This window comes from Ahrensia kielensis DSM 5890, from assembly GCF_000374465.1.
GTDB lineage: Bacteria > Pseudomonadota > Alphaproteobacteria > Rhizobiales > Rhizobiaceae > Ahrensia > Ahrensia kielensis.
Window position 1 is genome coordinate 1 of record NZ_KB894531.1, and the last position, 230,686, is coordinate 230,686.

222 protein-coding genes, 1 tRNA gene and 1 pseudogene (1 of these 224 cut by a window edge) are annotated in these 230,686 nt (G+C 47.9%); 91 read left to right on the forward strand and 133 right to left on the reverse strand.

Annotated features, from left to right (window positions below):
- From C504_RS0111815 to C504_RS0111825, 3 genes are all read right to left on the reverse strand, one after another.
- Nucleotides 1-1,907 (reverse strand): sensor domain-containing phosphodiesterase (locus tag C504_RS0111815; RefSeq protein ID WP_156815945.1); only part of this gene is annotated, 1,907 nt, incomplete at its 3' end.
- Between the two features lie 208 nt (nt 1,908-2,115).
- The gene (locus C504_RS0111820; RefSeq protein ID WP_018689555.1) at nt 2,116-2,898 is read right to left on the reverse strand and encodes an AAA family ATPase; all 783 of its coding nucleotides are present in this window, start codon (nt 2,896-2,898) and stop codon (nt 2,116-2,118) included.
- A gap of 91 nt (nt 2,899-2,989) precedes the next feature.
- Nucleotides 2,990-4,180, reverse strand: a complete 1,191-nt coding sequence (locus tag C504_RS0111825; RefSeq protein WP_018689556.1) for a BaiN/RdsA family NAD(P)/FAD-dependent oxidoreductase — start codon at nt 4,178-4,180, stop codon at nt 2,990-2,992.
- A gap of 147 nt (nt 4,181-4,327) precedes the next feature.
- Here C504_RS0111825 and C504_RS0111830 point away from each other — a divergent pair, with 147 nt between their 5' ends.
- Complete coding sequence (locus C504_RS0111830) at nt 4,328-5,134, forward strand: undecaprenyl-diphosphate phosphatase (RefSeq protein WP_018689557.1); 807 nt, start codon at nt 4,328-4,330, stop codon at nt 5,132-5,134.
- On the opposite strand, the gene C504_RS0111835 is transcribed toward C504_RS0111830, so the two are convergent.
- The 3 genes from C504_RS0111835 to lysM all read right to left on the reverse strand — a co-directional run bounded on the left by C504_RS0111835 (nt 5,131) and on the right by lysM (nt 7,577).
- Nucleotides 5,131-5,895, reverse strand: a complete 765-nt coding sequence (locus C504_RS0111835; protein WP_018689558.1) for a sulfite exporter TauE/SafE family protein — start codon at nt 5,893-5,895, stop codon at nt 5,131-5,133. The genes C504_RS0111830 and C504_RS0111835 overlap by 4 nt on opposite strands.
- Before the next feature lie 17 nt (nt 5,896-5,912).
- Nucleotides 5,913-6,902: a complex I NDUFA9 subunit family protein gene (locus C504_RS0111840; protein ID WP_018689559.1), complete on the reverse strand. Its 990-nt coding sequence runs from the start codon at nt 6,900-6,902 to the stop codon at nt 5,913-5,915.
- A 165-nt stretch (nt 6,903-7,067) separates the two neighbouring features.
- On the reverse strand, nt 7,068-7,577 hold the full coding sequence (gene lysM / locus C504_RS0111845; protein ID WP_018689560.1) for a peptidoglycan-binding protein LysM: 510 nt from the start codon (nt 7,575-7,577) through the stop codon (nt 7,068-7,070).
- Between the two features lie 108 nt (nt 7,578-7,685).
- Here lysM and C504_RS0111850 point away from each other — a divergent pair, with 108 nt between their 5' ends.
- The 6 genes from C504_RS0111850 to C504_RS0111875 all read left to right on the forward strand — a co-directional run bounded on the left by C504_RS0111850 (nt 7,686) and on the right by C504_RS0111875 (nt 13,432).
- Nucleotides 7,686-7,997 (forward strand): DUF1294 domain-containing protein, encoded by a 312-nt coding sequence (locus C504_RS0111850; protein WP_018689561.1) that lies wholly within the window; start codon nt 7,686-7,688, stop codon nt 7,995-7,997.
- 81 nt (nt 7,998-8,078) lie between these two features.
- Complete coding sequence (locus C504_RS0111855; RefSeq protein ID WP_018689562.1) at nt 8,079-8,873, forward strand: IclR family transcriptional regulator; 795 nt, start codon at nt 8,079-8,081, stop codon at nt 8,871-8,873.
- 16 nt (nt 8,874-8,889) lie between these two features.
- Entirely contained in the window at nt 8,890-9,636 is a 747-nt protein-coding gene (locus C504_RS0111860; RefSeq protein ID WP_018689563.1) for an SDR family oxidoreductase, read from the forward strand.
- Between the two features lie 13 nt (nt 9,637-9,649).
- Nucleotides 9,650-10,504, forward strand: a complete 855-nt coding sequence (locus C504_RS0111865; protein WP_018689564.1) for a fumarylacetoacetate hydrolase family protein — start codon at nt 9,650-9,652, stop codon at nt 10,502-10,504.
- Between the two features lie 400 nt (nt 10,505-10,904).
- Nucleotides 10,905-12,185, forward strand: coding sequence for a D-arabinono-1,4-lactone oxidase (locus tag C504_RS17795; RefSeq protein WP_018689565.1), 1,281 nt, complete (start codon nt 10,905-10,907; stop codon nt 12,183-12,185).
- Nucleotides 12,186-12,226: 41 nt separating this feature from the next.
- Nucleotides 12,227-13,432: an alanine racemase gene (locus C504_RS0111875; RefSeq protein ID WP_018689566.1), complete on the forward strand. Its 1,206-nt coding sequence runs from the start codon at nt 12,227-12,229 to the stop codon at nt 13,430-13,432.
- A gap of 1,081 nt (nt 13,433-14,513) precedes the next feature.
- Here C504_RS0111875 and C504_RS0111885 read toward each other — a convergent pair.
- The 16 genes from C504_RS0111885 to C504_RS0111960 form a co-directional block, all read right to left on the reverse strand.
- Nucleotides 14,514-15,350: a fumarylacetoacetate hydrolase family protein gene (locus C504_RS0111885; protein WP_018689568.1), complete on the reverse strand. Its 837-nt coding sequence runs from the start codon at nt 15,348-15,350 to the stop codon at nt 14,514-14,516.
- A gap of 22 nt (nt 15,351-15,372) precedes the next feature.
- Nucleotides 15,373-17,154, reverse strand: a complete 1,782-nt coding sequence (locus tag C504_RS0111890; protein WP_026317441.1) for an IlvD/Edd family dehydratase — start codon at nt 17,152-17,154, stop codon at nt 15,373-15,375.
- Nucleotides 17,155-17,178: 24 nt separating this feature from the next.
- Nucleotides 17,179-18,210 carry an aldo/keto reductase gene (locus tag C504_RS0111895; protein WP_211097975.1) on the reverse strand — a complete coding sequence of 344 codons (1,032 nt, stop codon included), beginning with the start codon at nt 18,208-18,210 and terminating at the stop codon, nt 17,179-17,181.
- Complete coding sequence (locus tag C504_RS0111900) at nt 18,207-19,100, reverse strand: ABC transporter permease (protein WP_245555193.1); 894 nt, start codon at nt 19,098-19,100, stop codon at nt 18,207-18,209. Before C504_RS0111900 ends, C504_RS0111895 begins: the two co-directional genes overlap by 4 nt.
- Before the next feature lie 137 nt (nt 19,101-19,237).
- Nucleotides 19,238-20,851 carry a sugar ABC transporter ATP-binding protein gene (locus C504_RS17800; protein ID WP_083923181.1) on the reverse strand — a complete coding sequence of 538 codons (1,614 nt, stop codon included), beginning with the start codon at nt 20,849-20,851 and terminating at the stop codon, nt 19,238-19,240.
- Complete coding sequence (locus C504_RS0111910) at nt 20,848-21,813, reverse strand: substrate-binding domain-containing protein (RefSeq protein ID WP_018689574.1); 966 nt, start codon at nt 21,811-21,813, stop codon at nt 20,848-20,850. Before C504_RS0111910 ends, C504_RS17800 begins: the two co-directional genes overlap by 4 nt.
- Nucleotides 21,814-21,856: 43 nt before the next feature.
- A complete protein-coding gene (locus C504_RS0111915) occupies nt 21,857-22,588 on the reverse strand; it encodes an SDR family oxidoreductase (protein WP_018689575.1) in 732 nt (243 codons plus the stop codon).
- Between the two features lie 66 nt (nt 22,589-22,654).
- Nucleotides 22,655-23,539, reverse strand: a complete 885-nt coding sequence (locus C504_RS0111920; protein WP_018689576.1) for an amidohydrolase family protein — start codon at nt 23,537-23,539, stop codon at nt 22,655-22,657.
- Complete coding sequence (locus C504_RS0111925; RefSeq protein WP_018689577.1) at nt 23,536-24,576, reverse strand: LacI family DNA-binding transcriptional regulator; 1,041 nt, start codon at nt 24,574-24,576, stop codon at nt 23,536-23,538. Before C504_RS0111925 ends, C504_RS0111920 begins: the two co-directional genes overlap by 4 nt.
- A 465-nt stretch (nt 24,577-25,041) precedes the next feature.
- Complete coding sequence (locus C504_RS0111930) at nt 25,042-26,994, reverse strand: SDR family oxidoreductase (protein ID WP_018689578.1); 1,953 nt, start codon at nt 26,992-26,994, stop codon at nt 25,042-25,044.
- A gap of 1 nt (nt 26,995) precedes the next feature.
- On the reverse strand, nt 26,996-28,222 hold the full coding sequence (locus C504_RS0111935; protein ID WP_018689579.1) for a Tm-1-like ATP-binding domain-containing protein: 1,227 nt from the start codon (nt 28,220-28,222) through the stop codon (nt 26,996-26,998).
- Nucleotides 28,215-29,087, reverse strand: coding sequence for a phosphoenolpyruvate hydrolase family protein (locus C504_RS0111940; protein WP_018689580.1), 873 nt, complete (start codon nt 29,085-29,087; stop codon nt 28,215-28,217). The genes C504_RS0111935 and C504_RS0111940 overlap by 8 nt, the downstream gene beginning before the upstream one ends.
- A gap of 24 nt (nt 29,088-29,111) precedes the next feature.
- Nucleotides 29,112-29,858 (reverse strand): alpha/beta fold hydrolase, encoded by a 747-nt coding sequence (locus tag C504_RS0111945; protein ID WP_083923183.1) that lies wholly within the window; start codon nt 29,856-29,858, stop codon nt 29,112-29,114.
- A gap of 67 nt (nt 29,859-29,925) precedes the next feature.
- Nucleotides 29,926-30,966 (reverse strand): sugar ABC transporter substrate-binding protein, encoded by a 1,041-nt coding sequence (locus tag C504_RS0111950; RefSeq protein ID WP_018689582.1) that lies wholly within the window; start codon nt 30,964-30,966, stop codon nt 29,926-29,928.
- Nucleotides 30,967-30,993: 27 nt separating this feature from the next.
- A complete protein-coding gene (locus C504_RS17805) occupies nt 30,994-31,992 on the reverse strand; it encodes an ABC transporter permease (RefSeq protein WP_018689583.1) in 999 nt (332 codons plus the stop codon).
- Between the two features lie 11 nt (nt 31,993-32,003).
- Nucleotides 32,004-33,482, reverse strand: coding sequence for a sugar ABC transporter ATP-binding protein (locus C504_RS0111960; RefSeq protein WP_018689584.1), 1,479 nt, complete (start codon nt 33,480-33,482; stop codon nt 32,004-32,006).
- A 197-nt stretch (nt 33,483-33,679) separates the two neighbouring features.
- Between C504_RS0111960 and C504_RS18375 the strand changes: the two genes are divergently transcribed.
- Nucleotides 33,680-34,690, forward strand: a complete 1,011-nt coding sequence (locus tag C504_RS18375; RefSeq protein WP_018689585.1) for an AraC family transcriptional regulator — start codon at nt 33,680-33,682, stop codon at nt 34,688-34,690.
- 77 nt (nt 34,691-34,767) lie between these two features.
- On the opposite strand, the gene gyrB is transcribed toward C504_RS18375, so the two are convergent.
- Complete coding sequence (gene gyrB, locus C504_RS0111970) at nt 34,768-37,218, reverse strand: DNA topoisomerase (ATP-hydrolyzing) subunit B (RefSeq protein WP_026317444.1); 2,451 nt, start codon at nt 37,216-37,218, stop codon at nt 34,768-34,770.
- Nucleotides 37,219-37,437: 219 nt separating this feature from the next.
- Between gyrB and C504_RS0111975 the strand changes: the two genes are divergently transcribed.
- Entirely contained in the window at nt 37,438-37,935 is a 498-nt protein-coding gene (locus tag C504_RS0111975) for an acyl-CoA thioesterase (protein ID WP_018689587.1), read from the forward strand.
- Nucleotides 37,936-37,944: 9 nt separating this feature from the next.
- Here C504_RS0111975 and C504_RS0111980 read toward each other — a convergent pair whose 3' ends face one another.
- Nucleotides 37,945-38,988 carry an aldo/keto reductase gene (locus tag C504_RS0111980; RefSeq protein WP_018689588.1) on the reverse strand — a complete coding sequence of 348 codons (1,044 nt, stop codon included), beginning with the start codon at nt 38,986-38,988 and terminating at the stop codon, nt 37,945-37,947.
- Between the two features lie 43 nt (nt 38,989-39,031).
- On the opposite strand from C504_RS0111980, the gene C504_RS0111985 reads away from it, so the two are divergent.
- The 4 genes from C504_RS0111985 (at nt 39,032) to C504_RS0112000 (ending at nt 45,422) form a co-directional block, all read left to right on the forward strand.
- Nucleotides 39,032-39,673, forward strand: a complete 642-nt coding sequence (locus tag C504_RS0111985) for a glutathione S-transferase (RefSeq protein ID WP_018689589.1) — start codon at nt 39,032-39,034, stop codon at nt 39,671-39,673.
- A 27-nt stretch (nt 39,674-39,700) separates the two neighbouring features.
- Nucleotides 39,701-41,089 carry a cytochrome P450 gene (locus tag C504_RS0111990; protein ID WP_018689590.1) on the forward strand — a complete coding sequence of 463 codons (1,389 nt, stop codon included), beginning with the start codon at nt 39,701-39,703 and terminating at the stop codon, nt 41,087-41,089.
- Nucleotides 41,090-41,151: 62 nt separating this feature from the next.
- Entirely contained in the window at nt 41,152-43,152 is a 2,001-nt protein-coding gene (locus C504_RS0111995; RefSeq protein ID WP_018689591.1) for a hydantoinase/oxoprolinase N-terminal domain-containing protein, read from the forward strand.
- Nucleotides 43,153-43,268: 116 nt separating this feature from the next.
- Nucleotides 43,269-45,422, forward strand: coding sequence for a malate synthase G (locus C504_RS0112000; protein ID WP_018689592.1), 2,154 nt, complete (start codon nt 43,269-43,271; stop codon nt 45,420-45,422).
- Between the two features lie 63 nt (nt 45,423-45,485).
- Here C504_RS0112000 and C504_RS0112005 read toward each other — a convergent pair whose 3' ends face one another.
- The gene (locus C504_RS0112005; RefSeq protein ID WP_018689593.1) at nt 45,486-46,253 is read right to left on the reverse strand and encodes an SDR family NAD(P)-dependent oxidoreductase; all 768 of its coding nucleotides are present in this window, start codon (nt 46,251-46,253) and stop codon (nt 45,486-45,488) included.
- Between the two features lie 142 nt (nt 46,254-46,395).
- Here C504_RS0112005 and C504_RS0112010 point away from each other — a divergent pair, with 142 nt between their 5' ends.
- The 6 genes from C504_RS0112010 (at nt 46,396) to C504_RS0112035 (ending at nt 51,700) form a co-directional block, all read left to right on the forward strand.
- The gene (locus C504_RS0112010) at nt 46,396-47,505 is read left to right on the forward strand and encodes a Gfo/Idh/MocA family protein (protein ID WP_018689594.1); all 1,110 of its coding nucleotides are present in this window, start codon (nt 46,396-46,398) and stop codon (nt 47,503-47,505) included.
- A 36-nt stretch (nt 47,506-47,541) separates the two neighbouring features.
- Nucleotides 47,542-48,486, forward strand: a complete 945-nt coding sequence (locus C504_RS0112015) for a carbohydrate kinase family protein (protein WP_018689595.1) — start codon at nt 47,542-47,544, stop codon at nt 48,484-48,486.
- Nucleotides 48,487-48,564: 78 nt separating this feature from the next.
- A complete protein-coding gene (locus C504_RS0112020; RefSeq protein WP_018689596.1) occupies nt 48,565-49,254 on the forward strand; it encodes a glutathione S-transferase family protein in 690 nt (229 codons plus the stop codon).
- An 11-nt stretch (nt 49,255-49,265) separates the two neighbouring features.
- Entirely contained in the window at nt 49,266-50,429 is a 1,164-nt protein-coding gene (gene queG, locus C504_RS0112025) for a tRNA epoxyqueuosine(34) reductase QueG (RefSeq protein ID WP_018689597.1), read from the forward strand.
- Complete coding sequence (locus tag C504_RS0112030; RefSeq protein ID WP_018689598.1) at nt 50,426-51,304, forward strand: SDR family oxidoreductase; 879 nt, start codon at nt 50,426-50,428, stop codon at nt 51,302-51,304. Before queG ends, C504_RS0112030 begins: the two co-directional genes overlap by 4 nt.
- A gap of 21 nt (nt 51,305-51,325) precedes the next feature.
- Nucleotides 51,326-51,700 (forward strand): septal ring lytic transglycosylase RlpA family protein, encoded by a 375-nt coding sequence (locus tag C504_RS0112035; protein ID WP_018689599.1) that lies wholly within the window; start codon nt 51,326-51,328, stop codon nt 51,698-51,700.
- A 62-nt stretch (nt 51,701-51,762) separates the two neighbouring features.
- On the opposite strand, the gene C504_RS0112040 is transcribed toward C504_RS0112035, so the two are convergent.
- The gene (locus tag C504_RS0112040) at nt 51,763-53,667 is read right to left on the reverse strand and encodes a L,D-transpeptidase family protein (protein ID WP_018689600.1); all 1,905 of its coding nucleotides are present in this window, start codon (nt 53,665-53,667) and stop codon (nt 51,763-51,765) included.
- 203 nt (nt 53,668-53,870) lie between these two features.
- Between C504_RS0112040 and polA the strand changes: the two genes are divergently transcribed.
- A complete protein-coding gene (gene polA / locus C504_RS0112045; protein WP_018689601.1) occupies nt 53,871-56,810 on the forward strand; it encodes a DNA polymerase I in 2,940 nt (979 codons plus the stop codon).
- 13 nt (nt 56,811-56,823) lie between these two features.
- Here polA and C504_RS0112050 read toward each other — a convergent pair whose 3' ends face one another.
- On the reverse strand, nt 56,824-57,723 hold the full coding sequence (locus C504_RS0112050; protein ID WP_018689602.1) for a LysR family transcriptional regulator: 900 nt from the start codon (nt 57,721-57,723) through the stop codon (nt 56,824-56,826).
- Nucleotides 57,724-57,828: 105 nt separating this feature from the next.
- Between C504_RS0112050 and C504_RS0112055 the strand changes: the two genes are divergently transcribed.
- A complete protein-coding gene (locus tag C504_RS0112055) occupies nt 57,829-58,125 on the forward strand; it encodes a hypothetical protein (RefSeq protein ID WP_018689603.1) in 297 nt (98 codons plus the stop codon).
- A 48-nt stretch (nt 58,126-58,173) separates the two neighbouring features.
- Here C504_RS0112055 and C504_RS17815 read toward each other — a convergent pair whose 3' ends face one another.
- From C504_RS17815 to C504_RS0112075, 4 genes are all read right to left on the reverse strand, one after another.
- Nucleotides 58,174-59,067 (reverse strand): carbon-nitrogen hydrolase family protein, encoded by an 894-nt coding sequence (locus tag C504_RS17815; RefSeq protein ID WP_018689604.1) that lies wholly within the window; start codon nt 59,065-59,067, stop codon nt 58,174-58,176.
- Nucleotides 59,068-59,139: 72 nt separating this feature from the next.
- On the reverse strand, nt 59,140-60,126 hold the full coding sequence (locus C504_RS0112065) for a BMP family lipoprotein (protein ID WP_018689605.1): 987 nt from the start codon (nt 60,124-60,126) through the stop codon (nt 59,140-59,142).
- 187 nt (nt 60,127-60,313) lie between these two features.
- On the reverse strand, nt 60,314-60,967 hold the full coding sequence (msrA, locus tag C504_RS0112070; protein WP_018689606.1) for a peptide-methionine (S)-S-oxide reductase MsrA: 654 nt from the start codon (nt 60,965-60,967) through the stop codon (nt 60,314-60,316).
- Nucleotides 60,968-61,005: 38 nt separating this feature from the next.
- Entirely contained in the window at nt 61,006-61,329 is a 324-nt protein-coding gene (locus tag C504_RS0112075) for a hypothetical protein (protein ID WP_018689607.1), read from the reverse strand.
- Nucleotides 61,330-61,541: 212 nt separating this feature from the next.
- Between C504_RS0112075 and C504_RS0112080 the strand changes: the two genes are divergently transcribed.
- Nucleotides 61,542-61,631, forward strand: a tRNA-Ser gene (locus tag C504_RS0112080).
- A gap of 174 nt (nt 61,632-61,805) precedes the next feature.
- On the forward strand, nt 61,806-61,946 hold the full coding sequence (locus C504_RS18790) for a hypothetical protein (RefSeq protein ID WP_018689608.1): 141 nt from the start codon (nt 61,806-61,808) through the stop codon (nt 61,944-61,946).
- 366 nt (nt 61,947-62,312) lie between these two features.
- Here C504_RS18790 and C504_RS0112090 read toward each other — a convergent pair whose 3' ends face one another.
- The 8 genes from C504_RS0112090 to C504_RS0112125 all read right to left on the reverse strand — a co-directional run bounded on the left by C504_RS0112090 (nt 62,313) and on the right by C504_RS0112125 (nt 70,776).
- A complete protein-coding gene (locus C504_RS0112090) occupies nt 62,313-64,040 on the reverse strand; it encodes a thiamine pyrophosphate-binding protein (protein ID WP_018689609.1) in 1,728 nt (575 codons plus the stop codon).
- Nucleotides 64,041-64,077: 37 nt separating this feature from the next.
- On the reverse strand, nt 64,078-65,484 hold the full coding sequence (locus tag C504_RS0112095) for an amidase (RefSeq protein ID WP_018689610.1): 1,407 nt from the start codon (nt 65,482-65,484) through the stop codon (nt 64,078-64,080).
- 10 nt (nt 65,485-65,494) lie between these two features.
- Nucleotides 65,495-66,286: an SDR family NAD(P)-dependent oxidoreductase gene (locus C504_RS0112100; protein ID WP_018689611.1), complete on the reverse strand. Its 792-nt coding sequence runs from the start codon at nt 66,284-66,286 to the stop codon at nt 65,495-65,497.
- Entirely contained in the window at nt 66,283-66,969 is a 687-nt protein-coding gene (locus C504_RS0112105; RefSeq protein WP_018689612.1) for an HpcH/HpaI aldolase family protein, read from the reverse strand. Before C504_RS0112105 ends, C504_RS0112100 begins: the two co-directional genes overlap by 4 nt.
- On the reverse strand, nt 66,970-68,268 hold the full coding sequence (locus C504_RS0112110; protein ID WP_018689613.1) for a TRAP transporter large permease: 1,299 nt from the start codon (nt 68,266-68,268) through the stop codon (nt 66,970-66,972).
- A gap of 10 nt (nt 68,269-68,278) precedes the next feature.
- Nucleotides 68,279-68,842, reverse strand: a complete 564-nt coding sequence (locus C504_RS0112115; RefSeq protein ID WP_018689614.1) for a TRAP transporter small permease — start codon at nt 68,840-68,842, stop codon at nt 68,279-68,281.
- A gap of 10 nt (nt 68,843-68,852) precedes the next feature.
- Nucleotides 68,853-69,941, reverse strand: coding sequence for a TRAP transporter substrate-binding protein DctP (gene dctP / locus C504_RS0112120; RefSeq protein WP_169385121.1), 1,089 nt, complete (start codon nt 69,939-69,941; stop codon nt 68,853-68,855).
- 67 nt (nt 69,942-70,008) lie between these two features.
- Entirely contained in the window at nt 70,009-70,776 is a 768-nt protein-coding gene (locus C504_RS0112125; protein ID WP_018689616.1) for an IclR family transcriptional regulator, read from the reverse strand.
- A gap of 148 nt (nt 70,777-70,924) precedes the next feature.
- Between C504_RS0112125 and C504_RS0112130 the strand changes: the two genes are divergently transcribed.
- Entirely contained in the window at nt 70,925-71,734 is an 810-nt protein-coding gene (locus C504_RS0112130; RefSeq protein ID WP_018689617.1) for a class II aldolase/adducin family protein, read from the forward strand.
- A 431-nt stretch (nt 71,735-72,165) separates the two neighbouring features.
- Nucleotides 72,166-72,690: a hypothetical protein gene (locus tag C504_RS17820; RefSeq protein WP_018689619.1), complete on the forward strand. Its 525-nt coding sequence runs from the start codon at nt 72,166-72,168 to the stop codon at nt 72,688-72,690.
- A 110-nt stretch (nt 72,691-72,800) separates the two neighbouring features.
- Here C504_RS17820 and C504_RS0112145 read toward each other — a convergent pair whose 3' ends face one another.
- The 9 genes from C504_RS0112145 to C504_RS0112180 form a co-directional block, all read right to left on the reverse strand.
- On the reverse strand, nt 72,801-76,256 hold the full coding sequence (locus tag C504_RS0112145; RefSeq protein ID WP_018689620.1) for a DEAD/DEAH box helicase family protein: 3,456 nt from the start codon (nt 76,254-76,256) through the stop codon (nt 72,801-72,803).
- Nucleotides 76,257-76,258: 2 nt separating this feature from the next.
- A complete protein-coding gene (locus tag C504_RS18380; protein WP_018689621.1) occupies nt 76,259-77,359 on the reverse strand; it encodes a restriction endonuclease subunit S in 1,101 nt (366 codons plus the stop codon).
- Complete coding sequence (locus C504_RS0112155) at nt 77,356-78,924, reverse strand: type I restriction-modification system subunit M (RefSeq protein ID WP_018689622.1); 1,569 nt, start codon at nt 78,922-78,924, stop codon at nt 77,356-77,358. The genes C504_RS18380 and C504_RS0112155 overlap by 4 nt, the downstream gene beginning before the upstream one ends.
- Nucleotides 78,925-79,034: 110 nt before the next feature.
- Complete coding sequence (locus C504_RS19110; protein WP_018689623.1) at nt 79,035-79,358, reverse strand: HGGxSTG domain-containing protein; 324 nt, start codon at nt 79,356-79,358, stop codon at nt 79,035-79,037.
- A gap of 173 nt (nt 79,359-79,531) precedes the next feature.
- Nucleotides 79,532-80,143 carry a hypothetical protein gene (locus tag C504_RS0112165; RefSeq protein ID WP_041951730.1) on the reverse strand — a complete coding sequence of 204 codons (612 nt, stop codon included), beginning with the start codon at nt 80,141-80,143 and terminating at the stop codon, nt 79,532-79,534.
- Nucleotides 80,144-80,145: 2 nt separating this feature from the next.
- Nucleotides 80,146-80,835, reverse strand: a complete 690-nt coding sequence (locus C504_RS0112170; protein ID WP_018689625.1) for a helix-turn-helix domain-containing protein — start codon at nt 80,833-80,835, stop codon at nt 80,146-80,148.
- Nucleotides 80,835-81,053: a helix-turn-helix domain-containing protein gene (locus tag C504_RS19115; protein WP_083923185.1), complete on the reverse strand. Its 219-nt coding sequence runs from the start codon at nt 81,051-81,053 to the stop codon at nt 80,835-80,837. The genes C504_RS0112170 and C504_RS19115 overlap by 1 nt, the downstream gene beginning before the upstream one ends.
- Nucleotides 80,993-81,817: a hypothetical protein gene (locus tag C504_RS0112175; RefSeq protein WP_018689626.1), complete on the reverse strand. Its 825-nt coding sequence runs from the start codon at nt 81,815-81,817 to the stop codon at nt 80,993-80,995. Before C504_RS0112175 ends, C504_RS19115 begins: the two co-directional genes overlap by 61 nt.
- 87 nt (nt 81,818-81,904) lie before the next feature.
- Entirely contained in the window at nt 81,905-83,275 is a 1,371-nt protein-coding gene (locus tag C504_RS0112180) for a tyrosine-type recombinase/integrase (protein ID WP_245555197.1), read from the reverse strand.
- A 256-nt stretch (nt 83,276-83,531) separates the two neighbouring features.
- On the opposite strand from C504_RS0112180, the gene C504_RS0112185 reads away from it, so the two are divergent.
- Nucleotides 83,532-84,521 (forward strand): DUF2971 domain-containing protein, encoded by a 990-nt coding sequence (locus C504_RS0112185; RefSeq protein ID WP_018689628.1) that lies wholly within the window; start codon nt 83,532-83,534, stop codon nt 84,519-84,521.
- Between the two features lie 266 nt (nt 84,522-84,787).
- A pseudogene (locus C504_RS18960) lies at nt 84,788-84,904 on the forward strand (transposase); the annotation flags it as partial.
- Nucleotides 84,905-85,122: 218 nt separating this feature from the next.
- Here the strand turns inward: C504_RS18960 and C504_RS0112190 are convergent.
- Nucleotides 85,123-85,596 (reverse strand): Lrp/AsnC family transcriptional regulator, encoded by a 474-nt coding sequence (locus C504_RS0112190; RefSeq protein ID WP_425393382.1) that lies wholly within the window; start codon nt 85,594-85,596, stop codon nt 85,123-85,125.
- Between the two features lie 82 nt (nt 85,597-85,678).
- Between C504_RS0112190 and C504_RS0112195 the strand changes: the two genes are divergently transcribed.
- The 4 genes from C504_RS0112195 to C504_RS0112210 all read left to right on the forward strand — a co-directional run bounded on the left by C504_RS0112195 (nt 85,679) and on the right by C504_RS0112210 (nt 89,546).
- Nucleotides 85,679-87,127: an aminotransferase class V-fold PLP-dependent enzyme gene (locus C504_RS0112195; RefSeq protein WP_018689630.1), complete on the forward strand. Its 1,449-nt coding sequence runs from the start codon at nt 85,679-85,681 to the stop codon at nt 87,125-87,127.
- Between the two features lie 115 nt (nt 87,128-87,242).
- The gene (locus C504_RS0112200; protein ID WP_018689631.1) at nt 87,243-87,950 is read left to right on the forward strand and encodes an ABC transporter permease; all 708 of its coding nucleotides are present in this window, start codon (nt 87,243-87,245) and stop codon (nt 87,948-87,950) included.
- The gene (locus tag C504_RS17835; protein ID WP_083923186.1) at nt 87,943-88,716 is read left to right on the forward strand and encodes an ATP-binding cassette domain-containing protein; all 774 of its coding nucleotides are present in this window, start codon (nt 87,943-87,945) and stop codon (nt 88,714-88,716) included. Before C504_RS0112200 ends, C504_RS17835 begins: the two co-directional genes overlap by 8 nt.
- Before the next feature lie 11 nt (nt 88,717-88,727).
- Nucleotides 88,728-89,546, forward strand: coding sequence for an ABC transporter substrate-binding protein (locus C504_RS0112210; RefSeq protein ID WP_018689633.1), 819 nt, complete (start codon nt 88,728-88,730; stop codon nt 89,544-89,546).
- 76 nt (nt 89,547-89,622) lie between these two features.
- Here the strand turns inward: C504_RS0112210 and C504_RS0112215 are convergent, their stop codons facing one another.
- The 9 genes from C504_RS0112215 to C504_RS0112255 form a co-directional block, all read right to left on the reverse strand.
- A complete protein-coding gene (locus tag C504_RS0112215; RefSeq protein ID WP_018689634.1) occupies nt 89,623-90,084 on the reverse strand; it encodes a hypothetical protein in 462 nt (153 codons plus the stop codon).
- Between the two features lie 155 nt (nt 90,085-90,239).
- Nucleotides 90,240-91,157, reverse strand: coding sequence for a sugar kinase (locus tag C504_RS0112220; protein ID WP_018689635.1), 918 nt, complete (start codon nt 91,155-91,157; stop codon nt 90,240-90,242).
- Nucleotides 91,158-91,243: 86 nt separating this feature from the next.
- Nucleotides 91,244-95,494 carry a translocation/assembly module TamB domain-containing protein gene (locus C504_RS0112225; protein WP_169385123.1) on the reverse strand — a complete coding sequence of 1,417 codons (4,251 nt, stop codon included), beginning with the start codon at nt 95,492-95,494 and terminating at the stop codon, nt 91,244-91,246.
- Nucleotides 95,495-95,544: 50 nt separating this feature from the next.
- Nucleotides 95,545-97,455 (reverse strand): autotransporter assembly complex protein TamA, encoded by a 1,911-nt coding sequence (locus C504_RS0112230; RefSeq protein ID WP_018689637.1) that lies wholly within the window; start codon nt 97,453-97,455, stop codon nt 95,545-95,547.
- A gap of 368 nt (nt 97,456-97,823) precedes the next feature.
- Nucleotides 97,824-98,918 carry an AI-2E family transporter gene (locus C504_RS0112235; protein WP_018689638.1) on the reverse strand — a complete coding sequence of 365 codons (1,095 nt, stop codon included), beginning with the start codon at nt 98,916-98,918 and terminating at the stop codon, nt 97,824-97,826.
- Between the two features lie 73 nt (nt 98,919-98,991).
- Entirely contained in the window at nt 98,992-100,629 is a 1,638-nt protein-coding gene (locus C504_RS0112240) for a CHASE domain-containing protein (protein WP_018689639.1), read from the reverse strand.
- Nucleotides 100,630-100,738: 109 nt separating this feature from the next.
- Nucleotides 100,739-101,737 carry a sensor histidine kinase gene (locus C504_RS17840; protein WP_018689640.1) on the reverse strand — a complete coding sequence of 333 codons (999 nt, stop codon included), beginning with the start codon at nt 101,735-101,737 and terminating at the stop codon, nt 100,739-100,741.
- 70 nt (nt 101,738-101,807) lie between these two features.
- On the reverse strand, nt 101,808-101,969 hold the full coding sequence (locus tag C504_RS18560) for a DUF1328 domain-containing protein (RefSeq protein ID WP_018689641.1): 162 nt from the start codon (nt 101,967-101,969) through the stop codon (nt 101,808-101,810).
- A gap of 58 nt (nt 101,970-102,027) precedes the next feature.
- Nucleotides 102,028-102,822, reverse strand: coding sequence for a response regulator (locus C504_RS0112255; protein ID WP_018689642.1), 795 nt, complete (start codon nt 102,820-102,822; stop codon nt 102,028-102,030).
- A 98-nt stretch (nt 102,823-102,920) separates the two neighbouring features.
- Between C504_RS0112255 and C504_RS0112260 the strand changes: the two genes are divergently transcribed.
- Together C504_RS0112260 and C504_RS0112265 are read left to right on the forward strand one after the other, a co-directional pair.
- Nucleotides 102,921-103,151: a NepR family anti-sigma factor gene (locus tag C504_RS0112260; protein ID WP_018689643.1), complete on the forward strand. Its 231-nt coding sequence runs from the start codon at nt 102,921-102,923 to the stop codon at nt 103,149-103,151.
- Nucleotides 103,148-103,714, forward strand: a complete 567-nt coding sequence (locus C504_RS0112265; protein ID WP_018689644.1) for an RNA polymerase sigma factor — start codon at nt 103,148-103,150, stop codon at nt 103,712-103,714. Before C504_RS0112260 ends, C504_RS0112265 begins: the two co-directional genes overlap by 4 nt.
- Before the next feature lie 34 nt (nt 103,715-103,748).
- On the opposite strand, the gene C504_RS0112270 is transcribed toward C504_RS0112265, so the two are convergent.
- Nucleotides 103,749-104,120, reverse strand: a complete 372-nt coding sequence (locus C504_RS0112270; RefSeq protein WP_018689645.1) for an ANTAR domain-containing protein — start codon at nt 104,118-104,120, stop codon at nt 103,749-103,751.
- 113 nt (nt 104,121-104,233) lie between these two features.
- Between C504_RS0112270 and C504_RS0112275 the strand changes: the two genes are divergently transcribed.
- A complete protein-coding gene (locus tag C504_RS0112275; RefSeq protein WP_018689646.1) occupies nt 104,234-104,989 on the forward strand; it encodes a Crp/Fnr family transcriptional regulator in 756 nt (251 codons plus the stop codon).
- Between the two features lie 65 nt (nt 104,990-105,054).
- Here the strand turns inward: C504_RS0112275 and C504_RS0112280 are convergent, their stop codons facing one another.
- The 5 genes from C504_RS0112280 to C504_RS0112300 form a co-directional block, all read right to left on the reverse strand.
- A complete protein-coding gene (locus tag C504_RS0112280; RefSeq protein ID WP_018689647.1) occupies nt 105,055-105,564 on the reverse strand; it encodes a Dps family protein in 510 nt (169 codons plus the stop codon).
- Nucleotides 105,565-105,581: 17 nt separating this feature from the next.
- Complete coding sequence (locus C504_RS17845) at nt 105,582-105,767, reverse strand: hypothetical protein (RefSeq protein ID WP_018689648.1); 186 nt, start codon at nt 105,765-105,767, stop codon at nt 105,582-105,584.
- Between the two features lie 60 nt (nt 105,768-105,827).
- Nucleotides 105,828-106,214: a hypothetical protein gene (locus C504_RS17850; protein WP_156815948.1), complete on the reverse strand. Its 387-nt coding sequence runs from the start codon at nt 106,212-106,214 to the stop codon at nt 105,828-105,830.
- Between the two features lie 38 nt (nt 106,215-106,252).
- Nucleotides 106,253-106,603: an ElaB/YgaM/YqjD family protein gene (locus C504_RS0112295; protein WP_018689650.1), complete on the reverse strand. Its 351-nt coding sequence runs from the start codon at nt 106,601-106,603 to the stop codon at nt 106,253-106,255.
- Nucleotides 106,604-106,685: 82 nt separating this feature from the next.
- The gene (locus C504_RS0112300; RefSeq protein WP_018689651.1) at nt 106,686-107,855 is read right to left on the reverse strand and encodes a HupE/UreJ family protein; all 1,170 of its coding nucleotides are present in this window, start codon (nt 107,853-107,855) and stop codon (nt 106,686-106,688) included.
- Between C504_RS0112300 and C504_RS0112305 the strand changes: the two genes are divergently transcribed.
- The gene (locus C504_RS0112305; protein WP_018689652.1) at nt 107,854-108,672 is read left to right on the forward strand and encodes a DUF4198 domain-containing protein; all 819 of its coding nucleotides are present in this window, start codon (nt 107,854-107,856) and stop codon (nt 108,670-108,672) included. The genes C504_RS0112300 and C504_RS0112305 overlap by 2 nt on opposite strands.
- Here the strand turns inward: C504_RS0112305 and C504_RS0112310 are convergent, their stop codons facing one another.
- Complete coding sequence (locus tag C504_RS0112310; protein ID WP_018689653.1) at nt 108,673-108,888, reverse strand: SlyX family protein; 216 nt, start codon at nt 108,886-108,888, stop codon at nt 108,673-108,675.
- Nucleotides 108,889-109,063: 175 nt separating this feature from the next.
- Between C504_RS0112310 and C504_RS0112315 the strand changes: the two genes are divergently transcribed.
- The 7 genes from C504_RS0112315 to deoA are packed head-to-tail and all read left to right on the forward strand — an operon-like array spanning nt 109,064 to nt 116,032.
- Nucleotides 109,064-110,602, forward strand: a complete 1,539-nt coding sequence (locus tag C504_RS0112315) for an ABC transporter ATP-binding protein (protein WP_018689654.1) — start codon at nt 109,064-109,066, stop codon at nt 110,600-110,602.
- A 4-nt stretch (nt 110,603-110,606) separates the two neighbouring features.
- Nucleotides 110,607-111,749 (forward strand): ABC transporter permease, encoded by a 1,143-nt coding sequence (locus tag C504_RS0112320; RefSeq protein ID WP_018689655.1) that lies wholly within the window; start codon nt 110,607-110,609, stop codon nt 111,747-111,749.
- Nucleotides 111,749-112,723, forward strand: a complete 975-nt coding sequence (locus tag C504_RS0112325) for an ABC transporter permease (protein ID WP_026317455.1) — start codon at nt 111,749-111,751, stop codon at nt 112,721-112,723. The genes C504_RS0112320 and C504_RS0112325 overlap by 1 nt, the downstream gene beginning before the upstream one ends.
- Before the next feature lies 1 nt (nt 112,724).
- Nucleotides 112,725-113,132: a cytidine deaminase gene (cdd, locus tag C504_RS0112330; RefSeq protein WP_018689657.1), complete on the forward strand. Its 408-nt coding sequence runs from the start codon at nt 112,725-112,727 to the stop codon at nt 113,130-113,132.
- 15 nt (nt 113,133-113,147) lie between these two features.
- Nucleotides 113,148-113,948: a purine-nucleoside phosphorylase gene (locus C504_RS0112335; protein ID WP_156815949.1), complete on the forward strand. Its 801-nt coding sequence runs from the start codon at nt 113,148-113,150 to the stop codon at nt 113,946-113,948.
- Complete coding sequence (gene deoC / locus C504_RS0112340; protein WP_018689659.1) at nt 113,949-114,713, forward strand: deoxyribose-phosphate aldolase; 765 nt, start codon at nt 113,949-113,951, stop codon at nt 114,711-114,713.
- An 8-nt stretch (nt 114,714-114,721) separates the two neighbouring features.
- A complete protein-coding gene (gene deoA / locus C504_RS0112345) occupies nt 114,722-116,032 on the forward strand; it encodes a thymidine phosphorylase (protein WP_026317456.1) in 1,311 nt (436 codons plus the stop codon).
- On the opposite strand, the gene C504_RS17855 is transcribed toward deoA, so the two are convergent.
- From C504_RS17855 to C504_RS0112365, 3 genes are all read right to left on the reverse strand, one after another.
- Nucleotides 116,029-116,583: a TIGR02281 family clan AA aspartic protease gene (locus C504_RS17855; RefSeq protein ID WP_018689661.1), complete on the reverse strand. Its 555-nt coding sequence runs from the start codon at nt 116,581-116,583 to the stop codon at nt 116,029-116,031. The genes deoA and C504_RS17855 overlap by 4 nt on opposite strands.
- A 417-nt stretch (nt 116,584-117,000) precedes the next feature.
- On the reverse strand, nt 117,001-117,630 hold the full coding sequence (gene upp / locus C504_RS0112360; protein ID WP_018689663.1) for a uracil phosphoribosyltransferase: 630 nt from the start codon (nt 117,628-117,630) through the stop codon (nt 117,001-117,003).
- A gap of 56 nt (nt 117,631-117,686) precedes the next feature.
- The gene (locus tag C504_RS0112365; protein ID WP_018689664.1) at nt 117,687-118,649 is read right to left on the reverse strand and encodes an adenosine deaminase; all 963 of its coding nucleotides are present in this window, start codon (nt 118,647-118,649) and stop codon (nt 117,687-117,689) included.
- 124 nt (nt 118,650-118,773) lie between these two features.
- Between C504_RS0112365 and ubiE the strand changes: the two genes are divergently transcribed.
- Genes ubiE through coaBC form a run of 3 tightly spaced genes read left to right on the forward strand, consistent with a single transcriptional unit; the run spans nt 118,774 to nt 122,602 of the window.
- Entirely contained in the window at nt 118,774-119,550 is a 777-nt protein-coding gene (ubiE, locus tag C504_RS0112370; RefSeq protein ID WP_026317457.1) for a bifunctional demethylmenaquinone methyltransferase/2-methoxy-6-polyprenyl-1,4-benzoquinol methylase UbiE, read from the forward strand.
- Nucleotide 119,551: 1 nt separating this feature from the next.
- The gene (gene ubiB, locus C504_RS0112375; RefSeq protein WP_018689666.1) at nt 119,552-121,129 is read left to right on the forward strand and encodes a 2-polyprenylphenol 6-hydroxylase; all 1,578 of its coding nucleotides are present in this window, start codon (nt 119,552-119,554) and stop codon (nt 121,127-121,129) included.
- Between the two features lie 51 nt (nt 121,130-121,180).
- Nucleotides 121,181-122,602, forward strand: a complete 1,422-nt coding sequence (gene coaBC / locus C504_RS0112380; RefSeq protein WP_018689667.1) for a bifunctional phosphopantothenoylcysteine decarboxylase/phosphopantothenate--cysteine ligase CoaBC — start codon at nt 121,181-121,183, stop codon at nt 122,600-122,602.
- On the opposite strand, the gene C504_RS0112385 is transcribed toward coaBC, so the two are convergent.
- Nucleotides 122,599-123,393 (reverse strand): class II glutamine amidotransferase, encoded by a 795-nt coding sequence (locus C504_RS0112385; protein ID WP_018689668.1) that lies wholly within the window; start codon nt 123,391-123,393, stop codon nt 122,599-122,601. The two genes, coaBC and C504_RS0112385, sit on opposite strands and share 4 nt — an antisense overlap.
- A 242-nt stretch (nt 123,394-123,635) precedes the next feature.
- Here C504_RS0112385 and C504_RS0112390 point away from each other — a divergent pair, with 242 nt between their 5' ends.
- Nucleotides 123,636-124,553, forward strand: a complete 918-nt coding sequence (locus C504_RS0112390; RefSeq protein ID WP_018689669.1) for a pirin family protein — start codon at nt 123,636-123,638, stop codon at nt 124,551-124,553.
- 58 nt (nt 124,554-124,611) lie between these two features.
- Here C504_RS0112390 and C504_RS0112395 read toward each other — a convergent pair whose 3' ends face one another.
- The 3 genes from C504_RS0112395 to C504_RS0112405 all read right to left on the reverse strand — a co-directional run bounded on the left by C504_RS0112395 (nt 124,612) and on the right by C504_RS0112405 (nt 127,233).
- A complete protein-coding gene (locus C504_RS0112395) occupies nt 124,612-124,812 on the reverse strand; it encodes a hypothetical protein (RefSeq protein ID WP_018689670.1) in 201 nt (66 codons plus the stop codon).
- A gap of 71 nt (nt 124,813-124,883) precedes the next feature.
- Nucleotides 124,884-125,540, reverse strand: a complete 657-nt coding sequence (locus tag C504_RS0112400; protein WP_018689671.1) for a peroxiredoxin — start codon at nt 125,538-125,540, stop codon at nt 124,884-124,886.
- A gap of 103 nt (nt 125,541-125,643) precedes the next feature.
- Nucleotides 125,644-127,233, reverse strand: a complete 1,590-nt coding sequence (locus tag C504_RS0112405; RefSeq protein WP_026317458.1) for a peptide chain release factor 3 — start codon at nt 127,231-127,233, stop codon at nt 125,644-125,646.
- Nucleotides 127,234-127,373: 140 nt separating this feature from the next.
- Here C504_RS0112405 and C504_RS0112410 point away from each other — a divergent pair, with 140 nt between their 5' ends.
- From C504_RS0112410 to C504_RS0112420, 3 genes are read left to right on the forward strand one after another with little or no spacing between them, the layout of a single operon-like run.
- Complete coding sequence (locus tag C504_RS0112410; protein ID WP_018689673.1) at nt 127,374-127,721, forward strand: DUF1428 domain-containing protein; 348 nt, start codon at nt 127,374-127,376, stop codon at nt 127,719-127,721.
- Nucleotides 127,714-128,205: a dUTP diphosphatase gene (dut, locus tag C504_RS0112415; RefSeq protein ID WP_018689674.1), complete on the forward strand. Its 492-nt coding sequence runs from the start codon at nt 127,714-127,716 to the stop codon at nt 128,203-128,205. Before C504_RS0112410 ends, dut begins: the two co-directional genes overlap by 8 nt.
- A 2-nt stretch (nt 128,206-128,207) precedes the next feature.
- Nucleotides 128,208-128,825: a LysE family translocator gene (locus C504_RS0112420; RefSeq protein WP_018689675.1), complete on the forward strand. Its 618-nt coding sequence runs from the start codon at nt 128,208-128,210 to the stop codon at nt 128,823-128,825.
- A gap of 12 nt (nt 128,826-128,837) precedes the next feature.
- On the opposite strand, the gene C504_RS0112425 is transcribed toward C504_RS0112420, so the two are convergent.
- The 7 genes from C504_RS0112425 to rph all read right to left on the reverse strand — a co-directional run bounded on the left by C504_RS0112425 (nt 128,838) and on the right by rph (nt 135,420).
- Complete coding sequence (locus C504_RS0112425; RefSeq protein ID WP_018689676.1) at nt 128,838-130,370, reverse strand: YifB family Mg chelatase-like AAA ATPase; 1,533 nt, start codon at nt 130,368-130,370, stop codon at nt 128,838-128,840.
- 212 nt (nt 130,371-130,582) lie between these two features.
- Nucleotides 130,583-131,521: a glutathione synthase gene (gene gshB / locus C504_RS0112430; RefSeq protein ID WP_018689677.1), complete on the reverse strand. Its 939-nt coding sequence runs from the start codon at nt 131,519-131,521 to the stop codon at nt 130,583-130,585.
- A gap of 107 nt (nt 131,522-131,628) precedes the next feature.
- Entirely contained in the window at nt 131,629-132,000 is a 372-nt protein-coding gene (locus tag C504_RS0112435; RefSeq protein ID WP_018689678.1) for a YraN family protein, read from the reverse strand.
- On the reverse strand, nt 131,990-132,880 hold the full coding sequence (gene rsmI, locus C504_RS0112440; protein ID WP_018689679.1) for a 16S rRNA (cytidine(1402)-2'-O)-methyltransferase: 891 nt from the start codon (nt 132,878-132,880) through the stop codon (nt 131,990-131,992). Before rsmI ends, C504_RS0112435 begins: the two co-directional genes overlap by 11 nt.
- Nucleotides 132,880-134,058 (reverse strand): radical SAM family heme chaperone HemW, encoded by a 1,179-nt coding sequence (gene hemW / locus C504_RS0112445; protein WP_018689680.1) that lies wholly within the window; start codon nt 134,056-134,058, stop codon nt 132,880-132,882. The genes rsmI and hemW overlap by 1 nt, the downstream gene beginning before the upstream one ends.
- Entirely contained in the window at nt 134,045-134,695 is a 651-nt protein-coding gene (gene rdgB / locus C504_RS0112450; RefSeq protein WP_018689681.1) for an RdgB/HAM1 family non-canonical purine NTP pyrophosphatase, read from the reverse strand. Before rdgB ends, hemW begins: the two co-directional genes overlap by 14 nt.
- Nucleotides 134,695-135,420: a ribonuclease PH gene (gene rph / locus C504_RS0112455; RefSeq protein WP_018689682.1), complete on the reverse strand. Its 726-nt coding sequence runs from the start codon at nt 135,418-135,420 to the stop codon at nt 134,695-134,697. Before rph ends, rdgB begins: the two co-directional genes overlap by 1 nt.
- Nucleotides 135,421-135,557: 137 nt before the next feature.
- Here rph and hrcA point away from each other — a divergent pair, with 137 nt between their 5' ends.
- From hrcA to C504_RS0112470, 3 genes are all read left to right on the forward strand, one after another.
- Complete coding sequence (hrcA, locus tag C504_RS0112460; RefSeq protein WP_018689683.1) at nt 135,558-136,631, forward strand: heat-inducible transcriptional repressor HrcA; 1,074 nt, start codon at nt 135,558-135,560, stop codon at nt 136,629-136,631.
- A gap of 87 nt (nt 136,632-136,718) precedes the next feature.
- Nucleotides 136,719-137,453, forward strand: a complete 735-nt coding sequence (grpE, locus tag C504_RS17865) for a nucleotide exchange factor GrpE (protein WP_018689684.1) — start codon at nt 136,719-136,721, stop codon at nt 137,451-137,453.
- A 3-nt stretch (nt 137,454-137,456) separates the two neighbouring features.
- The gene (locus C504_RS0112470; RefSeq protein ID WP_018689685.1) at nt 137,457-138,092 is read left to right on the forward strand and encodes a trimeric intracellular cation channel family protein; all 636 of its coding nucleotides are present in this window, start codon (nt 137,457-137,459) and stop codon (nt 138,090-138,092) included.
- Here the strand turns inward: C504_RS0112470 and C504_RS0112475 are convergent, their stop codons facing one another.
- Nucleotides 138,093-139,091: an adenosine kinase gene (locus C504_RS0112475; RefSeq protein WP_018689686.1), complete on the reverse strand. Its 999-nt coding sequence runs from the start codon at nt 139,089-139,091 to the stop codon at nt 138,093-138,095.
- A 133-nt stretch (nt 139,092-139,224) separates the two neighbouring features.
- On the opposite strand from C504_RS0112475, the gene C504_RS0112480 reads away from it, so the two are divergent.
- Nucleotides 139,225-139,941, forward strand: coding sequence for a sulfate transporter family protein (locus tag C504_RS0112480; protein WP_018689687.1), 717 nt, complete (start codon nt 139,225-139,227; stop codon nt 139,939-139,941).
- A 40-nt stretch (nt 139,942-139,981) separates the two neighbouring features.
- Here C504_RS0112480 and nth read toward each other — a convergent pair whose 3' ends face one another.
- Complete coding sequence (nth, locus tag C504_RS0112485) at nt 139,982-140,752, reverse strand: endonuclease III (RefSeq protein ID WP_018689688.1); 771 nt, start codon at nt 140,750-140,752, stop codon at nt 139,982-139,984.
- A gap of 21 nt (nt 140,753-140,773) precedes the next feature.
- Here nth and C504_RS0112490 point away from each other — a divergent pair, with 21 nt between their 5' ends.
- From C504_RS0112490 to C504_RS0112500, 3 genes are all read left to right on the forward strand, one after another.
- The gene (locus C504_RS0112490) at nt 140,774-141,277 is read left to right on the forward strand and encodes a DUF2244 domain-containing protein (RefSeq protein WP_018689689.1); all 504 of its coding nucleotides are present in this window, start codon (nt 140,774-140,776) and stop codon (nt 141,275-141,277) included.
- Nucleotides 141,278-141,311: 34 nt separating this feature from the next.
- Entirely contained in the window at nt 141,312-142,682 is a 1,371-nt protein-coding gene (locus C504_RS0112495; RefSeq protein WP_018689690.1) for a mechanosensitive ion channel domain-containing protein, read from the forward strand.
- Between the two features lie 74 nt (nt 142,683-142,756).
- The gene (locus C504_RS0112500; RefSeq protein ID WP_018689691.1) at nt 142,757-143,641 is read left to right on the forward strand and encodes a methylated-DNA--[protein]-cysteine S-methyltransferase; all 885 of its coding nucleotides are present in this window, start codon (nt 142,757-142,759) and stop codon (nt 143,639-143,641) included.
- Here C504_RS0112500 and C504_RS0112505 read toward each other — a convergent pair.
- The 8 genes from C504_RS0112505 to C504_RS0112540 all read right to left on the reverse strand — a co-directional run bounded on the left by C504_RS0112505 (nt 143,633) and on the right by C504_RS0112540 (nt 151,819).
- A complete protein-coding gene (locus tag C504_RS0112505; RefSeq protein WP_018689692.1) occupies nt 143,633-143,956 on the reverse strand; it encodes a Dabb family protein in 324 nt (107 codons plus the stop codon). The genes C504_RS0112500 and C504_RS0112505 overlap by 9 nt on opposite strands.
- Nucleotides 143,956-144,597: a 2,3-bisphosphoglycerate-dependent phosphoglycerate mutase gene (locus tag C504_RS0112510; RefSeq protein WP_018689693.1), complete on the reverse strand. Its 642-nt coding sequence runs from the start codon at nt 144,595-144,597 to the stop codon at nt 143,956-143,958. Before C504_RS0112510 ends, C504_RS0112505 begins: the two co-directional genes overlap by 1 nt.
- 37 nt (nt 144,598-144,634) lie before the next feature.
- Nucleotides 144,635-145,453, reverse strand: a complete 819-nt coding sequence (dapB, locus tag C504_RS0112515) for a 4-hydroxy-tetrahydrodipicolinate reductase (protein WP_018689694.1) — start codon at nt 145,451-145,453, stop codon at nt 144,635-144,637.
- A gap of 7 nt (nt 145,454-145,460) precedes the next feature.
- Entirely contained in the window at nt 145,461-147,209 is a 1,749-nt protein-coding gene (locus tag C504_RS0112520; protein ID WP_041951749.1) for an ABC transporter ATP-binding protein, read from the reverse strand.
- A gap of 135 nt (nt 147,210-147,344) precedes the next feature.
- The gene (locus C504_RS0112525) at nt 147,345-148,376 is read right to left on the reverse strand and encodes a glucokinase (RefSeq protein WP_018689696.1); all 1,032 of its coding nucleotides are present in this window, start codon (nt 148,374-148,376) and stop codon (nt 147,345-147,347) included.
- Entirely contained in the window at nt 148,369-148,788 is a 420-nt protein-coding gene (locus tag C504_RS0112530; protein WP_018689697.1) for a methylglyoxal synthase, read from the reverse strand. The genes C504_RS0112525 and C504_RS0112530 overlap by 8 nt, the downstream gene beginning before the upstream one ends.
- A gap of 85 nt (nt 148,789-148,873) precedes the next feature.
- A complete protein-coding gene (gene mepA, locus C504_RS0112535) occupies nt 148,874-149,935 on the reverse strand; it encodes a penicillin-insensitive murein endopeptidase (RefSeq protein WP_245555200.1) in 1,062 nt (353 codons plus the stop codon).
- A 75-nt stretch (nt 149,936-150,010) separates the two neighbouring features.
- On the reverse strand, nt 150,011-151,819 hold the full coding sequence (locus C504_RS0112540; protein WP_018689699.1) for a hypothetical protein: 1,809 nt from the start codon (nt 151,817-151,819) through the stop codon (nt 150,011-150,013).
- Nucleotides 151,820-151,984: 165 nt separating this feature from the next.
- Here C504_RS0112540 and C504_RS0112545 point away from each other — a divergent pair, with 165 nt between their 5' ends.
- Together C504_RS0112545 and C504_RS0112550 are read left to right on the forward strand one after the other, a co-directional pair.
- On the forward strand, nt 151,985-153,007 hold the full coding sequence (locus C504_RS0112545) for a glycosyltransferase (RefSeq protein ID WP_041951750.1): 1,023 nt from the start codon (nt 151,985-151,987) through the stop codon (nt 153,005-153,007).
- Nucleotides 153,008-153,050: 43 nt separating this feature from the next.
- The gene (locus C504_RS0112550; RefSeq protein ID WP_018689701.1) at nt 153,051-153,455 is read left to right on the forward strand and encodes a GtrA family protein; all 405 of its coding nucleotides are present in this window, start codon (nt 153,051-153,053) and stop codon (nt 153,453-153,455) included.
- Here C504_RS0112550 and C504_RS0112555 read toward each other — a convergent pair.
- Entirely contained in the window at nt 153,452-154,438 is a 987-nt protein-coding gene (locus C504_RS0112555) for a Gfo/Idh/MocA family protein (RefSeq protein WP_018689702.1), read from the reverse strand. The two genes, C504_RS0112550 and C504_RS0112555, sit on opposite strands and share 4 nt — an antisense overlap.
- 51 nt (nt 154,439-154,489) lie before the next feature.
- Complete coding sequence (locus C504_RS0112560; protein WP_018689703.1) at nt 154,490-155,869, reverse strand: nicotinate phosphoribosyltransferase; 1,380 nt, start codon at nt 155,867-155,869, stop codon at nt 154,490-154,492.
- A 251-nt stretch (nt 155,870-156,120) separates the two neighbouring features.
- On the opposite strand from C504_RS0112560, the gene C504_RS17870 reads away from it, so the two are divergent.
- Nucleotides 156,121-156,765 (forward strand): cell wall hydrolase, encoded by a 645-nt coding sequence (locus C504_RS17870; protein WP_018689704.1) that lies wholly within the window; start codon nt 156,121-156,123, stop codon nt 156,763-156,765.
- Here the strand turns inward: C504_RS17870 and pheT are convergent.
- From pheT to infC, 6 genes are all read right to left on the reverse strand, one after another.
- Nucleotides 156,762-159,167, reverse strand: a complete 2,406-nt coding sequence (pheT, locus tag C504_RS0112570; RefSeq protein WP_018689705.1) for a phenylalanine--tRNA ligase subunit beta — start codon at nt 159,165-159,167, stop codon at nt 156,762-156,764. The two genes, C504_RS17870 and pheT, sit on opposite strands and share 4 nt — an antisense overlap.
- A gap of 4 nt (nt 159,168-159,171) precedes the next feature.
- Complete coding sequence (locus tag C504_RS0112575; protein WP_018689706.1) at nt 159,172-159,690, reverse strand: hypothetical protein; 519 nt, start codon at nt 159,688-159,690, stop codon at nt 159,172-159,174.
- Nucleotides 159,690-160,772, reverse strand: coding sequence for a phenylalanine--tRNA ligase subunit alpha (gene pheS / locus C504_RS0112580; RefSeq protein ID WP_035266788.1), 1,083 nt, complete (start codon nt 160,770-160,772; stop codon nt 159,690-159,692). Before pheS ends, C504_RS0112575 begins: the two co-directional genes overlap by 1 nt.
- A gap of 126 nt (nt 160,773-160,898) precedes the next feature.
- Entirely contained in the window at nt 160,899-161,300 is a 402-nt protein-coding gene (gene rplT / locus C504_RS0112585) for a 50S ribosomal protein L20 (RefSeq protein ID WP_018689708.1), read from the reverse strand.
- 51 nt (nt 161,301-161,351) lie between these two features.
- Complete coding sequence (gene rpmI / locus C504_RS0112590) at nt 161,352-161,552, reverse strand: 50S ribosomal protein L35 (protein ID WP_026317464.1); 201 nt, start codon at nt 161,550-161,552, stop codon at nt 161,352-161,354.
- A 382-nt stretch (nt 161,553-161,934) separates the two neighbouring features.
- The gene (gene infC, locus C504_RS0112595; protein WP_035266785.1) at nt 161,935-162,471 is read right to left on the reverse strand and encodes a translation initiation factor IF-3; all 537 of its coding nucleotides are present in this window, start codon (nt 162,469-162,471) and stop codon (nt 161,935-161,937) included.
- A 188-nt stretch (nt 162,472-162,659) separates the two neighbouring features.
- Here infC and C504_RS0112600 point away from each other — a divergent pair, with 188 nt between their 5' ends.
- From C504_RS0112600 to C504_RS0112640, 9 genes are all read left to right on the forward strand, one after another.
- Nucleotides 162,660-163,424, forward strand: a complete 765-nt coding sequence (locus tag C504_RS0112600; RefSeq protein WP_018689711.1) for an alpha/beta hydrolase — start codon at nt 162,660-162,662, stop codon at nt 163,422-163,424.
- Nucleotides 163,425-164,570 carry a benzoate/H(+) symporter BenE family transporter gene (locus tag C504_RS0112605; RefSeq protein WP_018689712.1) on the forward strand — a complete coding sequence of 382 codons (1,146 nt, stop codon included), beginning with the start codon at nt 163,425-163,427 and terminating at the stop codon, nt 164,568-164,570.
- Nucleotides 164,571-164,693: 123 nt separating this feature from the next.
- A complete protein-coding gene (locus C504_RS0112610) occupies nt 164,694-165,125 on the forward strand; it encodes a DUF2852 domain-containing protein (RefSeq protein ID WP_018689713.1) in 432 nt (143 codons plus the stop codon).
- Nucleotides 165,126-165,238: 113 nt separating this feature from the next.
- Nucleotides 165,239-165,985 (forward strand): M48 family metallopeptidase, encoded by a 747-nt coding sequence (locus C504_RS0112615; protein WP_018689714.1) that lies wholly within the window; start codon nt 165,239-165,241, stop codon nt 165,983-165,985.
- Between the two features lie 103 nt (nt 165,986-166,088).
- Entirely contained in the window at nt 166,089-166,748 is a 660-nt protein-coding gene (locus tag C504_RS0112620; RefSeq protein ID WP_018689715.1) for a phosphoribosylanthranilate isomerase, read from the forward strand.
- Nucleotides 166,741-167,961 carry a tryptophan synthase subunit beta gene (gene trpB, locus C504_RS0112625; RefSeq protein WP_018689716.1) on the forward strand — a complete coding sequence of 407 codons (1,221 nt, stop codon included), beginning with the start codon at nt 166,741-166,743 and terminating at the stop codon, nt 167,959-167,961. Before C504_RS0112620 ends, trpB begins: the two co-directional genes overlap by 8 nt.
- Nucleotides 167,962-168,801, forward strand: a complete 840-nt coding sequence (trpA, locus tag C504_RS0112630) for a tryptophan synthase subunit alpha (RefSeq protein WP_018689717.1) — start codon at nt 167,962-167,964, stop codon at nt 168,799-168,801.
- 61 nt (nt 168,802-168,862) lie between these two features.
- Entirely contained in the window at nt 168,863-169,816 is a 954-nt protein-coding gene (gene accD, locus C504_RS17875; RefSeq protein ID WP_018689718.1) for an acetyl-CoA carboxylase, carboxyltransferase subunit beta, read from the forward strand.
- A gap of 99 nt (nt 169,817-169,915) precedes the next feature.
- The gene (locus tag C504_RS0112640) at nt 169,916-171,196 is read left to right on the forward strand and encodes a bifunctional folylpolyglutamate synthase/dihydrofolate synthase (RefSeq protein ID WP_026317467.1); all 1,281 of its coding nucleotides are present in this window, start codon (nt 169,916-169,918) and stop codon (nt 171,194-171,196) included.
- Nucleotides 171,197-171,255: 59 nt separating this feature from the next.
- Here C504_RS0112640 and trxA read toward each other — a convergent pair whose 3' ends face one another.
- The 12 genes from trxA to C504_RS0112700 form a co-directional block, all read right to left on the reverse strand.
- Nucleotides 171,256-171,579 carry a thioredoxin gene (gene trxA, locus C504_RS0112645; protein WP_018689720.1) on the reverse strand — a complete coding sequence of 108 codons (324 nt, stop codon included), beginning with the start codon at nt 171,577-171,579 and terminating at the stop codon, nt 171,256-171,258.
- Between the two features lie 70 nt (nt 171,580-171,649).
- Entirely contained in the window at nt 171,650-175,204 is a 3,555-nt protein-coding gene (gene addA / locus C504_RS17880; RefSeq protein WP_018689721.1) for a double-strand break repair helicase AddA, read from the reverse strand.
- Nucleotides 175,201-178,341: a double-strand break repair protein AddB gene (addB, locus tag C504_RS0112655; protein ID WP_018689722.1), complete on the reverse strand. Its 3,141-nt coding sequence runs from the start codon at nt 178,339-178,341 to the stop codon at nt 175,201-175,203. Before addB ends, addA begins: the two co-directional genes overlap by 4 nt.
- Nucleotides 178,342-178,396: 55 nt before the next feature.
- Nucleotides 178,397-179,122, reverse strand: coding sequence for a nucleotidyltransferase family protein (locus C504_RS0112660; RefSeq protein WP_018689723.1), 726 nt, complete (start codon nt 179,120-179,122; stop codon nt 178,397-178,399).
- Nucleotides 179,115-180,614: a tRNA (adenosine(37)-N6)-threonylcarbamoyltransferase complex ATPase subunit type 1 TsaE gene (gene tsaE / locus C504_RS0112665; protein ID WP_018689724.1), complete on the reverse strand. Its 1,500-nt coding sequence runs from the start codon at nt 180,612-180,614 to the stop codon at nt 179,115-179,117. The genes C504_RS0112660 and tsaE overlap by 8 nt, the downstream gene beginning before the upstream one ends.
- On the reverse strand, nt 180,615-183,155 hold the full coding sequence (locus C504_RS0112670; protein WP_018689725.1) for a sensor histidine kinase: 2,541 nt from the start codon (nt 183,153-183,155) through the stop codon (nt 180,615-180,617).
- Nucleotides 183,156-183,383: 228 nt separating this feature from the next.
- Nucleotides 183,384-184,778 carry an adenosylhomocysteinase gene (gene ahcY / locus C504_RS0112675; protein WP_018689726.1) on the reverse strand — a complete coding sequence of 465 codons (1,395 nt, stop codon included), beginning with the start codon at nt 184,776-184,778 and terminating at the stop codon, nt 183,384-183,386.
- Nucleotides 184,779-184,892: 114 nt separating this feature from the next.
- Nucleotides 184,893-185,171 (reverse strand): HPr family phosphocarrier protein, encoded by a 279-nt coding sequence (locus C504_RS0112680; protein WP_018689727.1) that lies wholly within the window; start codon nt 185,169-185,171, stop codon nt 184,893-184,895.
- Complete coding sequence (locus tag C504_RS0112685; RefSeq protein WP_018689728.1) at nt 185,172-185,573, reverse strand: PTS sugar transporter subunit IIA; 402 nt, start codon at nt 185,571-185,573, stop codon at nt 185,172-185,174.
- Between the two features lie 103 nt (nt 185,574-185,676).
- Nucleotides 185,677-186,132: an HPr kinase/phosphorylase gene (locus C504_RS18385; protein WP_018689729.1), complete on the reverse strand. Its 456-nt coding sequence runs from the start codon at nt 186,130-186,132 to the stop codon at nt 185,677-185,679.
- 9 nt (nt 186,133-186,141) lie between these two features.
- Nucleotides 186,142-187,917 carry a sensor histidine kinase gene (locus C504_RS0112695; protein WP_018689730.1) on the reverse strand — a complete coding sequence of 592 codons (1,776 nt, stop codon included), beginning with the start codon at nt 187,915-187,917 and terminating at the stop codon, nt 186,142-186,144.
- A 43-nt stretch (nt 187,918-187,960) separates the two neighbouring features.
- Nucleotides 187,961-188,671 (reverse strand): response regulator transcription factor, encoded by a 711-nt coding sequence (locus C504_RS0112700; protein ID WP_018689731.1) that lies wholly within the window; start codon nt 188,669-188,671, stop codon nt 187,961-187,963.
- A gap of 386 nt (nt 188,672-189,057) precedes the next feature.
- Between C504_RS0112700 and C504_RS0112710 the strand changes: the two genes are divergently transcribed.
- The 4 genes from C504_RS0112710 to C504_RS0112725 are packed head-to-tail and all read left to right on the forward strand — an operon-like array spanning nt 189,058 to nt 192,530.
- The gene (locus C504_RS0112710; protein ID WP_018689733.1) at nt 189,058-190,668 is read left to right on the forward strand and encodes a phosphoenolpyruvate carboxykinase; all 1,611 of its coding nucleotides are present in this window, start codon (nt 189,058-189,060) and stop codon (nt 190,666-190,668) included.
- A gap of 38 nt (nt 190,669-190,706) precedes the next feature.
- Entirely contained in the window at nt 190,707-191,444 is a 738-nt protein-coding gene (locus C504_RS0112715) for a nitroreductase family protein (RefSeq protein ID WP_018689734.1), read from the forward strand.
- Entirely contained in the window at nt 191,441-191,884 is a 444-nt protein-coding gene (arfB, locus tag C504_RS0112720; RefSeq protein WP_018689735.1) for an alternative ribosome rescue aminoacyl-tRNA hydrolase ArfB, read from the forward strand. The genes C504_RS0112715 and arfB overlap by 4 nt, the downstream gene beginning before the upstream one ends.
- A 37-nt stretch (nt 191,885-191,921) precedes the next feature.
- Entirely contained in the window at nt 191,922-192,530 is a 609-nt protein-coding gene (locus C504_RS0112725) for an alpha-ketoglutarate-dependent dioxygenase AlkB family protein (protein WP_018689736.1), read from the forward strand.
- A gap of 1 nt (nt 192,531) precedes the next feature.
- Here the strand turns inward: C504_RS0112725 and coaA are convergent, their stop codons facing one another.
- From coaA to hisB, 7 genes are read right to left on the reverse strand one after another with little or no spacing between them, the layout of a single operon-like run.
- Nucleotides 192,532-193,548, reverse strand: a complete 1,017-nt coding sequence (gene coaA / locus C504_RS0112730) for a type I pantothenate kinase (RefSeq protein ID WP_018689737.1) — start codon at nt 193,546-193,548, stop codon at nt 192,532-192,534.
- 28 nt (nt 193,549-193,576) lie between these two features.
- Nucleotides 193,577-193,897 carry a phosphoribosyl-ATP diphosphatase gene (locus C504_RS0112735; RefSeq protein WP_018689738.1) on the reverse strand — a complete coding sequence of 107 codons (321 nt, stop codon included), beginning with the start codon at nt 193,895-193,897 and terminating at the stop codon, nt 193,577-193,579.
- On the reverse strand, nt 193,894-194,685 hold the full coding sequence (gene hisF, locus C504_RS0112740) for an imidazole glycerol phosphate synthase subunit HisF (protein WP_026317471.1): 792 nt from the start codon (nt 194,683-194,685) through the stop codon (nt 193,894-193,896). Before hisF ends, C504_RS0112735 begins: the two co-directional genes overlap by 4 nt.
- A complete protein-coding gene (gene hisA / locus C504_RS0112745) occupies nt 194,682-195,437 on the reverse strand; it encodes a 1-(5-phosphoribosyl)-5-[(5-phosphoribosylamino)methylideneamino]imidazole-4-carboxamide isomerase (protein WP_018689740.1) in 756 nt (251 codons plus the stop codon). The genes hisF and hisA overlap by 4 nt, the downstream gene beginning before the upstream one ends.
- Nucleotides 195,438-195,440: 3 nt before the next feature.
- Nucleotides 195,441-196,091: an imidazole glycerol phosphate synthase subunit HisH gene (gene hisH / locus C504_RS0112750; RefSeq protein ID WP_018689741.1), complete on the reverse strand. Its 651-nt coding sequence runs from the start codon at nt 196,089-196,091 to the stop codon at nt 195,441-195,443.
- The gene (locus C504_RS17890) at nt 196,091-196,564 is read right to left on the reverse strand and encodes a DUF2628 domain-containing protein (RefSeq protein WP_018689742.1); all 474 of its coding nucleotides are present in this window, start codon (nt 196,562-196,564) and stop codon (nt 196,091-196,093) included. The genes hisH and C504_RS17890 overlap by 1 nt, the downstream gene beginning before the upstream one ends.
- 18 nt (nt 196,565-196,582) lie before the next feature.
- Complete coding sequence (hisB, locus tag C504_RS0112760; RefSeq protein WP_018689743.1) at nt 196,583-197,182, reverse strand: imidazoleglycerol-phosphate dehydratase HisB; 600 nt, start codon at nt 197,180-197,182, stop codon at nt 196,583-196,585.
- Between the two features lie 128 nt (nt 197,183-197,310).
- Here hisB and hslV point away from each other — a divergent pair, with 128 nt between their 5' ends.
- The 4 genes from hslV to C504_RS0112780 all read left to right on the forward strand — a co-directional run bounded on the left by hslV (nt 197,311) and on the right by C504_RS0112780 (nt 201,493).
- A complete protein-coding gene (gene hslV, locus C504_RS0112765; protein ID WP_018689744.1) occupies nt 197,311-197,841 on the forward strand; it encodes an ATP-dependent protease subunit HslV in 531 nt (176 codons plus the stop codon).
- A gap of 94 nt (nt 197,842-197,935) precedes the next feature.
- Complete coding sequence (locus tag C504_RS0112770) at nt 197,936-199,105, forward strand: hypothetical protein (protein WP_018689745.1); 1,170 nt, start codon at nt 197,936-197,938, stop codon at nt 199,103-199,105.
- Between the two features lie 5 nt (nt 199,106-199,110).
- On the forward strand, nt 199,111-200,415 hold the full coding sequence (gene hslU, locus C504_RS0112775; RefSeq protein WP_018689746.1) for an ATP-dependent protease ATPase subunit HslU: 1,305 nt from the start codon (nt 199,111-199,113) through the stop codon (nt 200,413-200,415).
- A gap of 97 nt (nt 200,416-200,512) precedes the next feature.
- On the forward strand, nt 200,513-201,493 hold the full coding sequence (locus C504_RS0112780; RefSeq protein WP_018689747.1) for a DUF1402 family protein: 981 nt from the start codon (nt 200,513-200,515) through the stop codon (nt 201,491-201,493).
- 5 nt (nt 201,494-201,498) lie between these two features.
- Here the strand turns inward: C504_RS0112780 and C504_RS0112785 are convergent, their stop codons facing one another.
- From C504_RS0112785 to C504_RS0112800, 4 genes are read right to left on the reverse strand one after another with little or no spacing between them, the layout of a single operon-like run.
- Nucleotides 201,499-201,894, reverse strand: coding sequence for a helix-turn-helix domain-containing protein (locus tag C504_RS0112785; RefSeq protein ID WP_018689748.1), 396 nt, complete (start codon nt 201,892-201,894; stop codon nt 201,499-201,501).
- A 10-nt stretch (nt 201,895-201,904) separates the two neighbouring features.
- Nucleotides 201,905-202,513, reverse strand: coding sequence for a Smr/MutS family protein (locus C504_RS0112790; protein WP_018689749.1), 609 nt, complete (start codon nt 202,511-202,513; stop codon nt 201,905-201,907).
- The gene (mltA, locus tag C504_RS0112795; protein WP_018689750.1) at nt 202,510-203,607 is read right to left on the reverse strand and encodes a murein transglycosylase A; all 1,098 of its coding nucleotides are present in this window, start codon (nt 203,605-203,607) and stop codon (nt 202,510-202,512) included. Before mltA ends, C504_RS0112790 begins: the two co-directional genes overlap by 4 nt.
- Nucleotides 203,608-203,621: 14 nt before the next feature.
- Nucleotides 203,622-204,311 carry a Tim44/TimA family putative adaptor protein gene (locus C504_RS0112800; protein WP_018689751.1) on the reverse strand — a complete coding sequence of 230 codons (690 nt, stop codon included), beginning with the start codon at nt 204,309-204,311 and terminating at the stop codon, nt 203,622-203,624.
- A 130-nt stretch (nt 204,312-204,441) separates the two neighbouring features.
- Here C504_RS0112800 and C504_RS0112805 point away from each other — a divergent pair, with 130 nt between their 5' ends.
- Both C504_RS0112805 and secB read left to right on the forward strand, forming a co-directional pair.
- Nucleotides 204,442-204,927 (forward strand): FxsA family protein, encoded by a 486-nt coding sequence (locus C504_RS0112805; protein ID WP_026317473.1) that lies wholly within the window; start codon nt 204,442-204,444, stop codon nt 204,925-204,927.
- A 104-nt stretch (nt 204,928-205,031) separates the two neighbouring features.
- Nucleotides 205,032-205,532, forward strand: a complete 501-nt coding sequence (gene secB, locus C504_RS0112810) for a protein-export chaperone SecB (protein ID WP_018689753.1) — start codon at nt 205,032-205,034, stop codon at nt 205,530-205,532.
- 86 nt (nt 205,533-205,618) lie between these two features.
- Here the strand turns inward: secB and dnaQ are convergent, their stop codons facing one another.
- From dnaQ to C504_RS0112830, 4 genes are all read right to left on the reverse strand, one after another.
- Nucleotides 205,619-206,317 (reverse strand): DNA polymerase III subunit epsilon, encoded by a 699-nt coding sequence (gene dnaQ / locus C504_RS0112815; protein ID WP_018689754.1) that lies wholly within the window; start codon nt 206,315-206,317, stop codon nt 205,619-205,621.
- 70 nt (nt 206,318-206,387) lie between these two features.
- Entirely contained in the window at nt 206,388-206,975 is a 588-nt protein-coding gene (gene coaE / locus C504_RS0112820) for a dephospho-CoA kinase (RefSeq protein ID WP_018689755.1), read from the reverse strand.
- On the reverse strand, nt 206,972-207,808 hold the full coding sequence (locus tag C504_RS0112825; protein ID WP_018689756.1) for a shikimate dehydrogenase: 837 nt from the start codon (nt 207,806-207,808) through the stop codon (nt 206,972-206,974). Before C504_RS0112825 ends, coaE begins: the two co-directional genes overlap by 4 nt.
- Nucleotides 207,801-208,409 (reverse strand): Maf-like protein, encoded by a 609-nt coding sequence (locus C504_RS0112830; RefSeq protein ID WP_018689757.1) that lies wholly within the window; start codon nt 208,407-208,409, stop codon nt 207,801-207,803. The genes C504_RS0112825 and C504_RS0112830 overlap by 8 nt, the downstream gene beginning before the upstream one ends.
- A gap of 480 nt (nt 208,410-208,889) precedes the next feature.
- Between C504_RS0112830 and hemE the strand changes: the two genes are divergently transcribed.
- From hemE to C504_RS0112870, 8 genes are all read left to right on the forward strand, one after another.
- Entirely contained in the window at nt 208,890-209,915 is a 1,026-nt protein-coding gene (gene hemE, locus C504_RS0112835; RefSeq protein ID WP_018689758.1) for a uroporphyrinogen decarboxylase, read from the forward strand.
- Nucleotides 209,916-209,917: 2 nt separating this feature from the next.
- Nucleotides 209,918-210,460, forward strand: coding sequence for a protoporphyrinogen oxidase HemJ (gene hemJ / locus C504_RS0112840; protein ID WP_018689759.1), 543 nt, complete (start codon nt 209,918-209,920; stop codon nt 210,458-210,460).
- 140 nt (nt 210,461-210,600) lie between these two features.
- Nucleotides 210,601-211,866 (forward strand): transcription termination factor Rho, encoded by a 1,266-nt coding sequence (gene rho / locus C504_RS0112845; protein ID WP_026317474.1) that lies wholly within the window; start codon nt 210,601-210,603, stop codon nt 211,864-211,866.
- 84 nt (nt 211,867-211,950) lie between these two features.
- On the forward strand, nt 211,951-213,255 hold the full coding sequence (gene mnmE, locus C504_RS0112850) for a tRNA uridine-5-carboxymethylaminomethyl(34) synthesis GTPase MnmE (RefSeq protein ID WP_018689761.1): 1,305 nt from the start codon (nt 211,951-211,953) through the stop codon (nt 213,253-213,255).
- A gap of 149 nt (nt 213,256-213,404) precedes the next feature.
- Complete coding sequence (gene mnmG / locus C504_RS0112855; protein ID WP_018689762.1) at nt 213,405-215,264, forward strand: tRNA uridine-5-carboxymethylaminomethyl(34) synthesis enzyme MnmG; 1,860 nt, start codon at nt 213,405-213,407, stop codon at nt 215,262-215,264.
- Nucleotide 215,265: 1 nt separating this feature from the next.
- Nucleotides 215,266-215,886 (forward strand): 16S rRNA (guanine(527)-N(7))-methyltransferase RsmG, encoded by a 621-nt coding sequence (gene rsmG / locus C504_RS0112860; protein WP_018689763.1) that lies wholly within the window; start codon nt 215,266-215,268, stop codon nt 215,884-215,886.
- A 23-nt stretch (nt 215,887-215,909) separates the two neighbouring features.
- Nucleotides 215,910-216,698 (forward strand): ParA family protein, encoded by a 789-nt coding sequence (locus C504_RS0112865; RefSeq protein ID WP_018689764.1) that lies wholly within the window; start codon nt 215,910-215,912, stop codon nt 216,696-216,698.
- Nucleotides 216,699-216,760: 62 nt separating this feature from the next.
- The gene (locus C504_RS0112870; protein ID WP_018689765.1) at nt 216,761-217,651 is read left to right on the forward strand and encodes a ParB/RepB/Spo0J family partition protein; all 891 of its coding nucleotides are present in this window, start codon (nt 216,761-216,763) and stop codon (nt 217,649-217,651) included.
- A 55-nt stretch (nt 217,652-217,706) separates the two neighbouring features.
- Here the strand turns inward: C504_RS0112870 and holA are convergent, their stop codons facing one another.
- The 3 genes from holA to leuS are packed head-to-tail and all read right to left on the reverse strand — an operon-like array spanning nt 217,707 to nt 221,878.
- Nucleotides 217,707-218,744 (reverse strand): DNA polymerase III subunit delta, encoded by a 1,038-nt coding sequence (holA, locus tag C504_RS0112875; protein WP_018689766.1) that lies wholly within the window; start codon nt 218,742-218,744, stop codon nt 217,707-217,709.
- 1 nt (nt 218,745) lies between these two features.
- A complete protein-coding gene (locus tag C504_RS17895) occupies nt 218,746-219,252 on the reverse strand; it encodes a hypothetical protein (protein WP_018689767.1) in 507 nt (168 codons plus the stop codon).
- Nucleotides 219,253-219,274: 22 nt separating this feature from the next.
- Nucleotides 219,275-221,878, reverse strand: coding sequence for a leucine--tRNA ligase (gene leuS / locus C504_RS0112885; RefSeq protein ID WP_018689768.1), 2,604 nt, complete (start codon nt 221,876-221,878; stop codon nt 219,275-219,277).
- Between the two features lie 206 nt (nt 221,879-222,084).
- Between leuS and C504_RS0112890 the strand changes: the two genes are divergently transcribed.
- Nucleotides 222,085-222,771, forward strand: a complete 687-nt coding sequence (locus C504_RS0112890) for a YggS family pyridoxal phosphate-dependent enzyme (RefSeq protein WP_018689769.1) — start codon at nt 222,085-222,087, stop codon at nt 222,769-222,771.
- A gap of 122 nt (nt 222,772-222,893) precedes the next feature.
- Nucleotides 222,894-223,733, forward strand: a complete 840-nt coding sequence (locus C504_RS0112895) for a lytic murein transglycosylase (protein WP_156815961.1) — start codon at nt 222,894-222,896, stop codon at nt 223,731-223,733.
- A gap of 125 nt (nt 223,734-223,858) precedes the next feature.
- On the opposite strand, the gene rpmF is transcribed toward C504_RS0112895, so the two are convergent.
- Both rpmF and mtgA read right to left on the reverse strand, forming a co-directional pair.
- On the reverse strand, nt 223,859-224,041 hold the full coding sequence (gene rpmF, locus C504_RS0112900; RefSeq protein WP_018689771.1) for a 50S ribosomal protein L32: 183 nt from the start codon (nt 224,039-224,041) through the stop codon (nt 223,859-223,861).
- Nucleotides 224,042-224,183: 142 nt separating this feature from the next.
- Nucleotides 224,184-224,981: a monofunctional biosynthetic peptidoglycan transglycosylase gene (gene mtgA / locus C504_RS0112905; protein WP_018689772.1), complete on the reverse strand. Its 798-nt coding sequence runs from the start codon at nt 224,979-224,981 to the stop codon at nt 224,184-224,186.
- 99 nt (nt 224,982-225,080) lie between these two features.
- Here mtgA and C504_RS0112910 point away from each other — a divergent pair, with 99 nt between their 5' ends.
- Nucleotides 225,081-225,998: a polyprenyl synthetase family protein gene (locus C504_RS0112910; RefSeq protein ID WP_018689773.1), complete on the forward strand. Its 918-nt coding sequence runs from the start codon at nt 225,081-225,083 to the stop codon at nt 225,996-225,998.
- Here the strand turns inward: C504_RS0112910 and C504_RS0112915 are convergent.
- The 3 genes from C504_RS0112915 to C504_RS0112925 are packed head-to-tail and all read right to left on the reverse strand — an operon-like array spanning nt 225,995 to nt 228,500.
- Nucleotides 225,995-226,846 (reverse strand): lytic transglycosylase domain-containing protein, encoded by an 852-nt coding sequence (locus tag C504_RS0112915; RefSeq protein WP_018689774.1) that lies wholly within the window; start codon nt 226,844-226,846, stop codon nt 225,995-225,997. The two genes, C504_RS0112910 and C504_RS0112915, sit on opposite strands and share 4 nt — an antisense overlap.
- Entirely contained in the window at nt 226,836-228,104 is a 1,269-nt protein-coding gene (gene ispG / locus C504_RS0112920; RefSeq protein WP_018689775.1) for a flavodoxin-dependent (E)-4-hydroxy-3-methylbut-2-enyl-diphosphate synthase, read from the reverse strand. Before ispG ends, C504_RS0112915 begins: the two co-directional genes overlap by 11 nt.
- Before the next feature lie 42 nt (nt 228,105-228,146).
- A complete protein-coding gene (locus tag C504_RS0112925; RefSeq protein WP_169385125.1) occupies nt 228,147-228,500 on the reverse strand; it encodes an arsenate reductase family protein in 354 nt (117 codons plus the stop codon).
- Nucleotides 228,501-228,625: 125 nt separating this feature from the next.
- Here C504_RS0112925 and C504_RS0112930 point away from each other — a divergent pair, with 125 nt between their 5' ends.
- Complete coding sequence (locus tag C504_RS0112930) at nt 228,626-229,414, forward strand: 3-hydroxybutyrate dehydrogenase (protein ID WP_018689777.1); 789 nt, start codon at nt 228,626-228,628, stop codon at nt 229,412-229,414.
- Nucleotides 229,411-230,517, forward strand: a complete 1,107-nt coding sequence (locus tag C504_RS0112935; RefSeq protein WP_018689778.1) for a patatin-like phospholipase family protein — start codon at nt 229,411-229,413, stop codon at nt 230,515-230,517. Before C504_RS0112930 ends, C504_RS0112935 begins: the two co-directional genes overlap by 4 nt.
- Here the strand turns inward: C504_RS0112935 and C504_RS18390 are convergent.
- Nucleotides 230,514-230,686, reverse strand: the 3' portion of a protein-coding gene (locus tag C504_RS18390) for a TetR/AcrR family transcriptional regulator (RefSeq protein ID WP_018689779.1). 445 nt of this gene lie beyond the right edge of the window; only the last 173 of its 618 coding nucleotides appear in the window; its start codon lies beyond the right edge, outside the window; it ends in the stop codon at nt 230,514-230,516. The two genes, C504_RS0112935 and C504_RS18390, sit on opposite strands and share 4 nt — an antisense overlap.

Below are 230,686 nucleotides of genomic sequence, written 5' to 3' on the forward strand. Positions count from 1 at the left end.
CCAAAATCATCAAGCGCAATGATGACACCAGCCTCTGAAAGGCGCTCCAACACGTGCGTTATCTTAGAATCCGCATCGTCTAAAAATATGTTCTCTACGACTTCTATTTTCAAATGATGTGGCTGCAAATTGTTGTGCGCCAATGCTTCTAAAACACGCTCAACATAATCCATCGATTGAATACATAAAGAGGAGGCATTGATGCTTATAAAATCAATATCGAGCCCTTTACTTTTCCATTCTGCAAAATCACGGAGCGCAATATCCAAAATAGTTTCATCGACAGCTAAAGCGCTTTTGGGCTCAAACAGAGCATGCCAAAATTTTGCTGGGCCAACGATTGAACCATCCTTATTTTGAATGCGGGCAAGCGCCTCTACGCCTTTTATTCGCTGCGAGCTTAAATCGAATATTGGCTGATAATGCGGAAGCAATCTTCCCTCATGAATTGCCTCTTTCACCAATTCAAATGCTTGTCGTTTTTCTTCAAAAGCTTCGGTTAAGCTTGGATTATAGGTTTCGCAAACACCGCGGCCAGTCTGTTTTGCATGATATAATGCCAGATCGGCCTGCTGCTGAAATTCTTCGCAGGATTGCGTTTCTTGGTATGTTAGAGAAATGCCGATCGACGCACCAACACTAATCTCATGCCCCTCATAGGGCACGGGTAAATTGATCACTTCAATCAATTCAGAAGCCAAATCTTCAGGTTTCAGCATTTCATTTTGCACACCCATAAGGACTGCAAATTCATCCCCGCCAAGGCGTGCGCAGAATGCATTCTCAGGAATGGTATCTTCAATACGCTTGGCGATTGAACAGAGGATCTTGTCACCCGCCAAATGACCAAAGCTATCATTGATATCTTTGAACCCATCGAGATCGATCAAAAGCATTTTGAAATTGCAGTCGTCGTCATCGCTTGATCTTTCAGCCAAACTATCAAGTTTATGCTGGAACGCGAAACGATTGGCGATACCGGTCAAAGTATCAATATGTGCAGCATCCCATAGCCTCTTGGCATTTTCGTGCTCATCAGTGATATCTTTTATGATGCCGATCAGACACCGCGTTCCATCTTCGCTATATTCAATTTCTCCAAAACAACGAACACGGCGCTTGTTCCCAAGTGCCGTGATGAAATCACAGTCAATTTCGAAAGGAACACCGTGATCAACACATTTTACTATTTTTTTGACGAGCCCTGGACGTTCATATTCCGGATAGAAGGAAATAGCATCATCTAAGCTGGGCGGTTCGTTCGTCGTTAGTTCATGTATTGCATATGTCTCAGATGACCATTCCGCTATCAATGTATTTGTGTCTAAAGACCACGCGCCAATTTTGGATATTCGCGCTGTTTGAGAAAGAAGCTTACCGCGTTGGCGCGCTTTCATTTCGAGTGTTTTGGCTTCGTTCTCAGATTGGTGAGCCCGCACTAAAGCAGCAGCGATATTGGCTAGTTTTTTAAGCTGAGCAATCTGTTCTGCGTTGGCAATACGCGGCTGCGTATCAATAACGCAAATCGCGGCAATATTAGTTTCCCCATCCAGTGAAATGGGCGCACCTGCATAAAAGCGCACATTTGGCTCACCAATGACGAGAGGATTATCTTTGAATCGCTCATCCTTGGTTGCATCATTAACAACCAAAACTTCATCTTGAAGGATAGTGTATTTACAAAAGGAGACTTCACGGCTGGTATGCTCAATATCAAGCCCGAGATGTGCTTTGAACCATTGAAAATCATCCTCAATGAAGGCAACCACCGACATAGGAGTAGCAAATATTGAACTTGCAAGTTCAGCAATTGCATCAAACTCCGGCGCTGTACCCGTATTCATGATACCGGTCGCTCTTAGCGCCTCAAGTCGTTCCAACTCGTTTGTCGGATATGGGTAAGCCATTCATGGACCTTAGCTTTTAGGGGCAACGATGAAGTAAAAAGCTCACCATCGTTTCCGATTTAAACTAAATCTAACCACATGAACCTTGATATTTATTTAAACAGGTGATTCGCACGAGTTTTGAAGTGAGTGCGATTTCGCAGTTCGTGCAGCTTCGCAAACGAAAGTTCACTTTATTGCGCATTAAATTGCATTTCACATCAACAGCTTAGCTATCACCGCGATGTAATTCATCTAAAATAAATTGTTCCGGATCAGCCGTCAAAGACTGATAAAGTTTAAAATGTGACGTATCCATGAGGCGCGTTTCGCGTAGTCCCAACCTACCAATTTCCAATAGACGCGCATTGGGTAGCGCCATCAAAATGGGCGAGTGGGTTGCCATGATAATTTGCGCATTGGCGCCATGATGTATTCTGGTTAAAATACGCAATAGTTCGACTTGCCTACTCGGCGACAATGCGCTTTCTGGCTCATCCATAAAGTATATGCCTTGGCGTGACATGCGTTCTTCAAAAAAGCGCATGAATCCCTCGCCGTGGCTGGAAGAAAGAAAGTCAGGCGGAGGCCCGCCGCCGGGGTCTTCTCTTGCAGCATCATCGAGATATCGAGCGACAGAAAAGAACGACTCAGCTTTGAAGAACCAACCATTTGTTACTCTTGGCAACCATGCAGCGCGCAATATTGTGGCAAGTTCGGAGCCACTTTTGTCTAGTGCATTCGAGTGATCTACGGGCATGTATCCCTTGCCACCGCCAGCTTCATCATAGCCGCATATTGCTGCAATCGCTTCAATGAGCGTTGATTTTCCAGTTCCATTTTCACCAACAATAATCGTGATCGGCGTCGTGAATTCGAGTTCAAAATTCTGATTTTCGAGCCAAGGCAAATTAAATGGATAACCGGACTTTCCAACCAGCTTCTCGCGCATGAGCGTCAACTTCTTCAAATATGGTGAAGGTAGCTTCGTTCCAGATTTTCGTTTCGCCATTGCTGCACTTTCGCGTTTAAACCATTAAGACTATCGCTTTACGTTGAACTTGATTTGCTGCACATCACCATAGAACACCCACCGCCAATTGTTAGACAGATTGGCCCGCCGCGTAACCCGATGACCATGCCCATTGGAAATTATGCCCGCCAAGGTGTCCTGTAACATCGACAACTTCACCGATGAAATATAGCCCTGACACCGACTTTGCCTCCATCGTTTTTTGCGACAATTCAGCGGTCGAAACGCCTCCCAGTGTCACTTCCGCAGTGCGGTAGCCCTCTGTGCCGCCGGGCATAAAGGGATGTCTATGGATATAATCTTCACAAATCTGAATGGTCTTTTTAGATAGGTCGGCCAGCTTTTGTTCGCGCATGCCGAGATGCTCGACAATGTGCTGCGAAAATCTTTTCGGCAAGAAATCTGACAACAGGTTTGCAATTGTCGCCTTTGGTCTTTCATGGCGTGCTTTTGTAAGTTCCTCCGCGACATTTATCTTTGGCAACATATTGATTTCAACTGTGCCGCCTTCGCGCCAAAAGGATGAAATCTGCAATATTGCAGGCCCGCTTAACCCGCGATGGGTGATAAGCATTGCTTCTTCAAAACGGGTTTTTGCAACCGTCACCCGTACATCCATCGCAACGCCAGACAGTTTACTCCATGCTTCTGCAATGTCTGATGTATAGGTGAAAGGAACGAGCGCAGGACGCGGTACAACGATATCCAGCCCAAACTGTGCCGCGATGTCATAGCCAAGGCCTGTCGCTCCCATTTTGGGAATGGACCTGCCGCCAGTTGCGACAACTAGGCTTTGCCCATTCAAAACACCTTCACTTGTTTCAACACTAAAACCGTCTTCGGTTTTGGAAATGTGCTCAATACTTGTTTCCAGCCAAAGCTCGGCCTTGGCTGCGGCCATTTCCACAAGCAACATCTTGATAATATCTTTAGCTGAATTATCGCAGAATAGCTGACCAAGTGTTTTCTCATGAAATGCTATCTTGTGACGCTTAACAAGCGCAATGAAATCGGCACTTGAATAATTGCTCAATGCAGATTTGCAAAAATGCGGGTTCTGAGAAAGAAAGTTCTTCGGGCTGGAATGAAGATTAGTAAAGTTGCACCTGCCACCGCCTGAAATACGGATTTTTTCAGCCGGTGCTTTAGCATGATCTACGACGAGAACACGGCGTCCGCGTTTGCCCGCTTCGATCGCGCACATCAATCCAGCTGCACCGCCGCCCAGTACAATCACGTCATAATTGTTTATATTTTTCATAATAGGTCATTACGACGACATTTCTTAAAAAGCGACTGTAGGATTGAGCAAAAACGCTCTCGAACCAATGACCATTGGAAATATTAGTCGCTTATTTAGAACTTGCCGTCTATTGGATGCAAGCAAAGCTAAATTTGGGATTAGATCATGGCCGATCAGACAATAGTTCAAGCGCTGCTCTTAGGTGTTTTAGAAGGGCTCACAGAGTTTATACCTGTCTCTTCTACCGGACATATTCTGTTAGCAGGCCACTTTTTAGGTTTTGATTCAACAGGCAAGACGTTCGAAGTTCTCATTCAAGTCGGCGCTATTCTAGCAATATTATCGGTCTATGCCGCGCGGCTATGGAAAATAACAACGGACCTTCCATCCGATACTAAAACGCAGCGCTTTGTCGCCGGAATTTTGCTCGCCTTTTTACCAGCAGCTGTTATCGGCGGGTTGGCGCATGGATTTATCAAGACAATTTTGTTTGAATCTCCAATGACGATTTGTATCGCACTGCTTGTTGGCGGTGTGATTTTGCTTTGGATCGATAAGCTACCGCTCAAACCAAAATATAATAACATCATGGAATACCCGCCTTCGCTTTGCTTTAAAATCGGCCTTTGCCAGTGTCTTGCTATGATTCCGGGCACATCACGCTCTGGCGCAACAATTGCAGGTGCATTGCTGATGGGGACCGACAAGCGATCGGCGGCAGAATTTTCTTTCTTTCTTGCCATGCCGACAATGGCTGGTGCCTTCGCGCTTGATCTTTATAAAAACTATGATTTGCTAACTGCCGATGACATAACCTTGATTGTTGCGGGCTTTATTACCGCCTTTATTTCTGCTGTGATTGTTGTGCGCTATTTGCTCGACTATGTATCCAAGCACGGTTTTGCTCTTTTTGCATGGTGGCGTATATTTATCGGAACTGCAGGCCTTATCGGACTTTGGCTGGTCGGCTAAAATCCAAGACCACGACGGATCATATCAAGCGCCAAGAGCGTAACGCCGATTTTGAAAATGGTACGAAACAGACCTTCCTCCATGACGCCTAAAAGCTTGCCGCCACTGATTGTGCCCAGATAACCGGTGAGCATCATCGTCATGATCAAAGGCAGCCATTGTGCGAAGGCAAAGCCAAAGAAACCGAACGCTGCGACCTTTAACGCATGCTGAATGGTCATCGCCGCAGCTGAGTTGGCGATCAATTGTTTGCGTTCATCAAAAGTCTTAGCCAATAGCGCAACAACCAGAGGACCGCTTGCGCCAAGAAACATCGTCAATATTGTTGTGATAAAGCCGCCAATACCAATCGTGGTTATCGAGCTACTGATTGATTTGGGCAATGTCGCCCACGTCACGAGCAGGATGAAGGCCCCCAGCATTAGTTTGAGCACGGCTTCGGGTATAGCGAAAACCAATGAGCCGCCCAACAATGCGCCAAGCACAGCGCCTAGCATAAAGAACAGCAGAACACGCTTATTTAAGAACATGCGCATACGCCACATGCGCCCCGTATTTGATCCCAATTGAACAAGGCCGTGCACAGGAATAAGGGACGTAACCGGCATCAAAGTGCCCATGAGCGCTAACATGGCAACGCCGCCACCGACGCCAAAGGCGGCGGTAATTGCTGATGTAAAAAAGCTTGCTGTAATCAAAAGCACAGCGGACGCTATGCTTAGACTATCCGGTATCAGATGAGCTAGTTCAGGTAGCTGCATGTTGGCAGCCACCAATTTTAGCTATCTTTGGATATCGCATTAGGATTGCGGAATTGGCCTGTCTCGCGAAAGCGCCAAAGATAGGTTGGCAAAATCGCATCAACACTTGATGGCTTGATACCCATTGCTTCTAGCGTGCGCTCTTGCGCTTTAGCGTCAGCCGATACGACATTATCCGTTTCAAGCAAGATAACCTGATCTTTTGTTAGAAGTGGGTTTGGCAACATGCCGAGAATTGCACCCTTGAGGCGTGCAATAGCCCATGGCACAGTCGCCAAAATACGCTTGCGCTCGACGACTTTAAGCACTTCTTCCATGCATTGTTTGAAGCTCATCACTTCTGGGCCACCCAGTTCATAAATCTGGCCGCCCTTCAATTCGCCGTCAATGGCCTTAGCAATCGCTTCGGCCACGTCGATCACATAGACCGGCTGGAATTTCGTATGGCCGCCGCCAATGAGAGGCAGAACAGGTGAATAGCGTGCGAGATTTGCAAATTGGTTGAAGAAATTATCTTCTGGGCCAAAAATGATTGATGGGCGCATAATGATCGCCTTGTCGCCCAGTGCATCCATCACAGCTTTTTCGCCGCGTGCCTTGGTGCGGGCATAATCAGCATTGCTGTTCTCATCGGCACCAATAGCCGAGATGTGTACGAGCGGAATATCACGCTGAGCACAGCTTTGCGCGACTGCCTTTGCGCCAAACTCCTGCACAGCATTAAAGTTTTGCTTGCCGCTTTCAAACAAAATACCAACAAGGTTTACAGCCGCATCTGCACCATCAAGCGCGCGCTCAACCGACCAGCGATGACGCAAGTTTGCTTGCACGGCTGCAATCTGTCCAACATCACCAAGGGGCTGAAGGTGCCCAGCAAGGTCTGGCCTGCGCACGGCGGCGCGTACGCGATATCCACGCTTTGCTAGCGCGCGCGTTACATGACGACCAAGAAAGCCAGAAGCACCAAAGACGGTGATGATTTTAGGGCTGCGGGATGAGTTTGACATTTTATTCTCCGAAAACGCGGCATAAAGCCACCGGATTAAACCAGTTAATGCTGTCTAATGAAGATTGTCTAGGATTTGAAGCACAAAGTCGATTTTCAATGACAAGTATTTATAAAAAAACCGGCGAGAATGATAATTCTCGCCGGTTTTCAATGTTTTTAGAAATTAAGCTGCGTCAATTTCTGGAATGCGAAGCACCTGACCTGGATAAATTTTATCTGGGTGAGAAAGCATTGGCTTGTTTGCTTCGAAAATTATCTGATACTTATTTGCAGTGCCGTACATTTTTTTCGAAACAGCCGACAAAGTATCGCCTTTTTCAACGGTGTGAAAACGAGGCGTTTTTGCAGGTTCAGCAGAAGCAATTACACTATTGATATCGACGCTGCTGTCGAGTTTCATTCCGCTTGATGGAATGCTAACTTTCAGCTCGGAAGCTTCAACTTTAGACACACCGAGCGTATTGCCGATTGCGACCACTGCTTTTTCAAAGATTGATTGATCTTCAACCGCACCGCGAATGATCGCAGTATCGCCCTTCATTTCAATCTGAACAGCGTCTGTGCCGAGCTTGTGTGAATCGAGTTCTTTTTTCAACTCTTGTGCATTATCAGCATCGTCATCGCCAAAGCCCAGCTTTTTGCCAGCACTCTTTACAAAATCAAATAGACCCATTTTAGTTCCTCCGTGAAAAATCACTGTTTTTGCTTTCTGATATTTATGAAATAGAAAGCTGACATAACAATAGCAAGACATTAGGTCGTGCTTCTGCGTGAAAAGCAAATGATAGACCTACCTTTACCGCTTATCGCCAGCGCTACGGCTCATTATTTAATCTGTATTTGGCTGATTACATTTTTTACTTTCTGGCTCGATAAAGAACGCTCGCGCAATCAAAACGCACGGCGCATTCCAGAGCGAACATTGCTACAATTATCACTGTTTGGCGGGTGGCCAGCAGCACTTTTAGCGCGCCATTTGCTTCGCCACAAAACAGTCAAACAACCATTTTCCACTTATTTGGATATTATCGTCATCGTAGAAATCATGATTATAGTAGGCTTTTCAACCTATTACCTGTCCTCAACGCAATAGCGATAAAGCGCTCTAGCCTCGGCACCAATCACAAACTTAATGCTCTTGCGATTTACCCAAATATGAAGCAGTGTGTTAAATATGAATTTAACACACAATCCTCAGCAAGCGTCTGCTCCAAAAGACAGCGCCCAATATTCTGCACCGGCCTTGAGCAAAGGTCTGCGTGTGCTGGAATATTTGAGTGATTGCGGCGGGCCATCCACAACCCAAGAAATTGCAAAAGAACTCAATGTCACGCGCAATGAAATATTCCGCGTAATCGCTGTTTTGGAGATGGAAGGGTACCTACTGAAAGCAGGAACACCGCAAGGATATGTGATTTCAGGCCGACTGCTTGAGTTGGGGCTGAAAGAACCTCAGATAAATGATATTTTCGAAGTCGTTTCACCTCTTGCTGATAATTTGACCAAAACAACTGGCGTGCCTTGCCAACTTGTCTTTGCTAGCCGCGACGAAATGATTGTCATCAGGCGGTGGGAACCGAAGGACCGCTTGTCTATTTCAGTTCCCGTTGGCTCACGGCGCGATTTGGAGGTTACAGCTTCTGGTATTGCGATGCTGTGTTCAATGAGTGCGGAAGAATTGAGCAGAACTTCAGATGAGATTCAAAAGAGAAATCCATCCTTTTCGCAAGATGAACTCAGCACGTATCGAAGCGACTTACAAATTCATGGCTATCTGAAATTCAATAGCCGGTTAATGGATAGCGTCATTGATGTTTCCGCTCCTCTTGTATCAAAATCTGGACAAGTGATCGGCGCGCTCACCGTTCCTTATACAAACAATGCAACTTGCGAATGCACAATTACGGAAATTGGCTGCATGCTATCTGAGATTTCAAAACATGTATCGCGCCAATTGATACGAAGCTAATAGGTGGAAATATACCATGACAAACAAAAACGAACTTGATGGAAAAACCTGCTTAATCACAGCTGCGGGTCAAGGAATTGGCCGCGCAACAGTGGAGGCCTTTAGCCGCGCGGGAGCTACAGTTATTGCTGCCGACATTAACTCGCAATTGCTTGAGGAGTTATCTGCATTAGACAATGTCACGGCTCTTAATTTGGATGTGACGGACAAGCGCGCCGTTGATGATGCAATGGCAAAAATCGGTACTCTTGATGTGCTGTTTAATTGCGCAGGGTTTGTTCACGCAGGCACGATACTCGATTGCAGCGAAGATGATTGGGACTTCTCATTTAATTTGAACACGAAATCGATGTACCGCCTTTGCCGACATGTTCTGCCGAATATGATTGAGAACGGTGGCGGCTCGATCATCAACATGTCGTCAGTTGCGTCGTCGATTAAAGGTGTTCCAAACCGTTTTGCCTATTGCGCAACGAAAGCTGCCGTTATCGGACTTACAAAAGCAATTGCTGCTGATTTTATTACAAAGGGCATTCGCTGCAACGCTATTTGCCCAGGAACTGTTGAAAGCCCTTCTTTGCACGAGCGACTGCGCTCGACAGGCAACTATGAACAGGCCATGAAAGATTTTATAGCCCGCCAACCGATTGGCAGGGTAGGCAAACCAGAAGAAATTGCATCTCTTGCCCTTTATCTAGCAAGCGATGCCAGCGCATTTACAACGGGACAAACACACATCATTGACGGTGGTTGGTCCAACTAACGGGTAGGGAAAAATGAAACTAATACGTTATGGCGATAGTGGCCACGAAAAACCAGGAATGCTGGATGCTGATGGGAATCTGCGCGATTTATCAAATCACATTGATGATATTGCTGGCGCTGCATTAAGCGATGAGAACCTAAAAACGCTGGCAGCGCTTGATGTCGATACTCTTCCACTGGTCTCAACGGCCAATGGCGCGCCGCGCATCGGCCCATGCGTTGGCAATGTAGGCAAGTTCATTTGCATTGGTCTTAACTATTCGGATCACGCGGCTGAATCCGGCATGGATGTACCACCAGAACCCGTCATCTTTTTTAAGGCAACATCAGCTATTTGTGGGCCAAATGATGATGTCGAAATTCCGCGCACCTCTACTGCGACCGACTGGGAAGTTGAAATGGGTGTCGTGATTGGCAAGCATGCTAAATACATCAAGGAAGAAGACGCACTTGAGCATGTGGCAGGTTACTGCGTTATCAATGATCTTTCAGAGCGTGATTTTCAAATCAAACGGTCAGGGCAGTGGGTTAAAGGTAAATCTGCCGATACTTTTGGCCCGATTGGCCCATGGCTGGTTACGCGTGATGAAGTGCCAGATCCGCAAGCACTCAACATGTATTTGGATGTAAACGGAAAACGCATGCAGGACGGCTCTACGGCAACAATGGTTTACGGAGTTGCCCATGTAATTGCCTATTTGTCTCAATTCATGAGCCTGCACCCAGGTGACATTATCTCGACAGGCACACCGCCTGGTGTCGGCATGGGACAAAAACCTGATCCGATTTACCTGAAAGCTGGCGACACAATGACACTAGGCATCGAAGGACTGGGCACTCAAACCCAAAAAACGGTTGCCGCTTAAAACGTTATTCTCTGCAAGTTAACCGATACGAGCGATCGGTTGCTTGCACCTTTAAAACTGTTTTACCCATGACGCATTTGCCTTGGGTAAAACGCACCTAATGCGTTCAACACAATGCGCCTAAGCTGCTTTGCTCGTGATTAAGCTATTTAAAAGCTGCGCCAAATTGCTTCACTCTGCGCACAAGAACTGCTGATGCTGTAACGCTAGTACAAAATACAATCTGGCAACATTCACTCAATCACAGCAACAATATAAATTGAAAATACTTCTCTTACTATTGTTTAAAATCAATTGCGCAGCCATTATGCTCAAGAAAATTGTTTAGGAAATCTCGCAAGCAGAATACTTCAGCCATTTGATCTTAGTTATTATCACTATTCTATATTAGGAGACAAAAATGACTTGGACAAATTGGTCAGGCTCCGTTGTCACCAAACCGGAACAAATACTAAAGCCGAAAAGCGAAGCAGCCCTGTCATCGGCGCTCGCACAAAGCACTGGCCGGCTAAGAATTAGAGGCAGCGGACATTCGTTCACGGCACTTTGCGCAACCGATGAAACTCTGATTTCACTGGATGAAATGGAGGGGCGCGTTCTTGGTCATCGCACGTCCGGCGAAGAAGATATTGTGCGGCTGCAAGCAGGAGCTTCCCTAAATCAACTGTCCAAAGGTTTGCAAAAACACGGCCTCGCATTCAAGAACCTTGGTGACATTGACGTTCAATCGCTCGCAGGCGCGACGATGACAGCGACCCATGGCACAGGTCAGAACTTTCCATGCTTGGCAGGAGAAATGCGCCAGGCGAAATTGATCACGGCACAGGGCGATGTGATTGTAACAGGACCTGATACTGATCTGCTGGATGCGGCGCGTGTTTCTATGGGAGTACTGGGCATTTTGACAGAGGCCGAAATGTCAGTTCGGCCAGCGTTCAAATTGCACCGTGCGGCGCAGACGGCCAAGCTCAAAGACTTAATGGCCGACGCCCATAACCTCTGGAACACCCACCGTAACTTTGAGTTCTTCGTATTGCCGTTTTGTGATTATGCCCTTTCGCTGACCCATGAGGAAACAACAAAGCCCAACATTTGTGAAGGCAGCAGTGACGATGAGGCGGCCCTCAGGCAACTTAGATGGCTGCGTAATGCGACCAAAAGGTTCCCGCGTTTGCGCAGGAAACTGCTGAACGGGTTCGTGAAAAACAATAAAACCGAAGTCGAGATTGGAACAAGTTTTGAGTTGTTGGCTAATGTGCGCAACACTATCTTTAACGAGATGGAATACCACATGCCTGTTCAACACGGGATCGACGCGCTGGCAGAAGTGATCGCTGTGATTGAACGTGAACGAGCGGATGTCTTTTTCCCCATCGAGGTGCGTAAAACAGCGGCTGACACCGGTTGGCTCAGCCCGTTTGAGGGTGCGCCGCGGATTTCGATTGCGGTTCATGCCTACCACACGGAACAATATGATTGGTTCTTTAAACATGTCGAACCTATTTTCCGCCGCCATCAAGGCCGCCCTCATTGGGGCAAGCTACATAGTCTGGGTGCAAGCGACCTCAAAGAGCTTTATCCACGTTTTGGTGATTTCCAAAAATTGCGTAGCGAACTTGACCCTAAGAGCCGTTTGATTAACGAACATCTGGCAAAAGTCTTTGATGTCACGTTGGCTTGAAGCACGCCTGCTGCGATCACCGTAAGAAGAGAAAGTTAGCAATGTTGCCACACGACAAAAGCGGCCCAAGAGATGCGTATTTTCTACGCCTGCAATCGGCATTGAAAGCAGCGGGACAGACCCTGCCAATCTTGGTCGTGGACCGCAACCGGTTGTCGCAAAACCTTGAGCAACTAAAGCAAGATCTAGCGCCGAATATGGCACTTAGAATTGTGGCTAAATCGCTACCGTCTATTCCGCTTCTCAAGGAAGTAGCGACGGAAATGAAAACCAACCACTTCATGACATTCAACGCCCCGATGTTGGAAGCTGTGTCAGAAGCCTTTCCAGATGCAGATCAATTACTGGGCAAACCCTTCCCCGTTCAGGCGGCGGCGAAATTCTATTCAAACCAAAGTGGCGGTGTGCCTCGGGGACGAATTGGATGGCTGATCGACACCAATGCGCGGCTGGCGGAATATGCTGAACTCGCCGCAGCGCGCAGCCTGACGCTGGAAATTTCACTTGAGCTTGATGTTGGTCTTCATCGCGGCGGGTTTGTGCCTGGTGACGAATTGGACCGCGCATTGGCGACCATTCATCAATCTGCGCATCTGAATTTACATGGGTTTATGGGGTATGACGCGCATGTTGCCAAAGCACCCAAAGCCTTTGGTATGCGCCGCGGAGCATTGACGAAAGCGCTTAGCACATATCGTGCGGCATTGGCACAGGCCAGCGCGCTTTTTGGCCCCGATCATGTGCAAAAGATGATCCGCAATGGCGCAGGAAGCCCAACCTTCAAATTGCACAAAGATACAGAGATTTTGAATGAGGTTTCTGTCGGTTCGGCGTTGGTGCGGCCCACAGACTTCGACACAGATTTGTTAAAGCTCTATGCGCCTGCCCTGTTTATTGCGACACCTGCACTCAAGGTGATTGGCCCGATGCAAACCCCTGTGATTGAAAAACTGGACCTGATCAAAAACGCCCTGAATCCGAACCTGTCGACACGGGTGTTCATTCATGGTGGTTATTGGAAAGCGATGCCCGTTGATCCACCTGGCTTGTCTAATCACAAGACCTATGGCCGTTCCTCCAATCAGGAATTGCTGGTTGGAGGTGCGCATGTGCCGCTGGTCGCTGACGATTTTGTCTTTCTACGTCCCACCCAATCAGAAGCCGTATTGCTGCAATTTGGTGACATTGCCGTGTTTGAAGATGGCGCCATCACAGATCATTGGGCGCCCATGGCCATCTCAGCCTGACGCCTCATCCTCCCGCGACATTGAAAGGATGATGATCATTTCTTCTGCTGCGCGACAAAGTCTGCTTGTGCGTTCTCAATCGCGCTTTTGGCTTGGCGGCTCCTGTGCAGTTACCCATAAGTTGGTCGAGACACTCTATATAAATCAATAACTTACCCTACAAGATTTACCCATAAGTTTGCCAAAAAAAACGAAATTACAACGTAAAATCAAGGTGTCTTAGCACAAACGCACCTAGACGAAATTTACTATTATTAGGTCTTTTACTGCTTACGCTTGAGAAAGCGTTTTTCTTAGTGGACCTTTGCACGCACAAACTCTTGTAATGTGTAAAATGCATTTGAATGCACAGAGTTACGCTCTATCTGAATGCAAGGTCATATTATTTTACAGCTCCTCAAGTGACAGAGCTAAGTCGGCGACGTAAAAGGGAATTCTCCTCAAAGTACCTACATAGACCCGAGACAAATCCCCTCCAGCTTTGGGCAGCTCATCAAGATCTACAAACTAGGAAGGATTTCGTCCCCAGCTTGTAGAGATAACGTGACCGATTAAAGTCCATCACTACACTAAAAAAAGGGGGGGGGGGGTAAGCCGTGTGTGTGGCTTCTATGTACGCTGGCGTTTTTATGCCTGACACTTCAATGCGAACATCGAACAAATCTTGCTCCATCATAGTCAAACGATTTCGTGAATTAGCTCGATGTCCACGCTTTCAAAACTTTCAACATTTGAAGTGAAAATTTCGTCCTGAATTAAAGCATCATTTCTAGATGCAATGATTTAGAGGCACAAATCGACAAGTTCATCGATCACTGCAATCACCATCGCTATCATGAGAGCTTGTAAAACCTGACACCCGCTGATGTCTACTTCGGCCACCGCGAGAAAATCCTACAGCAAAGAGAAAGGACCAAGCAATACACCATCAACGAGCGGCGCTTGCAATACCGCAAGCAGGCCGCATAATATCAACCGACAGATGAGCCAAACTCTCGCTTAAATTAAGCTACTATCTGTCCGTAAACCCTTGATGACGAAAAGTGATAAACAGGCCTAAAACGTCTATAAATCCAGTTGATTATTCGCAAACACAGATTTGAGTTTGCTCCCCAAGGCCTTCTATACCAAGACGGATTTCATCCCCAGCCTTCAGATAGCGAGGCGGATTAAAGCCCATCCCTACACCTGGAGGAGTACCCGTTGAGATGACATCGCCAGGATACAGTGTCATAAATTGGCTCAAATAGCTCACAAGATGCTTGACATTGTAAACCATCGTCGCCGTTGATCCATCCTGTACGCGTTCCCCATTGACATCAAGCCACATAGAAAGTGCCTGCGGATCGGGAACCTCATCTCGCGTCACAAGGTAAGGACCAATTGGTCCAAAACCATCGCAGGATTTACCTTTGGTCCACTGCCCCTGACGCTCGATTTGGTATGCTCGCTCTGACAGATCATTGATCACGCAATACCCCGCCACATGGTCCAGCGCTTCAGCTTCGGTCACGTATTTTGCTGGCTTCCCGATCACAACACCGAGCTCGACCTCCCAATCCGTTTTTTGTGAACCACGGGGAATGACGACACCATCATTTGGGCCGCAGATGGCGCTAGTGGCCTTCATGAACATGACCGGTTCAGTAGGGATGGCCATACCACTTTCGGCAGCATGATCGGCATAATTTAAGCCAATACAAATGAACTTTCCAACACCTGAAACACAAGCGCCAATGCGAGAATCAGGTGCAACAATCGGTAGATTTCTCCAATCGATTTGCGAAAACTTTTCCAGCTCTGTCAGCGCGACTCCGCCAAGATCGTCGCAATGCTCACTCAGGCATCTTATATTATTATCAGGGTCGACAAACGCCGGCTTTTCTTTGCCAACGTCGCCGTATCGTAGAAACTTCATAGTACCGTATCCTTATTCTGTCTCAGTGGTTGTCGCGAGGAATTCCGCTATTCTGGGCAATGCGTTGAAAGTCCGGCGCATTTTCTAATACCGCCCCCTTATCGAATTGATTGATAAGGCTACGCTGAATTTGTTGCCAAGGTGTTTGATCAGGCGGATATTTAAAGTTACCTGAAGCAACTAACTTTTCTCGGCGGCTGGCGAGTACTTCGTTACTCAATAAGACATCCACTCGTCTTTTAGCCAAGTCTATACGCAGTAAGTCATTGGTTTCCAAAATGGCTAGCCCCCCCATCGCGGCGGCTTCAGGCGCAACATTTAATATGGAGGGCGAGCCAGATGTGCCAGATTGTCTTCCATCGCCAATACAGGGGAGTTCTGAAATGCCCCGTGCAATCATCGCCGCGGGTGGTTGCATATTCACGACCTCTGCACCCCCAGGGTAGCCAATCGGGCCCGCTCCACGCATTACAAGAATACAATTTTCGTCGATTTCAAGTCCCGGATCATCTAGAGTTGCGTGATAATGTTCAGGTCCATCAAAGACGATTGCACGCCCTTCGAAAGCCTCAAGATCATCAGGATTTGAAAGATAACGATCACGGAACCCTTTTGAGATAACTGAAGTCTTCATAATTGCGCTATCCCACAGATTACCACTTAGATTCAGAAACCCAGCTTGTAACTTAAGTGGCTTTTCAAAAGGTCGAATAACATCCAAATTTGTGATCGGGATGTCTGCATAGACCTCTCCCATTGTTCGACCGTCGGCCGAAAGAGCTTTTCCATCTGGGAGAGCATCGTTGGCCAAAAGAACAGATATAACTGCAGCAAGTCCACCGGCTCGATGAAAATCCTCAGCCAAATATTTGCCTGAAGGTTGCATATCGACCAATAACGGAATGGTGTGTCCAAGCCGCTCCCAATCACTATTATCAAGGTCAACCCCCATGTGTGCAGCGACGGCATTAAGGTGAATTGGTGCGTTCGTGGAACCACCGATGGCAGAATTTACGACTATCGCATTTTCGAACGCACCCCGTGTCATTATGTCCGACGGCTTAAGATCTTCGTTGACCATTTCGACGATCCGTTTGCCTGTCCGATATGCCATCTGGCCACGCTCACGATAGGGAGCAGGTATCGCACCAGCTCCAGGCAACTGCATTCCCAAAGCTTCAGCAAGGCAATTCATAGTACTCGCAGTGCCCATCGAATTGCAGTAGCCCACAGATGGTGCAGCGTCGGAAACTTTCTGCATAAACATTTCTTCATCAATTACGCCTACGGCCAAATCTTTTCGAGCATCCCAGATCACAGTGCCTGACCCCATGCGCTTTTCGCCTTCCCATCCGTTTAGCATTGGTCCAACGGAAAGAGCCAAAGCTGGAATGTTGACTGTGGCAGCTGCCATAAGTAACGCGGGAGTGGTTTTGTCACACCCGATTGTTAACACAACCCCGTCAAGCGGATAACCGTAAAGCGTTTCGACCAGACCAAGATATGCAAGATTACGGTCAAGCCCTGCTGTAGGACGCTTACCGGTTTCTTGAATTGGGTGAACTGGGAATTCAAAACAAATGCCACCCGCCGCTGTAATGCCATCGCGCACTCGTTTTGCAAGTTCCACGTGGTGACGGTTGCAGGGAGTTAGATCACTTCCGGTTTGTGCGATCCCAATGATAGGTTTGCCGGATTGCAGTTCTTCTCGTGTCAGGCCGTAGTTTAGATATCGCTCAAGGTACATCGCTGTCATCCCTGGATTCTCAGGGTTGTCGAACCATTTTTGTGACCGAAGTTTCATGTAAATTCCTATATTTCTATTTGTTTAGGCGGGAACTGGTGCATTTTGCGGCAAGAGACCGTTAGCCTTGAGTTCGGCCCAAAGATCAGCGGGAATATTTCTGTCAAAAGACGCAATATTATTAACGACATGCTCACGTTGGAGGGCGCCAACCACTACGCTTGCTACCAAAGGATGTGCGCCGGCGAATTGTAAAGCGGCATCAGCCAGCGCTGTTTGATGTCGCTTACAGATTTCTTCGATTTTGCGGACTTTAGAGAGAATAAAAGGCGTAGCTGGCTCGTAGTTAAATTTTGCTTCTGGAATGGCCCCGCTGGCAAGGATGCCAGAATTATAGACGCCCCCGGCAATGATGCCGATACCCGCGGCCTCGCATAGTGGAAACTCATTGTGCAGAACTTCGTGCTCTAGCAAAGAATAACGTAGTGCAAGCAGGAAGCAGTCAACATCAAGATGGTCAAGATACCATCGCATTGTTTCTCGATCATTTAATCCTGCACCAAATGCACCAATAACGCCGGACCGTTTCAGTTCTTCCAATGCTTTCCAACCACTTGTGAGAAGCACTTTTCTATGCATTTTAAGAGTGTCTGCATCCGGATGGAACCAACTATCCAAATCATGAATCAACAGTATGTCGATATGGTTCATACCCAATCTTAAATAACTATCTTCAACTGATCGCATGATTCCATCATATGAATAGTCAAAAGTGATCTCGAATGGCAGTGCTCCAACCCACTGGTCTGCAACAAAACTGGCAGGTTTTTTGGGTCGACGTAACAGCCGGCCAACTTTGGTCGATAAGATAAAATTATCTCGTTCACGGCGATAAAGAGCTCGACCAATGCGTATTTCAGCTTGTCCGTGACCATAGAAGGGTGAGGTGTCGAAGTATCGACACCCACCATCCCACGCACTTTGTAGAACTGACTGAGCGACGACATCATCTACAGGCTCAAACAGCTCTCCTAATCCTGCTGTGCCAAGACCAAGTGCCGAAAGAGTAAGGTCTGTCTTACCCAGTCTGCGTTTTTCCGTACTAGGTTTTATCACGATGATGCACCGGATACGCGGCGTTGCAGCGCATTGAGAATTACCGCCATCATAATAATCGCCCCAGTTGCAAAATCTTGCCAAAAGATATCGATACGAGCAAGATTGAGAAAGTTTCGGATCAAAACAATGATGACGACACCCAGAACAGTGCCGAGAACTGTTCCACGACCACCCATCAGGGACGTGCCACCTATAACAACGGCTGCAATGACTTCAAATTCAAGCCCTTGGCCCGAGTTGGGTGAAACTGCGCCAATACGCATAACATTCAGTACACCAGCTATAGACGCGCAAAGGCCAACAATTGCAAAGCACTTGAGCTTGACGCGTGTGGTGTTAATCCCTGCCAGTCTAGCAACAGTTGGATTCGCACCAACGGAATAGACCTTGCGCCCGAAAGCCATTCGATTCATCAGAAACCAGCCAGCGATATAGATTAACACAGCGACCAAGAATACTGCTGGCAAACGTAATCCAGCGTCCACAAAGGGAATTGGAATTTCAACTGGGCGGGAAACTCCAAAAGCTTTCAATCCTTCGGGAATACCAGCGATGGGTTGACCGCCTGTAACGACAAGAGTCAACGATCTTGCTATCATCAGCATTCCCAAGGTTACGATAAAGCTTGGTATTAAGAATTGCGTTACGAGAAGCCCACTTAGTATCGCAAGCGCAGGTCCAACGACGAGCCCGCCACCAATCCCAACTACAATTAGAAGGATCGGATGAGCTTCCCAAAAAGGGCTCGCGTAAGCTGCTGGCATGACGACTAAAACCCATCCCATAACAGCCCCCGTCAGCCCTACCAACGAACCGACTGAAATATCAAACTCTCCGTTTATAATTATGATGGTCATGCCAAGGGCTACAATTAGTAAAGTAACCATTTGACCCAACAGGTTTGAAATATTCACAGCAGATAAAAACCTAGGGTTCATGCCGTAAATAGTGCCGGAGAGAATGAGTAAAACCAAAATCAATTGTATTATATTCAGATTCCTGCGGCCAAAAGATATGAGGTAATTCAAAGTATCATCTCCACTGATGTATCAGACGTTTGCGTTGAGGAAATTGCTTCAAACGAAGCGTTAGCGGCGGCTGTTAATTCCTCCTGAGAAAATCCGGGTTTATCTAGACGTGCGACGATACGACCACGGAAAAGGACAAGCGCACGATCAGCGATATCCGCCAGTTCTTCCATTTCACTGGTTAGAATGATAACGGCGCATCCTTCCGCTGCTTTTTTCAAAATAAGGTCTTTGATGGATTGTTTAGCGCCAATATCGACCCCAATTGTCGGTTCATCGAGGATCAGCACACGTGGGTTTGTCATGAACCATTTGGCGAGCATCACTTTTTGTTGGTTGCCACCAGACAACGTTGAAAGCGCTGCCAATGGACCCGAAGCCTTGACAGAAAGCAGCTTCATTTGACTTTCCACCTCAGTTTTCAGCGCCTCCGAATTGAGGACACCAAAGCGTGACGAGAAACGGTCAAGGGACGGTAAACCGATATTATCAGAAATTGAAAAATCAACAATTGCACCTGTACGATGGCGGTCATTTGTGACAAGCCCAACACCCGCATTCATAGCGTCAGCTGGACTGTCCCATTGGACAATTTTCTCGTCCATCACGATTTCTCCACCCGTGGCGCGGTAGTCTGGATCAGCGAAAATAGTGCGTGCTAGATCACCTAGGCCTGCGCCAATCAATCCACCAATTCCAAGAATTTCTCCGGGCTTAATGTCAAAGCTTATTTCATTAAGACGATGGCCAAGCGAAAGGTTTCGCAACTCTAAAACGGGGGCACTAGTAATTTGATTTTCTGCACTGCGCTTCATGGAGGTCCGCAATGTGCCTCCAATCATCGTGCGAATTGCTTCCGACATGGTAATGTTGTCAGTTGATCCCTGCCATGCTGTTTTACCATCACGCAAAACTGTGAGTCGTTGAGTGTAATTGAATACTTCATTCAAATAGTGCGAAATATAGAGAACACTTACACCAGTCGCCGCTATGCCCTTCACCTGCGTGATCAGTACATCCACTTCATCCGCGGTCAGTGAGGATGTCGGCTCGTCCAATAGCAGAACGCGTGGTTTTTGACGCATAGCGCGCGCCAGTTGTACCATCTTACGTAAATCGGTTGGCAAGGATCCAAGCACAGCTTTTGGCGAAATTTCGAGGTGAAGCTTATCTAGCAGTGTGCGTGCTTCAGCTTCCATTGCCTTCTGATCAAGTAATGGTCCGCGCATGATCTCAGCATTCAGGAAGATATTCTCTACCACTGTCATGCTTTCAATTAAGTTCACGTCTTGATGTACAGTGATGAGCCCAGATGCAATTGCAACTTCTGGCGACCACCCTGTAATCGGAGAACCGCTAATTTCAATTTCACCAGAGTCGGGACGATAAACGCCACAAAGGGTTTTAACCAAAGTAGATTTCCCTGCACCGTTTTCGCCGATCAACCCGTGGATTTCACCGGGTTCTAATGTGATCGAAACGTCATCAAGCGCCTGAGTCGCTCCGAAGGACTTACTTATATTGTGCGCTCTAAGCATACCGGAATGAGTTTTGGTCTGGGGGGGAAGCCCAATTCCCCCCCGCCCGTCCATTTTAGCTGACAAATTCATTTGCCTGTCACTTGTGGGTCGTTAGCAAACTCTTCAGCATTTTCGGCAATCAAAAGGCGTGTTTCAAGACCAATGAACTCCTGAGTTTCACCACCTGTGATAGCTGCCATCACTTGGTTCAGACCAGTATAGCCCATTGCGTAAGGATCCTGCACGACAAGGCCGTCAATTTTACCGTCTCGAACCATCTGCCAAGATACTGGATCAAGATCAAAGCCAACTAGCTTGACTTCACCAACACGACCTGCACCCTCAAGCGCTGCGTATGCCCCTTGCATAACAACCTGATTAAAGGAAAAGACACCCGCCAAATCGGGTACGGAAACAAGAAGGTCTTCCATCACGTTACGACCATTATCAAGCGTCATTGCTGGCGGCATCGCAGCTTCTGGCAAGACCGTTAGACCAAGTTCTTTGGCGCGATCTTCAAATCCCTTCTGACGTAATTGTGCGTTATCGTTCGTTGGAGCATAGTCGAGCGTGACGACCTTCGCACCAGCAGGAACGATTTTTGCCATCTGCTCCGCTGCAAGCTTGCCCCCAGCGAGGTTGTCCGTGATCACAAGTGAAGTAATTTCTCCTTTTCGCACACCAATGTCAGTGACTACCACCGGCAAATTTTGCGCGTTGTAAAGGTTGGCAATCGGTTCACCAACCATGACACTGTCACCAGGGAAGATAAGTAGACCACTGACGCCTTGTGCAAAAAGATCTTCAAGATCATTAACTTGTCGCGTTTTGTCGTCGTCACCACCATTGGTTACAATGACTTCGACATCATAACCTTTATCTTTCCATTCCGCGGCAGCTGCCTCTGCTCCATTCACCATCGTTACAAGAAAAGGATTTGTTCCCCAGAAAACCGAATATCCGATTTTCACGTCTTCTGCAGACGCTGCTGATCCCATTGCCAAAATTGTTCCAGCAGCTATTAAGCCTTTTAGTTTTGATATCCTCATCATAGTTCTCCTCCAGAGTTTTGATTAAGTCATGAGTAATAAGCGACTAGATTGTCCAACCGCCGTCTATTGCTAGTGCTTGGCCCGTCATGAAGCCGGCCTTTGGATCGGCTAGATAAACGGCCAGCGCTGCAATTTCATCTGCTCGTCCAAGTCGCCCCATGGGTTGACGTGCGACAAACGCATTTCGCTGTGTTTCGATGTCAGGGCCGCTTTCTGCGATACGTTCAGCTAAAGAGGGAGTTTCAACCGTGCCAGGACATATGCAGTTTGAACGGATACCCTGCCCGACAAAATCCGCAGCAATCGACTTAGAAAGACCAAGTAATGCTGCCTTAGTGGTTCCATAAATAGCTCTATTTGGAACGCCTTTGATGGCGCTTGCGACAGAGGAAATGAATATCAACGATCCGCCGTCACGAGAGATCATTCCGGGCAGAACAGCCTGTGCCATGTGCATGGCAGAACGGACGTTTAGGTCAAAGTTGAAGTCATATTGGGCGCCAGTGACATCCAGTATTGTCCCACTGTCGACATATCCCGCACAATGGCAAAGGACGTCAGTAGAACTGGTATAATCTTTAAGTAAATCAATTGCCGAGGGATCGGTAACGTCGAGCGCGAATGTCTCAACATTGCTTTTGCCTTGATAATCATCAAGCAAAGCTGCATCCCGATCAGTAGCTATCACTTTATGGCCCGCAGCCAGCAAGCCATCAACGATTGCGCGTCCGATACCCTGTCCTGCGGCGGTAACCAAACAATTCTTACCTTCCATAATTCAATACCTCTTTAGAATTCTCAATTTTAACGTTAAAATTTTTTCTTTAAAAAAAAGATCTGCTCAAATGCGATAAATTCTTTCTGCGGATTGACCAAATAAATTGTCCCGCTCTGTAGAACTCAAACCAGAAGTAATATTGCAATAAGCCGACCATAGAACATCGAACGATGAATACATTCGGTCCACGGGGAAATTACTCGCGAACATGCATCGCTCTGAACCAAATAAGTTGATTGTTTCGAGAACAATAGGGCGGATCATTTTTTCGGTCCATGTATGAAACATCATACCAAGGCCTGAAATTTTGACTGATACGTTTTCGTATTGCGCAAGTTCTGACATTCCGGTGCGCCAACATTCCAACGACTCGGCATCATGACCAGTGGGCATACCCGTATGATTGAGAATTATAGAGGTGCCGGCATTCTGCTGTGCCAGTCTCGTAGCGGCAGTCATTTGAGCCGGATAAATCTGAAGGTCAAAAGATAGGCCAAGCGCACCAAGCATTTCAAATCCCTCGATCCAACGTGGGTTTTCCATAAATTCTTGAGGCGCGAAATTCAATCGCTCATCCACGTGGGTGTTTAGGATTTGACGGATTCCGCGTACGCGATTGTTTTTCTTTTGTGCGTCTAGCTTCTCCACAACTGAGTCGATCGAGAGATCGCAATAAGCTACAATCGCGTCTGGCTGCCCGCCCTTTTCGGCGATATTCTCAAGCCAAACTGTTTCGTCGACATCAAGACCAGCATCAACAGCCGCCTCGATATGTACTGATTTCACAATCTCGAACTTACCGCTCTCAGAAAGGTAATCATCAAGCTTATAAGTTTTGCGAATGGAGCTATTGTCTCCAAAGACACCTTCGGACGTTTCTGTCGTTAACCATGGATAAGACAACTCGTCCAAATCCCAGAGATGAAAATGCGGATCAATGATCTTCATGTGGAAGAGCCCTGTAAAAATGGCCCAACAGTACTGTTTCGCACAACAAGTGAACATGACTGGAGTTCGTGTATGCTTGACCCTGCCGATTCAGGTTTTTCAATCTTTTTTATCAAGCGTTCAATTGCCTGGCGGGCAAGACTCGCAGGATGGAAAGAGATACTGGAAAGGCTAACTCCTGGTAACGATGACATTTCCATGTCATCAAAACCGACAATCGCAACATCTTGCGGAATTTTAAGTCCTCTCGCAGCCAACTCGTCCATCGCGCCGTAAGCCATAATATCACTTGCACAGAAAATTGCGGTAAAAGGAAAACCGCTATCCAGCATCAGTTGACAAGCCGCACGCCCACCTTCTCTAGTATAATTCCCACGTACAACTAGTTCCGGAATTACCGCCAGTCCGGCCTTGTCTATCCCGTCAACAAATCCTTGATACCGGCTCCTCGCAGTCGAATTATTGACGCCCGCTATAAATCCGATACTGCGATGACCACAATCGATAAGATGCTCGGTCGCTAAGCGACCCCCCTCCCGATTGTCAGCTTCGAAAACGTCACAAACGCTCTTGGAGCTGCGATTCAAAATTTCCACAACAGGTACATCTAACTTAGTGATCACGCGACTTGCGGCGCCCTCCATCTCTTCTGTGTCAGAAGGTGAAATCAAAATACCAGCCACGCTGTGCTCAATAATCGTGTTGACGACACTAAGTTCAACATTAACATCACGCTCTGTCACAGCCATCATCACCGTGTATCCTTGCCGCTCTGCTTCACGCACGACTGCCTGCGCAACTTCAGCATACATAGAGTTGGTCATACTAGGCACTACAAGGCCGATCAGACTAAACTTGTTTGTTTTCAAGCTGCGCGCCATGGCATTTCGGCGATACCCCATTTTCTCCAGATGCTGGAGAACAAGCTTACGGGTTTCTTCACGAACTACCGATCGGTTGTTGAGAACATTTGAGACTGTCTGATGCGACACCCCAGCGGAGCGGGCAACTTCTGCAAGGGTAACTTTCCGTTTCAATTTGTATCGCCCATCGTAATTTTAACGTTAAAATAGCGTAATCTTGTAACTACAGCTATGTCAAGATTTATTTTACCGTGCTTGTTCTGCTATCAGGGACCTTTAGCTTTTTAACGGTTTAAAGGGGATGTTTTGTAATTTTGACCCCATATTCTTATGTGGCTACGTTGCACAAGAGGACAGTATAATTGATTTCTATGTGTTCTGGCGTTGTTACAACTGACACATCAATGCGGACATCGAACAAATCCTGCTCCATCATAATCAAATGATTTCGTGAATTAAATCGATGCCCACCCTTTTAAACTTTCAGCATTTAAAGTGAAAATGTCGTCCTGAACTAAAGCATCATTTCTAGATGCAATGATTTAGAGGCACATCCTGCAATCATGAGATCGAGTGTGTCTGTTATTATCCAATATAATATGCTTACCCCGCACCACTAAGAACAATCTTCTGACTTTCTTAAATGACTCTATCATTTCCACCATCCACCGAGATTTGCGCACCTGTTGTTGCGCGTAACACCGTATCGCAAAATGTAACGACAGCATTGGCAACATCAACCGAGCCTATTTCGCATCCTAAAAGGTTGCGCGTTTTGTACTCCTCAACTGTCATGCCATACCGTTTGGCAGACCTTTTAAGTGCATCTTCAGTCCAGATTCCAGTGTCAAAAACTGCATCTGGATGTAGCGCATTGACGCGAATGCCTTCGGGGGCCAATTCTAATGCGGCCACACGCATCAACTGAGTGAGCCCCGCCTTCGCTACAGAGTAGGCCGCAGCTCCTGGGCCCGGGGCTGTCACATTACGTGAGGCCATAAATACTACTGCAGGGTCAACACCATGTCGCAGATAAGGAACCGCTTGTTTTAAAGTTTTCCGGTGGGCGGTTAAATTAATAGCAAGACTTTGATCCCACGTTGCATCATCTAATTTCTCGATCCATTGACCGCTTTTGAAGATGCCCGCGTTCAGCACAAGGTGGTCGATTCCGCCATATTCTAAAACGATATTCTTAAGAGCTTCTGCGACTGCAGCCTCATCATTGAGATCAAGCACCTTGCCCTCGAACCCCAAGCGGTTCATTTTCTCGCCTACCTTTGGGTCAAGATCTAATCCAATTACGACGGCGCCGGCCTCGGCCAGTGCCATCGCTGACGCGGCCCCGATACCTGAAGCGGCACCTGACACAACGGACACTTTTCCGGCGAGGCGGGCGTCAGGTTTTTGACGTCGTAACTTGGCTTGTTCCAACTCCCAATATTCGAGATCCCGCAGATCTTGTTCACTCAAACCCTGCCATCCACCAAGTTTATGAGCGTGTAGCATCGCTCGCAAGGTAGTCGCGCCTACATCTGCAGAGATAGCAGACCGTTTGAGATTAACACCAAAACTGCGTGCATTGCCGTCGGCAAAAATAGCCCAATGCGGATGCGATGGAAGCATCGTTAGCGTGTCATCATTGGCACGTTTGAAATAGGCAAGATATTCCTCTGCGAACGCATCAAGCCCCACACCGTCTTCGTCAACCATAGCAGGGAAGGGCTTATTGTGGATCACATGCTCGGGGGTCAATGTCCCGTTTCGCAGCAGCTTCCCAATTTCATCGGTGAGCTCAGATGGGATTGCCCCTGACGGACGTGAAATAACAGCTTTAGCCGCCAAGTCTGAAACGCCTTTTCTCAGTTTTGCGACCAGTAGAGGATCTTGTGCAGGCGGGTCGGAAAGCGCAAGATCACCGTTGGTTTTGATCAACCATTGCTCGGCTTCATCCACAATACTGACCATACGTTCGTAAGCTTGCTTCGCATCTTCATCGTAGGTAAATATGCCGTGGTTTTCGAGGATGATTGCCTCGAATTGGCCAAAGTCATACTCTTCCAATGCGGCTTTGAACTGTTTAGCGAGGTCAAAGCCAGGCTTCACGTAAGGCAACACGAGAACGCGAGAACCATATAAATCGCGAAATTTATTCGAACCATTTGGGCTGTTTGAAATGGTCAAAATCGCGTCCGCGTGGGAATGATCGACATATTTGAACGGAACAAGTGCATGCACAATCGCCTCGATTGAAGCCGCGGCAGCGGATGCATCTAGGCGAGCACGCAAACATTCGTTGACCATATCAGGGTCGCTTAAGCTGTCTAGACCCGCCAATTTCAACAATGGTTTCATTTCTAGGGCCGTAAACCCTTCGGTGCCCATTTTAGCGAGATCAAAGCCGCTCGCCTTCACCCAGATAATATCGTGAACGTCACCAAATTGATCCGTGTGAGTGGACTTAACGGAGGTATTCCCCCCGCCGTGCAACACCATCTTCGGCTCAACTCCTATCAATTTTGAGGTATAGGCTCGCAGTTCGACATCTGTCGTGCATGCTGCTGCATCAGGATCGTTCCAAAGGGATTTCACGTTACTCTCCATGTCTTTGTGTCATGAGGTCAACAAGTGTCGCAACCGCAAGATTGATAAAATCCTCATCTTCAGCGTTTGCATCTACGATTGTGACTGGGTTGCTACATTGTGCCACGAGGCCTTGCGCCAGTGCCGTATCAGCTGCCGAGTCTTCGAGTGGGCCGCCTGGAACCGAATAACTCGACAATCCGCGATTGGGCACTAGGATATGCGTGGGACCTGTCGCAACGTTCGTGCGCTCAGCCACAATTGAGGCTAGTTTGATCATTTCATCAACACTTGTGCGCGGAACGAGGATGACCGGATTGTGATAGGTATAGGCTCGATCTGCGTATGCGCTTGGGAGACTATTGGGAGTGTCAAGCAAAATACCAAGATGATCCGTACCGCCTGGCACAACAACTTGTGGCAGCCCAAGCGCGGCAGCAACTGTCAACCGACTCTCATCAGCGGCTCTAATGCCGCCGCCTATGTCATCGACGATATCACCCAAAGCATAGTCGAACACAGCTTGAATAAGGCCGTCCCGCATCAGTTGTTCCATCGCGCGCCCACCGGACCCCACCGCATGGAACACAATTGTTTCAAACCCTTGTTCGGCAAATTTTTCCATAGCTTTCATAGTACCTTGGGTCAAAACCCCAAGGTTTGTGATGCCTATGACAGGTTTGCTAGGATCGAATGAAATTGGTTGATAGGCATTTGCCATGCCAACTACAGCACCAGCGGCATTCGATACTATTGCGCGGAACAACGGGTTGAGGCCCAGGATATCAGCAACCGAAAACATCATGGTAATGTCTTTAATTCCGACATAGCCAGATGTGTCTCCCGAGGCCATTGTTGACAGCATTACTTTGGGAAACCCATAGGGCAAAGCTTGCATGACTTGGGTGCAATTGGCAGTGCCCTGAGTGCCGCCAAGGCCAATAATGCCGTGAATTTCCCCTGACGTTAACAGATCCAATATCCTTCGTGTGGCCCCGTCGACCATAACTTTGGATGCGGTTTCTCGGCTAGGATTGGCGCGCAAATCGACAAGAGAGGTACCACCTAACTCAGCAATTTCATTTGCGGGAATATCGGCCGCAAGTTTTGAAACGCCAACCACTCCGATATCAATTAAAAAAGGCTTCGCGCCGAGCCGGCTAATTTCCTCAGCTAGGAATGCACATTCGTCAGATTTTGTATCCAGCGTTGCGAGTATGGCAATGGTTTTAGTCATTTTTGACCACCTTTTGAAAGCCTAGTGATCTAAACTCTGATGCTGCAGCGGTTACAGCGCGTTCAATCGGTAGACGCTCGGTGGAAGAACCTGTCCAAAAACCATGTCCGCTAGTGTGCTCAAGCATGTATTGCGCGTCTTCGGGCGTTTCCATAGCAGCACCATGCCCAACAAGAATACTGTCGGGTGATACCTTGCGAATAGCTTGATAGACGTCTTCGCTTTCTGCAGCGGTTTCTTGGATAGTTGTACCGTTATCGTAACCGGTGAGACCACCTTTGGTGGTGCCCGCATGATAGCAAAATATGTCCGGTTGCGCCTGTTCGGCCAGCGCTATGCCGTCTTCTTTGGTGAAGGCCAATCCCACGGTGACCATGCCCATTTCCCGAGCCAAAACGAGCATATCAATCTCATTTTGGAGCGTTATACCTGCGCTTGTAAGTACTTGGAATATTTCACTGTCTTTATCGACATAACTAATGGAAGGACCAATGTTCGATACCGCATTTACCCCCATGCGCATGCAGTCTTCAAGAATCATGCGCATGTCTTTTAAGGGGTCGTTCGCGTTCAAACAGGCACAGACAAAGGCCTTACCAGACAGGGCTGGCATGACGTCTTCACGGGTGTAATCCAGTGTTTGCTTGTTCGAGTCCAAAATGGGCCACATCATTGACATCGTGCCCATCCCGTTTGACCGCAAACGTGCGCCCGAGAAGGTATTGATGCAATCAATGCCTTCTCTTTCAAGAATTTTAGCGACGAGGCCACTGCCTGCGCTGGCTATCATGATTGGATTTTTCGCTTCTACCTTGCGACGCAGGTTTGAGCGAATTGTCTCTGATGAAATCCGTTTGGTAATCATAACTTACTCCGAGAGTTGTGTGCCTTATGGGCGTAGAAATGTATCGAGGGCCGTGTTCAAACCCGATTGGAAAGCTGCAGGCGCGACGTATTTTGAAGGCAGTTCGCAAAGCGTAGCTGATGGAATTTCACTCGCCCAAGCTCGCGCTATATCAAGTGGGTGCAAGGGATCGTTCGGCGTTGCGACGACCAGTGTCTTCGCAGCGATGGCTTTAAGATCACCAAGCGAAGCTAATGGCGTGTCTTCAATGATTTGAGTGAGAACAGGGGCATTGTTACGAGAGTTTGGGCGATTGATTGCACCCAAGATTGATTTAGCAGCAGCTGGGTTCGTGCGAGTTAAATTGAAAAAAAATGGATCTTTATTTAGACGATCAATAGCGTCTTGTTCAGGCCCTTGAGATAGCCAAACGCCAATTTCATGGATAATTTTCAAGTTTTTTGGATGAGTTTTATCCATCCAAGCTGGCCTAAGCAAGATTAAGCCATTCACGAGATCAGGGCGCTTTAAAGCCATTTTTATAGCGATACCGGCTCCCATGGAAATACCGGCCAGTGTGACGCTCTCGACCTTACGTTGGTCGAGAGCGTCGAGAGCAAGGGCGGCAAACCTTTCAAAGCTTGCCCTACCGTTTTCACGGGGACGATCGCCGTGGCCTGGCATGTTCATCGCGATCTGCTTATCAGAGAAATACGCGTCAAACATGCCATGAAATTGGTCACACGTCGCTCCGAGCCCATGTAAAACCATCAACTGTGGCTCACTGTTCATTTTCCAATCCTTTCAAAAATGTTTGTGGGTCAGCTGATGGTTCACACCGGCAATCAAACGGAGGTGATCAATCCTTGGGTGACCAAGTGGCCATCGACGTGATTTCGGGTTGGGACATAAGATCATTGTCCAATTCACCGGCATCGCGTTTGGCAATGTAGCTATCGATCTCCCACGGCACAGCCGATGCAATATTTTCTGCTGTCAGCATAGGTTGAACGTTGTAAACATGCCGCGGAAAGTCCTCACCGGCGATGTGACGTTCAACCATTTGGAAAACTAAATCGGCTTCAAGGGTTGGTGGGTTGGCGACGGTACCAAGCATGGTGCCTTCTTTCATCCAATCCCAACCGATTTCTTTACCGTTGCTGGAGTAAAGTGATATTTCACCTGCTCGCCCCGCCTCGTCGAGAGCTTGGATGGCACCAGCCATCATTTCTTCGTTCATCGCATAGATCACACTAAAGTCTTTACCAGAGGCAAGATAATCTTGCGTAACTTCTAGACCGCCATTGCGGCTCCAGCCGCCAGAGCTTTCGAGAACAATGGTATTGTTGCCTCCAGATTCTGCTACTCCAGCTTCGAACCCTTGATGGATCATTTCAGCAATACCTTGACCGTAGACGCCTTCGATCAATGCGATGTTTTCCCCGGGATGCGCAGCACCGATTGCTGTGCCTATGGTGTGCCCCATCCCTATCCAGTCGCCACTGACCATGCCTGTTGGAATGTGATAGCCCGCAGGCGACGGAAGGGCCGCAACGAAGAAAATTGGTATACCAGCTTCGGTTGCGCGTTCTGCAGCTTGCGTCCCGCTTTCAGCATTGCCGGATAGCAAAACGATTATATCGACTCCTCGGGCGATAAAGTCTTCGACATTAGCCAGCTCTTTGGAAGGGCTGTATTCCGAGTTGGCGACTGTGACTTCGTGACCGGCAGATTCGGCGAGTTTGGTGAACATTTCCGCTTCGGTCCGGTAATAAATATCTGGTCCAGCAAGAACAAAGCCGATTTCTTCAGCCTGAACTGCTTGCCCTGACACTGCTGTCAAAAGCCCCGCGGCAATCACTCCCCATTTCAATGCGTTTGTTTTTGTTTTGATAGACATGCTACTTCCTCCTAGTTGATAGTTGGTTTAAGATTTATCTTTGGTACGGCTACCTGCGATAACCGCTCCGATGACGACCACGCCCAGCATGATGTATTGCCAGAATGTCGAGACACCGATGATGTTCATTGAGTTCGAGATTATGCCGAGGAATAAGACGCCGAGAAAACTTCCAAAGACTGTCCCGCGTCCTCCAGCTAGTGCTGCCCCGCCAACAACTGTTGCTGCGATTGTTTCCAGCTCCAATCCGGCAGCCATATTGGGACTGCCAACGCCGATGCGTGACATCAAAATCATAGCAGCAAGACCTACGAGCAGTCCGTGTAGAGCATAGACCTGCACTTTGAATTTCAAGACGTTGATGCCCGCTAAATGTGCAGCTTCATTGTTTTCACCCACAGCATAAAGCTGCCGTCCGAAAACTGTGTGACGTAGAATGAGCCATGCAATGATGCAAACTCCAAGAAAGATGAAAACTGGAATGGGAATTTCTAACCAGCGACCACGCCCAAGAGCCTGAAATTTGCGGTCTAGAGGAATTTCTGCACCGTTAGTCATTAACAATGCAATGCCACGATAAATCGCCATAAGACCAAGCGTTACAATGAACGGTTCGAGCTTTAGCTTCGAGATCACATAACCCGAAAGCGCTTGAAGAGAGACACACAATGTTAATCCAGCAAGCACAATCACAGCGATAGGCATGTCTAAATTTAATAAAGTGGCCATCACACAAGCCGCTAATGATACAAGGAAACCAACAGATAAATCGATCTGCCGTGCGATAATCATCAACGTCATACCGATGGTCACGATGCCTGCGACAGAAACCTGCAGCATCACGTTTCGAATGTTGTAAAGCGATAAAAACCTTGGCTCAATCAGCGCGATTATCACTATATAGGCTATTAACGCGATCAAAAGTGGACCGCTGCGATTATCTATAAACTTGTTCCAAAGAAGACGCAGAGCTGATTGAGCGTTTTGCGCCTGGGCGTTGGTCGTTGTGTGGCTAAGGTCAGGCAATGTTTGGCCTCCTAGAGTGCAGCTGAAATGATATTGTGTTCGCTGATATCAGCGCCGGCTAATTCGCATGTAATTTGCCCGTTTTTCATAACGGCGACTCGATCACATAGGCCGACCACTTCTGACAACTCAGAGGATGCCATAAGAACAGCGCAACCAGCTTCGATGAGGGTTTGAATTTCGCGGTAAACTTCTTGTTTTGCGCCGATATCAATGCCACGGGTTGGCTCATCAAAAAGATAAATCTGAGGATGTGTCGCCATCCATTTCGCCAAAATGACTTTTTGCTGATTACCGCCGGAAAGATTTTTGACGGAGTGCTCGATGGAACCAACCTTGATCCGTAACTTCGTCACCATTTCTTTGGCCATAGAGCGAGCTTTGGGCCAATTGACTAGTTGTCCCTTACGCTTGGTTTCATATGGAATGTGAATGTTTGCGAGACAGGATTGATTAAGGAATAAGCCGTCAATTTTGCGATCTTCTGTGATAAGGCAAATGCCAGCATCAATAGCATCTTTGGGGCTTTTGAACTTTTGGACTTTGCCCTGAACACGTAACATTCCGCTGGTGATCGGCTTGCTACCAAAAATAGCGCTCAAGAGTTCAGTTCGACCGGCACCGACAAGGCCAGCAAGACCAAGTATTTCCCCTCGGTTCAGCGTCAAGCTTACGTCGTTAACCCCCGGGGCAACAATATTTTCGATTTCCAGAGCGATTTCGCTGGTTGTACTGCAGACGTGGTGGCAGACCTCTTCAACTGTACGGCCGATCATATCCTTGATCAGAGCCTGCTCTTCAACGTCATTGATTTGCTTGTCGGATATCGTTTTACCATCTCGCAAAACAACCACACGGTTCGCTATACGGCGTACTTCTTCTAAGTGGTGAGAAATAAAGATTATACCAACGCCACTATCCCTCAATCGCTCAACAACTTTAAAAAGAAGCTCGACCTCATGCTTGCCAAAACTAGCAGAGGGTTCATCCATGATCAGGATCTTAGCGTCTGAATTTACCGCGCGCGCAGTTTCTACTATCTTTTGTTGCGCTCCCCCAAGCTCACTGACGACAGCATCAATTGGAACATCCGCGCCCAACATCTTCATTATGTCGCGGGCTCGTTCCATCATAAGTGGACGGTCGATCAACCCATGCTTCGTACGTAGCTCACGCCCGACAAAAAGGTTTTCATAGACCTTCAAATGCTGAAATAGGATATTTTCTTGGTAGATAGTTGAAATGCCATATTCGAGTGCCAGCCTCGGAGTGAGTTCGGGGTAAGTAACCCCGTTCAAAACGATCTGGCCGCTGTCTGGCGCATGCGCTCCTGACATTGTTTTAACAAGTGTTGATTTGCCCGCGCCGTTTTCTCCACATAGCGCAAGAACCTCCCCGGCATTTAAGTGGAAACTGATACCATCAAGCGCTTTGTTAGCTCCAAAGTGTTTGACGATGTTACGCAAAATAAGGATGGGCGTATCAACCATGTGATGCTTCCATCTTCTGGTCACACTGAGGTGTCGACGGTGCGAAAAGAGAAAACTTCTCAATCTCCATAAGATCCTCCCAAACCTTAAAAAAAATCAAACTGATGGGAGACAGGATGCTTCATGTCTATTTCGCTGTCTTGTCGGATTTAATTTTGGATGATAGTACAAGTATTCTCTGGGAGGAGGAGAGTGCCATGGAAGATCAAAATCCAGCCATTTTTCAGGCTGATGGGAGTGAGCATACTGCTGATGCATGCGAAGATTATAGAAGCGCGATTGAAAATGGAGACCTTCGAGGTGGCGCATGGGCACGGGGACAATATCCTGGAAAATCATTAGATAACAATCTATTGGATGGGATTTGCGCCATTGGATATTGGGACTGCGATCGCAACCAAGATTGGTTTGTAAAATCCCATTTCAATGAAGGCATTGAAATAACCATGGCGTTGAATGGTACCGTTGGCTTCGAAACAGGGGGGAAGGCAGAAACTTTGACGAGAGGACGGCTTGCTCTAACAAGTCCTTGGCATGAACACTCGCTTGGCGGCCCATACGTTTCTGCAAGTCGAACGGTTTTTATAATCTTGGATGTTGGGGTTCGAAGGCCGAACAGCACTTGGGTATGGCCCGATTGGATTTTGGCATCCGACGTTGAAAAACAAACTTTGGCGCAACAGATCTTGCATAATCATTCGCCTGTCCGGCTCGGAACACCCGAAATGATTTTTGCTATGGAACAAATTTATGAGCTGCTGACTAAGGGGGAGATTGAAAAAAATGCATCAGCAATGGCTGTGTATGTCAATCTTGTGTTCAAAGGGCTCTCGGAAGTGCTTGATTTCCAATCCGATTCCGATCTGAATTTAGATGAAAAGCATATGACCATCGACGTCTTTGCGAAAGGGCTACAGCAGCATCTGTCACACGATTGGCGACTTGAAGACATGGCGAAACAATGCGCAATGTCTCGGTCGCAGTTTAGTGCACTTTTTAAAGAAGTAACGAATAAATCACCAATCGAATATTTAAATGAACTTCGGCTTGAAAGCGCAGCGAAACAACTCAAAGAAACGAAAACAAAAGCGATAACAGATATTGGGTTTGAAACAGGTTTTGGGTCGAGCCAATATTTTAGTCGCAAGTTTTCAGAACACTATGGAATGTCTCCGCGGGCTTATAGACACCAAATTGAACCGGCTTAGATTGCGCAATAAACGCAACAGGTTCTCATTATTTGCTACAGAACCGCTAAACTTATGGGTTACTGCACAATACTCCATTATGCGTCCAGATTGGCCACATTCAGTGCATTTTCTTGAATGAAAAGACGGCGTGGTTCGACTTCATCGCCCATGAGACGGCTAAACAAATCGTCCGCATCAATGGCATTGTTTACACGCACCTGGAGCAATGAGCGCTCATCGGGATCAAGTGTTGTCTCCCAAAGTTGCTCTGCATTCATTTCGCCAAGACCTTTATAGCGCTGCAGTGACAAGCCTTTGCGGCCAGTTGCAAACAACATGTCGATAAACATCGTTGGTCCTGTCAGCCTATCGCCGCGATCTTTGCGGCGAAGTGTCGGCACCTGATCGAATACTTCCGTTAATTGCGGTGCTAAACGGTTAAGTGCTCGTGCATCTGATGATTGTATCAGGCTGGCATCGAGAACCTGAACCTCTTTAACGCCGCGCACTGTACGCTCAAAAATATAACCGCCAGCGCCTTCGTTCGACGTATTCAAACGCCCTGTCCAACCGCGCTCGGTCTCCTCTGAGATCATATCAAGACGTTCAGCGGTTTTAGCGGCAACCGCTTCTGTCGCTGACAAATCGTCCAATATGGAAGCATCCATGACACCGCCGATAACAGCCTGTTCGACAATCGCATGATCGTAACGGGAGTGAAGACCAGCAAGTAAGGTGCGCATTTGAAGAGCAACATCGATGACCGGCTTGATATCGTTGCCAGTACGCACTTCGCCGTTGCCCATTTCAAGGGTTGCCTCTTCAAGGCCAACACTAATGAGATATTCCTCCAGCGCTTTTTCATCATGGAGATATTGAGAAGATTTGCCGCGCGAAACTTTGTACAGAGGCGGCTGCGCAATATACAAATGCCCCCGTTCAATCAACTCCGGCATCTGGCGGAAGAAGAAGGTCAGCAAAAGCGTTCTGATGTGAGCGCCGTCAACATCCGCATCAGTCATGATGATGATTTTGTGATAGCGCAATTTGTCAGCGTTAAACTCGTCCTTACCAATGCCTGTACCTAGCGCCGTGATAAGCGTTCCAACCTGATCGGAACCAAGCATGCGGTCAAAGCGTGCGCGCTCAACATTTAGAATTTTACCGCGCAACGGCAAGATCGCTTGGTTTTTACGGCTACGGCCTGACTTGGCAGAACCACCAGCAGAATCACCCTCCACGATGAAGATTTCTGACAATGCAGGGTCTTTTTCTTGGCAGTCAGCAAGCTTGCCAGGGAGCGACGTGATATCAAGCGCGCCTTTGCGGCGTGTCAGTTCACGTGCTTTACGCGCTGCTTCTCGCGCAGCGGCCGCTTCAACAACTTTAGACACCAATACCTTGGCTTCATTGGGATGCTCTTCTAGCCATTCCGACAATGTCTCGTTTACAAGGCTCTCCACAACGGGGCGCACTTCGGACGAAACAAGCTTGTCTTTTGTCTGCGATGAGAATTTCGGGTCTGGCACCTTAACGGACAAGACGCATGTTAAGCCTTCGCGGCAATCATCGCCTGTAAGGCTGACTTTTTCTTTTTTCAAAATACCAGAGCGATCCGCATAGCCTGTGACCTGACGGGTCAAGGCACCACGAAAGCCAGCCATATGCGTGCCACCATCGCGCTGCGGAATGTTGTTTGTGAAACAGAAAACATTCTCCGTATAGGAATCATTCCACCATAGAGCGACCTCTGCTGTGATACCGTCCTTCTCGCCAATGATATAAACTGGCTCTTCAATGAGGGATTTGCGTGTGCGATCGATGTAGCGAACAAACTCTTTCAGTCCACCTTCATAAACCAGCTCAACCTCTTTCACATCGGCGTGGCGCTTATCAGATAAAAGAATGCGAACGCCCGAGTTCAAAAACGCCAGTTCGCGCAGGCGATGCTCCAACGTGTCGAACTTAAACTCGACATTTGTGAAGGTTTCCTGGCTTGGCAAAAAGGTGACTTCTGTACCGGTATAATCACCGGCCTCGCCAACGACTTTAAGCGGTGCATCTGCAACACCATGTGTGAACGTCATTTCATGGAATTTGCCTTTGCGCCCGATGCGCAATTTCAGCATGACTGACAGCGCATTCACCACCGAAACACCCACACCGTGCAAACCGCCAGATACTTTATAGGAGTTCTGGTCAAACTTACCGCCCGCATGAAGCTGTGTCATAATCACTTCAGCGGCAGAAATGCCTTCTTCGCTGTGGATATCAACAGGAATACCGCGTCCGTTGTCTGTCACAGTGACAGATCCGTCGGCATTCAGCGTCACAGTGACAAGATCAGCATGCCCCGCCAAAGCTTCATCAATCGCGTTATCGACAACTTCGTAGACCATGTGATGCAGACCAGAGCCGTCGTCCGTATCACCGATATACATGCCGGGCCGTTTACGCACGGCATCCAACCCTTTGAGAACTTTAATAGAATCAGCACCATAGGCGGCGCCGGCTGCTGATTCTGTGGTTTCAGGTATGTCGTTCATATAGTAAAATCTCTTTTCAGGTCCGCGCCCCACACGCGCCTTCACATGATATGTAACCGCTTTGCGAATCACACATCTTAATCCCTTAAATATATAGGCTTTTTGGCCTCAAACACCAAATCTGATCAACACTTATAAACTGTCCTTTTTGCCGTTTACGTAAAAGGCAGTTTATTGCTATAGGTAGATTGGTAAATTCAATGGAGCATTTGTCGTTTTATGAACCTCGTTTTTCGCCTGCTTTGGGTTGTCATCACCGCTTTTAGACGTTCAAAACTCGGCATGATGGAGGAGAGCGTCATCACATTGCGTGTTATGCCCAATGACCTTGATACCAATATTCATATGAATAATGGCAGATATCTCACAATCATGGATCTTGGCCGCGTGGACTTCATCATTCGCAGCGGCATGGCCAAGCAATTGCGTGAGCAAAAATGGTATCCTGTCGTGGGATCAGCCAAAATATCATATAAAAGATCCCTCTCTCCATTTCAGCGTTATGAATTAAAAACACGCGTTCATGGGTGGGATGAAAAGTGGATTTACCTCGAACAAGAATTCGTCGTGGGCGATGTTCTTTACGCACGCGGCATTGTTAAGACGTTATTTCTCAAAGACGGCCATAAAATTCCAAGCAGTCAAGTCGCGCATGCCATTGGCTATGATGGCCCATCGCCGGAAATTAATCCCGCCGATGAGCAAGCTCTTTCCTAACGGCCTGCGTTACATCGGAATTGGCCACTTCTGATAGGTATCAAAAATATCCTGCATAACCGCATCAGATAAGGTCACATCCTTGGCGGCGATGTCACACTTCAGCTGCTCCATATTGGTTGCGCCAATGATTGTAGATGTCATGAAAGGACGGCTAATACAAAATGCGATGGACATTTGCGCAGCGTTAAGCCCATGGCGCTGTGCAATATCAAGATAAGCCTGCAATGCAGGCATCGCGCGCGGTATATAGCGGCCACTTAAATCTTCTTGAACTGTGCGGCGTGAGCCTTCTGGCAAAGCACCATTTTGATATTTTCCCGACAGCATGCTTGCTGCAAGCGGAGAAAAGCACATACAGCCCACATCTTCGTGGGCAGACAGTTCTGCCATATCCAAATCATAGATGCGGTTCATCAAATTATATTCGTTTTGCACCGTCACGACACGTGGCAGATTTAGCTCTTCTGACAGGCGAATATATTGCGCCGTTCCCCAAGTGGATTCATTTGAAAGACCGACCTGCCTAATTTTTCCTTCATCAACAAGCTCGCCCAATGCGCCCAAGATCATGACAATATCATCTTTGCATTGCTGGCTATTTTCTTGGTCTGGTGAAAAGCTCCAGCTTTGGCGGAAGTGATATGATCCACGGTTCGGCCAATGGACTTGATAAAGGTCGATATAATCAGTCTTCAAACGTAGAAGGCTCTGTTCGCAAGCTTTCTTAATTCCGTCATGAGAAAAACCCGCGCCATTGATCAAATGTTCTTGGCCCGGGCCACCAACCTTGCTTGCCAAGATAATGTCGTCGCGCTTGCCGCGCTTTTTAAACCAATTACCAATAACGCGCTCTGTATCGCCATGCGTCTCTGCACGAATTGGAACGACAGGATAAAGCTCGGCAGTATCGAAAAAATTGACACCTTCACTGACAGCGTAGTCCATTTGTTCATGGCCTTCACTTTCAGTATTCTGCTCACCCCAAGTCATTGTCCCAAGACAGATTTCGCTCACTTTAATATCAGTGCGGCCTAGCTGATTGTATTTCATCTTTATCCTCATATATCTTTATGCATCAGGAGATATGTCACGAATGAGCGAACCGCTACCCATTTTGTATTCTTTTCGCAGATGCCCTTACGCGATGCGCGCGCGCATGGGGATTGTATCCTCCGGTATTCAAGTCGAATTGCGTGAAGTTTTGCTCAAAGACAAACCCGCTGAAATGCTTAGCGCTTCGCCTAAAGCAACCGTTCCCGTACTCATTGCAACAGATGGTACAATTGTGGATGAAAGCCTTGATGTCATGCTTTGGGCGCTTGGCCAAAATGATCCCGAGCACTGGCTATCTGAAGAAGCTTTGAAACTTGTCGCGCATAATGACGGACCGTTTAAAGCTGCGCTTGATCGCTATAAATACCCAAATCGATACGCTGACGAAACAATTAACCGCAACGGACAGCGCGATATTTGTGCGGCAACTTTTGAAGATTATGAAAATCGACTCAAGCACCAGAATTTTCTCTTAGGCGACAAGTCTTCGCTTGCTGACAACGCGATTTTTCCATTCGTACGGCAATGTGCATATGTTGATCGCGCATGGTTTGATGCACAGCCTTGGAGCCATTTGCATCAATGGCTTGATCATTTTTTGAGTTCTGATCGTTTTGACTACATTATGCGTAAGCATACGCCTTGGAAAACAGGCGATGAGCCTTTGATATTTGGCGGCTAATCACCACATAGGTGCAAAGGATATGTCATGGATATTAAAACAGCACCGTTTATTCCGCCGCACCCTTCCCCGCGCACTGAACCGCCAAGCCGCTTCGAAGTTATCCGCACCGTTATGCGTAACCCCTTAGAGCTTTGGGGTGAGGTTTCTTATCGCGAGCCGTATATCACGGCAAAATTTCTCAATGAGAAAACACTGATCATCAACCATCCTGAATTGATCAAACATGTCTTGGTAGACAATGCTAAAAACTATCAGATGGCACGTATCAGGCAACTTATTCTGAAGCCAATATTGCGTGAAGGATTGCTAACTGCCGAAGGTGACACTTGGAAACGTTCACGTAAGGCAATGGCACCTGTTTTTACGCCCCGTCATATTCATGGCTTTGCCAATATGATGCGCGATCGCACACAAAGCTTTTTAGAACGCTACCGTAACAATCTGGGCATTCATGATATCAGTCATGATATGACAGAATTAACATTCGAGATATTGGCCTTAACATTATTCTCTGATGAGGTTGTTACCGAAGGCGTTGATTTTGCGAGCGATGTCGATGAGTTACTGTCGACGATGGGGGCTGTTGATCCCTTAGACCTTTTAAAAGCCCCTGAATGGTTACCGCGCTTTAGGCGTTTGCGTGGGCGAAAGGTTTTAGAAAAATTCCGCAATGTGGTGCGCAGCACCATGGATGCACGGCGAGAGAAAATTAAAAGTGCGCCGGATAATGTTCAAAACGACTTTCTAACGCTGCTGTTAAATGCAGAAGGGCCTGATGGGCTGAGCGCTAATGAGATCGAAGATAATCTGATCACATTCATTGGTGCCGGACACGAAACAACCGCCCGTGCGCTTGGCTGGACGCTTTATTTGCTTTCTAAAGCACCAGAAGAACGCACAATCGTGGAAGATGAGATCAGAAGGGTTTTATCTGGTAATCCCGATCCCGTTGACTGGTTAGAACTAATGCCAAAAACTCGCGCCGTGTTTGAAGAGGCAATGCGCCTTTATCCGCCAGCGCCGTCGATCAACCGAGAAGCCGTCGAGCCTGAAACTTTTACGTTTAAATCTGGCGAGAGCGTTAAAATTGAAAAAGGCACGACCGCATTGGTGATGCCTTGGACTCTTCATCGCAATCGATTGCTATGGGAAAACCCAAACGCATTCATTCCGTCACGTTTCTGGCCTGAAAACCGCGATAAAATCGACAAATATCAATATTTACCGTTTGGGGCAGGACCGCGCATCTGCATCGGCGCAACATTCGCATTGCAAGAAGCTGTGATCGCTCTAGCGCTCTTGCTTAATGAGTTCTGGTTTGACGCAACACCATCACTGTCGCCTTGGCCTGTTCAAAAACTTACTGTTCAGCCGCAAAACGGTTTGCCAATGCAGGTTAGCCTGCGCTCATAAGTCGGCTTTTCATTTTTGACAAAGTAACTTAGACCTGAGCTGCAATTAGAGCCGGAATTTTCATGTCATTTTCATTAGGCCTTGATACAGGCGGAACTTATACTGACGCAGTTGTTTTTGATAACACGCAGAACATTGTCACTGCTAAGGCAAAATCGCTCACAACGCGCCATAATTTAGCAATTGGCATTGCTGGTGCTGCGGCCCAAGTTTTAGAGCTCAGCGGCGTTACTGCCCGCGATATTTCTCTTGTATCCATATCAACCACACTTGCGACGAACGCGCTGGTTGAAGGTCAAGGTGGGCGCATTGCGCTCATTATGATCGGCTTTAGCGAAAAGGATATCGAACGGGCAGGATTGAAGAACGCTTTGCGCGACGATCCGATAATATTTTTGCCTGGCGGCCACGACACATTCGGCAATTCAAAGACCCTTGATTTAAGCGCATTGGACGCTGTACTTGATGATCTTGCCGAGCAGGTTTCCGCCTTTGCCGTTGCTGGCTACTTTGCCGTGCGTAACCCAGAGCATGAAAATGCGGTGCGCGCGTTGATCCTTGACCGGACACAACGTCCTGTGACCTGCAGCCATGAATTATCGTCAAAACTTGATGGTCCCAAACGCGCTTTAACAACTCTCCTTAATGCGCGGCTCATTGATATGATCGCACGGTTGATCAACGCGACACAGAGCTTTTTGGATGAACACGCCATTGAAGCGCCACTGATGGTTGTGCGCGGTGATGGCTCTTTGATCTCCTCTGAATTTGCACTGCACAGGCCAATCGAAACAATCTTGTCTGGCCCTGCAGCATCAATGGTCGGCGCGCATTTTCTAACAGGCGTCGATGATGCAATCATTGCTGATATTGGCGGCACGACGACGGACATTGCTATACTCGACCAAGGCCGCCCACGCATAGATGAGACCGGCGCAAGCGTTGGTGGTTATCACACAATGGTGGACGCGGTTGCCATGCGCACGCACGGGCTTGGCGGTGACAGCGAAGTAAAGCTCAATGACAAAAATCTTCATGCGACCATTCAACTAGGGCCGCGCAGGCTTGCTCCAATTTCACTGGTCGCCGCCTCCTATCCAGACATTATTATATCCGCGCTCAAGCGCCAGCTTAATCAGCAAATCCCGACCAGGCTTGATGGACGCTTTGCATTTCTGACGGGCATGCCAGAAAATATGGCAGCAGGACTTTCAAAGACTCAGGCAGCCCTTTTGGCGCGTATTACAACCACGCCGCAACCGCTTGATAGACTATTAAGAGGAACAGCAGAAGTCGTCACATTGGACGGGCTTGCATCACGCGGGCTTGTCTTAATCGCTGGCTTTACACCATCTGATGCCAATCATGTTTGCGGCGCGTTTAATCATTGGAACGGCGAAGCTGCTGCTCTTGCTGCCGAACTTTTTGCTAAAAAGCGCGATGGCAACGGTAAACCGATATGCGACACCCCAGAGGCACTCTGCGAACTCGTCATTAACCGGCTAACTCGGCTGTCCGCAGAGCATATTTTGGAAAGCGTTTTTTATGAGGACGGGCTAGACGGCGCTTTGGCGATAAAATCACCGCTCATTGAACGTGCCCTTGACCGAACAGCGGGCATCGCGCGCATGGCGCTGTTTCTTGATAGACCACTTATCGGGCTTGGAGCAGGTGCGGCGGCTTATTATCCGGTAGCGGCTGATACACTTGGACTTCAATGTATCGTGCCCGACGATGCGGATGTAGCAAATGCCATCGGCGCTGTCGTGGGACAAGTTCGGGTGCAGGTAAGCGCTGAAGTTGTTCAGAACGAAAATATGCAATTTGCAGTCACAGGTTCCGAGCTAGAGCTCACAGTAAACCTGTTTGCAAAAGAAGAAGAAGCTTTGGCGGTCGCAAAATCTGCCTGCGAACGTGCAGCCCATGATAAGGCTCAACGCGCTGGGGCGCATAATGTTGTTGTTGTCGTCAATGATGGTGTTAGTGCAACGGATCTGGACGGAAAGCGTCAGTTCATATCTGCAACAATTGTTGCAACAGCCAGCGGTAGACCTGCCGCTTAAATGCATTATTGCCTATTTAGATAAGATCTTTAGCATTCTTGCGCGATTGACGCATAATCAGCGCTCCCCTACTTAACAGGTAACACGCGCGAAAACGTTTTATACGGGAGAATATTATGACTGCACTGATCGATAAATTCGGCCTTAAAGTATCGCCTACCCTTCATGATTTTCTCGAGAATGAGGCGCTTTCAGGCACAGGTGTCGGCTCTGATCAATTTTGGCAATCTTTTTCCGATATTGTTCATGATCTTGGACCTAAAAACCGCGCATTGCTGGCAAAACGCGAAGAGCTGCAAACAAAGCTTGATAATTGGTACAAGCAGAACGGTGCGCCTTCTGACATGGAAGCCTATAAAGGCTTTTTGAGCGAAATTGGCTATCTTGTGCCTGAAGGCGAAAAGTTTTCAGTTGATACGCGCAATGTCGATCCAGAAATCGCAAAAGTCGCTGGGCCGCAACTCGTTGTACCGATTATGAATGCGCGTTTTGCGCTTAACGCGGCCAATGCACGTTGGGGCTCACTCTATGATGCACTTTATGGCACGGACGCAATTGGCGATCTACCTGAAGGCAAAGGCTATGATGAAGCCCGCGGCGCACGCGTCATTAAATGGGCCAAGGACTTTCTCGACAGTTCTGTGCCTTTAAAAGGCGAACAATGGGCCAATGTTACTGGCTTTAAGATTGAAGATGGCGCTTTGCTGATCACGAGCAGCAAAGGCGATACCGGCCTTGAAGACGCAGCCCAATTTACTGGCTACAAAGGGGACGCAAACGCCCCGCGCGCATTGATGTTTGTCAAAAACGGCATGCATGTGGGCATTCATATCAATGCAGACCACCAGATCGGTAAAACGGACCCTGCACATATCTCTGACGTATGGCTTGAATCTGCGCTGACCGCGATCATGGATTGTGAAGATTCTGTTGCCGCCGTTGATGCCGCAGATAAAACGCTGGTCTATCGCAACTGGCTTGGCCTGATGCGCGGCGATCTAAAAGAAAGTTTTGAAAAAGGCGGCAAAACCATCACGCGTGAGTTGCATCCAGATTTAGATTTTACCGCCCCTGATGGGAACGAAACATCGCTCAAAGGCCGTTCATTGATGCTTATCCGCAATGTCGGACATTTGATGACCAACCCAGCGATCCATGACTGTGATGGCAATGAAGTACCTGAAGGCATCATGGACGCAATGTTTACGGCGCTGATTGCACTCTATGATGTTGGCGAAAATGGGCGCCGTGCCAATTCGGCAGAAGGCTCAATGTATGTCGTGAAACCGAAAATGCATGGCCCCGAAGAAGTTGCCTTTGCGGTTGAAATATTTGATCGCGTCGAAGCGGCAATTGGCATGAAACCAAACACGATCAAAATGGGTATTATGGATGAGGAGCGCCGTACAACGGTGAACCTGAAAGAATGTATCCGTGCCGCCAAGCACCGTGTTGTCTTTATCAACACCGGCTTCCTTGATCGTACTGGCGATGAAATGCACACATCCATGGAAGCTGGTCCAATGATGCGCAAAGGCGACATGAAGCAAGCGACATGGATCAGCGCTTATGAAGACTGGAATGTTGATATCGGCCTTGAATGCGGCCTTGCTGGCCATGCACAAATTGGCAAAGGCATGTGGGCAATGCCCGATTTGATGCATGCTATGCTTGAGCAAAAGATCGGCCACCCTAAAGCCGGCGCAAACTGCGCATGGGTGCCTTCACCAACAGCAGCAACGCTTCACGCAACACATTATCATGAGGTTGATGTTCATGATGTGCAGGCAACCCTTGCTCAGCGCGGGCGGGCGAAGCTTGATGACCTTCTATCTATTCCGGTTGTCACGCGGCCAAACTGGACGCCGGAAGACATTCAGCACGAACTGGATAACAATGCGCAGGGTATTCTTGGCTATGTTGTGCGCTGGGTCGATCAGGGTGTTGGCTGTTCAAAGGTTCCAGACATCAATGATGTTGGCTTGATGGAAGATCGCGCGACGTGCCGTATCTCGTCACAGCACATGGCCAATTGGTTGCATCACAATGTTGCAACGAAAGAGCAAATCGTTGCGACCATGAAGAAAATGGCCAAAGTCGTTGATAAACAAAATGCTGACGATCCTGCCTATAGCCCAATGGCGGATGATTTTGATGGATCTATTGCTTTCCAAGCAGCGTTAGAACTTGTGCTTGATGGCAGCGCGCAGCCTTCTGGATATACAGAGCCTGTGCTTCACCGCCGCCGCCTTGAGCTCAAAGCAAGCTAAAGCAATTTATTAGCAAACATTAAAAGCCGTCTTGAGAAATCTGGGCGGCTTTTTTCATGGCGTTTACTGTCTTAGCTTGTCGATACCGATGCCAACCGCATCAAACCCACCATCGACCGCCAACACGTGACCTGTAATGTAGCTTGCTTCTGATGAGGTCAGAAACCAGATCGCATTGGCAAGCTCACGTTCTTCTGCGTGCCTTGGAATTGGCATCACATCATAATAGGCACGGCGAATATCGTCGCTATGGACCTTTTTGGCCATATCTGTTTCCACAGGTCCAGGCGCAACGGCATTAACACGTATATTATGCTCACCAAGCTCAGCGGCATATTGCTTAGTCAAATGCGCAAGGGCAGCCTTGGATGTGCCATAGGCAACCCGCATCGTAGAAGCACGCAAGCCAGAGATAGACGTAATATTGACAATCGCGCCGCCGCCAGCCTCGATGAGGTGGGGCACAATGGCCTGCGTCATTAAAAATGGTCCATCAAGATTAGTCGCCATGACTTGGCGCCAAAGTACATAGTCATGATCCATCGCAGGTGCAAAATCTGCGATGCCAGCATTGTTGACCAATGCATCCAAGCGCCCAAACTTTGCCGCAGCCTCTTCAACCGCATTGGCCACCTGCTCAGGGTCTGAAACATCCGCAACGATATGATATATTCGATTTGAACTGAGCCAATGAGCCGCCGCTTGCAAAGTTTCAGCCATCCGATCAAGCATCACAACACGCCATCCCTCCTTTAAAAATCGCCTTGCGGCCTCAAGGCCAATGCCCCGTGCAGCGCCAGTAATCAGAACAACCTTCTCAACATCCGTCATATTTGTTTCCTCATTTTAGGCCGCCAAAGACAAAATTCATTCACTATTGAACTATATTTAAATTGCGCGTATTTTCGCAACGTACTAGGCGTATTTACAGATGTGAAGCTGGCACACGGCTCTCTTATAGGAAAGAAACATTATGACTTTGCGTTACGCGATCATTGGGGCGGGCATGATGGGCCGTGAACATATGCGCAATATTGCTCTTATGCCGGATGCTTGTGTTAGCGCTATTGTTGAACCTGATGATGAAATGGCAGCCCTTACCATGCAAATGGCTGTTGAGACTGGCATGCAAGCCCCTAAACGCTACACAGAGATTAGTGATCTACTAAGCTCAAATATTGCTGATGCGGTCGTTGTCGTTAGCCCAAATGACACACATTTCGACATGATGCAGAAGTTACTCCTAACCGACCTGCCCGTTCTCTTGGAAAAACCTAGCGCTACCAGCGTTGATCAAGCATGGAGCCTAGTAGATAGCGCTGAAAAACGTGCCGCTCCGGTTTGGGTTGCTATGGAATATCGTTATATGCCGCCCGTAGCGCGCATCATTGATGAAGTGCGTAACGGCACTATTGGCAACACCAAGATGATCTCGATCGTGGAACATCGGTTCCCATTTTTGAATAAGATTGGCTCATGGAATAGGTTTAATGCACGTACCGGCGGCACGATGGTTGAAAAATGCTGCCACTTTTTTGATCTTATGCGTCTTGTCACAGGTTCGGAAGCCATCCGCATCTTTGGCTCGGGCGCACAGGATGTCAATTTCTTTGACGAGCGTTATGACGGCAAACAGCCCGACATTTTAGACAATGCTTTTGTCATTGTGGATTTTGAAAACGGCATGCGCGCATCACTTGATTTATGCATGTTTGCAGAAGGATCATACTGGCAGGAACAGGTTTCTATTGTTGGGGATACTGGGAAAGTTCAGGCTTTCGTGCCTGGCCCATCGCGCTTTTGGCCGGGCGGCGTTGAACGCGCATCAGAAGTCATCATTTCGCCGCGTGCAGAACGTGCGCCAACACGATCTGAAGTCCATGTGGACGAGAATCTTCTTGCCGCTGGCGACCATCACGGAAGCACTTATTTTCAGCACTTAAAGTTCTACGAATTGTGCATAGCGCAAACAGGTGTACCCGAAGTAACACTGCGCGACGGGGCTCATGCTGTTACGCTTGGTGCAGCCGCCGAGCAGTCAATTCGTACGGGTGCCGTTGTGCAATTAGAAAATAGAAGCTAAAAGACCTAAATCGATTTAATTATTTGGGAAAAGCGGATGTTTATCACCTGCGGCGAAGCACTCTTTGATATTTTTGCACAGCCTTCAGCAAGCAGCACGCCACATGGGATCGGTTTTGATGGCATTGTTGGCGGCTCACCGCTCAATGTTGCCCTTGGTTTGTCGCGTATGGGCAACCGCGCAAGTCTTTTTACGCGCTTATCGAATGATATGTTTGGCCGTAATATCCGTGCGTTCATGCAGGATATGAACGTACATGATGATTACTGTGTGGCAACAGATCAGCAAACCACTTTGGCAATGATTCTTACCAAACCTGATGGGCAGCCTGATTACTCGCTCTACACTAAGGGCACGGCTGACTGCTCTATGGAAATGTCTGATATTCCCGCTGAACTCGATGAGCGTGACCAAGTTATCCATTTTGGTTCCTTCGCCACGGCGCTTCCAGAAAGCGGCGGCGTATTGCGAGAATTTGCCAAGCAGCAAGCCGGTAAAAGATTTATCACTTTTGATCCAAATGCGCGGCCAATAGTAATCCCAGAGCGTGATATTTGGCACGCCACGGTGGATGAAATGCTGCCCGTTTCCAACTTTGTTAAAGCAAGCGATGAAGACCTAGAGTTTCTTTATCCTGGACAATCCATTGAAGCATTTCTTGACCGCTGCATGGCAGAGGGTGTTGATGTTGCTTGTGTGACGCGCGGTCCTGATGGTGCGATTGCCAAATCCGCCAATGGCCAAAGCGTTGATATTCCCGGCCGAAGCGTTGATGTCATCGACACAGTTGGCGCTGGCGATACGTTTCAAGCAGCCAGTTTGCATTTTTTAGGCCAAGCGCAGCTAACGCGCAAAGGTGAAGCTCAAAAAGTGGACCTTGAGGCGCTGGTAAAATTTGCTATTGATGCAGCAGCACTTACTTGCACAAGACGCGGCGCAGATTTACCAACGCTTGCGCAGATTGAGGCTTTTGCACGTTAGACAATACTGTATGACGTTGCACAGCCTCTAAAGGTTTCCTATCAATAGGCTTCCAGTTTCGGCATACAGGATCAACGCATGCAGCTTTATCATCATCCCATGTCTGCGAATTCACGTTTCATACGTCTTTTGTTGGGCGAGTATGGGGTCGAATATGATTTGATTCACCAAAACCCATGGGACCGTGAAGCCGAATTCATGAAACTCAATCCTGCAGGAACACTGCCTGTATTGGTTTCAGAATCCGGCGTTGCCATCTGCGGCGTCTATGCAATCTGCGAATATATTGATGAAACCCGCGGAACAATGATGCGCGAACGCCGCTTAATGCCCGATTATCCACTGGATCGCGCAGAGGTGCGCAGGCTTATCGACTGGTTCTGCGTCCGTTTGGACCAAGATGCAACAAAGACGCTTGTACGCGAAAGAGTATTCAAGTTGGATATGCCACGCACGAATGGTGGTGGTGCGCCAGATTCAGCTGCCATGCGCGCTGCTCGCGGTAATGTTAAGCAACATATGCGTTATTTGAACTGGCTTGCCGGTAGTCGCAATTGTCTCAGTGGAAAGTCGCTCACTGCTGCCGATATTGCAGCGGCCGCCAGCATTTCCGTTTTAGACTATATGGGCGAAATCCCATGGGCGGATTCACCGCAGGCGGCAGAATGGTATCAACGGGTCAAATCACGCCCTGCCTTCAGGCCAATTTTAGAAGATCGGATTCGCGCGCTAACCCCTGTTTCGCACTATGCAGACCTAGACTTTTGAACCAGTGATCCATGTCGACCGCTCTGTCACCCGAGAAAGCTAAATCAGCCCTTATCAAGGATTTATCATCTGAGGGGTTTGAGCTGGTCGGTGTGATGGATGCAGAAGACACTGGCAATATGGGCGAGGCGCTTTCTGAGTTCATTGACGCTGATTATTTCGGCTCAATGGAATGGATGAAAGAAACACAAGAGCGCCGCAGCGCGCCCAAAAACCTATGGGAAGACGCAAGGACTGTCGTTCTCGCCGCAATGGTTTATTCGCCGGATAATGATTACAATCCATTGCAGGCTATAAAGCGCGACGATCGCGGTACAATTTCTTGTTACGCGCACAACCGAGATTATCATGACGTTATAAAGGGCAAGCTTAAACAGGTTGCAGGTCGGTTCGTTGCCAAAACGGGTGCCGAAGTCAAAGTGTTTATCGACACAGCGCCTGTGATGGAAAAACCGCTTGCTCAAAAAGCAGGGTTAGGCTGGCAGGGAAAGCACACTAATCTTGTTAGCCGCGAAATTGGTTCTTGGTTTTTTATTGGCTCGATATTTACAGATATGGCGTTGCCAGTTGATGAAGCTGAAACAGACCATTGTGGTTCTTGCAGATCATGCCTTGATAGTTGCCCGACAAACGCTTTCCCATCGCCCTATCACCTCGATGCGCGGCGCTGCATATCTTATCTGACGATTGAACATGCTGGTCCAATAGATATCGAATTTCGCAAACCCATGGGCAATCGCATTTATGGTTGTGATGATTGCCTCGCAGCCTGTCCATGGAATAAATTTGCAACTAAAGCACGTGAGGCCAAATTGCAGGCGCGTGATGATTTAAAAAGTCCGCCGCTTGCAAACTTGCTTCAACTTGATGATGCAGAGTTCAGGAAAATGTTTGCCGGCTCACCAGTCAAGCGAATTGGCCGAAACCGTTTTATTCGTAATTGCTTGATTGCAGCTGGCAACAGCAGCGATCAAAATATTGTCCAAACTATCAAACCACATTTAAGCGACCCAGACGCTGTCGTTCGGGGTGCTGCGGTTTGGGCATTGGCACAACAGTTAAGCCGCGACGATCTATACGCGCTTTATGAAACACAGCACCCAAAAGAAAATGTTGCATCAGTGCGCCGTGAGTGGACGGTTGCACTTGAAAGTACAAGCTTGGAACTGGAATGAGTAATAAACGAACCACGCTGATATTGGGCGCAGGATTTTCAGGTCAAAAATATGGCGCTTTGCTCTCAAATGATGGCATGCAGGTTTTTGGCACGACACGTTCGCAAGACAAGATCCCTGGGCTTAAAAAGGCAGGCATCCAGCCCATAGTCTTTGATGGTTCAATACTGACGCCCGCTTTGCAAGACGCTATAAACCAAGCAACCGATGTGGTGGTTTCCATTGCGCCGAATGAATTTGGCGACCCATCGTTAAAAGCCCTCTCTAGCGCACTGTCATCGGCACCACATCTTTCTTGGATCGGCTATCTTTCGACGGTGGGTGTTTATGGCAATCATGACGGCGAATGGGTTAATGAAGAAAGCACATGCAAACCTGTTTCCAAGCGATCTGTGCAACGCGTGGAGGCTGAGTTGGAATGGCGCACCTTTGCAACCACACAAGAGCTTCCACTCGCAATATTGCGGCTATCGGGCATCTATGGACCCGGGCGCAACGCTTTGAAAAATATGGTTGAAGGCAAGGCCCGCAGACTGGTTAAAGCTGAACAAGTGTTTAACCGTATCCATGTTTCAGACATTGCAGGCAGCCTGCGCTTTCTTTCAAATATGCGCGCTAACGGCATTTATAATGTCACGGATGATATGCCTTCGCCGCCACAAGATGTTGTCGAATACGCAGCATCGGTAACAAAAATTGATCCCCCTGAGCCAATTGATTTTGAAACTGCCACATTATCGCCCATGGCACGCTCTTTTTACGGGGAGAACAAGCGCGTCTCCAACTCAAAGTTGAAGGAGGCTGGTTTTCAATTTCAATATTCGGACTACCGGCAATCTTTAAAGAAGATGTGGGACGAAGACGATTGGCGTTAAACGCCAAATAGGGTGTATCAAATGTATAAAATGTTCAGTCTCGCAAGCGCGGGAGCTGTAATCGCTTTGACTATTACAACAACAGTTTTCACCAACAATCAGGCAGAGGCTTCTGCGGCGCAATGTGGCAAGGCATCTTGGTATGCACTCCACTCCCGCACCGCATCGGGCGAGATGATGAACCCGGCGAAATTAACGGCTGCCCACAAAACGCTTCCATTTGGCACTAAGCTCAAAGTCACGAACCGTAACAATGGGAAGTCGGTTATTGTGCGCATTAATGATCGTGGGCCATTTATTAAGGGCCGGATCGTTGATCTTTCCAAGGCAGCAGCAAGCCAAATCGGTATGATCAAAAGCGGCCATGCGCCGATCTGCTTCCAACGTATTTCTTAAATTTACGCAAACAAAACCCGCCAACAAAAATGCTGGCGGGTTTAAAATTCAGATGCTTAAATTTAGCTTGAAGCGTCACGCGCGGTGTTTACCGCTTCAAGAGCACGGCCCAAATACATATCGCGCTTATAAACATCGGGGTGATATTCAACTTGGCCTTCATCATTTGGCCAAGCAGTGAAATAGCCTATGAAAATCGGAATTTTTTCCGAAATCCTTTCGCCTTTTTCGCCGCCGCCCAATTGTGATGCAACATAGTCACGGCTCTTGCCAAGCACTGCGGCTGCCATAGCGCGTGGGTCTTCTAAACGCACACAGCCATGGCTAAAGGCGCGGTTATCACGTTGGAACAAGCTTTTTGCAGGTGTGTCATGCATGTAGATCGCATGTCTGTTTGGGAACAAAATCTTCAACTCGCCTAGCGAATTTCTTGGGCCTGGCTTTTGGCGAACGCTGTAGGGTACAGGACCGGAATATTGAGACCAATTAATATTGGATGAGGCAATCTGCTGTCCGCCATGCGTTGATACGACATAACCTGCGCGATCAAGATAGCCTGGATCGCGGTGTAGTTTAGGCAACATTTCATTGACAATAATTGACTGCGGCACACCCCAATATGGGTTGAACACAACAGTTTCAATTTCATCGTGGAAGAAATTTGTCTGATTGGATGGCTTACCAACAACAGCGCGCATTGCAAGCTTCGTCTCGCCATTTTCCATATAGCGAACGCGGTATTCTGGCTGGTTTATGACGACCTGACGTTTGCCATAATTTTCCGGATGCCAGCGCAGACGTTCAAGCGCAAATTTTACACGGTCGATTTTCGAAGCAAGGCTCTGGCCGCCAAGGCGTGAAACCGTTTTGGGCCCCACAACACCATCTGGGTTCAAGCCAAGATCGCGCTGAACATCGCGCACCAGTTCAACCAAATCGCCTTCGTAGAGCGTTTCATCCGCATAAGCATCCAAAAGGCCCTGATGCTTTGTGCGCGTCTCATCGCGCATTTTGCGTTCCATCGCTTTTATTAAAAGCGGCATTTCTTCAGCTGTATTGCCAGGTTTCACTAACAAATTAGCAGGCAGCACTATCTCGTTTTCTGTACTGCCACGCAATTTAACAAGCTCATCTTGCAAAATCGCGTAATGATGCTGGTTAGGCATAAGGCTTGTCAAATAATCAGCTGGCTCCATGTCGCCAGAAACAAGGCCAGCAAGTGCATCAGATGCGGTCAAACGGTTTTTAGTAAAGTCATGATAGCCTGATATTTTATTCGGATTAACCGCGCCATCTTTCATGTCCTGCGCATAGCGAATGGCATAGGCGGTCAATTTCGTTTCAAATGCCAGCAATTCAGCTGCGCGTGCTTTAGGATCGTCGATTGAAAATGCATCAGAGGGTAGATCGACTGCGTAGTCTTTTGCTTCCAAGCCATGCTTGTCTGCACTGTTGAGCATCGCAGCCACGGCCTTGGCTTGTGTCGTTACACTCGAACCGCGTGACCACAGGAAAGCCGGTTTGTTGCTATAGTGATCTGTCACCGCCTTGGCGATGTCTTCCTCAATAGCAATTTGAAGCGTTGGCGAATAGCGAACAGCTTCTTTAAAGCGCTGCGATTCGAAATCCATCGTCGGCAAACCAAGTTCACCGGATTGACCAACAGAAGCCGTTGTTAAACCTGCCAGCGTAAATGTCGCCATTTGCGCTGCTTTATAAGTATAATATTGCGGGCCTGAAATTTTCTTAATTGCTTTGCGCGGTTTGGCCGGCTTTGCAGTTACGGTTTTCTTTGGCTGCTGGATGACAGGCTCTGGCGCACGGCGCTGGCGCAGTTCTTTGCGCTTTGCACGGTTGAAAAGAAGCTCATGCAATTGAACTGCCGATGCCTCTGGAACCGAGAAACTCATGCCAGTGACTACAACAGCTGAAGCCAGCAATGCCTGCGCAATTTTCTTGTAAGTCACTCTATTCTCCAAAGCTTGTTCGATAAAACCAATCTAACGCATTTATTACCGTCTATAAAGCAGACGCTTGGTGAATAATGTCTTGATGATTTACATCAAATTTTGCGAGTCACGCTTTTGCCACAGCCTAATCATGCTGTGATTTTTGTAAAACACAGTGTTTTTCATGGACGGACCTAGCGGTTGTCGCTAAATATCGACGCATGAAAAAAGGTGATCATCTCTTCCTCGTTGACGGCTCGGCATATATTTTTCGGGCTTTTCACGCACTTCCGCCGCTGACACGTAAATCCGATGGGACGCCCATTGGTGCCGTGTCTGGCTATTGCAACATGCTCTGGAAATTGTTGCAGGACTCGCGCAATACCGATGTTGGGGTTACGCCTACCCATTTTGCAGTCATTTTTGACTATTCATCCAAAACGTTTCGCAATGCGCTTTACGCTGAGTACAAAGCCAACCGTTCGGAGCCGCCAGAAGATTTGCGCCCGCAATTCGGCCTGATTCGCGAAGCAACCCGCGCCTTCAACCTGCCCTGCATTGAAATGGATGGTTATGAGGCCGACGATATTATCGCTGCCTATGCTGCACAGGCCGAAGCTGCAGGCGGCGAGGTGACAATCATCTCATCGGATAAGGATTTAATGCAGCTCGTGACCGAAAAGGTCTCGATGTATGATTCGATGAAGGACCGCCAAATCGGCATTGATGAAGTTGTCGAGAAATTCGGTGTTAAGCCCGAAAAGATGATCGACCTGCAGGCACTTACGGGTGATTCGACGGATAATATTCCAGGTGTGCCGGGCATTGGGCCTAAGACTGCTGCGCAATTACTGAGCGAATATGGCGATCTGGACACGCTGCTCGAACATGCCGGTGAAATTAAACAAAACAAACGACGCGAAAATCTCATTGAATTTGCAGATCAAGCACGCCTGTCGCGCGAACTTGTTACGCTCAAAGTTGATACGCCCGTTGAGGCCTCCATTGATGATTTTGTCTTAGAAGATCAAGATGGACCGAAGCTCGTTGCGTTTTTAAAAGCAATGGAGCTCACCACACTCACGCGCCGCGTCGCCGAAGCCACTGGCGTTGAAGCAGGTGAAATTGAAGCCGCAGATGTACCCATTGAGAATGCTGGACGCGCGCGCGGCCCCGATCTTGATAAGGCAACATCGCAAAACTCTGCTTCAAGCGACGATAAAGCCAGCACGCAAAAAGCTGCACAAAGCGTTGAGAATACGCCGCAAGCGCTTGCTGATAAGCTGACTGCAGAGGCTACCGGTGCAAAATTTGACGCAAGTAAATATGTCTGTATTCGCGATGCAGCTACGCTGGATGAATGGATTTCAAAGGCGTTTGAAGAAGGCATCGTCGCCTTTGACACGGAAACCGATTCGCTTGATGCCAATCAAGCAAACCTTGTCGGCTTTTCGCTTTGCCATAAAGCTGGAGAAGCTGCCTATATTCCTTTGCAACACCGCGAAGGTGAAGACGACCTACTTGCTGAAGGCGGCGTCATTGACGGCCAGCTTGATCTCAACGTGGCGCTGGAGAAGCTCAAAGCGCTGCTGGAAGATCCGTCCATCCTAATTATCGGGCAAAATCTGAAATATGATTATCTCATCATGCAACGGTATGGCATTACCATTCAGTCCTATGACGACACGATGCTTTTATCCTATGTGATTGATGCAGGACGCGGCACGCATGGCATGGACGCGCTATCCGAGCGTTGGCTTGGCCATCAGCCAATCGCGTTTAAAGACATTGCAGGCACTGGCAAAAAGCAAATCACCTTTGACCGTATCGCGATTGATGTTGCCACTGGATATGCTGCAGAAGATGCCGATATTACGCTTCGGCTTTGGCAGGTTTTAAAACCGCGCTTGATCGCAGACGGGCTGACATCGGTTTATGAGCGACTTGAACGACCTCTCATGGCCGTTCTTGCACGCATGGAAGGCCGAGGTATTTCTGTCGATCGGCAAATTCTTAGCCGACTATCAGGTGAATTTGCGCAAAAAGCCGCTGCAATCGAAGATGAGATTTATGGTCTTTCTGGGGAGAAGTTCAATGTCGGCTCGCCTAAGCAATTAGGCGAGATCCTCTTTGGAAAAATGGGACTTCCGGGCGGCAAGAAAACAAAGTCCGGCCAGTGGGCGACCGGTGCGCAAGCACTGGAAGATCTTGCAGCAGAGGGCCATGAACTACCGCGCAAAATTGTCGATTGGCGCCAGCTCACAAAGCTAAAATCAACCTATACAGACGCCTTGCCAGGCTACATTAATCCTGAAACAAAACGCGTTCACACTTCCTATTCACTAGCAGCGACTACAACAGGTCGATTGTCTTCGTCTGAACCCAACTTGCAGAACATACCGATTCGTACCGTTGAAGGACGTCGCATCCGCACAGCATTTATTGCCGACAAAGGCAAAAAGCTGATTTCTGCCGACTACAGCCAGATCGAACTTCGGGTGCTGGCGCATGTTGCAAACATTCCTCAACTGACCCAAGCATTTGCCGATGGTATCGATATTCATGCAATGACCGCCTCTGAAATGTTTGGCGTGCCCGTTGAAGGTATGCCGTCAGATATACGCCGCAGCGCTAAGGCGATTAATTTCGGTATTATCTACGGCATCTCTGCTTTTGGTCTGGCCAACAATCTGGGTATCAGCCGTTCAGAAGCTTCGGACTATATCAAAAAATATTTTGAACGCTTTCCGGGCATCAAAGATTATATGGATGAGATTAAAGCCACGGCGCGTGCACAAGGCTATGTCGAAACGATCTTTGGCCGCCGCATCCACTATCCAGAAATCAAATCGAGCAATCCGCAGGTGCGTGCCTTTAATGAGCGCGCAGCAATCAACGCACCGATTCAAGGGTCAGCCGCTGATGTGATTCGCCGCGCAATGGTGCGGATAGAACCTGCTATGGAGGCTGCAAAGCTCTCCGGCCAAATGCTTCTACAAGTTCATGACGAATTGATTTTTGAAGTGCCAGAAGATGAAGTCGATGCGACGATCACTTGCGTCAAAGACGTGATGGAAAATGCTGCTATGCCTGCCATCGATATGGCGGTTCCGCTCGCGGTTGAAGCACAGGCCGCAGACAATTGGGATGAGGCGCATTAAGCGCGCCTCATTCTCAAAGTTCATCAAAGCAGGCAATGACGTGATCAGCCACAGCTTGCGAACAGCACCCTGCATTTGACTTTAAGCGCATGCGTATTTGATATTTTGTCAAAGGCGGTAGGCCATGTTTTTTCAGTGTTAATTCAATCAATGGCGGCTCAATAAAAGAGGCTGGCATGGGCGCAACGGCAAGGTCAGCAGAAACTGCTGCGCGCTGTGCAACGACCTGCGCGCTTTTATAAGCAAGGCGATAAGAACGTCCGATCTTGTCCAGCGCTTCCACCGCACCAGCACGCCACGCACATCCGCTTTCCCACATTGAAACGGGCAATGGATCTTTCTCATAGGCGCAGCCACCCTTTAGGCCCGCCCAAACGAGATCTTCTTCTAATACGACATGCGCACCGTCTTCCATCACATGCTTGTCTGATGAGGTATAAACCACCACGTCCAACTCGCCGCGCTCAAAGCGTTCCCTCAAATTTGCCGAACTATCCATAACGACATCGACGCAAACATTGGGGTGCGTTTCAGCAAACCGCTTTAGTACAGCTGGCAGCAATTTATTGCCGTAATCATCCGGCGCTCCAAGCACGACCGAGCCTTCAATATCCGGCATTAAGAAACGCGCCATCATCTCATTGGACAGCGCTATAATGCGCCGCGCATAGGACAAAAGCATTTCACCGTCTTGCGTCAGTTCAACTGATCGGCTGTCACGCTGCAATACGGATGCGCCCAGCACATCTTCTAGCTTTTTGATTTGCATCGACACGGCAGAGGGCGTGCGGAACACTCTGTTTGCTGCCTTGGAAAAACTACCCGTTTCAGCAATCGCGATGAATGTTTTCAAAATATCAATATCGACACCAGCCAGCGCGACGGCGTTAAATTGCTTATCGGGTACATTCATGTCTTTTCCTAACATCAATAAAACTGAAAGATAAGTACACATCTATTCGTTTGATTGAAGCACGATTCATGCGCATTGTCTAGCTAGGCAAAAGGAGACAAGGACATGACCTGCATTGATAACAACAATTTTGAAGTTAGAAGTGACCGCACAAATAGCCTTCAACGCGGTTGGAAAATTATTTCTGACCGTGCAACAGCCTTGTTGGCCGCATATGCTTTGCGTGCCCAGCAAAAGCGAGATCGCGCAGCTTTTATGAGCCTCGTCGGCAAAGAAAACTGGCTATATGAGGACATGGGCATTCATGAAGGTGATGTTGACTGGGCATCCAGACTCCCTATCCAAATTAACGCAGCCCAAGAACTTGAAAAAATAAGGCTGCAAAGCCGGAAGAACCTTTAATGACCTGCGCCATTCGCCTGCCAGCAAAAATGCCAGCAGGCGATTACTTTATACGCTCCACTTAACGTCATAAAGATCATTGCGTCTGTTGGCTAAATTACGCACCGAGCCAAGGGTGCGTGCTTTTTCCAACATCGTCATATCAAGATCAGCGATGATGAGGCCTTCTTCATTTATGGCTGCTTGCGCCAAGATTCCATCCGGCGGAAAACCTGCATCAGACGGTGTTAATATTGCAGATTGTGCATAGGCTTCATCGCAATTTTCAACATTTTCAATCGTGCCCACCAGCCCTGATGTAACGATATAGCATTGATTTTCCACGGTACGGGCGTGGCAACAATAGCGCACACGCAAATGGCCGCTTCTTGCCTCCGTACAATAGGGCACGAAAACTAGCCCTACAGCTTGATCGGCATGGCGGCGGCCCAGCTCCGGAAATTCGCTATCATAACAAATTTGGATACCAACAGGACCGCAATCGGTTTCTATCGGCTCTAAGCTATCGCCACCTTTAATGCCCCAAACGTCCCATTCGTCAGGTGTTGGGTGTAGTTTTGACTGGCTCGCTATTGTGCCATCACGCCGCGCTAGAAATGCAATATTTTCTGTTTTTCCAGCATCTGTGCGCGTTGCATGGCTACCGCAAACAATATTGATGTTTAGCTCTTTTGCTAAACCTGTAAACTCAGCGACGATTTGAGCCGTTGCCTGTGTCAGCTTATCGATAGATGCTTCCGGCGATAATTTTTGCTCAGCGGCTGATAAAAGCTGAAGCGTGAAATGTTCCGGAAAACAAATAAAGTCTGCATCTTGCTGCGCTGCATCTTCAGCAAAAGCACGCACACGATCAAACAGATCCCGAAATGAAGATGTCTGCATCAACGCCATTTGTACGGATGCGACACGTATTTTTGATTTATAGTTTGGAGAAAGTTTCATTGGCTGGGCCTTATAAAAAAGCCGCCAGAACAAAAGCTCTGGCGGCTAAGATCGTCAACTACCGTTTCTAAATTAGTAAGGGCAGTTATTATCGCTCATGAAGTCGTGAACAACGACTTCGCCAGATACGATTTTAGCGCGTGCATCTTCCACGGCTTTCATCATGTCTTCTGTCACAAGTTCTTTGTTGTTGTCGTCCATAGCAACGTCAACACCGCCTTCTTTAAGACCAAGAACATTGATGCCAGATTCCCAAGTTCCGCCTTCTGAGCCATTTATGAACGCATCATAAACAGCAACGTCCACTTTTTTGACCATTGACGTTAGAACTTTGCCCGGCTGCAAACCGTTCTGGTTTGAGTCAACGCCGATAGCAAGTTTGCCTGCATCAGCTGCAGCCTGAATTACGCCAACGCCTGTACCGCCAGCTGCATGGAAAACAACGTCTGATCCCTGTGCGATCTGCGCTTTAGTGATCTCGCCGCCTTTAACAGGATCGTTCCAAGCTGCCGGTGTATCACCGGTCATGTTTTCAATAACTTTCGCGTCAGCATTAACGGATTTTGCACCGCCAGCATAACCGCAAGCAAAGCGAGAAATCAGCGGAATACCCATGCCGCCAACAAAGCTAACTGTGCCTGTTTCAGATGCTGTCGCAGCCATTACACCTGCAAGGTATGAACCTTCTTGTTCTTTGAAAACAACCGAGCGTACATTTGGCTGATCGACGACCATGTCGATGATCGCAAATTTTGTATCCGGGAATTCTTTTGCCACTTGCTCAAGTGCTTGCGCCCATGAAAAACCAGCAACAACAATTGGAGAATTGCCATCTTCAGCAAATTTAAGCAGAGCCTGCTCACGCTGTGCATCGTTCTGAATTTCAAATTCGCGGTAAGCGACACCGGTTTCTTCTTTGTATTTTTCAGCGCCATTATAAGCAGCTTCATTGAACGATTTGTCGAACTTGCCGCCCAAATCATAAATAAGTGCCGGCTCGGCATTTGCTGAAAATGTTAGTGCTGTTGCGGCCAAAAGACCTAAAGCTATGCGCTTCATACTAAATCACCCTGTAAACGTTTGTTACTCTCCCCGCACATCACTATAAGTGAAAGCGCGAAACCTCGCGGTGGTTTTCCACCTTGGAAAAGAGCTTGGCACGGCATTGCGGTAAAATCACGCAAAAAATGCAAGCGCTGCCTCAGCCTTAAGAATTATCTTAAACGCTTGCCAGTTCAGCAAAATATCAACCTGGTATTGGGCAGCTCACGCCTGTTCCACGTATGCCGCAATAACCATCCGGATTTTTAGCTAAATATTGCTGATGATAGTCTTCAGCAAAGTAAAACACGTCCAAAGGTTCAATTTCAGTTGTAATCGCACCCTGGTGTCCACTCGCCTTTAGGGCTTGTTGAAACTGGATTTTGCTTTTTCGCACATGTTCAAGTTGCGCATCGTTTGCTGTGTAAATAGCAGAACGATAGGTTGTGCCGATATCATTACCTTGGCGCATGCCTTGTGTCGGGTCATGCTGCTCCCAGAATTGCTTCAAAATAGCATCAAGGCTTAATTTGGCAGGATCAAAAACAACTTTGACCACTTCAACATGGCCGGTTTTACCCGTGCAGGTTTCTTCATAGGTTGGATTTTTTGTGAAGCCGCCTGCATAACCAACCGCCGTCACAAACACATTGTGCATTTGCCAAAAAATACGCTCAGCGCCCCAAAAACAGCCCATCCCTAAATAGATAGTTTCCATATTATCAGGGTGTGGCCCGCGCATATTTTCCCCATTGACGAAATGGTTTGGCGACAGTGGCAAAGGTTCATCGCGGCCAGGCAGCGCCTCATTGGCACCAATCATGTCCGATTTATTGCGAAACATATCATTTAAAAGCATAGTTTTGCGCCCTTCTGCGTGACCGGCTTAGTGTTGGTTTATCTTTTTACAAATCCTGCGGCATGTCGTTTTCTTTTATACGCCAAGACGTAAAAAAGCGCCGACAAAACTGAGAATACAGCAAATGTGGGCAAGGTTAGAAAAGTTACAAGAATAGGGTCGTTCAAAAATGGGTGAACAGACTGCGTGAGCCACGATGAAAACGCCTCAAGTGTATCTGGGAAAAACTCCCGCCAACTTATTTCAAGCGGCGTTAAAACCAGTTTGGAAATACCCAGCGAGCGTGTTGCATCCAGCACGATAAACATGACTGCAATGGCCAAACATAGCACGGCGATAAAACGAAGTATAAAACGGAACATGCCTACCTGATGATGCAAATTAACGAATTAGGATTACCGTCAATAGAGTGACCTAGGGAAAAGTTCAATCAACACAATCAAATGATTTATCTAAATTAGCCTTCACTTAGCTCTTGCAGCGAGAAAAAGCACGCGCTACACGTCCGCTCACGTTGTGGCTGTTACATATAGCTTCAACCCGCTCGAATTAACCGACGAGCGAAAAATGGAATGGACAGGTGGCCGAGTGGTTGAAGGCGCACGCCTGGAACGCGTGTGGGCGGGTGACCGTCTCCAGGGTTCGAATCCCTGTCTGTCCGCCATTTCCATCAACTAAGTTATTGTTGTATTTGTCTTTTATCCTTTTTCATGCTGGACGCTCCCACTTCTATTCCCACTAAGGATATCTTTTAGGCGTCTGGCAATTTGATTCCCACTATCAGGAGCGCAGCAATAACCAAAATGATCGATAAAGATGATGGGGAAAGTCAAATCATATGGATGATCAAATTAGCTTAAACAAAGTTTTTTTCAAAATGTACCCAATGAAAAATCCTCGACAGTTTCCAGCCAATCATCCAGAACTTCGCCCCTCTTCACAAATCCTTGGCGATTGCGCCGAAGCCGCCGCTGGATAAGAACTCGAGCAAAATGCAGGTTCAAACTCCCAACTGTCACATAGTTGGGGTCATCTCTTAAAGTGCACAAATTGGACATCTGAATAGCCCCGCGTTTCCTAGACACCCTGCTGGTTCAATTTTTGTTGTTTTTCAAAGTCTGCTGGTGACAGCATCCCGTTGTTTGCGGCAATGATAGAGGACTATTTATTGTGGCGGAAAGCCGTTACTAAAACTAATTCTACATATTTTCGCTACTGGCACGCCGTCGTCGCCTTGCTTTAAATAAGTGCCTTTCGGGGCGTGCGTCTGTCCAGACAGTGGTTGAAATCAATATAGATCAAACTTGCGCGGTAATTTAGACCGCGCAAGCGAGTGAAAATTGGATCAAGCTATCCGATCACCTTTTTTCACTTTAACTGTCCGGTTATCTACGCCGGGCAACATTTTTGCGGGATCCCGCGTTACGATGATGTCAAGCACTGACGGGCCTGAAGTGGACAAAGCCTCCTTAAGGGCTGCCTCAATATCTTCCGGCTTTTCAACACGGATGGCATGGCATCCCATCGCTTTAGCGACCGCCGCATAATCGGTTTCCACCAGATCCGATGCGTGATAATTACCCTCGCCGTAGACTAGATGCTGAAGCGCTTTGACATAACCCGAAGCGGCATTGTTCACGACGATTACGGTCAGGTCCAGCTTCAACCTCCGCGCGGTTTCCATCTCACCCAGCATCATATTAAAGCCGCCGTCACCCGTCAGCGCCAATACATTGCGCCCTTCCGCGCCAAGTGCAGCCCCCATGGCTCCGGGCAGTCCATAACCGATTGATGCAAAGCCCCTATCTGGTACGAAGCGTCGTCCCACCTCCTTTGTATCGAAAAGAAGACCGGCCCAGTGAGCGGCGAAGCCACCGTCGGCCACCAGAATACCGTCGCTTGGGAGCGTTTTGTTGATCTCGGTCAGCAGACGCGCCATCGAAACCGGCGTTTCTTCCGATTCAAGGTTTGCGCGCACGCTCTCGCGCCATTTCGTCATTTTTTTGGGCACCTCTTCAACATAAGACTTCAGGCGCTGGTGGGTTGATTCAGTACGCCCGCCAACTGTTTTCGCCAAGTCTTTCAAGGTCACGGATATATCTCCCCACAGGCATAGATCGGGTTCGATCGTGCGCCCGAACTCTTCTGCGACCAAATCGACATGGATGAGCGTTTTGCCTTGCGGCGGAACTGAGTACCGTTTCGTGGCGATTTCGCCGAGTTTGCAGCCAAGGGAAATGACAAGATCAGATTTTTCGATGAACTCGTTGGCGATACGGTCGTAGCGGCCAAACAGGCCAAGACTTAACTCTTCAACACAAGGAATTGAGCCTTTACCGGTCAGCGTGTGCGCGACTGGTATATTCAACGAACGTGCGAAGCGGGTGAGCTCTTCAGCAGCGCCGCTGAGGTGCACACCGCCACCTGCCAAAATAACTGGACGTTCGGCCGCAGTAATGAGATCGGCCGCCCGGATGATATCGTCTTCATCAGGACGGCAACGCAGCGCAGGTACGCCGCGGTGACGCGGGTTGCCATAAAATTCCGCCTCATCGAATGCATACGTATCATGTGCAATATCCTCTGGGACATCCACAACGACTGGACCTGGCCTGCCGGACGTCGCAACGGCAAAAGCTCTGCGCATAAGCTCCGGTATCCGCGAAATCACTTCTACACGAATAATCTCTTTGCATGCTGGACGTAAAATCTCCACCTGGCGACTTTCTTGCGTCATATTCTTCCAGGAATGCTCACGGTGCGTATCACCGGCGAGAAGTACCATTGGGGTGCCAGCATTGAGTGCCTCCACCAGACCGGTGACAAGGTTCGTCGCTCCGGGTCCCAAAGTTGCATCTGAAAGGCCGACTCGCCCTGTTACCTTTGCGTAAGCATCTGCTGCGAATACTGCGGCACGCTCGTCATTAATGAGATGATGTTTTAATCCTAGCCGGCGCGCGGCATCATAAAATGGCAACAATTGAAAGCCGCCCATGCCGAACATGGGGCCGCCATCAAATGCCTGCAGCATTCTGGCCAGCGCTTCACCGCCGCTTATCTCGATCTTTGTCATATTGATTTCCCTTGTTTTAAATTGGGACCTGTCGCATTCACGCAAGGCCCGAAGGACGGGCAAGGTGCCAGTCCGTTTGCAGTTGAATGGCGTGCGCAACCGATATAAGCAGGCGCTCCCGATAAGGTGCAGCCACCAACTGAATAGAAAGCGGAAGCCCTGCGGCATCAAAACCACACGGAACCGCAATGGCGCAAAGTCCGAAATAGCTCGCAAAACGGGTCAGTCTGCTAGGCGATAAATCGTTCTCGTCGAGCGCGTCCACCGGACGCGCCGATATAGGCAGAGTAGGCATAGCGATGAGGTCAAATGCCTCGAAACGGCGATGAAAACTGGCTCGACGCACGCGCCGCTCGGCAAGTGCGGCGGCGTATCGGTGAGCGGGGATCGATGCGCCTTTCAGGACTCGCCCTCTGGACGCCGGATCACCGGCTATGTCACTTTCGGCATCGCGGCCGCATTCTGCGTAAGCCTCACTCGCAATGATCGTCCCGGTCGCCTCCTGCTCAGCCGCAAAGTCCATACTCTCACCCATCTCGAAGGTAGACGCTCTAAGCCGGGACAGAACATCCAAAGCTTTCCAAAATGCAGGCATCACATCTGCATCTGTGTCGCCAAGATCTTCACTACGCGGAACAGCGATTCTGAGGTTCTGCGGAAAATCATTTATGGCGGAGGTGAAATTTTCGGGCAGAACCCGCAATGTCTTGGGATCATGTGGATCAGGGCCATGGATGGCGTCTAAAAGTAGAGCAAGATCGCGGGCACTCCATGCCATCGGTCCCACAGTATCAAGTGTGCGGCTCACAAATGACATACCTGAATTGCTAACGCGGCCTTCTGTAACTTTTAGGCCCGTCAAGCCGCAAAAGGCAGAGGGAATTCTGATCGACCCTCCCGTGTCTGTCCCGATAGCGCCCATTGCCATTCCAGCTGCAACGGCCACAGCCGAACCGCTACTGGACCCGCCCGGTGAGCGATGCACGTCTAGATCCCACGGGTTCCATGGCGTTCCCCATCCCTGGTTTGTGCCCCAGCCGCCAAAAGCGAATTCGACCAGACTAGCCTTACCAATTATAACAGCCCCTGCACCCACCAAACGCCGCACGACTGTCGCAGTTGAGTCAGCAGCTGCGCGGCTAGAGCGGGTCAACGAGCCTGCCGCAGTGACATGTCCTTCAATATCCAGCAGGTCCTTGACTGCCACAGGAACCCCATGAAGTGGCCCTACAAAACTGCCTGCTTTGGCTTCGGCATCACGCGCTTGAGCGACAGCCATCGCCTTTGCCGCGAACACCTCAGAAAACGCGCCCAGCTTGGCTCCGTGAAGCGAAATCTGACTTAAGCAATTCTGCGTGAGTTCCGCTGAAGAAAGACGTCCGTCTTTGATCCGAGCAGCCGCTTCCCACAGATCAAAGCTGTCTTTTATACCGTATTTCGTCATGTTTATTCCTTCAGGCCATCTTGCAACTGAGTGCGCCATCGACGGAAAGCAGAGCGCCTGAAACGTAGGAAGCATCATCGGAAGCTAGAAATGCGGCTACCTTTGCAACTTCCTGCGCTGTACCCATCCTGCCCGACGGACAACGTTGGGAACGCCGTTTCATTACCTCCTCGACGCCAGCCGGATCATCGGCGAAGGCAGATCTGACCATCGGACTGTCGATGAGACCGGGCATTACGACATTCGAACGTATTCCATATTTGGCATGCGAAACCGCGAGCGAACGTGAAAAAAGGTTAAGAGCGGCCTTCGATGTGCCGTAGGCAACGTTAGGTGTCGCAGAGCTTACAATACTGGCTATCGACGAAATAAAAACGATTGATCCACGCTCTTCCTTCTTCATTCCGGGAAGCAGCGCTTGGGTGCAGCCAACCGCACCGCCAAGGTTTGCCTGCATTGTGCTGTTCAATGCTTCGGGCGTCAGGTCCTCAATATCGCCCATCGTTTGTATGCCGACATTGAATACACCGATGGTAATAGGACCGGCCTCTGTGGCGAAAGCATCTACTGCGGCCTTAACTGCGTTGGCATCAGTGACATCCGCTTGGGCAGCACGCCCAGAAAAACCTTCCTGTATAATAGCGTCTGCGGTTTCACGGGCGTTATCGAGGCTGGCATCAATGCATAAGACATTCTTGCCGCGCCGCGCCAACTCAAGCGCTATAGCGCGGCCAATCCCTTCTCGCCCTCCGCGTGATCCTGCTCCGAACACGACGGCTGCTTCTGACAAGGTTTGCGTCATATTGCCATCCTCGCCTTAAATTCGGCCATTCCAATGCGCAGAAAATCGTTTGCATGGCAGTAAAGGAAGGTCGCTCCGGTTTTTTGAATCGCTCGTACATTCTTCTCTGTAACCAACATTCCAGCAGATTTTCCGGCAGAAACAATACGCGAAGTAGTGCGCTCGACGAGTTCTGCGACTTCCGGGACATCCAACCGTCCACCATGGCCGAGGCTCTTTGACAAATCGACAGGGCCAATGAAGAAGGCATCAATGCCATCAACCGCCAGCATGTCGTCGAGGGAATCGATAGCTTCAAGGCTCTCGACCTGTACAACGACAGTCTTTTGCTCGTAGTTTTTCGGGAATACATAGCGCACGGTATCAACGATTTGCTCGGCAGTCTCCGCTGTGTCTACACGTGGTGCGACGATGCCGTCGACCCCGCGCAGCATCATGCGCTCGATCATCCATGGCTCGCGCGACCATAGCCTGACCAGTGAAGTCACGTTTCCAAGCCGGGCCGCTCTCGCCATATTTTCGACGCTCTCAATGTCAGGGCTGCCTTGTTCGCAGTCAAAGAAGACAGCGTCGCAACCGATGGCACAAAGATAGTTCACCAACCCCGGTGACGGATGGTCAACATTGACGACCAGCATTGGAATGCCGTCCCTCAGCTTTGCGTTGAAGTTCGTTTTATTCATTTATTTAAGCACTCCGAGCGCGATAGACGGGGCGGCTATCAAAACCGCGATAAGAGCCAAATCGGCCAATATAAAAGGGATCGAACCGATGAATACGTCCTTCACCGAGATCCCTTTGACGGTCCCTGCAACGACGAAGGCATTTACTCCGATGGGCGGGGTAACAGCACCAATCTCAATCGTCTTGGTGACAAGTATGCCAAACAGTACGGGGTTGATATCGGACTGCAGTACGATTGGGAAAACGATTGGCATTGTCAGGAAGATCGTCGAAATACCATCGATGAAGCAGCCCAGAATCAGAAATGGAATCAAGAGCAAAATCGTCATCTGGGTCGGTCCGAGGTCGAGACTGCCCGCCCAAGACGCAACCAGTTGCGGAATTTGGGACGTAGCCAAGGCCGTACTGAAAAGAGCAGAACCGGCAATGAGCAACATGATTGTTGCGGTTGCCGATCCACTGTTCAAAAGCCCGTCCTTGAGAGACTTCAGTCGTTCCGAACCGCGGAACATTGTAATCAGAAGCGCTGCACCGGCACCGAAGGCGGCAGTTTCTGTTGCAGTCGCAATCCCGAAATAGAGCGGAACCATTACTAAGGCGAAAAGTAAAACAATCTCCCAAGAACTCAGAAGTGTCGTAAAGCGCCGGCGCAGCGGGGCCTTGGGTAATGCAGTTGCAGAGCGGGTTTTAGGACTCATCCGGACCATCAGCCAAATGGTCCCCGCATAGGCAAATGCCGAGAAGACGCCAGGAATAATTGCAGCCAGAAACAGGTCGGCAATGGGTGCCTGTGTGGCGATAGAATAAATCACAAGAATACTGCTGGGCGGGATCAGTACGCCAAGCGTTCCGGCGGTTGCGACAGTTGCGCCCGCCATTTTCGCACTGTATCCACTCTTCAGCATTTCAGGCACTGTGATTTTTGCCATCGTCGCTGCAGTGGCAATACTTGAGCCGCTTACGGCGGCAAAACCCGCGCAGGCAAAAACAGTGGCAATTGGCAGACCGCCCGATACATGACCGAACCAAGCTTTTGCCGTATCAAAGGCACGGCCGGTAATTCCGGCGGCAAAGGCCATATGGCCCATAAATAAAAACAGCGGGATAGTGATAAGGCTGAGCTCGCCAATTGACGAATATGGCAGTCCTGACAGGATAAATGTTGCACCAGCAATGCCGCTGGTCAAAAGCACCCCGGCACCACCCATGAGCAGAAGAGCAAACGCAATTGGCACGCCCAGTACCAAGAGTGTAATCAAGCCTGCAATTATTATAAGGCCGACGGTAAACGGATCCATTTTATAAGTCCTAAATTTCGGCTGTATATTCGGATATATCTTCAGGGCCGCGTTTAGGCGACGGCGCCCAATCCGGCGCGACAACTCTGAACAAGTCGATGAGAAGCTGTACGGTTAACATCCAAAAACCCAAAGCAATTACGATACGGGCTGGCCAGACGGGGAAAGAAATCACCGAGAACGTAGATTCATTGATCGAATAAGCCATAATTGCCCGAGTTGTGGTCAACCACGCAAACGTTCCAGCGACGATCAGCTGCGCTGTATAAATCAGAAACCGGCTTGCCGGGACGAGACCTTCTGGCAAATTGTCCAAAAGAACACGCACTTGAAAATGCTCCTTGCGACACTGGGCGCCTGCCTGCGCAAGGAAAACAAGAACCACAAGTGTCAATATATTAAACTCGGGAATTCCCTGCATCGCATATGACGCATAGGAACGTGTCAGCGCATCGGGCACGATTGTCACGATAAACAGGATAATTCCAATACCCGATAAGGCGCCGGCGCCGAGGTTAAAGCACTCGACAATGTCGAGCGCCTTTTTGGTTCTTTCGCGTATTGCGTTTTCCACGCGTTACCCCCTACTTGCCCTGTTTGGCGACGTAGCGCTCAATGCCGGAAACATAAGGCCGCTCAGTCGCTTTCTGCTCTACGATATCGCGGTAGCGTTCAAAGAATGCATCCGGATCGTCGACGGAGCCCGCCGCCCGGCCCTTCCAGACATCATATGCCGCTTCAAAGCCCGGTCCGCTCCATGCTTCGGCTTCTTCGTCTGAAATCTCAACGACTGTAACCTCGGGTGAGGATGACAGCTTTTCGACCATTGTTTCGACTTCCTTGTCGAGTTCATCGACATAGTGACCGGCCATTTCATCAGCGACTTCTTCCATCACAGCGCGGGTATTTTCATCCAGCGCTTCCCACTTCTGCTTGTTCATCACAACGGTGACAACCGCGTAACTGCCCGAACCGCCGGCATCGGAAACATAGGGAATGATGTCAGCCAGGCCGGTCTTTACAGCCTGGTCAAACGGGGTTGCGCTCACGCCGTCAACGCCGCCGCGCTGAATGAGATCGAGTGCTTCAGACCACGGAATTCCAACCGGAGTAGCGCCAAGAGCGGCGAGCGCATCAGCCACACCAAGCGTAACACGGATGCGCTGTCCTTTGAGGTCGGCAGGAGTGCGGACTTCCTTATTTGTCCAAAGGGTGTTCTCGCCTGACCCCATGGCAAACAGTAGATGTTGATTGTATTTATCGAACTCGGCCTTCAATTCGTCCCCGTTCTCATACATTTCTTTGAAAGCAGAGGTTGTGGCGTAGGGGTTGCTTGTCACATACGGCAGAAGCACTCCCGTCAGCGGAAACTGCTCGGGTTCAAAAGCGCCCGGCACAGTGACTGCGATGTCTGTTGCGCCTGCTGTTACGCCCGGAGAAAGCTCACGCGCCTTCAAAAGACTACCGCCATAGTACGTTTCAAAAGTCACATTGCCATTCGTGCGACGGGTCACTTCATCAATGAAATATTTTGCGGCGACTTCGTAAAAATCAGTAGATGAATAGAGGCTGGCATAGCGCAGTTTGACCTGCTCTTGAGCCAAAGCCGGGTAGGCTGTCGCAGACGACAGTACAGTAAATAGCGTTGCCGCCACGAGTTTGCGAAATTTCATAACATTACCTTCCTTGTTAATATTTTCAGTCAACTTTCAGCTTTAAATGGGATTCCTGCTGTCTCCTCTAGCGCTCTCCTCCGCCGTATTCCGAGGAGAGCAACGAGACTTCGTGTTTAAGGCGCGCCAGCGCAGATTCTTGTCGAGCCTGATCAAGGCGTGTGCGGATAGCTGCGATACTCAGAGATGCGATCGGCCTATCGTCTTGGTCGAATACAGGCATACCGACAGCGCACATTTCGGCGACCACATCGCCTTCGACCCAAGAGAAGCCGGCATCACGTGTTCTTTGTACAGCTTCTCGCAAACTGTGTGTGGTAAACCCCGGATAGTCCGCGAGGCGCTTCTCTTCGGCGTCGATGACCTGTTCACGGTCCACCTCGTCGAGAAAACTGAGAAGAGCGAGACTGCCGGCTCCGACACCCAGCGGGCGGCGCTCACCAGGCTGTAATGTCATAGGACGGACCGGGTAGGTTCCGTCCGCCCGGTCGATACAAATTGCAAAAGGACCGGAGCGGACTTGAAGAAAAGAAACGTCACCCGGATCATCCGCAAGGCGCTCCAGCGCATCCCGCGACATTCCCTTGATGTCAAACATTCTGGACGCCGCGTTGCCAAGTGAAAGGGCCTCCGCTCCAAGAGAAAAAAGCCGGCCGGACTTCTTTCGAACCAAACCTTCTTTAACAAGGGCGCCGAGCAAACGGTGCATGGTCGGCTGAGGTAATCCTGTCTTGGCGGATAGATCACTGGCTCGCATCCCGCCATCCGGACCTGCCGCAATAGCACGAAGAACCGTCATCGCTCTTGTCAACAATTGTATATCGCCGGACGCCATTATATTCACCTAGTGAATTTATTCATACAATAATTACCGTACTGTAAATATATCACTTGTCAATAGGGCTGATATCCTTCATTTTCAGCGAGCCAATCGCCGCGTTTTCGCGGAAAAAAATCTTAATTGATCAGGAAAAGGAAATCCGATGGCCGGGAAACCAACAAAATCTATTTATGAACCAGACCAAGAAGGTCTTTACTTTCCACGCATGCCAAAATTTGAATCAATTGCAGAGGAACGCTTGCACCGCAAACAGCGGCTCGCGGCAGCATGCCGGGTATTTGCGCGGTATGGATATGAATATGGCTTTGCTGGGCACATAACTGTTCGCGACCCTGAACACCCGGATCTCTACTGGACAAATCCTTTTGCAATGGATTTCGGAAGGGTCAAGGTTTCTGACCTCCTTTTAGTCGACCATGACGGCAAGGTGCTGGAGGGCAGCTGGGCGGTCAATCGCGCCGGTTTCGTGCTTCACGCCGCCATACATGAGGCCAATCCTCATGTGCTCGCTTCTTGCCATGCTCACACAACCTACGGCATGTCGTGGGCTGCTCTGGGACGCCCCCTCGACCCAATAAGCCAAACCTCGGCCGGTTTTTTCGAGGACCAGGCACTCATTACCGATGAAGCTGGTGCAGTTGTCGTCGAGCGAAGTGCAGGTGGAAACGTGGCATCAGCATTTGGTGACGCAAAAATCGCGATCCACCAAAATCATGGTTTGTTCAGCGTCGGCCGCGAAAGCGTTGACGAAGCGGCTTGGTGGTTCATCGCCGCGGAGAAAGCATGTGAGATTCAGATCAAAGCGGAATCTACTGGTCACCCGCTCAAAGTCATACCGCCCAAGGCTGCGATTCATTCTCGCGACCATCTGGCTACACCTTATATGGCATGGATGCACTTTCAGCCCATCTATGATGCTGTTTGTCGCTCCGACGCAGATCTTTTTCAGTAATAAAAACTGAAGCAAACACGCTGCTCAAGATCTCCTTGTTCAAAATATTGGCTCTTTCGATCAGGAGCCAATTCAGCGTGGGCGCTCCAGTACCTATGTGCGAAATTCCAATTTTCGCAGCCACACGCCGGCTTTCAACAAAGTTGACAGAGATGAATATTGATGTGTGCTTGAAAGGAAGTTTGGACAATAAAAGTACCCGCAGCATTGCAAGCCGAGCAATATGAAAGAGAGGCTGGCAGCATGCTAGTTTTCCTTCACAGCGATGTGAAATATCCGATTGCGGGACAATAAACATAGACCTAAGTACCAATCTGTTAGATCGCTCAATTGGGTTCTATCAACCACATGACTGTGTATAAAAGTGCCTTGAAAACAATCGTCTAAACCTCAATAGTTTGGATAACTCAGTCAAATGTTTGAGCTTCCGCATGCAAGCACCAAAATCAGTAAAATCGTTGGAAGACCTTGGACGCATACGCCTATCCAAGTCATTTTTCATGCGTGACATGCTCTATTCCGAAATATCCAATTTTTACGGCATTCCGAACATTCCCGTTGATCCGGATCTTGCGGTTCACTCAGCCCGAAACCTTTGCGAAAACCTTTTGGAGCCGTTGCAGGAAGCATTTGGCCGGATAAGCATTCGTTCAGCTTATCGTTCGCCTACGGTCAATCAATTCGGCAACGAGAACGGCCTCAACTGCGCAAGTAACGAGGCGAACTATGCCGGGCATATTTTTGATGTGCGTGATGCGGACGGTCATTGTGGGGCAACGGCAACGGTCGTCGTCAATAGCTTCATAGACTATTATGAAAAGTCAGGAGACTGGCAGGCAATGGCTTGGTGGATACACGACAATTTGCCGCCGACAGACCTCTATTTCTTTCCAAAGCTCGGTGCTTTCAACATCTCATGGCATGTGGCTCCCGGACGCACTAAAAAAGTTACGTAACGCCGAAGGGCACACTCACCGAACCCGGCATGGAAAATTTTACAGGCTCACGCGAAGCGCACTATCGCGACTGGCTCGATTATCTGAAAATATCTAGCTAATCTCAGTCGTCACCCGAAGCTTTCGGCACTGTTACTGGCCTGAGCATGCCCAGCGCGCCGAATAGCGCTCACAAGAGAAACCACCTTGTCTTCTGGAAACAATTCCTCCGGGCCTTGCGGGGCAATTTCTTTGAACGGACTTTCATAAATCATAGCTGGCGACATTGTGCCGTTCTCGGTCAGATAGTCTATGATTAACTGCACAAACTCGATTTGGTCTGCCGTCGCATCACTATCCAAAAATTGGGCAAATGCGGCTGATGCAGTCCCCTTATCTAAACCGACCAGCGAACGGATAAAATTTGGTAGCCCCTCAGCGGTTTTTGACGCGCGATCAATATCGTCGTGTGTACCGATACCAGCGTCAACTAGCATCGTTTCTAAATCTGCAAGGTCAGTTGAAGTCAGTGGCTTTGCATTTTTGACTTTCGCGAGCGCGATGTTTTCATTTTGACTTCTCAGAAACGCCCGCGCTTTTTTCTTGAAGCTCTCCAGATCAACACCGCTTGTTTTCGGCAGAGTAACGGAAGATCCTTGGCCAAACTCGTCCTCAAAGTTCGAGTATAGAATTTTGCGCTTGTCGCGCTCGACCAAATGCACAAGCGATCGCAGACGGCGCCTGACGAACTCAAGAACGGAAACCGTCATCCCTTCCCACCAATTGGCCCGCTGAATGTCTTCGATCAAAACCATATGTTGTTTAACGGCGGGAACGCTGGAAAGTACTTCGAGGGCTTCTGCTATCTCGATGAGTTGTTTCTGTAATTTTTCATAACGCTTTTCGCCACGCAGCAATCCTACCTGAAGAGAATACATCAGCAGATCAAACCGCTTGGCTTCTTCGCCTTCAAACGCAAGGTTGTTCGGTAATCCAGCGATCTCACCAAGCTCTTCTATCGCATCGTCGGAAAGTGCGATCCAACTCTCCGGCTTTTGATATTTTTCAACGAGGAACCGCTTTGATCTCACAACGAAATTATCAAGGCTCATCGAGCGGATAAGTCCCTGTGCTTCAGCACGGGCTTGCCGAATAATTTCACTGACCGTCGGCGTTGCATCGGGATGATCTTCATAGTCCTCTTCCGATGCACTCATTCCGCCGCGATCGTTTTCGCTTTCAAGCGTTTTGACGAGAGACAGCCGCGCAAAAAACAACCGTTCCGTCAGCGACTTTGATTTCGGGGCTTCTTTGGTGGCGGGGTCTTGGCCAAAATACTCCAGGTTCTGGCAGAAGTCGAAAATACGAAAACTATCCTTGTCCTCGCCTGGGCCGAAAAGATCCGGGCAAAGCCGCGTACCGCGCCCGACCATCTGCCAAAACTTGGTTTTGGAACGCACCAGCTTAAAGAAAACCAGATTTACAATCTCAGGCACATCAATACCGGTGTCGAGCATATCGACCGATATGGCGATATGCGGCTCCTTATCTTTAATTGAGAACTTGTCGATCAGATCCTGTGCGTAGTCGCTTTGGTGTGTAATAATCCGTGCAAAGCCCGCCGTACCCAAATCGGGCCAATTGGCGTTGAAGCGCTCTTCAATGAACTCGGCATGTTTTTGGCTTTTGGCAAAGATGATGGTTTTGCCTAGGCGGTCACCGCCTTTGACGTGAATGCCATTGGTCATCAAATGGCCGAGCACTTTGTCGATAGTGTCTTTGTTGAACAAGAATTTGTTCAGCTCGTCAGCCGAAACCTCATCCGGCACCTCACCGTCATCCCATTCCAGTGTGTCCCACTGATCTTTTTCGTCCTGTGAAAGCTCCGCATATTTAATGCCGCCGCGTGTGAACTTTGTCGGTACGGACACAGGATCAGGTTTGACCAGATAGTTCTGCGCAATGGCGGTTTCCAGATCATAAGAATCTGTCGGCACACCCGTCTCAAGATCGAACAGCTCATAGGTGTCACGGTCCACCTCATCGCGCGGCGTTGCCGTGAGGCCAACCAGATAGCTGTCAAAATAATCAAAAATCGCCTTGTAGCGCTGATAGACCGAGCGGTGCGCTTCATCGATGATGACGAGATCAAAAGCGCCGGGGCCGAATACACGGCCTTTTTTATCTTTACCATCAATCAGCCCCATCATGGTGGGATAGGTCGACGCATAAACTCGGCCCGTATTGTCGCGGTCGGTAACAAGATTGACGGGGTTGGACGATGGCAAATGTGCTTTGAACGCACTAACAGCTTGTTTGACAAGACTCGTCCGGTCCGCAAGAAACAAAGCGCGCTTGACCAGTCCGGCTTTCATCATCGCATCAACAAGCGCGACGACTGTTCGGGTTTTGCCTGTTCCGGTGGCCATAACGAGCAACGCTTTGTGGCGGCCCTTGTCAAACTCCTCGGCAATGCGGCCAATTGCTTTGAGCTGATAGGGTCTGCCTGCAATTTCCTGGTTGATTTTCACATCGGAAATTCTGCCGGCGGTCACGCGGCGCTGGATCATCAATTCCAACTCGGCACGGTTATAAAACCCGCCAAGACGCCGTGGCGGTTTGCCAGAACCGTTAGCGCGCGGCGCATCATCCCAAACCCATGTGTCTTGACCATTGGTGAAGAATATTACCGGACGACGCCCATGCATGGCTTCCAACGCGTCGGCGTAAAGCTTGGCCTGCTGTTGGCCCTTGCGCGCATCATGGCGTGTGCGTTTAACCTCTACAACGGCCAGCGGCTTGCCGTCTTCGCCCCAAAGCACATAATCCGCATAACCGGTATTTTTCGCATTGGGCATCGGCGTGACTTCATATTCCACGTCGCGGCCGTCAATAAAGCTCGTCCAACCTGCCTCGCGAAGATAAAGATCGATCATCTTATCGCGGGTTTCAGCCTCATTATAATCATGAATGTCGATACGGGCTTCTGCTTCTGCGCGCGCCTGTGCAACCTGTTTGCGCAGAGCGACGACTTCCGCATCGAGTGCTGCTCTGCCAGAACGCAAGTCTTCCAACTGTTTGTCGCGCTCTTCCAGCGCTGCCTGCTGCGCCTGTAATTTGGAGAATGCAACACGCAGGCCTTCAACGGCTTTGGCTGATCCGGCTTTCAGATAAGAGGCATCAAATTCAAGTGTTTCTGCAGGCTTATCTTTGCGCCCATAGGTGCGGCCAAACCAGTAGCAGAAATGGAACAGCGCGTTCAGCGATGCCAAAGCCTCGCCGCCCACAATCTTTTTTTCTTCATGCACTGCGCGGTTGCGGATGCGGTTGATATATTTGGCTTTAAGCTGAACCACCTGTCCTGCGATTTGAACAAAAGTGTGGTCGTGGATCAGCGTCGAGATATTGTCCTGATAAGGCGGGGTGAGTTTGGGATCATGAGCAAAAGCCCATTTGACCGCCAGCTCCATAGTCTTTCCAGCAAAAAATGCCGCGCCGGTCGGATCGCTCTCTCCTAATTTTTCCGCAGAAACCGCAGCGTCATAAACGTTTGGAAAATCTGAACGGAGGAAAGCGAAATTGGACATGGTCAGAGTTCACCGGAAAATGCGCGCGATTGCAAGGAGGCAAAGAGGGTGTCGAGTTGAGTGAGATGATGAACGATTTTCTGGGATCGACTTTTTAAGTTTTTTTTGAGCTCCGAGTATTTTCTTTGTTCAGCTTCATCAGGGACTAAAATTTCAACCGGATAAATTCTATTACCTGAAACAAGTGGTTGAGCGGCACGTCCAGCATATTGGTTCAAGTTTGCCAATTTTAGTGCGTCAGCCAAGTACTCGGTTTCGATATCCTGCTTCTTTTTCACCACTAATGCATTGTCAGTTATCCACGATTTGCGATCCGTAACATGCACAGCCCCGCAATAGACACCCACCCTCCCGATAACGACCGTACCTGCCGGATGTTCGCCCTGATTATGCCAGCCATTGATACCATTACCTCCATAAACGGGGAATTTACCACCAAGCATCTCATTTGATGTGAGCCCCTCGCCACTGCTAACTCTAATAAGTTCAGATAGTGGACGGCGCACAAGTTTTTTAGGATTGGTAATCGGATCACCAAACATATCGATAAAAATCGATTGGGTCAGTGTGTCTAGGAGGGCGAGGGCGTCGCGGCGTTTGCGCCGCAAGGCGTCCGCCTTGTCCAATATCGCCGCAATCCGCTTTTGCTCGTCGAGCGGCGGGAGCGGGATTTGCATTTTTCGAATTTGATCTGCACTTAAATTCGGCTGGGCAACACCGGATGAAATCTCTAAGTTGTCTGCAACTTTTGTTTCAAGAAAATGATACAAGTACTTTTTATCTAGGTTAGCCGTTGGCTCAAATTTGCCCACACGTTGATTCAATAGGAACGTCTTTTTCTGCTGATTGAATCCTATCTTCCCAGTGGTTGCTCCGGACATAGCAATTAGTAAATCGCCGAATTCGATTTTAAAACGGGATAAATCTTCTCGGTAATCAGCGGGGTTTGCGAAGACAAGGTTCGTATCTTTGATCCCGCCAGATTGAATATTAGAGATGCGTAAGATTGGCGTTCCAGCGCTGCAAAACAACTTACTTTTAAATGCAAAACCGTTTTGTAAGCCGCATACCTCGCCTAACGCCACTATCGGCCATTTGCTCACAGCAAGGCCTCCAGTTCGGTCAAGCCTTGCGCAATATCGGCTTCCATATCTTTGAGTTCGGCAATAATATCCTTGGGTGCGCGGTGCTCGATCTCCTCATGAACCACCTGCTTGTAGCGGTTGATCGATAAATCATAACCGGACGATGCAATCTCTGCCTTCGGCACACAGAAGCTCTGCGCGATACGTTCTCGGTTTATCTCATCCGCATCACGGTTTTGCCAGCGCGCCAGCACATCGGGCAGATTGTTTTTAGCGTGTTCTTCTTCGCTCAACCCAGTCGCGTTAGGTCCAAACTTTTCAGCATCCAGCAAAATTGAGCGCTTATCATCAAGGCTCAAACCATCGGCTTGCAGATCATAAAACCAAACATTATCCGTGCCGCCCGAATCCGTTCGTTTGAAAAATAAAATCGCGGTTGAAACACCCGCATAGGGTTTGAATACACCGGACGGCAATTTAACGATGCCTTCCAGTTGCTGATCTTCGACCAGCATTTTGCGGACAGATTTATGGGCCTTTGACGAACCGAACAGCACACCGTCCGGCACAATCACCGCAGCTCTGCCGCCGATCTTAAGCTGGCGTAAAAACAGTGCCATGAACAATAGCTCAGTCTTTTTGGTATCGACAACCTGCAGCAAATCCTTGGCGGTTGTTTCCTTGTCGAGTGATCCCGCAAAGGGCGGGTTGGCAAGGATAAGGCTATAGGCTGCCCCGTCACCCGCCACGTTTTCCGAAAGTGAATCCTTATAGGAGACATCCGCGCCTTCAACACCGTGCAGCGCCATGTTCATCGAGCCGATGCGCAGCATCGTATTGTCAAAATCATGACCATGGAACATCCCGTGATGGAAATGCTCTCTAGCGCGATCATCCGTGAATAAACCCTTGTCGTGGTCGCGCAAATATTCGCTGGCCGCAACCAGAAAACCGCATGTACCGCAGGCCGGATCGCAAATCACATCATCGCGTGTTGGCGCAACCATCGCCACCATAAGTTCAATAATATGGCGCGGCGTGCGGAACTGGCCATTTTGGCCAGCACTCGCGATTTTTGACAGCATATATTCGTAAAGGTCGCCCTTGGTGTCGCGGCTGTCCATTGGAATTTCAGCTATGAGATCAATCACTTTGGACAACAAGCCGGGTGTCGGGATGGTAAACCGCGCCGATTTCATGTGAACCGCCAGCGAGGATGTTTCACCGCCCAGCGTGCGCAGGAACGGAAACACATGGCCGTCCATAATCATATATTGCTCATCAGGATTGGTGCCGGATAGATATTTCCAACGCATCTTTGAATAGTCCAGGCCCTTTGCAATGACCTCTCCGTCATCGTCAAGGATTGGAATATTGTCACGTCCTTCAGGAAAGATGCGGCGTTCAATTGGCTGGCCAGTGGTGTTGGCCTTGCGTTCGGCCAATGTCTGCTCTTGATCGAGCCCGCGCAGGAAAAGCAGATATGTAATTTGTTCAATGACTTCGAGCGGGTTGGCGATGCCGCCCGACCAAAACGCATTCCACAGCGTATCGACCTGGCTTTTCAATTTTCCGGTAATCACAGTGCGGCTCCCCAGTCATAATGCAGCATTGATATAGACGGATGCGAGTGCTGGTTGTCAATGTCGGTGGGCGTAGAGAATGCAAAATACATCAACAGTATTTCGTTGCCTTACAGCTTTTTCCACCGGCGCTTCTGCGCTTCAGAAATTCGCATTTTTCCTTCTGGTGTTTTAGGGCCAGTTGAGAGACCGCCATGCAATCGACATCGGTTTTTACCTAGTAGAGCTTTCAACTTACAAGGTGTTCCAGCACGCGTCTTAGCGCTGCACTCAGCGCGCACGGGTAACTTTTTTTCCGCTGCAAGTGCGTCAGATGCTAGCTTGTGTAGCTCGATGCATGGTTTTACCTCGCAGAGGTTGCAAAGCATATTTAGAATTGTTTTTTCTGGTTGAATGTAGGGACAATGTTCGAAAATTGGCGATTGATCGTGCATCTATTCTTCCCCGTAAGTTCTCGCGCCGCGGTAGTTAAAAGTGATTTTGATGTTAACAATTGTTATCTTTTTGTAAGACCCCATGAGCCTGCTATAGCTAGAAACTTTTTAATTGTTCAAATTCAGCGTTTTTTAGGTGAGCGCGAGCATACACGCTCACCTATCAGCAATGCCTAAGCCAATAGAAGTTCTGCCTGTTGTTCTTTTTCGCGAATGGATTTTAGATGAATCTCGACTTCATGTTTTAGTGCTTTCAAAGCGTTCAACTTACTAGTCATGTAATGCAGTCCACAGTGGTGCGCTCTGACTTTGGACAGAAAATCCGCGATCGAAGGCACATATGTTTCAGTTTCCATGAACTTTGTTGTCGCTTCTAACAAAGCGTAAGCCGAACAATGCGGTTCACGAGAAAGCGCTTCCATCATTCCATTGAAGTACACCTTTCTGTCAAACCTTGCACTGTTACGCAGGGACCCGAAAATCTTCTGCAAACAAGTGGCGACTATTTCCGGCCCTGGTTTGATTTCTGATACAGTTTTCAACAAGTGGTCGAGCTTCTGAATAGATTTGTCGTCTGCCAATTTGAAATACCATTGCTTAGCCATACGGTCACGCTCTTCCCCTTTGTAATTTTCCAAGTTCGGAATCTGGTCAGCATCTCTGGAATGGCGTGAACATGGACTTGCAAACCAGATGCTGGGCTGCATTGCCTCCCAATATGTATTCAAATCTTTTCGTAGAGATTCTGATTGATCAGTGTTGGGGTATAAACTCATATTCGTCATTTCTATCTCCATTCCTCGGCGTAGTTCATGAAATCTTCAGTGGAACTCTGTTCAGTTTCGTTGCTTTTTGCTTTGGTATTTTTATATGGATTGTTCTTAGAGATTCTCCCACGAGTTTGTGGGAGGTCATTACACAATAATGTGGGGGTCGTACCCAACTCTTTGTGGGGGGTAGTTAACCTGAAATCAGGATAGTAAATGTTCTGCCGGTAGTTGCCAGCGCGCGAAAGTGTGTGCAGATAGCCGGCCGCTTCAAGCGCTCGTAGATAACGTCTTATAGTTTCGATACTAACGCCGAGCTCTTTGGCGAGTGTTGAAACTGACTTGTAGCACTGCGCAGTTTTTCCATTAAAAGAGCCGTTCAAACAGATAGCAAGATTTGTAGCCCCATTCGTAATGCTTCGATTGTTGGCAATAGCCTCTAACCAGCAGAGGCGCAGGTGCACAAAAAGAGATGTGTCCGAAATTGCCGAACCGTGGCCCAATCTAGACCGCAGCTCTACTAGATTTACACCTGTGATCGTGCTAAGTTTGAAGTCATATCGCTTGTTAGGTGATTTGATATCTATGCTGTCTCTGTTCGTAGCAGGGGCAGCATTTTTTTTCGGTTTATCAGGCGGTTTGACTTCACTTGCTGTCGATGTCGTATCGACTGATTGAGAATCATCTGGATATAAAACGGAGCCATCCATTATGCGCACTCCCGGATTGAGAGCAGATAAGCTTCCAAGTCCTCTCTAAGGATTAAAACACGCTTACCGGCTTTCAAACGCGGCAACTCACCTGAGGCGAATTTTTTATAAATAAAGCTGCGTGATAGGCCAGATGTTTGGCAGGCTTGGGCAATAGTCAGCGCCTTTTGTCTCGACTCCAAAACACCTCTTTGATTTCTCGATACTTGCTGTTCCATTTTGGAAGTTCCCTCTTTTCCGTTTCTGAACAGCTCCAGTCATACTTCGTAGGCTTTCTATTTCTATGGAAATTAATCTTTTTTCTAATCTCCTGTTTTAATGCCGTGGGCCCACCATCTTCTAGAACTTTTAGATAGCGACGTTTTTTCGCTCTAATTTGCCGTGTGCAAGCTTCAAAGCGACGAACATGCTCTTCGTTGCTTCCATCCCACTTAAAATCAGATATTTGCTGGCCATTTTTTGTTGCTAATTGCCGTCGTGCCATTTCTCTAGCTACGTCAGCTTGCTTAAGTTTTTTCCCTATTGAGAGCTCCATAAAAGTCCATAATTCGGTAATGCAGTGCATGAATTTTAATAAGCTCAGATATTCCGATCCTAAAGGCTTTTTCTTGCGACCCGAGCCAGGCTTGTTTAATTCGCCGCCCATCTCAAGTTCGATGAATTCCGTAGCAGCAGCTAGTGCTGCTATTATCATCCAAGCATTATCAGAAGTCTTGATGCCTCGGCTGGCAGCATATTTTTCCAGCTTCGCGATCGCTTCATTTTCTTCTGCCGCTTGTTGCTCTTGATCGGGGGAAGCCAGCTTCCTTAGTAGGGCGTCTCTATCTGGCATCGAGAGGTAATACAGATTTTGCGCCAAATCACTTGTGTGACGGTAAAGGCCAAATTTCTGTTTGGGCTCAGGGCTGCGGGTTATTTGCTCGATAATGACCCTGATAAGTGGGTACAAATAAACCCATTTTTTGCTATCGAAATTGTCCATCGAAACCTCGTCTCTATATCTTCATGCAAACAAGCAGAAATACAAACTAGTCACAAGATTTGATGGTCACTTACAATCGGCGACATATCATTTTGCGAATTGCAAAACATTCTCTGGTTGATTTTCAAAACAATAGTCTGACCACATATTTAGAAGCTGGCGGCGTTTTTCTAAGGCATCATTTCGGCGATAAGCACGTTCGACCGCGTTTCCAATTTGGTGCGCTAAGCAGGCCTCAGCAACCTCGCGTGCGACTAACGTTTCATTGCCTGCCCAATCTCTAAACGCGCTCCTAAAACCATGTGGCGTATATTGCCCAACATTCATTCTGCGCATCAATACCTTCATTGCCATGTTAGATAATGCGCTATCTCTTTTCTGACCGGGGAAAATGAAACCTTCACCGTAGATTTCTTTTAGAGGTGCCAAGACTGCCAACGCGGCATCGGATAAAGGTACTCGATGCGCAACCCGTGTTTTCATTCTGCTTGCAGGGATCATCCATACAGCACCTTCAATGTCTACTTCATCCCAAGAGGCGTAATACACTTCGCCTGAACGGGATGCAGTTAAAATCGCAAATTCTAATGCGCGTGCGGCCATAGCTTGACGTTCGCGCAACGCTTGAAGGAATTGTGGAACGTCGGCATATGGCATTGCTGCGTGATGCTGAACCTTCCGCTTTGCGTGACTGGGCAGACTGTTGTCCAAGTTGTTCTTCCAAGTCGCGGGGTTGTCTCCATCGCGCAAGCCTTCAGCAATCGCGAATCCTAGGACGCGCTCAATTCTGCCCCGAATTCTCGATGCTGTTTCTGGTCGCTCCGTCCAAATTGGTCGGAGCACAGTTAGCACGTCACGTCTTGTTAATTCCTCAATGCGTAATTCGCGGATAGACTTACAATAGTCCACGTGACCCTTATCGCCCCGCCCCAATAATGTCATTTCCCATTGCGCAATATGCTTTGAGTTGCTCCACTTTGATTTATGAATTTCGATATATTCGGCAGCAACATCTCCAAAAGTAAAGATCTTCTTTTCTTTGGCAGCCTGCCTTTCTCGAATAGGGTTTCCTCCTTGAGCAATTACGGCGCGATATTCTGCTGCATTCTGGCGAACCGAAGACAAACTGATTTCGGGGTAGGGACCCAAGCCCATTTCAATGCGAGCTTTGTACCCTTTGGGCTTTGCCATAAAGACCCAAGATTTAGCACCGCTTGATTTAACAAGTAGGTACAATCCACCACCGTCGCTGTGACGACCAGCGTCAACTCCCTTTAAAGCTTGAATACCGCGATCTGTAAGCTTGTGTATTGCGCGCGCCATGAAATTTCCAAAGTGGGAACAGGTGAAAAAAGTGGGGACAGTTCCCACTTTCTGCGCTGGATAGTAACAAACAATCAAGGACGATGGAAGCAACCATAAGCCAAAAACACCCAATATATAAGGAATTTCATACAATCAAACATTGTCAAAACCAAAAGTACGATTGACTGTCTGTCCGCCATTTACCTTTTTAACTCATTGTAATATATACAGTTATTTTACTCTACACAAGCCCACCCTACTTTTAACCCTATTAGAGTTTGTTTATGCTCGTCCTATTTATACGTTAGAGAGTTTTTTAAAATTAAATTTTAATCAATAGTGCCTGTAAGTTTCACCTCTGCTGAGGCTTTATTGGTTCACTAATATTCCATCTGAAGTGAGTAAGCGGATGAAGTACTACCATGGGCATAGTCTACCAAATTATTCTCAGGAGGATATTGATGATAAATTATTTCATTACACCAACGCGAATGGCCTGATGGGTATTTTCAAGAGCAATGAAATTTGGTGTACGGCTTCTTATTGCAGCAATGATGAGACCGAATTAGCTACAGGTGAAGAGCTGCTAACCCACGAATTTAATTCTTTCACCAATAAGCTTATAAATGAAAAAGACCCAATGATGTCGATTATCGCCTCTAGAGGTGGTAACCCTTATGATTATGCGGATGGATTTACTAACTTAATTGTCGGTCTGATCTTCAGGAAGCTATGTGTATATATCGCTTGTTTCTGCAAGCCAAACAATAGTGATGAACTCAATCATGGTCTCCTTAGTCAGTGGCGGGGTTATGGTTCAGATGGTGGTTATGCCATCCAATTTAGTAGAAAGAAGCTCGTTGAAAAGATCGCTGCTGCGAATAACGTAAATACAGCGGACTATGATCTTCAAGAGGTGCATTATACTCAGCAAAATCCTTTACAGATTGAATTTTTAAAGAATGTAGAGGTGTTTAGGAATGCTTATAAAGATTACTTAGAAAGCACCGTCAATGTTACTGGATCATTAGATCAGAGTTTAATACCAAACCCACTAACGCATATTAAAGGCAGAGCCTTCGAGACTTTACTTGAGTATCTGACACATACAAAAAATAAGCACTTCAGTGAGGAGAAGGAGTTTAGATTAACCCAAGCCGAATTTATTTCTTCGAATTCTAGCTCTACTAACGTGAAGTACTTTAATCGAAATGGGCTTATTGTTCCATATAAATCTACTGACCCTGCGAAGTTGCCTATTCTGGATTGCGTTGAAGCTGTAATTGTTGGTCCTAACCCGCGTATGGATGCAAGATTGCGATCAGCAACTCAAATGATAGAAGCTACTGGCATCACCTGCAAAGTTCGTCCTTCTCTTATTCCATTCGTACGTCATTAATATCTCTGTGATTAGCGTCAAGTGTGGAAGTTGCGCCTCATATCTATAAAGTTTAACTAAACGCCGCGGGTTTTCTGCCCCGTCAATTCGTCTTATATCGGCTTTTTTATGATGCTGAGTTTTAATTAATATTTATTTAGTTTCACATTTGGGTGGGTAATCCCCCCGTAATATAAGGGTGAGAGATTCAGGCGTACACTGCAACACCTGAATCTATAGCATTCAAAAGTAGAATTTTTTCGGCATGATGAACGTGGAGATTTTGAATGAAAACGACCCGATTTAGAGAAGCGCAGATTATGGCGATCCTTCGCCAAACTTAGGTCGGCATTCCAGTTAGTGCACATTGCCGTGAGCATGGCATGAGCACTGCGTCATTTTTCTAATGGCGTAACAAATATGGCGGATCATTGGGGTTACCGATAGCTTCTTGATATTTGCGGGATACTTGTCACGCAAACCAAATCTATAATCTGGTTGCGCAAGACGTTTTACGACTCAGCGGGAATGACTGCAACCACATCTATTAAATGCAGAAACATCTGTGCATGGTCGCAGAAAGAACATGTGGCCGTCATTGGCTCGGCACTCACCTAAGACCTTACGGCAATGACAGGGGACGATTTTCCAATATCGCTTCCATCGCAAACAGCCCTGTAATGGTTTCCAGCTCAACTTTCGCAGTCAATTTCTGATAAACCGCGTCATAACCTGCCATGGATGTTGTCACGACCTTAATCAGATAATCCCAATCGCCCCCAATACGGTACACATCAACAATCTCAGGAATAGTTGCAGCATGTTTGCGAAAGGCCTGCGACCATACTTCGCTATGCTTACGGGTACGGATCATCATGAAAACAGTTAAATCCAGACCAACCGCTTCCGGTGAAATACGCGCATGATACCCTTCAATGATGCCGCTTTCAGCCAGACGCCGCATGCGCCGCCAACAGGCATTTTGTGACAAGCCAACTTCCGCAGCAACGTCGCGCTGCGACAATGTGCAGTCTCTTTGAAGGACGGTGATGATTTTACGGTCTATTCTATCATATTCGATCATATGACCCAATATTCATACAAATTACCCATAAACAAGTATAATAATTTACTTCGCGGTGAGTTAAATATAGCTCATCGATCTAGGGAGCTCCAAAATGAACCAAACAGCAGGACAAAATCTATTTGAGCGCTTTCAAGCCAGCATTCAAACAGACACCATTGTGCATGATCTCACAGAAGGCCTGATCGGGCATCACGCCGTGATTGACGGCCCATTTGGTCAGAAGCCTTTGATCTATGCTGATTATGTCGCTTCAGGGCGCTCCTTGAAGCAGATCGAAAATTTTGTGATGGAAGAGCTGCTGCCATTTTATGCCAATAGCCACACCGAGGCATCATATGTTGGCGGCATGATGACCCGCCTGCGCCGCCAAGCGCGTGATATTATTCGCCGCGAATATAATGCGTCTAAAGAGCACGCTGTAATATTCGCCGGTTCAGGCGCGACAACGGGGATTAACAGGCTGGTACACCTTTTGGGCCTGCGTGATATGGCCCTTCAAGGCAAGTCGCCTGTGGTTCTCATCGGCCCTTATGAGCACCATTCCAACATCTTGCCTTGGCGCGAAAGTGGCGCGGAAGTCATTGAAGTCCCTGAAGCAGAAAATGGCGGGCCTTGCATGACAGCGCTTGCCGAAACACTGGCAAGTGTTCGCGGGCGGCCCATTATCGGTGCGTTTTCTGCAGCATCCAATGTTACAGGCATTATCACGGATGTTATCGCTGTCAGCCGCGTTCTGAAACAAGCAGGCGCAACGATTGTCTGGGATTATGCAGGCGGCGCGCCTTATCTTTCGATTGATCTTTGTCCTGCACCCGACGCTTTAATTGATGCGGTTGTTTTATCACCCCATAAATTCGTTGGCGGACCTCAGGCATCTGGCGTTTTAATCCTGCGCCATGATGCGGTACGCGCTCAAAAACCCACATTACCCGGCGGCGGCACTGTGCGGTTTGTGTCACCGACAAATCATGATTATTCGGGCAATGTTGAGGCGCGTGAAGAGGCTGGCACGCCGAATGTCATCGGCGATTTGCGTGCAGCGCTGTGTCTACTTGTCAAATCAACAATCGGTCAAGATTACATCACCAAGCGCAACAATGAGAATTGCTCGCGTGCCATGCAAGCATGGGAAATTCACCCCAATATTGAAATCCTTGGAAATACCGATTGCAAGCGGCTTCCGATTTTCTCATTCCGACTGCGCAACGGGGCTGGTGGTTATGTTCATCAGCAACTTGTCACGCGCCTTCTATCAGATTGCTACGGCATTCAAGCACGTGGCGGCTGCGCATGTGCAGGCCCTTATGTGCACCGCGTGCTGGGCATTGATGCGGATAGTTCGGATAAAATGCGCACGGCTATCCTTGCTGGGCATGAAGTTGAAAAACCAGGATTCGTCCGCTTGAATTTTAGCTTTCTGGCTACGGATGTTGAGATAGAAACGATTCTCAATGCAGTCTTGGAATTGGCTGATAGCGCGGGGCAACATGAGGCCTCTTATAAGTGTGATCCAACCACCGCGATTTTCTCCCCCGCATAGGCGACTTGCCGAAAAGCGTACAAGCTAGAGCCAGCGAAGTAACAACCTAATTGCGGCTTAAAATGTCGACACTATTCTTTGTGTCCTTCATCGTTTGTGGTTAGATTGAACAATCATGAATGATATGACAGACAGCCTCTGGACGGCATTGACCCACATTGTGACTTTCAATCCTGACTTGGTTGAAATTGTCCTTCTCTCGCTGCGTGTCAGCCTATCAGCAACACTGCTTTCATGTCTGATCGGTTTGATTATTGGCGCGACCATCGCGGTCAGCCGTTTTAGTGGGCGAAGCCTTGTGATCATTGTGATGAATTCCCTCATGGGCTTGCCGCCAGTTGTTGTCGGGCTTTTTGTATATCTCAATTTGTCACGGTCCGGCCCTTTTGGCTGGCTTGGATTTTTATACACGCCAACAGCGATGATCATTGCGCAAACTATTTTGATCACACCGATCGTTGCCGCGCTTTCCAGACAGATTTTGGAAGACATTTATGAAGAGTACCGCGAGCAATTTGAGTCCCTGTCTTTAACAAAGTCGATGCGCACAGGTGCGATATTGTGGGATGGTAGGTACTCTCTAATCACGGTCGCACTGGCAGGTTTTGGGCGTTCCAACGCTGAGGTTGGCGCGGTGATTATTGTCGGCGGTAATATTGAGCATTTAACCCGCGTTATGACGACCGCCATTGCGCTTGAAACGTCAAAAGGAAATCTGCAAATGGCAATGGCATTGGGGCTGGTATTGTTGTGTATTTCCTTATCGATTAACATTCTTGTGTCCAGCCTAAGGCTGACCGCCACACGGCTTGGCTATGCTTAATATAACACCTTCCCACACACAGACCGCAAAACCCAAGCGCGCTACACAGGACGCTCAAGCTAGCCCGTTTTTAAGCTGCCGTGGATTATGCTTTTCTGCCAATTCGAATGTGCTGATAAAAGATATAAGCCTGAATTTTTCGGCACACGGCATGTCAGCAATAATGGGTTTTAATGGCGCAGGCAAAAGCCTTCTTCTCAGGCTTTTACACGGTGTAATCCAACCAGACTCTGGAACCGTTTTATGGGATAATACGCCCGTAACGCATGATAACCGCAAGCGCCAATCTATGGTTTTCCAAAAGCCCGTTCTTTTGCGGCGTAGCGTTTTAGATAATCTTCTGTTTGTTCTTAAAAGCCGTGGCTCGAATGATCCAAACATTGCATTTTCTTTGCTTGAAAAAGTAGGGCTTGAGAATGTTTCGTCGCGCGCTGCACGTCTTTTGTCAGGCGGGGAACAGCAACGCCTTGCGCTAGCGCGCGGCCTTGCGACAAAGCCTGAAATTCTGTTTTTGGATGAGGCAACATCCAGCCTTGACCCGACTTCCATCGCAATCATTGAGAACATTCTCCATGAGGAATGTCTAAAAGGAACGAAAGTCATTTTTGCGTCGCACGATATTGGCCAGATCAAGCGGTTAGCGAGCGAAGTGATTTTTATCAATCACGGGCGCATTAGTGAACAAACTGGTGCTGCGTCATTTTTCACAAAACCCGAAACAAGGATCGCCCAAACCTATTTGGATGGCGGGCTTCCCGTTATTTAAGGAGAATTGTATTGAAACAAATATCTGAAAAGTTTGCTGTATTATCAATACTAACGCTTGCTGCCTTACCCTCTTCTGGCTTGGCGCAAGAAGCATCTATTCTTGTACAATCCACCACATCGACTGCAAATTCGGGGCTTTATGACCATCTACTTCCAGTGTTTGAAAAGAAAACCGGCATCAGGGTCAATGTCGTTGCAGTAGGCACCGGCCAAGCCATCAAGAATGCACAAAATTGCGATGCGGATGTTTTGCTTGTTCACGCAAAAGCAGCAGAGGAACAATTTGTCAAAGACGGGTTTGGCGTTCAGCGGTTTGATCTGATGTATAATGACTTTGTCATCGTCGGGCCTGACAGTGATCCCGCTAAAGTCTCCGGAATGAAAGATGTCAAGGCTGCGCTCAAACAGATTGCTGATGCACAAGCGCTCTTTGCATCAAGGGGCGATGATTCTGGCACGCACAAAAAAGAACAGTCCCTATGGAAAACAGCTCAGATTGAGCCAACGGGTACTTGGTACAGATCCACGGGTTCAGGCATGGGCGCGACGCTCAACACTGGAATAGGCATGGGCGCTTATGTCATGACAGACCGTGCGACTTGGATAAGTTTTGGCAATAAAGGCGATTATGCAATTGATGTCGAAGGCGATGACGCCATGTTTAATCAGTACGGCGTTATTCTTGTTAATCCGCAGAATTGCCCAAATGTGAAAACTGAAGAAGGCCAGCTTTTTATCGACTGGCTAACGTCACTTGAAGGCCAAGATGAAATTCGAAAATATGAGATTGGCGGCCAGCAATTGTTCTTTCCGAACGCAAGCAAGTAAGCCAGTTAAACAAATGCCGAAGCGATAAAAATGCGCTTCGGCATATTGGCATAACAGAACCTTCTAGCTCATAGAATTAAGCAGGTTCACTGTTTTTCATATATTCCTTAAGTGCTGCTTTATTGCTTGGTTCACTTTCTTGCGCCGCAGAAGTAAACAAGCTTGGCACTACATTAGATTCATCTTTTATATTGAAGATAGAGTTCAAAGCCATTTCAGCCTGAACACGTTCAGCCACACGCCGCATATAGGCAGCTTCATTAAACGAAGATGTGCCTTCATCTTCTTCAAGTACAACATTTTCCATTGACGCCTTGGCCGTATGGGTGTGCAGCGTTGCGCTTGATTGGCCGCTTGTAGCTGACGGTGCTTGGGTCGAACTGGTCGAGCCTGAATTTTGGGTATCAGTAGGATTGTTTTGCGAAGTTGGCGCCTGTGCTTCGACCTGCTCTTCAGTTTCTGGCTGAGTTTGCGGGTTTGGATTCACAACAGGCTTTGGAATGAGAGGTGTAACAATATTTATAAGACCACCAAGCATATAATTAGCTCCTAATTATTTATATGCGAAGCTTTTACGTGTCTTTGTTTTAAAATTTGATCTTCGAAATTTGAGCAGTTTTTCTTAAATTAAAACTTCATTTTAGATAATATACGCAAATTCATACTGGTTAGAGTGCTGTGATATTCCAGCACTTAATCAATGATAGCGCCGCGAAAACCAACAACACGAGAAGCCATTGCATGTGCTTTGTGGCAGGCTTCGTGGATGGAACAACCGCTTAGTAATGCACCGAGAAAAGTACCATTAAAACTGTCACCGGCACCCGTCGTATCGACAACGTTTTCCGCAGGCATGAAATTGGCGTCACCCAAAGCTTCAGCGCCGCTGATTACAATCGGTCCCTTATCGCCGCGCTTCAGAATACAAATGGGCATATTATAAGATGTTAGCCGCTTTGTGGTTGTTGCTGCATCTTCATCAAACAGCGCCATCTCATCATCGATTGAAGGAAATCCAATATCTGTGAGTTTCCAAAAATCCGATACGACAGCGCGTGCCACTTCTGGAGACTCCCAAAGTGCAGGGCGAAAATTGGAATCAAACCCGACCAAAACACCGTTGCTGCGCAACTCTGCAAGCCGCTGTAATAAAGCGCTACGAATAGTCGGCGTTAAAATCGCAACCGTAATTGCTGATAGATAGATCAGATCTGCACCATCAAATGATGAAAAGTCTGGCGCATCGTCCGTGCCGAACATGATGCGCGCAGCGGACTGGCTTCTCCAATATTGGAAAGTGCGTTCACCCTGCGCATCTGTGTTAATGGCGTAAAGACCAACCGTGCGCGTCTTATCAGTGCCGATCAGATTGGCGTTGATATTTCTGGCTTCAACAACGGACTTCAAGCGCATTGAAAACTTGTCATCCCCCACGCGGGAGACGAAAGACACATTAGCTTTATCAGCGATTGTGCGCTTTAAATAAATCGCTGAGTTTAAGACATCGCCCGCAATGCCTATTCGGGCGGAATGACCATCGGCATCGACGCTTAACTCTACCATCGCTTCACCAGCGCATCGTATGTCTTTTACGTTTTCGAACGAGATCATTTGAAACTGCCTTTTCAACTATGCGCAACATGCGCCGAATAGGCGGAAGTAATAATTATCGTTGGGTAAAGTGCAAGGCTTGAAAATCAATAATCCCGCTCGAAGAAAACCCCAAGGCTAGTATCACCGTTTGAATCTACGGCTCCACGCGCCGTTAGGCTCTCGGTAATATCCAAATTGATCGTTGCTTCTGTTTTTTGGCCAGCTTGCACGCCAAGATAAACATTATCCGATATATATTTGCCAGCTTTAACGGCCGCGTTTCCATCGCTATCTTGAACAATATCAAGATCATCAAAACCTAGACCATCTCGAAGACCATCGACCAATCCTGGACTTTTGCCGCCCGTTAGCTCGATTGCAATTGCTGCAAGACGCGCGATCTGTGTCGCGGTCAATTCACCTATATTGCGATCAAAAATAATAGCAGCAAGAACTTCATCTTCGGGCAATTCAGGCGAAGAGGAGAACGAGACATTAAGATCAGATACCCGGCCACTGAGTATTATAGAGGCAGTTACATCACCTGATTGTGTCGTTGCCACAAAGCGTAATGTCGGATCAAGATCGCCGGACAGAGTGACTGAACCTTCAGTTAAGTCAAAACGCTTTCCGATAATGCTCAAACGACCTCTGCGCAAATCAAAACGACCGCTTGGATTTACATTGGTAATAGGGCCCTGAATTGTGATTCGACCGCCCAATTCAGCATCCAATCCACGTCCGCGCACAAAAATCTGAGACGGTGCATTGATCGTCAAATTTAACTGGATAATGCTCGGCCGGCTGGATGGTGTGGGTAGCGGCGTTGCCTTCGCCAAACGATCCAATGTGCGTTGAACATCTGCATCAGGATTAACATTTTTAACATCGAGCAACTCGATATCGCCGCCAAATGTTTCAGGCACGGTGATCTCGGTTTTACCTAAGTCAATCTGACCTGCCAAAGTTGGATCGCGCAGCAAATTGCCTGTCAGTGTTAAATTGCCGCCCGCACGCGTGGAAAATGTCTGGCCATCGCTGTAAGCAGCATCATTGATTTGAATTGCTAAATCTGCAGGCAAATCACCGGTAATGCCGACGCTGCCTGAACCAGATACAGCGCCACCACGCGCAAGCTGTGCGTTAAAGCGTTGAATAACGATTGCATCGCCGCGCAGTCCCGCAAGAAGGCCGATATTATCAAGGCTAAGGTTTGATAATGGATCGCTGACCGTGCCGCCAGCAACTGACAATATGCCCTCGGCTTTAGGCGCACTCAGGCTTCCAGTTGCCGTCACATTAAAACGTGCCTGTCCACCAATGCGCGTGCCACGACCAGCCAGAAAACGTTCGGCAACACTAAGCGGTGCTGTGCCTTCCAAAGAAACATTAAGGCCGTTTCCTTGTAATGGGATTTGTCCTGAGCCGTTAATTTGAATGTCTTGAGCGTTTGAAACTTTCAAACGCTCAAGCGACACATTTTGATTAGCGCCATTAAAATCACCGCTTATCGCAATCGCAAGCGGCGTAACGCCATTGCTTTGAAGGGCGTTCGCTGTAATGCCGTTTCCGTCAAAGTTGAAATTTACTTTTGGCGACGCAGGTGTACCAGTGGCAACAATCCGCCCGCTTAGCGCTCCACCAGCTTCAAGTCCGGGGCTGAAAGCATTGGCAACACGCAGCGGAAGATTGGAGATATTTGCCGTGATGTTGATCGTCTCGCTCACACTACCGGCAATATTGATCATGCCACCATCAACATTCAAACGTGCATCAGAAATTGTTGTTTTTCCATCGCGGATGACAATTTTGGCTGGATTAACCAGTGCAGCATCACCCTTGTCAGAACGCAGTGTCAGCGTGTTCACCGTGACGCGTTGCTCACTTGCGGTTTGCTCAAATCGACCCGCAGTTACAAGACGCGCATTTTCTTGAACCATAATAGCTTCAAGATCGAAATCTGTGATCGTTCCGTTCGTATCTACTTTTCCTGAAACTGTTTTAACCTCAACACCGCCAGCAGAAATGTTGCGTGCTGACACTTTGGCATTAACAACGGGCGACTTTAAAAGTGTTTTGATTTGCGCATCAATATCCGCACTGCCCACCTTGTTGTCGGCGTAGATAATGTTGTTTGCGGTAGCGGTAATCTCAGCAGACTGTGAATTATCTTCTGTGATCAGCTTAACATCGGCATTCAAACTGCCGGAAGCTTTTTGCAAAGCAAGCGCTGCCATTGAGGAAATATCCGTAGCTTTTACAACGGCGCGACCATCCATAAGGCCAGATGCGTTTTGCCGCGTTAAATCAAGCTGAATATCTGCCCCGCCAATCTTTGCAGCAATGCTGTTTAAGATCAGTTCAAGTTCAGTGCGTTTAATCTTACCCGCCAATGAAAGTGGCTGACCATCGATAAAGCCATTACCGGAAAGCGCGCCTTCAACAAGCTCAGGCCCTGCGACACCGCGATAAGCAGCCTTTAGTCCGCTCACTGGTTTTCCCGACAAAGTGCCATTTTCAATGCTGATTACAATATCCGTATCATAGGGCAGCTTTACGCCTTTGACAGTTCCAACGAGCGATACAGCGCCTTGGCCCGCGTCAGAAATATCAGCAATATCGCGCAAATCTGCGGTGGCCGTTAAGCTTGTATTCTCAGACGCATAATTACCGGTGAGAAGAATATCTGCTTGATTGTTCAAAATCCGTAAGCGGTCAAAAGAAAGCCCGTCTTTGTTACGCGTAACATTGCCCGACAGTTTGGTTCCGCCAGCAAGTAGCTTATCTGTCGTTTCATCGCCGGTAAGAATACCGTTCGCAACACCGTTCAGATCAAGGTTAAAAGCCCCTAGAATATATTTAATATTGCCCGTCGCCACCAGTGCGAGTGTGCCGGCCAATTCGCGCTCCAACACGTCACTGAATGAGGACAGATTGCTTGCTTGAAAACCAATTTGTCCATCAAAATTTCCGGTCGTTAGAGCACCATTTGTGCGCAGCGCATAATCGCGACCTTCAACATCAAATTGAGAAAGTTGTAATGCTTCGCTGGTGCGCCATGAGCCTGAACCTGCAATCTGTACAGCGTCGCCAATTGCTTGACTAAGAGCCTTATCTACAAGCGCAATTCCATCAACTGTGCCACGCGTTATAAATTCAATCGCGCGGCTTTCAGGCACCGTAAAATTAGAAATCGTGCCTTCTGTTTTAAGGCTAATTTGCGCGACAGACGCCTCGGCCGTTTTCAGCCCTGTCAATGAGAGTGTTTGCTCGAAACCATCATCATTGGCTGCATCATAAGCAATATTAAAGTCTGCACGCTCAAAGGTCGTTGGTGTTGCACTATTCTCGTCTGGCAGCACAATGCGATTACCATCAGCGTCAACAATTTCAGTGTTCAGGTTTAATTGGCTTAGAAAGCCATCGACTAAAATACGCGCGCTCACATCAAGGCGGATCGCACCACTATTCAGCGTTAAACGATCAAGTTGAGTATACCCTGCATTCGATAATAAAATTTGCGCCTCAAGCCGGCTCGCATTGCCCAAAAGCGTTTGGTATTGCGCTGGCATAATGCTGGACAAAGGGCCGCCAAGCCTTGCAAAGATTTGCCGCCCATCCTCAATGTCGTTAACATTGACGTTGCCGTTCAAAATACGTTTGCTATCAACATCAAGCCCAAGATCAACACGCAACTCGTTAAGTGGTGCATCACCTTTAACTGTCAGTGCGACAGGTGGCTTGCCTTCTAAATCCAAAAGATTTGCGATGATGCCATCGTTTGGCTCTTGCAAAACCACATCAAGTTTAACGGTCTTATCAACATCATTATAAACAACATTGAGCACCAAAGAGCCGCCAGGGCCATCCAAGCGAACAATATCTAAATCTGTCGTCAGAGAGCCGTCTATCAGCGATATCGCGCCTTTAACGGCTAATTCTGATTCAAGCCCAAAAACGGTTTGTCCAAAAGTGATAGAAGGAACATCGAGCTCTTCCAATTTTATAGAAACCGGCAAGTCAGGTAGCGTGAAGTCCATGGCTTCTGCCGATGGGGCGCTGTCATCGGCCTTTGGTCCGCGCGGCATATCAATGCTTTTGGCTGTCAGTTTTTCGATTTCTAACCGACCAAGCAAAAGCGCTGTTCGGCTCCAAATCAATTGCGGTTCTACAATCGTTAGCCAAACACCATCTTCGTCTGCAATTGTAATGCTATCGAAAGATACATTTGAAGAAAGTGTGCCCTTGATACCGTTCAATCTGATTTGACGGTTATCAGCCGATAATGTTTCTTCAACGAAAGTTATAAGTGTAGAGCGCTGCTCGGCCTCTTGCGCCAAGCCCTGATGGAGCATTGAGCTTACAAATAAACAAATAAGGGCGAAAAATTTTGCAATGCGGATCATTAAAATGCCTGCCCAATTCCCGCATAGATGCCATAATGCGGATCGCGATCACGCCGATTAAGCGGCATAGCAAAGTCTACACGTATGGGACCAAGGCCAGTGAAATAACGCACGCCAAAGCCTGCGCCTAAACGTACATCCTGATCAAAGCTTGGCAGCGTATCCGCAGACACTGTGCCTGCATCAATAAACACTGCGCCGCCAAAGTTTCCCCACGCCTTAAAACGTAATTCCGCAGAGGCCTCTAATTTGGATTTACCACCCGTTATATCACCGTCGGTATCCTCAACGCCTATCCCGTTAAAGTTATAGCCGCGCACCGATCCGCCGCCACCGGCAAAATAAAGAAAATTGTCAGGCGTTTCGCTGCGATCAGGACCAACAATTGACGCGGCCAATGCACGGCCTGCAAGCACAATGCGGTCATCTTCACCAAAGGACAAATAACTGCGTGCTTCGGCCTTAACTGCCGCACCAAAATTTTGATAATTAAACTCGTAGAACGGCTTTACTGCGCCGCTCAGATAAAAACCCTCGCTCGCATCAAGTTTGCTGTCACGTGAATCGTAAACCGCTGAAAAATCCAAGCCTGCTGTGATAAAGTCCCGATCTCCAAGCTTGCTTTCGAACTTTGCAGCTTCGACAAAGACGCCGCCATTGAAAATCAATGCATCGGAATAATAATGCGTAAGACCAATATTACTGCCAGCAGATGTTTCTATGAAACTATCATTGTACTCGCGGCGCGCATAAAGATTGAAATTTAAATCTGTATCAGGCGTGAAAACACCAGGTTTTGTGAATGCTGCGCCAAGTTCGTAATCAAACTTTTGATAATCAAAGGTTGAGCCAAGTCCGCCCACTTTCGCATCAAGTCGCAACCGTTCAGCCTTACCAAACAGGTTGCGGTGAAGCCAGTAACTCTCCAACCCGACGCCATCGAGGCTGGACACGGTTGCACCCAATCCGATGCGCCGTAATTTTCGTTCTTTGACGATCAGCCCTATCGGCAGTGTTCCATCTTCAGAAACAGCTTTGCCTTCTTCGATTTTTTGCGTTGAAAAAACACCAAGGCGGTCTAAGCGCTTTTTAGCTTTTACCAAATCATCAGGATCAAACTCATTACCAGCCACCAAACCAGTTTGACGCGCAACAAAAGCTGGGTCCATACGATCAGTGCCTTGCACATCAACATCGCCGTAAACCGCGGGTGGACCGCTCTCGACGGTAAGCACAACATTGAGCTCTTGCGTAGGATGGTTGGCCGTAACAGCCCTATCGGTGACCTTAGCGGTCGCATAACCTTGTTGGCGCCATTTATCTTTTAAAAGTTTTGATGCTTTGCCGACAGAACCTGCCTTAGCTTCTGCACCAGCGCTAAACCCAACATCTTCCAAGCTTGGCAGTTCATCCCCGCGCATGGTTGGCGCAGGCGGCGCACCTTCAACTTGCGCATTACCGAATAGATAAACCGGCCCTGGATTCACCTCGACAACAATGGTGTCGCCTGAGTTAAATTCCGTTCCAACCGGCACACTTGCAGCTTCTGTACCGTTGATTTTGATCGAGATTGTGCCGCCATAACGGCCTTCATTGTAAAGAGAAGCTAAGATGCGTCGATAATCACCTTTAGCACGTGCAATCACGCCCGCAGAACCGCCCACAGCGCGGTCTTTACCTTGCCAAAGTTGAGAGGCTGATTTTATCGCATCACCCACGACGTCTTCATCATTAACAACTGAAAAATTAACATCATAACGTTTGGGATCAATCAGATCAGCATTGTCTTTTTCTTCATCGGAAGTACATTTTCCAAGGATGCAGCGGCCAAAAAGCTCCAGAGCATGGGCGTGCGACAACGGTGCAGCGCTGCACAAAAGCGCAAGCCCCGCAGCATATAACAACTGCAACTTATGTTTTCTCACAATAGCGATGTACCCAGACTCGAAAAACAAGATGACCTCATAACACGCTATGATGGACAAAATAAGTCAATAGGAGGTGAATATAACTTTCCATTTACAATGATTTGTCACTCAATAGCTAAGCATATTCTTAACTATATTTCAAAACTGCAGGCAATTAGGGAATTAGCTGAGTACTGCTTTCGCAGACACATATTGTGGCCCTATAAATTCGAAAGGAGAGAGCACATAATGCTCTCTCCTTTATTTGCGGCCCTGTGGTGGGGAGGGTTGAGCCGCTGGACGAAAACTGAGGGTGTGTTTTCATTACCTGAACGCTCAACCTGAAAAATAGTTCCGCTTGTGCTAATTTTTTAAAACCGTGCCCTTTGCCGACGTTGTTGTGGTGCGACAAACATATGCAGATAAATGACGTTTATTATTAGTAATGATGGAATTGCAATAAAGCCGCCAGCTGGCCCCCAAAGCCATATCCAAAAGACCAAGCTTAAAAAGACAAAGAACGGATTCATTGTCGTGCGTCTTCCGATAATTGTGGGCGTTATGAACTGTGCTTCAAGGAAGTTAACTCCTAAGAAAACGGCAGCAGGCGTTAGAATCGCCAATGTTTCTGTATGTGTTGCCAGCCCGACACCGATCAAAATCACACTCATAACCGCAGGGCCAATATAAACGACATAGTTTAAAACGCCTGCCAGCATGCCCCACAGAAAAGGCGACGGCACACCGATCAGCCAAAACAACAAAGACACCGTTATTCCCATGCCTAAATTGATATAGGTTATGGAAATCAGGTAACCTGATACGCTGTCTTCAACGTCTTTGAATATGCGCGCCACATGCCAACGTGTTTTCCGCCGAACACATAATTTAAGTATGAGGAGGCGCAAGTCGTGGCGCGTCGCAACAAAGAAATAAAAGCTTGCTAAAAATATTGCGATTTGGCCAAGAATAATAGGCGCTAGAAATGCCGCCTCTTCAAACGGGCCGCTCTCGTCTACTTCCACTTTCATTGCAGTCGCTTCGCCGCCAGCCATTTTTTGCAGTTCTTGCTGAAATGACCCAACGGTTTCAAACACGCCTTTCCAGTCGGCCAAACTTATCTGGAATTGGTTCCATATTCTTGGCACCCGGTCCATCCAGCTCGACATTGGCACTGCGAAGGCTGCAAAGCTTGCGAGTATCAAACCCGCAAATAATGCAACGACAAGCATAGCCGAAACAGAAGGGCGAATTTTACTCTTTTCGATCCGGTCAGCAATTGGGCCGAACATAATGCCAATGACTATGGCAAGCGCGATGGGCGCAATTATTGTCTTTCCCAAATGCAGCGCCACAAGACAGGCAAACAAGCCGATCACAACCACTGAAACATTCGCGGCGATCTGCAGGTTTTTTTCTATCGCATTTGCAGCTTTTTTTTCATAAATATCATCGGCATTTTGCATCAATTGTATTGTCCCCCTTGGATAACAATACAACGCCAGCGGAAAGGTTCCGCCCAAACCGCCGATCTGTAAATTATTGCGTCAACGGGACGTCAATTTTTACAATCATACCTTTTTCGTCAAAACTGCGGTCAAAAGAACCGCCAAGTTCGCCTACAATATTGGCATTTATCAATTTTGTACCAAAACCGCCGCCTGCGCTAACAGTTTCTGTTTTTTCGCCAGTGAAATTCTCTCGCCAAACAATAGAAAGTCCGCGCTTGCGTTTAGGTAGCTTTTTGATCTTCCAATTGATTTGCATGGCGTTTTCAGTGCCTGACATACCGCCATATTTTAACGAGTTGGTCGCTAATTCATGAAGGACCAAACCGAAGGCTTGGCTATATTTTTCATCCAAAGACACTTCAGGACCGCTTAACTTAACTTCATTCGCATTTTTGCCGAATACTTGCTCAAGCTCACTTTTCAAAAGATCACCAAAACTTGCGCGTTGCCACTTTGACCGCGCCAACACATCCTGTGCTGTCGCCATGGCCTGAAGCCGCTCTGAAAAGGATTTGGTAAATTCAGGCAAATCGTTCGAGCTACGGGCCGTTTGGCGCGCGATTGAATTAATACGTGCAATCGAATTTTTGATCCGATGCTTCATCTCTTGAAGCATTAAATCCTTATCCTGTGCAGCTTTTTCAGAATAAAGACGCAGTTCTTCAGAATTGCGCAATGAACTCAACTGGAGTTTGGAAGATGATGCCAACGCACCGGCAAACAAAAATGATAAAAGGCCGGTCATAAGCGCATATAATAGACTGTTATCAAGTGAGCCGCTCGCAGGTTTGATCACTTCAACTTCCCATGCACGGCCCGCCATGTTAATCGTCTTTACTGATCTCAACCCACTTTTATCAGCATAGTTATCATAATTTTTACTTTGAAAAACCACCGTTTCGCTATTGTCTGTCTTGTCTTTCGTTTGGACATATAGACCCAAGGCAGAAGACAATGTTCGGGACAATGCAGCATTGTGAAGGTCGCCAATGCGAAACGCTGCAAAAACAAAACCTGTTAGCGGTTGGTAGTTATTAGCAATGCGAACAACATCAATGTTTTTTTGCTTAATCGGTGCGTAAATCAAAAACCCAAGCTGCTGATCACTATCAATCTCTTGAACCAGACGAACAGGCGCTGTTGCACTTGGGCGACGGTCTCGTGCAGCCGCAATCATCGCATCACGGCGATTAGTTTCGGCAAACATATCATAGCCCAATGCCTTTTGATTGCGCTCATCATTTGGCTCAAGCAGCAAAACCGGAACGCGAAAGCTTTCGTCTGATTCTGGGTATAATTTTCTTTCAAGGTTATAATTGCGCTTGATTTCATTCTCTGCAGCAAGCTCATTACCCGCCACAAAAATCGGCGCAAGACCAAGCCCTTGAATGCCGCGATAATTCTCAACCAAACCAAGATCAGCGACAAACTCTTTAAAACCGCTGCCTTTATCATCAATGTCGACTGTATTGACCAAGGAGCGTGTCGCTGAAAGAAGAGCGACGTGCTGCTTCACACCCTCTTCCAGATTGTCGATAATATCATCGGCAACAATATCAAAGCTTGCACGTTCAGCTTGGCGTGTGGAGTTGAATACCGCATAGGCAGCAACGAGCCCGAGAAGCATCGTCACCGAAAACAGAATTGTTGGAAGGCGGTTACGCATCATATCTCCATGTTATACGAAGACATTTAACGCCAAGCAGGGTTTTTACAATATAATAAATGCATAGAGCACGCATGTTTGGCGCAACCTGAGGTCGCGTCTTCATGACTTAGCTATGCCGGTTCTCTGCTGATGGGAATACCAATGAATAGCTTACAGTCCCCCCATCCACTTCTATTTCGGCAGAACCACTCACAGAAGTCGGTATGATACGCTGTAACATCGGCTCACTGAAAACATTCGTAAATTCGGGTTGGACAGCACCTGAATCGGCGCTCTCACGCCAAGTAATATGAGTTTCATCAATACCCGCTTCATTGGGCAGTACCCAGCAATCAATGACCGCTGAGACAGCGCCCTCATTTTGGGCGTCGCGGCTTGCCAAATTAACGATAAGCTCGTGAAGCGCTAAACCAACATGGGTGGCTGCATTGGGCGTTAAAACAGGGTCAGCGCCCTTAACTTTGATTCTTGAAACATCTTCGGGGAAGTATTTTTTGACCTGATTTTCAACTAAATCATGAAAACCAGCGCCCGACCAACTCATATCGGTGACCAAGTCCTGCGATGCGGACAAAGAAAAAATGCGCCCGCGAAAGATTTTCAAAAACCCACCAAGATCAGAGTGCCCGCGCGCGGTCTGCGAAGCCAAACTTAAAACGATCGCAAGAAGGTTCTTTGAGCGATGGCTAAGCTCGCGCAAAAGGTTTTTCAAAACCTGCTCACGATGCCGCTCTTCAGATATGTCTTTAATCATTGTTAGAATGAGGGGTGCACCATAGGGGCTTGCAACGAAATCAATGATGATTTGATAAAAGCCGCTATCCGGCAGATGAACTTCAAATTCTTCTGTTTCGCGGCTCTCCATGACTCGGCTTTTAGCAAGCTTCAATTTTTGCCCTAAGTCCTCGCCGAAGATTTCCGTATCAACAGGATCAGTATCTTGATCAAAATGCCAAGGCTTGTGCATATTCGCAACGAATAGATATTCGCCGCTTTCGGCCTGCGCGCATACACAAACACCTGAGTGTACCAGCGCAAGGATGAGGCCATCACGAAAGCGATCTTCCCTATAGTCCTTGCGGTGCCACGTCAGGTTTCTTTTCACAGTCTAGCCCTTTAATTACTCTAATTACGCCACATCAGGTGCCGCTAGAGCAACACCTGATGTTATTTTATTATCTACGCACCAGCGTCAAGACTGCTGAAATCAGCAGAAAAGCCAAGAATGCATAAAACAGAATTTGCGCGATTCCAACTGACGCTCCTGCAATACCGCTAAAGCCCAGTAGGCCTGCAACTAACGCAACAACGAGGAATATAAGTGCATAATGTAGCATTGTTCTCTCCTATTTATTCTCTGAGAACTAAACGCTCAACTGCTGATTCTGTTCCAAATTAAGCAACTTCACTTTCAGATTCATTGAAGAAGAGTGCCTGACTGATTAAGGCCTTTACCATCTGTGGATCAAAAGGCTTTGTGACAAGAAATGCAGGTTCAGGCCGTTCGCCCGTCAGCAATTTTTCAGGGAAAGCTGTAATGAAAATCACAGGGATGTCAGCGGTCTTTAGAATATCATTGACCGCATCAATACCAGAGCTGCCATCGGCCAATTGAATATCGGCGAGCACCATTTTAGGGCTTGTGCGGTTAAATAGCTCTACAGCCTCTGAGTGCGTGCGCGCTATGCCTGACACAGTATGGCCCAAGTCCTCAACCATAGCCTCAATATCCATAGCGATGAGCGGCTCATCTTCGATAATCATAATCTCGGTCGTAACTTGCTCGGCGATTTGCGAAGACGCTTCGTCCAGCAAGTCTCCGACTTCATTTTTCTCACGGTCGAGCACTTCACCAATTTCCTCTGCTGTGAAATTTTCTAGTGATGCCAGCAAAAAAGCCTGCCGTGCTGCTGTGCCCACATTTGATAAATTCTGAGCAGCTTTCTTTTCCCAAGCAAATGGTGAATTGATTTCTGGGATTTTCACATCTGATGACGCAAAAATACCTGCAAACATCTTGAACAAAGCAATACGATCGCTTGAAGCGGTTGGAAACGCACCCACATCTGCAATAAGCGCTTCGAGCGTTGCCGCCACATAAGCATCACCCGACGTCTGCGAACCTGTTACAGCGCGTGCATACCGACGTAAAAGTGGTAAATGCCCTGCAATACGCGTAGATAAAGTCATTATTTGTATTCCTTTGAAGATCTTCGTCGTAAGCTAAATGAAGCGTATCAAAAAAAGTTCCCAATGCGCGGAACTTTTTTTTCGTTAGCGCGTTTAATATGGCTAGATCAATTATCGAGATTTCAATGACGTATTCACAAAATAAAAAATTAAAGCAAGAAGGAGCGGACAGCAACAACTCCGCTAGCGAAGTTAGCACTCAAATTTCCACTAAACTTCAGGCCCTTTATAAATCAGTTGAAGACCAGACTATTCCAGATCGCTTCCTTGATCTGTTGGAACAGTTGGACGCCGCTGAAAGTAACCACACCAAAGGCGGCCATAAATGAGTACTGCTGAGAAAGAACTAGCGCCAGGTTTTAAAAAGGAACTGCTTGGCAGCTTGCCGAGCTTGCGCGCATTTGCGTATTCCTTAACTGGTGCCGCAGACAAAGCTGATGATCTTGTTCAAGATACAGTGCTTAAAGCTTGGGCGAAAAATGAAAGTTTCCAGATGGGAACGAACATGAAAGCTTGGCTTTTTACGATTTTGCGTAATGAGTTCTACAGCCAGATGCGCAAAAAAGGCCGTGAAGTGCAGGATACTGAAGGCACATTTACAGACAGCTTAGCTGTTCATCCAGGCCAAGACAGTGCGCTTGATATGCAAGACTTTAAAAAAGCGCTCGATCAACTGCCAGAAGATCAACGCGAAGCCATTGTTTTAATCGGCGCTTCGGGTTTTTCCTATGAAGAAGCTGCTGAAATTTGTGACTGCGCCGTTGGTACGATTAAAAGCCGCGTCAGTAGAGCACGGTTACGCCTTGCTGAAATTCTCGATGTTAAAGGCGCATCAGATTATGTGATGGATGCAAATGCAGCCTCAATCGGATCACGCGCCTATTCCAGATAATAGGCTCTTTCCCAACAAAATGAGTGCCCTAAATCTAAACCACCTTGGCCAACAGTAATGAGGTGAGCGTGTTAACAACCTGCTCATCCGTAAACGGCTTGGCTATTGCTGCACGATAAGGGAACGGAATATAGGTTTCAGGATCAACATCGCTGACCGTGAGCAAGGCGACTTTGGGGTTTGAACGCGCGATTACAGACACAAGGCCGCTTATGATCTCGCTCGGCATATCAGCATCAATGATTAGGACATCATAGTTGATCGCCGATAGTTTTTCTTGAGCATCGTCTGGCATTATTACATGGATTTCACAGTTAAAGTGATCAGCTATAATGCGTTCTATATCTATTGAGATGAGATATTCACGTTCGACGATTGCAATAAGTTGAACAGAACCAATTGACATTTCCAGCTCCGAAAACACCGCAACTCGCAGGGCCAATTGGGTCTGTCATTTAAATAAGACATATAAAGCGAAATTATTTATACTCTGATGCCATCAGAGTTGAATGGAAAAACATGAAAAATGGTAAGTCTCGCGCCCCGAACCGCACGGAATGCGCACATTGCCCCTTAAGTAAACTAGAGGCCTTTCGCCGTTTTGAAGGCGATGAACTCGCTTATGTTGAAAAGTTTAAAACGGGCGAACTCACGGCCGATGCAGGCACAACCATTATCGTTGATGGCGCACATAATGCGCATCTTTATACTTTACTTTCAGGCTGGGCTTTTCGCTACAAAATACTCGAAGACGGGCGTCGGCAGATTTTAAACTATGCTGTGCCTGGCGATCTGCTGGGATTGCAGGGCAGCATAACAGGCGAAATGCAACACACCATTGAAGCCCTTAGCCCTCTAACGCTTTGTGTTTTTGAACGTGATAAGGTGACCGATCTATTCTCAAAACACCCAAGCCTTGCATATGATATAACGTGGATCGCAGCGCGCGAAGAGCGCATTTTGGATGAGCACCTATTATCAATAGGACGGCGCTCGGCCTTGGAACGTTCAGCATATTTATTAGCGTTTTTAAATCGACGCGCGCGTAACTCGGGCATATTTACAACCAAGAACAATGTCATTCCAATTACACAGCAGCATGTCGCGGATACATTGGGGCTTTCAATTGTCCATACGAACAAAACACTGAAAAAGCTCCGCGAGAAAAAACTTATCGAATGGCGTGATGGCGGCTGCCTTGTTCTTGATGAGGCGCGCTTATCAGAACTTGCCGGATGGGAACATACAGACGAAAAACGCCGGCCATTTATTTAAAAGCCCCATAAAAAAGAACGCGCCGGCAAAACCGACGCGTCCTCATACTTTATATTCTTCAACTATCAATCGGATACAATTGCTTTAAGCATCCACAGGGCTTTTTCATGGAAAGTGAGACGTGCGGTTAGCATATCTTCGGTTACCATATCGCCTGCTTCGCCTGCTTTAGATCCAACCTCACGGATTGTGCGTGCAGCAGCTTCATGATCTTTAATCAGATCAGCTACCATGTCGTGGGCACTGGAATTATCGACACTGTGGCCTGTTGGTGCAAAGTTTTTCATGTCACCAAAATTAACAGGTGCAATATGTCCCAATGCGCGCACACGCTCAGCAATAATATCGATTGCCTCAAACAGCGTATTATAATGTGCTTCGGTCAATTCGTGAATCGGGCCAAAGAGCGGTCCAACAACATTCCAGTGGTAAACCTGCGTTTTGATCATCAATTTGTACGTAGACGCAAGAACTTCTGAAAGCCCTTTAGAGGCCTCTTCGAGATAGCTTTCTTCAAGCCCAATTTCAGGTGTCGTTTTACGTGTTTTAGGATTTAAAGCTGTGACCTTCGCCATGATATAAACTCCTTCAATTATTGTGTTTCGCTTTGAACATTTTCGTTGGGAACCATGCCGCCAGATTGCGTATCGCTAAAGAAAAGCTCCACGCCGAACCAGACGACAAATGCCAAGCCGATCGCTATAAGCAGCACATTGAGCACTGGAATGCCTTTCCTGCCCTGCTTGGCTTCCACTTCTGATTTTACGGTTTTTGGCACGATAAAACCCTTTCATTATCTTTGGGCGCCTACAGACAGTGCAGCATTCCCTGAAATGAATTACTTGCGTGTTTGTGATAATTTCGTCGCCGCAAATGCTGCTGCAGCCACCATGAGCAACTTCTTTAAATTCATAGCGCCTGTCACAGACGACACAGAACTTGCACCCATTTGAGCCACCGCAACCGTATTATAAGCCATACGGCGGCGCGCTTTCTTATCGCGGTAATTCAAGATCGCTAAGACAGCGACGACCAGCAGACTGGTTGCTGCAGAAATTGCCGCTGCAATTAAAATAGCCTCGAAAGTTCCAAGATAAGTTGCAGCGTATGTAATGGCCGCAACAATCGCGAGGACGTAAGTCGTTAATGCGAACAGGCAAAGGATCGAATATAGGATCACTTGTCGTTTTGTTCGCTTAACCGTCGTCGCGACATCGGACTTCATTGCTCCAATGAGGAGTGGCAGAAAAGCATTCATTGGCTTTACTTACGCAAGAGCAGCGCAGCTAAAACGCCAACACCTGCCGCTATGCCAAGTGCCTGATATGGCCGCTCTCGGATTTGCTCTGATACTTTTTGATCGAGCGTTTCAAGCTCACCACGCAGACGCGCGATGGTTTGCTGAGCGTTTTCGGAAGCATATTCCGACGCTTCAATTGCGCTGCTTTTTGCTTCTTTAAATCGCTCGTTTCCAGCCTCAGTTAGCGCCTGTGTGAGCTTGCTCACATCTGCTTTTAACGCCTCAAGCTGCGCTTCAACGTTATTTGCATTGTTAGCGCCGTTTAAAACTTCTTTAGCGCGCGATGCTGCGCTCGTTTTTGTTGCCGCTGCCATGTGGGCCTCCAATATTCGTTGTTGATCTTACTTGCCCAAACAACGAAGCAGCCCAGCTTTGGTTCCAACTTTCTTCAACGCATTAAAGAAAAACCCGCTCGACAAACCAATAAGCACCAACAAGTCCAATTAAGATGGAGGCAGGGTTAGAAATATAAGTGCGGTAGAAAGGTTTGTGGCTAAACCACAGACCAACCGCGAGATAGGCCATGGCAATAACCGTTAGCTGACCCAGCTCCACACCGATATTAAATCCAATCAAGCTGGTAACAAAGCGGCTGCCATCAAGACCAAATTCGCCAAGAACCGATGCAAAGCCCAATCCATGCAATAAGCCAAAAAGCAGCACGACAATGAGGCGCCACGGTTTCATTTCACTGGTCATCAGATTCTCAACAGCGACATAGACAATCGACGCGGCAATAAGAGGCTCAACAATTTCAGGCGCAATATTAACAATTCCCAATATCCCCAAAGCCAAGGTCAATGTATGGGCCAAAGTGAACGTCGTTACCTGCAAAAGCAGCGGCTTTAGTTTAGGCGATAGGAAAAACAGACCGAGTACAAAAAGAATATGGTCTAGCCCAAGCGGTAAAATGTGCTCGAAGCCGGCGACAATATAACGCTTGAATACAGACCAAGCACTTTCATCGACCCCGCCTGTACGCGGAATTGCAGCGGAAACTTCCCCGTCACGCAAAAACGCCGTGTAAGCTTCTGGTCCACCCTCCTGTTGGCGCAGCACCAAAGGGCCAAACTTGCGCTCCCAGCCAATGGTAACTGAGGTATCATCTTCGGGGAGTTCTGCGCGCAATGTGAGCTTGGAATCACGTAATAATTCCACATTCAGCTCGTCTGAAATTTCCACACGATCAAGCACCGGTATTATTTTTGTTTCACCCGCCATGATTTTGAAGCCAGACTGCATCTGCGGCCAGAACGCACGGAACTTCTGCTCCATTTCATCGGGCGATAATGCGCGCAGGCTATCATAATCTGCGGCCTGTTCAGTCAAGTTGGTGTCTTCAACTTCACTTAAATTCACCCCGGCAACAAATGCTTCCAGATTAACATCAACGCTAAGCACCATTTCCTTATCATCAATAATAAGGTCACCAATTGCTGGCCGCGTTTCATGCGCATATGCCGCTGGTAACGTTGCAGCAAACAAGAGCGCGATCATCAGCAAACTTGACTTAAACCCAGTGAAGGACACATTGGGAAGCATGGAACTATAAAGGTTACGGAACATGTGGATTAATCGCCTTAGAATATTTGCGTCTGTTGCCTGCTTATTCAGCGCTCCTGCCAGCGCACACGAAATGTGGCTGGAAGGTGTGAACTATGAAATAGATGTGGATGAGAAAATCGTCAGCAATCTTAAAGTGGGACAAAACTTCAAAGGCAGTACCTACTCTTTTTTTCCAGACAGTTTTCAACGCTTTGACATAGCGCTAGCCGATCAGCTTAAACCTGTAGAAGGGCGCCTTGGCAATCGTCCAACTGTTGATATTAATGCATTGGGCGAAGGATTGAACATTCTCCTATATCAGTCAAACGATATGATCGTCACATATACGGAGTTTGATAAATTTGCGTCTTTTGTCACGCATAAGGCCTTTGAAAACACGCTTGCTGAACATGAACAACGCGGTTTTCCAAAAGATAAATTTCGAGAAGTTTATTCGCGTTATGCCAAGAGCCTTATTGGTGTCGGCAATGCGAGGGGCGCTGATCGCTCTTACGGACTAGAAACTGAAATCGTTGCGCTGGAAAACCCTTACACAGATAAGCTAGATGATGGGTTTGATGTGAAGGTTCTTTATCAGGGAAGCCCGCGCAAAAATGCTCAGGTCGAAGTTTTTGAGAAGACTGCGGATGCCGAAGACGATGTGCGGGTGTTCACGACAAGAACCAATGATGACGGCATCGCGACAATCGCGGTAAAGCCGGACCACATATACCAACTTGATGCAGTTGTTATTCGGCAACCCGCAAATGCGCTCGCGCAGGAAAAAAATGCTGTCTGGGAAACGCTATGGGCCAATATGACCTTTGCGACGCCCTGATTACCAATGCGGCGGCTTTTGCGTTGGCGCGGCAGCACTCGCATCAGACTCAAATTCTACGATACGGCCAGTTAGCGCTTCAACACGGCGGCGTAAATCAGCGATAATTTTGCCTTGTTCAACAACCACGCCGTTCAGATCATCAAGCATCTGAGCTTGATGCGCGGCCAAAATTTCCAAATCATCAAGACGTGTGGTTTCAGCCCGATCCATCATAAATCCTCTGCATAAAGTTTGTTCTTAAGAGCATAACACTTTCTAATGCGCACTGTCTCTTGCGATTTTAAGTTGATATCACTGATTTTGTTCGGCTACAGCTTATGTGCAGGGCTAGATTATCAAGCTGGACCTGCTAGGCTTTGACCAACTGATCAAATTTTGAGTGTGTTGTATGGCAGAATATGCAATCGAACTGGCCGGCATTAATAAGAGCTTTGGCCCCGTTAAAGCGAACCGCGATATCAATCTGCAAATCAAGCAGGGAACTATTCACGGTATTATCGGTGAAAATGGCGCGGGGAAATCCACGCTCATGTCGATCCTTTACGGGTTTTATCAAGCCGATTCCGGTGAGATTAGCATTGATGGCAAGAACACCAAGATCAACTCTTCCAATGACGCTATAGCGCTTGGCATTGGCATGGTTCACCAGCACTTCATGCTGGTTGAAAATTTTACCGTTCTTGAAAACATCATTCTTGGCGCTGAAGATTCCCAGCTTTTGTCAGGCAGCATTTCCAAAGCACGCTCAGAACTTGTTCGCTTAGAGAAAGAATATGAGCTGAATGTTGATCCTGACGCGATCATTGAAGAACTGCCTGTTGGTATTCAGCAACGGGTCGAAATTCTAAAGGCGCTTTACCGAGGCGCTGAAATTCTCATTCTTGATGAACCGACCGGGGTGTTGACACCATCAGAGGCAGATCACCTATTTCGCATTCTCGAACAGTTAAAAGAACAGGGAAAAACGATCGTTCTGATCACACATAAATTGCGTGAGATCATGGCCGTGACCGATGAAGTATCTGTGATGCGCCAAGGCACGATTGTAGCGACACGCAAAACGGACAAAACCTCTGTCGAAGAATTAGCCGAGCTTATGGTTGGCCGCCGCGTCTTGCTGCGCGTAGAAAAGGGCGACCCGAACCCCGGTGAAATAAAGCTTGCTGTTCAAAACCTGACCGTGCGCGATTCACGCGGCATCGATATGGTCAAAAATGTTTCCCTTGATGTGCGTGCCGGTGAAATTGTTGGCATTGCAGGTGTGGCGGGTAATGGGCAGAGCCAATTGATTGAGGCGATTACCGGCATAAGACCGGCAAAAGAAGGACGCGTTCTTTTAGACGGAGAACCGATTGATGTTACTGGGCAGGCCGATCCAGCCATGCTGCGCAAACGCGGGCTGGCCCATGTTCCAGAAGACCGTCACCATATGGGGTTGGTTCTGGCGTTTGAAGAGGCTGAAAATTCCATTCTTGGCTATCATGATGATCCAAGTTATTTATCTGGCCCGATGCTCAATATCGAAGCCATTCGCAATGATGCGCGCGATAAGATTGAAAAATACGACATTCGTCCAGCCAATTGCCGCTTAAAGACTGCGAATTTTTCTGGTGGCAACCAGCAGAAGATCGTGCTCGCCCGTGAGATGGAAACAGACCCTTCCGTTTTAATCGTCGGCCAGCCAACACGCGGCGTTGATGTTGGCGCCATTGAATTTATTCACAAGCGGATTATCGAAATGCGCGATGCGGGCAAGGCTGTCTTGTTGGTGTCTGTTGAGCTTGATGAAATTCGCTCACTTGCAGACCGGATCATCGTTATGTTCGACGGCAAGGTGGTTGGTGAGTGTGGGCCAGAAGCAACCGAAGGCGAGCTTGGCCTTTTGATGGCCGGTGTTACGAACGATAAAATAGAAGCGGCGGAGTAAACCCATGGCACAGCCTTATTCACAATTACCGCGGTGGGTCGATTACGGGCTTATTCCTCTTATTAATCTAACCGTCGCTTTTCTGGTCGCAGGTCTTGTTGTTTTAGCTGTTGGCGAAAACCCGCTTCGCGCAGCTGTCTTGATGGTTGAAGGCGCTTTTGGTTCCGGCGATGGCATTGGCTACACGCTTTACTATGCAACAAACTTTATCTTCACTGGACTTGCCGTTGCGGTGGCTTTCCACTGCGGGCTCTTTAATATTGGCGGCGAAGGCCAAGCCTATATTGGTGGTTTAGGTGTCGCTGTTGGGTGTCTTGCATTTGACAGCGTTTTTCCGTGGTGGATCAACCTGCCCATCGCCACACTTTGCGCGGCAGCTTTTGGCGGCCTTTGGGCGTTAATACCAGCTCTTTTACAAGCCAAGCGCGGCAGCCATGTTGTTATTACAACGATCATGTTTAACTTCATCGCAGCGTCATTGATGGTCTACCTCTTGGTTGATGTTTTAAAGCCTGTCGGGCAGATGGCTGTTGAAACACGCCCATTTGCTGAAGGTGCATCGCTTCCAAGATTGGATTGGATGATTGAGGCCTTTGGTTTCACGATTCGCCGAGCGCCGTTAAACATCACTTTTCTTTTGGCGTTGATAACATCGTTTCTTGTGTGGATTCTCATATGGCGCACGCGCCTTGGTTATGAAATCCGCACCATGGGCCATAGCCCGAAAGCGGCGCAATATGCAGGCATCAACACAACCAAGATCATTGTTATAACTATGATGATCTCAGGTGGTCTTGCCGGTATGATGGCGCTCAATCCTGTTATGGGCGCACAAGAGCGCTTGCAGCTTGATTTTGTGACAGGTGCTGGATTTGTCGGCATTGCTGTGGCGCTCATGGGCCGTTCACACCCTGCAGGGATTATTCCTGCGGCTATTTTATTCGGCATGCTCTATCAGGGCGGTGCAGAAATGTCATTTGAGATGCCAGCGATTACCCGCGATATGATCGTGATTATTCAAGGTCTCGTTATTCTTTTTGCTGGAGCGCTTGAGCACATGTTCCGCCCTTATATTTCATTGTTTTTTGGACGTATTGCAGACAGCTCTCTTAAAGCTGCACCAGCAACCACAGGAGAGGGTCATTGATAGAAGCGTTTAACACAATCATCCTAATTCTTGACTCAACTGTTCGGCTCTCTGTGCCGTTGCTGCTGGCTTGTTTGGCAGGACTTTATTCAGAGCGCGCAGGTGTGTTCGATATTGGCCTTGAAGGAAAAATGTTGGCTGGCGCATTTGCGGGAGCCGCAGCGGCATCGGTTTACGGTTCTGCGTGGATAGGCCTTGTTGCTGCTATTTTAGTCTCAATCGCCCTATCACTGGTTCATGGCTTTGCGTCGATTACGCATCGCGGCAACCAAATCGTATCGGGCGTTGCGATCAACTTTATTGCCGCTGGTTCAACAATTATTCTTGGCCAAGCTTGGTTTAGACAAGGTGGCAGAACACCGCCGCTCGGTTCAGACGGAAGCCGTTTTGAAACTATAAATTTGCCCTTCGCCGATAGTATCAACGGCATACCCGTTTTGGGCCCAATTTACTCTGAGCTTTTGTCTGGCCACTCTATTCTCGTTTATGTGGCGTTTGCAGCGGTGCCGCTAACGTGGTGGGTTTTGTTTAGAACCCGCTTCGGGCTGCGGTTGCGTGCTGTTGGTGAAAATCCGGCAGCTGTTGATACGGCAGGTATCTCTGTCGTTTGGCTGCGTTACCGCGCTGTGATTTGTTGCGGCATATTATGCGGCCTTGCAGGTGCGTATCTATCGGTTGCTCAAAATGCCGGCTTTGTGAAAGATATGACAGCGGGCAAAGGCTTTATCGCACTCGCCGCGCTGATATTTGCCAAGTGGAAACCCATTAATGCGATGTATGCTTGCCTTCTCTTTGGCTTTCTTGATGCGATTGCAATACGGTTTTCAGGTATCAAAATCCCTGGGCTATTTGAAATTCCAGCACAGTTCATGCAAGCGCTGCCTTATATTTTGACAGTTATATTGCTTGCTGGATTTATCGGCAAAGCGATCCCGCCGAAAGCCGGTGGGCAACCCTATGTGAAGGAACGCTGATATGGCCGACCTAGACCCGTTATTTTCTGCAGCTAAAACAGCAATGGAAAAGGCTCACGCAAAATATTCGGACTTTCCGGTTGGTGCCGCTATCTTAACCAAGGATGGCCACATCTTTTCCGGTGCCAATATCGAAATTATCTCATTTCCAGAAGGTTGGTGCGCTGAGACAACGGCCATTTCTCACTTCGTCATGGCTGGCGGCGGCGAGATAACCGATATTTGCGTCATCGCGGAGAAAAAGGACATTTGCACGCCCTGTGGCGGATGTCGTCAACGGTTAGCTGAATTTGCACCAGCCGAAGCAAAAGTACATCTCTGTACGATGGAGGGCATCGTGCAAACAGTGACTATGGCCGATCTCCTGCCGCACGGATTTGAATCTGATGTTCTGGCGAAAACAAACTAAACCAAAGCAGGCCTAATATTGAAAACGACAATCGACACGATCATTGAAAAGCTAGACGGTTTGGCACCGCGCACCGCACTTGTGCTCGGTTCCGGCCTAGGCGGGCTTGTTGATGCGCTCGAAAACCCCATCCGCTTTTCCTATAGTGATCTTGAAGGTTTTCCATCTAGCGGCGTTTCTGGCCATGCGGGCGAACTTGTTGCCGGCACCATAAGCGATAAGCCGGTATTTATACTTTCAGGACGTGCGCACTATTATGAAAACGGCAATGCCAACGCGATGCGCCCTGCATTGGAGCTTCTTAAAGGGCTTGGTGTTGAGCGCCTTATATTGACGAACTCTGCGGGTTCATTGCGCGATGATATGCCGCCCGGTTCTGTCATGATGCTAACCGATCATATTAATTTTTCAGGCACCAACCCTCTTATCGGCGAAGAAACTGACGACCGGTTTGTTGGCATGACATCGGCCTATGATAAATCGCTATGCGCTGCACTTGAAGCAGCAGCAGGAGAAGCCAAAATTGAACTAAGCAAGGGTGTCTATATGTGGTTTTCCGGCCCTAGCTTTGAAACACCTGCCGAGATACGCATGGCACGCACATTCGGTGCAGACGCCGTTGGAATGTCCACAGTACCCGAAGTTATCATTGGCCGTTTTCTTGGCCTAAAATGTGCAGCTTGCTCGGTTATTACAAACTTTGGAGCAGGTATTACCGGCTCTGAACTTAGCCATGATGAAACCAAAGAGATGGCTCCCATTGGCGGGAAACGGCTACAGGCTATCTTGGTAAAAGCCATTAGAGATTTGGATTAAATGACCAACCGAACAGAAATAGCAAACCGTGCGCTTGGTCTCATTGATCTGACCAATTTGAATGATGACTGCACATCGGATGCCATTATTGAATTGTGCCAAAGAGCACAAACCCGATTTGGAAATACAGCGGCAGTGTGCGTTTTTCCTGATTTTATTGTTCAAGCTAAAACCATTTTAGCTGACACCAACGTCAAGGTTGCGACGGTTGTAAACTTTCCTGCAGGCGGCGACGATGTGCGTGCGACAATGCATGAAACAAAACAAGCCGTTGCCGATGGTGCCGACGAAATTGACCTTGTTTTGCCTTACACAGCCTTGAAAAATGGCGATGCTGACACCGCGCGTCATATGGTTTCGACCATTCGTGCCGTAACCCACAATCAAGCAATTCTAAAAGTCATTATCGAGTCTGGCGAATTGATGGAGCCTAGCCTCATCAAGCAGGCCACACTTATTGCACTGGAAGAAGGTGCGGACTTTGTAAAAACCTCGACAGGCAAAGTAGAAATCAATGCAACACTAGAGGCTGCTCAAACTATCCTCGAAACTCTAAAAGAGTTTGGCGATAAATCGCGCGGTTTAAAATTTGCAGGCGGTATAAAAACCGTTGAAAATTGCGGCGCTTATCTGGCGCTTGTTGATAAAATTATGGGACCAGAATGGGCCGGTGTTGATACATTGCGCTTTGGTTCGTCCGCAATGTTAAACGATATACTTGCTGCGCTTGAAGGCGGCGAAACTGTGACATCAGAGGGCTACTAATCGTGGCCGTGTTGTTGCAGGAAATAATCGCTAAAAAGCGCGATGGGCTAAAGCTGAGCGATGGTGATATTTCCGACTTCGTTACGGCCATTCAAAATGAAACCGCAAGCGATGCTCATATCGCCGCCTTTGCCATGGCTGTTTATTTCCAAGGCATGGATGATGAGGAAACCGTTGCGCTAACGCTTGCCATGCGTGACAGCGGCGATGTGCTCAGCTGGCCAACCTTAAAACGCCCGATTGCGGACAAGCATTCCACCGGCGGTGTTGGTGATAATGTCTCGCTCATTCTAGCGCCGCTGGCTTCTGCGTGTGGTCTTGATATCCCGATGATATCTGGGCGTGGCCTTGGCCATACTGGCGGCACGCTCGACAAAATGGATTCAATACCCGGTTATATATCCGAGCCAGAAACCGCACAATTTTTAAATATAACACGCAAAGCTGGATGCGCGATCATTGGCGCTTCAGCGGCTTTAGCACCGGCTGACAAACGCTTTTATGCTGTACGCGATGTCACTGCGACGGTTGAAAATATATCCTTGATCACAGCGTCGATTTTATCAAAGAAACTGGCCGCAGGCCCTGATTGGCTGGTACTGGATGTTAAATTTGGCGATGGTGCCTTTATGCGCGAACAACACGATGCGCGAAAGCTTGCTGAAAGTCTCGTGCGTGTTGGAAACGGCGCAGGCACAAAAACCATTGCGCTATTAACCGACATGAATGAACCGCTCGCCAGTACTGTCGGCAATGCGGTGGAAGTTAAAAATGCCATTGAATTTTTAAACGGTACGCACCGTGATCACAGACTTGAGGCTGTCACGATCGCGCTTGTGACACAGATGGTATTCATCGCTGGATTGGCCAAAAGCGAAGAGGAAGCTGAAGAGCATGTCCGTTCAGCGCTTAGCAGCAATCGCCCTGCTGAAATATTTGCCCAGATGGTTCATGGGCTCAGCGGCCCTGCCGACATCATGCAAAACTATGATGAATATTTGCCGCGCGCTGCGGTCATAAGAGATATTCCAGCACCTGAAAATGGGTTTATCGCAGACATTAAAACGCGCTCTATCGGTGTTGCGGTTGTTGAGATGGGCGGCGGGCGACGTGCTGGCGGCGATAAGATCGACTATTCCGTTGGTTTTAGTCGATTAAAAAAGATCGGCGACAAAATCGAAAAAGGTCAGCCTCTTTGTACTGTTCACGCAAAGAGTGAGGCAGATGCAGATAAGGCGCAGACTACTATTCTTGAAGCTTACCGGATCGACTCAAAAGTACCGGATAGCAGAGCAATTATCGCTGATTTAGTATCTTAGCGCCGTAAGACCAGTTTGCCGGATTTGTACTCAAAACCACGCAGCTTATTCATAAAGCTCATACCGATCAGAACCGTACTAAGAGAGCTATCTTTCATCACAAGCGCTTCAACATCCGCGATGCGAATGGAGCCAAGTGTAACTTGCCTAATGACCGCACGGGCAGCTTTGGTGCTGCCGTTCGCGGTGCTTACCTCATAGATATAATCAGATGGTTTAAGCCGAATACCTGCGCGCCGCGCTGTGGTTTCATTGATCGCAATTGTGCTTGCGCCCGTATCGATAAGGCCTTGCACATTGAAATTATTAAGCTTGATGCTGCTGCGATAATGGCCAGTTTGGTCGCGCGCAATGTGTTCAACGCCCGACAAGCGGAGCGATGTCTTTTTAACAGTTTGCGGCTTATTATCTGCTTTAGTTAATTGCTTTTGTTCTGTTGCCTGCCGCGTCGTTTGACCTGCGTTTAGATGAGCCTTATTTCGCTTCAAATACTCCACAGCACTTAAAGCACTGATCGAAATAATACCCGCAGCAAGTAAAAGTCTTAACATCCAAAAGTCTCCTTGCAAAAACCATACGCAAGAAAACTAGCAAGGCCGTTAACGCTGTCAGCAAACAATTAGCAACGTCAAAAAGATGTAAAAACATTTGTTAAAATGCGGTCTATTTGTAAGCGGCATCGTGATGCAGACGACATATTTAGCTTCTACCTAACAACTTTCGTGCTGCTACCCAGACGAGACCTAGGACCGTTGCAATTATGCCTAGCAACATTATCCATGTCACAATTGCGAATTCTGGAGGCATTTCCCCATCGCTGCGCGCATAACTTGCCGCCAAGATCATGCCCAAAAGCCCCATTGAGACCAACAGCGCGCACAAGATCCAATACACGCGCTTTCGGTTTAATTGGATCATGCTGCCTTCAGGCCACGCCATTTCACATGAAAGGCTGTTGAAAAATCTATCTATTTTGTGCCGTACATGCGGTCACCCGCATCGCCAAGACCAGGTACAATATAACCGCTTTCGTTTAAGCGCTCGTCAATTGATGCGGTAATGATCGGCACATCAGGATGCGCTTTGGTGAAGTTTTCAATGCCTTCTGGTGCTGCAAGCAAGCAGACAAACCGCAAATTATTCGCGCCACGCTCTTTAAGCTTATCAATCGCCATAATCGCTGAATTCGCTGTCGCCAACATAGGGTCAACAACAATTGTCAAACGCTCATCAAGGCTTTCAGGCGCTTTGAAATAATATTCAACTGCCTCTAACGTTTCATGGTCGCGGTAAAGTCCAACATGGGCAACGCGTGCCGACGGCACAAGATCAAGCATGCCATCAAGCAGTCCATTACCAGCGCGCAAAACTGAAGCGAAAACAAGTTTCTTGCCATCTAAAACAGGCGATTCCATTTCAACAATCGGTGTTTGAATTGTTTCCGATGTCATCGGCAATTCACGCGTCACTTCATAACAAAGAAGCAGTGAAATCTCTCTTAGAAGTCTGCGAAAACCCGCCGTTGAGGTTTCAACTTTGCGCATTTGGGTAAGCTTATGCTGAACCAGTGGGTGGGAAACAACAGTGACACCATTCATGAAAACTCTCCTGATATTTGGACGACCTTAATACGCGTAAAACCTGCGCGAAAGCTCTAATCCAGTTTTGCCAGCAATTGCTTACGTGTTTCTTCGTCAACAAAGGCTGCTTTAATCGCTGTGCGGGTAATTTGAGTCAATTCAACGTCACTCAAACCAAACTCATTGGCACCAATTTCATATTCGCGTTTGAGTGACGTATGAAAATGCGGTGGGTCATCGGAATTGAGCGTTACAGGAATGCCCGCTGCGCGCAGCGCCATAAAGGGATGATCCTCAAACCCGTCATAAACCTTAAGTGAAATATTGGAGCCCGGACAGCATTCAAGCACAATCTGCTCATCGGCTAAGCGCTTCACAAGATCAGGATCTTCAATTGCGCGAACACCGTGACCGATGCGCGATGGCTTAATATAATCAAGCGAATCACGCACAGATTGCGGACCAACCAGCTCACCAGCATGGGTCGTTATGCCAAGCCCTGCATCCCGCGCAACATCAAATCCTGGGGCGAAATCCTTGGGGTGGTGCATGCGTTCATCGCCGCCCATACCAAAGCCCGTGATCAGTGGGTGCGGGTTGCCCGCAATATATTTGGCAGCTCTGAGCACTGATTCTGGGCCGCCATGGCGCAGGCCCGTTGCAATCATTCGAGCTTCAATGCCGGTTTTTTCTTTTGCACGGCGCATGCCTTCTGCAATGCCGTCAATATAATCTTGCTCCGAGATGCCGATAGCGCGTGCGTGGTCCGTTGAGATAAACATTTCTGAATAAATGCAATCATCATCTGCAAGCTCATTGAGATAGGTCTCGCTCAGCAAGGCGTAATCATCGGCGGAGCGAAAAAGATTAGCTGCGCCATCATAGCATTTTAAAAACTGCGTAAAGTCATTCCAGACAAAAACGCCGTTCGAAATAATGTTAGAAACATCGACATTGTATTTACGCGCCTGACTTTCAACAAGTGCAGGGCTGGCCGCGCCTTCCAAATGGCAATGGATTTCTGCTTTAAGAACCATATCGATGTCCCTTCTATTTTCTTTTTGCCAACCTATTTACTATTGTAACATGCGGCAACTTGGCAAAGCGGCTATTTTTGCGGCATAGGGTATGTTGCCGTTAAACGAAACCAAGGATTTTATTATGTCCACAGCGCGTACCGGTGTCGGCGAAGACATGAAGCAATCATTCGGCTTTGAAAAAGTCGAGGATGGCAATAAGCAGCAAAAAGTTGACGCGGTGTTCCACCACGTTGCTAAGCGCTATGACATTATGAATGATTTCATGTCTGCGGGTGTTCATCGCGCTTGGAAGCAAGCAATGGTTGCGCAGCTCAATCCTCCCAAGCGAGGCAATTGGCGTTCACTGGATGTTGCTGGCGGCACGGGCGATATCGCCTTTAAAATCGTCGAAGCATCTGGCCGAAACGTTCACACCACAGTTCTTGATATTAATGGCTCTATGCTGGAGGTCGGCCGCGAGCGAGCGATTAAAAATGGCCTCATCGACAATCTTGATTTCGTTGAAGCCAACGCAGAAGAACTACCTTTTGAAGACAATAGTTTTGATGCCTATACGATTGCCTTTGGCATTCGCAATGTGCCGGATATCAACAAGGCACTGCGTGAAGCACGGCGTGTGTTAAAACGCGGCGGCCGCTTTATGTGTTTAGAGTTTTCTGAAGTTGATGTGCCGTTGCTCGAACAATTCTATGAAGCTTGGTCATTTAAGGTCATACCGCCTGTTGGCAAGATGGTAACAGGCGATGCACAACCCTATCAATATTTGGTCGAATCGATCCGCAAATTTCCCAATCAAAAAGATTTCGCAGCAATGATTGAAACGGCTGGCTTTGAGCGCGTGACATACCGTAACTATACGGGTGGTATTGCCGCCCTACATTCCGGATGGAAACTCTAACGTGTCATCATTTTTAGCAGGATTTCGCCTCATTAAAGCTGGCTGGGTTTTCGCACGCGAAGGCGTTGTTGCAGCCATGCCGCGCGAAGGCTTGAGCGGACCTGCGCTAACGGCCCATAAAATTGCGACGAAAATGTCGCGCAGACGCGCTGGACGGCTAAATAATGTCGAGCGTATGAACAATGCGATCACGCGCCTTGGCCCATCCTATGCAAAGCTTGGTCAGTTTTTGGCAACGCGCCCTGACATTATTGGATTAGATTTGGCGGTTGATCTTGCGACTTTGCAAGATCAGATGAAACAATTCCCAACGGCGCAATCTATCGCGCGTCTAGAAGACTCACTTGGCGCAAAGTGGGATACTTTTTTCACACGTATTGAAGAGCCGGTTGCTGCAGCATCAATTGCACAGGTGCATCCTGCCTATGTGCGAATGCCCGATGGGTCTGAGAAGAAAGTTGCAGTTAAAGTCATCCGTCCCGGCGTGCGCCAGCGTTTCCAGAAAGATCTCGATACGTTTTTTATGTTTGCCAATCTGCAGGAAAAATATTTCCCAGCGACACGCAGACTGCGCCCAACAGCGATTGCGCAAACGCTCGCACAGTCTACGCGCATTGAAATGGACCTTCGCTTGGAAGCAGCCGCGCTTTCTGAAATTGCCGAAAACACAAAAGACGATACTGATTTTCGCGTTCCCAAAGTCGATTGGGTTCGCACCGGCCGTAATGTGCTGACAATGGAGTGGGTTGACGGCATCAAGATGAGCGACACGGCAGCGCTTACGAAAGCGGGCCATGACCTCAATATACTTGCCGTCAATGTCATACAAAGTTTCTTGCGCCATGCGATGCGCGACGGTTTTTTTCACGCGGACATGCATCCAGGCAATTTATTTGTGGATGCTAAAGGCGACATAGTCGCTGTTGATATGGGTATTGCCGGACGCATTGGCATGAAAGAACGGCGCTTTCTTGCTGAAATCCTGTTCGGTTTTATTCAGCGAGACTACAGACGCGTGGCAGAAGTTCATTTCGAGGCAGGCTATGTGCCGCCTCACCATGATATTGACGCCTTTGCGCAAGCAATCCGTGCTGTGGGTGAGCCTATCCACGACCAACCTGCCGAAACAATATCAATGGGTAATCTTTTGACCCTGTTGTTCGATGTGACTGAAATTTTTGATATGCAAACGCGGCCTGAATTATTGCTGCTTCAAAAAACGATGGTGGTTGTTGAAGGCAATGCGCGCATGCTCGACCCGCAATTCAACATGTGGAAGGCCGCAGAGCCAGTTGTTGGCGATTGGGTGCGGCAAAATCTTGGGCCCGCAGCCGTGGTTAATGATGCGCGCAACGGCATTAAAGCAGGCTTGCGTCTTATGAAGGCTATGCCGGAACTTGCAAACCGCACTGAACAGCTCGCGCATGAAGTGGGTGCCATGGCTGAAAACGGTATGAAACTCGATCCTGCAACCGTTAAAGCGATCGGCAAGGCTGAAGCCAAGGAAAGTCGTTGGGGACGTCGTGCATTATGGGTTATTGCGCTAAGCGCTCTCTATATCGCTTGGACGCTCACATAACACTGAAATCATTGATTGCATTTTTAAGAACATTATGATTTCATTGAAATCATGGCATCTATTACTATTCGCAATCTTGAACCTGAAATCAAAGAAGCGCTTCGCAAGCGCGCGGCCAGCAATGGCCGCTCCATGGAAGAAGAAGCGCGGCATTATTTTGCGCAAATGGCAGCTGGACCAGTCCTGCTTTCTCCCGCATCTGCACCTGCGCCAATTTCAGTCTCTGACCCTTCGTCTCAAACACTGGCAGGCAAGCGCATATGCCTGATTATTGGCGGCGGCATTGCTGCTTATAAATGCCTCGACCTCATACGACGCTTACGCGAACGCGGTGCATCTGTGCGCCCAGTTATGACAAAAGCGGCGACAGAATTTGTCACCGAACTATCGATTGGCGCAATCGCGAATGATACGGTTTTTACTGAACTGTTTGATCGCAATGCAGAACACGATGTCGGGCATATTCGGCTTTCGCGCGAAGCCGATCTTATTGTTGTCGCACCGGCGACAGCCGACCTTATGGGCAAAATGTCCAACGGCTTGGCCAATGACCTTGCATCCACTGTATTAATGGCGACCGATAAGCCAGTTCTTATTGCACCTGCAATGAACCCCAAAATGTGGGAACATCCAGCTACAAAACGCAATCGCAAGACGCTTCAAAGTGATGGTATTCACTTTATTGGCCCGCGCGCTGGCGAGATGGCAGAAAGCGGCGAAGCAGGCTTTGGCCGCATGGCTGAACCCTTAGAAATTGTGGGCGCCATTGAACAATTATTAGACACACGGCCCAAGCCTTTAGCTGGCAAGAAAATCATTATGACGTCGGGCCCAACACATGAGCCGATTGATCCGGTGCGCTATATCGCTAATCGTTCATCAGGCAAGCAGGGCTATGCGATAGCGACAGCACTGGCTGACCTTGGCGCTGATGTTTATCTGGTTTCTGGCCCAACGAGCCTTTCTAAACCGCAAAATGTAAAAACAATTGATGTTGAAACTGCGCGCGAAATGTATGATGCGGTTCACCAATTATTGCCTGCTGATGCAGCCATATTTGTGGCTGCTGTTGCTGATTACCGCGCGGCGGCCGAAGCAGATGAAAAAATCAAAAAGGAAAAGGGCGGCATCAACGCTATTGCGCTGACCGTGAACCCCGACATTCTGGCTTCCATCGGGAACCATGAAGCAAAAAGACCGCAACTTGTCATTGGGTTTGCTGCAGAAACACAAAACCTCATCAAGCACGGCGCATCTAAACTCAAACGCAAAGGTGCCGACTATATCGTTGCCAATGATGTGTCGCCCGATACCGGCATTGGCGGAAAAACGGGCGTCATGGGCGGTGACCGCAATCGCGTGACGCTTATTTCAAAGAAAAAGAACGATGCTTGGCCGGAAATGACCAAACAGCAAGTAGCGCATGAGCTCGCTCAACTGGTTGCCCAACATCTTGTAACTATCAAAGTTTAAGCAACAGCGGCGGCTTTTACCGATAAGAATGGTGCAACGCTCAGCTTTCCGTCCGCTATTTTCACTTGAGAATTGGCAGGAACAGCAGTCCAATTTCTGTCGGGATGCTCAAACGGTTCTGACACCAGACAAATACTTTGATCAGATGCGCAGCTTGCATAATAAAGGCTTGGCGGGCGGTTATCGGTAGAAAACCTGATCGCATTCAGAGCATGTCCATCGCTATAGCAGGCTGTAAAACGAATGATTGTGTCTAAGTCGCGCTTTGCAGCTTCCGATATGACAAATTCAAGCATGCGTTCAAATGCAAGTGCTGGATCTTCTGCCAAACCGAACTCAACGGCCAGCAAAAACATCAATTCAGAATCTGTGCTGCCTTGCCGCATCGCGTAAACGCTATCGCTCAGCCGGAACTCTAAGCTCCTGCGCAAAATGTCGAAATTACCGATCTGGCCATTATGCATAAATGACCAATTTTCATAGGTGAACGGATGACAATTATCGCGGTTCGTTCCCCCGCCTGTCGAAGCACGAACATGCGCTAAAAATAGGCCTGAGCGAATTTGCTTGGCTAAGGAATGTAAATTTGTATCTGCCCAAGCAGGCAATATATCACGGTAAAGGCCCGGCATTTTACGTTCGCCATACCAAGCCAGCCCAAATCCGTCGCCATTGATCGCCGTTTTTGCTTCTGAAGCATGCTGTGATTGCTCAATAAGGGAATGAGCAGGCGAGAGGATCATATCCTCCATGAAAATTGGTGGTCCCGCATAGGCAGCCCAACGACACATGTTTATTTCCTATACTGCAGCTTCTTTTGCACCTTGACGATTATCAATGTGCACCTAGAGCCGATTCACATGTGGCTTATAATTACATCAAAGAAATGTGCTCGACTAGCCCATCTTAAAACCACAGTATCGACTTCGACGAAGCTCTACCATCGTTCTCAAAAAATGAACAGATTGTCTTTTATTGTTCACTTTAATGATACGATCAATATATCTAACTTAACGGTCAAAGGAGACACATCATGTCCATTAGACCTGTAAAACAGATTTCAGACGCGCAGCCCACAATGGAAGGCGCAGGCGTTCATTTAAGCCGTGCCTTTGGTTTTGGCGATCCTTCGCTTGCCGATCCATTTTTGTTGTTTGACGATTTTCGCAATGACAATCCCGAACATTACAAAAAAGGGTTTCCATGGCATCCGCATCGCGGCATTGAAACGATTACTTATGTGCTTGCTGGAACGGTTGACCATGCAGACTCGCTTGGTAACTCCGGATCGCTTGGCGCTGGCTCGGTTCAATGGATGACTGCTGGTTCAGGCATAATGCATCAGGAAATGCCAAAGGGTGATGCAACTGGAAAAATGCACGGCTTTCAGCTTTGGGCGAATTTGCCTTCAAGCTTGAAAATGACATCGCCGCGCTACCAAGACATTGCAGGCGGCGATATTCCAGAAATCATTGATGATGACGGCACGATTGTGCGTGTGGTTGTTGGCGATTTTTGGGGCAAGAAAGGCCCCGTTGATGGCATTGCATCGGAACCTCAATATCTCGATATTACAGTTCCTGCAGGCAAGAAAAAATCGTTCAAGGTTGATACATACCGATCAGCGTTTGCCTATATTTTTGACGGTTCAGGCACATTTCGCGATGCATCTCGTCCCTTCGGCGTTCTGGTTGAAAAGGAAGTTGAAGGCAATGAATTGCACTTGCGCGATATGACTGGCGACCGGACGCTCGTTGTCTTTGACAAAGGTGATGAGGTAACCGTTCAGGCCGGTGAACATGGCATTCGTTTCTTGCTCATCTCAGGAAAACCTATCCAAGAACCTGTTGCTTGGCATGGCCCGATTGTCATGAATACGCGCCAAGAATTGCAGCAAGCCTTTGATGAACTTCGCAATGGTAGCTTTATTCGTGAAAGCGCAACGATGTAACCATAAGAAAAGCCCGGCTCTTGGCCGGGCTTAACTTTTAAACTATTGTGGTTCGCTCTTACTCGCTGATGCGAGCCATTGCCACTTGAATGTCTTGTAACGCACGTGATGCAAGACCTGGATCCAATGTACCGTCGGACTGTTGTGACGCGATCTCTTCGCGCAATTGAAGAAGCGCAGTCTCTTTTTCGTCGCGGCTCATTGTATCATCGGCAACAATGCCGAGAGCGCTCTTTGTCGATAACAGTTCATCTGTCATTCATTTTCTCCTTCGTTACTTGAGAAGAAAACGAGGGGCGGCTTAATTCGTTCCGCCCCTGACTAAAAAATTTAGCTCTTTGGCAGCGGCGCTGTACGAAGATATGGGAAATGCGTCGTAAATTCGCCGAATTTAGCCTTCGCATCTTCGTTTGAAACTGTGGCTGGAATCACAACATCATCACCGACATTCCAGTTTGCAGGCGTTGCCACACTGTTAGCAGCTGCTGTTTGCAAACCGTCCAATGCGCGAAGAACTTCGGCAAAGTTACGTCCGACATTCATTGGGTAAGTCATAGACAATTTTAGCTTCTTGTCAGGACCAACAATGAACACAACACGCACAGTTGCAGTGTCATTTGGTGTACGGCCATCTGGTAGATAAGCCTCTGCTGGCAACATGTCGAAGGCTTTAGCGACAGCTAAATCGGTGTCCGCAATAATTGGAAAACCAGCTTTTGCGCCTGCAAAAGTTTCAATGTCGCCTTTCCACTTTTTGTGGTCTTCAACACCATCAACAGAAATACCAATTACCTTGGTGTTTCGCTTTTCCCACTCATCAGCAAGCTGCGCTACAGCGCCAAATTCTGTTGTGCAAACAGGCGTGAAGTCTTTTGGGTGCGAAAACAGGATTGCCCAGTTGTCACCAATAAACTCATGCAAAGAAAGCGATCCTTGATCAGTCTCAACTTTAAGATCTGGAATAGTGTCGTTAATACGCAAGCCCATAATGGTCTCCTTTGGTAAAATGCCTATGCTCTTACATAGGAATACAGCAAGCTGTTCAACAGGAACAGATTGCTAAATTATGTTAAAAGGCCGGAACGGCGTTTCAGCCAGCTTTACTGACCTGATAATCCTTTATCGTCTCAAACACCATATCGGGCGCACGTTCAGCCTCATAATTGAGCGAAAATCCGTTCTCAGCCAAAAACACAGGATCACCATCCAAATCCTTGGCTGTTGAAGAGCGGTGCTTGTCTAAGAATGTTTCGAACGCTGCTTTGTTTTTAGATGAAATCCAGCGACAAATTGAGAAACGCGCCGCTTCAAATTCCACAGGCAGCGAATATTCAGCATCAAGACGCGCTTTAAGAACATCAAGCTGCAAAGCACCAATAACACCGACAATTGATGGTGAGCCGTCATCAGGAACAAACAGCTGCACCACGCCTTCTTCAGCCATTTGCTGCAAGGCCTCGGTGAGTTTTTTGCCTTTCATGGCATCTTTTAGCCGTACGCGGCGCAAGATTTCCGGCGCAAAGTTTGGCACACCGCGGAAGACAATATCTTCGCCTTCTGTGAGTGTGTCGCCAATCCGCAGCGAGCCGTGGTTGGGAATGCCAACCACATCGCCCGCATGGGCTGTGTCTGCCGTTTGCCGCTGGTGCGCAAAGAAGAATTGCGGCGCTGATAATGTTAAAGACTTTCCGGTACGCACAAGCTTGGCTTTCATGCCGCGATCTAGCGCGCCAGAACAAACACGTGCGAAAGCAATGCGGTCACGGTGGTTAGGGTCCATATTGGCCTGAATTTTGAACACGAAAGCACTCATGCCGGTTTCGGTTGCTTCGACCTTACGCTTATCTGCTTCTTGTGCGCGCGGCGGTGGTGCAAATTCAGCTAATGCGTGAATGAGATCGCGCACACCGAAGTTTTTAAGCGCAGAGCCAAAATAAACCGGCGTCATATGACCTTCCAGATAAGATTCGCGGTCAAACGGACGGCACGCCTCACGCGCTAGATTAACGCCTTCTATGAAGCCTTCGCGTTCATTTTCAGGCAGCAAGCCCGCAGCAGCTTCTGCCTCTGGTCCATTAACTTGCGTGCGTTTTACTTCAGAATCTGAACCTCGCACCGCATTATCAGTTAAATGATATGTGCCAGCAAATGACTTTGCGCGGCCAATCGGCCAAGTAATTGGCGCAGTATCCAGCGCCAATTTTTCTTCTACCTCGTCCAGAATTTCAAACGGGTCGCGGCTTTCACGGTCCATTTTATTGACGAATGTAATAATTGGAATATCGCGCAGACGACAAACTTCAAAGAGCTTTAATGTTCGCGGCTCAATACCTTTGGCGGCATCTAAAACCATGACCGCGCTGTCAACGGCAGACAAAGTTCGGTAGGTATCATCAGCAAAATCTTCGTGGCCCGGCGTGTCGAGAAGATTGAAAATATTATCTCCATATTCGAACGTCATGACCGAGGTCGCCACAGAGATACCGCGTTCGCGCTCGATTTTCATCCAATCTGAGCGTGAATGTGTGCGGTTTTTCTTAGCCTTAACTTCTCCGGCCAGCTGAATTGCACCGCCAAATAGCAAGAGCTTTTCCGTTAAAGTCGTCTTACCCGCATCAGGGTGCGCGATGATCGCAAAAGTGCGGCGGCGCTTGGCTTCTGTCTCAATTATAGAAGGCATTTTGTTATCCGTTGTTTTGCACATCCCAATGGCAGGCAAGGAAGTTTGTGTCAAACGTCACCCATCGACAAAACCCGTATTCGCGTTAAGATCAACGCTTAATAGAGGGTCTTTTAATCATATCGAGTTCGTGAGGAAAGATGACATTTTTCAACATTTACGTAGCTACCGTACCAAAAGCAAACAAAGATCAGTTCATCACTCACGCTGAGAACGTTGCTGCGCTTTTTAAAGAGAATGGAGTGATAAAATATATCGAGACTTGGGGCGTCGAAGTACCCGATGGTGAAATCACGTCATTTCATAAAGCTGTACAAAAATCTGATGATGAAGACGTTGTTGTTGGCTGGATGCAGTGGTCATCAAAAGAGATTGCAGATGCAGCATGGCCCAAGATCATGGAAGATCCGCGTATGACATCTCATAAAGATTTATTTGATGGTAAGCGTATGATCTATGGCGGCTTTGAGGGTATCGTTGATGCTTGACGAAAGACGCGGCCAGTTGCATCAGGACAATATGATGACATTACCATTTTACAGGCTTCCACATAGCCAAGATATCGCATTGCCGAGCTATGAAACAGCGGGCGCTGCAGGTATGGATCTGCGCGCTGCGGTTCCTGAAAATGAACCACTGGTGCTTGCAAGCGGCGCACGCATTTTGGTGCCAACTGGCTTTATTATCGCCATTCCGGATGGTTATGAGGGACAGGTACGGCCTCGCTCTGGTCTTGCACTCAAGCACGGCATTACCTGCCTCAATACGCCCGGCACGATCGATTGTGATTATCGCGGTGAATTGATGGTTCTGCTCATCAATCATGGTGAGGAAGATTTTACAATTTCGCGGAATATGCGCATTGCGCAATTGGTTATAGCGCCAGTCACACAGCTAAAACCAAAAGAAAGCAAAACTCTGCCTGAAGCAACAATGCGCGGTGCTGGTGGTTTTGGATCAACTGGGGTTTAGAAATGGAAATTTCAGGCTTTGTCACTTATTCCGTAGCGCTGGGTATCGCGGCAGCTATTCCAGGGCCTGGTATTATTGCCTTGGTTGCACGTGCTTTGGGCTCTGGGTTTCGGCCAACCCTACCCATGTTGTTTGGTCTCGTTCTGGGCGATGTGACTTATCTGGCAGCAGCCGTGCTCGGATTGGCTTATATCGCCGCGACATTTGGATGGGTTATCGTCGCGCTCAAATATGCTGGCGCTGCCTATTTGCTCTATATGGCTTGGGGGTTTTGGCGCGAAGGCATTACAGCGGAAAAAATATCTGCCAAAAAAGTTGGCGGCACATGGTCAAGTTTTTTGGCAGGTTTGCTTGTAACTTTGGGCAACCCAAAGACAATTATTTTCTATCTTGCTCTGCTCCCAAACCTACTCGATCTAACAACGATCACACCAACGGACTTTTCAATTCTAGTGGTGCTAACTTTCGGTGTGTTGATGGTTGCTCTGCTGCCTTATATCGCGGCGGCGGGCAAAGCACGTAAGTTGCTACAAACACCAAAGGCACTCAAACGGCTTAACCGTTTTGCCGCAATGTGTTTGGCAGGTGCGGCCACCGCAATTGCAGTGCGCAGTAGCTAATCTATTTTTATATTATGCGGCAATTGATAATTGGTCGCCAGCAATCCGGTAGGATATCGCTTCTGCAATGTGAATACGGCCAACATAATCCTTATCGTCAAGATCTGCCAATGTGCGCGCAACCTTCAATATCCGGTGGTACGCACGTGCAGAAAACTTCATCTTGTCTGCAGCATCTGCAAGTAACTGCATGCCACCCTCATCTGTTTGCGCAACATCTTCAATCAGCGCCGTTGGGCAATGAGCATTCATATTAATTTCATGCTCACCCAAACTACTATATCGCTCAAATTGCCGAGCACGGGCACGGGCAACGCGCTGTGCAACCGACGCACTTGCTTCACCGGGCTTTGCGCGGATTAACTCGCCGGGCGATACGCTCGGCACTTCAACACGCAAATCAATGCGGTCCATCAAGGGACCAGATATACGCGCTTGATAATCTGTCTTGCAGCGTGCACCACGTGCACAGCTATGGCCTGGCTCACCTGCCATACCGCACCTGCATGGGTTCATCGCCGCAATCAACTGTATGCGTGCGGGATATGTTACGCGGTGGTTCGCACGCGCAATCATACATTCTCCGGTCTCTAAAGGCTGACGCAAACTATCCAAGACTTGCGGCGTGAATTCAGGAAACTCGTCGAGAAAAAGAACGCCATTGTGCGCTAAAGAAACTTCACCGGGACGGGCTTTAAACCCGCCGCCAACCATGGCCGCCATGGATGCGGAATGATGCGGGGCTCTAAAAGGCCGCCTATCTGATAATTCACCACCTGCAAGCTCTCCGGCAATGGATGCAACCATAGACACATCAAGCAATTCTCGCGGACTAAGCGGTGGTAAAATAGACGCCAAACGCTGTGCCAGCATAGATTTCCCAGAACCAGGCGGGCCAACAAGAAGCATATTGTGACCGCCAGCAGCGGCGACTTCCAATGCGCGTTTTGCCGTTTCTTGACCCTTAATATCGGCAAGATCAGGCAATGTTGATTTTGCTATGCGTGTAACGGGCTGAGGGCGTGATAAAACCTGCGTGCCTCTAAAATGATTGGCAAGGCCGATTAAACTTACCGGCGCTAGAATAGACATATCGCTATCTGCCCAAGCAGCCTCAGAGCCGCAATCATAGGGACAGATCAAGCCTTTTCTCACGCTATTTGCGGCAATAGCAGCTGGCAACACACCAGCCACCGCAGTAATCGTACCATCAAGGGAAAGTTCACCTAAAACACTATAACTGGCTAAGGCATCAGACGGGATCGCACCCAATGCTGCCATTAGCCCTAGTGCAATTGGCAAATCAAAATGGCTTCCTTCTTTGGGTAAATCTGCCGGCGCAAGATTGATCGTTACTTTTTTGGGCGGCATGGAAAGACCAGATGCATGGAGTGCCGCCTGCACCCGCTCACGGCTTTCTGCCACCGCTTTGTCAGGTAGGCCGACAATATGCATACTCATCTTGCCAGGTGCGACCATAACCTGAACATCAACTGGCACTGCATCAATGCCTTGAAATGCGACCGTCGAAACTCGTGAAACCATTTCGGCCCCCAGAATATCGGCGCAATAAAACTTAGAATATATGCGCCATCCCACCAACCTACTTTGCATAGGTTGCGCTACGGCACTTATAAACGCACACTCTGAAAAACATTGCAAGAACATTGCAAGAACAAATTAGTGTGTAGGTTGCAATTCAGTTGTATGTGGTTGTGTTATGAGAACAAACAGCGCCCAAAAAATCAGGCTCTCTGTTAGATTTTGGCTTCAATTGCATCCCAGAACAAAGCCGCAATATCTGCGCCACCAAACTTTTTCACTTCGCGCACACCAGTTGGCGATGTCACATTGATCTCAGTCATCAAACCGCCAATCACATCAATGCCCACCAGCGTTAATCCGCGCTTTTCAAGTTCCGGCCCAATGCGTGCGCAAATTTCCAACTCGCGCTCTGTCATTGTGGTTTCAACCGCCTGCCCACCGACATGCATGTTGGAGCGTGTATCGCTTTCAGCAGGAACGCGGTTAATCGCACCCACCGGCTTGCCATCAATCAACAAAATACGTTTGTCGCCAGCGCGAACATCTTTCAAATAGCGCTGGGCAATAATGGGTTCGCGCGTCAATTGCGAAAACATTTCCATCAAGGATGTCAGATTGCGATCACCTTCACGCAGATGGAACACACCAGCGCCACCGTTGCCGTAAAGCGGTTTTAAAATAATATCGCCGTGCTTTTCACGGAATGCGCGAATTTCATCCAAGTCCAACGTCACGATGGTTTCTGGCATGAGATCGCCATATTCCATCACGAATATCTTCTCAGGCGCATTGCGCACAGAACGCGGATTATTCACCACCAATGTGTCAGGGTGAACCATTTCCAACATATGCGTTGTTGTGATGTAATTCATGTCAAATGGCGGGTCTTGTCGCAGCAACACCACGTCCATATCGCGCAGACTTGTGCGTACTTTATCGCCAAGCGTAAAGTGGTCTCCCTCGACATCGCGGACTTCTAATTTTTCCATCGCAGCGGTTACATCTGTTCCGCTCATCGTCAGGCGGTCAGGCGTATAATGATAAAGCTCATGGCCACGCGCCTGAGCCTCAAGGGCCAAAGCGAAGCTTGTATCGCCAGCAATTGAGATATTTGCGATATGATCCATTTGGATTGCGATTTTCAGCGCCATGTCTTTATTCCCATAATCAGTTTTTTTTCTAAGTGCGCTCTGCAATACGAAATTACAATCCTTGAGCTATTACGTTTTAGTGAGCGCCTTTATACAAGTTGCATATTTCACGGCATATAGATGGCAGGAATATGAATGGGCCAACGCCTTGGTAGGCAAGCAATTAAATCATAACGGATCGACAATGAAGCGTAATTTTTCTGCTTTATAAGCCATTCGTCGCCTGCTGCCTCAATCCGGCGAAGCGCCGTCTGCGTTACGGCATCCATAGCCTGCTCAACACTATCACGCGCTTTAACTTCCACCATTAAAATCAATTTGCCGCGGCGTGCAATAATATCAACTTCGCCTGATTTTGTTTTGAAACGTTTGGCAACGATACGAAAGCCTTTAAGCCGCAAGCATTGCGCCGCCAGCCACTCTCCGCGGTGGCCTTTGCGGTAGGCGCGCCGTCTATTGCTTGCGCCCTCAGCCATCATTATCCTTGAAGTTTAAAAGCCGCGCATAAAGATCAGACTTTTGCAGACCTGTCATTTTTGCAGCTTCTTTTGCCGCTTTGGATGCAGACATTTCTTGCAATAAGGATTTTAAGATCGCATCTATATCTTCGTCAGAGGTTGGTGCGTCTGCTGTTTGCGATGGAGAAATAAGGATTACTATTTCACCCTTAATTGTTTCGCCCTCGAAATGCTCTGACATTTCACTGGCCTTCATCGTTAAAACAGTTTCAAAGCGCTTGGTTAGTTCGCGCCCGACACAGATCATTCTGTCTTGCCCCATTACATCGCTAATCGCCTTTAGTGAGCTGGCTAAACGTGTTGGTGCTTCAAACGCAATCAATGTTGATTGAACATGTGACAAGGCTTCAAGAAAATTACGGCGTGTGCCGTCCTTGTTTGGCAGAAACCCGACAAACCTGAAATCATCGGACGGCAATCCGGAAGCTGCCAAACCAGCTAAAACCGCCGATGCGCCCGGAATAGGGATAACCCGAAAGCCCGCTTCACGCGCTTCTAGCCCCAATCTGTAACCTGGGTCAGAAACGAGCGGTGTTCCCGCATCCGAGACCAATGCCACTGATCTTCCAGCGCTGAGCTGTTCGATCAGCTTAGGGCCAACTTTCTGCGCATTGTGCTCATGATAGGCATAAGGCTTTTGCGCGATGCCGTAACGATCGAGCAATCGCCGTGTGATTCGTGTGTCTTCGCAGGCCAGCACATCGCACGCCGCGAGCGTTTCCAACCCGCGAATTGTCATGTCGCCTAAATTACCAATTGGCGTCGAGACCAGATAAAGCGCAGGCTCTAACGGAGGCGCGCTGATTTCATGGCCTGAAATAATATAAGAATGATCGCCCATTAACTTGCCAAACTCGCAACAACACTGTTGAGCACCATGCGTCCAGATTGCGTTGCCCGCAAGCGCGTGTTGGACACAGGCTCAATCAAACCATCCATTGCAAGATTATTGAGTGTTTCTTGATTAAATGTCCGACCGCTCAATTCTTCAAATCGAACAACGTCCAAACCTTCAACAAGGCGCAGCCCCATGAGTAGCAATTCATCGCCCTGTTGTTGCCGATCCAGCTTTTCACGCTCAACAATCGCATGGCCGTTCTCACGGGTCTTCTCCAACCAGCGCTCAGGCATGCGCTCGGTAATCGTCACATTTTTAAAGCCATCATCTGCCGTAAACCGGCCATGTGCACCCGGACCAATGCCAACATAATCACCATAACGCCAATAGGTCAGGTTATGACGCGATTCTGCGCCCGGCACGGCATAGTTTGACACTTCGTAATTGGGCAGACCTGCATCGCGTGTAACGCGCTCTGTGACATCATAAAGATCAGCGGCCAAATCATCAGAGGGAATGATTAATTTTCCTGCACGGTGAAGCGCTTGAAACGGCGTATCGTCTTCAATTGTCAATTGGTACAGTGACAAATGATCCGCCGCATAGGAAATAGCTTGTTTTAGCTCGGCTTCCCAAGCCTCCAATGTCTGTTTTGGCCGTGCATAAATTAAATCAAAAGACAGGCGCGGGAAAATATCCCGTGCCAAGCCAATGGCTATTTTTGCTTCTTCAACATTGTGCAAACGCCCCAAAAACTTCAAATCCGCATCATTGAGCGATTGTACGCCCAGTGAAACACGGTTGATGCCTGCGAGCCGATAGCTACGAAACCGATCTGCTTCGACCGATGAAGGATTGGCCTCCATCGTAATTTCAATGCCATCAGGCAGACCCCAATATTTTGCAATACCGTCCAGCAAAGCCTCGACCGTTTGAGGCTCCATAAGCGAAGGCGTTCCGCCGCCTATAAACACGCTGGTAACGTTGCGCGGGCCGGTTTCATCGCGCATGGCAGCCATTTCACTTAAAAAACCCGTCACATATTCACGTTGATCGACGGGCTTATGGCGCACATGGCTATTAAAGTCACAGTAAGGGCATTTGGCCGCGCAGAACGGCCAATGCAAATAAACGCCGAAACCCGGCGTTCCGTCATCACCATTGATGTTATTCAACACCAAGGGCTTCTCTAGCAAATATCTGGAATGCGCGTGCACGATGCGACAAGGCATCTGGCTCACCGGGCTTCCAGCCGTGCTTTTCCTGCGATGTCATTTCGCCAAATGTGCGTTCATGGCCTTCAGGCACAAAAACAGGGTCATAGCCAAACCCGATATCACCGCGCGGCGGCCAGACAAGATGCCCCTGTGCAACGCCTTTATAGAACTCGCAGTGCCCATCGGGCCAAGCAAGACAAAGCGTTGCATTAAAAGAGCCAGTTCTTTGATCTGGCGTGTTTGCACCCTTGGCTTGAAGCTTTTCTTCTACATTACGCATGGCCATTGCAAAATCGCGTGTGCCATCGGGTAGTTCGGCCCAGTCGGCTGTATAAACGCCCGGATCACCATCCAGTGCATCAACACATAGGCCGCTATCATCAGACAAAGCCGGAAGGCCTGTCGCCTCCATGGCTGCAATCGCCTTCAGGCGTGCATTATGCTCAAAAGTTGTTCCGTCTTCATCTGGTTCAGGCAGACCCAGCTCACCCGCAGATGTGACTTCGAAACCAAAAGGTTCGATCAACTCACGAATTTCTTTCAACTTGCCGGCATTATGCGTGGCAATGACAAGCTTACCTTTTTCCAGACGACGGCTCATTATTCGATTCCTAAAACCTGTTTCTGCATGGCAACCAATTGCTGGATTGCGTTATCTGCATGATTATAAAGCTTATCGAACTCTTCGCGGCTAAAAGGTGCGCCCTCTGCCGTTCCTTGAATTTCAACAATGCCGCCAGAACCGGTCATCACGAAATTTGCATCTGTTTCAGCATTTGAATCTTCTGCATAATCCAAATCAGTGACGGCTTCGCCCTCATAGATACCGCATGAAATCGCCGCGATATGATCTTTAATAACGCGGGTTTTCGAGGCCATTTGGCGCGAATGCATCCAATCAAGACAATCATAAAGCGCCACAAAACCGCCCGTGATTGCCGCTGTGCGCGTGCCACCATCTGCTTGAATAACATCGCAGTCGATTGTGATTTGGCGCTCACCAAGCGCTTCAAGATCAACAATTGCGCGCATAGAGCGGCCAATCAGGCGCTGGATTTCCTGTGTGCGGCCGCCCTGTTTTCCAGACGCTGCCTCACGGCGCATCCGGTCACCTGTGGCGCGTGGCAACATACCATATTCCGCTGTCACCCAGCCTTTGCCCGTATTGCGCATCCATCCAGGAACGCGCTCTTCCAAACTGGCTGTACAAAGCACGTGCGTATCGCCAAACTTTACAAGGCAAGACCCTTCGGCATGTTTAGAGAAACCGCGCTCAAAGCTGATTTCGCGCATTTGTTCTGGCGTTCTTCCGGAAGGGCGTTTCATGGTGAACCTCTTTTATAATTAGCTATGTTGGTGGCTTCTAATGCAAACATAACAACAATCATAGGGCCGCAAACCCTTTTACTTGGCGCAATGTAGGCTCTATATAGAGGTTACCACTTGATCGATAAAAGAGAACCATGCCGAACCGCCCTCAGGACTTAATTGACAATCTTGATGATCGCTCGCGCGATATATTTAAGCGCATTGTTGAAAGCTATTTGGAAGCGGGTGAACCGCTGGGCTCTCGAAACTTGTCAAAACTCCTGCCTAACAGCCTTTCTCCGGCTTCAGTGCGTAATGTGATGAGTGACCTCGAACAGCTGGGCCTTATATATTCTCCGCATATTTCCGCAGGACGCCTGCCAACTGAGCAAGGGCTTCGGTTTTTTGTTGATGCCTTTATGGAAAACGGCACAGCATCGGAAAATGAGCGAAGGCTCATTGAAAAGCAGCTTCAAGGCGATATTCCCGATCAGGCAACAGATGCGCTCTTAACCGGTGCAAGCACCATGCTTTCGCATATTTCCAAGGGTGCGGGGCTTGTTGTTGCGGCCAAACGTGAAGAGGCGATGAAGCACATCGAATTTGTGCGCCTTGAAGAAACCAAAGCGCTGGCAGTTATCGTCTGGGATTCTGGCGAGGTTGAAAACCGTGTGCTTGAGATACCGCGCGGCGTCATGGCATCGCAATTGGCCGAAGCTGCCAATTTTCTTAATCATCATGTGCGCGGACAAACGCTCAAGCAAGCAAAACAGCAAATTGATTTGCGCCGCGATGACACACGCAAAGAACTTGATACGCTGAGCGCTGATCTTGTTGAACGCGGCCTTGCCATTTGGGCAGGCGACAACAAAGGCGCACCATCGCAATTGATCGTGCGCGGACGCTCCAATCTTCTCGAAAATCTTGAAGATGCCGCCGATGTTGAACGCGTCAAACTCTTGCTTGATGATCTTGAGCGCAAAGAAGAGATTATCCATTTACTTGAAATGGCGGAAACCGGATCTGGCGTGCGTATTTTTATCGGCTCTGAGAATCGCTTGTTTTCGCTGTCCGGTTCGTCATTGGTGGTGGCCCCTTACCGCGACTCAAATCACAAAGTTATCGGCGCACTGGGCGTTATTGGCCCGACACGGCTAAACTATGCCCGTATCGTGCCAATGGTGGATTATACAGCCCAACTGATTTCCAAAATGATCGAACGACAATGATTCTCGTGTTCGGGCTTGATTTTTAGTTCCACAGCCTCGATATGCACTGACGCATAAACTTATACTTATTTCCAATGGATACTGACCATGGCCGACGAAACAAACACGCCAGATGGCATGAGCCCAAGCGCCCGCGAACGTCTACGCAAGGCAGCTGACGAGCTTTTGAAAGCCGACCGCAAGGCAAACCGACGCGCTGCAGCAGGTAATGCTGACGATTATGCAGAGCTTGATCCAAACGAGTTCGATGACGAAGGCAACTGGATCGGCGAAGATCCGGATATGGATGCAACGCCTCAAATCGATCCGGTTGAAGCGCTGACAGCGGAAAATGCAGATTTAAAAGATCGCATGCTGCGCCTTGCTGCGGATATGGAAAACCTGCGTAACCGCACAAAGCGTGAAGTTGCGGATGCAAAATCTTTTGCCGTTGCAAATTTTGCCCGTGATATGCTTGCTGTTTCTGACAATTTGCGCCGGGCGATTGAAGCTGTAACCGAAGAAAAACGCGAAAGCGGTTCTGATGAGTTTAAAAGCCTCTTGGAAGGTGTTGAACTGACCGAGAAATCCATGCTTGGCACGATGGAACGTCACGGTGTGAAAAAGCTTGACCCAGAAGGTCAAAAATTTGACCCGAACTTCCACCAAGCGATGTTTGAAGTGCCGAACCCTGAAGTGCCGAACAACACTGTGGTTCAAGTCGTTCAATCAGGCTACCAAATTGGTGAGCGCGTCTTGCGTCCAGCAATGGTTGGTGTTGCAAAGGGCGGCCCTAAGGCACCGCCTGCCGATACGCCTGCTGAAGATCAAAGCGACAGCTAGTCGTTGGAAATCTTACCGTTTCTTGATTATGCCGGTGTTGCTGTTTTCGCAGCCACCGGCGCTCTTGCTGCATCCCGCAAGCAGGTCGATATAATCGGTTTTTTATTCTTTGCCTCAATTACAGGCATTGGCGGCGGCACGTTGCGCGATTTGGTTCTTGGCCAAGCGCCTGTTTTTTGGGTTTTAAACCCTGCCTATATTCTTGTGAGTACGGCAGTCGCCATTCTTGTCTATTTTACAGCCCATATGTTTGAAAGCCGTTACAAGCTTTTACTTTGGCTCGATGCAATCGGCATATCAGCCTATGCGGTAATGGGCGCATCGAAAGGCTATTCAGCTACAGATTCGATCAGTATCGCTATAATCATGGGCATCCTTACAGCAACATTTGGCGGCATTTTACGCGATGTATTAGCCGGCGAACCATCGGTTCTCTTGCGCTCAGAAGTTTATATTGCGGCCGTACTTTCAGGGGCTGCAACCTATACGCTTGCAACAATTCTCGGCGTGCCTTTGATTTTCGCTGCGAGCGCCGGATTTATGGTGACTTTTATCATACGCGGCGGCGCACTGCGCTTTGGTTGGACATTTCCAACCTATAAAAGTCGTCCGGGCCGAAACCCGGATGACATTATATAATCAGGCGCTTAGCAAACCTGCATCGATAGCCGCTTGTTTTAACGAAACTTGCGGGCGCGGACCAATCTGCTGAATGATGATGCCCGCTGCGAGCGATCCAAGCTTGCCGCAAATATCCAGATCAAGACCCTGCGCATAACCATGCAAGAAGCCGGCAGCATAAAGATCACCAGCGCCTGTCGTGTCTACCAGTTCATTGATCTCAATGGCCTGAATGTCATAGGTATCATCGCCGCTAATGATGACAGAGCCATCAGCACCCTTTGTAACAGCCGCAAGATCACAATCACCGCGCAGCGCTTGAAGCGCTGTGTCAAAATCAGCGGTCTGATAAAGTGATTTCAGCTCATCATCATTGGCAAAAATAATATCTACTGTGCCAGACTGCATAAGTTCGAGAAATTCTTCGCGGTAGCGATCAACGCAAAATGGGTCAGATAAGCTCATGGCAACTTTTTTGCCGTTTGCGTGAGCAATTTCAGCCGACTTTCTGATCGCATTTTTCGCACGCGGCGGATCCCATAGATAACCTTCAAAATAAACAATGCCAGAATTTCCAGCCTTGTCATCTTCAACATCTTCAGGACTAAGCTCAACGCATGCACCAAGATATGTGTTCATTGAACGCTCACCATCGGGCGTGACAAATATCATAGACCGTGCGGTTGGCGGTGTTTCTGCGAGCGGCTTGGTATCAAACGCTACGCCTTGAGCGCGGATGTCATGGCGAAAAATTTTGCCCAAATGATCATCTGCAACCTTGCCGAAATAAGCCGCGCTTGAGCCAAAGTTCGCAATGCCTGCTGCAGTATTGCCCGCACTGCCACCTGATGTTTCAATTGCCGAGCCCATGCGCTCATAAAGCAGCTCAGCGCGATCAGCATCGATCAAGTTCATCGCACCTTTAATGATGCCATTGTCATTAAGGAAATCATCTTCAGCGCGCGCGATAATATCAACAATCGCATTGCCAATGCATAGAACGTCGTAAGTAGCCATAAATACTGCTCTTCATTTGTGTTTTAATGGCTTTAGCGCGGTGTAGCACATTATAAAAGCCTTTGTTCTAAAAACGCAGCGCACTTGTTATCATGTTCTTGCAATCGAAAGACACAACACCCATCTCGTCACCATGTTGATAGCTTCTGCACAAAAAGCGATCGGAGAAATTCTCGATCCCAAATTGCGTCAAGTGTTTTGGAAAACACTGGGCCTGACAATTCTTGCACTCATCATTATCTGGAACCTTACAACCGTAGGGCTGGAGACTTTTGCAGTTCCCTTTGTTAGCGACTGGTTTGCCTCATTAAGCCTTCCGAGCTGGACGGGTACGATGGGCCTGTTTGCGGCAATTTTTGCGGGCCTTGGCTTGGCGGTAGGATTAACGTTTCTGATCGGACCAGTCAGTGCGGTGATCGCAGGCTTGTTCCTTGATGATGTTGCAGAACATGTCGAAAAACAGGATTATCCAAACGATAAACCGGGCACTGCGATGCCGCTTGGCCGTTCAATCATCATGTCGCTCAAGTTTTTTGGCATTGTTATTCTTGGCAATCTGTCTGCCCTGATGTTGCTGCTTGTTCCTGGCGTTAACTTGATCGCGTTTTTTGCCATTAATGGTTATTTGCTTGGACGCGAATATTTCGAATTTGCAGCGCTGCGACATCACGATGCTGCAACGGTGCGCATGCTGCGCTCACGCTATTCTGGCACGATTATTATGGGCGGTTTGATGATTGCAGGCTTTCTTGCCATTCCAATCGTCAATTTGATGACGCCTTTATTTGGTGCCGCGCTCATGGTGCATTTGCATAAAGCGATAGCAAGCAAGGCTGAACGCACGTCCTAGACAAAACAGATTCCCACTTTTGCTAGCAGGGATTATTTACTTACGTAATAACCTGCTGTGGCAACTCGACTAGCGCAGCAGGTATATCGCAGGTTTTTTCTTTCGACTTGCAAATATCTGCAATGACACATTTTTCGCATTCCGGCTTACGCGCTTTACAACAATAGCGACCGTGTAAAATCAGCCAATGATGCGCATGAAAAAGATATTCGTCCGGAATAATCCGCATCAAAATCGCCTCGACATCATCCGGTGTATCAGCAGGCGCAAGGCCAATGCGTTTGCCAATGCGCAATATATGCGTATCGACAGCCATCGTTGGAATACCGAATGCCATGGACATAACCACATTGGCTGTTTTGCGACCAACACCTGGTAATGTTACCAATTCTTCGCGCGTTTTTGGAACAACGGAACCAAAATCATCAATTAGCTTTTTCGATAGCAAAATGACGTTCTTGGCCTTATTGCGCCAAAGTCCGATGGTGCGGATATAATTCCCCACCGTCTCCTCGCCCAGTGCCAGCATTTTTTCAGGCGTATCGGCAATTTTAAAGAGTTCGCGCGTGGCTTTATTTACACCTGCATCGGTGGCTTGCGCCGATAATGCGACCGCTACAACAAGCGTAAAGGGATTCACGTGAAGCAATTCACCCTTAGGTTCTGGTCGCTGTATGGAAAACCTGCGGAAAATTTCGTGCAATTCTTGCTGATTATATTTGGTGCGCGGCAGGCGCTTTTTCTTAAGCGCTGCTGGTTTTGATTTCTTCGGCGCAACTGATGCGGCAATTTTTCCTTTTCCAGTCGTCATCGCGTCCTATATCCTGCTTTTATGAATAGCTCTAATTTTGACATAGGCTGGGACGGCGACGATGCAAACCCGATTTTTGCAGCGCAGCTTGTTCCATATCGATCATTATCATCATCTGGCTTTGCACTCATGATAGTTATTGTGGCTGTAATCTGTGTTTCAAATGCCTATTTTTATTTTCATTTGGGCGCATGGCCAGTTGCCATCTTTTTCTTTTTTGATGTTGCGCTTTTATATGCAGCCTTCAAATTCAGCTATCATGCTGGTCGCGCACGCGAAGAAATCACAATATCCCGAACAGCGCTAGAAGTTCGAAAAATCACGCCAAATGGACGCCAGCGCAAACATATATACAATCCATTTTGGGCCAAATTTCTCGTCGAGCGTGACGATGAAGTCGGCATTACATCAATGCGCATAACGGGCGAAGGCTATCAGTCCACAATCGGGGCATTTCTCAACCCCGATGATCGGGAAAGCTTTGCAACGGCATTCTCCCAGGCCCTTGCGAAAGCCAAGAAATGAGGCCAGTCTTTGCCCGCATGAAGCGGGGAAAACGATGCGGTTGATTTCAAAAACTATTTTCACCTTTATATTTTGGCTGAGCTTATCGCTTGTTGCTTCTGCACAATCCGATACGGCCGCTCAGTCATCAGCAAATAAAGCTATCATCAATGCCGATACCTCCGTCATTGATGATGCTGATATCGACTTGCGTATTGAGCGTATTTTAGCCGAACTGGATGGTATGAACCGTGTTTATGTCATCGTCAGCTCAGGCGTTGTAACGCTTCGCGGCGAGGTGACAGAGGCAAGCCTTGCAGAACAGGCAATCGATGTTGCCCAGCGCGTCGAAGGTGTTGTCACGGTTCGCAACGAAATCACCGAGGTTACATCCTTGCGCGAACGGCTTGTGCCTGTGTGGGAACGGCTCAATAACCGTTTCTGGCAGTCCATTGCCTTTGTTCCCTTGTTTACGGTTGCAGTCGTCGTTGGCGGCATTGTGTTTCTGATCGGGCTTTTTGTTGCTTCACGCACATGGCCATGGGACCGCCTCAGCCCAAACCAATTTATTGCCGATCTGCTTAGACAAATCATTCGTCTGATATTTTTTGTTAGCGGCGTTGTGCTCGCGCTTGATATTTTGGGTGCAACAGCGTTGCTGGGCACAATACTCGGCGCTGCAGGTATCGTCGGTCTTGCCATCGGTTTTGCAGTTCGCGACACGGTTGAAAACTATATTGCATCGATATTGCTATCGATTCGCCAGCCATTTAGACCGCGTGATTTTATCTCCATTGAAGGGTATGAGGGCTTCGTGATCAGCCTTACGTCACGCGCCACAATTTTAATGGATGCTTCGGGCAATCATATCCGCATTCCGAACTCTACGGTCTTTAAAAGTAATATTACGAATTTCAGCCGTAACCCGCATCGCCGCTTTTCATTTGAAATTGGCGTTGCGAGCGAGAGCAATCTCGACAAGGCGCTGGAGACCGGCTTGAACGCAGCCAGAGCACAGGACTTTGTCTTGCAAGAGCCTGCACCTGACGCATGGATTAGCAGTATTGGCGATTCTAATGTCGTTTTGGTTTTCACGGGTTGGGTGGACCAAACGCAAACGAGCTATACAAAAGCCCAATCAGAAACGATGCGGCTGACCAAATTGGCGCTCGAAAGAAACGGTTTTGCCCTACCAGAACCAATCTTCCGCATTATTCATCAAGGTGATGCACCAAGTGAAACACCTAAAAAAGCAGCTGCTCCAAAACTGGAAACAAGCGCGAATGAACGCGAAGATGATCACGCCAAAGATGTGCGCCCTGATGAGAGCATTATCGAACGTGTTGACGAAGAACGCAGCAATGCCGAGCGTGAAGATCTGCTGAGTGAAAATGTGCGCGATGAACTTGGGAAGAAAGAAGGTTGATTTGCATCAAGTTTCGGGTGGTTCTTGTGCGCTCAAAGTGCTGAATTGGGATATCGAAGTCCGGAGATGACGCCATGTCCCAATTAGCAGAAATTTCACTGACACAAGAAGTCAAACGTGACAGCGATTATGAAAAGATTGCGCGTGTCATATCGTTGATTAGCGAGAACTATCGCGAGCAACCCTCACTGGATGAGCTGGCGAAAAATGTTTCAATGGAGCCAACAGCGCTACAAAAGCTATTTACGCGTTGGGCAGGGCTATCTCCAAAAGGTTTTTTGCAAGCCGTTACGATTGATCATGCACGCCGTTTGCTGGCAGCCGACTTGCCGCTACTCGATACAGCCTATGAACTTGGTCTTTCCGGTCCTAGCCGTTTGCACGATTTGTTCGTGACGCATGAATCCATGTCGCCCGGTGAAATCAAATCAGGTGGTGCAGGGCTCACAATCCATTATGGGTTTCATGCCTCGCCCTTTGGTCTTGCGCTGATTATGGCCACAACACGCGGACTTGCGGGCCTTGCCTTTTGCGATATTGGCGATGAACGCGCAACTTTTGACGACATGGCGCAGCGCTGGCCTTTTGCGACCTTTGAAGAAGATTTAGGCGCGACGCAGCCCTATGCACAGCGCGTGTTTAATCCGACCCAATGGCGCGACAACCAACCCTTGCGCGTTGTGCTTATTGGCACGGATTTTCAAGTCGATGTATGGGAAGCGCTGCTTAAAATACCGATGGGCCGCGCCTTGCCCTATAGCCAGATTGCACAGGATATTGGACGCCCGAAAGCATCACGCGCCGTTGGTGCAGCGGTCGGCGCAAATCCGATTTCGTTCGTTGTGCCGTGTCACCGCGCTATGGGCAAATCAGGGGCTTTAACCGGCTATCACTGGGGTTTAACGCGCAAACGCGCCATGCTGGGATGGGAAGCAGGGCAGGTTTGCTCATCAAGCTGATATAATTGGTAAATCAAAAACGATCAAACCATCCACACCGCCGTTAATAAGTTCAACTAACATTGCGCCAGCCAACTTATGCTCATCATCGACAAGATAAGCATCCCGCGCAGCAACATCATCAAACTGAATTATAAAGCCATCCAGAAAATTTTGATGCAAACCTTCTGGGCTTATATTTGTGCCACTGCGAAAGTTTGATGCGCCATTAAGACGCTCAGTGATGGAGGCAAGTTTCTCCATCACTTTTGCAATCTCATTATCCGAGACTTTTATGGCGCGTTTAAAGAAAACGCAGTGCTCAATTTGCGGCATTAATGCGCGCCGGACATATCACCCAAAACCTCTTTGGATTTAACCGTTGAATCCGCATTAAGCTCATAAACAATCGGTACGCCCGTACCCAAATTGAGTTTCAAAATGCTTTCTTTATCCATACGGTCGAGCACCATGATCAGCGAGCGCAATGAGTTGCCATGTGCAGCAACAAGCACGGTTTCACCGCGAAGAACGCGCGGCAAAATATCCGTCATGAAATAAGGCCAAACGCGCGCGCCCGTATCACGCAGGCTTTCGCCTTCATCACCTGGCGGCGGTGTGTCGTAAGAGCGGCGCCAGATATGAACCTGCTCTTCACCCCATTTTTCGCGCGCATCATCTTTGTTCAAACCAGCCAGATCGCCGTAGTTACGCTCATTAAGCGCTTGGTCGTGGATAGTTTCCAAATCGGACTGCCCAACGCCATCAAGAATCATCTGGCAGGTTTTTTCAGCACGCTGCAAAACAGATGTAAAAGCGATGTCAAATTTAAAGCCCTTTTCCGCAAGAGCGCGGCCAGCCTCTTGCGCTTCTTCAACTCCCTGCGCGGTCAAATCAGGGTCTTTCCAACCTGTGAAAAGATTGAGTTTGTTCCATTCGCTTTGACCGTGACGGACAAGAATGAGTTTACCGGACATAGGAAGGCTCCATTTTGCTAAGTGAGTTGTTTTAAGTTTAGTCGTTCAATCCAAGAACGTCACGCATTGAGTAAAGGCCTGGCTTTTGGCGAACAGACCATATGGCCGCATTAACAGCGCCGCGTGCAAAAATGCTTCGATCTTCTGCACGGTGCGACAGGGTGATGCTTTCGCCATTACCGGCAAACATGACGGAATGATCGCCGACTACTGATCCACCGCGCAAAGTTGCAAAGCCGATTGAACCTTCTTCTCGCGGGCCAGTATGACCGTCACGAACACGCACCGAATTTTCTGTCAGATCAATATCGCGGCCTGTAGCAGCAGCATCGCCCAACAGTAGCGCTGTGCCTGATGGTGCATCGACTTTATGTTTATGGTGCATTTCCAGCACTTCAATGTCCCAGTCCTGTGCGGCCAATGCTTTTGCAGCACGTTCGACCAACACCGATAACATGATGACACCCATCGACATGTTGCCGGACTTCATAATGGTTGTTTTTTCGGCAAAAGATGCAAGCTTTGCATCATCATCGGTAGACATACCTGTCGTGCCAACAATATGCGCAATGCCCTTCTTGGCGGCATAATCTGCAAATGCCAATGTTGCCGCTGGCGCTGTGAAATCAATGATAACATCTGCATCGCCCAGCGCCTGATCTTTATCAGCGGTAATGATAATTTGGTTGGCCGCCTCACCAATCATACTATGTGCGTCCATGCCAATCGCATCGGCACCATCGCGCTCAAGCGCACCCACAAGCACCGTCTTTGGGTTCTGCGACACCGCATGAATGAGTGCGCGGCCCATACGGCCAGATGCACCAACAACTGCAATTTTTACGGTCTGTGTCATCCTATACCTATTCTATATCCAGAGCAGCTTTGCCACCTTTACCCAAATGATTGAGCCGAGCATACATGCCGTTTTTCTTTTTTGACAATGACGCATGTGTACCGGTTTCAACAACCTGCCCATCATTGATAACAATGATTTTATCGGCATTAACGATGGTTGAAAGGCGGTGTGCAACAACAATTGTCGTGCGGCCCTTCATAACTTTTTCAAGCGCATCTTGAACCAATCGCTCAGACTCATTGTCGAGCGCTGAGGTCGCTTCATCTAACAGCAAAATCGGCGCATTGCGCACGATTGCCCGTGCAATTGATACGCGTTGACGCTGGCCACCAGACAGGGTCACACCGTTCTCACCCACAGGGGTATCGTAACCAGCAGATTGTTGCAAAATGAATTCGTGAGCGTTGGCCAGTTCAGCCGCCTTGATAATTTCCGCATCCGTCGCATCAGGGCGGCCATAACGGATATTATCCATAATCGAGCCTTCAAACAGATAGGCTTGCTGTGACACGAAAGCGATTTGTTGGCGCAGTGAACTTTTGGTCACGTTATCGATGTTTTGACCATCGATAAGAATGTTTCCGCTCGATGGATCGTAAAACCGCTGTATGAGCGAAATAACTGTTGATTTGCCCGCGCCAGAAGGCCCGACCAATGCTGTGGTTTTGTGACTTTCAGCTTTAAAGCTTAGTGCGTGCAACACAGCCGTGCCATCACCATAGTTAAAATCTACGTTCTCAAATTCAATCTCTCCACCATCAACAACCAACGCTGCCGCGCCCGCTGCATCACGCTGCTTGTCTTCCATATCGAGAATTTCGTAGATCATGCGGGCATTGACGACCGCCTTTTCCAAATTAACTTTCAGGCGTGCAAGGCGTTTTGCAGGGTCATATGCAAATAGCAGTGCTGTGATAAAGGCAAACATTGCACCTGGCGGCTGCGCATCATTGATGGCGCGATAACCGCCATAGGCTATGGCACCTGCCACGGCAAATCCGGCGATTATTTCAGTAATTGGCGTTACACGCTCTGTCACGACAGCGAGCTTGTTATTACGCTCGCGCGCATGTTCGATTGTATTTTGAATTTTCCGGCTAAGCTGTTCTTCCATCGTGAAAGCTTTAATCACGGTAATGCCTTGCATCGCTTCCTGCATCGTTCCGATGACACGCGCATTCAACTGGACCGTTTCACGGGTTACAGAACGAATACGCCGCGAAACATAAGCAACGCCAAAGATCAAAAGCGGGCCGATGATGAACGTTATCAATGAGAGCGTCGCGTCCTGCAAAAACATGACAATGACGAGGCCGACCAGCGTTACGAAATCACGCGCAAAAGAGGTGATCGTAAGAGATAGAACATCGCGTATGCCGTCAATATTGGCTGATATTAACGCCGCCAAACGACCAGAGCGATTATCGTTGAAAAAATCTACGCCCGAAGACATGAGTTTTGCAAAAACGCGTTTCTGATAGCTTGCGACCAGATCATTCCCGATACGCTTCATCGTTGTCGCTTGGAAATACATTGCCAGAGCGCGCAAGGTAAAAGCACCCATGATTGCAAGAGAAATGACAGCGATCAGGTCTTTGCGCTGGTTATAAAATATCTGATCAATCACATCGCGCATGATCCATGCGGAAAATGCAGTCGTTGCAGATATCACCAACAGACAAAGAACAACGAATAGATAGGACTTATAATATCGGCGGCCGTTTTCGTCATAGATGCGCCGCAGCACATGCATGAGGCCGCCATCTTCAACGGTTTTATCACTTGTCGATATCAACTGGGTCAAACTACTGCCACTCTCGCTATTCTTGAGGCGGGTATAACGGAACCAGCCTCAAAAAAACAGCACCATATTGGCCTCTTGATTGACTTACTTGGCACACCAATGGCGACGGTCTAGCGACACGCCAAAGCGTACCGGTGTGCGGGCATAAGCCGTTAGTCCAGCGAGTGGCGCTTGCTCATGGAGTATCGCGAAAGTTGGCATAGCGCTTATCAGTTCAGAATGCGGTGCTTTGTTTTGAAATGCAGCTCGGAAACGTTCTTCATCAAAAATCGACAAGATCTTCTGCGTGATACCGCCCGTTAGATAAACGCCGCCTTTTGCCATAAAAATAAGCGCCAAATCGCCTGCAACACGTCCAAGATATTCGCTAAAGAGGGAAATCGTTTCCACGGCAAGTGCATCAGATTTGTCTTTTGCAGCAGCGGTTACATCTTCAGGCGTTGTAAATTTCGGCTTTTCCCCAGCGGCCTTAGCAACGGCTTGATAAAGGTTCACCAAGCCTCGCCCACATAAAATCTGCTCGCCCGTTACACGGCCTTCAATGCGCTCTAAATGCGGAAAAATTTCGGCATCACGGTCCGTCTGCGGACCAAGATCAATATGTCCGCCTTCACCAGCAACCGGTATCCAAGTATTTGCCGCATGAATCAAACCTGCCATGCCGAGGCCAGTGCCAGGGCCTAAAATGACGCAATTGCTGCGCTCAGCCTTTGTGCCACCACCAATTTTTTTCAAATGCTCATCTTCAAGTGCGACGATTGCTAAAGCCTGTGCTTCATAGTCGTTCAACACAATAATATTTTGCAGTCCGAACTGCTCAATCATCTTTTCCGGCTTTACCACCCAATGATTGTTGGTCAGGTCGATTTCATCACCATCTGTCGGGCCTGCGACCGCAAGAACAGCGGCACGCGGTTGCAGCGATGTGCGGTCCAACACATGGGTTTGAATCGCCACATCCAAAGACGGATAATCTTTGGTTTTAATGGGCTCGAACGTTTTAGGTTCAGCATAAGAATCAACAACAATAGAAAAACGTGCGTTCGTGCCGCCGATATCTGCAATCAGAATCGGAAAAGGAAGTGCTGTCGGTGAAACATGCGAATTGCTAGGCATTTAATTCTCCATCTGCCTGTTCGGCAAAGTTCGTCAATAAAATTTCGGCGGTTGAACGGTTAAGCGCCATAGGAATATCATAAACAATCGCAAGCCGCATAAGCGCCTTCACATCAACGTCGTGCGGCATGGGCGTTAAGGGGTCGACAAAGAAGATCAATCCATCAACCTTGCCTTCTGCGATCAAGCCACCGATCTGTTGATCGCCGCCAAGCGGTCCACTTTTGAGCGGCATCAAATCAAGGTATTTATGTTCTGCTAAAATTCGTGAACCAGTTGTTCCAGTTGTAAATAATTGGCAGTTGGAAAAATGCGCAATGTGCCTGCTTACAAACATAACCAGATCATCTTTTTTCTGGTCATGTGCAATCAGTGCTAAAACAGGTTTACGTAGCTCTTCTGATTTATCCATCAATCGACTTTTCTTTAAATCGTTTGAAATTGCTATAGAATACTTTTCCATAGCATGGAAGCTTTAGAGCTGCATGACAGTCAATTTAATAAGGACGAGAGCCTGGAATTGGCCAATCGAACCCAATTCCAGCACTTTTCGCCGCTGGTGCAGACGATGGACTTGCTGACGCTAGTGCCGCAGTAGGGTCATAACTGGCATCAAATGTTACCAATTGCTCGTTGGCTGGTTGCGGCTCACGCAAAACAGCAGAACAGCTATTTGGAAGATCAGAGAGCGTTACGACGCGCTTTTTAACCGATTTTTCGCCTTTCTTGGGTGGCTTAGGCGTCCAAGGCTCTTTGGTAAACCACCAATCAAGAGAAGCATCACAGCCTGAACCTGCAGGAACCGCATTTTGCTTGCGGCATTCGGTTGAACCCTGCGGACATTTCATTCGAATATGAAAATGGTAATGGTGCCCGTAATAAGGGCGCACTTTTCCCAGCCATGAAGCATTTTGCGGCGAGCCGCCATAGGTTTCGCACATCGCCTTTTTAATGCCTGGATGCACAAAAAGACGCTCCACTTCATCAAAGCGCGCTGCTCGTGCAATCAACTTGCCATGTTCAGGCGTCCAAATGTTTGGGTCCACATAAAGCGTGTCTTTTTTCAATACTGATATGGCGCTCGTATCACGGCGTTCTTGCCGCGTTAGCTTCCGATTCGGCATCTTCGTCAGCCAAATATCAGCATCTAAGCCTACCTGATGTGAGGCATGGCCTGTAAGCATAGGCCCGCCGCGTGGCTGTGAAATATCGCCAACCAACAAACCCGGCCAACCGTCTGATACCGCATCACGTGATAACTTTTGAACCAGCGCAATCAAATTTGGGTGCCCCCAGCGCCGGTTGCGCTCCAAACGCATTGCCTGCCACGTTGGACCGTCAGTCGGCATGGCGACAGCGCCGGATATACAGCCTTTGGAATAAAACCCATGCACTTCAGCGGGATTAACCGATGGGAGGGGCGTTCGACCAAATATTTCTTTGGCCGCTGTTTGTGCTTCTGCCATCGGGCTGTTGAGCGTTAAAGCCAGACCCGTTAGGCACGCCAATGAAACCATTCGTTTTGTTAAGCTATGTATATTTGCAAAACATATTGTCATATTTGAATCCAAATCATCGGCAAATCAGTTGTGACAAGGCTACCTTGAAACCACCTAACGTCAATGACATGAAAGTCACAGTTCCTGCTTGAAGCGATAAACAACCAATGGCGTGTCTATCGTTTCAGGAATGATTTCGAGCCAAGTAGGAACGTTACCTTGGTGTAATTGTGCCTGTAAGCCATCTGGTTTAGCTCGTTTGAAATCCTGAGCATCAGCGCTGTTTATACAGTCAGCAATTAATGTAACCCCTGCTTTTTTTAACATCGAATAAGCTGCGTCAGGCTTTGCAAGCATAGCCTCTATCATCAATAGGTTTCCATCCGTATTGCGATGATACGGTCCTGCCAGCGCACGGTGATAGGTTAGCTTCAAAATATTCGCACCTATATCAGTGGCACCAAGCACAACACCCTTTGGTTCTTTGGCAAGCGGTGCAAACACACCATCTGAAAAACAGTAATCACTTGCAGAAACACTACTTGCCTGCTGCTGAAGGGTTTGATGGCCGGTAAAAAATGATGAGGCCTGCGCACCTGCAATCCACCAAAATACATTAAGAGATAGAATACCCATGCCGATCATTTTCAACAAATCGGTTACGCTATTGGTTGCGTGATATTGTGTGCGTAGCGCAGTGAAAACAAATGCGAGCGGCAAGACTGCGAACGCAGATGCGAACAACATTCCTCGCTGTTGCCAAAACGTAACGGCTATTGCTGTGCCGATTAACATTAAAGACATTATCGCAAAATAACGCATATTATGGTCATCTGTTTTGCTCACGATTCCAATCGATATGAACAAACCCATAATTGCCAATCCGAAGACACCAAACAATTGGTATGGATCAGTAGACCAAAGATCAAAAAATGACCGCGTTTCGATAACACCATCCAACCAAAATGTTTTAAGTTTCGGATCAAGGCCAGAAAGCGGGTTGGACAAGCATTGCGGAAATGCCGCCATCAATAAGATGGCAGCAAACGCACCACCTAATGCAAGTACAATGAGGCGTGTCTTCATTTTAGTCGCAAAGCGAGCAGCCAAAGCCAATACAAAACCGCCAACACTGCACATACCTATATGGAACACCGAATAAGCATCGCAATAAACAGCGCCGTAATCTTTTGGCTCTATAGTTATGGCAAAAACAAAAAGGGCCGATAAACTAAGTGATAGACCAAACGCAAAAGCAGATCGTGGGTTAATGATGCCCGTGAGAAAAGCTGCTGTCACCCATATGCCCGCAATCGTTACATAAGGCAGTGTTTCCATACCAACGGCCAACATCAAAACGGCAACCGCTCCCGCCAAAGCATGGGCTGTGATTTGAACACGGCAGGGCACAAGCATTGCAACAAGCAGCATGCAAAGCGCCACCTGTATATTATGGTGGTCAATTGCCGTTGGACCAAAAATACCGGAAGTCATAAAGGCAGCCGCACCAAATAACGTGACAGGCACTTGTGCAAGTACATTACCCATACGAACACATGCGATATTTAGGGCAAAAATAGCAAAAAACAGAGTAATTGCCGGCCATAGAAAAAGAGTAATTTCTTCTGCAGTACCAGTATTAGTGAACATAGCTGCTATTGAATAAATTGCCCACAATGGTCCATCTACCAAACGCGACCAATGCATAAGCGTTCCGCCATCAAGACCAAGTCTATATTGAATAGGGTCAAACCAACTTTGCCCTGATGCAAAATCGCGTAAAGCGACCAATCGCATAATGTCATCGGAATTTTTAATGCCATCGGTATCATTTCCGCTCACAAGAACCAGCATATAAACAACAACAACCGCTATGAGTGCATTAACCGCTGATTGTTTGAGTAGAATTGTTTGATGATCGCATGTCGTGGCATTATTTTGCATATTTATAGCCTATCCGCTTAAATACTTAGTTTTTTCATCTTTCCGCAACCTAAACTTAACCAGATCAAGAAAAGGTAAAGAGGGGCGGTAATCTCCGCGATGAGTAATATTGAGAATATGATGAAAAAGCGTAAGAACGATTTTTTACCAAATGAGCCTATCAATATGTGGGCGGCATATGAAATCGCAATCTTATTGCCCTGTTACAATGAAGGTGCAACAATTGCGGACGTTGTAAAGCGCTTCAAAGAAACGCTGCCTGATGTGACAGTTTATGTTTATGACAATAATTCAAGCGACGAAACGGCTATCCGTGCGCGGCTTGCAGGCGCTGTTGTAGTTCCTGAACGCAGACAAGGCAAAGGCCATGTTGTGCGACGCATGTTTGCCGATATTGATGCAGATATATATGTCATGGCAGATGGCGATGGCACCTATATGCCCGAAGAAGCTTCAGAGCTGATTAATACGCTGATATCAGAGCGCGCTGACATGGTCGTTGGCACTCGTGCAGGTGTTAAAGATGATGCTGGGCGTGCTGGCCATGCTTTTGGCAATGTGCTGTTCAACAAAATATATCAAACAATTTTCGGCAATGATTTCTCCGATATATTGTCTGGCTATCGTGCATTTACACGACGTTACGTAAAAAGCTTTCCAGCGGTTTCAGGTGGTTTTGAAATTGAAACAGAAATGTCGGTTCATGCAGGTCAATTAAAACTACCTATTGCGGAAATTGAACTTGATTATGGTCGTCGCCCCGAAGGGTCAGACTCCAAACTTTCAACTTTTAAAGACGGCGCAAAAATTTTATTCATGTTCGCTCGCCTCATGAAAGCGACACAGCCTTTACGTTTCTTTGGCCTGATCAGTGTCGGTCTTTTATGCATGAGTCTTGTCTCAATGATCGCGCCATTAGCAGAATATTTCACAACTGGTCTTGTTACTAAAATGCCGACTTGGGTCGGCTCTATCGGTCTTTTGCTTTTATCTACATTATCGCTTATGACTGGACTTGTGCTTAACTCTGTTGCGGCTGGTCGCGCTGAAAACAAACGCATGGTCTATCTTAATCAAACGCCTCATCGCGGTGAAATGCGGCCTGATCGCGGGCGGCGCGTGAAACGTAAAACGTGCGAACTTCCTAGCTTTAAAGCGCCTTCAATTGATATTTCTGAAGATGCGTAATAAACGAAACTCATTCATCTGTTTGTGAAGAGACCGCTTAATCATGCAATTGGTAGCTAAATCCAAAGCTGGTAAAATATTTGCCTTCGCTGTTGCCGGTGGCAGCGGCTTTGTGATCGACATTGGCGTTTTGTTTTTGCTCTTGCACCTAACGCCAATGGGCCCAATTATTGCGCGTATCATGTCTATCCTTTGCGCGATGATTTCCAACTTCTTCATCAACCGCACATTCACCTTTGGTCAAAGCGAACGCAGTTTGCGTGAAGAATTTATCCGCTATGCTTCCGTTGGTGCTGTTGGCGCATTGCTCAACTATCTCATCTATGTTGCGCTTTTATTTCTAATACCCGGCTTTTCGCCATTTTTGGCGACATTCATCGGTGTCATCATTGTCGCCATATTTTCCTATTTTGGATATTCACGCTTCGTATTTAACCGCAAAAATTAAACTGCTTCGCGGTCGCCGCTTTCACCTGATTTGAAAATTGCATCAATAAGCTTCTGATTATTGATCGAATTTTGAAGATCGAAAATCCGTACATCTTCGCCCTGCGATTTGCGCACGAAATTATCAACCTGAAGCGTATATTGATTGAGGCCGCCAAAGCGAAACGACTGAACCTCCGAATGATTTTGGTTATGCAAAGTCACCTCATCAAAGCCATAGAGCCCGGCATTAAATGGTGTGTGCACTTCGATAAAACCTTCATCGCCGTGAAACACCATATTTTGGCGAAGCGCCATTTGGGTCGAGACATAAAAAGACATGTCAAAACCCGAAAAACTGACGTCCATCGTTGAATAGATATCGGTGCCAAAATCAGGGTCGCGCTCAACTTTCGCCAAAACAGAACGCGGTTCTTGTCCTGTCACCATGCGGGTTACAATCGTTGGATAAACACCAATGTCAGGCAATGCGCCGCCGCCAAGTTCAGGCTTGTTACGCATATTATTGCTATCACGATTAAAATAGGTAAATGAGCCCTGCACGTGCTTCAACGTGCCAATTGCGCCTTCAGCGATCAGCGACTGAACTTTCAGCCATTGTGGATGATAATAGACCATAAAGGCCTCGGCGATGAGCACGCCGGTTTCTTGCTGAACGCTGACCAGCTCTTTGATTTTCTCAGCATTGAGCGAGATCGGCTTTTCGCAAAGAACGTGTTTTCCCGCCTTCGCCGCTTTAATCGACCATTCAATATGCTGCGACGTTGGTAGCGGAATATAGATACCGTCCACTTTGTCACTTGCCAGCATTTCCTCATAGGAACCAAAAGCATGGGGAACGCCAAAGCGCTCTGCTACGCTTTGCGCGCGCGCCAAATCACGGCTGGCAATAGCCGCCACATTGCCAAGTTCGGACTGCATGATCGCGGGTATCAATTGTTCTTGTGCGATTTTCGCTGTCGATAAAATTCCCCAGTTGAACATGCGATTTTCCTTTTAATCTCTATTTACGGCGCCAAGCTGAAATCGTTGCGCTTATCCATTTGCGCGTTTTCGAATTTCAGTCAGCGTCCAATCTTTGAGAAGTTTTCCATTTTCCCAAACTGGTTGTAGCAGGTTTTGGCTATCGCCAATATCTTTAAGCGGTACAGCGGATGGTACGCCATCGTGTGCAATCACAGCCTGGCGATATCGTTTGGAAGCTTTACCCGGGTCGGTTTTTGGATCTTTGTTGATGCCATGCCAGTTGCCATCACTATCCAAGCGCGCATTGGCTTTCATCGCAAAACGCAACGTATCGCGGTTCACTTTTTGCAAGAGGCCTGCCCCCATGCCAAAGGCAAGATTTTCAGCTGACCACCCGCGCTCGATCATTGCATCCAGCAATATACGGATCGTTTTCGGTGAAATACCATCGCCTTGAATAACCCGCACGCAGGGAGCCAAAACTTTAAAGCCCTTATCATTAAGCGAGTAGCCAAAGATTTCGCCAAGCATTTCAATCGTATCAATGGGTACGCGCGTTGCATCGCCTGAATCAGGGCGAACAACCAATGTACCGCCCATTGTTTCAACTTGTTCTTTAAGTTCCCCGCCCCAAATTTTACGAACAGCGCGGAATAGATCATAGCTATCGGAGACGACTGCAACCAGTTTTCCATCGCCGCCGAACTGATCAAGCATGTTTTTATAAGCTTCGGTTTCGCGTTCTTCGCCCCACGACGTCATGGTTGAATGTTCCGCAGCCGGAATTGAAAATCCGGCCATGGGTTCGGAGTAATATTTGCGTGCTGCAACCAAGCCGCTGACTGTATCTGTCCCCATAAAAGACACCAAATGCGCAACGCCGCCCAGCCCTGCCTGCTCAAATGATGTTGCGCCACGCGCACCAAAATCATGCAATCTAAAGGGTAAAATCTCGTCCGGCGTGTCGCAGGTTTTCTCTAGCGCCTCGGTGATCATTTGGCGGACATTCCACGACAGGGTTGCAACGGTTGTCGGATACCAGACAGCACGCAGCAAAGATGTTTCCAAGAATGTTGGCAACCAGAAGAAATCAGAATGTGTATTGCGTATTTGTACAAGCGGTGTGCCAACAGGCACGACCATGCCTTCCGGCAAAGCCTCGATCATAATTGGCAAATAACCATCATGCTCTGTGACGATCTTTTCCCAACCTTCGCGGTGAAAAGGCAATCCGTGCGCCGTAATGATTTCATCGGCCTCATCCACGTCATCCATGGAAACACGCTTTGAGAGATATTCTTTGAGATACATTTGTAACCCGAAGAAAATCGTCTGCTCATATTGACCGCCGCGCCGCGCCTCAATGTAAGCTGATATCGCGTCCGTTTCGGGCGGATATTGCGCAAAATGCGAGTATTTATAGCTGTCGGTGTTCAAAATGAGGTTCATAATTTTCTCAAGACCATCTCTTAAGGTGAAAACTTTGTATCGAAAAGATCAGCACCAAATGGATGCGAGATTGACGCGCTGTCGTCAATAGCGACGCATCAGACAAAAGACTTCTCGCCACTTAGAAACAAGCGCTCTGCCACAATCTATCACGAAATACTCTTACTATCGCCACTTGCGCTCCCTTGATGGGCCGTATTTTTGAAGCAAATGCGACGCTTATTTAAATTATCTTAGAAAAGACGAGCGTTATGAAAATCACTTCCCGCGCCTTTTCGCGAGCGGTACTGCTTGCTATCTTTTCCACTCATATGGGCGGACAAGTGCACGCGGCAAACCTCACAATTCAAATTTATCCGGTTGCAACAATAGCCCATCTCATAGCAGGAAACGCACAAGACGCCATAAAGTTGCCTGAAGAGATCGTCACGCGCACAGGCCAAGGTTTAGAGACCATATGCATGGCGAATGCACTTTATCATGAAGCACGCGGCGAGAAGTTAAATGGGCAAAAAGCGGTGGCGCAGGTGATCTTGAACCGGGTCAAGAGCGAAGCTTATCCGGATTCAGTGTGCGGTGTGGTTTATGAAAATGCGCATATGAGAAATCGGTGCCAATTTTCTTTTGCATGCGACCGTGTTGATGACACGCCACAAGAAAGTGATGCTTATGAAGCTGCGCTAATTATGGCTCAAGGCGCTGTGAAATATGGTATTTATGCCGAAGGGCTTACACCAAATTTCAGAGATCCTGCACAGACAGAAAAATCACAAATTACACATTATCATACGACAGCTGTATCACCGTCATGGGGTAAAAAATTACGGCCGATCAAAACAATCGGCCGTCATATCTTTTATCGGTCAGAGCGTGTGGCTAAATCAATAGCCAGCTAAGCTCTGAGCTTCCCGCCTGTTGTTTTTTCAACATTCGCAACGATTTTAGTATGCAGCGCGTCCAGATCTTCATCCGTTAGCGTTCTGTCGGTCGGTTGAATTGTAACTTCTAGCGCAACAGACTTTTTGCCTTCGCCCAAGGACGCACCTTCAAATAAGTCAAAGACTTTAACGCCAGCAATCAACTGCTTATCGGCACCTTGCGCGGCACGCAAAATCAAGGCTGCAGTTACATCGCTATCGACAACAAAAGCAAAGTCGCGCGTTAACATCTGGAAGGATGAAAGCACCATCGCTGGTTTTGTTTTTGTGGCTTTTTTCTTCGGTTCTGGCAGCGCATCAATATAGATTTCAAAACCGCAAATCGGGCCTTTAACATCCAGCAAATCCAAAACATTCGGATGGAATTCACCAAAATGACCCAGCACTACTTTCGGGCCGAGTTTAATCACACCAGACCTGCCAGGGTGATAAAAATCCGGTGCCTCAGCAAAGATTTGCAAATTAGCTGTCGCCAAACCACAGGCTTCTAGCGCAGCAAAAGCATCAGCTTTTGCGTCAAAGACACCAACCGTTTGACTGTTGCCAGCCCAGTCGCGTCCTGAACCTGAAAGGCCTGCTGTACCTTTGCGAATACCTGACGCTACGCGGCGCTGGCCTTTTTCCGTATCGTTTTCATAAATGCCGGACACTTCAAAAATTGCCACATCACCGATACCGCGGGCTGCATTACGGCCAGCTGCAACAATCAAACCGGGCAGCAAGCTCGGACGCATGTCGCTCATATCTGCCGAGATAGGGTTCGTCAGTTTGAGCATTTCATTGCCACCGCCAAAAGCTTTGGCCTGATCTTCAGAAATGAACGACCAATTGACCGCCTCCAGCATACCGCGTGATGCTAAAGCACGTTTTGCCTGACGGGTGCGCGTTTGCAGTGTTGTTAGAATTTTGCCGCCAACATGGTTCAGTTGTGGCAATGGCTGCGGTTCAATATTGTTAACACCGTAAACCCGCATAACTTCTTCAACGAGATCAGCTTTACCATCAATGTCTGGACGCCAAGATGGCACAGTCACCAAGGCGCTATCGCCATTCTCCTTCACACCGAAGCCAAGGCTTTCCAAAATTTCCACTGACCGTGCAGCGTCTACCGGAATTCCAATCAGACGCTCAACTTCGGAAAATGGGAAAGTGATTTCCTTAGCCGTATAATCTTTGTACCCAGTGATTTGAGTTTTGCTCGGCGTACCGCCACAAATTTCGGTCACAAGTTTCGTTGCCAACTCAACGCCACCAACCATGAATTCAGGATCAACACCGCGCTCAAAGCGGTAGCGGGCATCGGTAATGATACCAAGCGCGCGGCCCGTTTTTGCAATATTGATTTCATTCCACAGCGCAGATTCAATCAGAACATCGACAGTGTTTTCATCACAGCCAGATTCTTCACCGCCCATAATGCCCGCAATTGATTCTGGGCCTTTGTCATCTGCAATAATCAAATTATCGGGGCTTAAGGCATATTCTTTGCCATCAAGACCGAGGATTTTTTCTCCATCATTCGCAAGACGCACCACAAGATCGCCCGTGACTTTTGCGGCATCAAAAACATGCAGCGGGCGGCCACGATCAAATGTAATGTAGTTCGTAATATCAACCAATGCATTGATCGGGCGCAAACCTATCGCGATGAGGCGTTGCTGCAACCATTTTGGCGATGGGCCATTTTTAACGCCCTTCACCAAGCGCAATGCAAAGCCGGGGCAAAGCTCAGGGTTATTAATTTTTAGCGTGACGGGACAGTCGCCTTCGCCATTAATGTGTTCAACTGAACCATCTTTCAACTTGCCCATGCCGGAAGCTGCAAGATCACGTGCAATACCATATACACCCGTACAATCAGGGCGGTTAGGCGTCAGGCCAATATCAATCACCGGATCATCCAGCTTCGCATAGCTCGCAAAGCTTGTACCGATTGGTGCATCATCTGCAAGATCAATGATGCCGTCATGGCTATCGGACATTTCAAGTTCGCGCTCTGAACACATCATGCCGAAGCTATCAACGCCGCGAATATTTCCGACGGATAATGTCGTATCAATACCTGGCACATAGGTGCCAGGGCCCGCAAAGGCACCGATCATTCCGGCACGCGCATTGGGCGCACCGCACACAACTTGCACAGGTTTTCCATCACCAATATCGACAGAAAGAACCCGCAGCTTATCAGCATCAGGATGCTTTTCCGCTGTCAGAACTTTGGCGATTGTAAATGGGGCGAACTGTGACTTGTCATCAACCTCCTCAACTTCGAGGCCGAGCGATGTCAAACGTTCAACAATTTCCTCAAGTGTCGCATCGGTTTCCAAATGGTCTTTGAGCCAAGAGAGTGTGAATTTCATGATCTCAGGTCTTTCGCTTTGTTCTGTTCGTTTTGGCTTTCGCCGCAGGTTTCTTCTTTGGTGCAACTTCTGGTTTGGCTTTCGCGCGTTTTTCAAGCTGATCAAAAATGACAAACCCGATCTGCGTTGCATCTTCTTCCGGCTTTGCGTCAGCCGTGCTTCTCTTCGTAATCGTCAACGCCAATTGGCTAGCGTGAATAACCAAGGCAACCGGCTGCTTGGATGAGAGCAACAAGCCCTCAACGCGCATGACATCACCTTCGCCAGCAAAAAGACCCATGACCAGCATAGGACCAGCAGCGCTTATGGTGACAATTTCAAGCTGCTCTTTTTCTTTATCGATCGACGACTGCAGTTCAAATATTTGCTTTGCAACCGATTGGGCTGCCTGTTCGGCCTCATTATCACAAGCCGTCTTCTGCCATTCATCGGGTGAAGGCGCCTTGCGCTTGCCGGCTTTTAATTCGGCAACCATATGCGCAAAATTACCCGTCAATAAAGCAGCATCGGAATAGTTAGACATTAGCTTAATCCAGCGAATAATGTCGGCATGTCGAGCGGGCGGAAGCCATAATGTTCCATCCAACGCACATCAGCGTCAAAGAAAGCCCGTAAATCCGGCATGCCATATTTCAGCATTGCAATACGGTCGATGCCGATGCCCCAAGCAAAACCTTGATAGATATCTGGATCAAGACCGCCAGCGCGCAACACATTCGGATTGACCATGCCGCAGCCTAAAATTTCCATCCAGTCATCACCTTCGCCAAAGCGCACCTCGCCCGGCTTTGAGCGATCGCACTGGATATCCACCTCAAGGCTTGGTTCTGTGAACGGGAAGTAAGAAGGGCGGAAACGCATATTCAGCGATGGCACTTCAAAGAAGGTTTTGCAGAACTCTTCCAATGTCCATTTCAAATTTGCCAAGTTAGCCGACTTATCAACGACCAAACCTTCGAGCTGATGGAACATCGGCGTGTGGGTTGGATCGCTATCCTGACGGTATGTTTTGCCCGGAATGATGATGCGAATCGGTGGTTCTTGCGTTTCCATCGTGTGGATTTGAACCGGCGATGTGTGCGTGCGCAGAACTTTACGCTCGCCCTTATCGTCTGGCGGGAAGAAGAAAGTATCGTGCATTTCACGTGCTGGATGACCTTCTGGGAAGTTCAATGCCGTGAAGTTATAATAGTCTGTTTCAATGTCTGGACCTTCAGCAACGGAAAAACCCATATCAGCGAAAATCGCCGTGATTTCATCAGTTACCTGCGTAATCGGATGGATGCGTCCTGCTTGCGCCGGAGAAGGGCGCACGGGCAAAGTGACATCGACCTTTTCAGTCGCAAGACGCGCATTGATCGCTTCTGTTTTCAGAACAGATTTTCGCGCATTAATCGCGTCGGTAATGCGGACTTTTAATCCGTTGAGCGCTGGGCCCATAATTTGACGCTCATCAGCACTCATTTTGCCAAGTGACTTCATCAAATCAGAGACGGAGCCTTTTTTGCCAATCGCACTCACGCGTACCGCTTCAATCGCGTCTTCGTCGGCAGCGCCCGTAATATCAGCAATTAAGCTCGCTTCGAGCTTTTCAATGTCTTGCATGGTGTCAGTCATGTTATTTCCCAGCGAATTCGGCAGTTAGGTCTATCTTGAGGCAAAAAAACAAAAACCCGCGTCTGGTCCAGCCAGCGCGGGTTCTCAATTCCAATTTATTGAGAGCGCGTCGGCTTAGCGAACAGCGCTTTCAAAAGCGTTTGGTGTTGTGTCTTTCAAATAGCTAAGTTTAGCTTTTGATTGCTCAACGAGTTTCGCAAATGCTTCTGGCTCATGGATCGCCATGTCAGACATCACTTTACGGTCAAGCTCGATGCCAGCTTTTGCCAAGCCATCGATGAAGCGGCCATATGTTAGACCATGTTCGCGCGCAGCAGCGTTAATACGCTGGATCCAGAGCGAACGGAAATTACGTTTGCGAACTTTACGGTCGCGGTAAGCGTACTGATCGGCCTTCTCAACAGCCTGCTTAGCAATACGGATCGTATTTTTGCGGCTGCCCATAAAGCCTTTAGCGGCTTTGATTACTTTTTTGTGTTTTGCGTGAGATGTAACGCCGCGTTTTACACGTGCCATTATTTTATTCCTTCAAAATGAACTGCTTTGAAACCTTCAAAGCCAAAGCGGTTAAAGGCCGTAAGGGGCCATTTTCTTGATGATCTTTGTATCCGGCTCGGAGATAACAGCCATGCCGCGTGCATTGCGGATGAACTTGTTCGAACGGCGGATCATCATGTGACGCTTACCAGCCTGGCCGCATTTGATTTTGCCAGATGCTGTCATTTTGAAACGCTTCTTTACTGAAGCTTTCGTCTTCATCTTGGGCATTTTGCTCTCCATTATATGTTGCTCACAGATGCTTTTAATAAAAAAAGCCTTCGACGATGAAATCGAAATGTGAGATTTTAGCGTTCGTGAACAGACACGGCATGCCCTGCCGGACTGTTCGGGACGGCGCTAGATAGACTCAAAGCGCGGTATTTGCAACCTCTAGGGAGGTCGATTCTACATGAATCTGCGCATTTAAAGGATGCATGCCTGATTTAATCTGATTTACGGCTACACAACGCCTCAATAGCCTTAAATGTCAGCGTCGAAAAGCTTTAGTGCTGGGTAAACAACGCAGCTTCACAGTTGCAGGGCGCTTCAACGAAAAACCCCGACCAAAAGGCCGGGGTGATATCGAATAAGCTATACTAAATTGCCAGAATTAACGCGGTGCTAACACCATCATCATTTGGCGACCTTCGAGCTTAGGTTCAGCTTCAACCTTGGAAATGTCTGCCACTTCTTCCTTGACGCGCTTTAAAAGCTCCATGCCAAGCTGTTGGTGGGCCATTTCACGTCCACGGAAGCGCAATGTTACCTTAACCTTATCGCCAGCTTCAAAGAAGCGGTGAACAGATTTCATTTTCACTTCATAATCATGCGTGTCGATGTTCGGACGCATTTTTACTTCTTTAACTTCAACGGTTTTTTGCTTTTTACGTGCAGCATTGGCTTTCTTTTGCTGCTCATATTTCAACTTGCCAAGATCAAGAATTTTGGCAACCGGAGGTTTTGCATTTGGTGAGATAAGAACGAGGTCTAAGCCTGCTTCTGATGCCATATTTCGCGCGGTCTCTGTAGGCGTAATGCCTACATTTTCACCTTCAACATCAATAAGCTGCACATCTGGTGCTTGAATATCTTCGTTCGCGGTTGGGCCTTGTTTCTGGGAGGGCTGAGCTCTGAATGGACGGCGAATGGTCGTAGTCTCCTTGGACAAATTTGTCGGAATGTTTAAACGTCTCTAACTGCATAAATACGCTAGTCAAGAGAAGGTTGCATAACACAGCTCAATACAAAAATCACCTTCAAATGATGTATTGGTCTTGTTACAGCTTCATTTCGTTACTTAATCATTTATACGCACATTAAAAGGTGCCTGCAGATATGAAGACTATCCTCGTTGATAACACTGAAATTGCGACAAATCACAGCGCTGGCCAACGCTCGCCCGGCCTTATGTGGCTTGGCGGCTATCGCTCGGATATGGAAGGCACCAAGGCGGTAGAATTGGAAGCCTATGCAAAAGAGCACGGGCTTTCTTGCACGCGGCACGATTATTCCGGACATGGCAAATCTGGCGGCTCGTTTGTTGAAGGCACGATTTCAAAATGGCTTCAACAATCGCTTAGCGTCTTTGAGCAACTGACTTCCGGCCCACAAATCCTTGTCGGATCATCCATGGGCGCATGGATTGCACTGCGCATGATAGAAGAACTGGCAAAAACAGACCAATCTAGCCGTGTTGCTGGTCTTTTGCTCCTTGCGCCAGCGCCTGATTTTACTTTGGAATTGATGGAGCCTCAACTAACTGATGCACAAAAAAGCGATTTGAATACAAAAGGTTATTACGAAGAACCAACGCCTTATGGCCCTGATCCGAATATCTTTACCAAAGAACTCTTTGACGACGGCCGCGCAAACCGTGTGATGGGCCGTTCGATTGATACACATTGCCCTGTTCACATTATTCAAGGCAAACAAGACCCTGATGTGCCTTGGCAACATGCTCAGCGGCTGTATGAACTTATGTCAAAAGACGACGCTTCTATAACATATGTTCCAGACGGCGATCACAGGCTTTCACGCACAGAAGATATCGCGCTGATGAAACGTGTGCTCGACGACATGATTTTACAGATAGGTATGTAAGTGCAGCTCAGATTCTCATCTTTTTCCGCAGCCGTTGTTGCCTCTATTATCGGGTTCGGCGGCACTGTTGCGCTTGTGCTTGCGGCCGCCACTGCTTTAGATGCAACACCTTCACAGACAGCGAGCTGGGTAACAGCGATTAGTTTGGCGATTGCGCTGGAATCATTGTTTTTAAGCTGGCGTTATAAAATGCCAATTGTCACCGCTTGGTCAGCCGCTGGCCTTGCACTTGTGGGCGCAACGACCGGATTTGATATTTATCAAGGTGTAGGTGCCTTTATCATAACAGGTGTTATGCTGCTTATAACCGGTCTTTTTAGGCCGATTTCCAAGCTCGTTGAGAGCATTCCATCGGGACTTTCAGCGGGAATGTTAGCTGGAGTCATGTTACCCTTTGTACTGCAAGGTGCCCGCGCGGCCAATTTAAGTGCAGAGCTCGTGCTGCCGCTTGCTATATTGTTTTTTGTTATTCGAACGTGGAACCCATCACTTGCTGTTGTTGCTGTTTTGGCTGCTGGCATTGGATGGTCTTTTTATTCAGGGCAAACAACGGGCTCATTCGATATAGAGCTTTCAACTGTTGAGTTGATTATGCCTTCCTTCACAATTCCTGCGTTTTTTGGTTTGGCTTTGCCGCTTTATTTGGTCACGATGGCATCGCAAAACTTACCCGGCTTAGCTGTGCTTCGAGCCAGTGGATATAACCCGCCGGTTGGCGAGCCAATCGCATTAACAGGGCTAGTATCAATTCTCAGCGCACCTTTTGGTGCCAGCACAACAAACCTTTCTGCCATTACAGCAGCCATTTGCACTGGTGAGGAGAGTCATCCTGATCCTGCAAAGCGCTGGCAGGTGGGTATCTGGTATTTTGCCTGTTACTTCCTCATTGCTTTATTCGGTGCATCGCTGGTTGCTCTCATCGCTATTATGCCAGTCGCACTTACCATGCTGGCAACAGGTCTTGCCTTATTAGCACCGCTCACCAACGCACTTATTATTGCGATGAGCCAGGACAATGAGCGCATTGCGGCCATGACAACCTTTGCTGTTACCGCATCGGGTATTTCATTTGTTGGTGTGGGTGCTGCCTTTTGGGGGCTTGTCGCCGGTTTATTTGCTTATTTTATGCTTCGTTTAAAGCGTTGAAATCACTTAATTCTGCGTTTTGAATTACGATTTTTCATCAAAGTTTCTTGAATTATGGAACTCAAATTCCCATTTCAAAGTCAAGGCGGCAATTGATGCTGCCACTTTTTTGAGGGATGATTTATGACACAGTCAGCACTTATTCGCCCAGCATGGACACCTGCGACAATCGCATTGATGGTCCTTGGTTTTATGGTGTTTTGGCCGCTCGGTTTAGCGATGCTTGCCTACATTATATACGGAGAGCGTTTGGACACTTTCAAACGCGATATTAACAAAAGCACTGATAATTTTGCGGCACAATTTCGCAACAAAACAGGTGCGGCTCGCACCGGCAATGTTGCATTTGACGATTGGCGAGATGCTGAGCTTGCGCGCCTTCACGAAGAGCGCATGAAGCTTGATGAAATGCGCGCTGAATTTGATGATTATTCACGCGAATTGCGCCGTGCGAAAGACCAAGAAGAGTTTGATCGCTTCATGGCCAAACGTGACAGCGCTAAGGCGTCGCAGAAAAAAGATAAAACTGTGCCGCGTATTCAAGACGAAGACTAACTGAGTGCAAGAGCGTTCCCTCCCCCTTACGCTCTCTTCAGCAAGCGCCGAGCCTGTTCATGGTTCGGCGCTTTTTTTAGATGCAAATTCAAAGAATCAGCTAATTTAACGGCATGTTGAAATTATTGAGAAATCGGCAAGCGAAGCCAACCGTCGAAAAGCGTGCGTTTGAAGTCGCAGGCCGTTCTTTGCCGCTTACTATTTCTGAGAATAATCGCGCCAAACGTTTAACGCTGCGCATCGCACCTGGTGGACGCGGTTTAAAACTCACGATACCGCCAAGGCTTCCTGCCCGTGAGATTGACGCATTTCTGGAAAGAAATCGCGGTTGGTTGATCTCAAAACTGGATTTGGTGCCTGACCAACCCAAAGTGCGCGCAGGTATCAAAATCCCCATTCAAGGCGTCAACCATCAGATTGTGCGCAAAGACGGGCGCGGTGTGACGCATATCGTGGAGCATGAAACCGAAGGACCGCAATTGATTGTGTTTGGCGATGAAAAATTTGTCGCGCGCCGTGTGTCGGACTTTTTAAAAAAAGAAGCAAAGCGCGAAATTGAAGCGCTGGTTGCCCATCACACCAATATTGTTGGGCGAAAGGCTAAATCCATCACCTTTCGTGACACGACCAGCCGTTGGGGCTCGTGCACATCAGATGGCAAGCTTTCATTTTCTTGGCGCATTATGATGGCCCCGCCAAAAGTGATAAATTATCTCGTAGCGCATGAAGTCGCTCACCTTAAGGAAATGAACCATTCGGCACGCTTTTGGGCCTTATGTACTTCGCTTTGCCCCGATACGGACAAATGTAAGTCTTGGCTCAAGCGCAATGGCAATAAATTACAGGCAATCGAGTTTTAAAAACCGCCCTGCATTTCTCTAAAATCTTCATAACGATACACTTTTGCTGGCGTAGACTTAAAAGCCCCTCGACTCTGGCTACACTCCGCTATATCCGGTAACAATGGATATTAAGATCTGCGGCCTTTCTACAATTGAAGCCACCGATGCAGTTATTGCAGGCGGTGCAACGCATGTCGGCTTTATTTTTTTTCCAAAAAGCCCGCGCCATGTTGCGGTCGATACGGCTGCTAAACTTGGCGCTCGTGCGCAAGCTCAAGGCCTGAAATCTGTCGCCGTTACGGTAAATGCAGATGATGCATATCTTGATGAAATTGTCGCCACGATGAAGCCTGATATTTTGCAGCTACACGGATCAGAAAGCCCTGAACGGGTGGCTCAGGTAAAAGCGCGTTACGGTTTACCCGTTATGAAGGCCTTTGCGATTTCGGCCCGTGATGATTTAGACAAAATTGATATTTATAATGGCATCGCAGACAGGTTTTTGTTTGATGCCAAAGCACCTAAAAACTCCGAGCTACCAGGCGGTAACGGCGTCAGCTTTGACTGGACGCTGCTTGAGGGACTTGACCCATCGGTTGATTACATGCTTTCGGGTGGTTTAAATGCAAGTAATGTCAGTGATGCCATTGCGAATGCCAAACCGTCAGGCCTTGATATATCTTCTGGTGTTGAAAGTGAGCCCGGCGTGAAGAGTACGAAATTAATTGCATCGTTTTTCGAGGCAGTCGCAAACGCGAAAAAGAGAGAGACCAATGACTAAGCCAGTGGAGCCCAATTCATTCCGCACCGGCCCTGATGATCAGGGTATGTTCGGCATTTTTGGCGGTCGTTTTGTCGCCGAAACTTTGATGCCGCTCATTCTTGAGTTGGACGAAGAATGGGAAAAGGCAAAAACAGACCCTGAATTTCAGGCAGAGCTTGCACATTTAAACAAGCATTATACTGGCCGTCCATCGCCGATGTATTTTGCCGAACGTTTGACCGAGCACCTTGGCGGCGCCAAAATCTATTTCAAGCGCGATGAGCTTAATCACACTGGTTCGCACAAAATCAACAATTGTCTTGGTCAGATTTTGCTCGCAAAACGCATGGGCAAGAAGCGCATCATTGCTGAAACAGGCGCAGGGCAACACGGCGTTGCATCAGCCACTGTGGCTGCACGTTTTGGCTTTCCTTGCCATGTTTATATGGGTGCAAAAGATATTGAGCGCCAAGCGCCCAATGTTTTCCGCATGAAATTACTTGGCGCAGAAATTACTGGCGTCACCGCTGGCAATGGCACGCTTAAAGATGCCATGAATGAAGCGCTGCGTGACTGGGTAACGAATGTTGAATCAACTTACTATCTGATTGGCACAGCCGCTGGTCCGCACCCTTATCCAGAAATGGTCCGTGAATTCCAATCCGTGATTGGCAATGAAGCGCGTGAGCAAATCTTGGAGCTTGAGGGCCGTTTGCCGGATATGATCTGTGCGGCCGTTGGTGGCGGCTCGAACGCTATCGGACTTTTCCATCCGTTCTTGGATGATAAAGACGTTGAAATTGTCGGCGTTGAAGCAGGCGGCAAAGGGCTTGATGGCGACGAACATTGTGCATCCTTGTCAGCAGGTTCGCCGGGTGTTCTTCATGGCAACCGGACATATTTATTGCAAAACTCTGATGGCCAAATTGATGAAGGTCATTCGATATCAGCAGGACTTGATTATCCGGGTATCGGCCCAGAACATTCATGGCTCAAAGATTCTGGCCGCGTGAATTATGTGCCAATTATGGATATGGAAGCTTTGGAAGCATTCCAGCTTCTTTGTAAGGTTGAAGGCATTATTCCTGCGCTAGAACCAAGTCACGCTCTGGCTGAGATTATTAAACGCGCACCAAAAATGCGCAAAGATCAGATTATTGTCATGAACCTTTGCGGGCGCGGTGACAAAGATGTGTTTACTGTCAGCAAAGCGCTGGGTGTGGAGCTATAAATGTCAAATCGTTTCGATACTTTATTTAGCCGTCTAAAAGACGAAAACCGTCCAGCGCTCGTGACTTATTTCATGGGCGGCGATCCGGACTTTGAAATCTCGCTGGCAATCATGAAATCATTGCCAAAGGCAGGCTCGGATATAATTGAACTCGGCATGCCATTTTCTGATCCAATGGCTGATGGTCCTGCCATTCAGGCCGCTGGTTTGCGCGCTCTAAAGGGCGGGCAAAACCTAACCAAGACAATTACCTTGGCGCGTAAATTCCGCGATGGAAACCAGGACACGCCAATCGTTTTGATGGGCTATTATAATCCAATCTATGTTTACGGCGTTGAACGGTTTTTGAATGATGCAAAAGCAGCTGGTATCGACGGCTTGATCATTGTTGATCTGCCACCTGAAATGGATGAGGAGCTTTGCCTTCCTGCGCTTGCTAGCGGCATTAGCTTTATTCGGCTGGCCACGCCAACCACTGACGATAAGCGTCTGCCAAAGGTTTTAGAAAACACTTCCGGCTTTGTTTATTATGTCTCAATGAACGGCATTACCGGCGGTGCAATCACCTCAACACAAGCGGTTGGTGATGCGGTCGCACGGATTAAAAGACATACACCTTTGCCGGTCTGTGTTGGCTTTGGCGTTAAGACAGCCGAGCAAGCGCGTGTCATTGGCCGCGATGCAGACGGCGTTGTTGTTGGCACAGCCATTATCAAAGCGGTAGAAAACACGTTGGATAAAAATGGCGAAGCGACAAAAGATACTGTCGATGCCGTTGCAACACTTGTACGAGGCTTGGCGCAAGGTTGTGCATCTGCGCGCCTTGAAGCTGCTGAATAAAAAAGCCACATACGGCATCTAGTCGTATCAAATATGTGCCTGAACTGAAGAGAGATAGTCCATGAACTGGATCACAAACTATGTGCGGCCCCGCCTAAATGACATGTTGGGTCGGCGCGATTCACCGGAAAACCTTTGGATCAAATGTCCAGAGACCGGAGAAATGGTGTTTCACCGCGATGTGGAAGAAAACCAGTTTGTGATTCCCAATTCCGGCTATCACATGAAAATTTCAGCCAAAGCACGCATCAAGCATTTTTATGATGATGGTGTTTTTGACATTATCGCTAATCCGCAAGTGGTCCAAGACCCGCTGAAATTTAGAGACCAGAAGCGTTATGTTGACCGTTTGAAGGAAAACAAAGCGAAAACTGATCTCGAAGATTCCATCATCAATGCCAGCGGCAAGCTAGAAGGCATGGAGGTGGTAACCACCCTTCACGACTTTACCTTTATGGGCGGATCGCTCGGCATGGCTGCTGGCGATGCGATTATCAAAGGCTTTGAAACAGCGATCGAGAAGAACTGCCCGCTGATCTTGTTTGCGGCCTCTGGCGGCGCACGTATGCAGGAAGGTATTTTATCTTTGATGCAACTGCCGCGCACGACGGTAGCGGTTGAAATGCTAAAAGAAGCAGGCCTGCCTTATATCGTTGTTTTGACAAACCCAACTACCGGCGGTGTTTCTGCATCCTATGCAATGCTGGGCGATGTTCATATTGCTGAACCGGGCTCTGTCATCGGTTTTGCTGGTGCGCGTGTGATCGAACAGACCATTCGCGAAAAATTGCCAGAAGGCTTCCAACGTGCCGAATATCTGTTGGAGCACGGCATGGTAGATATGGTTGTGCCGCGTCAGGAGCTACGCCCGACAATTGCACGCCTCTTGCGCCTTTTAACTAAAGTGCCTTTGCCTGCGGCTTCTGAAGCACCGGTTGAAGAACAAGCCGAATTGCCGAACGGTACTGATGCTTCAGCCTCAAGCAACGAAAAAGAAAAACCTGCCAATAGCTAACATCGCAACAAGGGTGCTTCTGGTATGACATCGGATTTTGAAGAGCGCTCAGGGCACATTGCACACAGCAATCATGCGGCTGATGAGATAGACAAACTCATGAGCCTTCATCCCAAAGGCTTTGATCTGTCTTTGGGACGGATCAAACGGCTAATGGAGCGTTTGGGCAATCCGCATGAAAAGCTGCCGCCAGTCATTCATATTGCTGGCACCAATGGCAAAGGTTCTTGCGCAGCTTTTTGCCGCGCGATTTTGGAAGCGCATGGAAAATCAGTTCATGTGCATACGTCACCGCATCTTGTTCATTGGCATGAGCGCTATCGCTTAGCCGGCACACTTGTTGACGATGAGACACTTGCTGATGCTATCAAACGTGTAGCCCATGCAAATAATGGCGAACACATTACCGTTTTTGAAATTCTCACGGCTGTTATGTTCGTGCTGTTTTCTGAACATCCGGCCGATGTGGCGATTGTCGAAGTTGGCCTTGGCGGGCGCGCCGATGCGACCAATATAATCGAGCAACCTGCAGCAACCGTTATCATGCCAATTGGGCTCGATCATATTGCCTATCTTGGTGATACGATTGAAAAAATCGCCACTGAAAAGGGCGGTATTATCAAAAAAGATATTCCGCTGATCATCGGCGCGCAGCCGAATGCAGGAGCGCGTGAAACCCTTGAAGATATGGCGTATAAACTCAATGCGCCCGTTAAAATTTACGGACAGGATTTTCATGCTTATGAGGAACATGGACGGCTTGTTTTTCAAAGCGATGTGGGACTGTCTGACTTACCGCTTCCTGCTTTGCCAGGGCGTCATCAACATGCCAATGCAGCCGCTGCAATAATGGCAGTGTGTGCTGCAGGTTTTGACCCTTCAGACAGTGAAATTGAAGCGGCAATGCTCAGCGTTTCATGGCCAGCACGTATGCAAGCTTTAACCAGCGGCCCGCTTACAGAGCTTGGCCCCAAGAATGCAGAGTTCTGGTTAGATGGGGGACATAACCCTGATGCCGGTATCGCATGTGCTGAATATTTAGCGGCTCGTGAAGAGGCGAGCGAACGACCGATTTATATGATCTGCGGCATGATCAATACGAAAGATGCCGTTGGTTACTTCAAAGCCTTTAATGGCCTCGTGCGCCACGTCTTCACGGTGCCTGTACCATCCAGCGAAGCAGGGGTTGATCCTGTCTTTTTAGCGCAGCAAGCGACCGAAGCTGGCTTAACGGCAGAAGTTACAGCCAGCGTTAGTGATGCGATCAATAAATTGACTGCACAATTGGCCCCGTCTGAGCCTTCACCGCGCATATTGATTTGCGGGTCATTGTACTTAGCTGGCGATGTTTTACGCGACAATCTAACGCCGCCTGTATGATCACAGCAAAAAACCGGCACTTCTCAGCGCCGGTTTTCATTCATTCACATCGTTATGGATTAGGCTGTTGCGCCTTTAATCCAGTCGGACAATTTGCCTTTTGGTGACGCGCCAATCATTTGGTCGGCAATTTCGCCGCCTTTAAACATGTAAAGCGTTGGAATAGAGCGAACGCCATATTGCGCTGCAATTTCAGGATTTTCATCAATGTTTACTTTGACGATCTTCACCTGACCGTCCATTTCTGCCGAAATTTCTTCCAGCGCTGGTGCGATCATCTTACAAGGTCCGCACCATTCGGCCCAGAAGTCTACTACAACAGGAACGTCAGCGTTTAAAACATCGTTCTGAAAGCTTGCAGTATCAGATTTAACAGTCGCCATGGATTTTCTCCGAGTTGATTCTTGGTCTGCAATGTGGGCGCTATTGAAGTGAGATTCAAGTTAAACGACCTCAATTTAATGTGTTGTCTGGCAGCATATTTTGAAGTGTCTGTTCCAAGAGCTTATTATCAATTTCAATAAGCTGCGGTGTCACCGTAAACAAAAGCGCCGCTTTGACCAGTTTTTGAGGGTATAGCGGTGCAATTAACGCGTGATAAAGCGCCATTTGACGCAAATAAATGAGCGGTACGCCGCTCAAATTCAAAGGCGGCTTTGCATTTGTTTTATAATCAATGATGTAAACATGGTCGCCCACGACTGCGAGCCTATCAACCACACCTGACACAGCGTGTTTTTCATCGCCAATATCAACCATGCCCATAACCGATACTTCGGTACTTCCATTTTCTGAGAAAAATGGCGCATAGGCAGGTTCATCCATAACCCGGAGCGTTTGCGAAACAATCTGGTCAATATCTGAGCGGCTCCAACGCGATTCTATATGCTGGCAAAAAAGACGTGCTTTGGCTTCACGTTCACCAGCTGGAACATCTGGCAAATATTGAAGCAGTTTGTGAATGACACTGCCGCGCTTGGCAGCAAGGCTTGGCGGCATTGTCAGCTTTACGCCTTGCGCTTCATAATCAGCAACCAGCGACATGGGTTGTTCCGCCTCGCTTTCTTGCCGATCAGCCTCAACAGAAAGACCTGTTACACCTGACGGCACCAATGGGCGCGGGGCAGGCGGCTCTTTTGGCGCGGGTGCACTGAAACAAGCTGGAACCGTTAAAGTCTGCGACGTATCGCTTTGGTTTGAGGCTTGCGGCGGATAGGGCGCTAGCGTTTGTTCTTCAGGGTAATGTAACGCTTCAAAATCATCGTAAGTGACGGTCTTACTCAAAGGCTCCAAGGCTGTTTTTACCATGGAAAGCCACGTTCCATCCTTGCCACCATTTTGCCCAGCATAACCAGCAACAATCAACTGATCGGCAGCGCGCGTCATGCCAACATAAAGTAAACGCCTATATTCTTCCTCAGCGTTTTGTTTCAAACCTTGAATAATGTCTTTGGTAACGGCCGATTGCGCCGCACCAGAATTGCCAACCAAAACACACTTTAGCGGGGTTGCCAGCCCAATTGGCAAATCATGCGGCAATAAAACGGGTGTCGAACGGCTACCATAGGCAGGACTTCCAGGATCAATCAGGAATACGATCGGCGCTTCAAGACCCTTTGCACCATGCACGGTCATGATACGGACTTGATCGCTATCGCCTTCCATTTCCCGTTTTATTTCGGGACTGAAATGTTCTAGTGTGTTTAAAAATGTTTCTAGTGAAGCTGGACCGGTGCGTTCTTGCGCGATGGCATAGTTTAAGAACTCATCCAGCATTTCACCTGTTTCGGTACCAAGACGCCCGATAAGTTTTGACCGCATCTGGTCTGTTACTAGAACCTGACTATAAAATTCAAACACAGGCTTTTGGACAGCGATCTTTATCCATCGTTTCAGCAGTGTAACGATCTGCGCAATCTCTTGATCCTTAGACGCATAAAGCGCCATTGTTTCAAACAATGTCCCCTCGCGCTTATAGCTCAACTCAAAAAGATCATCGTCGCTCATACCGAACATCGGGCTACGCAAAAGCGCTGCGAGCGATAAATCATCGCTTTGATTAATCATCACACGGCCAAGCGCCATCAGATCGAGAACGGCAATGTGGCTGGTCATACCCAAACGGTCGGCACCAGCGACAGGGATTTTACGTTCTTTAAGCGCACGTGACAGCGCGTGGACAAAAGCATCGCGTTTTCTGACGAGAACCAGCACATCGCCTGCTCTGATTTTTTGCCCCGTTGCCTCTAGGCAAGCGCCGCTATCAAGCCAGTTTTTAATACGGTTCGCAATTCGGCCTGCAACGATAATGGCGGGCTGTGCGGCAAAGTCGAAGGGTTTGCGCCAATCTTCTTCCTGCTCTTGCTTCTCGGCCCGTTCAAAGTCCCAAACCTCCACTGATCCTGGCTGGTTTTCGCGCAGTGATCTGTGTTTTTGTACATCCCCGCCATGTGCAGCCAAGCCGCGCTTATGGTCAGCATAGGCAAAAACATGGTCAACAGCTGCCAATACATCGCCTGTTGAACGGAAGGATGCTTCAAGATCAACGGGTTGGAATTTGCGGTCGGCTTGCCCAATTTTTACAGAAAAATGGCTGCGCGCATCATCAAAACCTTTTGGATCAGCGCCCTGAAACGAGTAAATCGACTGTTTCTCATCACCCACAGCAAAAACCGTACGTTTGCTGCTCGAAGATGATTCGCCGGCAAAGAACTCATCGGCAAGCGTTTTGATCACACGCCATTGCGGCGGGCTGGTATCTTGGGCTTCATCGACCAAAATATGGTCAATTCCCTGATCAAGCTTATAGCGCACCCAATCAGCGACATTGTCTTTCAGCAGCATCATTTCTGTGCGCTCGATTAGATCATCAAAATCGAGCAAACCGCGTCGTCGTTTCAAATTGGCGTAGAGAGACAAGAGCCTATCTGCGACGCTCAATGCGTCCATTGTTCGGTCTATTTCGTCGAGAAGATTGATCTGTAAGATCAGGGATTGAACATATTCTGCTGCTTCGATGAAGCGATCTTGTAGTTCCGGTGCGACTGCAACCGCTTTCTCCGATGCGTAATTTTTAGAAGCGCGCAGTTCATTTTGCTTTGTAAGAAACAATTCGCAAATTTCGTCGAAAGACGGCAATATTCTTTGGTCGCCATACCAAGTCGTCAGCTTCTCAAGCAAATCACGCGCAGTCTTAGCGCCAGCTGCTGGAATCACTGCAAATGCATCGCGGCAATATTCTTGCGATAAGCCCGGCAGCGGCCATGCTTTCAGCTTTAAATCTTCAGCGGTGCAATCCACATCAAAGCCATTTGCCAACAAATAAGTTTGCCGCCACTCAGATGGATCGCCAAGATTATCGAGCAAATTAGTGAGCTTTTGCCGATTATTGACGATTTCAGAGAGCAGTTCTTCAAAGCCGGTTTCACCGGAACGCTCAAGGATGCTTAAAACAGCACCATTGCCATGTTCAGAACCGGTCAGTAATTTTCGCCGTGCTTCAGCCATGAGTAAATCGGCTGCCACATCATCAATTAATTCAAAATGGCCAGCAATATTGGCTTCCAGTGGAAACCGATGAAGCAGCGCCTCGCAAAAGGCGTGGATGGTCTGGATTTTAAGCCCACCCGGTGTTTCCAGTGCTTTGGCAAAAAGCGTACGAGCGAAGCGAATTTCAGCGTCCGTGCAATTTCTATTGGTGATGGCGACCAATTCTTTTGCAAGATCAGCATCGGGCATCGTCGTCCATGCGCCAAGACGCGAGAACACACGGTTTTTCATCTCCGCCGCAGCCGTTTTCGTATAGGTCAAACAGAGAATTTTTGCCGGATCAACACCTGTCAGCAAAAGCCGGATAACACGGGTGGAAAGCACATAGGTTTTACCGGAACCCGCATTTGCAGACACCCACGCCGAAGTATCAGGGCTGGCGGCCAATGCTTGCCGATTAATTGTAACCTGATCAGGTTTAGGTTTTAAATTATCCGTATTGGTCTCATTATTGCTCATGTCGATTCGGATCCGTTATCACTGTCCACTCCGGCCGACCATTCAAGCACACGCGCCAAGTGATCATACTCGCCGCTATAATCATGCTGCTTTGCTGGGATGGCGCGCGATACATAACCACTTTCTTCGTCGGCAAAGAAACTCAGTAGTTGAACCAGCTTTTCCCACGCTGCGTCAGCCAGAACATCGGCCTCTTTGTGCTTGTTTCCAGTGCCGCGCACATCATTATGTTTTACATCGCCCTTGGGGCCCAAAGTCACATAGAGAAGAGCTGCGGCATCAGACTTACCGAGCTGATCAAAAGCCCCACGTTTTAATAGGGCTGCCTCAAGCGGCATCTGAGGGGCCAACATAGAATGCACTTGATCGACACTTGGAACACCGCCCGTCTTAAAGTCGATAATATCAACACTGCCATCCGCGTTTAAGTCCAAACGGTCGGCAACACCGCGCAATGTAACGCCCGTCATATCGACAGGTAGTTTTTGCGACTTTAGCTCAGCATGGCGCTTAACACCTTCCTCGTCGCGGGTCTTTTCCCAGTCCGCAATGGCAGATATCGCAGCATCAAACCGTGTCCGCCATAAAACTTCGATATCTGCAGGAAGTGCAAAGTCGGCAAATATACGATCTGCAATCTTACGCAATTGATCTGCTGCATCGGGCTTGGTGTAATCAATCTTCGCTTTCGTCGATTCTTCCAATATCGCGTGAAACAGCGTGCCGCGTGTTGCTGCATCTGGTTCGCGCACCAAATCTTCTAGTGGCTGAAGGCCCAAAACGCGCTTTGCATAGATCGCATAGGGATCACGCCTCAGCCGTTCGATTTCCGTTACGGAGAAATGCGTTGGCCGCGCATGGACAGGCGGCTTTGGCTCCGGCCGCGTTTCCAGATCTATGTCTTTTGCTTTTTCTAAAGCCTGAACAATATCTACGTAAACCTGCCCGCGACTTTGCATTTGTTTCACAGCGCCTTCGCCGGCCAGCGTTTCAAGACGTTGAAGCCAGCGCGATGCAACAGCTGGCGCATTGTCCATTCTTATCGCGCGTGTGAGCAGAACGCGTTTCTGCCCCATGCCCATATAAAAGTCATGAGCCGACAAACCAATGCGGCGTTCAGGTGGCTGCATTTTCATGCGGATTTTCATGCCGCGCGTTAAAAACGGGTCATTGGATGTTTGTTGCGGCCAAACAGCCTCATTCAGCCCGCCCATGATTAGAAAATCGACGGTTTGAAGCCTTGCTTCCAAAGTTCCCCAAATTGAAACGCGCGGATGACCATTTGCCACTGGCTTAACAGACATCGTGCTCGTGACCGCACGTACAATTTCTGGCCATTGGTCAGGCGCAAATTTGATTTCCAATTCACTGCCAAAAAACGATGTGAGAAGTTTGCGCAGCATGGTGCCTGCTTCACCGGTAAAAAGCTGCTGATGGTATTCACCCTCATCTTTGGCAAGCGATTCTACCGTTGTGATGGTCGCAGCCAACATCGTCTCCAATGTTACCTCTTCACCCTGCTTGACCAATATACATAAAGGAGCAAATGCAGCTTCGATACGCGCTGCAAGCGATATTATACCTGCCTCTATGTCAGCGCGCTGATCTTCATCTAGCTTTCGCAGCCATGACGGCTCATAGGCACCTTCTTTTTTGCGAGCATTAATCTGATCAGTGGCAAATGCAACAAAGTCTCCGCATGTGAACCGACCAATGCCGCCGCGCAGCACCATTTGCTCAAGCCAGCCCAATGATGCCTGATACTCATCACGCGGCATGCCCAGTTGAACCAGTGGATTTTTTAATAACGCCAATAATTCTGCTGGGTCACCTGCATTGAATACGCATTGAAAGGCAAAGCCGAGCAAAACGCCTTGCGGCGTTGTGTCAAAGGCACTGCCGCCTGAATCATCGGCTTCTATACCGTAGCGTGCCAACTCGGTCACAACCCTGCGTGCGAGCGTGCGATGGGGTGTAACAAGCGCTGCATTGACGGATGGATCAGCGATTGCTTCACGCAAAGCCGCTGCGATGGCTGCGGCTTCCTGACGTTCATTATCCGCGGTTAGAATTTCAACATTATCAAAAGCTGAATCGGCAAGGTTTTCACGTGTTTCCAACCATGTTGCTGTGCGCGGTGCAGGTTCAAGTGCTGCACCAATCCATTTTTGACGCTCCAGCAGATTAACGCCGCTTGTGTCGCCAATTTTTGAAACCAGTCCCTGTGCACCCATCTTCAAGACCAGATGATGCATGCCATATTGCGGATGACCGATCGCCGAAGCAAGATCATCTGCATCTTCAAGTGCCGCTTTCGTTTCTTGGCTCATGCTCAGATCATAACCTGGCAAAACAACAGCCCCTGACGGCAGTTTGGAAATTGCAGCGATCAAATCAGCAGTTGCTGGAATTGTGCCTGTTGAACCAGCCACAATAACAGGGTCGCTTGGTTGCTGCTCTGTCAAACGTGCCGCTTCGCCCCGCAGCATCATATTACGGTGAATGGCTGGATCAATGCGGCGCAGTTCATCTAACTTTTGCGGCCATTCGCTGGCAATGATTTGCAAGAAAGCGTGCGTGACATTCCACCAGCCCGGCAAATCCAATTCAGCGGCGGCAGTTTCAATGGCCTCAAACTCTAAATCTTCGGTCTGCAATTGGTCCAAAAGTTCTGCGAGTGCTTTTGCCATCCAGAACGCATCTGCAGTCGAGGCCGGTGTCAAAATATCTTCATCTGGATATAAGTTACGCAGCGCATCCGTCAGATGTTTATTCCAATCGGCAATCAAGCCCCCCAGCAGAAGTTGGCGGTGCAAACTGTCGATGGGTTCAGCCAGACCTAGTGCCGCATCAGCGTGCCCACTAAACAGCGCTTCTTCTTCGTCAAATTCACCCAATTGTTTGATGACAGGCAGCAATGCGCTTTGTGCGCCTAAATGATCGAGAAAGGCCGACCTCAGTTCACGCGCCGCGCGCCGTGTCGGCACATAGATCGTTACTTTTGCCAGTGACAAGGGATCGCCGTCATGCGCAAACCCTGCAATCAAATCACCGTCACAAAGAGCCTTTGCAAGCGTTGCAAGAAACGGTTGTCCAGGCTCAATCGTATAGACTCGTGGCTCAGTATGCTTTTTCAAATCACCGCTCTTTTTTGACCATTATCAACGCATTCGCGTGATAATACGCATAGACTTAACTCAGTTCACGGAGTTTGGCTTCCGCATCTGCAAGACCCTGCGGTGTACCAACGGTTATCCAATGACCATTTTCAAGAATAATGCCGAATAGTCGGTTCTTTGCAATCGCCTGATCGAAATAGACATTGAGCGAATGGGCTTCCTTGCGATCACCGTCGAAAATAGCAGGATTATAAATTGCAGCGCCCGCATAGATATAACCTGCCCCATCACTGTTTTTCGCACGTGCCAAACTGCCATCGCTTGCCATCGTAAAATCATGACCACCCGTATGGCCGGTGGCATCTTCAACACGGCATAGAAGAAGCAAGATGTCCATCTTGCTCTCATCAAATGTTTTAATCATGCGCTGCAGTGTTGGCTCGCCCTGATCGATCCAGAATGTATCAGCGTTAAGCAGTGCAAACGGTGCGTCGCCCAACAATGGTAAGGCACGCACTGTGCCGCCGCCTGTTTCCAAGATTGCATCGCTCTCATCGCTGATGGTGCAATCTATGTCTTGTCGTGTTTTGCAATGCGCTACAATTTGATCGCCCAGATAATGCACATTGACGACAGCTTTTGAAATCGCGCCATCTGCCAAAACATCCAAAGCTCGATCAAGCATTGTTCTGCCGCCGACTTTTACTAAAGGCTTTGGCATTTTGTCCGTTATGGGACGCAGCCGTTTGCCGAAGCCAGCGGCAAGCACCATTGCCGTATCTATGTTTTTTTTATGCATCAATAACGCCCGCTTTTACATACCATGCTCGAAGCTCTGCTAAATCTGGATGTGCCAAGGATTGAGCAAGATAGGCACGGGTAGGGGCTTCATAATTGCGGAACCTGTGTTTGCCATCTCGAACATCAAGACGCACCCACAAACCCAGCAAACGTGAACTGCGAAACGCGCCAAGCGTGGCAACATCCAGCCTTGATTGCGATTCGTTGAAACCTGACTGCTCACGTCTGCGGGCGCAATAGGTATCCAAGATCTCTGCCTGCAATTCAGGCGCAACAATTGTGCGCGCATCTTGCATCAGTGCAGCGACATCATAGGCACCTGGACCGATAAGCGCATCTTGGTGGTCAATGATCCCAATCCTGTCATTTCCGGTTTTATCGCCGCGCCAGATAATATTGGGCGAGTGAAAATCGCGAATAATCAAATCATCATAGCCAGATTGAAACCGCTGAAAAATAGGCTCCCATAAGAGATAAAGTTCATCGCGCAGCGCTACAGAAAGACCGTTTTCTTTGCCCCACCAGTCTGGCAGCAATGAAAGCCCTGTTCGCATTGCACGTGCATCATAGCGCGGCACGATATGGGTTTGCCCATCCGGCAACTCCCAGTGGCCTTTCCAATTTTTCCCATGAATATCCGCCAGAATTTCTACAGAGGCGAGGTAGCGATCTCTGATCGGTATATTGTCATCGGTAACGATTTTTCCTTCGCCCAAATTTTCAATCAGCAGCAGGCCTTTTGGCAAATCCTGCGCATAAATTATGGGGGTGGAAAAACCTTCATGGCGCAGCATTTCGCTTACAGCGACGAATGCACTGACCTCTTCTGACAAATGCACAATCTGCTTATAGGTCAAACCGTCATAGAGCGCCGGTTCCTGCGGTAATTTGGGAGCATCCATTAATATCAGCGGCGCTTCACCAGCTTTGTGATGAATGAACTCATAATTGCGAGCGGAAGCATCGCCTGGAAATGCATGGCGATCTGTTTGGCCAAACCCACTTTCACCTAAGAACGCACGGATAGCCATTGAGCGTTCTAAGCGCGCTAAAAAGTCCTCATTGCCTTCAATCGACATGAGGCGCGTATCTGGGTCTTCGTGCGTTTCTGTTATCCGGATAAGGATGAGATCGGCAGGCAACGCATCCGCTGCCCTTGAGGGCCACTCAATAAGCGCTGCACCATTTTCTAACGCCGCATCCAAGCCCAATTCGTCCAGCTCGTCCGCATCTGCAATGCGGTAAAGATCAAAATGAGCAATGGCTGGCGCGGAATCATATAATTGCACAAGCGTAAATGTTGGGCTTGGCACCTCTATCTTTTTGTCAAAATCGCCATAGGCCGCACGAATGACTGCGCGTGCAAATGTGCTCTTGCCTGCCCCGAGATCACCTTCAAGCGCGATGCAGTCTCCTGCTTTTAACGCCAGTGCAAAGTCCTGCGCAAAGAGGCTCAGTGCATCTTCATTGAGAAACGTAAGTTCAATCACTTATTCAGCTGCCACACTTACACGTGGTGGTACATCGGGAAATTTCAAAATAACTTCGGTGCCGCGCGATGGTGATGATTCAATAGAAACTTCGCCTTCATGCAAATCAACAAAGCTTTTCACGATAGCAAGACCAAGGCCAGCGCCACGGTTGCGTCCTCCGCCTTCTGTTTGGAAGCGTTCGAACACAGTTTTAAGCGCTTCTGCTTCAATCCCTGGCCCTTTGTCACGGACTTTGAAGACGACGCCTGATTCTACCTTCTCACAGGTAAATGTTACGGTTGAACCTTCCGGTGCAAAATCAGCCGCATTTGCGAGCACGTTATGCATAACCTGTTTTAAACGTTCAGCATCGGCCACAATTGTATCGGCTTCAGGAGATATCCGAAGAACAAGATCGATCTTATGCGCATCAAACTGATCTTTAAGCGAAGCGGCCGCTTCGCGCATCGTCGATGCTATCGCTACTTTCTCAAAGCTCAATTCAATAAAGCCAGCATCCACGCTTGCAAGATCAAGTATGTCGTCCGTTGTGCTTAGCAAAGCCAGTGACGATTGCTCAATGTGGCCAACATATTCACGCTGCTTTTCATTCAGTTTGCCGATATGCTCCATAGCAATCAATTCGGTAAAACCCATGATGCTGGTAAGCGGTGATCGCAATTCATATGACACATGTTGAATGAAGCGGTTTTTCAGATGCGCTGTGCGCTCTAGCGCTTCATTGCGATCACGCAGCGCTTTCTCAATTTGGTCAGCGGCCGTGATATCAAGGAATGTAATCATCGTTTGACCGTTTGGCAGCGGCACAACCATCCATGACAGCATTTTGTCGCCAACATTAACACGGCCAACATCGCTCGCGCGCTCATCATCAAAGCCAGTTACAATGCCCGCAAACTCTTCCCACGCCGTCACATCATCACCGCGTTCTGCAATTTGGCGCGCAATATCACCGATATGAGGCGGGTTTTCATCGTCAAAATCCGCCAGTGACCACAGATCGCGGAAGATTGGGTTGGCAAGCTGCAAACGACCATCGCCCTTAAATACTGCAACGCCTTCAGCCAGATGATTAAGTGTATCGCCCTGAACGCGCACCATGGTTTTAAAGCGGCTCTCCAAATCCATACGTTCGGTCAGGTTTTCAAAGACCCATGTAAGGCCGCCTTTTGGATGCGGGTTGGAAATCACGCGCACCGTGCGCCCATCAGTTAGATGCCACCAATCTTCAGATGGTTCAGTCGCGCGGAAGGCGCTTAGTAATTCATCTTTCCAGCGTCGCCATTCTGGCTGTTCAGGCAATTTTCCTTCTGTCCGCATCCGGTCAAGGAACATGGTGATATTGGGTGCTTGCTCGAGAAACGCAGCATCTAAACCCCATAGATTTTCAAAGGCGAGATTGTGAAAACGCAATTTCTGGTTTTCATCAAACATCGCGACAGCTGTCGTTAGTTCATCCAGCGTTTCTTCGTGGCTACGAATAGTTTTTTTAAGTTCATTGCGCGCTGCTTCAGCGTCAGTCCTATCAATGCCGATACCTGCGCTGCCATAGCTGCCATTTGCCTCTACCACATCAAAAACCATGCGGTCGCCGCCAACAACAGTGCTCACCGTGCCTGCGAACTTGTTGGCGCCTTCACGTGCATCGACGATTGATTTGAGTGCCTGTGTTCCAAAAAGCTCGGCTTTGCTGCCCACCACCGCAGTGCTGTCTGCACAATCAACAGACTTTGCGTAGCTCTCGTTGACCCATGACAAATTGCCTTGCTTGTCGCGCAGCCAAATTGGCATATTCAACTCATCCATGAGTTTTTGAAGTGTCTCCAACGTATTGACGACACGCTCATGGGATATCGACAGTTGGGCGCTTGCTTTGCGCTCTTTTGAAAGATCGCAAAATCTTACAATCGCGCTGCTGCCTGATGTGCGTCCGCTAACCTCTATCGGTGTTCCATTATTGGTCTGGATGATTTCGCAAAATGGTTTTGCGTTTTGGCGCAAATCCTCAATTGAGTGCTCGAGGATCGTCGCTGAACGCGATTCGAGCCAACGGCCAAATGCCAAAACATGTGCATGTGATGCAGGAGCACCGGAGCTGGCATCCAAGCTTCCTACAATCGTTGGCTTGCTGTCATTGCTTGACCATATAACTGCTTGTTGCCCTTCCGCCGCAGCCAGTGCTTCCAACTGATTTAGACGAGATGTTAAATTCCCTACTTTTGCACGCAAGGCGGTATTCTGATTGGACGTGCGGCCACGTTCTCTAATCAGCCATAGGGCTGATGTCATTGCCGCGATCATCGCACCGGCAAGCATTGAAAACTGGGTTATTTCCAAAGCATGTAAAGGAATACCAAATAGATTAATTGGAGACTCTGAGGCCTCACCAACATCCGACGTTTGGGCCATGGCGCTCGTTACGGGAAATGTAAAAGCTGCCAATGATAATGGCTTAAAAAGCTGGCCTGTTTTTGAAACAGATGCATTTAATTTCGCCGAAAGACGAATCAAGAGCCGTTTTTTATGTGTGACAGCCATACAGCGAATCCCCCAGCGCACAGGCATAAACCCGTGAAGCCACTGTTTTTAATAGATTATTTAAACGAAATTACGCAGACACAAAATACCCGAATCACACCAACATAACCATCTGGGGATTCCACGAAAAGAGTCCAAACGAAAAAGACCGGTTTGTATGTACAAACCGGCCTATTTCAAGTGTCACGTCACGCACGCATTTACCTTAAAAATAAGGTTTTGTGCGTTTTAGTAACGATAATGTTCAGGCTTATATGGGCCTTCAGGTGTCACACCGATATAATCGGCTTGTTCTTTAGATAGCTCGGTCAATTTCGCACCGATTTTATCCAAGTGAAGGCGGGCAACTTTTTCATCCAAATGCTTAGGCAGGATGTAAACTTCATTCTTGTACTGCTCACCTTTGGTCCAAAGCTCGATTTGCGCCAAGACTTGGTTGGTGAAAGAGGCAGACATCACGAATGATGGATGACCTGTTGCATTGCCAAGGTTGAGCAAGCGGCCTTGTGACAATAGGATCATACGGTTGCCTGATGGCATTTCGTACATATCCACTTGGTCTTTGATGTTTGTAACCTTCAGGTTTTTCAAATTAGCGACCTGAATTTCATTGTCGAAGTGACCAATATTGCCAACAATCGCCATGTCTTTCATTTCACGCATATGTTCAATACGGATAATGTCTTTATTGCCTGTCGTGGTGATAAAGATGTCAGCGGTTTTAACAGCGTCTTCAAGCGTCGTAACTTCATAGCCGTCCATTGCAGCTTGCAATGCACAGATCGGGTCAACTTCTGTTACTTTTACACGTGCGCCAGCACCGCTAAGCGATGCAGCTGAACCTTTACCAACATCACCATATCCGCAAACAACGGCTGTTTTACCGGCCATCATCGTATCAGTCGCACGGCGAATGCCGTCTACAAGCGATTCTTTACAGCCATATTTGTTGTCGAATTTTGACTTGGTGACAGAATCATTCACGTTAATTGCAGGGAAAGGCAATTGGCCTTTTTTATGCAATTCATAAAGGCGGTGAACACCTGTTGTTGTTTCTTCAGATACGCCTTTGATAGCATCACGCGTTTTTGTGAAAAAGCCCGGTGTTTCAGCCATACGTTTTTTGATTTGTGCGAAAATGGCTTCTTCTTCTTCAGAAGTCGGCGTTTCGATCAAATCTGTTTCACCAGCTTCAACGCGTGCACCAAGCAATACGTACAGTGTCGCATCGCCGCCATCATCAAGGATCAAGTTTGCGCCTTCAGGGAACATGAAAGAGCGGTCAAGATAATCCCAATGCTCAACCAATGTTTGGCCTTTAATGGCAAAAACTGGAACGCCTGACGCTGCAATAGCTGCGGCGGCATGATCCTGCGTAGAAAAAATATTACATGATGCCCAGCGCACATCAGCGCCAAGTGCCGTCAATGTTTCGATCAGAACGGCTGTCTGGATTGTCATATGAAGTGAACCGACGATGCGCGCGCCTTTGAGCGGCTTGGAACTACCAAACTCTTCGCGCAGAGACATAAGGCCCGGCATTTCTGTTTCAGCGATATCCAGCTCTTTGCGGCCGTAATCGGCTAAGTTGATGTCTTTTACGATGTAATCGTGTTCGGCCATGTGGTCCGTCTCCGAAATTATGTGAGGATTTATATGTTCGTTTTGCCGCCTCCTTATCAGAGACGCAGAACAAGCACAATGTCGACATAAAGAAATGTTTATGTCTCGATATGGCTAGTCTTCTTCGCCAAATTTGTCGGCAAGCAGCGCATCGATAGCGCTCATCGCAGCTTGCGCATCTGGACCAGCCACGGAAACATCGATCTGACTGCCTTGGCATGCAGCGAGCATCATCAGGCCCATAATGGATGTGCCACCGACATTTGTATCATCCTTAGAGACAATCACCCTGACATCATATTCTTCGACCGTCTGCACAAAACGTGCGGATGCACGCGCATGCAGACCTTTTTTGTTTTGTATGGTCAGTGTTTTATTGAGTGGCGCAGTCATCTATTTTCCGGCCAAAACTTGGCTGGCAACGTTGATGTATTTCTTTCCCGCTTCGCTTGCACAGGAAAGAACAACACTCATTTCTTTGCTCTCACGCACTTTAGCGAGCTTAATAAGCATCGGTAGATTCATGCCCGCAATGATTTCGACATTGCCTGGCTCCATCAATGAAATCGCCAGATTTGACGGTGTGCCGCCAAACATATCTGTCACGACAACGACACCTTTGCCGCTATTCACTTCATCAATTGCCGCGACGATATCGCTGCGGCGACGCTCCATATCATCGTCGGCCTCAATGCAAATTGTTTGAAACTGCTCTTGCGCGCCAACAACATGCTCGACAGCTTTTTTAAAAGCAGAAGCAATTTCGCCGTGCGATACTAAAACAATACCGATCATTGACCGTGATTTCCCGTCATCGGCTCACTTGTAGCCGGATTTTTTTCATCCGACATGTTGAGCAGTAAAATCTGAAATTGACAAGTATTATCCGAAGATATCGTTAAACCGATAAGGGTAATTTAAGCGCGGCTAGCACCGCGTTGCCCGCAGCCTCGATATTTGCAGATGAAAGGCAAAGCTTCTTCACCTCAAAATTTTCGACTTTTTCAAACTTCGAATCCCAATAGCGCAGCATTATTTCTTCGCGGTCAAGCGTCACACACAGCTCAATCTTGGAGTGGCTTAAAGTCTGTTCCCTATCAACAATACCAAGACCGCGAATTTCAATCTTGCCTGCAAGCGTAGGCGGCGCACGGCCCATTAACTGGCCATTTTGTTCTTCAAGCAATGTCTGATCGTCGCTTATGATGTGGACTGGTACGCCTGCACTAAGGCACCTTCGATACAAGTGCAGCATCAGGGTTGTTTTTCCAGAGCCCGCTTCGCCTTTAATCAAAACACCTTTTGCATCAATATCAATCAGATTGGCATGAATGTTGTTTGGTGAAGTAATCAACGGTACGGCCTATTCACACGGCAAGCAAAGGATGAAGCGAGCACCGCCGAATTCATCTATGTCGGTATTTGATTCAATATTTTCAGCAATTAATGTGCCGCCATGCGCTTCGACAATTTGGCGCGATATCGACAGCCCAAGGCCGGAATTTTTGCCAAACTCTTCAGCGCCGGGGCGATCGGTATAAAACCGCTTGAAAATCGTTTCTATATTTTCAACCCTTATGCCCGGTCCATTGTCCTCAACGCGTACTTCGATGTGATCTTTCTTATGCGCAAGGTAAACTTTGATTTCGCCACCCTTTTTAGGAATGAAGCTTCGCGCATTTTCGATTAAATTGGTAACGACCTGACCGAGGCGCGATTCATTACCGGGCACCGTGTAGCTGCTTGTGCCCGCTGGGAGTTTGGTAATATTTAGCTCGACATTTAATTCGCCCAGATGCCCCTGATTAAATATGGACACCATATTTTTAAGCAGCGCTTCAAGATCAACGGGCTGTGCATCTTCGCGCACAAGTTCAGCATCAAGGCGCGATGCGTTCGAAATATCCGTAATCAATCGGTCAAGGCGGCGCACATCATGTTCGATGACACCCAGCAGCCGGTCCCGCATTTCGTCTTTTTTCACCATCGGCAATGTTTCCACAGCACTACGCAATGATGTCAGCGGGTTTTTAAGCTCGTGGCTCACATCTGCTGCAAAGCTCTCAATAGCATCAATTCGGCCATAAAGTGATTGCGTCATATCGCGCAACGCAACAGACAGATTGCCAATCTCATCTTGGCGATCAGAAAAGTCAGGAATTTCTTCGCGTGCTTTAATTGACTTTCGAACGCGTACGGCACCGGCAGACAAGCGGCGCAAAGGATTGGCAATTGTGCTGGCAAGCAGCATCGACAAAATAACGTTCACCATCACAGCTACAGCAAAAACACGGTACATGGCTTCGCGTTCCGCGGTAACAATTTTATCAATGTCTCCGCCTTGCGTTGATAATTGCAAAACACCAAGAACAGCGCGAAAACGCTGCACTGGCACAGCAACCGAAACAATCATCTCACCTTGCTCAGAAACGCGGACGATTTGGCTACGGCCACCTGACAATGCGCCCATCACTTCTGGATAGAGTGCACCTGTGCCGCCCGGCTGTTCGCGGTAAACTGGTAAATCACGGCGGACAAAAAAGCCTCCGAAATAGTTTTTCACGCGGTCTAAAATTGACAATTCAGGCGCATCAATCGGATCAAGCTCATAGCGTAAAATCTGCCCACGGGAATAAAGGTGGCGCGAATCCAAAATCAAATTGGCATCGCGGTCATAAATACGGGCACGGGTACGGGTTGGAGAAATCAGACGACGTAAGACGGGCGCAACACGTTCGGGGTTGATCGGAAAATCAAGATTCTCAAGACCATCGACCTTAGGGACGATGCTTTCACCTGCTTCAAGTTCCAATAGCATTTCAGGATCAATAAGAATTGCATTGGTTTCAACGCTTGCAGAAGCTGCAATTGCGCCGGAAATAATTTCGCCTTGCGTCATCAGGCTTTCAACACGCGCATCAATGAGCCCGTCGCGAAACTGATTGAGATACAAAATGCCTGACATCAACAAAACCAGCGCGGCCAGATTTAAAATCAGAATACGCCGTGTGATGCTGGAAAAGAATAAATGACCAAACATGCGGCGCATTGGCCGCAATATTGGCGCAAAAAAGCTGCGCAGCGGACTAATGCCACTGCGCTTTTTCACTGTTGGATTATGATCTGTATCAACAGACATCCATTCTCCAAGACCAATCTCTCATTGAAAGATGATCTACCGGTTAGGCAGCCGCCTCTCGAAAACGATAACCCACACCATAAAGTGTTTCTATCATTTCGAAATCATCATCTACCTGTTTGAATTTCTTACGCAGGCGCTTGATGTGGCTGTCGATCGTCCGGTCATCAACATAAACCTGATCATCATAAGCTGCATCCATCAAGGCATCACGGCTTTTCACAACGCCTGGACGCTGGGCCAGCGCAAACAGAATAAGAAATTCTGTCACCGTTAATGTGACCGGTTTTTCTTTCCACTCACATGTGTGGCGTTCCTGATCAAGAACCAGATGCCCACGCACCAAGCTTTGTGCGCCGCTTGTTTCGCCCGGCTTTAACTGAACCTCGCGCGCAGCGGACCTGCGAAGGATCGCTTTGACGCGCTCAATGAGCAAACGCTGTGAGAACGGTTTTGTAATGAAATCATCCGCGCCCATCTTCAAGCCGAACAATTCATCAATCTCATCGTCTTTCGATGTCAGAAAAATGACGGGTATGTCAGACTTTTGACGCAAGCGTCGTAGCAATTCCATACCGTCCATGCGCGGCATCTTTATATCAAAGATTGCCAAGTTCGGTGGTTTTGCCAACAAGCCTTCAAGCGCAGATGCGCCATCGGTATAAGTTTCCACGCGGTAGCTCTCGGCTTCCAACGCGATTGAAACCGAGGTTAAAATATTGCGGTCATCATCGACCAACGCAATCGTCTGCACTGGATAGTTCTCCCCAACCATGGAGCGTTATCCCTTCACTCAATGAATTAGTCACTGTGGGGGGTAAGACGCTCAAACTCCGTTCAAATTGTGGCACACATAAAAATCGATGTCATGCAATACAACCTTTCATTGCGCATCATTTTATAAAGCGCGTTATTTTCTGGGATAGTCGCAAATTTTTGCTTGCGTTAAAAAACATGCTTAACGTTACGGTAATTTCAACAAATTTTAAACGATTGAAACGATTTTTAAATTTTTAAACCGATTAAACATTTGAGATAATTCGCTAATTCTGTTTGGAACGACAAATCGCTCGCAATGATGCGCAGCGCACTGCTTTTTTTAAAAAGCATATTTGAAATGAAAAATTGATCGGTGCGATTATGAAGACTCAAGGCATATTCAATAAAAGCCACAGCTTGGAAAAAAATGGGATAACAGGCGCTTCTGTATCTTATTACAACCTAACTGAAGCTGCGCTTTACGAATATGCTATCCGCCGCGGTGAAGCTGAAATCTCGGCACATGGTGCTCTGGTTGCCAAAACGGGCGAACATACAGGTCGTTCTGCCAAGGATAAGTTCATTGTTAAAGACGGCATTGTTGATGATGCCATTTGGTGGGACAATAACAAACCCATGACACCTGAAGCGTTTGAGACGCTTTACAAGGACATGATTGCGCATACGCAAAATGCAGAACTTTTTGTTCAAGATCTCATCGGCGGTGCCGATGATGAGCACAACATCAAAGCACGCGTCATTACAGAACATGCATGGCATTCTTTGTTTATCCGCAATTTGCTAATCCGTCCGGACCGCAAAACATTGCCTGACTTTGTGTCAGAAATGACAATTCTTGATCTGCCGTCATTCCGCGCAAATCCTGAAAAGCACGGATGCCGTTCTGAGACAGTTATCGCGATTGATTTCACACGCATGATCGTTTTGATCGGCGGCACATCTTATGCTGGCGAAATCAAGAAGTCTGTTTTCACCGCGCTCAACTATTTGCTGCCTGCAAAAGACGTCATGCCGATGCATTGTTCGGCGAACGTTTCCAATGATGGCGATGCTGCTGTTTTCTTTGGCCTGTCCGGTACTGGCAAAACAACGCTTTCAGCTGATCCAGCACGCACATTGATTGGCGATGATGAGCATGGTTGGGGGCCAAACGGTATTTTCAACTTTGAAGGTGGCTGTTACGCAAAAGCTATTCGCCTTTCAGAAGAGGCCGAGCCTGAAATTTTCTCGACAACACGTCGCTTCGGCACGGTCATGGAAAATGTTGTGCTTGACGAAAATCGTGTACCAGATTTTGACGATGGCTCTTTGGCTGAAAACTCACGCATTGCTTACCCGCTCGATTTCATTCCCAATGCAAGTGCAAGCGGCAAAGCGGGCAACCCGAAGAACATCATCATGCTGACCGCAGATGCTTTCGGCGTGATGCCGCCAATTGCAAAACTAACGCCAGCGCAAGCGATGTACCACTTCCTATCAGGCTACACAGCAAAAGTAGCTGGAACAGAAAAAGGTGTGACAGAACCTGAAGCAACATTTTCAACCTGCTTTGGTGCGCCGTTTATGCCGCGTCACCCTTCAGCTTATGGTAATTTGCTGCGTCAATTAATTGCCGATAACGGCGTTAATTGCTGGTTGGTCAATACAGGCTGGACGGGCGGTGCTTATGGCGTTGGCAATCGCATGCCAATTAAAGCAACGCGTACTTTGCTCGCTGCTGCATTGGACGGTAATCTCGACGATGTTGAAATGCGGATTGATCAAAATTTCGGTTTTGCAGTTCCTGTCGCTGTTGAGGGCGTTGATAGCAAAATCCTCAATCCTCGTGAAACATGGGCAGACAAACCAGCCTATGACGAGCAGGCGGCTAAACTCGCAAATATGTTCCGCGATAATTTTGAAAAATTCGCTGACCATGTCGATATTGAAGTCAATGATGCTGCGCCTCGATTTCTCCAAGCTGCAGAATAATTAAACAATAAAATCACAAAGCCGAAGGCGGTGCAGCAATGCGCCGCCTTTCTTGTATTTTGGAAAAGCTTGCGCAATATAGGCGTATGTCCGACACATTACATTCCATTGATCTCAATTTTTCATCGCTTGATGTTGATGAAATGCGCACGCGAAGCCAAGCTTTTGCGCAGGACCTTGCGCGTCGCAGAACAGTTCGCGATTATGCGCCAGAACCCGTCGAGCGCGACATTATAGAAAATTGCATTCGTACAGCTGGCAGCGCACCATCGGGCGCAAATCAGCAGCCTTGGCACTTTGTTGCCATTAGCGATCCAGAGATCAAAAGCGCTATTCGAGAAGCTGCCGAAGAAGAAGAACGCGCATTTTATGCAGGGCGCGCTGGCGAAGAGTGGCTGGGTGCCCTTGCTCATTTAGGCACCGATGACAACAAACCGTTTCTTGAAATTGCGCCTTGGTTGATCGCGATATTTGCTGAACGCTACTCCGTTGATGATGCGGGCAATCGCACAAAAAATTACTATGTGCCTGAATCCGTTGGCATTGCGACTGGGTTTCTGATTGCTGCTCTTCATCAGGCAGGTCTGGCAACATTAACCCATACACCTGCGCCCATGAGCTTTTTGTCCAAGGTTTGCAAAAGGCCGGATAATGAAAAACCGGTTATATTGTTGGTTGTTGGCTATCCCGCTAAAAATGCGCGCGTGCCAGATATTCAGCGCAAGCCGCTTGAGCAAATCACAACATGGCTGGAAGCTGACGGCGAACAAAGATGAGTGTCAGCGATCTTGAGGTAAAGCCAAACAAGACCCTTCCTGGTTGGTCTATGACGGAGAGCTTTGTTCTTGCGGGCGGACCAGGCGGGCAAAATGTCAATAAAGTCTCGACCGCCGTTCAATTGCGATTTAATGCCGTTGCGGTTCAAAATCTTTTTACCGATCGCCAATATCATCAACTGATAAAGCTGGCGGGCAGCAAAGCAACCAAGAGCGGTGAAATTCTTATCGAGGCTTCCAAATTTCGCTCGCAAGATAGAAACCGCGAAGATGCACGTGAACGTCTTAAAGAACTTGTGCTCAAAGCGCTTGAGCCACCACCGCCGCCGCGCAAGAAAACACGGCCCACACGCGGCTCTGTCGAAAGACGTCTAAAATCAAAGGCGGGGCGCAGCCAGATCAAGAAAAACCGTGGTTCTGTTTCTTCTGATGATTCCTAGCTGGAATTTTCTTACAGCCTAAGAAAGAGAAAGCCAGATGCTTCCCGACGGTGTTCAACATATTGCCATGTGCCTCAATATTGATGAGCAGGTGGCTTTGCTTAAAGATATTCGCACCATCGTTGCCAAGGCTCCGCTTTACATTCCGTGCATGCCAAAAACCGGAAAGCCGATGAGCGTGCGGATGACAAATTGTGGGCCGCTTGGCTGGGTAACGGATAAGGAAAATGGATATCGCTATCAAGCAACGCATCCCGTCACGCGCAATCCGTGGCCTGCCATGCCTGCGAGCCTAATGGCCCTGTGGCATAAATATGCCAATTATCCACATCCGCCCGAAGCTTGTCTCATCAATTTTTATGAGCAAGGCGCAAAGATGGGTCTACACCAAGACAAGGATGAGGCGAATTTCGATGCGCCTGTTTTGTCGATTTCACTGGGCGATGATTGTTTGTTTCGCGTTGGCGGACCTGAGCGCGGCAGTTCAACAAAATCAATCAGGCTTGCTTCCGGCGATGTTATCGTTCTGGGCGGGAAAGGGCGCTTGAACTATCACGGTGTTGACCGAATTTATCCAAACACATCACCTTTGCTCAAGAACGGTGGGCGCATTAACCTGACGCTGCGCCGTGTGACACCAGTTTGAATTAAAGCTTTCGTAAAAGCACTGACTCGATGAGATGATCCGAGCCTTTGCGCAAAATTAAATCAGCGCGTGGGCGCGTTGGTAGAATATTTTCGCGCAGATTTCGCAAGTTGATATTCTGCCAAAGGCCTTCTGCAATCGCGCGCGCACCATCAACTGACATTTTCGCATAGCGGTGGAAAAATGATTCAGGGTCCTGAAAAGCTGTGTCGCGAAGCCGCATAAAGCGATCCACATACCAGCGATGGATCAATTCATCATCGGCATCAATATAGATCGAGAAATCAAAGAAGTCAGAAACGAACGGCACCGCGCGTCCACCTGCTGGCAATGGGTTCACCTGCAAAACATTGATGCCTTCAAAAATCAAAATGTCAGGCTGGTTGATAACCTGTTTCTCGTCATCAATTACATCATAGACAAAGTGGGAATAAAGCGGCGCTTCCACATTGGGCGTGCCTGCTTTAATCGCCGAAAGAAACCGGAGCAGAGCGCCGACATCATAGCTTTCTGGAAAGCCTTTGCGTTCCATCAATCCACGTTCACGCAACATCGCATTCGACATCAAAAAACCATCGGTCGTAACAAGATCAACTTTTGGGCTGGTGGGCCAGCGGCTTAAAAGCTCTTGTAGAACACGCGCCGTTGTTGATTTTCCAACGGCTACAGAACCCGCAATACCAATGATGAAGGGCGTTTTGGTAACGTTTGAAACATTCAAAAAGCGCTTTCGCTGCTCGAATATGGATTGCGAGGCTTCAACATGCGCATAAAGCAACCGCGATAAAGACAAATAAATGCGGCGCACTTCTTCAAGATCGACTGGGTCATTGAGCGAGCGCAAGCGGCGAATTTCATCTTCGCTTAAAGTCAGCTTGGTATTTGCCCGCAGACCTGCCCATTGATCGGCTGAAAACAGCCTATAGGGCGACCATTCTTCACCAGTGAGCTGATCAATGACTTGTTCATCAAGTGCGCGCTGCGAAACGGCGCTAAATTTTCCGACCTTCTGGTCCATTTTTTTACCAGTCTATGGCGAGGCGCCATTATTGCGGTCGGGATGCCTTTTCCACGATTCCGCTTTGCTGCGTACGCCTTGCCAATTCATCAAGGACAGCATCGATTTTAACGCCGCGAACGTGAAGCACAACTAATAAATGATAAAGCAAATCAGCACTTTCACCGATTAAATCAGTATCGGTCTCTTTCAAGGCCGCAATTACTGTCTCAAATGCTTCTTCGCCAAACTTCTTGGATGCTTTTTCAACACCGCCCGAAACCAGTTTCGCAGTCCATGAAGAACCATCGGTTACATCGGCGCGTGACGCGATGATTTTTTCCAAATCTTGTAGTGAGAATTTGCTCATTGTGACACCACCGGATCAAGCCTGACATTCACACCAGCATTAGCCATAAATTCTTTGGCCTCTTGAATAGTGTATGTTCCAAAATGGAAAATTGACGCGGCAAGAACGCCCGTTGCATGACCTTCACGCACACCATCGACCAAATGCTGCAATTCGCCAACTCCGCCCGATGCAATCACCGGCACACGAACAGCATCGGCAACAGCGCGGGTTAATGGCAAATTATAGCCAATTTTTGTGCCGTCGCGGTCCATCGATGTTAGTAAAATTTCACCCGCACCCAAATCCGTAACCTTGCGCGCAAATTCAACCGCATCAATGCCCGTTGCGGTTCGTCCGCCATGGGTGAAAATTTCCCAGCGCGGCTCTTCGCCTTCGCCGTGAACAGCTTTGGCATCGATGGCGACAACGATGCACTGATTGCCAAACTTATCGGCAGCTTCAGCCACCAGTTCTGGCCTCATCACCGCAGCTGTGTTGATCGAAACTTTATCAGCGCCTGCCAAAAGCAGTTTGCGAACATCTTCAACCGCACGCACACCGCCGCCAACCGTCAGCGGCATAAAGCATTGCTCGGCTGTGCGTGAAATGACATCGTAAATTGTTTCGCGGTTGTCAGACGATGCCGTGATGTCGAGAAAACACAGCTCGTCCGCACCAGCAGCATCATAGGCTTTTGCCGCTTCTACTGGATCGCCTGCGTCAATCAAATCAACAAAGTTGACACCCTTAACGACACGCCCGTCTTTCACATCAAGACAGGGTATTATGCGAGATTTCAGGCTCAAAGTTCCGACCCCTTACCTTCACCGCGCAAAACCTGAAGCGCTTCGGCCGGATCAATACGGCCATCATAAAGCGCGCGGCCAGAAATAGCTCCTTCCAGCTTAACCGCATCCGGCATTGTCATACGCACAATATCAGCCATTGAGGCCAAACCGCCCGACGCAATCACAGGAATTGAAACATGATCGGCAAGGCCAATCGTTGATTCCCAATTTATACCCGTCAGCACACCATCGCGGTCGATATCCGTATAAATGATCGCAGCAACGCCGGCACCTTCAAAGCGTTCAGCCATTTCCATAATGCCAAGTTCAGACGCTTCGGCCCAACCTTCGACAGCAACCTTGCCGCCTTTAGCATCAATACCGACCGCGACTTTGCCCGGAAATCTTCTGCAAGCTTCAATCACCAGATCAGGGTCGCGGACTGCAATTGTTCCCAAAATAACGCGTGAAAGGCCTTTTGACAGCCAGTTTTCAATATGATCGAGCGTTCTGATACCGCCGCCAAGCTGAACTGGATTTTTTGTCGCCTTTAAAATTTCTTCAACCGCAGTGCCATTGACGCTTTGGCCTTCAAATGCACCGTTCAGATCAACGACATGGAGCCACTCAAAGCCTGCACTTTCAAATTCAGCTGCTTGCGCCGCAGGGCTGTCATTATAGATCGTTGCCTGATCCATATCACCGAGCTTCAAGCGCACGCATTGTCCGTCTTTTAAGTCAATCGCTGGAAAAAGTATCTTACGCGCCATAAATCAAGGCTTCCATTTTAGAAAATTAGCGATCAAAGCCAGCCCCAAAAGTTGGCTTTTTTCAGGATGGAACTGCGTGCCAAACATATTGTCTCGCACGACTGCGGCTGTGATCGGTCCGCCATAATCAGCCGTTGCAATCACATCTTCTTTGTTAGCGGCAGCCAAATGATAGGAATGTACAAAATAAGCATGCAAACCATCGGTGCCAGTATGGATACCGTCAAACAGAGCATGTTCGCCTGTCAAATTGATCGTGTTCCAGCCAATCTGGGGAATGCGTAAATCTGCATCGTCAGGCGTCATTTCTTTCACATCGCCTTTGATCCAGTCAAAGCCATATGTGGTTGTTTTTTCCAACCCGCGTGTGGCCATTAATTGCATGCCAACACAGATGCCAAAAAACGGACGCGCTTTGTGAATGACGGCTGTATCTATTGCATCGCGCATGCCGGGCACTGCGGCAAGGCCTGCTGCGCAATCGGCATAAGCGCCAACACCTGGCAGCACAACGCGGTCTGCGGTGGCCACAATATCGGCATCATTGGTTAGAATAATATCCGCGTCGATTTGTGCTTCACGCGCAGCGCGTTCAAAACTTTTGGTCGCGGAACGTAAATTGCCGGACCCATAATCGATGATCGCAACTTGCATTATTTATTCCCGTTAAATCCAAAGATGAGATCATCCGCGCCATGCGCATTTCTTGATGTCTCATAAGCTTGCGCATTTTTATAGACAAGTGACGTTTCGCCATTTGTGGCATGTACCGAAGTAAATTTTAGCTCAGCCTCTTCAAGATTTTGAGCATCTATCACTGCAACCTGCCGATAACCATGGCGCTTAAAAGAAGCAATGCGCCAAGCAGAACCTTCCAAAGCTACAAAAAGCCCAATTAGAAAATTCAGCGGGCCCACTGCCAAGATGAAACGATGATCGCCTGCAACAAAGACCAAGATTGTCATCACACCGATGAAAATGACCGTGGCGAACCAAAGCCTGTGCCAAAGCAACCAGAAAAGCGGAAAGGCCAGTGCGACAATGGAAAAATGATCGCGCACAAACTCCGTCCGCTCCGAAAAACGTAAAGGTGCGCCATCATTATGCAGAACAACGAAACTCGTCATTTCATGTCCATTTCTAATTTAACCGTTCAATGTGCCTTTAGTGGACGGAATGGCATCGGCTTGGCGTGGATCAATTTCCAACGCCGTGCGCAATACGCGGGCAACCGCCTTGAAACAAGTTTCGGCAATATGGTGGCTGTTTGCCGCATAATGATTTCTCACATGAAGCGTGATGCCAGCATGCTGTGAAAAGGCTTGGAAGAATTCGCGCACCAATTCAGTATCGAATGTACCAATCTTCGCGGCGGTAAATTCGACATTCCACACCAGAAAAGGCCTGCCCGACACATCAATTGCTGCAGACGTTAGCGCCTCATCCATCGCCAAATCCAATGAAGCATAGCGTGTCACGCCGCGGCGCTCACCCAGTGCCTTATTGACCGCTTGACCAAGCGCAATGCCGCAATCTTCAACCGTATGGTGATCGTCAATGTGAAGATCGCCTTTGGCGCTGACATTCATATCAATCAAAGAATGGCGGGATAATTGCTCAAGCATATGATCAAAGAAACCAACACCGGTTTCGATCGTATTTTTTCCAGTGCCATCAAGGTCAACGGAAACTGAAATATCGGTTTCGTTTGTTTTGCGGCTGATTTTTGCTGTACGCGCACTCATAATAGCAGTCCTAATCTCTCTCAAAACGCTCTTACCAAGGCTTTACAGCAAATACTAGCGCTCTGATTTGCAATCAATTTTACAGTCATTACATATCGACTAACAGAATTTCGATTGAGGAACATATAATGACAACAATCGTAGCAGTACGAAAAGAAGGTAAAGTCGTCGTTGCCGGTGATGGTCAGGTCAGTTTGGGCCAGACCGTTATGAAGGGTAATGCCCGCAAAGTAAGGCGTATTGGTAAGGATGGCAGCGTTATTGCTGGATTTGCTGGTGCCACCGCCGATGCTTTTACATTGCTTGAACGGTTAGAGCGAAAACTAGAGCAATATCCTGACCAGCTCATGCGTGCGGCTGTTGAGCTTGCCAAAGATTGGCGCACGGACAAATATTTGCGCAATCTTGAAGCCATGATGATTGTTGCAGACAAATCCGTTACACTATGCGTGACCGGTAATGGCGATGTTCTTGAACCTGAACACGGCGTTATGGCTATCGGTTCAGGGGGTAATTTTGCTTTGGCCGCCGCCCGTGCGCTACACGATACCGATTATGATGCCGAGGAAATCGCAAAACGGGCAATGAAGATTGCTGCTGAAATTTGCGTCTATACAAATGATGGCCTCGTTCTAGAAAGCCTTGACGCAGAAAGCTGATAGGCTTTGAAGCAAACGCGCTAATTTCATCATGCATTTGCTTCGCGTTTACTTCATAAGTGTCCGCAAGGGTTCAGATCACAAAGGTATTTAGATGCTCAAGCAGGCACATCTTGAAGAGGCGGTTAGGCGCGGCGTCATTAACGCCCGCCAACAGGCAGATATTTTAGTCATTGCCCGTGAAGGTGATGACAGTAGCGCTGCAAAACTGCAAGAGATTCAAAATATTGATAATGATGAAGATCTAAGACTAGTCGGCGGCGGCAATGATTTGTTTGTCACCGTCGGTATTTTGATGTTGTTTTCAGGTGTCGGCTTTGTCTTGCAGACATGGCTTGGCGACAATCAAATTATCCGCGCGGCTCTCATGGCTGTTTTGATGTGGCTTGTTGCAGAGTTCGTCACACGCCAATTCCGCATGAAACTTTCATCCACCGTGCTTGGTCTTGGATTTTTAGGTTACACCGCCGCCATACTTGGCATTTATATTTGGGAAACATTGGACTTGGCAAAAATTGCCGACAACCCACAATTGGCATTTGGCCTGCGCCCGACAATTGGCTCTTATGGCAGCGCCTTCTTTGGCGGTATTGCGCTGATTTCAATCCTATATTTCTGGCGCTTTCGTGTGCCCATCATGTCAGCTGCCATTGCTATTAGCTTAACAGGCTTCGCATTTCTTTGGACATTTTTGTATTTCTACGATGGTGTCACAGATGGCCGTGTTCAATTGCCAACCGTTGAACAAATACCTTTGATCTTGGAACGCGCACTCATGATGCCGCTCATCTGTGGTATTGTTGTGTTTTGCACCGCTGTCTATTTCGATTTACGAGACCGCGAACGCTCCACTGTCTGGTCTGATTGTGCGTTTTGGCTGCATGTGATTTCCGCGCCATTGCTCGTCCATCCATTGTTTATTCTTGCAACAGGCCAAGATGTTGTTCTCGGCAAAATTGAGCCGGGCATGACCGCATCCATCATGTTGGGCCTGTTAATCAGTGCTTTTGTTTATGTCGCCCTAGCCATTGATCGGCGCTCATTGCTCATTCCAACGCTGGCTTATTTCGGATCGCTTGGCGTTTATTACATGATTGAGAGCACCGCGAACTCAACGGGCCTACCACCGCTTGCGCTGATTTTGTTGGTCATTGGTTTGCTTGTCATCATGTTCGGTGCGGGCTGGCAACGCATTCGCGCCTTGATTGTGCGACCAACTCTCCCCACATCGTTAATCAACAAACTGCCACCTATCAGAGTGTAATTTTTATGAGTGTATATTCTCCACGCGAGACGGTTTCAGAGCTTGATCGTCATATCATTGGTCAAAAAGACGCTAAACGTGCGGTAGCTATCGCGCTGCGTAACCGTTGGCGCCGATTGCAGCTAGACGGCGATTTGCGCGAAGAGGTGATGCCTAAAAACATCCTTATGATTGGACCAACCGGCGTTGGTAAAACAGAAATTTCACGCCGCCTTGCTAAGCTTGTCGGTGCGCCATTTGTCAAAATCGAAGCCACTAAATTTACTGAAGTTGGTTATGTGGGCCGCGATGTTGAGCAGATTATTCGTGATCTCGTTGAAATTGGCATCGGCCTTGTGCGCGAGAAAAAGCGCGCTGAAGTCAACGCTAAAGCACATTTGAATGCTGAAGAGCGTGTGCTTGATGCGCTAGTTGGCGCAACTTCAAGCCCAGCAACGCGCGATAGTTTTCGAAAGAAGTTGCGTGACGGTTCGCTTGATGAAAAAGAGATTGAAGTCGAAATCGCTGACACCGCATCACAGGGCGGCTTTGAGATTCCAGGCATGCCTGGTGCCAATGTTGGTATGATCAATATTGGCGACCTGATGGGCAAAGCCTTTGGCGGACGCACCAAGAAAATTAAAACAAGCGTGCGCGATAGCTATAAGCATCTCGTCAATGATGAGTCGGATAAACTCCTTGATGAGGAAAAACTCGTCGAAGAAGCAATCAAGTCTGTCGAGAATGACGGCATCGTCTTTCTCGATGAGATTGACAAAATTGCATCTGGCAATGAGCGATCTGGCGCAGGCGTAAGCCGAGAAGGTGTTCAGCGCGATTTACTGCCACTTGTTGAAGGCACGACTGTTGCGACAAAACATGGTCCGGTGAAAACAGATCATATTCTATTTATTGCATCTGGCGCGTTTCATGTGGCCAAACCTTCTGATCTTCTACCAGAATTGCAGGGCCGCCTGCCGATCCGTGTTGAATTGCGCGCTCTGACAAAAGAAGATTTTAAGCGCATTCTTACTGAAACCGATGCAAGCTTGATTAAGCAATATATCGCGTTGATGGCTACTGAGAATGTGACATTGGAATTCACCGATGATGCAATAGACGCCTTGGCTGATATTGCCGTTGATTTGAATTCCACGGTCGAAAACATTGGTGCACGCCGTTTGCAAACGGTCATGGAACGGGTGCTTGATGAAATCTCCTTTGAAGCGCCGGATAAATCTGGTTCCAGCTATACGATTGATGCGGACTATGTGCGTAAAAGCGTTGGCGAGCTCGCCAAGGACGCTGATCTATCGCGTTTCATTCTGTGACCGATTTCACACGCTGAAACTTAAAGGAAGAGGGGCACTCGACATAGGGGCGCCCTTTTTCTATTTAACCTTACGAAAGTTAAATCAAGGCGGCGTGATGGGACTTCATAAGAAAAAATACTCAACTGCGATGATTAGCGCTCTATGCGCTGTATCGCTGCTTATGCCCTCCACTGCTTATGCACTGACAAAAATGTCCGGTGATAATGTGAACGTGGAACAGCCTGCTATTCCTGGTTCGTCTAAAAATCGGACACAAGCTCTGAAGAAGACCTTTGATGGAAAATATCAAAAAGTCCTTCAACTTCTCAAAAATGATCGCGGTTTAATTTCCGATATAAAGTCCATATCCAAAAAATTCGGCATCGACCCCATCCATATGGTCGGCGCGATTGTTGGCGAACATACTTATAATGTCGATGCAATGGACCGTGCTCAAAGCTATTATATTAAAGCAATTTCCTATCTGAAATCAGATATTGATTTTGAATATGATGGTGAAAGTATCACTGCCTTTGTTGAGCGTCCACAGTTTGAAAAGTGCAAGAGCTTAAAAGAAAGCCTTGAGCTTTGGACATGCCGCGAAAATGTTTGGATCTCAAAATTCAGCGGCAAAACAGTTGATGGTAAAAAATTCCCGCGTAACCGTTTTAGTGCTGTGTTTTTTCAGCCCTTTTATGCCGGACAGACCTTCGGCATAGGCCAGCTTAATCCATTGACTGCGCTGATGATGACAGATGCCGTATCAAAAGTGACAGGCGCCCGCAAAATTGACGCCTCTAGAGGCAAGGATGTCTATGCAACGATCATGGACCCGAGAAAAACACTGCCTTATATCGCTGCAACATTAAAATCATCGATTGAAACTTATAAACGTTATGCAGACTTCGACATCTCTGCAAATCCTGGTATCACAGCAACACTGTATAATACAGGCAATCCGAAAGCACGGGCGCTGGCTCTGGCTCGCAAAAATAAGGCATTAAAAGCTGCGGGTAAACCTATCGAAACGCCGCAAGAAAACTATTATGGCTGGCTGATTAATGATCGCATTGATGAGCTGCGTTCACTTTTATAATCACATCATTCTCGCGGCAGATATTTTGGGATTTTCGCACTGTTTCGAATGGCAGCATCAAGTCTGATTCGAAGATCTTCTATCGCCGTGTCCGACAAGACATCGATGCCTGATGCTAAAAGATTAGCAAGCTCTGTGGCACGCGGCGAAAGCTGTGTCGTATCAATCGTTACACGCGGTGCAGAGCGCAGTGCCAAGGTTTGCAATTCATCGGCATCATCCCAAATGATATTGAGGCAAGCAATAATCTGCTGAACCAAAATCCATCGCGGCGTGCCACGTTTGCCATGTTCCAGTGCAGACAAATAAGCAGCTGATACATTGAGTTGTTTTGCCATTTCCTTCTGGGTCATACCGCGCTCATTGCGCAACTCGCGAACGCGTTCTCCAAATGGTGTCATATTGTTATCCTTATCGCAGACGCCTCAAGCGAACATAAAACGCACCATCACCACCATGACTTCGGCTGGCAGCTTGGTAGCCGTTTACGATTGAAGAAAAAGCCGGCATATTGAGCCAAATTGGCAGCATACGGCGAAGCACGCCTTCACTTGTTGGCGAACCACCCTTACCAGTAATCACCAATACATGCCTTTGTCCCAAATTACGGGCCTGTGTTAAAAATGCCTGCAAGCGATGAATTGCCTGATCTTGTGTTAAATCATGCAAATCAACTTGGCTATCGATGGGCAACCGCCCTTTGGCGATTTTTCGATATACAGGCTTATCAATATGCGCAGCTATGGGTGCGGGGCTAGGCGTGGTTTTAGGCTTTTGTTCCGGTGTTATCGGTTTTATCTGGCTTGCTGCTTTCGCACGGCGCAATTCAGCATCTTTGATCGGTGTCGATCTTTTTGGCGCTGGCATGAATTGATCCATATGCTCGCTAAAGCTTTCAGCTTCACCCAGCTCTGGTTTTGCTGATTTGCGCATCGGAACCACAGTGCGCGTAACGAGATTCCAAAGAACCTTCTCGTCAGGTTTGAGTTCTCTTGTCCCAACATTTTTTTTAAGTGTCATGGCAATTGAATCCCAGCTTCATCAAAGCCAATGCCACGCGGTACAAGAATTGTAAAATCGCAAAGCGAATTAACCGCACCAGCTTTTTCTCCCGCAAGATCGCCGCTTCCGAAAAATATATCCCCGCGCGACGGTCCAACGATTGCAGTGCCTGTCTCTTGCGCAATCATCAAATGCTGAAATGGTGCATTATTTACTGTATCAGCCTGAACAAAAATCGGTGTTCCAAACGTATGTATCAGGCGATCAACAGCCAGAGAGCGTTCAGTGGTTAATGGCACTTTTGCGGCTGCAATTGGTCCCAAATTTTCATTTATAGAAGGGGCTTCTTTGAAGAAAATATAAGATCTGTTTTCTTCCATAAGCGCAGTTGCTTTATCTGGATTTTTTGACAGCCATGCGCGAATGGATTGCATCGAAATTTGATCTTTTGCTATTTCACCGCGCTCAATGAGGTTCTTGCCTATTGCCGTAAATGGATGACCGGATTTTCCGTCATAAGTAATGCGGACGGTTTCACCATTTCCCATATTTAAGCGGGCCGCACCCTGCACATGAATAAAAAACGCATCTACGGGATCTTTTATCCATGCAATCGCAAGATCATCGACATCGATTGCGCCGCGGTTGATGGCTGCACGATCATAATATTCAACGATGTTTCCATTGCCATCTCGTCTGCCAAAGCGATAATCCTCGCTTAAGGTCGAGGGTCTATTGCTTTCATTTAAAACAATCAGATCATCAGGGCGGCGCAGCAAGGGCGTTGCAAATTGTGCATCACTACCGCGTTGCGCATCAACTTCCGGCTCATAAAAACCTGTCACTTGGCCGCGCTTTTCATCATGGCAGACAAGTTTATACGCTGAAAAATTATCTTCGAAGAAATGCCGAGGGTTTTTGATCGCTTCTGGTCTCTGCGATAATGCAATCAATGGATCGAAAGCAGCGGGTGTAATCCCGATGCTACCGGTTTTATAGCGCTCATCTATGGGTTTGAGCGCTTGGCGCTGAAACGCTGCCAAAGCAGCGCCGTGGTCATCGTCCTTCCAACCGGATAGCGCGCTATAGGATATCGGACGAAGTGACCACATAAATATTGCTGAAGTTAGTCTTCAGCTTCTGTCGCAACAAGTTTCCAGTTTGGATCTCTCTGGCGCGTATCGCGTGCGAAAGTCCAAATATCTTTTACTTCAACAACCGCTTCAGGATCACCATCAATAATTTCGCCAGCCTTATCGCGGGTTGAAGAAATCATCTGGCTAACAACGGATACGGTTAGATGTGCATCATGACCGCGAAGTTCCGCATCGCTAAATTCAATTTTTTCAATACCAACAAAATTAGACTGAACCGTTTCGCCAGCTTTTGCACGATCGTCCAATGCAGCAGCAAAACCATCATAAACTTCTTTGGAAAGTAAATTTTTCAATGTCTTTTTATCACCGTCGGCAAAAGACATGACAATCATCTCATAGGCCATGCCTGCGCCTTTTAGGAATTCTTTTGGCTCAAAAGCAGGTGCAGCATCTTTGATTTTGCGTAAATTTTTATTCAAAGCGCTGGAAGTTTCAGCGATTTCATCAATTTGCTTATAAGGATCGCTCGCACCCTCTTTGCGATTAGGCAATGTAATAACATTATCGCCGTCATTTTCCGGCGCTTCCTGTTGTTTGCGGCTAGGATCAAATGGTGGGCGTTCATGACCCGTGCGTTTTCCTAAAACGCTGCGCAGTTGCATAAACACAAAAACTGCAGCAACGACAAAAATGAGGGTTACTAAGTTTGAACTTTCCATAAAACACCTTGTTTAGCGAGATTCGTCATCAGCACATATAGTCTGATATAGAGGTCAGCTAGTCATCATTCAAATTTATGACTTAAATACCTATATAAAAGCTAGTCTTAGCACTCATTTGGAGAAAATTGTGCCTTTTTCGCTTATACCCTTTATGCTTTTGATCATTCCGATGCTTGAAATTGCCACGTTTGTGGTTGTCGGTGGCCAAATTGGCGTTTTCCCAACCCTTGCTATGATCGTTGTCACGGCCATCATTGGATCAATTTTGCTGCGCGTGCAGGGTTTTGGACTGATTGCAAAAATACAAAGCGATATAAGCCGCGGAAAAATGCCTGCGCGTGAACTGGTTCACGGCGTCATGATCGCTATTGCGGGTATTTTGCTGCTAACGCCGGGCTTTGTAACAGATACCTGCGGTTTTTTGTTATTTGTGCCTCCTATTCGCGATGCTGTTTGGCACTTTGCTAAAAGCCGGATCAATATTGTCAATCTGCGTGGTGGTCCAGATCAGAGCCCTACGAAAGGCGATGCTTCCAGCGGCCCGACAATTGATCTTGATGAAGACGATTTTAAAAGAGAGCCTGACGCAAACAGCCCTTGGTCTGATAAATGATTTCGGCTACTTAAAACGCGTGCTTGCGTTTTGCTTGTCAGCAACTTTCGAGCGTGTTACTTCGAGCCAACTTTAACAATTTAAACTCAACAGGTTCTGACTTAATGGCTAAAGATCCAAAATCTACAGGTACTGAAGGCGCAGCCGCCAGCAATGGCGAAGCACCACAACTCAGCGTTTTGACGCAATATGTAAAAGATTTGTCATTCGAAAGCCCTGGTGCACCGCTTTCATTGCGTCCACGCGAAAAAGCACCTGCGATCAATATCAATGTTAACGTCAACGCTAATCCGCTTTCTGAAACTGATTATGACGTAAACCTTACTTTGACAGCGATTGCCAAAGATGGCGATGACGTGTTGTTCAATGTTGAATTGGTTTATGGCGGCGTGTTTAGAATTGCAGGCTTCCCGCAAGAGCATGTTATGCCTTTGCTCTTTGTTGAATGTCCGCGTTTAATTTTCCCATTCGCACGTCAGATCGTTGCAGAATGTACGCGTAATGGTGGTTTCCCACCATTGATGATTGACCCAATTGATTTTGCTAAAATGTTCCAGCAACGAATTGCTGAAGAAACAGCAAAATCTCAGATTAAACCAAACTAAACCTATCTATATTAACGACAAAGCCCGCTTTACGCGGGCTTTTTTGTGCAAACATAAATGATTTGCCGGATTCACAAGTCTGCTACTTATTTGGCTAACCAAATTGCTTTATCACCGATAACATCCACCATTGCTTGATGTGCTTTGATATCATCGCTGGTAAGGCGCGGTGCCAACGGACGTGGACGCGCACTAATTTCGATTTCCGGCAAATCAGCATCATCGCCTTGCTTTTGCACTGAATTATCATCGGATTCGAGTGTTAAAGCTGCCTGCTTTCCGCCGACCAACTCAATATAAACTTCTGCGAGCAGTTCACTATCCAGCAATGCGCCGTGTTTTTCACGCTTGGAATTATCGATGCCGTAACGCTTACACAAAGCATCCAGTGAATTTGGCCCCATCGGATGGCGGCGGCGCGCTAAAACCAAACTGTCGATGACGCGATCTGGATCAATTTCAGGAAACCCAACCCTTGCGAACTCAGCATTGAAAAAGCCGACATCGAATTTCGCATTATGGGCGATTAGTTTTGCGCCGCGCGTAAAATCCAACCAGTCATCAATAATTTTTGCAAAGTCAGGCTTATCGAGCAGAAACTCATTGGTAATGCCGTGCACTTTCAATGCATCGGGATGAACTTGCTTGCCTTGCGGATTAACAAAAACATGGAAGCTACGCCCCGTGATAAACCGGTTTTCCAGTTCAACGGCACCGATTTCGATGATCCTGTCATCACGGTTATCCAAACCGGTTGTTTCTGTATCGAATATGATTTCGCGCATGGAATTTCCTTTTGTCCAGTTTGAATCCCAGAAGCTATGATAGCAAGCGTGCTATAAATCTATGCAGAACTTAACCCTCTAATAGCTGGCTAATGATGTTCTTGACCTGCGTTTTGGCAGCATCCATGCCAAGCGATGTATCAATGAGAAAATCTGCACGCGCGCGTTTCTCCGCATCGGGTATTTGTCTGTCTAGGATCTGCTGGAATTTTTCTTCAGTCATCGAGGCACGTGATAAAACACGCTTTCTTTGAACCTCATAAGGCGCAGTGACGACGACGATTTTATCAACACGCTCATCGCCGCCAGTTTCAAACAGCAGCGGTATATCCAGAACAACAACTTTTGCGTTCTTTTCGCGATTGTGTTTGATGAATTTTTCTTCTGCCAGCCTGACATGCGGATGAACAAGCGCTTCGAGTTTTTTCATCGCAGCTTTGTCATTTAAGACATATTGCCCAAGCTTTTTGCGATCCACACCAGAAGGTGTTTTTGTGCCCGAGAAATGATTTTCGATTTCATCCACCAATGCGCCATGACGATAAAGATCATGCACCACTGCATCGGCATCATGAACTGCGATATTTTCTTCCTTGAACATAGCCGCAGTCGTTGATTTACCCATTCCGATGGAACCTGTTAAGCCGATAATAATCATAGCCGGATTCCTAAATCGTCGACAATAAGTTTCCGTAATGCATCATCTACCTCTGGTTTCTGGCCAAACCATTTTTCAAAACCTGGTGTTGCTTGATGCAGCAACATGCCCAACCCATCCGATGTTTGAAGACCGCGCTTTTTTGCCATTAATAAAAAAGGCGTTTCAAGCGGCACATAAACAATGTCGGACGCAATTGCATCGCCGCGCGCACCCGCCAAATCAAGCGGAAAGTCTGGTTGCCCATCCATACCAAGCGATGTTGTGTTAATTAATAGATCGGCGTCTTGAAGCTTGGACGTAATATCTTGCCAGGTCATAGCAGTTACAGTTTTTCCAAAACTTTGCGCCATATCTTCCGCACGCTCAATCGTGCGATTAACGACGATGATTTTCGCAACGCCCGCTTTTAAAAGTGCGAAAATAACAGCGCGCGCGGCACCGCCCGCCCCAAAAACAATGGCTGTTTCAGCATCACGCCACATTGGCACTTGCACATCTAAATTAGCCGCGAAACCATAGGCATCTGTGTTGCCGCCATATAGTTTGCCGGATTCGTTCCACACCGTATTCACCGCACCAATTGCGCGTGCAGCATCATCGAGGTCTTCAAGTTGATCAAAAACCGATTGTTTATGCGGGATTGTGAAGTTTCCACCCGCCCAGCCATTTTCATGAAGATTTTTGATAAAGATTGGCAGGTTTTCAGCTGAAACCTGCACTGCCTCATAGGAACCGTTGATTTTATAGCGGTTAAGCCAATATCCATGAATAAGAGGAGACCGAGAGTGTTTAATCGGATCACCGCAAACAAAAGCCCTTATATCAGCCATCAATTTCTCCAAGCTCACGCAATTTTGCCAGTAATGGGATCATCGGTACGCCGACAATTGTAAAATAGTCGCCGTCTACTTTTTCAAAGAGCTGAATACCTGGCCCCTCGATCTGATAAGAACCAACACTTTTTAATGCAATATCGCCAACGGCCGCCAGATGTCTGCCAATAAAGCCGGGGTCTAATACACGCATATGCATATGTGCGACCGATACATGGCGCCATATAATTTCATCACCGCGCACAATCACAATTGCACTGTTAAGTTGATGAACCTTTCCGCTCATTGCTAAAAGGTGCTGGCGTGCTTCTTCCATGTCTTTGGGTTTGTGAAACTGCCTGCCTTCAAGCGACAGGGTTTGATCACCGCCAATAACCAATTTAGCCGGATTCCGTTCAGCAATATTTCTAGCCTTTGATTCGGCTAATATCTCAGCAATATCAGATGCTGTTGCACCGCTGCCTTCTAGTGTTTCTTCGATCGCGCGTTCATCCACGTCAGGCGCAGCGGTTTCAAATGTCAGTCCAGCATTTTCAAAAAGCATTTTTCGAAAGGGGCTGGTTGAAGCCAAGATAAGGGACATGTCGTGCGCTTTCATAAATCTTAGAACCACAACATCTAGTGTTGCTGTCATTTCCTAACAACGATCAGTTTCGTCTCTACGAGCGATTTTGCCTTGTGGATAAAGATGTGCGTAAAAAATAGCGAATCATAGGCTGGCCTTCGAGCCTGTGAACTAAATGGTTTTTATCCCAGTTCACACTTATCTTTACGTTTTTATGTAGCTGTTTAAAACACACAGCATATACATTTAATTCCACAGCTTATGCACAGAGTTATACAATGTGCGCTTTACTTGATTTATCTTTGAATAGTTTGAAAACAATGCGATTTTCGAGCTGCGTCAATTTTGACCGACAAAAATGTTGTTGAATGTGTATATTATTTTAAACAGGGGGATAAATGGCCTTCTGTCTGTGAATAATTCTGTTTCCCCACAAATCACAGACTCTAAATAAGAATAGATTCAAAAAAATGATTTCTTCTTTAAAGAGGGATCGATGAAAGTGAGTAAATCATGTCGAACCGAAAAATCATCGATGTGATAGGTGGAGCACATATAGCGCCTCCTCCAATCTGGGTTATGCGACAAGCAGGACGATATTTGCCAGAATATCGTGAGCTTAGAAAATCAGCGAAAAGCTTTCTTCATTTTTGCTACACGCCAGACATGGCTGTTGAAGCAACACATCAACCGATCAGACGCTATGGTTTTGATGCTGCTATTTTGTTTAGCGATATTTTGGTGATGCCAGATGCGCTGGGCCGTGATGTTCATTTTGTAACGGGCGAAGGTCCACGCATGACGCCTTTGGCTGACGGCGATGTTGATAATTTAACGCCTGATAATGTTCTATCGCATTTAGCGCCGGTTTTTGAAGCTGTGAAAAGGCTGAGAACAGAACTGCCTGATGAAACCGCATTGTTTGGTTTTTGTGGTGCCCCTTGGACTGTTGCAACCTATATGATTGCAGGCCGAGGAACGAGCGATCAAGCACCGTCGCGATTGTTCATGTATCAAAAGCCTGATGAACTAGCTAAGCTTCTGGATATCTTGGCTGATGCCTCTGCTGAATATTTGATCGGTCAATTGGATGCCGGAGCTGATGCGGTTAAGATTTTTGATAGCTGGTCTGGGGTTTTGGACGAATTTGCGTTTGAGGCAAATTGTGTGCGTCCTGTTAAACGCATCGTCGATAAAGTGCGTGCTCAGCGCCCTGATGCTAAAATTATAGCGTTTCCTAAAGGGGCTGGACATTTTTATCGTGGTTACCGCGAAAAAACCGGCGTTGACATGGTTGCACTTGATTGGAGTGTTCCGCTCGAATTTGCCGCTGAACTTCAAAAAGAGGGTCCTGTGCAAGGCAATCTTGACCCACAGAGGGTTGTTGCTGGGCAAGCGGCGATCAGGGAAGGTGTGGACCGGATTATGGACGTTCTGGGTCAGGGGCCGTTGGTATTCAATCTAGGGCACGGTATTACACCTAATGCAAAGCCTGAGGATATGGATTTCCTTGTGCGTTATGTGCGCGGAGAAGCTTAATTATGTCTGAAATTGATTCGACTTCGAAACAATCTGGAAAAAAGGCAGGGATTAGAGCTGCCATCGCAATTTCTATATTCGTAGTGATTGGTTTTTTATTGTGGCTTGCTGGTCCTGCTGATCGATATCTCTGGCTTAAAGCTTTGCATGTGATCGCAATTATTTCGTGGATGGCAGGCCTTGTCTATTTGCCGCGTCTATTTGTTTATCATAGTGATGCTGAAAAAGGCTCAGTTCAATCTGAAACCTTTAAAGTTATGGAAAGGCGCCTCATGAAAATAATCATGACGCCGGCTATGATTATCGCATGGGTTCTGGGTCTATGGCTTGCTTATGCAGCTGGTTATTTTACGGCTCCTTGGTTTCACATGAAGCTTCTAGCTGTTGTTTTATTATCTGGTGTTCATTCTTTTTATGCAGGTGCGGTGAAGAAATTTGCTGCTGATTTGAACGATAAAACTGCGCGCCAATGGCGTATGTACAATGAAATTCCTACAGTTTTGATGATTTTCATCGTTATTATGGTCATTGTAAAACCATTTTGATTAAGCAAAAATCGCGTCTCTAAGGGCGTGATTTTTAATCAGACTTGAAATTTTCACAATTCGCCTGTATCTGATGTGAAAATTCGGAACCCAGTCCCTCCTTTTCCGTCTATTCTTCTATTTTAACTATATGGTGTCCCATGGACCAAATGTCTTTGCGCGAACTTCAGCAAAAATCAGCTCCTGAACTTGTTGCGTTTGCTGAATCCCTCGAAGTTGAATATGCGAGTGCTCTTCGTAAGCAAGAGCTTATGTTTGCTATTTTGAAGCAACTTTCATTAGATGATGTTGAAATTATCGGTGAAGGCGTTGTCGAAATTTTGCAAGATGGTTTTGGTTTCTTGCGCTCTGCTAGCGCGAATTATCTTCCAGGCCCTGATGATATCTACATTTCACCTTCGCAAATTCGAAAGTTTTCCCTGAAAACAGGTGATACGGTTCAAGGCTTTATTCGCGGCCCTCGCGATGGTGAGCGCTATTTTGCGCTTCTCAAAGTCAATACGATTAATTTTGATGACCCTGAGAAAATTCGTCATAAAAGCCATTTTGACAATTTAACACCGCTTTACCCTGATGAGCGCTTCAAAATGGAAGTTGAGAATAGCGAATCGAAAGATTTGTCTTCTCGGATTATCGATTTGGTTGCACCGCTTGGTAAGGGTCAACGTGGTTTGATTGTTGCACCGCCGCGCACTGGTAAAACAGTTCTCTTACAGAATATTGCCCATGCAATTACAGCGAACCACCCTGAGTGTTATTTGATCGTTCTATTGATCGATGAGCGCCCTGAGGAAGTCACGGACATGCAGCGCTCTGTGAAAGGTGAAGTTGTTTCTTCTACCTTCGATGAGCCAGCCTCTCGTCACGTTCAGGTTGCTGAAATGGTGATTGAGAAAGCCAAGCGTCTTGTTGAGCACGGCCGCGATGTGGTTATCCTACTTGATTCGATCACGCGCCTTGGCCGTGCTTACAATACGACTGTGCCGTCATCTGGTAAGGTTTTAACTGGCGGTGTTGATGCCAACGCTTTGCAACGTCCGAAACGCTTCTTCGGTGCTGCTCGTAATATTGAAGAGGGCGGCTCGCTGACGATTATTGCGACAGCCTTGATCGATACCGGTAGCCGCATGGACGAAGTTATCTTTGAGGAATTCAAAGGTACAGGTAACTCTGAGATCGTTCTTGATCGCAAGGTCGCTGATAAACGTACATATCCTGCAATGGACATTTTGAAATCCGGTACGCGTAAGGAAGACCTGCTTATTGAGCGTAAGGATCTTCAGAAGATCTTTGTACTGCGCCGTATTCTTGCACCGATGGGTACTACGGATGCTGTTGAGTTCTTGATCGACAAATTGAAGCAGACAAAGAACAATGCAGAGTTCTTTGACTCAATGAACGCATAGTTTGATTCGGATTAGAAACGAATCTTACGTAAGTATTATTTGAGTCAATTGATTCGACTCCGAAACTAATGAAAGGCGCAACAAATGGATACTATAGTTGCCCTTTCATCTGGCAGTTTGCCTTCAGGCGTTGCGATTATTCGTATATCAGGACCCAAAGCTGCAACAGTGATTAGTGCTTTGGGCGCACGCATTACACAGCCCCGCCAAACCTCCCTACAAATCTTTCGTGACAATGATGGTTCAGTGATCGATGAGGGCTTAGTCCTTTGGTTTCCTGCACCGCATAGTTTTACTGGTGAAGACGTTGTAGAACTTCAAACGCATGGTAGCCGTGCCGTTGTTGCAGGTATTCTTGATGTTTTGCTCAGCATTGATGGGGTTCGTCATGCGGAAGCTGGTGAATTTGCTCGCCGCGCATTTGCCAATGGTAAGATTGATCTGACTGAGGCTGAAGGGCTTGCTGATCTGATTGATGCGGAAACGACAGCCCAGCGCAAAGTTGCTCAATATCTAGCAAGCGGCGGTTTAAAAGACCTTTATAATGATTGGCAGGACCAGCTCTTAAATGCGCGTGCAATGATCGAAGCAGATATCGATTTTGCTGATGAAGATGATGTTCCAGGTTCCGTTGCAGACCAAGTCTGGAATGATATGGCAAAATTATATCACTCTATTTCTGCGCATCTTGAGGGCTATGATCGTTCAGAGCGTATCCGCGATGGTTTTAAAATTAGCCTCATTGGAAAACCCAATGTTGGTAAATCAAGTTTATTGAATGCTCTGGCTGGCAGTGACCGTGCCATTGTTTCTAGCGAAGCGGGTACTACGCGGGACATTGTTGAAGTTCGGTTGGATATTGCGGGCTACCTTGTTTTGCTTAGTGATACGGCAGGGATCAGAGAACAAGCAGGCAGCGTAGAAGCTGAAGGTATTCGTCGTTCTATCGCGTCGGCTCAAGAGGCAGACCTTATTTTGTTCTTAAGCGATGAGGATGAATGGCATCATGATTTCATCAACGCGAATTCTAAAGTTCTCAATATTCGATCTAAGGCTGATCTAAGTTCGAATATCAAACCCGATGAAGATACAATCTTTGTAAGCGTTAATGACGCTGCTTCCGTTACTTCGCTATTAGAGAAACTGTCCGCTATTATTAGTATTGAGCTTGATCAGTCTCGTATAGGCTCTGCTATTAAGTCCCGATACATCGATCATCTATCTCAGTGTTTAAAAGATTTGAATAAATCGATTGAGAGCGTTGACGCTCTTGAACTGCGCGCTGAGCATTTACGGTCGGCTGCCTATAGCCTTGGACGTATTACCGGACAATTTGATACAGAAGATGTGCTAGGGCGCATATTCTCGTCATTTTGTATAGGTAAGTGATTCACGTGAAACATTACGGCGAGTTTTCGTGACTCACGTGAAACATTTTCCATAATAAATTCTCTAATTGTTTCACGTGAAACATAAGAGCCTTGACCTGTGTGTCGATAAGAGTCATTCAACACCTATTCCTAACTTGCGGTATTTTTATGCATTACGATGTTATTGTTATTGGCGGCGGTCACGCTGGCTGTGAGGCGGCTCGTGCTAGTGCTGCGCTCGGGGCTAAGACGGCGCTCGCCACCCATTCCTTCGATACGGTTGGTGTGATGTCTTGTAATCCTGCCATTGGCGGGCTGGGCAAGGGGCACCTTGTACGTGAGATTGACGCTCTCGATGGCTTGATGGCGCGTGTTGCTGATAGATCAGGTATTCAGTTTAGAATGCTTAATCGCAAAAAAGGTCCAGCGGTGCGTGGTCCACGTACTCAGTCTGATCGCAAGCTTTATAGAGAGGCGATGCAAGCGGAGATTCGCGCTGTTGAGGGTCTTTCTATTTTAGAGGGTGAAGTCATTGATCTGTCGCAGGATAGTTCGGGCGCGATTAATGGTATTAAATTGGCAGATGGTACGCATGTATCTTGCGGCGCTGTTGTTTTAACGACAGGAACATTTCTGCGCGGTCTTATTCATATCGGGGATAAAAGATTTCCGGCCGGAAGGATGGGAGAAAAGGCGAGTACTTTACTCGCTTATCGTCTGACTAAACTGAACGTGCCCCTTGGCCGTTTGAAAACAGGAACGCCGCCCCGTCTTGATGGACGTACAATCGATTGGAAAATTCTTGATCTGCAAAGCGCTGATGAAGAGCTTGTTCCATTTTCATCGATGACTGATGAAATTCGTGTTCCGCAGATTGATTGCGGCATCACACGCACGACCCAGAAAACGCACGATCTCATTCGTGAGAATCTAAATCGCTCGGCGATGTACTCTGGTAATATTAGCGGCACAGGTCCGCGTTATTGTCCATCGGTAGAAGATAAGATTGTCAAATTTGGCGACCGTGATGGGCACCAAATTTTTCTTGAGCCGGAAGGTTTGGATGATCACACCGTATATCCAAATGGCATTTCTACGTCTTTGCCTGAAGATGTGCAGTGGGCAATGATGAAAACTATCCCTGGGCTAGAGAATGCGCAAATTTTACAGCCAGGCTACGCCATCGAGTATGACCACGTTGATCCTAAAGCTCTCGACCAATCTCTAAACTTGGTCGGTACGCTGGGCCTTTATTTGGCTGGACAAATCAATGGCACAACAGGTTATGAAGAAGCTGGCGCACAAGGTTTGGTTGCTGGCATTAACGCTGCACACTTTGTTGGCCAAAAAGCGCCTGTGCATTTTAGCCGTACATCATCCTATATCGGCGTAATGATTGACGATCTAACATCGCGCGGTGTGAGCGAGCCTTACCGTATGTTTACGTCTCGGGCTGAATATCGGCTTTCATTGCGCGTTGATAATGCGGATATGCGCTTGTCGCCACTTGCTGTGGAAATTGGTTTGGCATCTTCCGAACGTGCTGCTCATTTTGAGGATGTTAAGACGCGCTTAGATGATGCGCGTGTAGCTTTGAAGAGCAAAACGCTGACGCCTCAAGAAGCGGGCAAACACGATATTGCTTTGAATATGGATGGCGTCAGACGTAGCGGTTATGATCTTCTTTCTTATGCTACGATTGAGCTGCCCGATTTATTGCGTGTTTGGCCTGAGCTTGAACAGTTTGATGGCGATACTTTAGATCGTCTTGCTATTGAAGCGCATTATGCGGTTTATATGGATAGGCAAAAGGCTGATATTGAATCTGTGCGGCGTGATGAAAATCTTCTCATTCCAGCGGGTATAGAGTTTAACACTATCGCCGGTCTTTCTAATGAGCTCCGCAATAAGCTGAATGATAGACAACCAAAGAGCATTGCCGAGGCGCAACGTATCGAAGGCATGACTCCTGCTGGCATTGCATTGATTATCGCGCAAATTCGCAAACAACAGAAATCAGCTGCTTGATATGGACCGTAAATTATTAAATGGCGCGCTGAATGTTTCACGTGAAACTATGCAGCGCTTAATCGCATTTGAGACCTTGTTTGAACAATGGTCGAAGCGGATCAACCTCATTGCAGATTCAACAAAGGGTGAAATCTGGCAGCGTCATATAGAAGACAGTGCGCAGTTATTACTCATAAAGCCAGATATGCGACATTTGGTTGATATTGGTTCTGGTGGTGGATTTCCCGGTATCGTTCTAGCGGCCATGCTCGAAGATGTTGATGGCTCGCGCGTGGATCTGGTTGAGAGCAATCGGAAAAAAACAGCATTTTTGATGGCAGCGAAGGCGCAATGCGCGCGCAGTGTAAATATACACTCAAAACGTATTGAAGATGCGCTGCCTGCTATTCAAACACCAGATTATGTCACAGCGCGCGCACTTGCAGCGCTTCCAAAATTGTTTGAGCTAACACAATGCCATTTATCAAATGGCGCTGTGGGACTTTTTCACAAAGGACGTGGATACCGTGAAGAGTTGGAAGAAAGCCATGCCAATTGGGACTTTGATCTGGTAATACATAAAAGTAGAATAGGCACGGAATCGGTCATTCTCGAGATTGCAAATCTAAAGCGCAAATAGCGTTTATAGGCGGAGTTCAAATCATGGGTCAATCCACACGGATTATAACCATTGCCAACCAAAAGGGCGGCGTAGGAAAAACGACGACTGCGATTAATTTGGCAACGGCTTTGGCTGCCATTGGCGAAAGCGTTTTGATCGTTGATGTCGACCCGCAAGGCAATGCCAGCACGGGCCTTGGCATTGAACGTGATGACCGCGAAGTGTCTTCTTATGAGATATTGCTCGGTGAAGCTTCGATTTCAGAAGCCACCATTCAGACGGCGGTTCCGAATTTATCTATTGTGCCTTCAACGATGGATTTGCTTGGCGTAGAAATGGAAATCGCATCAGCAGCTGACCGTGTTTTTCGTTTGAAAAATGCTCTGCGTGCGCAAGATGGTCAATTTGGCTATGTTATCATTGATTGTCCACCATCTCTTAATTTGCTGACGCTTAACGCTATGGCCGCAGCTGATTCGCTATTAGTGCCATTACAGTGTGAGTTCTTTGCGCTTGAAGGTTTGAGCCAGCTTCTCAAAACCGTTGAACAGGTGCGCGGTTCGGTGAATAAAAATTTGGGCATTCAGGGCATTGTTATGACGATGTATGATGGCCGTAATAATTTAGCCAACCAGGTTGTTGATGATGTGCGGGCGCATATGGGCGCTAAGGTTTACAAAACTGTGATACCGCGCAACGTGCGGCTTTCTGAAGCGCCGTCTTATGGCAAGCCAGCAATTTTGTATGATCTTGCTTGCAGCGGCAGCCAAGCCTATCTCAATTTGGCTTCTGAAGTGATTCAAAGAGAGCGTCAGAGCAAAGCTGCATAAACGATTCTTAGCCGAAACAAAATAACAATAGCCTCGACTCATTAAGATAGTGGAACAACAATATGGCAGACGATAATTCTCGTAAGAGACTGGGCCGCGGTTTAGCTGCATTGATTGGCGAAATGGATCAGCCTGCAGAATCAAATCAGGCGAAACCTGTTGCCTCTGATCGTATGATACCTATTGAGTTGGTTGTTCAGAGTAAAAACAACCCACGGCGTTTCTTTGCCGATAGCGAAATTGATGAACTTGCGCATTCGATCAAAGAGCATGGCATTATTCAGCCGATTGTTGTGCGTCCAGTGGCCAATGATAATGCTGGCCGCCATGAAATTATTGCCGGTGAACGTCGCTGGCGCGCTTCTCAGCGTGCAGGCCTGACAGAAGTTCCTATCATTATCCGTGATGTGGATGACAAAGCAGCGCTTGAACTTGCTATTATCGAGAACGTACAGCGTTCGGACCTCAATGCGATTGAAGAAGCGTTGGGTTATCAACAATTGATGGATGAGCATGGCTACACACAGGCTGATCTTGGTGACGTGATCGGCAAGAGCCGCAGCCATGTTGCAAATACGCTTCGCTTATTGAAATTGCCGCAAGGCGTTCAATCTCTGGTGAGCGAAGGCACGTTATCTGCTGGCCATGCACGTACCGTCGTTACGGCTTCCGATCCCGATTCGCTTGCGAAACGAATCGTAAATGAAGGGCTTTCTGTGCGCCAAGCCGAAGCTCTTGCGAATGATTCAGGCAATGCGTCGAGAAAACCAAAGCCGAGTTCAAGTGAACAAGGAAAAGATGCTGACACATTGGCGCTTGAAAAGATGCTGAGTGATACAACTGGTTACCGTGTTGAGATTACACATGGTGCGAAGGGCGGCCAGGTTAAGATCGCTTATAAAGATCTTGAGCAATTGGATGCTTTGTGTCGTTTGCTTCAGCGGCAGTCATAAATTTTATAAAACTGCGCGCTGTGTTTTTCAGGTGAAGAACACAGCGCTATCAATATTAGCGCCGACGCGCGGACTGCACAGTTAAACCTAACAGAGCAATATGAGCGATGTTAACATCGATCTGACTGTTTTTCCGCGATTCAAGTAGGGCTGTTTGCAAACGATCATGGGCCGCACGAATTGCTTTGCTAGACCATTTATTAAGAGCGGATTCGACGGCTGCTTTTCGCGAAAAAAACACAGGCGGCCGTGCACTGGCAACAACAGCACTGGCGGATTTTCCCGATGCATCCATTTCACCGCGCATTCTATCAAGTGATTGAAACTGACGCATCATGGCTGCAAAGAGCTGAAAGTTTGAACCACCGGATGTTGAAAATTTTGTAATCGCAATATCAAACTGCTTGAGATTACCAGACAACACCGCATCCGTAACAGCATCAAAGCTGGTGGCAGAAGCATCGCCTAGAATGGCTTGGATATCTTCAAGCTGGATTTCAGATTTCCCATAATTATAAAGGCAAAGCTTATCGAGCTCTGCTCTAGAAGCCATGCGGTCTGCACCAAGCTGCGATAATAAAAATTGCCGCGCCTCTAGGCCAATTGTTTGATTGTTGGCTTGCAGTACTTCATCGACGAGCGAAGCAATATTCCTGCTGGTGTCGCTATAGGATGGAATGGCTTGGCCAGATTTTCCGCGCTCGACCAGATCACGCACCTTGCTGCCTTTTTTAAGGTCGCCTGCTTCTAATATACAGAAGCATGATTGCGGGGGATCATTAAGCAGCCGTTCTAATTGTTTCACGAAAAACGCATCATTGGCGACCCCGCGTAACCAAATCAAGCGAGATCCACCAAACATGGAAATCGTATATGCCTCATTCATAAGCTTGTCTGGATCAGCGCTAAGCGAGTCCATATCAAGCTTAATCATTGAAAAGGGGTCGTTAAGATCAACGCCGGATTTTTCAGCCAGCTTTTTTACCCGCTCGGCAACCAAACCACGGTCAGGGCCATATACGAGATGAACTGCTTTGCTAAAATCTGGCTTTTGCAGATATCGATCAATGTCACCGGCTTTGAGTTGTGCCATATTATTGGCCTGCGGGAATCTTCGAAATTAAGATAGCGCGGAATGTTTCGGCAAGTTCGACAGCAGCACGATCTTGAGCATCAATTTGAGCGCGCGTATTGGCAAATTGCTGCGTGCTTGTATCAAGCAACGCTATTGCCGTGCGCTTATAATTACCGACAATTTCACCGTCAGAGGTAGATAGCTGTAAGGTGCCTGTAAGCGTAACGCGGCTGGCTGAATTGTCAGAATCATCACTTGTATTGCGGGCGGTCAAAATTCCCGCTGTAGAAGAGCTGACTGTTAAACGCGCAATATATTCTGGACTAGCAGGCTGGCTTTCACCGCCATTGACTAAAAAGATCAATCGATTGCGAACTTGCTGCGCTACGCGCGAATTAACGCTTTCGATGGAAACACTTTTGGTTAGTCCGAGGCCAGTATTTGAGTGCAACGGTTTAACCGTACAGCCAGAAGCCATGATTAAAAGCGTTGCAGTCAGACCTAATATGACGCGGCGGGTTTTCATAAAGTGTTTCCTCAAGTCGAGCTTATAGGACGATGTTAACAATTCGATTCGGAACCACAATGACTTTCTTAGGTTCATTGCCGTCCAATTGGCTTTGTACGAAATCCAATGCGAGCACAAGCTTTTCAATTTCTTCTTTGCTTGCCGTTTTGGCAACTGTGATTTCACCACGCTTTTTACCATTCATTTGAACGGGAAGCATAATCTCATCATCAACAACCAAAGAAGGTTCAAAATCTGGCCATGGCATATCGGCAATGAGTGTTTCATTGCCAAGATTTGCCCAAATCTCTTCTGCTAAATGCGGCATCATCGGCGCGATCATCGATAGATAGATTTGTACTGCATCTTTTACCGCTGAAACAAGCGCTGGATCTGCCTTGCCTTTGGCGATCTCGGTTAATGGGTTGGCTAGTTGGTTTGTTAGCTCATAAAGTCTGGCAACGGCTTTGTTGAACGCTAATTTTTCAATATCAGCGCCAACAGCTTCCAGTGTTTTATGTGTTGCTTTTGAAACCGCTAGAGCAGCACCATCTGTGCCAATGCGAGGTTCAGCATCTTTCAATACATCAGAAGCATCGACGATTAGGCGCCACACGCGTTGCAAAAGACGATGCGCGCCTTCAACACCGGATTCTGTCCAGATAACATCGCGCTCTGGTGGTGAATCTGACAACATGAACCAGCGGGCAGTGTCCGCGCCGTAAGAAGCGATGATATCGTCTGGGTCGACAACGTTTTTCTTGGACTTCGACATTTTTTCGATCGAGCCAATTTCAACTTGTTTGCCGGATTCCAAATGCACTGCAGTGCGTATGCCATCATTATCGTCGATACGAATTTCAGCGGGTGTTACCCAGCCTTTGTCATCTCTGTATGTTTCATGAACCACCATGCCTTGAGTGAACAAACCTTTAAATGGCTCGTCTATATTCAAGTGTCCGACTTTCTTCATCGCACGGGTGAAGAAACGCGAATAAAGAAGATGCAAAATGGCATGCTCAATGCCACCAATATATTGGTCGACAGGCAACCACTTATCGGCGATTTCCGGTATTGTTGGGCTGTCGGCATGCGGCGCAGTAAAGCGAGCAAAATACCAAGACGAATCAACAAATGTGTCCATCGTATCGGTTTCACGTTTTGCAGGTTTGCCACATGACGGGCAGGCTACATTGAGAAAACCTTCATGCCGCGTAAGCGGGTTACCAGGCTTATCAAAATTGATGTCATCAGGAAGCTTAACCGGCAAATCTTTTGTTGGTACCGGAACGGCACCGCAATCATCACAATGGATGATTGGAATAGGACAGCCCCAGTAACGTTGGCGGGAAATACCCCAATCACGCAAGCGGAATTGTTCGCGGCCTTCGCCGATATTTTTCTCTTCCGCCCATTTTATTGTCGCAGCAACGGCCTCATCACCGGTGGCGATATCAAGTCCGGTTGGTTGATTAACCCAGCGCACTTTCTCGCTTTTCATCGGTGTAAAAGCCTCATCGGCGACCGGTGTGTCGTTATCGAGCGCAAAGAAGCTGTCGGTAACTGTGAGATCATATTTGCGCGCAAAATCTAAGTCGCGCTGATCATGCGCAGGGCAGCCAAATACTGCGCCCGTACCATAGTCAGTAACAATAAAGTTGGCGACCCAAACCGGCAAAGTCTGATCTTCATAAAGCGGGTGCTTAACGGTAAGACCTGTATTAAAGCCACGCTTTTCAGCTTTTTCTAAGGCTTCTTCGGATGTACCAGCGCGGCGAACATCGACGTTGAACTCAGCTAGAGCTGGATTGTTCTTAGCGAGTTTCTTTGCAATTTCATGTTCAGGCGCAATGGCAATAAAGCTGGCACCAGCCAAAGTGTCCGGCCGTGTTGTGTAAACTTCAATTTGTTCGATATTGTCGAGGGCATCTGTCAAATCAAAGCGGAGTTGTAAGCCGTGTGATTTGCCAATCCAGTTGCGCTGCATTGTGCGCACTTTTTCGGGCCATTGATCAAGATCGTCTAGCGCGCTTAAAAGCTCTTCGCTGTAATCGGTAATCTTGAATACCCATTGGGCCAATTCACGCTGTTCAACCAACGCACCAGAACGCCAGCCGCGGCCATCGATGACCTGTTCATTGGCAAGCACGGTATTATCAACCGGGTCCCAATTTACTTTAGATGTTTTTCGGCCAATGAGACCTTCTTTTAGAAAGTCTTGGAACAAGATTTGCTGGCGGTGGTAGTAATCGACATCACATGTTGCAAATTCACGAGACCAATCAAGCGATAGGCCCATTGTTTTAAGCTGGCCGCGCATGGTGGCAATGTTTTCATATGTCCATTCTTTTGGATGAACATTATTTTGCATAGCCGCATTTTCTGCAGGCATACCAAATGCATCCCATCCCATCGGATGCAAAACGTTAAAACCTTTGGCACGCTTATAACGCGCAACAACATCGCCCATCGTATAGTTGCGAACATGGCCCATATGAATGCGCCCTGAAGGATAGGGAAACATTTCGAGCACATAATAAGTTTCGCCATCAGGGTTGTCGGCTGTTTCAAACAGCTTCGCATCATTCCATGCCTTTTGCCATTTTGCTTCAGATGCACGGGGATTATATCGTTCGGTCGCCATTGTTCTCGTCTCTTTGCACAAATGCTAACATTTGGCTTAAATGAAAAGGTTTTTGCTCTCTTGCCGCCAAATCGTATAAGGGTCAACAGGTGTGGCTAAGCTAGAGCATTTTCGCATTTTTTACATTGCGTAAATAATCTAAATTTGTTTGGCGCGTTTTGGGACGAAAGGCCAGTATCCACTTCGTCTTGAAACGCTTTAATTGAATGGGAAAACCTGACGTGACGAAGGCGAATACAGTTTCAAGATATAATGATGTTTGTGCGCAGATCGAGGCTGCCGTTCAGGCGACTGGGCGCGAAAGCGGGTCCGCGCAGCTGGTCGCGGTATCAAAAACATATTTTGAAGATGATATTGAACCGGTGATTGAAGCTGGGCACCGTGTGTTTGGTGAAAACCGCATTCAGGAAAGCCAACAAAAGTGGCCAGCGCTAAAAGACAAATATAGTGACATTGAGTTGCACCTCATCGGCCCATTGCAGAGTAACAAAGCGGGTGAAGCTGTTGCGCTGTTTGATGTTATTGAAACTGTCGACCGCGAAAAAATTGCCAATGCTTTGGCTGGTGAAATGCGCAAACAAGATCGGTATTTGGATGTTTATGTTCAGGTCAATACCGGCATGGAAGAACAAAAAGCTGGCATAGCACCGCAGCAGACAAGTTCATTTGTCTCGTTTTGCCGTGACGATTTAAAGCTCAATGTGATTGGTTTGATGTGCATTCCGCCAGCTGATGAAAATCCTGGACCGCATTTTGCACTGTTACGTAAATTAGCACGGGAGAATAATCTCGATAAGCTATCAATGGGCATGTCTGGTGATTTTGAAACAGCAATTGAGTTTGGCGCTACTTCCGTTAGGGTAGGCTCTGCTATATTTGGCTCAAGGGCATAAAGTTGGAAAATCAGGCTAATTTTGACGTTAGCTGACAATTAACCATAATTGCGGCATATTGGGCGGGAGTAAACCGCGACATGCGCGTTACAAAATTGCAAAATTTGGAGATTTGAATGTCTATGAATAAGGTTCGCGCGCTTGCGTGCACAATGGCAACAACGGCAATGCTTGCAGTACCGATTGCCACAGTTGCCCCTATTGTCGTAACAACGCCGGCGATGGCTGCAAAATGCGGTAATAACGCTTCTGGTTTTAATGCTTGGAAGCAATCATTTGCAAAAGAAGCGGCTGGCAAAGGCATTAAAAAACGCGGTCTTCAAGCACTTGCGGGCGCTCAATATGCAACCAAGACAATTGCTGCTGACCGAAACCAAAAATCATTCAAATATTCTTTGCAAAAATTTATGCAGGTGCGCGGCGCCAATACGATTGTTTCACAAGGCAAAAGTAAGAAAAAATCTGATGCGCGTTTCTTTGCAAATATGGAAGCAAAATACGGCGTTCCAGCTGGCCCACTCCTTGCTATTCATGGCATGGAAACAGGTTTCGGTCGCTTTACAGGCAACACAAACATGGTGTCTGCTGCTGCTACGCTTGCTTATGACTGCCGTCGTTCAGATTTCTTCACGGGTCATTTGCTTGCTGCGTTGAAGCTTGTTGATCGCGGCGTTATCAATTCTAACACTCGCGGTGCTGCGCATGCCGAACTTGGCCATACACAGTTCTTGGCGGGCAACGTTCTTAAATATGGCGTTGATGGTGACGGCAATGGCCGCCTTGACCTGAACAACAAATATGATGCGCTTGCTTCAACGGCAAACTTTTTGCGTGCACATGGTTGGCGCAAAGGTGGCGGCTATCAAAAAGGCGAGACAAACTACCGTGCAATTCAAGGCTGGAATGCTGCCGGTGTTTACCAGCAAGCTATCGCAATCATGGCAAAACAGATCGACGGCTAGTTTAGCCACCAATCATAAGAGCTGGCCGTAAGCGGCCAGTTTCTTTGATGCTAATTTAAAGAACGACAAAAAACCCGCCGCAGTGATGCAGGCGGGTTTTTTTAATGCTTACGCATAGTTCGTTATTAAGATTCTTTAACTTCAAGAACCTGACGACCACGGTACATGCCTGTTTTCAGGTCAATGTGGTGCGGACGACGAAGTTCGCCAGAAGTCTTATCTTCAACATAAGTTGGGTTTTTAAGCGCGTCTGTTGAACGGCGCATACCACGCTTAGAGCGTGAGATCTTGCTCTTAGGAACAGCCATTTTATACTCCAAAGTCGATGCGCAGTAACGTCGCCGGTGATTGGTCCGGGCCGTAATAACCGTTCCGCGCTAGAATTGATTGGCGCGCTATACACCCTGCAAGCCTGTTTGAGAAGCCATCCACTGAAATTTTATGCAGATTCTATTGCAGACACTTAATATAAGCACCAGAATTCTGCGCACGCTTGATATTTACAGAGGCTAAACGGCGCAGACCCTTGGTTGGGTTGCTTGGTTCACGCAAGATTGGGTTGGGCAATGTCACGGCCATATAGGCTGCCTGTTTACGGGTCAGATTTGCGGCAGAAACACCAAAATGGCTTTGGCTACCGGCTTCAATGCCAAAAACGCCATTGTCATCCCATTCAGCAATATTGAGATATATTTCCATTATGCGTTTTTTGGACAGAACGAGCTCAATCCAAAGGGCCAGAGGAATTTCTAAAGCTTTGCGTACATAGGAGCGGCCACCCCATAAAAAGAGATTTTTTGCGGTCTGCATGGTGATGGTTGATGCGCCGCGCGTTTTTTCGCCGTCTATTGCATCGGAGATGACGAGGTTTAAGGCGTTCCAGTCAATGCCGCTATGGGCACAGAACTGTCCGTCCTCTGACATCATCACCGCTTGATAGGCGGCAGGGGCCATATCGTCCAATTCAATCCACCGCCGGTCTACGGGCTTAAAGGCAATGTGGCGCGAGACCATGAGTGTTGATGTTGGATGAATAGCTTCCCAGCGATAGAGCACGGTTAATGCAAAGGGCAGCACTATAATTGTGATCAATGCGAGAATTGTCCACTTGAACAAACTTGCCATGCGCTGGCGCAATGTTGGCCTCAGAATCATGGGTTTTTTAGCCCGCACGGTCTTCTTGCCTGATTTTTTCTTAGGTGCATTGGCCAAAATATTGCGACGTTCCTGAAAGTACTTAACGCTCATTGCGTGAAATATGGTTGAACTTTTCTCAATCCGTAGGCAATTGAATAATCACATATGAAATGGCCGATCAAGCACGCGGCTAAATAGTGGGGCAAATTTGTGGCTCAATACAATCAAACTCAATTTTTAGAGATTCTCAAATCGCGCGCCACGCAAGTTGATAATTTTCTAACGGGATATCTCAATGCAGCGGCTCAAAATGGCGAAATTGCTCGTCCTGAAAGGCTTGTGAGTGCAATGCGCCACGGTGTGCTTAACGGCGGCAAGCGCATTCGGCCCTTTTTTGTAATGGAAATTGCTCAAATGCTTGGCGCTGAGGAAGGTTTGGCGCTTTATCCCGCGGCGGGGCTGGAATGTTTACATTCTTATTCTCTTGTGCACGATGATTTGCCGGCAATGGATGATGATGAGCTTAGGCGCGGCAAGCCAACAGTTCATATTGCCTATGATGAAGCGACTGCGATTTTGGCAGGTGATGCCTTGCTTACATTGGCATTTGATTTGACCGTTCACGAAAAAAGCGGGCTTCTACCTAAAACGCAGGTTGAGTTGGTGCGTGCGCTAGCGCGTGATTCGGGTGCTGGCGGCATGGTTGGCGGCCAGCAGCTTGATCTTGATAACGAGAATAAAGACGCAGGCGAAGATATGATTAGCCGGATTCACGCGATGAAAACCGGTGCGCTTATCCGATATTCATGTGAGGCGGGGGCTATTATCGCCGGTAGTGACCAAGAGGAGCGCCAAAATATACGGCGCTACGGTGAATTGGTTGGCCTTGCGTTTCAATTGGCGGATGATTTGTTGGATGTAACATCGGACGTAGCATCAATGGGAAAAGCGACAGGCAAAGATGCTGACGCTGGTAAAAGCACATTGATTGCGATTCACGGTGTTGAATGGGCACGCAAGCGCTTGGACCAACTGGTTGAGGAAGCCGAGAGGCTTTTAGTTCCTTATGGAGAAAAAGCAGATATTATCCGCGCTGCTACGCAATTTGTTGCCAAGCGGCAGTCTTAGTTTTTTTGAACAATGCAAGGTGTTCCATTGCTGCGCAAACGGCCGCAAATAGCGTTGGCTTTTTGCCGCGATGGTGCGCCCAAGCGAACGGTATAGATGCCGCGTCGTCCAAGTGCTGACCGTGATCGGCTTATCGACAGGGGCATGCCCATTAATATGGCACCATTGCGTGCTTTGATTCGGCTCCAGCTACGCTGAGCCACTTCGCGTTTGAAGTTACCAGCGACCTGTATCGCCCAAGGCATGGTCAATTTTGCGGCCATTGATCCTGCACGGGTTTCTATAATGGGTAAGCGCAGGCATGCTTCAAAAAATCCGATTTCTTCTTCAAGCGGATGATCTTTGATTTGGCGGCGGCGGTCAAAAAAAGTATCGACAGGCTCTCCGGTGATATCAAGCACATAGTTCTCTGTTTCAATGGGCAAACTGCCGCCGCGTTCTAACCAGTTTGCAACGCGTGTTTCGCCTGAATTATAGGCGGCAGATGCAAGACCAAGATTGCCGAATTGCACGCGCAGCTTTGCAAGATAGAGAGCCGAAGCGGGGATCGCCTTTTCTGGATCGAAAGGATCGTCCAGATTTCGAAGCTTTGCGGTTCCGGGCATAAATTGCGCGATGCCTTGTGCGCCAACCGGAGATACCGCTTTGGCATCAAAACGGCTTTCCTTCCAGATTAGTCTTGCGAAAAAAGCTAAGGGCATACCGTTGCTAGATGCTTCGCGCGCAATAAGCTGACAAATGCGCTCAACGGGAAATTCAGCCTCTATGTCTTTGGCCGCTGTTTGCCCTAACGCAGGTGTTATTGTCAGCCATGCGGCGAGTAAAAGAGGTACACGCTTAAGCAGCACCGCGTGTATCACCTTTTTCGCCAAAGCGCGCTTCAATATAATCTGCAACCATATTTTCGAAATCTCCGGCAATATTATCGCCGCGCAAGGTCGCTGTTTTTTTGCCATCTACGAATACCGGCGCTGCAGGGCTTTCATCGGTGCCCGGCAAGGAAATGCCAATATCGGCATGTTTGGATTCGCCAGGCCCATTAACGATGCAGCCCATGACGGCAACCTTTAAGGCTTCAACACCTGGATATTTCGTGCGCCATATCGGCATGTTTTTGCGCAAGTCGCCTTCGATTTTCTTAGCGAGTTCTTGAAATCCGGTTGAAGTCGTGCGCCCACAGCCAGGGCACGCTGCGACAACAGGTACGAATTGGCGGAAGCCCATTGTTTGCAACAGTTCTTGCGCGACTTGAACTTCGCGCGTGCGGTCGCCGTTTGGCTCTGGTGTCAAGGAAATGCGAATTGTGTCGCCAATACCCTGCTGCAACAAGATGCCAAGCGCTGCTGATGATGCAACGATGCCTTTTGAGCCCATGCCAGCTTCGGTCAACCCCAAATGGAGTGCATGATTAGAGCGTTTTGCAAGATCGGTATAAACCGCGATCAGATCCTGAACCTGACTTACTTTTGCAGATAAAATGATGCGTTCGCGCGGCATGCCGATCTGTTCAGCCAGTTCAGCGGAAATCAATGCGGATTGCACAATCGCCTCACGCATCACCTGCTGGGCAGTCAAAGGAAATCCGTCTTCTTGGTTTTTATCCATCAAACGAGTGAGTAATTCCTGATCAAGAGAACCCCAATTAACGCCGATACGCACCGGCTTTTCATAGCGGTTTGCCATTTCGATAATATCAGTAAATTGCCTGTCGCGCTTTTCGCGAAAGCCGACATTGCCCGGATTAATGCGGTATTTTGCCAGTGCTTCGGCACATGCTGGATGGTCGGCAAGAAGCTTATGACCAATGTAATGAAAATCACCGACCAATGGAATATCGAGGCCAAGGCGCTCAAGCCGTTCGCGAATTTTTGGAACAGCGGCTGCAGCTTCATCCTTATCGACGGTGATGCGAACGATTTCAGAACCAGCTTTATGAAGCGCTGCAACTTGCGCAACTGTTGCATCAATATCTGCCGTATCCGTGTTGGTCATGGACTGCACGACGACGTCACCGCCGCCGCCCACAAGGACACCGCCGACATCAACGCCGACAGTTTGGTGACGTGCGAATGGTTCACTGATGTAATTCGGGCTATTCTTGGTCATGCATCTATCTCATTTATGACAGGTGAGGTGTCAATTTATGTCTTAGGCAAATGCCTGTTGCCATGCAGCTTCATCAAAGCCTGTTAATGCGGTTTTTCCGTCTGTTCCAACCGGACGTTTGATAAAGCGCGGCTCGCTTGCCATTGCTTTGATCATGCTGTTCTCACTTTGGGTGATTGCATCACGCTCGGCGTCATCCAGTTTTTTGAATGTCTGTGCTTTATGGTTGAATACGGCATCAATGCCCGCAAGCGAGACCCATTGGCGCAATGAGTTTTCCAAATCATCGACTTTGATGAAATGCTTATATTCAAATGGCAGCTTTTCAGCTTCAGCCCACTGAACGGCTTTTTTCACAGTTGAGCAGCCCGCATAACCAAATATGTGCAACGTCATGTTTTGCCTCTCTGGAACATTTTTGTCTGTCTTACCATTGAACACAGAATTGTCACCTGACATGTGACATAATTAAGCTTATGTTGCGGTGCAATAACGCAGTGTTTATTAAAAAGGAAACTATGATGGCCGATGTTAAAACAGCAATAGTCACAGGGTCCAATTCCGGCATAGGCCTTGGAATAGCACGGTCGCTGGCAATGGAAGGGCACAATGTGGTGCTCAATTCTTATACGGATAATAAGGATGACCATGCGCTTGCTGAATCAATTTCAAAGGCAGCTGGTAATAAGACAATTTATATCTCTGCTGATCTTTCAAAAGGTAATCAGGCACGTTCATTGGTAGAAAAAGCTGCCGAGGCTTTTGGCACTGTCGATATTCTGGTCAATAATGCGGGTATTCAGCACGTTGCCCCGATTGAGGATTTTCCTGCCGATAAATGGGATGCGATTATCGCGATCAATCTTTCATCTGCTTTTCACACCACTGCGGTTGCATTGCCGATGATGAAAAAATCTGGCTGGGGCCGGATTATCAATATTGCATCGGCCCATGGTTTGACGGCGTCGCCGTATAAATCTGCTTATATTGCTGCGAAACACGGCATTGTCGGTTTTTCAAAGACGACAGCGCTGGAAATGGCTGAAGCAAAAATGAACGCGACCTGTAACGCGATTTGTCCGGGCTATGTTCTCACACCGCTCGTGGAAGGTCAGATTGCTGACCAGATGAAGACGCATAAAATGAGCCGTGAAGAGGTGCTTGATAAAGTTATGCTCACACGCCAACCAACACGGGAATTTGCAACTGTTGAGCAGCTTGGCGGTACGGCGGTTTTCCTTTGTTCTGACAGCGCTTCGCAAATCACGGGCACGACCATTTCTATTGATGGTGGCTGGACGGCGCTTTGAATAAGAGCGTTCCAACAAAGAAAATTAATCTTGCACTTCAGGGCGGCGGGTCTCACGGCGCGTTTACCTGGGGTGTGCTTGATGCTTTGCTCGAAGATGGGCGGCTGGAATTTGACGGCGTTTCTGGCACCAGCGCTGGCGCGATGAATGCGGTTGCTATGGCGGCCGGCATGGCGCAGGGCGGACGTGAAGGCGCGCGCAAAAAACTGCGAGAATTTTGGAAGGCCGTTGGTGCAAAAGGGCGCTTTTCACCAATTCAACGTAACCCGATGGATGTTCTTTTAGGTAATTACAGTTTTCAATATTCGCCTTCTTATTTGGCTGCAGATTTGTTTAGCCGTGTGTTCTCGCCCTATGATACTAATCCGCTCAATATCAATCCATTGCGAGATGTTGTTGCAAAGGTCGTCAACTTTGATGATGTTGCAAGATGCGATAGTTTTAAAACCTTTGTGAGCGCGACCAATGTTTGGACTGGTAAGGCGCAGGTTTTTTCTGGCGAGAATTTAACAGTCGATGCCGTTATGGCCTCGGCATGTTTGCCAACAATGTATAAAGCCGTTGAAATTGACGGTGTGCCTTATTGGGATGGCGGATTTGGCGGTAATCCAGCTTTGTACCCATTTTTCTATGCAACAGACACCGAAGATACATTGCTCATCCAGATCAACCCTGTTGAACGGCGCGAAACGCCTAAATCCGCAATGGAAATTCAAGACCGGATGAATGAAATTACCTTCAATGCAGGTCTGTTGCGCGAGTTCAGGGCGATTGAATTTGTGCGCCGCTTGAAAAAAGAAGGCCGCCTTGATGGCACGACTTATTCAAACATCCGTATGCACCGTGTCGGTGCGGATGAGGCGTTGGCTGATTTATCCGCAGCAACAAAAATGAATGCTGAATGGCGGTTTTTACAAAATTTGCATGATTTGGGTTTTGCGGCAGGGCAAGATTTTCTTGAAGAGCATTTCGATGCAATAGGCATTGAGGCAACGTTGGATCTATCTGAAGAAATAGAGCAGCGAATATTTCCGAAGGATAAGAAAACTATCGGGCGTCATTTGGGTGAAGAGCTTGCCAAGAAAAAACCAAAACTGGATTAGTTTTGGTTTTGTGCCTGATTGTCGGTACTTATGGCCTGCGCTATAAAATCCATGAGTGTTTCGACATATTGATCGATTGGATCACCGCATAGATAAGTGTGCCGCATACCTTCAATACTATGCATTATAATCTGCGCTATAGAGTGTGCATTAATTTGCGGATTGGTAA

Coding starts and splice junctions, on each gene's coding strand:
- C504_RS0111820 (WP_018689555.1), bottom strand. CDS start 2,898: ATGGCGAAACGAAAATCTGGAACGAAGCTACCTTCACCATATTTGAAG.
- C504_RS0111825 (WP_018689556.1), bottom strand. CDS start 4,180: ATGAAAAATATAAACAATTATGACGTGATTGTACTGGGCGGCGGTGCA.
- C504_RS0111830 (WP_018689557.1), top strand. CDS start 4,328: ATGGCCGATCAGACAATAGTTCAAGCGCTGCTCTTAGGTGTTTTAGAA.
- C504_RS0111835 (WP_018689558.1), bottom strand. CDS start 5,895: ATGCAGCTACCTGAACTAGCTCATCTGATACCGGATAGTCTAAGCATA.
- C504_RS0111840 (WP_018689559.1), bottom strand. CDS start 6,902: ATGTCAAACTCATCCCGCAGCCCTAAAATCATCACCGTCTTTGGTGCT.
- lysM (WP_018689560.1), bottom strand. CDS start 7,577: ATGGGTCTATTTGATTTTGTAAAGAGTGCTGGCAAAAAGCTGGGCTTT.
- C504_RS0111850 (WP_018689561.1), top strand. CDS start 7,686: ATGATAGACCTACCTTTACCGCTTATCGCCAGCGCTACGGCTCATTAT.
- C504_RS0111855 (WP_018689562.1), top strand. CDS start 8,079: ATGAATTTAACACACAATCCTCAGCAAGCGTCTGCTCCAAAAGACAGC.
- C504_RS0111860 (WP_018689563.1), top strand. CDS start 8,890: ATGACAAACAAAAACGAACTTGATGGAAAAACCTGCTTAATCACAGCT.
- C504_RS0111865 (WP_018689564.1), top strand. CDS start 9,650: ATGAAACTAATACGTTATGGCGATAGTGGCCACGAAAAACCAGGAATG.
- C504_RS17795 (WP_018689565.1), top strand. CDS start 10,905: ATGACTTGGACAAATTGGTCAGGCTCCGTTGTCACCAAACCGGAACAA.
- C504_RS0111875 (WP_018689566.1), top strand. CDS start 12,227: ATGTTGCCACACGACAAAAGCGGCCCAAGAGATGCGTATTTTCTACGC.
- C504_RS0111885 (WP_018689568.1), bottom strand. CDS start 15,350: ATGAAGTTTCTACGATACGGCGACGTTGGCAAAGAAAAGCCGGCGTTT.
- C504_RS0111890 (WP_026317441.1), bottom strand. CDS start 17,154: ATGAAACTTCGGTCACAAAAATGGTTCGACAACCCTGAGAATCCAGGG.
- C504_RS0111900 (WP_245555193.1), bottom strand. CDS start 19,100: ATGGTTACTTTACTAATTGTAGCCCTTGGCATGACCATCATAATTATA.
- C504_RS17800 (WP_083923181.1), bottom strand. CDS start 20,851: ATGAATTTGTCAGCTAAAATGGACGGGCGGGGGGGAATTGGGCTTCCC.
- C504_RS0111910 (WP_018689574.1), bottom strand. CDS start 21,813: ATGATGAGGATATCAAAACTAAAAGGCTTAATAGCTGCTGGAACAATT.
- C504_RS0111915 (WP_018689575.1), bottom strand. CDS start 22,588: ATGGAAGGTAAGAATTGTTTGGTTACCGCCGCAGGACAGGGTATCGGA.
- C504_RS0111920 (WP_018689576.1), bottom strand. CDS start 23,539: ATGAAGATCATTGATCCGCATTTTCATCTCTGGGATTTGGACGAGTTG.
- C504_RS0111935 (WP_018689579.1), bottom strand. CDS start 28,222: ATGACTAAAACCATTGCCATACTCGCAACGCTGGATACAAAATCTGAC.
- C504_RS0111940 (WP_018689580.1), bottom strand. CDS start 29,087: ATGATTACCAAACGGATTTCATCAGAGACAATTCGCTCAAACCTGCGT.
- C504_RS0111945 (WP_083923183.1), bottom strand. CDS start 29,858: ATGAACAGTGAGCCACAGTTGATGGTTTTACATGGGCTCGGAGCGACG.
- C504_RS0111950 (WP_018689582.1), bottom strand. CDS start 30,966: ATGTCTATCAAAACAAAAACAAACGCATTGAAATGGGGAGTGATTGCC.
- C504_RS0111960 (WP_018689584.1), bottom strand. CDS start 33,482: ATGGTTGATACGCCCATCCTTATTTTGCGTAACATCGTCAAACACTTT.
- C504_RS18375 (WP_018689585.1), top strand. CDS start 33,680: ATGGAAGATCAAAATCCAGCCATTTTTCAGGCTGATGGGAGTGAGCAT.
- gyrB (WP_026317444.1), bottom strand. CDS start 37,218: ATGAACGACATACCTGAAACCACAGAATCAGCAGCCGGCGCCGCCTAT.
- C504_RS0111975 (WP_018689587.1), top strand. CDS start 37,438: ATGAACCTCGTTTTTCGCCTGCTTTGGGTTGTCATCACCGCTTTTAGA.
- C504_RS0111980 (WP_018689588.1), bottom strand. CDS start 38,988: ATGAAATACAATCAGCTAGGCCGCACTGATATTAAAGTGAGCGAAATC.
- C504_RS0111985 (WP_018689589.1), top strand. CDS start 39,032: ATGAGCGAACCGCTACCCATTTTGTATTCTTTTCGCAGATGCCCTTAC.
- C504_RS0111990 (WP_018689590.1), top strand. CDS start 39,701: ATGGATATTAAAACAGCACCGTTTATTCCGCCGCACCCTTCCCCGCGC.
- C504_RS0111995 (WP_018689591.1), top strand. CDS start 41,152: ATGTCATTTTCATTAGGCCTTGATACAGGCGGAACTTATACTGACGCA.
- C504_RS0112000 (WP_018689592.1), top strand. CDS start 43,269: ATGACTGCACTGATCGATAAATTCGGCCTTAAAGTATCGCCTACCCTT.
- C504_RS0112005 (WP_018689593.1), bottom strand. CDS start 46,253: ATGACGGATGTTGAGAAGGTTGTTCTGATTACTGGCGCTGCACGGGGC.
- C504_RS0112010 (WP_018689594.1), top strand. CDS start 46,396: ATGACTTTGCGTTACGCGATCATTGGGGCGGGCATGATGGGCCGTGAA.
- C504_RS0112015 (WP_018689595.1), top strand. CDS start 47,542: ATGTTTATCACCTGCGGCGAAGCACTCTTTGATATTTTTGCACAGCCT.
- C504_RS0112020 (WP_018689596.1), top strand. CDS start 48,565: ATGCAGCTTTATCATCATCCCATGTCTGCGAATTCACGTTTCATACGT.
- queG (WP_018689597.1), top strand. CDS start 49,266: ATGTCGACCGCTCTGTCACCCGAGAAAGCTAAATCAGCCCTTATCAAG.
- C504_RS0112030 (WP_018689598.1), top strand. CDS start 50,426: ATGAGTAATAAACGAACCACGCTGATATTGGGCGCAGGATTTTCAGGT.
- C504_RS0112035 (WP_018689599.1), top strand. CDS start 51,326: ATGTATAAAATGTTCAGTCTCGCAAGCGCGGGAGCTGTAATCGCTTTG.
- polA (WP_018689601.1), top strand. CDS start 53,871: ATGAAAAAAGGTGATCATCTCTTCCTCGTTGACGGCTCGGCATATATT.
- C504_RS0112050 (WP_018689602.1), bottom strand. CDS start 57,723: ATGAATGTACCCGATAAGCAATTTAACGCCGTCGCGCTGGCTGGTGTC.
- C504_RS0112055 (WP_018689603.1), top strand. CDS start 57,829: ATGACCTGCATTGATAACAACAATTTTGAAGTTAGAAGTGACCGCACA.
- C504_RS17815 (WP_018689604.1), bottom strand. CDS start 59,067: ATGAAACTTTCTCCAAACTATAAATCAAAAATACGTGTCGCATCCGTA.
- C504_RS0112065 (WP_018689605.1), bottom strand. CDS start 60,126: ATGAAGCGCATAGCTTTAGGTCTTTTGGCCGCAACAGCACTAACATTT.
- msrA (WP_018689606.1), bottom strand. CDS start 60,967: ATGCTTTTAAATGATATGTTTCGCAATAAATCGGACATGATTGGTGCC.
- C504_RS0112075 (WP_018689607.1), bottom strand. CDS start 61,329: ATGTTCCGTTTTATACTTCGTTTTATCGCCGTGCTATGTTTGGCCATT.
- C504_RS18790 (WP_018689608.1), top strand. CDS start 61,806: ATGGATGATCAAATTAGCTTAAACAAAGTTTTTTTCAAAATGTACCCA.
- C504_RS0112090 (WP_018689609.1), bottom strand. CDS start 64,040: ATGACAAAGATCGAGATAAGCGGCGGTGAAGCGCTGGCCAGAATGCTG.
- C504_RS0112095 (WP_018689610.1), bottom strand. CDS start 65,484: ATGACGAAATACGGTATAAAAGACAGCTTTGATCTGTGGGAAGCGGCT.
- C504_RS0112100 (WP_018689611.1), bottom strand. CDS start 66,286: ATGACGCAAACCTTGTCAGAAGCAGCCGTCGTGTTCGGAGCAGGATCA.
- C504_RS0112105 (WP_018689612.1), bottom strand. CDS start 66,969: ATGAATAAAACGAACTTCAACGCAAAGCTGAGGGACGGCATTCCAATG.
- C504_RS0112110 (WP_018689613.1), bottom strand. CDS start 68,268: ATGGATCCGTTTACCGTCGGCCTTATAATAATTGCAGGCTTGATTACA.
- dctP (WP_169385121.1), bottom strand. CDS start 69,941: ATGAAATTTCGCAAACTCGTGGCGGCAACGCTATTTACTGTACTGTCG.
- C504_RS0112125 (WP_018689616.1), bottom strand. CDS start 70,776: ATGGCGTCCGGCGATATACAATTGTTGACAAGAGCGATGACGGTTCTT.
- C504_RS0112130 (WP_018689617.1), top strand. CDS start 70,925: ATGGCCGGGAAACCAACAAAATCTATTTATGAACCAGACCAAGAAGGT.
- C504_RS17820 (WP_018689619.1), top strand. CDS start 72,166: ATGCAAGCACCAAAATCAGTAAAATCGTTGGAAGACCTTGGACGCATA.
- C504_RS0112145 (WP_018689620.1), bottom strand. CDS start 76,256: ATGTCCAATTTCGCTTTCCTCCGTTCAGATTTTCCAAACGTTTATGAC.
- C504_RS19110 (WP_018689623.1), bottom strand. CDS start 79,358: ATGCACGATCAATCGCCAATTTTCGAACATTGTCCCTACATTCAACCA.
- C504_RS0112165 (WP_041951730.1), bottom strand. CDS start 80,143: ATGACGAATATGAGTTTATACCCCAACACTGATCAATCAGAATCTCTA.
- C504_RS0112170 (WP_018689625.1), bottom strand. CDS start 80,835: ATGGATGGCTCCGTTTTATATCCAGATGATTCTCAATCAGTCGATACG.
- C504_RS19115 (WP_083923185.1), bottom strand. CDS start 81,053: ATGGAACAGCAAGTATCGAGAAATCAAAGAGGTGTTTTGGAGTCGAGA.
- C504_RS0112175 (WP_018689626.1), bottom strand. CDS start 81,817: ATGGACAATTTCGATAGCAAAAAATGGGTTTATTTGTACCCACTTATC.
- C504_RS0112185 (WP_018689628.1), top strand. CDS start 83,532: ATGAAGTACTACCATGGGCATAGTCTACCAAATTATTCTCAGGAGGAT.
- C504_RS0112195 (WP_018689630.1), top strand. CDS start 85,679: ATGAACCAAACAGCAGGACAAAATCTATTTGAGCGCTTTCAAGCCAGC.
- C504_RS0112200 (WP_018689631.1), top strand. CDS start 87,243: ATGAATGATATGACAGACAGCCTCTGGACGGCATTGACCCACATTGTG.
- C504_RS17835 (WP_083923186.1), top strand. CDS start 87,943: ATGCTTAATATAACACCTTCCCACACACAGACCGCAAAACCCAAGCGC.
- C504_RS0112215 (WP_018689634.1), bottom strand. CDS start 90,084: ATGCTTGGTGGTCTTATAAATATTGTTACACCTCTCATTCCAAAGCCT.
- C504_RS0112220 (WP_018689635.1), bottom strand. CDS start 91,157: ATGATCTCGTTCGAAAACGTAAAAGACATACGATGCGCTGGTGAAGCG.
- C504_RS0112225 (WP_169385123.1), bottom strand. CDS start 95,494: ATGCTCCATCAGGGCTTGGCGCAAGAGGCCGAGCAGCGCTCTACACTT.
- C504_RS0112235 (WP_018689638.1), bottom strand. CDS start 98,918: ATGCAAAATGCCGATGATATTTATGAAAAAAAAGCTGCAAATGCGATA.
- C504_RS0112240 (WP_018689639.1), bottom strand. CDS start 100,629: ATGCGTAACCGCCTTCCAACAATTCTGTTTTCGGTGACGATGCTTCTC.
- C504_RS18560 (WP_018689641.1), bottom strand. CDS start 101,969: ATGCTACATTATGCACTTATATTCCTCGTTGTTGCGTTAGTTGCAGGC.
- C504_RS0112255 (WP_018689642.1), bottom strand. CDS start 102,822: ATGACTTTATCTACGCGTATTGCAGGGCATTTACCACTTTTACGTCGG.
- C504_RS0112260 (WP_018689643.1), top strand. CDS start 102,921: ATGGCTAGATCAATTATCGAGATTTCAATGACGTATTCACAAAATAAA.
- C504_RS0112265 (WP_018689644.1), top strand. CDS start 103,148: ATGAGTACTGCTGAGAAAGAACTAGCGCCAGGTTTTAAAAAGGAACTG.
- C504_RS0112270 (WP_018689645.1), bottom strand. CDS start 104,120: ATGTCAATTGGTTCTGTTCAACTTATTGCAATCGTCGAACGTGAATAT.
- C504_RS0112275 (WP_018689646.1), top strand. CDS start 104,234: ATGAAAAATGGTAAGTCTCGCGCCCCGAACCGCACGGAATGCGCACAT.
- C504_RS0112280 (WP_018689647.1), bottom strand. CDS start 105,564: ATGGCGAAGGTCACAGCTTTAAATCCTAAAACACGTAAAACGACACCT.
- C504_RS17850 (WP_156815948.1), bottom strand. CDS start 106,214: ATGAAGTCCGATGTCGCGACGACGGTTAAGCGAACAAAACGACAAGTG.
- C504_RS0112295 (WP_018689650.1), bottom strand. CDS start 106,603: ATGGCAGCGGCAACAAAAACGAGCGCAGCATCGCGCGCTAAAGAAGTT.
- C504_RS0112305 (WP_018689652.1), top strand. CDS start 107,854: ATGTGGATTAATCGCCTTAGAATATTTGCGTCTGTTGCCTGCTTATTC.
- C504_RS0112300 (WP_018689651.1), bottom strand. CDS start 107,855: ATGTTCCGTAACCTTTATAGTTCCATGCTTCCCAATGTGTCCTTCACT.
- C504_RS0112310 (WP_018689653.1), bottom strand. CDS start 108,888: ATGATGGATCGGGCTGAAACCACACGTCTTGATGATTTGGAAATTTTG.
- C504_RS0112315 (WP_018689654.1), top strand. CDS start 109,064: ATGGCAGAATATGCAATCGAACTGGCCGGCATTAATAAGAGCTTTGGC.
- C504_RS0112320 (WP_018689655.1), top strand. CDS start 110,607: ATGGCACAGCCTTATTCACAATTACCGCGGTGGGTCGATTACGGGCTT.
- cdd (WP_018689657.1), top strand. CDS start 112,725: ATGGCCGACCTAGACCCGTTATTTTCTGCAGCTAAAACAGCAATGGAA.
- deoC (WP_018689659.1), top strand. CDS start 113,949: ATGACCAACCGAACAGAAATAGCAAACCGTGCGCTTGGTCTCATTGAT.
- C504_RS17855 (WP_018689661.1), bottom strand. CDS start 116,583: ATGTTAAGACTTTTACTTGCTGCGGGTATTATTTCGATCAGTGCTTTA.
- upp (WP_018689663.1), bottom strand. CDS start 117,630: ATGAATGGTGTCACTGTTGTTTCCCACCCACTGGTTCAGCATAAGCTT.
- C504_RS0112365 (WP_018689664.1), bottom strand. CDS start 118,649: ATGGTTCTTAAAGCAGAAATCCATTGCCATTTGGAAGGCGCGGCCAGC.
- ubiE (WP_026317457.1), top strand. CDS start 118,774: ATGTCCACAGCGCGTACCGGTGTCGGCGAAGACATGAAGCAATCATTC.
- coaBC (WP_018689667.1), top strand. CDS start 121,181: ATGGCATCTATTACTATTCGCAATCTTGAACCTGAAATCAAAGAAGCG.
- C504_RS0112385 (WP_018689668.1), bottom strand. CDS start 123,393: ATGTGTCGTTGGGCTGCCTATGCGGGACCACCAATTTTCATGGAGGAT.
- C504_RS0112390 (WP_018689669.1), top strand. CDS start 123,636: ATGTCCATTAGACCTGTAAAACAGATTTCAGACGCGCAGCCCACAATG.
- C504_RS0112395 (WP_018689670.1), bottom strand. CDS start 124,812: ATGACAGATGAACTGTTATCGACAAAGAGCGCTCTCGGCATTGTTGCC.
- C504_RS0112400 (WP_018689671.1), bottom strand. CDS start 125,540: ATGGGCTTGCGTATTAACGACACTATTCCAGATCTTAAAGTTGAGACT.
- C504_RS0112405 (WP_026317458.1), bottom strand. CDS start 127,233: ATGCCTTCTATAATTGAGACAGAAGCCAAGCGCCGCCGCACTTTTGCG.
- C504_RS0112410 (WP_018689673.1), top strand. CDS start 127,374: ATGACATTTTTCAACATTTACGTAGCTACCGTACCAAAAGCAAACAAA.
- dut (WP_018689674.1), top strand. CDS start 127,714: ATGCTTGACGAAAGACGCGGCCAGTTGCATCAGGACAATATGATGACA.
- C504_RS0112420 (WP_018689675.1), top strand. CDS start 128,208: ATGGAAATTTCAGGCTTTGTCACTTATTCCGTAGCGCTGGGTATCGCG.
- C504_RS0112425 (WP_018689676.1), bottom strand. CDS start 130,370: ATGGTTTCACGAGTTTCGACGGTCGCATTTCAAGGCATTGATGCAGTG.
- gshB (WP_018689677.1), bottom strand. CDS start 131,521: ATGGCGCTGAAAATCGCAATCCAAATGGATCATATCGCAAATATCTCA.
- C504_RS0112435 (WP_018689678.1), bottom strand. CDS start 132,000: ATGATGGCTGAGGGCGCAAGCAATAGACGGCGCGCCTACCGCAAAGGC.
- rsmI (WP_018689679.1), bottom strand. CDS start 132,880: ATGGGCGATCATTCTTATATTATTTCAGGCCATGAAATCAGCGCGCCT.
- rdgB (WP_018689681.1), bottom strand. CDS start 134,695: ATGAGCCGTCGTCTGGAAAAAGGTAAGCTTGTCATTGCCACGCATAAT.
- rph (WP_018689682.1), bottom strand. CDS start 135,420: ATGAAACGCCCTTCCGGAAGAACGCCAGAACAAATGCGCGAAATCAGC.
- hrcA (WP_018689683.1), top strand. CDS start 135,558: ATGCCGAACCGCCCTCAGGACTTAATTGACAATCTTGATGATCGCTCG.
- grpE (WP_018689684.1), top strand. CDS start 136,719: ATGGCCGACGAAACAAACACGCCAGATGGCATGAGCCCAAGCGCCCGC.
- C504_RS0112475 (WP_018689686.1), bottom strand. CDS start 139,091: ATGGCTACTTACGACGTTCTATGCATTGGCAATGCGATTGTTGATATT.
- C504_RS0112480 (WP_018689687.1), top strand. CDS start 139,225: ATGTTGATAGCTTCTGCACAAAAAGCGATCGGAGAAATTCTCGATCCC.
- nth (WP_018689688.1), bottom strand. CDS start 140,752: ATGACGACTGGAAAAGGAAAAATTGCCGCATCAGTTGCGCCGAAGAAA.
- C504_RS0112490 (WP_018689689.1), top strand. CDS start 140,774: ATGAATAGCTCTAATTTTGACATAGGCTGGGACGGCGACGATGCAAAC.
- C504_RS0112495 (WP_018689690.1), top strand. CDS start 141,312: ATGCGGTTGATTTCAAAAACTATTTTCACCTTTATATTTTGGCTGAGC.
- C504_RS0112500 (WP_018689691.1), top strand. CDS start 142,757: ATGTCCCAATTAGCAGAAATTTCACTGACACAAGAAGTCAAACGTGAC.
- C504_RS0112505 (WP_018689692.1), bottom strand. CDS start 143,956: ATGCCGCAAATTGAGCACTGCGTTTTCTTTAAACGCGCCATAAAAGTC.
- C504_RS0112510 (WP_018689693.1), bottom strand. CDS start 144,597: ATGTCCGGTAAACTCATTCTTGTCCGTCACGGTCAAAGCGAATGGAAC.
- dapB (WP_018689694.1), bottom strand. CDS start 145,453: ATGACACAGACCGTAAAAATTGCAGTTGTTGGTGCATCTGGCCGTATG.
- C504_RS0112520 (WP_041951749.1), bottom strand. CDS start 147,209: ATGCATGTGCTGCGGCGCATCTATGACGAAAACGGCCGCCGATATTAT.
- C504_RS0112525 (WP_018689696.1), bottom strand. CDS start 148,376: ATGCCTAGCAATTCGCATGTTTCACCGACAGCACTTCCTTTTCCGATT.
- C504_RS0112530 (WP_018689697.1), bottom strand. CDS start 148,788: ATGGATAAATCAGAAGAGCTACGTAAACCTGTTTTAGCACTGATTGCA.
- mepA (WP_245555200.1), bottom strand. CDS start 149,935: ATGACAATATGTTTTGCAAATATACATAGCTTAACAAAACGAATGGTT.
- C504_RS0112540 (WP_018689699.1), bottom strand. CDS start 151,819: ATGCAAAATAATGCCACGACATGCGATCATCAAACAATTCTACTCAAA.
- C504_RS0112545 (WP_041951750.1), top strand. CDS start 151,985: ATGTGGGCGGCATATGAAATCGCAATCTTATTGCCCTGTTACAATGAA.
- C504_RS0112550 (WP_018689701.1), top strand. CDS start 153,051: ATGCAATTGGTAGCTAAATCCAAAGCTGGTAAAATATTTGCCTTCGCT.
- C504_RS0112555 (WP_018689702.1), bottom strand. CDS start 154,438: ATGTTCAACTGGGGAATTTTATCGACAGCGAAAATCGCACAAGAACAA.
- C504_RS0112560 (WP_018689703.1), bottom strand. CDS start 155,869: ATGAACCTCATTTTGAACACCGACAGCTATAAATACTCGCATTTTGCG.
- C504_RS17870 (WP_018689704.1), top strand. CDS start 156,121: ATGAAAATCACTTCCCGCGCCTTTTCGCGAGCGGTACTGCTTGCTATC.
- pheT (WP_018689705.1), bottom strand. CDS start 159,167: ATGAAATTCACACTCTCTTGGCTCAAAGACCATTTGGAAACCGATGCG.
- C504_RS0112575 (WP_018689706.1), bottom strand. CDS start 159,690: ATGTCTAACTATTCCGATGCTGCTTTATTGACGGGTAATTTTGCGCAT.
- pheS (WP_035266788.1), bottom strand. CDS start 160,772: ATGCAAGACATTGAAAAGCTCGAAGCGAGCTTAATTGCTGATATTACG.
- rplT (WP_018689708.1), bottom strand. CDS start 161,300: ATGGCACGTGTAAAACGCGGCGTTACATCTCACGCAAAACACAAAAAA.
- rpmI (WP_026317464.1), bottom strand. CDS start 161,552: ATGCCCAAGATGAAGACGAAAGCTTCAGTAAAGAAGCGTTTCAAAATG.
- C504_RS0112600 (WP_018689711.1), top strand. CDS start 162,660: ATGAAGACTATCCTCGTTGATAACACTGAAATTGCGACAAATCACAGC.
- C504_RS0112610 (WP_018689713.1), top strand. CDS start 164,694: ATGACACAGTCAGCACTTATTCGCCCAGCATGGACACCTGCGACAATC.
- C504_RS0112615 (WP_018689714.1), top strand. CDS start 165,239: ATGTTGAAATTATTGAGAAATCGGCAAGCGAAGCCAACCGTCGAAAAG.
- C504_RS0112620 (WP_018689715.1), top strand. CDS start 166,089: ATGGATATTAAGATCTGCGGCCTTTCTACAATTGAAGCCACCGATGCA.
- trpB (WP_018689716.1), top strand. CDS start 166,741: ATGACTAAGCCAGTGGAGCCCAATTCATTCCGCACCGGCCCTGATGAT.
- trpA (WP_018689717.1), top strand. CDS start 167,962: ATGTCAAATCGTTTCGATACTTTATTTAGCCGTCTAAAAGACGAAAAC.
- accD (WP_018689718.1), top strand. CDS start 168,863: ATGAACTGGATCACAAACTATGTGCGGCCCCGCCTAAATGACATGTTG.
- C504_RS0112640 (WP_026317467.1), top strand. CDS start 169,916: ATGAGCCTTCATCCCAAAGGCTTTGATCTGTCTTTGGGACGGATCAAA.
- trxA (WP_018689720.1), bottom strand. CDS start 171,579: ATGGCGACTGTTAAATCTGATACTGCAAGCTTTCAGAACGATGTTTTA.
- addA (WP_018689721.1), bottom strand. CDS start 175,204: ATGAGCAATAATGAGACCAATACGGATAATTTAAAACCTAAACCTGAT.
- C504_RS0112660 (WP_018689723.1), bottom strand. CDS start 179,122: ATGCATAAAAAAAACATAGATACGGCAATGGTGCTTGCCGCTGGCTTC.
- C504_RS0112670 (WP_018689725.1), bottom strand. CDS start 183,155: ATGGCTGTCACACATAAAAAACGGCTCTTGATTCGTCTTTCGGCGAAA.
- ahcY (WP_018689726.1), bottom strand. CDS start 184,778: ATGGCCGAACACGATTACATCGTAAAAGACATCAACTTAGCCGATTAC.
- C504_RS0112680 (WP_018689727.1), bottom strand. CDS start 185,171: ATGACTGCGCCACTCAATAAAACACTGACCATACAAAACAAAAAAGGT.
- C504_RS0112685 (WP_018689728.1), bottom strand. CDS start 185,573: ATGATCGGTATTGTTTTAGTATCGCACGGCGAAATTGCTTCTGCTTTT.
- C504_RS0112695 (WP_018689730.1), bottom strand. CDS start 187,917: ATGTCTGTTGATACAGATCATAATCCAACAGTGAAAAAGCGCAGTGGC.
- C504_RS0112710 (WP_018689733.1), top strand. CDS start 189,058: ATGAAGACTCAAGGCATATTCAATAAAAGCCACAGCTTGGAAAAAAAT.
- C504_RS0112715 (WP_018689734.1), top strand. CDS start 190,707: ATGCGCCGCCTTTCTTGTATTTTGGAAAAGCTTGCGCAATATAGGCGT.
- arfB (WP_018689735.1), top strand. CDS start 191,441: ATGAGTGTCAGCGATCTTGAGGTAAAGCCAAACAAGACCCTTCCTGGT.
- C504_RS0112725 (WP_018689736.1), top strand. CDS start 191,922: ATGCTTCCCGACGGTGTTCAACATATTGCCATGTGCCTCAATATTGAT.
- coaA (WP_018689737.1), bottom strand. CDS start 193,548: ATGGACCAGAAGGTCGGAAAATTTAGCGCCGTTTCGCAGCGCGCACTT.
- C504_RS0112735 (WP_018689738.1), bottom strand. CDS start 193,897: ATGAGCAAATTCTCACTACAAGATTTGGAAAAAATCATCGCGTCACGC.
- hisA (WP_018689740.1), bottom strand. CDS start 195,437: ATGGCGCGTAAGATACTTTTTCCAGCGATTGACTTAAAAGACGGACAA.
- hisH (WP_018689741.1), bottom strand. CDS start 196,091: ATGCAAGTTGCGATCATCGATTATGGGTCCGGCAATTTACGTTCCGCG.
- C504_RS17890 (WP_018689742.1), bottom strand. CDS start 196,564: ATGACGAGTTTCGTTGTTCTGCATAATGATGGCGCACCTTTACGTTTT.
- hisB (WP_018689743.1), bottom strand. CDS start 197,182: ATGAGTGCGCGTACAGCAAAAATCAGCCGCAAAACAAACGAAACCGAT.
- hslV (WP_018689744.1), top strand. CDS start 197,311: ATGACAACAATCGTAGCAGTACGAAAAGAAGGTAAAGTCGTCGTTGCC.
- C504_RS0112770 (WP_018689745.1), top strand. CDS start 197,936: ATGCTCAAGCAGGCACATCTTGAAGAGGCGGTTAGGCGCGGCGTCATT.
- hslU (WP_018689746.1), top strand. CDS start 199,111: ATGAGTGTATATTCTCCACGCGAGACGGTTTCAGAGCTTGATCGTCAT.
- C504_RS0112780 (WP_018689747.1), top strand. CDS start 200,513: ATGGGACTTCATAAGAAAAAATACTCAACTGCGATGATTAGCGCTCTA.
- C504_RS0112785 (WP_018689748.1), bottom strand. CDS start 201,894: ATGACACCATTTGGAGAACGCGTTCGCGAGTTGCGCAATGAGCGCGGT.
- C504_RS0112790 (WP_018689749.1), bottom strand. CDS start 202,513: ATGACACTTAAAAAAAATGTTGGGACAAGAGAACTCAAACCTGACGAG.
- mltA (WP_018689750.1), bottom strand. CDS start 203,607: ATGTGGTCACTTCGTCCGATATCCTATAGCGCGCTATCCGGTTGGAAG.
- C504_RS0112800 (WP_018689751.1), bottom strand. CDS start 204,311: ATGGAAAGTTCAAACTTAGTAACCCTCATTTTTGTCGTTGCTGCAGTT.
- secB (WP_018689753.1), top strand. CDS start 205,032: ATGGCTAAAGATCCAAAATCTACAGGTACTGAAGGCGCAGCCGCCAGC.
- dnaQ (WP_018689754.1), bottom strand. CDS start 206,317: ATGCGCGAAATCATATTCGATACAGAAACAACCGGTTTGGATAACCGT.
- coaE (WP_018689755.1), bottom strand. CDS start 206,975: ATGATTATTATCGGCTTAACAGGTTCCATCGGAATGGGTAAATCAACG.
- C504_RS0112825 (WP_018689756.1), bottom strand. CDS start 207,808: ATGGCTGATATAAGGGCTTTTGTTTGCGGTGATCCGATTAAACACTCT.
- C504_RS0112830 (WP_018689757.1), bottom strand. CDS start 208,409: ATGAAAGCGCACGACATGTCCCTTATCTTGGCTTCAACCAGCCCCTTT.
- hemE (WP_018689758.1), top strand. CDS start 208,890: ATGTCGAACCGAAAAATCATCGATGTGATAGGTGGAGCACATATAGCG.
- hemJ (WP_018689759.1), top strand. CDS start 209,918: ATGTCTGAAATTGATTCGACTTCGAAACAATCTGGAAAAAAGGCAGGG.
- rho (WP_026317474.1), top strand. CDS start 210,601: ATGGACCAAATGTCTTTGCGCGAACTTCAGCAAAAATCAGCTCCTGAA.
- mnmE (WP_018689761.1), top strand. CDS start 211,951: ATGGATACTATAGTTGCCCTTTCATCTGGCAGTTTGCCTTCAGGCGTT.
- mnmG (WP_018689762.1), top strand. CDS start 213,405: ATGCATTACGATGTTATTGTTATTGGCGGCGGTCACGCTGGCTGTGAG.
- rsmG (WP_018689763.1), top strand. CDS start 215,266: ATGGACCGTAAATTATTAAATGGCGCGCTGAATGTTTCACGTGAAACT.
- C504_RS0112865 (WP_018689764.1), top strand. CDS start 215,910: ATGGGTCAATCCACACGGATTATAACCATTGCCAACCAAAAGGGCGGC.
- C504_RS0112870 (WP_018689765.1), top strand. CDS start 216,761: ATGGCAGACGATAATTCTCGTAAGAGACTGGGCCGCGGTTTAGCTGCA.
- holA (WP_018689766.1), bottom strand. CDS start 218,744: ATGGCACAACTCAAAGCCGGTGACATTGATCGATATCTGCAAAAGCCA.
- C504_RS17895 (WP_018689767.1), bottom strand. CDS start 219,252: ATGAAAACCCGCCGCGTCATATTAGGTCTGACTGCAACGCTTTTAATC.
- leuS (WP_018689768.1), bottom strand. CDS start 221,878: ATGGCGACCGAACGATATAATCCCCGTGCATCTGAAGCAAAATGGCAA.
- C504_RS0112890 (WP_018689769.1), top strand. CDS start 222,085: ATGGGAAAACCTGACGTGACGAAGGCGAATACAGTTTCAAGATATAAT.
- C504_RS0112895 (WP_156815961.1), top strand. CDS start 222,894: ATGAATAAGGTTCGCGCGCTTGCGTGCACAATGGCAACAACGGCAATG.
- rpmF (WP_018689771.1), bottom strand. CDS start 224,041: ATGGCTGTTCCTAAGAGCAAGATCTCACGCTCTAAGCGTGGTATGCGC.
- mtgA (WP_018689772.1), bottom strand. CDS start 224,981: ATGAGCGTTAAGTACTTTCAGGAACGTCGCAATATTTTGGCCAATGCA.
- ispG (WP_018689775.1), bottom strand. CDS start 228,104: ATGACCAAGAATAGCCCGAATTACATCAGTGAACCATTCGCACGTCAC.
- C504_RS0112925 (WP_169385125.1), bottom strand. CDS start 228,500: ATGACGTTGCACATATTTGGTTATGCGGGCTGCTCAACTGTGAAAAAA.
- C504_RS0112930 (WP_018689777.1), top strand. CDS start 228,626: ATGGCCGATGTTAAAACAGCAATAGTCACAGGGTCCAATTCCGGCATA.